Origin of the sequence: Burkholderia sp. Bp8963 (assembly GCF_003854275.1) — a bacterium.
Taxonomy (GTDB): domain Bacteria; phylum Pseudomonadota; class Gammaproteobacteria; order Burkholderiales; family Burkholderiaceae; genus Burkholderia.
Window position 1 is genome coordinate 1 of the sequence record NZ_QTQP01000004.1, and the last position, 227346, is coordinate 227346.

Consider the following 227346-nt stretch of genomic DNA (forward strand, 5'->3'; position numbering starts at 1 on the left):
CGCCGGGCGACCTGGACCTGATGGAAATCAACGAGGCGTTCGCGGCGCAGGCGCTGGCGGTGCACAAGCAGATGGGCTGGGACACGTCGAAGGTGAACGTGAACGGCGGGGCGATCGCGATCGGTCATCCGATCGGCGCATCGGGCTGCCGGATCCTGGTGACGCTGCTGCACGAGATGGTCAAGCGCGATGCGAAGCGCGGCCTCGCGTCGCTGTGCATCGGCGGCGGGATGGGCGTCGCGCTCGCGGTCGAACGCGACTGAAACGTCACTGAAGCACAACTGAACGTTTGAACCCCGACGGTGCGCAGGCGGTCGCCTGCCCGCGTGCCTGAAGATTTTCGCGCAGATCAAGCGGTACACAACAAATCGCGCGAACCCGCGATGCGCGCGCCGGGCCCGGCAGCAAGGCCGGGCCGGCCGCGCATCGAAGCGGTGTGCACGGCGGCGTGTGCCACGTCGTCATGCCACATCATCGATTACTTCAATTTATTGTCGGTAACTTATAGGATGACTAAGCGAATTGCAGTTGTGACAGGTGGAATGGGCGGGCTCGGCGAGGCAGTCAGCATCAGATTGCACGACGCGGGCTTCCAGGTGGTCGTCACGTATTCGCCGAACAACAATGGCGCCGACCGCTGGTTGACCGAGATGCACGCAGCGGGCCGCGAGTTCCGCGCGTATCCGGTGGACGTGGCCGATCACGATTCGTGCCAGGAATGCGTGGAGAAGATCGTGAAGGACGTCGGCCCGATCGACGTGCTCGTGAACAACGCAGGCATCACGCGCGACATGACGCTGCGCAAGCTCGACAAGGTCAACTGGGACGCGGTGATCCGCACCAACCTCGACTCCGTGTTCAACATGACCAAGCCGGTTTGCGAAGGGATGGTCGAGCGCGGCTGGGGCCGGATCGTCAACATCTCGTCGGTGAACGGCTCGAAGGGCTCGGTCGGCCAGACCAACTACGCGGCCGCGAAGGCCGGCATGCACGGTTTCACGAAGTCGCTCGCGCTCGAAGTCGCGCGCAAGGGCGTCACGGTGAACACGGTGTCGCCGGGCTATCTCGCGACGAAGATGGTGACCGCGATCCCGCAGGACATCCTCGACTCGAAGATCCTGCCGCAGATTCCGGCCGGCCGGCTCGGACAGCCCGAGGAAGTCGCGGGCCTCGTCGCGTACCTGTGCTCGGAAGAGGCGGGTTTCGTGACGGGCTCGAACATCGCGATCAACGGCGGCCAGCACATGCACTGACGCGCGGCGGCCCGGGCAGCGTTCGCGCGTGCGCCCGGGCCGGGCTCCCGCTGTATCCAGCGCCGGGGCGGCGCGCCGAAGTGCGATGACGACGACGGACGCAGGCTCGTGTGCCGCGCTTCCGGTGGGCGGCGTGCGCCGTTCGCCCCGATCGTCGTCGCGCGGCACGCGCGCTGCGTCGGCCTTGCATTCCGGAGAAGGCATGGCTGAAACCTGGATGGGACTCGCGATCGGCGGTTCGGCGCTGGCCGTCGCGCTGACGATGACGATCGCGCTCCACTGGCTCGAGCGGCGCCGCGCGCGGCTGCTGCGCAACTTCGATCATCACGATTGCTGGCTGACGGCATACGGCAAGCGCATCGCGCGCGCGCCGGCACGGCCGGAGCGGCGCACGCGCGGCAGCAGCGTGACGAAGTGACTTGCTGCGGAAGCGGCGTGCCGGATGCCGCTTCCGCGAACATCGGCACCGTTCGCCGCCTTCAATCGCTCTTCTTGTCGCTCTTGTGGAAGACCCGCTTCGTCGTGCGCTTGGTTGCATCCCAGCCTTCGCGCGACGCATGGGCGATTCCGTGACCGACCGTTTTCGCAGCGCTCGCGGTCGCATGGCCGAAGCTGCGCGCAGCTTCGCCGGTCTTGTGGGCGGCTTCCTTCGAATCGCGCTTGATGTCCTGCTTCACTTCGGACATGTCCGCGTGCGCGATCGGGCTGATCAGCGCGAGAACGAGCGCACTGCAAATGAAATGACGACCTTTCACGACCTGATTCCCATAAAAGTATTCATCGAGGTTCCGCACTGCCGGCGGGCGGCGGACGAAACGCGCCGGCCGCCGCTGCGTCGAGCATCACCGCGGCGCGGCCGGTCAGCAGCACGCGATCGCCGCAGCGAAGCGTGAAACCGTACAGCACGGAACTGCCGTCGCCGCTTACGCGTTCGGCATCGACGGTCAGCGGCGCGTCGAAGGTGTCGAGCCGATCGACGAACGCGTCGACGCCGCGCACGCTCGCGAGATAACCGACTCGCGGGCGGTCCTGCTGCGCGCCGAGCAGCGCGCCATGCACGGCCATTGCCTGCGCCGCGTATTCGATCCCGCAGACCGACGCGAGCCGCCCGTGCGAGCGCAGCGGGTTGTGCGGATCGCGGTGGCTCGTCGCCGTGCAGCGGATCCGCACGTCATCCCACGCATCGACCGTATCGAGCATGCACATCGCGCCAGCGTGCGGAATGTGCGCGGCGATCCACGCGTGATCGAGCGGCGGCGTCAATGTGACCGGCGCCGTCATCGCGTCTGCTCCGCGAACGTGTCCGGCATCGCGACGTCGACCCGCACGCGCGTGTCCGCCAGATAGTCGAGCACGACGCTGGCCGAGCGCCGCGCGGCGAGTGCGTCGAGCAGCGGCAGCGCACGCGCGGCCGGATTGCCGGTGCGCAGCGCTTCGAGTTCGGGCGATGCGAGCGTTGTCGCGGGCGCGTCGGTCAGCTGCACGTCGATGCGTGCAAGCGCGGACGCGCCCGAGTCGGGCGCGAGCACGAGCGCGACACCGAACGCGTCGATGATCGGCCGCACCGCGCGCAGCGGTTCCGGATAGTCGGTGTCGTACGCGATCAGCAGGCACGGCACGCGATCGACCGCGACCTGGCACAGGCTTTCGAGCAAACCCGCGGCAAAGCTGCCGTCGTGCGCGCACAGCACGTTCGACGTCGCCATCGCACGGGTCGCAATGCTCCAGTAGCCGGCCGGCGCGTTGTGCACGGAGTTGTGAAAGCGCGTCGGCGACAGGTGGCGGTCGTCGCCGGCGAGGGTTTCGCAGATCGCGTGGCAGTTGTGGCCGTCGCCGCCCGACGCGCTGAATACGGTTGCGAGCGTCGCCGCGTCGCGTCCGCACGCCGCCACCGCCTCGTGGCCGGCCGCAAGCGCGACGCGCACGACAGGGCCCGTGCGGCGCCGTTCGGCCGGCGGCAGGCCGGCGGGCGGCGGCAGCACGGTGTGCGCGCTCGCATAGGCCGCGCGGCCCGCGAGCACGTCGGCCGCGTGCGGCCAGTCGTTCAATCCAGGCCCGACGAGGCCGATGCTTTCGATGAAGGCGCTGAGTGTCATGGCGTGGGTCAGCGGTGCGCGTGGTCGGCGCGGCCGAGGATCAGGCTGCAATTCGTGCCGCCGAAGCCGAACGAATTGGTGAGCACGTAACGCACGCGCGCGGCGCGGCTCGCGAGCACGTAGTCGAGCGCGAGCGCCGGATCGGGATGCGTCGTGTTGATGCCGGCCGGCACGAACTGCTCGCGCAGCGCGAGTGCGGCGACGACCGCTTCGAGTGCGCCTGCGGCGCCGAGCGTGTGGCCGGTCGCGCCCTTCGTGGAGCTGCACGGCGTGCGCTCGAACAGCGCGCCGACCGCGCGGCTCTCGGCCGCGTCGTTGCTCGGCGTCGCGGTGCCGTGCAGGTTGATGTAGTCGATGTCGCCGGCGCCGAGGCCGGCCGACGCGAGTGCGTGCTCGATCGCGACGCGCGCGCCGAGCCCTTCCGGATGCGGCGACGACATGTGATGCGCGTCGCTCGTTTCGCCGATGCCGAGCAGCAGGATCGCGTCGTCGCCGAGTGCGGCGGCTGACCGGGGCGCGCGCTCGACGAGCGCGAACGCGGCGGCCTCGCCGATCGAGATGCCGTCGCGCGCGACGTCGAACGGCCGGCACGGTCGCCGCGACAGCAGTTCGAGCGAATTGAAGCCGTACAGCGTCGTCAGGCACAGCGAGTCGACGCCGCCGACGACTGCCGCGTCGATCAGGCCCGCTTCGATCATGCGGCGGGCGGAGCCGAACACCTTCGCGCCGGACGAGCACGCGGACGAGATCGCCATCGCCGGGCCGCGCAGCGCGAAATACGCACGCACGAACGCGGCGGGCGAATACGGGTTGTGCGTGTGCGCATAGCGGAAGTCGGCGGGCAGCACGCCGCTCGCCGGATCGCGGCGCTGGTACGCGCGCTCGGTCTCGAGGATGCCGGCCGTGCTGGTGCCGACGAACACGCCGACGCGGTCCGCGCCGTAGCGCGACACGGCCGCCGCGACGCGCTCGCCGAAGCCGTCCTGCGCGAGGCCGAGCTGCGCGAGGCGGTTGTTGCGGCATTCGAAGTCGGCAAGGTCCGCGCGCACGGGCTGCGCATCGACGCCGGGCACCGCGCCGATCCAGGTGTCGAGGTCCGCGCGCTCGAAACCGCATGGCGCGAGGCCGCCGCGCGCGTCGCGCAGCGCGTCGAGGGTCGCGTCGAGGCCGCGGCCGATGCAGCTGGTGGCGGTGAAGTGCGAGAGCAGCAGTGGTTTCACGAGGGTCGAATCCGGTGGCCGGAGCGGGCGCCGCAGCGGGGCTGGGCGGTGCGCCGGTCATCTTCAAATTTTATCAAACGGGGGATCCTGGACGGCGGGCTGGCCGGCCGGCTCGCTGGACGTTCCGTCGGACGTTTCAGGCACGAGCGCGGCGCGCAGCGTGGTCCAGCGCAATTGCGCGTCGGTGGCCGCGCGCAGCACCGCCGGCAGCACGTCGAGCACGACCGGCTCGCCGCGCGCGTCGCGCGCCGCGTGGCCGTCGTGCACGAGCAGGATGTCGCGCGGCGCGAGCCCGTGCAACAGGCGGCGCGCGACCGTGCCGGCGTCGCGCGCGCGCGTGTCGAAGCCGCGCCGTGTCCAGCTCGCAAGCTGCAGGCCGAGCCCGCACAGCACCGGTTCGAGAAACGGGTTGCGCAGGCCCGCCGGCGCGCGGAAGAACAGCGGGCGCGTGCCGGCGATCTCGGTCAGCGTCTGTTGTGCGGCCGCGATCTCGCGCCGCAGCGCAGCGGGGCCCGATAGCGAAAACGTATGCCGGTGCCGCTGGCTGTGGTTCTCGATCGCATGACCGCGCGCGACGATCGCTTCGATCCACTGCGGATGGCGGCGTGCGAGATCGCCGATGCAGAAGAACGTCGCGCGCGCGTCGTAGCGGTCGAGCAGGTCGAGCACGCGCGGCGTGACGTCCGGGTCCGGGCCGTCGTCGATCGTCAGCGCGATGCTTCGGCCAGCGCTGGCCGGCAGGCGTGTCCAGTTCGGGCCGAGCAGCGTGCTCTTCGGCCACAGGCCCGCCGCCGTCAGCGCGAGATGCGACGCGACCACGCCGCCGACGGCCCACGGCCACGCGGCCGGCTGCGCGACGACGGCCGCGGCCGCACCCGCATGCAGCGCGGCCGCGCCCGCGATCAGCGGCGTCGGCTTCCAGCGGCGTGCGTCGCCGGCCTGCGGCGGCGGATCTGTCGATGGCGCGGTCGATGGCGCGTTCATGCATGGCCTCCGTGCGGACGATCGGCGTTTGCGGCGGTGATGGTGGAGGCGGAGTCGGCGGTGGCGGTAGCGGTAGCGGTAGCGGCGGCTCGTGGCGCGAGAATGGCCGCGAACGCGAGCGCGAGGATCGCGCCGGGGCCGACGGTCAGCCCGAAGGTTTCGAGGAGCGGCACGCGCGACAGCGTGAGTAGCCCGAAACCGGCGACCGTCGCGAGGTTCGCGATCAGCAGCGACACAAGCGTGTAGGGCGTGACGGGCTGCGCGTCGTCGCGCTTGCAGAAGAACAGCGCGTAGTTCGAGCCGACCGCGACGATCAGCAGCATCCCGATCAGATGCAGGATCGTCAGCTGCACGCCGGCGAGCGCGAAGCCCGCGGTCACGACCAGCACGGCCGCGACGAGCGGTGCGAGCGCGCGCACGACGCGGCGCGGCGAGCGCAGCGCGACCAGCAGCAGCACCGCGATCGCCGCGAAACCCGCGAGCGACAGCCGGATGTCCTCGTGCACGTAGTTCACGTACAGGCGGTCGGCCTCGGCCTTCATGTCGACGAACAGGGCGTCGGGCACGCCCGCGTGCGCGACGGCAGCGCGTATCGGCGCCGCGGCGAGCCCTGGCGCGGCATCTGCGGCGTCAGCGACATCAGCGGCGTGAGTGGCTTGAGCGGTCTGAGAGGCTTGAGAGGTCTCAGTGGCTTGCGCGGCCTGAGTGGCCTGCGCGGCATCCGGCGCGCGCAGCGGCAGCATCGCGCTCCAGCGGCCCGCGCGCTCGGTCAGCAGCGCATCGACGGCGAGCGCCATCGACGTGCCGCGCAGATCCGCGCGCGTGAGCAGCGGCGCGTGGCGCGCGGCTTCGACGTCGGCGATGAACGGCGCGAACAGGTCGGGCTTCACCGCGATCGGCTGGTTCTCGACCGCGTCGCGCATGCGTGCGGCGAGCACGTCCGCGTCCGGCAGGCTCGCCTGGCGCGCGCGCTGCGCGGCGTCGCTCGGCAGGTAGCGCGCAGGGCTTTCGAAGCCCGCGAGCGCGCCGCGATCGACGAGCGGCTGCAATTGCGCGGCGACCTTCTCCGCACCTTCGAGCGCCGCCTGCCTGGACGCCGCGGCAATCACGACGAGGTAGCGCACGTCGGGCGCGCCGACGTCCGCGCGCAGACGCGCGTCGAGCGCCTGCGCGCGCGCCGGCACCGGGCTCAGCGCGGCCAGCTCGCGGCTCCACAGGCCGTCGCGATGCAGTGCGAGCGTCGCGCACGCGGCGACCACCAGCGCCGCCAGCGGCCAGCGCAGCCGCGGCGCGGCGGCGGCCGTGCGCGCGAGCACGGCGCCGACGCGCGACACGTCGCGGATCGCAACCTGCCCGCCGCGCAGGTGCGGCAGCACGAAGCGCGTGACGAGCGCGGCGGCCGTCAGCCCGGCGATCGAATACAGCCCGAGCTGCACGAGGCCCGGAAACCCGGAGAACAGCATCGACGCGAAACCGCACACGGACGTCAGCACGCCGAGCCGGATCGTCGGCCAGTACGCGGCGAGCCATGCGCGCGTCGCGTCGGCCGGGCGCGCCGTACCGCGCGGGCCGGCCTGCGCCGATTGCACGAACAGGTAGATCGAATAGTCGACCGCTTCGCCGATCAGCGTCGTGCCGAAGCCGAGCGTCAACCCGTGGACCGTGCCGAACGCGACGCTGACCGCCGCGAGCCCGGCCGCGACGCCCGACAGCACCGGCAAGAGGCCGAGCGCGAGCGTGCGCGGCGAGCGGTACAGCGTCAGCAGCAGCGCGACGATCAGCACGACGCTCGCAGTCGACAGGCGCTCGACGTCGTGCCGGATCGTGTCGCGCGTGTCGACCGAGAACACGCCGGGGCCCGTCATCGCGAGGGTGTACGCGGCCGCGTTTGGTACTTCGTTTGGCACTGCGTTCGGCATTGCGCTCGGCAGTGCGTGGATTGCCGCGGCGAACGCGCGGCGCACTGCGTCGATCGCGCGCGCCTGCGCATCGGTGTCGGAGCCGGCCGCCGCCGTCTGCACGACGAGCACCGCGCGCGAGCCGTCGCGCGACGCCCATACGCCGTCGCGCGTCGCCGGCTGCGCGCTGCTGTCGAGCTGACCGACGAGCTGACCGACGAGCGCGCCGACCTCGCCCGTCGGGTCGCGCGGCAGCATCGCCTTCGCGACGAGCCCCGCCGACGAGCTCAGCAGGTCCAGGCTGTCGCCGAGCGCCTGGTGCAGGCCGTCGGCGGTGAAGCGCTGCGGCGTCACGGCCGGGCTCAGCAGGTAGCGGTGGTCGAAGATGAACTGCTGGTCGCGCGTGTCGTTCTCGGCTTCGCCGTTGTTGACCGCCGCGAACTGCGGGTCCGTGCGCAGTGCGCCGGCCATGTGCCGCGACAGCGTGGCGCGCGTGGCTGCATCGCCGCCGTCGATCGCGACGAGGATCAGCCGCGACACGAGGCCGTCGCGCAACTGGTCGACGAGCACGCGCTGGCCGGCGCTCGGCGAGCGCGGCAGGAACGCGGACAGGTCGGCCGTGAAGCTCGCGCGGCTGATCGCGAACCCGCACGCGACGAGCGCGAGCAGCCACACGAGCACGGCGCGCCGCTGCAACGCATGCAGGCGGCGGGTGACGGGCGCGGGCCGGGTGCGTTCGTCCATCAGTTCGCCGGAACGGGTTGCAGCCGCATCAGCGAATGGTCGCCGTCGGCCTGCCGGATCGCGACGCGGCGCAATTCGTCGCGCGTGCCGTCGAGCGTGATCGTGCTGACCACCTTCAGCATCCGCGAGTCGAGCGGCGTGAGCGTCAGCGTCCAGTCGTCGCCGCGTCCGGTGAGCGCGACCTTGTACACCTGCTCGAGCGCGAAGCGATTGCCGGAGAGCGTCGCGCGGATGCTGTCGATGAATGCGCCGAGCTCCGGATACCGGGCGAGCGCGAGCGTGTATTTGCGGTTGTTGCGCTCGACGGTCAGCATGTCGCCGTCTACGACCAGATGTTCGGGCTTCGGGCTCAGCGTGTGCTTCTCGAGATGGTCGGGTGCGACGAACACGAGCTCGCCGGACGATTCGACCGGCTGCGCGGCGATCGACAGGTATTTCGTCTCGGTGAACGTCGCGCGCCCGGTCTTGTGCTGCGCGAGCGTCGACATCAGCCGGTCGAGATTCCAGGTCGAACCCGTGTCGGCCGCGTGCGCGGGCGCGGCCAGCGCGAGCGTGGCGGCCGCTGCGGCGGCGGTGGCGAGTGTGCGGACGGTGCGGCAAAGCGCGAGCGGCAAGCGGGCAATGGGGGCAATGCGGGCAATGCGGGCCGAGCGGGCCGAGCGGGCCGAGCGGGCCGAGCGGGCCGAGCGGGCCATCCGGGCCATGGGGGCAATGGCGGCGCTACGGGCACTGGGGGCAATGGCGGTCATGCGTCAGAGATCCCTCGTGGCGGACAGGTCGGCGCGCGCGGGTGCATCGTCGCGGCGCGCGGCGGCGGCCTTGCCGTCCTGCCAGAAATCGAAATAGTTGAACCAGTTGTACGGCGCCGCGCGGCAGTACTTGTCGAGCAGCGCGACGTAGCGCGCGAGCGCGGCGTCGACAGCGGCCGCGCGCGCGTCGCGCCGCACGTCGGAGAAATCGGCGAGCGGCTCGAAGTGCACATCGTAGCGGTTGCCGTCGCGATAGAGGCCCGTCATGAAGATCACCGGGCGCCGCAGCATCGCGGCCATGTACAGCGGCCCGAGCGGGAACGCGGCCGGCGTGCCGAGCAACGGCAGCCGCCGCAGCGACGCGGCCGCGTCGTCGAGCAGCGTGCGATCGGCGAGCATGCCGACCATGCAGTTCGCATCGAGGCGCTCGCGCACCTTCAGCATCGAATCGACCTGCCCGAGGGCAATCACTTCCGGCCGCGCGGCGGGATTCACGGCCGCGAGCGTCGCGTTGATCTTGCGCGCGTTCTCTTCATACATCGTGACGACGACGCGCAGGTCCGGTTGCGTGCGGCCGAGCGCGCGCACGACCTCGAAGCTGCCGAGGTGCGCGCCCATCAGGAACGCGCCGTGGCCGCCGGCGAGCGCGTCGTCGACGAGCGTCTCGCCGTGCAGCCGGATGTCGAACAGGTCGTAGCGCTCGTTCATCAGGTAGATGCGGTCGTGGATCGTCGCCGCGAATGTGAACACGTGCCGGTAGACGTCGCGCCAGCGCGCGGGGCGGCCGAGCACGCGGCGCAGGTAGTCGCGCGACGCCGCGCACGCGGCCGGCGAGAACAGCACGAAATACGTCGCGACGAGATGCAGCACGACGCGCGCGGGCCGCCGCCCGAAGCGCAGCGAGACCCACGTCATCGCGCGCAGCAACCCTGCGTTGCTGCGTTCCTGGCGCTCGGCCCATGACGCGGTGCGCTTCATCGCGGCACGCCATCCCGCGCGGCCAGCGGCGCGGACAGCACGCCGGTTGCGACGTCGCGCGTGCCGGCACGCACCGTGAAGCGGATCGCGCCGCTTGTCGCTGCATCGAGTACGACGTCGAGCGCGACGTCGAGTGATTCGCCGGGCGCGACCGGGCTCAGGAATTTCGCGGAGCCGAGCCGCCACGCGTGCAGCGGGCGGTCCAGCGCCGCGCCGATCGCGTCGATCGCATGGTCGAGCAGCACGACGCCCGGCACGATCGGATGGCCGGGGAAGTGGCCGGGCAGCGCCGGGTGATCGGCGGGAATCGTGAACGTGAGCGCGGGGGCGCCGCCGGTGCGGTGGTGGGCGGGCGCCGACATTGATGCTGCGGTTATTGCGGTGGCGGTGGCTGCAGCTGCAGCGGCGGTCACGGCCGCGACGGCGTGCGTGTGCTGTGCGACGAGCGCGGCGAGCACGTCGCGCGGCAGCTTGCCGGTTTCGTTGCGCGGCAGCGCGTCGACGAACACGAGCGGGCGCGGCATGAACGCCGGATCGATCCGCTCGCGCAGCGCGCGCTGCAGGTCGGCGGCCGCGAGCGTCGGTGCGACGACGAGCGCGACGAGGCGCGTGACCGGTTCGCGGCCTGCGTCGGCGTGTGCCGGCGCGGCGTCGTCGGGCATGAAGAACACGCCGTCGGCGACGCCGGGAATCGCGTTGAGCTGATGATTCAGGTACGCGAGCGACGTGCGCTTGCCGGCGATGTTGACGAGGTCGGCCTTGCGGCCGTGCAGCAGGAAGCGGCCGTCGCCGAGCAGTTCGAGCGCGTCGCCCATCGGCACCGGCGCCTCGACGTGTCCGCCCGACACCCAGACCGTCGGGCCGCTGTCATCGTCCGCGCTGTCGTTGGCGGCGCTGTCCTGGTCCCGATTGTCCCGATCATCGCGCGCGTCGAGGCGGATGCCCGGGAACAACTGCCATGTCGCGCCCTGCGACGTGCGGCGCGTCGCGATCTGGCCGGTTTCGGTGCTGCCGTAGATCTCGACGAGCGGCGCGCCGAGCGCGGCCTCGGCCTCGGATGCGAGCTTTTCCGCGAGCGGCGCGGTCGCCGACAGCACGAGCGATGCGCGCGGCAGCGCGTGCGCGGCCGACACCAGCGCACGCAGGTGGATCGGCGACGTGACGAGCACGCGCGGCTGCGGGATGGCCGCCAGTTCGTCGCGGATGTCGAGCGGGTAGAACGGCTGGCGGTTGCTGAACGCGAGTCCGCCGATCAGCGCGAGCAGCACCGTCGACTCGAAGCCGTACATGTGCTGCGCGGGCACCGTGCCGATCAGCGTGTGTTCGCGGCCGTCGAGCAGCCCGAGGCGGTCGGCCGCCGCGCGCACGCAGCCGACCAGGAAGCCCCAGGTCTTGCGGTGCGGCACCGGCGCGCCGGTCGAGCCGGACGTGAACACGTACGCCATGATCCGCGATGCGTCGATCTGCGGCACCGCGAACGGCACATCGTCAGGCAGATTGTCCGGAAGATCGTCCGGCATGTCGCCTGCACCGTTGTCGGGCACTGCGTCGGGCGCGGCCTCGGGATACGCGAAGCGCGGCAGGTCGATCGCGCAGTCGGGCGCGTCGTGCAGGCAGAATGCGTCGGGCGCGAACGACGCGAGCTGGCGGACCATTTCCGGTGTGTGCGTCGACGGCAGCAGGCTGATTCTGCCGCTGACGAGCGCCGCGCACAGGCTGACGGTGAAGCGGTAGCGGTCGCGGCACACGTTGAACACGTGACCGCCCGCGGGAAGCGCGGCGGCGACGCGGGCGACGTCGGCGAGGAACGCGCGCACGGTGACGGGCGCGCCGTCGCGCCAGGCGATCGTCTGGTCCGGCGACGAGTGGAATACCAGCGGGTGAGTCGGCATAAATCGGCAGAAACGGAAGCGTTGGCCTGCGCGGCCGCGATGCGGCGCCGCACCGGCCGTGAAAGGCAGTGAATTCATCGTGAGGCCTGGGTCGACGCGCGGTAGGCGCGCACCGCGTCGACCATCCGCGGCCGCGCGTCGTGCGGCAGCGCGAAGCGCCGGCACGCGTGCTCGGCGGCGAACATCACGGCGACGAGCGGTAGCGACAGGTAGTTCGCGAACGTCGACCACGCGACGATCGACGCGGTCGCGAACATCAGCGTCGACACCGCGGCGATCGCGACGAAGAACAGCGTCCACGCGGCCGTGATCTGCCGCGTGTAGCGCGCGACGGCCGGCGTGACCGTGCCGTGGATCATCGTCGCGAAGCGCGTGCACAGCGGCACCGCGCCGGCCGCGAGCGTGCGGCCGAACAGCAGCGCCATCGCGAGGTTGAAGCTCACATGCTCCAGATACAGGCCCCATTCGAAATGCCGCGCGAGCGGCGCGCGCGCGGCCCACAGCGCGGCGGCGGCCAGCAGCCACGCGGGCACGAGCCACGCGCGCCGCGGCGAGCGCAGCGCCGCGCCGAGCGCGAGCAGCAGCGGCGGCACGAGCGCCATCGCGAGGCCGAAGCCGTGCGCGCCGGGCGTCGCGGCCGCGTAATGCGCGCCGGCCTGGTACGCGACCACCGCGCCGACCGCGGCGGCGCCGCGCACGATGCGCAGCGGCGCGCTCATCGGCCGCCTCCGCGTGCACCGCGCAGCCGGCCGTCACATGCAGCCCACGGCGCAGCGGCGGCATCGCGGCGGCGGTCGGGCGGGCTGACCGGAACGGGACAAACGGGCTGGCGCGGCATGGCTGGATACGTCGTAATCGGGTCGAGGGTCGAGGGTCGGGGGTCGGGGGCCGGACGCGGTCGTCGGGCCGTCAATGATCATATTAATGGCGGCCGGGACGTGCGTTCCGGCCGGCTGTCGTGCACGCTCATTTTAGGGCTCCGGCAGGGGGTGTTCGGGACGGGCGCCAACGGGTTTTGTAACCGATTGTATGGCGCCGCATGAAAGGTTCCACGGGGCCGATCCATATCCATCCGAAGCGGCTCAAGCGTCTCGTGCGTTCGCGTCCCAAAATGGGTGGCCGCGCGTGCCCGCACGTCTGTAACCCTTTCGCGGTATACGTCCCAATACCCATCGTCTAGAATCCGCGTAACTTTTACCAAACGATCCCCAAATAACGCGGGCGGGGTGGCCGGCAGACACCGGAGGGACGGAAGAATTTGCACGCGCCGCGCGTGCGCGAGACTGCCGTTTCCGGGCGCCGCCCGCTGCCGTGAGCTGCCTGCTTGCAAGCATGATGAACGCACTGGAACAAGAGCTCGCCGCGCTGATCATCGGCGAGCTGAACCTCGAAGACGTCCCGCTCGACACAGTGAGCGCCGAAACCCCGCTATACGGGGAAGGGTTCGGGCTCGACTCCATCGATATCCTGGAAATCGCGCTGCTGATCTCGAAGAAGTACGGCTTCGAGCTGCGCTCGGACAATCCGGATAACCAGAAGATTTTCGCGACGCTCGGCGCGCTCGCCGCGTACGTGGCCGCGCATCGCGCGAAGTAATCGCGTCGCGCCGGGCCGTGGCCCTTAACACACGACGGCACGACGCGCCGGGGCGCGGCAAGCGCCCGTTGACTACATGACTACGGCTGGCGGCGGCGGGCGAACGCATGTCGTCGCCGCGTCGATCAAGGTGGAACGCCCATGGAAGGAGCAATTCGATGCGGGCGCTCGTGACGGGCGGCAGCGGCGCACTCGGGCAGGCGATCTGCGCGGCGCTCGCGCAGGCCGGCCATGAAGTGTGGGTGCACGCGAACCGCAATCTCGCACAGGCGGAGGCGGTCGCGCAGCGGATCGTCGCGGCCGGCGGCGCCGCGCACGCGATCGCGTTCGACGTGACCGACGCCGAAGCGACCGGCGCCGCGCTCGCGCGGCTCGTCGACGACGCGCCGGTGCAGATCCTCGTCAACAACGCGGGCATTCACGACGACGCGCCGATGGCCGGCATGTCGTGGCAGCAATGGCACAGCGTGATCGACGTGACGCTCAACGGCTTCTTCAACGTCACGCAGCCGCTGTTGCTGCCGATGATCCGCACGCGCCGCGGGAGGATCGTCAATATCGCGTCGGTCGCCGGCGTGACCGGCAACCGCGGGCAAGTCAATTACGCGGCCGCAAAAGCGGGGCTGATCGGCGCGACCAAGTCGCTGTCGCTCGAGCTTGCATCGCGCGGCATCACCGTGAACGCGGTCGCGCCCGGCATCATCGAATCGCCGATGGCCGAACACGCGTTTCCGGCCGAACGCATCAAGCAACTTGTGCCCGCGCAGCGCGCGGGCCGGCCCGACGAAGTCGCGGGCATGGTCGCGTATCTGGTGTCCGATGCCGCCGCTTACGTGACGGGGCAGGTGCTGTCCGTCAACGGCGGGCTCGCATGACGACGCGCGCAGCGCTCGCGAACGGCAGCCACCGCGCACTGCGGCTCGTCCAGACGAGTCACGCGCGGCTCGCCGCATTGCTGCACGATGCGCACGCGCGCGGCGACGCGTTCGACCGCGCGTTTCCGGGCGCATTGGGCGCGGTGTGCATCGGCGGGGCCGCCTCGGGCACGGCCGCTTCGTGCACCGACCGGACTGGACAAGTGCTGGCCGACGCCGCGCCCGACCTGCCGCTCGCGCCGGTGCAGATGACGCTGCTCGTGCCCGGCGCCACGCCTGCCGCGCGCGACGCCGCCACCTACGAAATCTGGCAATGCGATGCGCGCGACCTGCGCAGCGTGCGGCGCGGCCCGCTTCACTACCGCTACAGCGAAGCGGCCGGGCTCGTGTTCGGCAGCCTCGTCGTGCACGAGAAGGCCGGCGCGGATCCTGACGACGGCACGCCGCTCGAGCGCGCGACGCATGACGCATACCGCGCGCTGTTCGACGTGCTCGACACGCTCGGCATGCCGCATCCGCTGCGGATCTGGAACACCGTGCCGGCGATCAATGCCGAGCAGTTCGGGATCGAGCGCTATCGTCAGTTCAATGTCGGCCGCCAGCGCGCGTTCGACGCGTGCCGCCGCGCGCTGACGGGCGGCGTGCCGGCCGCGTGCGCGCTCGGCTCGGTCGTGCCGGTCGCGGGCGACAGCCCGCCGGCTGCCCCGCTCGCGATCCATTTCCTCGCGAGCCGCACGCCGGCCGACCCGATCGAGAATCCGCGCCAGGTCAGCGCATATCACTATCCGGCGCAGTACGGCCCGCGCGCGCCGACGTTCGCGCGCGCGGCGGCCTGGGCGGATGCCGCTGCGGCGCCGGTGCTGTTCGTGTCGGGCACCGCGAGCATCGTCGGGCACCGTACCGTGCATCCCGGCGACGTCGTCGCGCAAACGCGCGAGACGATCGCGAATCTCGCCGCGGTGCTCGAGCAGGCCGCGCGGCAGGGGCATGGCCCGTTCTCGCTCGCGGACCTGAGCTATCGCGTCTACGTGCGCGACGCCGGTGATGCGGCGGCGCTCGCCGCGATCGAGCGCGTGCTGCGCGACGCGGCCGGCCCCGACGTGCGATCGCTCTACGTGCACGCGGACGTGTGCCGCGCCGACCTGCTGATCGAGATCGAGGCGAGCGCGGGCCACGCGGTGGAGTGGCTGTCGTGAAGCGCGCGGGCCTGACGATCCCCGAACCGTCGCCGCGCGCGGGCGGCTTCGACGAAGCATGTCGCCGGTCGCCGCCAGGTCATAAACTTTTGTCAGGATCACCGTCTTCGCAATCGGCCGTTTCCATGTCCACGCTGCGCGCCTCGTCTACCCATCTCGTGCTGATTCCGAGCTACAACCCGGGCTCCAAGGTCGATGCGACCGTGCGCAGCGCGCGTGCGCAGTGGAATCCGGTGTGGGTCGTCGTCGACGGCAGCACCGACGGCAGCACCGAGCGGCTGCAGGCGATGGCGAAGGGTGATCCGGGGCTGCGCGTGATCGTGCTGCCGGAGAACCGCGGCAAGGGCGCCGCCGTACTCGCGGGGCTCGATGCGGCCGCCGCGTGCGGCTTCACGCATGTGCTGACGATGGATTCGGACGGCCAGCATCCGGCCGACCTGATTCCCGCGTTCATGGCCGCGTCGCAGGCGGCGCCCGACGCGATGGTGCTCGGCCTGCCGAAGTTCGACGCGAGCGCGCCGCAGTTGCGCGTGCAGGGGCGGCGGCTGTCGAACGTCTGGGCCGACGTCGAGACGCTGTGGGCCGGCATCGGCGATTCGCTGTACGGTTTTCGCGTATATCCGGTCGCGCCGCTCGCCGCGATCATGCATCGCCAGATGTGGATGCGCGGCTTCGACTTCGATCCGGAAGCCGCGGTGCGGCTGTGCTGGGCCGGTGTGCGCCCGATCCGCATCGACGCGCCCGTGCGCTACTTCGGCGCGCAAGAAGGTGGCGTGTCGCACTTCCATTACGGCCGCGACAACGCATTGCTCACGTGGATGCATCTGCGGCTCGTCGCCGGCTTCGTGCTGCGGCTGCCGCTGCTGGTCGCGCGGCGGTTGTTGCGGCGCCGCGGGCAGACGGCGTGAGGTTCGTCCGTCATCGCCGTAGTTGATCCCGTGGTTGATCCAGATCGTCTTTCACCCCCGATCCCGCTGCCTAGAATCCAGTTACGCGCGACGCGGTGCCGCTGACGCGGTCGCACCATCGTGTGCGAAACCGCTCGCGCGCAGGCAATCCCGACGCGGTTCAATCGTAAGGGGAATCGACATGGCGACTTACGTGGTTCTCGCAAACTTCACGGACCAGGGCATCCGCACGATCAAGAGCACCCGCCAGCGCGCGGGGCAGGTCGCGGAGATGGCCCGCACGTTCGGCTGCGAAATGAAGGAAGTGTTCTGGACGCTCGGTGCATTCGACATCGTCACGATCATCGACGCGCCGGACGAGCAGAGCCTCACCGCATTCGGCTTCGCGCTCGGCTCGGCGGGCAACGTTCGAACGCAGACGCTGCGCGCATTCACGAGCGCCGAGGTTGGCGAAATCATCGCGAAGATGTAGTGCACGCGCCGATGCGTGGCGCCGTGTGGCACACGTTGCGTGCGTACAGTCCCGACTTGCTTTCACCCGATAACTGACTAAGGTTGAAAGGCGGTCAAAGGGCCGGAAGGGGACACAGCCCGCGTCGCGCACGCGACGTGTCGCAGACCGCGATCGCATCGCGCATCCCGCATGCGCGAGCGATGCGTGTGTACCTGTCCCCGCAATGGCGGCGCGTTTCCGCCGGCGATGCGATCCGTCGTCGGAGCGGATGCGTGCGCGTCGGCGGCATCACTACACCGAGCCGCGCCGCATCGACGGACGCCCCGTCAGGCTCCGCACCCTCACGGAGGCGAGTCATGAGCACGGTCGCGCGTTTTCATGTCGACTACACGCAGTATCTGGGGCCCGACGGCGAGCTGGTGCAGCCGTTGCCGGCATTTGCGCAGGATCCCGCGGCGCTGTTGCCGCTCTATCGCGCGATGGTGCTGACGCGTGCGTTCGACGCGAAAGCGATCGCGCTGCAGCGCACCGGCAAGCTCGGCACGTTCGCGTCGTCGGTCGGCCAGGAGGCGATCGGCGTCGGCGTCGCGAGCGCGATGCAGACCGACGACGTGCTGTTCCCGTCGTACCGCGACCATGCGGCGCAGCTGCTTCGCGGCGTCACGATGGCGGAGAGCCTGCTGTACTGGGGCGGCGACGAACGCGGCAGCGATTTCAAGTCCGCACGCCACGATTTCCCGAATTGCGTGCCGATCGGCACCCAGGTGTGCCACGCGGCGGGTGCCGCCTATGCGTTCATGCTGCGCCGCGAGCCGCGCGTCGCGGTGACGATCTTCGGCGACGGCGGCACGTCGAAGGGCGACTTCTACGAAGCGATGAACATGGCCGGTGCGTGGCAGGCGCCGCTCGTGCTCGTCGTCAACGACAACCAGTGGGCGATCTCGGTGCCGCGCACGCGCCAGACCGCCGCGCAGACGCTCGCGCAGAAAGCGATCGCGGCCGGCATCGACGGCCGGCAGGTCGACGGCAACGACGTGATCGCGGTGCGCCAGGTGATGGCCGAAGCGCTCGACAAGGCGCGCCGCGGCGGCGGCCCGACGCTCGTCGAGGCGCTCAGCTACCGGCTCGGTGATCACACGACGGCGGACGACGCGACGCGCTATCGCGACGCCGACACGATCGCGCAGCAATGGGAGCGCGAACCGCTGATCCGGCTGCGCACCTATCTGACGCGGATGAACGTGTGGGACAAGGCGCAGGACACCGAGCTCGGCAAGGCCTGCTACGCGCAGGTCGAGGCGGCCGTGCAGGAATACCTGGCGGTCGCGCCGCCCGATACGTCGGCGATGTTCGACCATCTTTACGCGACGCTGCCGCGCGCGCTGCGCGAACAGCTCGACACGGCGCTCGCGTTCGCGCCGGCCGCGGGGAATCATCATGGCTGACCTGAATCTGGTCGAAGCGGTCAATCGCGCGCTCGCGTTCGAGCTCGCGAACGATGCATCGGTCGTCCTGCTCGGCGAGGACATCGGCGTCAACGGCGGCGTGTTCCGCGCGACCGTCGACCTGCAGTCGCGCTTCGGTGCCGAGCGCGTGATCGACACGCCGCTCGCGGAAAGCGCGATCGCGGGCGCCGCGATCGGCATGGCGGCGATGGGGCTGCGGCCCGTCGCCGAGATCCAGTTCACGGGCTTCATCTATCCGGTGATCGACCACGTGCTCAATCACGCGGCGCGGCTGCGGCATCGCACGCGCGGCCGGCTGTCGTGTCCGCTCGTGATCCGCTCGCCTTGCGGCGGCGGGATCCATGCGCCCGAACATCATTCCGAAAGCCCCGAGGCGCTGTTCGCGCATATCCCCGGGCTGCGCGTCGTGATGCCGTCGTCGCCGGCACGCGCGTACGGGCTGCTGCTCGCCGCGATCCGCGATCCGGACCCCGTGATCTTTCTCGAACCGACGCGCCTATACCGGCTGTTCCGGCAGCCGGTCGAGGACGACGGCGACGCGCTGCCGCTCGATACTTGCTTCACGCTGCGCGACGGCGCCGACGTGACGCTCGTGAGCTGGGGCGCGGCGCTGCAGGAAGTGCAGGCGGCCGCCGACCGGCTCGCGCAGGACGGCGTGATGGCCGAGGTGATCGACGTCGCGACGCTGAAGCCGCTCGATACCGACACGATCCTCGCATCGGTCGCGAAGACGGGCCGCTGCGTGATCGTGCACGAGGCGCCGCGCACCGCGGGCCTCGGCGCGGAGATCGCCGCGGTCATCGCCGAGCGCGGGCTGTACTCGCTGCTCGCGCCGGTGCAGCGCGTGACGGGCTACGACGTCGTCGTGCCGCTGTTCCGGCTGGAAAGCCAGTACCTGCCGAGCGTGGAGCGGATCGTCGACGCGGTCAGGAAGACGCTGGACGCGTCGTGATGCGATCCCGTTCCTGTTGCTGCTGAACCCGATTTCCCGGAGCGATGCTGATGAAGATCTTCAAACTGCCCGATCTCGGCGAAGGGCTGCAGGAAGCGGAAATCGTCGAATGGCACGTGAAGGCGGGCGACGCGGTCGACACCGACCAGCCGCTGCTGTCGGTCGAGACCGCGAAGGCGATCGTCGAGATCCCGTCCCCGCAGGCGGGCCGCATCGCGAAGCTGTTCGGGCAGGCGGGCGACATCGTGCATCTCGGCGCACCGCTCGTCGCGTTCGAAGGCGAGGGCGACGACGCGGATGCCGGCACCGTCGTCGGCAAGGTCGAAGTGGGCGCGCAGGTCGTGCACGATGCGCCGGCGGCGCTCGGCGGCGCGGTCGGGGGGGCGATCGGCGGCGCGGGCGCGATCAAGGCGATGCCCGCGGTGCGCGCGCTGGCGCGCAAGCTCGATGTCGATCTCGCGATGGTCACGCCGTCGGGCGCGGACGGGGTGATCACCGCGGCGGACGTGCAGCGCGTCGCGAAGGTGCTCGCCGAGGTCGGGCCGGCGGAAGTGCTGCGCGGCGTGCGGCGCGCGATGGCGCAGAACATGGCGCGCGCGCAGAGCGAGGTCGCGGCGGCGACGGTGATCGACGACGCCGACATCCACGCGTGGGCGCCGCGCACCGACGTGACGATCCGGCTGATCCGCGCGCTCGTCGCGGGTTGCCGCGCGGAACCGGGGCTCAACGCGTGGTACGAGGGGCATACGGGGCGGCGGCACGTGCTCGCGAAGATCGACGTCGGCATCGCGGTCGACCTGCCCGACGGCCTGTTCGTGCCGGTGCTGCGCGACGTCGCGCAGCGCGACGCCGCCGACCTGCGGGCCGGCCTCGACCGGATGCGCGACGACATCCGCGCGCGCAAGATTCCGCCGGAGGAGATGCGCGGCAACACGATCACGCTGTCGAATTTCGGGATGATCGCCGGCAAGTACGCCGCCCCGGTCGTCGTGCCGCCGACGGTCGCGATCCTCGGGGCCGGCCGCATTCACGACAGCGTGGTGGCGGTCGGCGGCGCGGCCGCCGTGCACCGGATCCTGCCGCTCAGCCTGACGTTCGACCATCGCGTCGTCACGGGCGGCGAGGCGGCGCGGTTTCTCGCGGCGGCGATCGCCGATCTGCAGGCGGCGGTGTAACCGGGCGTTCGCGGGCGGGGCGGCGCGCGCATCCGCCCGCGAATCCCCACCCCCAGATCCGCCCATTTTGACCATTCTTATCATTCTGACAGTCGCACGATCACGGCGATTGGCTGCATTTTCGTCGTCAATCGCGTACTAAATTGAATTCTGCTGAGTAATGAACATGTCATCAGATGTAAACGACTGGTAATTTCCGGTCGACTTATGCAAAATCGCCGCTTCCAACTAGAACCACCGAGGGGTCACAAATGCATTTGAAGAAAGCGGTTGCAGCATGTGGTGTGGCGTTCCTGCTGAGCGCATGCGGCGGGGTGCAGAATCTCGACGCGAACAGCCTGACGTCGGCCGGCTCGAGCCTGTTGAAGGCGGCGACGCTGTCGGACGCCGATATCGCCGCGCTGTCGAACGACTCGTGCAAGGCGAGCGATGCCGAATCGAAGATCGCGTCCGCGAACAGCGCATACGGGAAGCGCCTGACGAAGGTGATGAAGGGCTTCGGCGACATGACGCTGAACGGCCAGAAGATCAACTACAAGGTCTACATGACCAAGGACGTCAACGCGTGGGCGATGGGCAACGGTTGCGTGCGCGTCTACAGCGGCCTGATGGACATGATGAACGATGACGAGCTGCGCGGCGTGATCGGCCATGAAATGGGCCACGTTGCACTCGGCCACTCGAAGAAGGCGATGCAGACCGCGTACGCGGTAAGCGCGGCACGCACCGCGGCCGGCGCGGCGTCGCCGGGCGTTGCGGCGCTGACGAACTCGCAGCTCGGCGACATCACCGAGAAGTTCATCAACGCGCAGTTCTCGCAGACGCAGGAAAGCGCGGCGGACGACTACTCGTTCGACCTGCTCAAGCAGAAGGGCATGACCCAGAAGGGCCTCGTGACCGCGTTCCAGAAGCTCGCGCAGCTGGACGGCGGCAAGAGCTCGATGATGAGCTCGCATCCGTCGTCGGCGAGCCGCGCGCAGCACATCCAGGATCGCATCGCGAAGGGCAGCTGATCGCGGCGGCGGGTGTCCGCCGACTCTGCGACAAGACGCCGGCGAGGCCGGCGCTTCAGTCTGCAGACGAACCCCACGTTCTCCGGAGCGTGGGGTTTTGTTTTTTTCCGGCGCAGACGGGCGGATCGGCCGGCTTCGCTGCGTGCGCCGGGCGACACCGCATTACCGCATCACCCGCCGCCATGAGCCGATCCGCACACCGCCCGGCGTGCGAACCGGCGTTCGTTTGCTTACTTACGGCACCATCCCCGGCAGCACGTACGCCTGCACGAGCGTGATCAGTCCGACGATCACCGCGAACAGCACGCTGTGCCGGACCGTGAAGCGGAACAGCTCCGACTCCTTGCCGACGAGGCCCGTCGCCGCGCACGCGACCGCGATCGACTGCGGCGAGATCATCTTCGCGGTCACGCCGCCCGTCGTGTTCGCGGCGACGACGAGCGTCTCCGGCAGGCCGAGCTGGTGCGCGGTCGCCTGCTGCAGCGAGCAGAACAGTGCGTTCGACGACGTGTCCGAGCCGGTCAGGAACACGCCGAGCCAGCCGAGGAACGGCGAGAAGAACGGGAACGCGGCGCCGGTGCCGGCGAGCAGCAGCGCGAGCGTCGACGACATTCCCGAGTAGTTCGCGACGAACGCGAACGCGAGCACGAACCCGATCGACAGGATCGGGCGCGTGAGCTCCTTCAGCGTCTCGCCGAACGTGACGAGCGCGTCGCGCGGCTTCATCCGCAACAGCACCATCGAGATCAGCGCGGTCACGAGGATCGCGCTGCCGACGGCCGACACCAGGTCGATCTTCAGCACCGCATCGAGTGCCTTCGGGGTTGCGACGATCGGCGCGGTCTTGACGACGAGCTGGTCGAGCGCCGGCACGTGGAACTTCAGCACGGTCGCGGCGAGCGCGCCGTGCGGGCCGAACAGTGCCTTGAACGGCGCAAGGCTCCACACGGTGACGATGCCCGTCAGGATCAGGAACGGCGACCATGCGCGCACGGTCTGCGCGAGCGAGTATGGCGACGCCTGGCGGCTCGCCGACGGGCCGAAGCCACCGCCGCTGCTGCCACCGAAGCCCGCGAGCGCCGCGGCGCCGCCGCCGGACGCGACGGTGCCGCCGGCCGTCTCGCCGGCCGTCCGTTTCGCGCTGCTCGGCTGCCAGACCTTCAGGAATGCGGCCAGCGACACGAGGCTGACGAGCGACGACGTGATGTCCGGTAGCTCGGGCCCGAGATGGTTCGACGTGAAGTACTGCGTGATCGCGAAGCTGCCGCCGGCGACGAGCGCGGCCGGCCAGGTCTGCCGCACGCCGCGCAGCCCGTCCATCATGAACACGAGCCAGAACGGCACCGCGAGCGACAGCAGCGGCAGCTGGCGGCCCGCCATCGCGCCGATGTGGAGCGCGTCGATGCCGGTGACCTGCCCGGCGACGATGATCGGGATGCCCATCGCGCCGAACGCGACCGGCGCGGTGTTCGCGATCAGGCACAGCCCGGCCGCATGCAACGGCCGGAAGCCGAGGCCGACGAGCAGCGCGGCGGTGATCGCGACCGGCGCGCCGAAGCCGGCCGCGCCTTCGAGGAACGCGCCGAACGAGAAGCCGATCAGCAGCATCTGCAGCCGCTGGTCTTCGGTGATCGACAGCACCGACGCGCGGATGATGTCGAACTGCCCGGTCTTCACGACGATCTTGTACAGGAATACCGCGGCGACGATGATCCACGCGATCGGCCAGATGCCGTATGCGAAGCCGAAGCCGGCCGCCGCGAGCGCCTGCGGCACCGGCATCCGGTACGCGACGATCGCGACGCCGAGCGACAGCAGCAGCGTGATCGCCGCGGCGACGTGCCCCTTCAGCCGCAAGCCGGCGAGCGCGATGAAAAAGAAGATGATCGGGATCGCGGCGGCGAGCGCCGACGGCCCGAGGCTGCCGAGTGGGGTGTAGATCTGATGCCAGGCCTGCATGGTTGTCTCCTCCATAGTTCTATCGGTACAGGTCAGAAAGCGGGTGTGCTATTCGGGCTGGCCGCGTTCGCGCAGCAGGTCGGACAGGCTGCGCGGCGCCGGCTCGAGCGGCGTGCGGTGTTGCGTCCAGCCCATCTGCTTCGCGGGCGCGAGCGCGCGCAGGCGCGTCGCCGCCCAGCGGAATGCGCGGTACGCGCGCGGGTGCGCGAACGCGCCGGACCAGAAGCGCCACACGAGGTCTTCCGCGCGGTTGTAGTTCGCGCCCTGGCCGCGCAGCGGATGGGCGACCGGTTCGTCGGGCTTGCGGTTCGCCTCGGTGCGCAGCCGCACGAGCAGCTGCGGGATCGGGATCCGCACCGGGCACACCTCGCCGCATGCGCCGCACAGCGTCGACGCGGTCGGCAGGTCGGCGGTCGCGTCGAGCCCGAGCAGGTGCGGCGAGATGAGCTTGCCGATCGGCCCCGGATAGGTCGTTCCGTATGCGTGGCCGCCGATCCGCGTGTAGACGGGGCAGTGGTTCATGCACGCACCGCAGCGGATGCATTGCAGCGTCGCGCGCAGTTGCGCGTCCGCGTACGCCTGTGTGCGGCCGTTGTCGAGCAGCACGAGATGCATGTCGCGCGGACCGTCGCGCTCGCCGTCGCGGCGCGGGCCGGTAATCAGGTTGAAATAGGTCGTGATCGCCTGGCCGGTGGCCGAGCGCGTCAGCAGGCTCGACAGCGGCACGATGTGCTCGAGCTTCGCGACGACCTTCTCGATGCCCATGATCGCGATGTGCGTGTCGGGCACCGTCGTCGACAGGCGACCGTTGCCCTCGTTCTCGACGAGCCACAGCGTGCCCGTGTCGGCCGCCGCGAAGTTCACGCCCGACAGGCCGATGTCCGCATCGACGAAAGCCTGGCGCAGCGCGCGCCGGCCTGTCTGGATCAGCTCGTCGACGTCTTCCGTGTAATGCGCGCCGGGGATGTGCTGCTGGAACAGGTCGGCGATGTCGCCGCGCGTCTTGTGGATCGCGGGCATCACGATGTGCGACGGTTTTTCGCCGGCGAGCTGGACGATGTATTCGCCCATGTCGGATTCGATGCAGTCGACGCCGCGCTCGGCAAGGTAATGGTTCAGCTCGATTTCCTCGCTCGCCATCGACTTTCCCTTGATCACGCGGCGCGCCTTCTTCGCCTGCGCGATGCCGAGCACGATCGCGTTCGCGTCGTCGGCGGTCTCGGCCCAGTGCACGTGCACGCCGGATTCGGTCAGTTTCGCTTCGAGCTGCTCGAGTAGCGTCGGCAGTTGCGCGAGCGCGTGCTGCCGCACTGCTTCGCCGAGGTCGCGCAGTTGCTGCAGCTCGGCATCGTCGGGGAACTGCACTGCGCGCTTGCCTTGCAGGAAATCCATCGCGCCACGGAAGCTGCGGCGCAGCTTCGGATCGTCGAGCGCGGCGCGCGCGCGCGCCTTGAAGTCGCCGGGGGCGACGAAATGCACGGTGTGGTCGCTCATCGCGGCGTTCCTTGCGAAGCGGGAGTGTCCGAAGCGGGACGGTCCGAAGCGTCGGACAGGCGCGTGGTCGGGTCGGGTGTTTCGGCCGGCCCGGTGACGATCACGACCCACAGGTGGCGCGGGCCGTGTGCGCCGTACGCGAGCGTCTGCTGGATGTCGGAGGTCTTCGACGGCCCGGAAACCAGCACGAGATTCGTCGGCATGCCCGCGTGCCAGCGCTCCGCGTGCGCGGCTGCGTGCAGGTCCGCATGCAGCGTGTCGGCATGGACGAGCGCGACGTGCAGCGGCGGCACCAGCGACACGGTGCGCGGCGTGCCGGCGTCCGGCGCGAGCACGAGCGCGCCGGTCGCGGCGATGCCCGAGCGCGCGACCGTGAAGCCCGCGTCGATCGTCGCGAACAGCTCGGCCTTCCAGGTCTCGATCGGCCGGTCGAACGGCACCGTCGCGACGGCGTCGGGCAGCGCGCGGGCCAGCGCTGCGGCTTCGGCGCGGGCAGGATCGAGCAGCAGCCGGCGCACGCCGGCCGCCGCGAGCCGCTCGGCGAGCTGCGCGGGCCATGACGCGGCGTCTGCGCACCAGACGTCCGCGTGTGACGCGGCGAGCGCGGCCTGCAGCACTTGCGCGAGCGTGTGCGGATCGGCCGGGGCCGTGCCGCGCCGCGTCGCGTAATGGTGATCGATGCGGTTGTCGATGCGCGCATCGATCGGGCGGGCGGCCGATGCGTCGGCGCCCGGCGCGGGCGCGGCGGCACGCAGCCGCGCGAGAATCGCGTCGCGGGCGCTCATTGCTCGTCTCCGCGCAGCGATGCGGCGCCGGCCGTGCGGCGCCACAGGAAGCTCGCGAGATGCTCGACCGGCAACGGCGCGCCGGCCTTCGCGGCCGCGTGGCCGATGTTCAGCAGGCAGCCGCAATCGGCGGACACGAGCCGGTCGCAGCCGGTCGCGCACGCCGACGCGACCTTGTCACGCACCATCGCGCCGGAGATGTCGGGATGCTTCAGCGAGAACGTGCCGCCGAAGCCGCAGCATTCGGATTCGCGTTCGTGTTCGATGCGGGTCACGCCCGGCAGCGCGTCGACGAGCGCGACGCCGTGTGCGCGCGTGCCCATTTCGCGGCGCGCCGCGCACGACGTGTGCAGCACCACGCGCTCGTCCGGTTGCACGGCGGCGGCGGCGGCAGCGGCGATGGCGTCGACGCGTACGTCGAGCACATGGACGAGGAATTCGGCGAGTTCGTACACGCGTTCGGCGATCGCGCTGGCCTTCGGGCCGTTGACGGGATCGTCGGAGAACAGCGCCGGCCAATGGTGCCGCATCATGCCGGCGCACGACCCGGACGGGACGATCACGGGCCAAGGATTCGAGAACAGGTCGAGCTGCGCAGCCGCGACGCGGCGCGCTTCGTCGGGATTGCCGCTGCTGTAGGCAGGCTGGCCGCAGCAGCTCTGGCCGCGCGGATAGTGGACGGTCAGGCCCTCGCGCTCGAGCAGCCGCACCGCGTCGAGGCCCGCGTCGGGGACGAACAGGTCGACCAGGCAGGTCGCGAACAGATAGACGTCCGCGGGCGCGGCCGGTGGATACTGCCTTTCGTTCATGTCTCGCTCCAGGGGGACGGCTGCCCGGCACGCGGGACGGCTGTTTCGCTGCATAATTCCTGCGACGGCGCGTTAGCTCAAATTGGTTGGGCCAATCGGCGCCGCGCGCATTCTGGAGACCGGACGATGGCAGGGATGACGGCGCGTGGCCGGACCGAACTGGTGATGCGGAAGATCGAGACGGCGCTGCTGGACGGCACGTGGCCGGCCGGCGCGCGCCTGCCGGCCGAGCGGGTGCTCGCGGAGCAGTACGGCGTCGCGCGCAACACGATCCGCGAGGCGATCCAGCGGCTCGTCGCGCGCGGCCTGCTGCAGAGCCGGCGTGGCGCGGGCGTGTACGTGACGGACCAGTTGCGCGCGGGGATCGCGTCGCCGTGGGGGCAGCTCGTTGCCGACCATCCGGCGCTGCGCGACGACATCCTCGAGTTTCGCCGCGTGCTCGAGGGCGCGACCGCGTATTTCGCGGCGCTGCGCGCCGATGCGAACGACCGGCGCCGGATTCGCGCGCTGCTGCGCGAGCTCGAAACCGCGCACGCGAACGACGACAAGGCGGTCGAGGCGGCGACCGACGCGAAGCTGCACGAGGCGATTGCGCTCGCGTCGCACAACACGATGTTCCTGCACCTGCATACGAGCGTGATCGGCATGCTGCGCGAGCACATCTCGATCAACGTGGCGGGGATGACCGAGCACGACGAAGGCGCGTCGGACCAGTTGCTGCTGCAGCACCGGATCGTCTGCGAAGCGATCTGCGCACACCGCCCCGAGGAGGCGCGCACCGCGATGCAGACGCACATCGACCACGTGCGCCGCCATTTCGAGCAGAGCGACGACGTGGGCTGAGATTGGTCGGACCACGGTGGCTCGCGCGGCGTGCGGCGGGCGTTTCCGGTTGCGGTCAGCGCGGCTGCCGCGGCGCTGACGGCGTGCGAACCGACCCCGGGCCGTGCTCGCGCATCCGCGTAGCGACGCGCGCCGAAGCCACCCGGACAGATCGGGCGGCTTGCCGGCGCGCGATTGACCCCGTCATCCGGCGACACTTAGAATCGGCTGGAACCGCCCGTCAGCCGTGCCGCGGCGGGGGCCGACCCGTTGATCCGCCTGTCGAGGAGGTTCCGTGCCCACGTCCTTCGTCCGGCGCGCGCCGGCCGCCCGGTCCTGGCGTGCCGCATGCCGCTCGGCCGCCCGCGCGCTGGCCGTCTGCGCGATGCTGTCGCTCGTCGCCGCGTGCGCGACGCATCCTCCCGCCACGACGCTCGAGCGCCCCGAGTCGCATGCGTTGCCTGCCGATACCGCGACGCCGCTGCGCGACGCGCTGGCCGCGCCGGAGGCCGCGCATCCGGACGCGTCGGGCTTCCGCCTGCTCGCCGACGGCGCCGAAGCACTGCAGATGCGCGTCGCGCTCGCGCGTGCGGCGACGAAAACACTCGACATGCAGTACTACGTCGCGACGGAAGACACGACCGGCAAGCTGCTGCTTGCCGCCGCGCTGTATGCGGCCGACCGCGGCGTGCGCGTGCGGATGCTCGTTGACGACCTGAATTTCCGCGACATCGATCGCGTGATGGCCGCGCTGAACACGCATCCGAACATCGAGATCCGCGTATTCAATCCGTTCGGCGCGTCGCAGCAGCGCGTGATGCAGCGCACGACCGATTTCTTCACACGGATCGGCAGCTTCACGCGCCGGATGCACAACAAGGCGATGATCGCCGACAACCAGATCGCGATCGTCGGCGGCCGCAACCTCGGCGACGAGTATTTCAGCGCGAGCGCGACGCTGCAGTTCCGCGACCTCGACGTGCTCGCGGCCGGCCCGGTCACGCACGACATCTCCGCGAGCTTCGACACGTACTGGGCGAGCGGCACCAGCTATCCGCTGCATGCACTGAACCACCAGACCTTCGATCCGAAGGATCTCGACGCGATGCGCGACGAGTTGCGCGCGCACTGGCGCAAGAACGCGGAGCCGTACAACGCGAAACCGCTGAACGCGACGCCGCTCGCGCAGCAAATCGCGCGCGACGCGCTGGGGCTCGTGTGGGGGCCGGCCGAATTCAGCGCCGACGCGCCGGACAAGGTCGCGCTGCCGACCGACGGCTACGTGAGCCCGCCGATGCGGCGGCTCGTCGAGCTGATACGCGGCGCGCAGCAGGAATTCCTCGCGTTCACGCCGTATTTCGTGCCGCATGACGCGGGCGTGAAGATCCTCGGCGACACGACTGCGCGCGGCGTGCGCGTCGCAATCCTGACGAATTCGCTCGCCGCGACCGACGCGGTCGCCGTGCAGGCCGGCTATGGTCCGTATCGGGTGCCGCTGCTGCAGCACGGCGTGGAACTCTACGAATTCAAGGCAAAGCCCGACCGGCAGCGGCCGCGGCTGTTCGGCTCGCAGTCGCGGGCGAGCCTGCACGCGAAGGCGTATGTGATCGACCGGAGGATTCTCGTGATCGGCTCGATGAACCTCGATCCGCGCTCCGCGCACCTGAATACCGAGATGGCGCTCGTGATCCACAGCCCGGCGCTCGCACAGCAGGCCGCGGCGCTCTTCGAGCGGGCGACGCAGCCGGACGAGAGCTACCGCGTGCAGCTCGCGGCACCGTCCGGACCCGGCGCGTCCGAGCTGGTGTGGACCGGCGTCGACGACGGCGTGCCGCACACCTATCACGTCGATCCGCATGCGGGGCTGCTGCGCAACCTGCTGACCGGCGTGTTTATGCTGCTGCCGGTCGGCAATCAGTTATGAGGGGCTGTCCACGGTCGTGACGGCGGGATCGTGGCCGGGGCGCCGCCCGTTCGCCGGCTGGCCGGCCGTCGCGGGTGCGCGCCGATTCCGTGCCCGAACGATTCGGTGATCGCCGCCATTCCGGTGGCTGCCGAAAGGTGATATGGTTGTGCGCGCAACGATCTGAGGATCGTGACGGTGCTGCCGGATCCGCCGCGCACGACGTGCGGCCCGTCCGTCAGCGATATGCAACGCGCCGGCCAGCACGGCCGCCGGCGCCAGGAGACGACGTGCTAGGCCGCCGCCGCGCGGCCCGGCGCGCGCCTGCTCAACCGGAGCCCCCGCATGCATCACGTACCGAACCAGCCGTTTTCCCGTCCCGCCCGATTTTCCGAAGCCGAATGGCAGGCGCGCGTGCAGCTCGCGGCCGCGTACCGCATCTTCGACCATCTCGGCTGGACCGAGCTGATTTACAACCACATCTCGCTGCGCGTGCCGGATGCGGACGGGCACTTCCTGATCAATCCGTTCGGCCTGCATTACCGCGAGGTGTGCGCGTCGAACCTCGTCAAGATCGACATCGACGGCAACGTGATCGGCCATTCCGACTGGCCGATCAATCCGGCCGGCTTCACGTTTCACAGCGCGATCCACGCGGCGTTGCCCGATGCGCACTGCGTGATGCACGTGCATACGACGCCCGCGATGGCCGTGTGCTGCTCGCGTGACGGGCTGTCGTTCTCGAACTTCTATGCGGCGCAGTTGTATGGCAAGGTCGCGTATCACGACTTCGAGGGGATCACCGTGCATCTCGACGAAGGCCGGCGGATCGTCTCGAGCGCGGGCGGGCGGCCCGTGCTGCTGCTGCGCAATCACGGGCCCGTGACGATCGGCCGCACGCTCGCCGCAACCTTCTCGCTGATGTGGCTGCTCAACCGCGCATGCGAAGTGCAGGTCGCGACGCACGCGATCGGCGATGCGCTGCCGATCGCGCCGCCGGTGCTCGAAGCCTGCGTGCGCGATTCGTTGAACTTCGATCCGAAGCACGGCGCCGGGCAGGATGCGTTCGACGCGCTGCAGCGCATCGTCGACCGCATCGATCCTGGCTACCGGAGCTGACGCGCCACAGTGCGTGCCGCCGCGTGCCCGATCCGCATGTCGCAAAAAAAACGCGGCCGGGTGGCCGCGTGAATACTCGCAGACTCCTTCGGACGAAGGAAACAAGCAACTGTGAGACGCAGTGTATCGAAAGGCCGCGTGCGGATTCAGGCGTCCGGTTGCAAAGGTCTTTTCTTCGCCGCGGCAGGCTGGCGTGAACGAGTCGCCGGCGTGTGTCCGCTCGGCGGCGATCGACTAACATGAGCGATACGTCCCCCGTTGGGTGGCGTCCAACGTCGTACAAGGAGATCTCATGCCGAAGCTGCGTTTCCTTCAGGTCGCGTTACTCGCGGGCGTGCTGGCTGCCGGCAGCGCTGCCGCCGAAACCGTCCACCTGTCCGCCAACCTGCAGCCTTCGAGCGAAGTGCCGCCCACCACCAGCCACGGTTCCGGTAACGTCGACGCGACTTACGACACGGCCACGCACACGCTGCAATGGACGATCGCGTACAAGGACCTGACCAGCCCCGCGACCGCCGCGCATTTCCACGGGCCGGCGCCCGTCGGGCAGAACGCCGGCGTGCAGGTGCCGATTCCGAAGGACGGCCTCGCGAGCCCGATCAAGGGTTCGAAGGAGCTGAACGATGCGCAGGTGACCGACCTGATGGCCGGCAAGTGGTATTTCAACGTCTATACGAAGGAGCATCCGTCCGGCGAGATCCGCGGGCAGGTGCTGCCGGCGGGCTAGGGCCCATCGCGTCTGGTATTGAGGCTCTGTTCGAGCGGCACGGCGGCGGCGTTCCTGCGCCGCGTCGCGGTCGAGCGGGCGGTTCAGCGGGCGGGCGAGGCGTCGATCGCCTGATACGCGGCCTTGACGGCCGCGGTGCCGTACTTGCGCTCGAGCCGGCGCACGGTGAAGTGGCCGTGCGCCATCTGCTGGAAGTGATCGATGAACAGCGTGTTGACGGTCGCGCCGAGCACCGCGCCGATCGCCGGGATCGACTTGGCGGCCATCTGCTCGGTCACCTGCACCGAAAACCGCGACGCGACGGTCTGCACGAGCCTGAACACGGCCGCCGAGCCGTGCGCGGCGATGCCCTTCGTCGTGATGTCCGACGACGCCTTCGAGATCGCCTGCGCGAGCGCGCCACGCAGCACGAAGTAGCCGAGATCGGCTTCCTCTTCCTTTCTGTCCGGGTTGCCGCCCATCCCGAGCACGGCGAGACATTGCAACTGCGTATCGACCGACGCCAGGTCCTCGCCCTCGCTGCGCGCGATGTCGCACACCGAGCGGAAAATCAGCGTCGTCGTCACCGGCAGTTCGACCGGCAGCGCGAAGAACCCGAACGCGCCGCCCGCGGCGCCCGTCGTCGCGACCGCAAGCTTGTGTAGCAGGTTGCTCGGCTTGTCGTGCGCGTCGGAATCCGCGGCCAGCGGCCTGCCGAGCGTGCGCAGCGCGAGACCGAGACACTTGCGCAGCGCGAGCTGGGTCGCGTCGTTGATCTTGCCGGTCGCGAAATCCGGCAGCCTGCCGATCATCTTCTCGATCGGCGTACCGAGCAGGCTCGTCAGCTTCAGCGTCAGCGACGGACTTTCCAGCACCTGCTTCGCGCGCCGCAGCGCATCCCGGTCGTCGTCCGACAGCGTGGTCGCAACGCCGGTTGAAATCGGTTCCATCTTTCTCCTTCGCGGCCCGGCCGGAATGCCGGCCGCCAGCTAGATTACCGTACCCATGATAAAATTTTCAGATTGTTTGACCCGTCAAAAGTTGCGCCAACAAAAAATGGCCATCCATACCGCTGCCCACCATTCGAGCGGGCAAGTCCTGCCGTTCCGTGAATCGCTGCTCGCGATGATCGGCATCTCGTTCGTGACGATGCTCGTCGCGCTCGACCAGACCGTCGTCGGCACCGCGCTGCCGACGATCGTCGCCGAACTGAAAGGTTTCGACCTGTATGCGTGGGTCGCAACCTCCTACCTGCTGAGCTCGGTGATTACCGTGCCGATCTTCGGGCGGCTCGGCGATTACTACGGGCGCAAGCCGTTCGTGATTGCGTCGATCGTGCTGTTCACCGGCGCGTCGGTGCTGTGCGGGATGGCCAACGACATGCTGTACCTCGTGCTCGCGCGCGGGCTGCAGGGCATTGGCGGCGGGATGCTGGTCGGCACCGCGTTCGCGTGCATTCCGGACCTGTTTCCCGATTCCGTCGTGCGGCTGCGCTGGCAGGTGATGATGAGTTCGGCGTTCGGCATCGCGAACGCGATCGGGCCGTCGCTCGGTGGCGTACTGACCCAGTCGTTCGGCTGGCGCTCGGTGTTCTACGTGAACCTGCCGGTCGGCCTGCTGTCGCTGCTGTTCGTCTGGCGCTACCTGCCGCACCTGCGGCACGTCGAGCATCGGGAGAAGATGCGGCTCGACTGGCCGGGCGCGGTGCTGATCGCGCTGTCGCTCGGCGCGCTGCAGCTGTTCGTCGAATGGCTGCCGAAACACGGGATCGCGGGCTGGCCGACGCTGCTGCTCGTGATCGCGCTCGCTGCCGGCATCGGGCTGTGGCACTGGGAAAAGCGCTGCGCGCAGCCGATTTTGCCGTTCGACATGTTCGGCAACCGCGCGTTGTCCGCGCTCTTCGTGCTTGCGATGCTCGCGGGCTTCTCGATGTTCTCGCTGCTGTTCTACGCGCCGCTGCTGTTCCAGGGCGGCTTCGGGATGTCGCCGAAGGAGGCCGGGCTCGTGATCACGCCGCTCGTCGTGTTCATCACGATCGGCAGCATCATGAACGGCCGGGTCGTGACGCGCATCCGCAACCCGAACGCGATGCTGCAAGTGGGCTTCGTGCTGTTCGCGATCGCGTGCGCCGGCGTCGTCGTCGCGACGCACGACACGCCGCGCTGGCTGCTGATGGCGCTGATGGTCTCGGGCGGCGTCGGCCTCGGCTTCGTGCTGCCGAACCTGACGGTGTTCGCGCAGCAGACCGCCGGACGCGAGCATCTCGGCATCGCGACGGCGCTGCTGCAGTCGCTGCGGATGGTCGGCGGAATGGTCGGCACCGCGCTGACGGGCACGCTCGTCAACCAGATGTACGCGGGCGGCGTGCACAACGCGCTCGCGGCCGACCATGCGCTGCCATGGCACGCGCAGCTCGCCGATCCGCAGATCCTGATCGACCGCGCGGCGCAGGGCGGCCTCGTCGCGGAGCTGACGCGGGCCGGGCATAATGGCGCGCTGCTGCTGGAGGCGGCCCGCGAATCGCTCGTCAGCGCGATTCACCTGGGCGTCGCGATGGCGGCCGTCGTGGCCGTGTATTCGGTGTGGCAATGCCGCCGGGTGCCGCCGATCGCGCTGCGGCGCAAGATTGAACCGCACGTCGCGGCAGATTGACCGATTGAAGGAACAGAATTCAGCGCATGGAAGAACAGGACCGCGTCGCGATCTTGCAGCAATTCGGACGGACGTATCGCGCGTTCATGACCGCGTTCGAGACCCACGTCGGCCAGCCGATGCCGCGCTGGCGCATCATGGTCGCGCTGCACTCGATGGACGGGCACGCGTCGCAGAAGCGGCTCGTCGAAGTGCTGCGGATCGACCCGGGCGCGCTTACGCGCCAGCTGAAGGCGCTCGACGCGCTCGGCTGGATCGAGCGCGAATCCGACGCGCGCGACAATCGCGTGACCAACGTGACGCTGACCGCCGCCGGGCGCGCGGCGTTCGATGCGTGCCTGCCGCGGCGCAAGGCATTTCTCGACGAGACGATGGCGCAGCTCCCGGACGACGTGCTGAGTGCGCTGTCGGGCGCGCTCGCGATGCTGGAGGCGCGGATCGCGGAAGTCGGCACGCAGCCGGCGGCGCGTTGAACGAGCGGGGCTTGCCGCACGCGCCGCAGCGGTTGCACGACGCGCGGAATCGCGCGTCAGCCGCCCTGGCGCCGGCCGCTGGCGGCGAGCGGACCGTCCAGGCCCGCCGCCGTCGACGTCGTTACAGCTCGATGCGCGTGCCGAGCAGCGCGAGGAATTGCGCGAGCCACGCCGGATGCGCGGGCCACGCGGGCGCGGTGACGAACGGTGCGTCGGTGACGGCCGCGTCGACCGGAATGTCCGCATATTCGCCGCCCGCGAGCTTCACTTCGGGCGCGCACGCAGGGTAGGCCGAGATCCGCTTGCCGCGGATCACGTCGGCGGCCGCGAGCAGCTGCGCCGCGTGGCAGATCGCCGCGATCGGCTTGCCGGCCGACGCGAACGCGCGCACGAGCGCGATGACTTTCGGATCGAGACGCAGGTATTCGGGCGCGCGGCCGCCTGCGATCGCGAGCGCGTCGTAGCGCGCCGCGTCGACGTCGTCGAACGTCGCATTCAGCGTGAACTGGTGGCCGGGCTTCTCGGTGTAGGTCTGGTCGCCCTCGAAGTCGTGGATCGCGGTCTTGATCTTGTCGCCCGCCCGCTTGGCCGGACACACCGCGTCGACGTGATGGCCGACCGCCTGCAGTGCCTGGAACGGCACCATCGTTTCGTAGTCTTCGGCAAAATCGCCAGTCAGGAACAGGATCTTCTTTGCGGCCATGGCTTTCTCCAGTGTCGACCTGAGTGGGCGCTTTGGCGCTCGCTCGGGTCCGATACAAAGTGGAAGGGGCGTGCGGGCCGGTTCGCGCCGATCGTCGTTGAATGGCGAGAACGGGCCCGAGGACGAAAGCGCAGTGTACTCCGGCGCATCGAAGCCGGGATGACGACGGCGTGACGGCGGCCGCCCCGTTGCGGGACGGCCGATGCGTGGCGGATGTGCAGCCGATTCACGGCCGATTCACGGCCGCAGCCGGTCAGAAGAACGTCTCGATCACTTCCTTCACGCGGAACTGCGGATCGAGGACGAGCAACTGGCGCCACTTGTCGAACGTCAGGCACGGGTGCGAGATGTCGAACGCGACCATGTCGCCGACCTTCAGGTCCGCGCCGGGTGGGATCTGCAGGTATGCGTGCTGGTCCATCAGGCCAGTGATCGCCCAGCCTTCGCTCGCGGCGACGTCGCGCGGCGCGGTGTCGCGGCCCGGACGGAAATGGCGGGCCGGCTCGGGCAGGCCTGCGTCGAACGCCGAGTCGCGCTTGCCGAGCGCGACGATCGCGCGGTCCGGCTCAGGGATCGACTGTACATACGCCCACAGCTGCAGCGCGGGCAGCAGGCCTTCGCCCATCTTGCGCGCGATCGGGTTGCGCGCGAACACGCCGGTCTGCGCGTGCTTGTAGATGCCGACATCGTGCGTCAGGTAGCAGCCCGGACGCAGCACCACCTCCGCGAAGCCCGCGCCGGATGCCTTCGCGAACTCCTCCGCGACCACGTCGTACCATGCCGACCCCGCGCCGGACAGGATCGCCGGCGTGCGCGCGAAGCGGCCGGCGGCGGCGAGCTCGCGTGTCAGCGCGACCGCGTGCTGCAGGAACGCGCGGATCTCGCCTTCTTCCTTCAGCACGCCTTCGTAGAGCTCGATTCCGGCGAGCTTCAGCGTGTCCGGATATCGGGCGAGCGCGGCGAGCACCGCATCGCGCTGCGCGTCGTCGCGAATGCCCGCGCGGCCGCCCGGCACGCCGAGCTCGAGCAGCACGTTGAGCGATTTCTTCGCTTCACCGAAGAAGCGGCCGAGCTGGTCGATGCCGTCGACGGAGTCGACGAGGCAGAAGAACTCGAACTCGGGATCAGTCAGCAGTTCCGCGATGATCGTCATGTTTTGACGGCCGACCAGCTGGTTCGCGAGCAGCACGCGCCGCACCCCGCCGTGATACGCGGCCTGCGTCTGATGCGCGGTCGCGAGCGTGATGCCCCACGCGCCGGCGTCGAGCTGGCGGCGGAACAGCTGCGGCGCCATCGTCGTCTTGCCGTGCGGCGCGAACTTGACGCCGTACTCCTCGACGAACGCCTGCATCCATTTCAGGTTGTGCTCGATGCGATCCTCGTACAGCACCGCGGCCGGCAGGCTGACGTCTTCCGCGAGCACGTTCCACTCGAGGCGGCCTGCGTCGGCGAGCGGCACGCTCGCGCTCGGCAAATTGCCGAGACCCTTGCCGAACGGATCGATCGTCGCGTCCTGATAGTTTGTAACTTTCATGTCATCCCGCTCCATCATCGCTATGTATTGCACCGAAGTTGACACGCCGATGGTACAGAAAGTAGCATCGGTCCGGTAATGTTATTTAGTAACATGGTGCGCCGCAACCGAATCCCCAGATGAATACGCCCGCTGTCCCGTCTTTCGATCCGCCGGCTGTCGAGCCTGCCGCGCCGCAGGGCGCCCAACCGGTCGTCGATATCGTCGCGCGGATCGCCGAATGCGCGCCGGAGCTGCGCGACGCCGAGCGCAAGGTGGCCGCGTTCATCCTCGCCGATCTCGCGCGCGCCGCGCACGCGAGCATCGGCGCGCTCGCGCGCGACGCGCAAGTGAGCGTCGCGACGGTCACGCGTTTCGCGAAGGCGGTCGGCTGCCGCGACGTGCGCGAACTGAAGCTGCTCGTCGCGCAGGCGGCCGCCGTCGGCCAGCGCTTTCTCGCGCCGTCGGACGCCGCGCGCGCCGGCGACCCGAACCCCGCGTCGGTCGTCTACGACGAGATCCAGGTTGCGCTCGCGCACAACCACCAGCTGTTGCGCCAGACGTCGTTCGACGCGGCCGCCGACCAGCTGGCCGGCGCGAAGATGATCTACGTGTACGGGCAGGGCGGCGGGTCGACCGCGCTCGCCGACGAGCTGCGTTTCCGGCTCGTGCGCTTCGGCCGGCCGGTCGCGAGCTACCAGGACAGCGTGCTGCAGCGGATGGTGTCGGCGACGCTGTCGAAGGACGCCGTCGTCGTCGCGCTGTCGGTGAGCGGGCGGGTGCCGGAGCTGCTCGAGAGCTGCGCGCTCGCGAAGCGCTACGGCGCGACGGTGATCGCGGTCACCGCGCCGGCGTCGCCGCTCGCGCAGCTCGCCGACCACCTGATTCCGGTCGTCGCGTTCGAGACCGATTTCATTTTCAAGCCGTCGACATCGCGCTACGCGATGATGATGGCCATCGACGTACTCGTCACCGAGGTCGCGCTGCGGCTCGGCGACGCGTGCCGCGAATCGCTGCGCCGCGTCAAGCATGCGCTCGACGCGCACCGTGGCGGCGGAGACCGCCAACCGCTAGGAGACTGACCATGCATTCGCATCCCGAAGCCGCCGATACGCTGATCGTTGGCGCGCAGCTGTACGACGGCACCGGCGCGCCGCCCGTCGAGCGCGACGTCGCGATCCGCAACGGCATGATCGTCGCGATCGGCAATCTGTCGAACTGGCTGGCCGAGGAGGTCGTCGAAGCGAACGGCCGCGCGCTCGCGCCGGGCTTCGTCGACGTGCACACGCACGACGACACCCACGTGATCCGCTCGCCGCAGATGCTGCCGAAGATCACGCAGGGCGTGACGACCGTGATCGTCGGCAACTGCGGGATCAGCGCGTCGCCGGTCACGCTCGCGGGCGATCCGCCCGACCCGATGAACCTGCTCGGCGAGCGCGGCGCATTCCAGTACCCGACCTTCGCCGACTACGTCGCGGCGGTGAACGACGCGCGGCCGGCCGTCAACGTGGCCGCGCTCGTCGGCCACACCGCGCTGCGCAACAACCAGATGGACCGCCTTGACCGCGCGGCGACCGACGCGGAAATCGCGGGCATGCGCGCGCAGCTCGAGGAGGCGCTCGCGCACGGCGCGCTCGGGCTGTCGTCGGGCCTCGCGTACGGCTCCGCGTTCGCGGCGCCGGCCGAGGAGGTGATGGCGCTCGCCGAGCCGCTCGCGAACGCGGGCGCGCTATACACGACGCACATGCGCACCGAGTTCGACGCGATCCTCGACGCGATGGACGAGGCGTATCGCGTCGGCCGCCATGCGCGGGTGCCGGTCGTGATCTCGCACCTGAAATGCGCGGGCCCGTCGAACTGGGGGCGCAGCACCGAGGTGCTCGCGTCGCTCGAGGGCGCGCGCCGCTACCAGCCTGTCGGCTGCGACTGCTATCCGTACAGCCGCAGCTCGTCGACGCTCGACCTGAAGCAGGTGACGGGCGACATCGACATCACGATCACGTGGTCGGAGCCGCATCCGGAAGTCGCGGGCAAGCTGCTGAAGGCGATCGCGGCCGACTGGGGCGTGACCGAGCAGGAAGCCGCGCAGCGGATCCGGCCGGCGGGCGCCGTGTACCACAACATGTCCGAGGACGACGTGCGCCGGATCCTGTCGCATCCGGCGACGATGGTCGGCTCGGACGGCCTGCCGAACGATCCGCTGCCGCACCCGCGGCTGTGGGGCGCGTTCCCGCGCGTGCTCGGGCACTACGCGCGCGACACCGGGCTGCTGCCGCTCGAGGAGGCGATCCGCAAGATGACGTCGCTGTCCGCGCGCCGCTTCGGGATCGCCGGGCGCGGCGAGGTGCGTGTCGGCTTCCACGCGGACCTCGTGCTGTTCGATCCCGATCGCGTGATCGACGCGGCGACCTTCGAGCGGCCGCAGCAGCCCGCGCACGGCATCGACGCGGTGTGGGTCAACGGCGTGCTGACCTACCGCGACGGCCAGCCGACGGGCGAACGCGCAGGCGGCTTCGTCGCGCGCGGCGCGCGGGCGCAGGCGAGCGCCGACGCGGCGTTTTGAGTGCGGCCGTTGTTCAGATCTTCCGCGCGCGCCGCGACCGGCGCGCGCATCCGTAACCGAGAACAGGAGTGAAACGATGAAGCGATATGGCGTAGGCGAAGCGAAGGGCACGGGCGGCCAGGTGATGCCGTTTGCGCGTGCGGTCGAAGCCGACGGCTGGTTGTACGTGTCGGGCCAGACGCCGATGGTGAACGGCGAAGTGGTCGAAGGCGGGATCGTCACGCAGTCGAAGCAGACGATCGAGAACGTGATCGCGATCCTGAAGGAAGCCGGCTACGGCCTCGAGCACGTCGTGCGCTGCGGCGTGTGGCTCGACGACGCGCGCGATTTCGCGTCGTTCAACAAGGTGTTCGTGTCGTACTTCGGCGAGCATCCGCCGGCACGCGCGTGCGTGCAGTCGAGCATGGTGATCGACTGCAAGGTCGAGGTCGACTGCATCGCTTATAAGGCGCCGGCGAAGTAACGCGGCGCGCTTCTCTGCGCACACAGGAAAACAGCCCGGTCAGTTCCGACCGGGCTGTTTTGTTTGGGCTTGCCGTTACGGCTCGCTGCGAGCCCTCACTGCCGCGCAGTGCGCGCGTTATCCGGCATCGGCTGGTTGTAGTTGGTGCGGAACGGGTTGATGTCGAGGCCGCCGCGCCGCGTATAGCGCGCGTAGACCGCGAGCTTCACCGGCTTGCACGCACGCAGGATGTCGACAAAGATGCGCTCGACGCACTGCTCGTGAAAGCCCGTGTGATTGCGGAACGAGATGATGTAGCGCAGGAGGCCCGCGTGATCGATCTGCGGCCCGACGTAGTGGATCTGCACGCTGCCCCAGTCGGGCTGGCCCGTGACGGGGCAGTTCGACCGCAGCAGGTCCGACACGAGCGTTTCCTCGACCGGCGCCTCGTCGTGCGCGGCGGACAGCAGCGACGGATCGGGCTCGTAGACGTCGGCTTCGAGGTCGAGCCGGTCGAGCGACAGCCCGTCGAGCTCGTCCATCTCGAGCTTGCCGAAATCGTGCGGCGACACGAGCTGCACGGCGACGCTCGCGCCGCACGCGGCCGACACGTCACGCTTCAGCGCGTCGCGCACGGCATCGACGGAATCGAACGTCGTCTGCGCGAACGAGCCAAGATACAGCTTGAACGACTTCGATTCGACGATGTTCGGCGATTCGGCCGGCACGTAGAACGTCGCGACCGCGATCTGCGGCTTGCCGCGCGCATTGAGCCACGACAGCTCGTACGCGTTCCAGATGTCGGTGCCGAAGAACGGCAGCGGCGACGGGATGCCGATCTGCTCGCGCGCGCCGGCGCGCGGGATCGGGAACAGCAGCGACGCGTCGTACTGCGTCGCGTAGACGGTCGCCTTGCCGAGCGGGGAGTGTTCTGGATTCATGATGGGTTCGCTCAGGACAGGAACAGGCGATAGGCCGGATTGCCGCTCTCTTCGACATACGGATAACCGAGCGCCGCGAGGAAGCGCTCGAACTCCGCGCGGTCGGCGGACGGCACCTGCAGGCCGACGAGGATCGAGCTGTAGTCCGCGCCCTGGTTGCGGTAATGGAACAGGCTGATGTTCCAGTCCGGCGCCATCGACGACAGGAACTTCATCAGCGCGCCCGGGCGCTCCGGGAATTCGAAGCGGAACAGGCGCTCGTCGAGCGCGAGCGGCGAGCGGCCGCCGACCATGTAGCGGATGTGCTCCTTCGACAGCTCGTCGTGTGTCAGGTCGACGGTCTGGAAGCCGTGCGACTCGAAGTTCGCGGCGATCTCCGCCGATTCGCCACGGCGCTTGATCTGCACGCCGACGAAGATGTGCGCGGCCTGCGCATCGGCGATCCGGTAGTTGAACTCGGTGACGTTGCGCTCGCCGACGAGCGAGCAGAAGCGCTTGAAGCTGCCGCGTTCCTCGGGGATCGTGACCGCGAACACGGCCTCGCGCGCCTCGCCCACTTCCGCGCGCTCCGCGACGAAGCGCATCCGGTCGAAGTTCATGTTCGCGCCGGACGTGACCGCGACCAGCGTCTGGTTCTCGATCCCTTCGCGCTCCGCGTAGAGCTTCGCGCCCGCGACCGCGAGCGCGCCGGACGGCTCGAGCACGCTGCGGGTGTCCTGGAACACGTCCTTGATCGCCGCGCACAGCGCGTCGGTGTCGACCGTCACGACGCCGTCGAGATACTCGCGGCAGAGCCGGAAGGTTTCCTCGCCGACGAGCTTCACCGCGGTGCCGTCCGCGAACAGGCCGACCTCGGTCAGCTCGATGCGCTCGCCTGCCTTCAGCGACTGCGCCATCGCGCACGAATCCTCGGCCTGCACGCCGATCACCTTGATCTCCGGGCGCACGGCCTTCACGTACGCGGCGACGCCGGACGCGAGTCCGCCGCCGCCGATCGGCACGAAGATCGCGTGAATCGGGCCCTGGTGCTGGCGCAGGATCTCCATCGCGATGGTGCCCTGGCCGGCGATCACGTAAGGATCGTCGAACGGGTGGACGAACGTGAGGCCGCGCTCCTCCTGCACCTTGACTGCGTGCGCGTACGCGTCGCTGTACGACTCGCCGGCCTGGATCACCTCGACGCTCGGGCCGCCGTGCGTGCGCACCGCGTCGACCTTCACCTGCGGCGTCGTGACCGGCACGACGATCACGGCCTTCACGCCCATCCGGGCCGCCGAGAACGCGACGCCCTGCGCATGGTTGCCCGCCGATGCGGTGATCACGCCGCGCGCGAGCGCGTCGGCCGGAATGTGCGCCATCTTGTTGTATGCGCCGCGCAGCTTGAACGAGAACACCGGCTGGTTGTCCTCGCGCTTCAGGTACACGGGGTTGCGCAGCCGGGCCGACAGGTTGCGGGCCGGTTCGAGCTCTGTCTCGATCGCGACGTCGTAGACGCGTGCGGTGAGGATTTTCTTCAGATAATCGTGGGATGCCATGGGCGCTCGCGAGCAGTGCGGATGCAGACGATAAAGGAGCAATGATAGCGCCTGGGGTCCGTCCGCATGCAACGGGCATATGGGCACCTGTTGCGCGCTCCGGCGCGCGGCCGCTTGAGCCGGGCTGCCGCAGCGCCCCGCCGGGGCAGGGGCGGCTTTCCGTGTCGCGCCAATCGTGTCCCAATCGCGTTCCGACGCCGGCTTAACCGGACGGTTACCGACCGGCCGGACGGCGAATGGTGCCCCGAAACCGCTTCGAGCCCCGGCCGGCGGGCGTTCCGGCGATATCCCCACAGCCGCGCCGACGTCTCACGCTAGGCCCGATCATGGGGTAGAATTTCGTTTTGAATCAAGGATCGGAAGATGCAGAGGCACCCTCGGATCGCCCTTTTGAAGCCGTCGCCGCGCGCAGCCAGCCCCGCGGCGGAACGGCATGCGCGCCGCGCGCGATCGTGCTGATGGCTCCGAGCGCCACCAGGCGGCGCCGACCCGGAGTCGCGCTCCGGCCCCATGCAAGGCATCCCGTCGCCCGGTAACAGAACAGATTTCCCCAAGATTGCGCCCACGCGCTTGCCGACGCCGCTGTCCGGTGCATCGGCCCCTCGAGTCGTCCGAACATGAACGCACCACAAGTTTTCGATCCGCATGGCGCGCCCGCCGCCGTCGCCGCCGACCCCGCGCCCCGTCTGCGTGAGATTCCGTACAACTACACCTCGTTCTCCGATCGCGAAATCGTGATCCGCCTGCTGGGCGAGCAAGCCTGGGCCGTGCTCGACGAGCTGCGCGCCGAGCGCCGCACGGGCCGCTCGGCCCGGATGCTGTACGAAGTGCTGGGCGACATCTGGGTCGTGCGCCGCAACCCGTACCTGCAGGACGACCTGCTCGACAACCCGAAGCGCCGCGCGCTGCTGATCGAGGCGCTGAACCACCGGCTGACCGAAATCGAGAAGCGCCGTCGCGCCGACCTGACCGCAAACCAGGACGACGCCGCCCGCGAGCGCGCAACGCGTGTCGGCATGCTCGAGGCCGCCGCGCAGCGCGCGGTCGACGAGTTCGCGGAAGAATTCGACAAGATGGCCGAGCTGCGCCGCCGCGCGACCAAGGCGCTCGGCCGCTGCACGCAGAAGGACAACATCCGCTTCGACGGGCTGTCGCGCGTGTCCCACGTGACCGACGCGACCGACTGGCGCGTCGAATACCCGTTCGTCGTGCTGACCCCGGATACCGAAGCCGAAATCGCGGGCCTCATCAAGGCCTGCTTCGAGCTCGGCCTGACGGTGATCCCGCGCGGCGGCGGCACCGGCTACACGGGCGGCGCGGTGCCGCTCACGCCGTTCTCGGCGGTGATCAACACCGAAAAACTGGAACAGCTCGGCGCGGTCGAGCTGACCGAGCTGCCGGGCGTCGCGCACAAGGTGCCGACGATCTTCTCCGGCGCGGGCGTCGTCACACGCCGCGTGACCGAGGCGGCCGAAGCGGCCGGCTACGTGTTCGCGGTCGATCCGACGTCGCTCGACGCGTCCTGCATCGGCGGCAACGTCGCGATGAACGCAGGCGGCAAGAAGGCCGTGCTGTGGGGCACCGCGCTCGACAACCTGGCCTGGTGGCGGATGGTCGACCCGGACGGCAACTGGCTCGAAGTCACGCGCCACGAGCACAACCAGGGCAAGATCCACGACATCCCGGTCGCGCGATTCGAGCTGAAGTGGTTCGACGGCGCGTACGCGCCGGGCGAGAAGCTGCTGAAGAGCGAGATGCTCGAGATCGAAGGCCGCCGGTTCCGCAAGGAAGGCCTTGGCAAGGACGTCACGGATAAATTCCTGGCGGGCCTGCCGGGCGTGCAGAAGGAAGGCTGCGACGGGCTGATCACGTCCGCGCGCTGGGTGCTGCACAAGATGCCCGCGCACACGCGCACCGTCTGCCTCGAATTCTTCGGCCAGGCGCGCGAGGCGATCCCGAGCATCGTCGAGATCAAGGACTACCTGTTCGAGACGTCGAAGCAGGGTGGCGCGATCCTCGCGGGCCTCGAGCACCTCGACGAGCGCTACCTGCGCGCGGTCGGCTATGCGACCAAGAGCAAGCGCAACGCGTTCCCGAAGATGGTGCTGATCGGCGACATCGTCGGCGACGACGCGGACGCGGTCGCGCAAGCGACGTCCGAAGTGATCCGGATGGCCAACGGCAAGAGCGGCGAGGGTTTCGTCGCGGTCAGCGCGGAGGCGCGCAAGCGCTTCTGGCTCGACCGCAGCCGCACGGCCGCCATCGCGAAGCACACCAACGCGTTCAAGATCAACGAGGACGTCGTCATCCCGCTGAACCGGATGGGCGAGTACACCGACGGCATCGAGCGGATCAACATCGAGCTGTCGCTGAAGAACAAGCTGCAGCTCGTCGACGCGCTGGAAGCGTTCTTCACGAGCGGCAACCTGCCGCTCGGCAAGACCGACGACGCGAACGAGATCCCGAGCGCCGAGCTGCTGGAAGACCGTGTGCAGCAGGCGCTGGAACTGCTCAAGCGCGTGCGCGCGCGCTGGGAATTCGTGCGCGACCGCCTCGACCAGCCGCTGCGCGAGGCGCAGCACTACCTCGTGCAGCTCGGCTATGAAGCGCTCGCCGAGAAGTTCGCGGACCGCGTCGACGCGCAGCCGGGCGTGAACGTGTTCCACATCACGCAGGACCGCACGGTGCGGATCTCGTGGAAACAGGAGATCCGCGCGGAGCTGCGCGCGATCTTCAACGGCGGCGCGTTCAAGCCGATCCTCGACGAAGCGCAGGCGATCCACAAGCAGGTGCTGCGCGGCCGCGTGTTCGTCGCGCTGCACATGCACGCGGGCGACGGCAACGTCCACACGAACATCCCGGTCAACTCCGACAACTACGAGATGCTGCAGGACGCGCACGCGTCGGTCGCACGCATCATGACGCTCGCGCGCTCGCTCGACGGCGTGATCTCCGGCGAGCACGGGATCGGCATCACGAAGCTCGAATTCCTGACCGACGACGAGATCGCCGAATTCCGCGCGTACAAGCAGCGCGTCGATCCGAACGGCCGCTTCAACAAGGGCAAGCTGCTCGAGGGCGCGGACCTGCGCAACGCGTACACGCCGAGCTTCGGGCTGATGGGCTACGAGTCGCTGATCATGCAGCAGTCCGACATCGGCGCGATTGCCGATTCGGTGAAGGACTGCCTGCGCTGCGGCAAGTGCAAGCCGGTGTGCGCGACCCACGTGCCGCGCGCGAACCTGCTGTACAGCCCGCGCAACAAGATCCTCGCGACGTCGCTGCTGATCGAGGCGTTCCTGTACGAGGAGCAGACCCGCCGCGGCGTGTCGATCAAGCACTGGGACGAGTTCAACGACGTGGCGGACCACTGCACGGTCTGCCACAAGTGCGCGACGCCGTGCCCGGTGAAGATCGACTTCGGCGACGTGACGATGAACATGCGCAACCTGCTGCGCAAGATGGGCAAGAAGAAGTTCAATCCGGGCAGCGCCGCGGGCATGTTCTTCCTGAACGCGACCAGTCCGCAGACGATCAACGCCGCGCGCAGCGTGATGATGGGCGTCGGCTACAAGGTGCAGCGCTTTGCGAACGACATGCTGAAGAACGTCGTGAAGAAGCAGACCGCGCACCCGCCGGCAACGACCGGCAAGCCGCCCGTCGTCGAGCAGGTGATCCACTTCGTCAACAAGAAGATGCCGGGCAACCTGCCGAAGAAGACGGCGCGCGCGCTGCTCGACATCGAGGACAACAAGATCGTGCCGATCATCCGCGACCCGAAGTCGACGACCGTCGATTCGGAAGCGGTGTTCTACTTCCCGGGCTGTGGCTCCGAGCGCCTGTTCTCGCAGGTCGGGCTCGCGACGCAGGCGATGCTGTGGGAAGCGGGCGTGCAGACCGTGCTGCCGCCGGGCTACCTGTGCTGCGGCTATCCGCAGCGCGGCGCCGGCCAGTACGACAAGGCCGAGAAGATCGTCACCGACAACCGCGTGCTGTTCCACCGGGTCGCGAACACGCTGAACTACCTCGACATCAAGACGGTGGTCGTGTCGTGCGGCACCTGCTACGACCAGCTTGCCGGCTATGAATTCGACAAGATCTTCCCGGGCTGCCGGATCATCGACATCCACGAGTTCCTGCTCGAGAAGGGGATGAAGCTCGACGGCGTGACGGGCACGCGCTATATGTATCACGACCCGTGCCACACGCCGATCAAGACGATGGACCCGGTCAAGCTCGTCAACGAGCTGATGGGTTCGGAAAAGGACGGCTACAAGATCGAGAAGAACGAGCGATGCTGCGGCGAGTCGGGCACGCTCGCGGTCACGCGCCCGGACGTGTCGACGCAGGTCCGCTTCCGCAAGGAAGAGGAGATCAGGAAGGGTGCGGCAAAACTGCGCAGCATCCCGGTCGTTGCGGGCGGTGCGCCGGCGCCGGCCGCCGGGGTTGCGAACGGCGGCACGGACGTGAAGATCCTGACGAGCTGCCCGTCGTGCCTGCAGGGCCTGTCGCGCTACAACGAGGACGCGAACATCGAGGCCGACTACATCGTGGTCGAGATCGCGCGCCAGGTGCTCGGCGAGAACTGGATGGCCGACTACGTCGCACGCGCAAACAATGGCGGGATCGAGCGCGTGCTGGTCTAATGCGGGCTTGATCGCAAGACTGGAGCCGACGATGGAATGCGTGTTTTGCCGTGAAGACGGCGGCGAGGTACTGTGGCGGGACGGCGCGCTGCGCGTCGTCCTCGCGACGGGCGAGCACGACTACCCGGGCTTCTGCCGGGTGATCTGGGGCACGCACGTCGCCGAGTTCTCCGATCTCGGCGACGCCGAGCGCGCGCGCGTGATGGATGTCGTCTGCGCGGTCGAGCGCGCGGTGCGGCGCGTGATGCGGCCGAACAAGGTGAACCTCGCGAGCCTCGGCAATATGGTGCCGCACGTGCACTGGCACGTGATCCCCCGCTTCTCGAACGACGCGCATTTTCCGCAGCCGGTCTGGGCGCCGCGGCAGCGCAGCGTGTCCGACGCGCTGCTGCGCCAGCGCACCGCGCAGGCGTCGTTGTTGCACAATGCGGTACGTGAAGAGATTCAACGACTGACCGATTCGAGGCAGCCATGAGCGGTTTGACTTCCACGACCCCGATTCCGTCGGGCGTCGTCGTGCACGCGGTGTCGCGCGTGCTCGAATTGCAGTACCCGAACGGCGAGAACTACCGGATCCCGTTCGAGCTGATGCGCGTCTATTCGCCGTCGGCCGAGGTGCGCGGCCACGGGCCGGGGCAGGAAACCCTGCAGACCGGCAAGCGCGAGGTGACGATCACCGCGCTCGAGGGCGTCGGCAACTACGCGCTGCAGCCGACCTTCTCCGACGGCCATTCGACCGGCATCTATTCGTGGGACCTGCTGTACGAACTGGCGACACACCAGGATGCGCTGTGGCGCGACTATTTCGACAAACTGAAGGCGGCGGGCGTCGATCGCGATGCCCCGATGCCGGCGGCGGGCACGCCGCACGGCCACTGCCACTGAACGACGGCGCCGGCTCTCGGCGCCGTCTTGCCTTTTACTGAGGATCAACGCGATGAGCAAAACCCACTTCGGCTTCGAAAGCGTCGAGGAAAACGATAAAGCGAAGAAAGTGGCGGGCGTGTTCCATTCGGTCGCGAGCAACTACGATCTGATGAACGACCTGATGTCGGCCGGCATGCACCGCGCGTGGAAGGCGTTCACGATCGCGCAGGCGAACGTGCGCCCCGGCTACAAGGTGCTCGACATCGCGGCCGGCACGGGTGACCTGACCAAGGCGTTCGCGAAGGCTGCCGGGCCGACGGGCGAGGTCTGGCACACGGACATCAACGAATCGATGCTGCGGGTCGGCCGCGACCGGCTGCTCGACAAGGGCATCGTGACCCCGTCGCTGTTGTGCGACGCCGAGAAGATTCCCTTTCCGGACAACTACTTCGACGTGGTCACGGTCGCGTTCGGGCTGCGCAACATGACCCACAAGGACGCCGCGCTCGCCGAGATGCGCCGCGTCGCGAAGCCGGGCGGCCGCGTGATGGTGCTCGAATTCTCGAAAGTCTGGGAGCCGCTGAAAAAAGCGTACGACGTGTATTCTTTCAAAGTGTTACCGTGGCTTGGCGACAAGTTCGCGAAAGATGCCGACAGTTATCGGTATCTTGCCGAATCGATCCGGATGCATCCCGACCAGGACACGCTGAAGACGATGATGGAACAAGCAGGCCTCGATGCCGTCAAATATTACAATTTGTCAGGTGGCGTGGTAGCTTTACACCTTGGAACCAAGTACTAAGGGGTTCTTTCCATACATTTGCCTTACATCTGGAGAAACTGATGTCCGAATCGCGTACGTTGTTCAACCGTAGCAAGCCGTCGAAGCCGTGGGCCCGACGGGTCGGCACGCTGCTGATGGTCGGCCTGCTCACGGCCGGCACGTTCGCATCGCTCGACGCCGAAGCCAAGCGCGTGGGCGGCGGGCGCAGCATCGGCCGCCAGAATTCCAGCGTCACGCAGCGCCAGGCGACGCCGCCCGCGCAGCAGCCGATGCAGCAGGCCGCACCGTCGCAGGCGCAACGTGCGCCGGCCGCGCCCACGCCCACGCCGGCCGCGCCCAACCGCTCGCGCTGGCTCGGGCCGATCGCCGGCCTCGCGGCCGGTCTCGGCATCGCGGCGCTGCTGTCGCATTTCGGCCTCGGCGGCGCGTTCGCCAGCATGATGTCGAACCTGATCGTGATCGCGCTGCTCGCGGCCATCGGCATCTGGCTGATCCGCAAGCTCATGAACCGCCGTCGTTCGAACGAGCCCGCGTACTCGGTGGGCAGCTCGGCGTCGGCTTCGGGCAATTACTCGCAGGGCCAGTCGTTCCAGGCCGGCAACGGCAGCAGCTATGCGAACGAAGCGCAGGGCGTGTTCGGCGGCGGTGCCGCAACGGCAGCGGCGGCAGGTGCGGCGGCTGCGCCGCTGCAAGTACCGGCCGGCTTCGACACCGAAGCGTTCCTGCGCAGCGCGAAGGTCTACTTCGTGCGCCTGCAGGCCGCGTGGGACCAGGGCAACCTCGCCGACATCCGCGAATTCACGACGCCGGAAATGTTCGCCGAGATCAAGATCGATCTCGACGCGCGCGGCAACGAGGTGAATCAGACCGACGTCGTGCAGCTCGACGCCGAGCTGGTCGCGATCGAGGACCGCGGCATCGAGCAGTCGGCGAGCGTCCGCTTCCACGGCCTGATCCGCGAAGCGGCCAGCGCGCCGGCCGCACCGTTCGACGAAGTGTGGAACCTGACGAAGTCGGGCGGCCACGGCTGGTTGCTCGCGGGCATCCAGCAGCTCAATACGCATTGAGCGCCGGGCGGCGAGGCCTGCCAGGCCAGCCGTCCCGGGCGGCCCCGCTGCGACCGCTTGCCGCTTGGGCATACGGTATGACGAGGGCGCCGACCGATCCGACGTTACAATAGAAACCCGCGTGGGCGTCCGGCCCGCGCGGGTTTTTTCTTTCCCAGCCCGATGACCTTTGCCGCCAAGCCTTTTGCTGCTGCTGTCAATCATCTGCTCGCGCGTGAATCCTGGGCGCGTGACCGCCTGATGCCTTACGCGGGCAAGACCGCCCGACTCGACGTGCCGCCCGTCACGCTCACGCTGCTGGTGCAGCCGGACGGCTATCTTTCCGCAGTCGATGCGCAGGACGCGCAGCAGGTCGACGTGTCGATCGCGCTTGCCGGCGACACCGTCGCGATGTTCCTGCAGGGCGGACAGGCGGCCGTGATGAAGCACGTGAAGATCGAGGGCGACGCGGAGTTCGCGACGCAGATCGCGAAACTGGCCGAGCATCTGCGCTGGGAACCGGAAGAAGATCTCGCGAAGCTGGTCGGCGACGCGGCGGCGCACCGGATCGCGACGGTCGTGCGCGACGCCGGTGCCCGCGCACGCCGCGCCGGCCGCAATATGCTCGATTCTGTCGCCGAGTATTGGCTCGACGAGAACCCGCAAGTCGTCAGGCGTGTGTCGCTCGCGGGCTTCGACGCCGAGCTGGCGCGTGCGCGCGACGCGCTCGCCCGCGTCGAGAAGCGGATCGAGCGACTCGAACAAAAAACCGGCGTACGTGCGGGCGGCAGCCCTCGCGGCACGCACTGAGGGCCGCTGGGCATGCGTATTTTCCGTTTCATCAAGATTCTCTACACCGTCATCCGCTTCGGCCTCGACGAGGTGATGCTGTCCCGGATCGACGACCGCCGCGTGAAGCTGCTGCTGCGGATCACGACGATCGGCCGCCGCTATTCCGATCCGCCCGCGGTGCGGCTGCGCCGCGCGCTCGAAAGCCTCGGCCCGATCTTCGTGAAGTTCGGCCAGGTGCTGTCGACGCGCCGCGACCTGCTGTCGGTCGATTTCGCGAACGAGCTCGCGAAGCTGCAGGACCAGGTGCCGCCGTTCGAGTCGTCGGTCGCGATCGAGCTGATCGAGAAGGCGCTCGGCGCGCCGGTCGACGAGCTGTTCGACGAATTCGAGCGCGAGCCGGTCGCGAGCGCGTCGATCGCGCAGGTGCATTTCGCGAAGCTCAAGCTGGGCGCGCACGCGGGCAAGGCGGTCGCGGTGAAGGTGCTGCGCCCGAACATGCTGCCCGTCATCGATTCCGATCTCGCGCTGATGCGCGACATCGCGACGTGGACCGAGCGCGTGTGGGCCGACGGCCGGCGCCTGAAGCCGCGCGAGGTCGTCGCCGAATTCGACAAATACCTGCACGACGAGCTGGACCTGATGCGCGAGGCGGCGAACGGCAGCCAGCTGCGCCGCAACTTCGCGGGCCTCGACCTGCTGCTCGTGCCCGAAATGTTCTGGGATTTCTCGACGTCGACCGTGCTCGTGATGGAGCGCATGTCGGGGGTGCCGATCAGCCAGGTCGAGACGCTGCGCACGGCGGGCGTCGACATCAAGAAGCTTGCGCGCGAAGGCGTCGAGATCTTCTTCACGCAGGTGTTTCGCGACGGCTTCTTCCACGCGGACATGCACCCCGGCAACATCCAGGTGAGCCTCGACCCGAACACGTTCGGCCGCTACGTCGCGCTCGATTTCGGGATCGTCGGCGCGCTGTCCGATTTCGACAAGAACTACCTCGCGCAGAACTTCCTCGCGTTCTTCAAGCGCGACTACCACCGCGTCGCGACGCTGCACCTCGAGTCGGGCTGGGTGCCGCCGGACACGCGCGTCGAGGAGCTAGAGAGCGCGATCCGCGCGGTGTGCGAGCCGTATTTCGACCGCGCGCTGAAGGACATCTCGCTCGGCCAGGTGCTGATGCGCCTGTTCTCGACGTCGCGCCGCTTCAACGTCGAGATCCAGCCGCAGCTCGTGCTGCTGCAGAAGACAATGCTGAACGTCGAGGGGCTCGGCCGCTCGCTCGATCCCGAACTCGACCTGTGGAAGACCGCGAAGCCGTATCTCGAGCGCTGGATGACCGAGCAGATCGGCCTGCGCGGCTGGTATGAGCGCTTCAAGGTCGAGGCGCCGCAATGGAGCAAGACGCTGCCGCAACTGCCACGCCTGATCCACCATGCGATCGCCGCGCGCCACGACGCGCCGCGCGCCGCGAGCGAGGAGCTGATGCGACAGATCCTGGTCGAGCAGAAGCGCACCAACCGGCTGCTGCAGGCGTTGCTGATCTTCGGCCTGGCGGTGGGGGTCGGCGCGCTCGCCGCGCGCGTGCTGCTCGCGGTGGCGTACGGCGCCTGACGGAAACGAAGGAGGCATGGCGATGTCCGACCCGACTCGCGAGAACGCACCGGCTGCGCCGGCCGTGCCCGGCCCCGCGGATTTTTCGACGCGCGACCCGGGCGACGCATCGTTCTGGGATGAGCGCTTCGCGCGCGGCATGACGCCGTGGGAATTCGGCGGCGTGCCCGACGGCTTTCGCGCGTTCGCGAGCCGGCGCGGCGCGAGCGCTGTGCTCGCGGTGCTGATTCCCGGCTGCGGCAGCGCGCAGGAAGCAGGCTGGCTCGCGCAGGCCGGCTGGCCCGTGCGTGCGATCGATTTTGCCGCGCAGGCGGTCGCGGCTGCGCGGGCGCAGCTCGGCGCGCACGCAGACGTCGTCGAGCAGGCGGATTTCTTCGCGTATGCGCCGCCGTTTGCGGTGCAGTGGGTGTACGAGCGGGCGTTTCTGTGCGCGCTGCCGCGCGACCGGCGTGCCGATTACGCGGCGAAGATGGCCGCGCTGCTGCCGGCGGGCGGCGTGCTGGCCGGCTATTTCTTTATCGGCGCGACGCCGAAGGGACCGCCGTTCGGCATCGATCGTGCGGAACTCGACACGCTGCTCGCGCCATACTTCGAACTGGTCGAGGATCTGCCCGTTGCCGATTCGCTGCCCGTGTTCGACGGGCGCGAGCGCTGGCTCACGTGGCGCCGCCGCTGAAGCCGGGCACTGACACCGGTACTGACGCAGGTACGTCGGGCAGTTGCCGGGGTGCGCCGAGGTTTCGGATATAATTCAAGGTTTTGCAAGCCGTTTCCAGTTTCTGCGGGAAAAATATCATGCCGATCTACGCCTATCGATGCGAAGCGTGCGGTTTCGCGAAGGACGTGCTCCAGAAGATGCGCGACGCGCCGCTGTCGCAGTGTCCCGAATGCGGGAAGGATGCATTTCGCAAGCAGCTGACCGCTGCGGGCTTTCAGCTGAAGGGCTCGGGTTGGTATGTCACCGATTTCCGCGGCGGCTCGGGCGGCACCAGCGCACCGGCCGCCGCAACCGCGTCGGGCGACGCGGCGCCGGCTGCAGCGGCGAGCGCGACGGACGGTGCGGCGAGCGCCGCTCCGGCGTCCACGCCCGCGCCGGCCGCGACGCCTGCGGCCACCAGTTGACTGTCGCGGCCCGGCCGGGCCGCGCTCAATCCGCGCCGGCGGCGCGGCACTTTGACGGCAGATGATGAAAAAGACGACCCTGAAATCGGTGTTTCTGACCGGCCTGCTGGTTCTCGTCCCGCTCGCGATCACGCTGTGGGTGCTCGGTCTCATCATCGGCACGATGGACCAGACGCTGCTGCTGCTGCCGGAATCGTGGCAGCCCGAGCGGATGCTCGGCTTCCACCTGCCGGGGATCGGCGCGCTGCTGACGCTCGCGTTCATCTTCGTCGTCGGTCTCGCGACGCGGAACTTCATCGGCCAGAAGCTCGTCACGTGGTGGAACGCGGTGGTGCGCCACATTCCGGTGGTCGGGCCGATCTACACGAGCGTCAAGCAGGTGTCGGACACGCTGCTGTCGAGCAGCGGCAATGCGTTCCGCAAGGCGCTGCTGATCGAGTATCCGCGCCGCGGCTCGTATACGATCGCGTTCCTGACCGGCACGCCCGGCGGCGACGTGCTCAATCATCTGACGGAAGAATACGTGAGCGTCTATATCCCGACGACGCCGAACCCGACGTCGGGCTTCTTCCTGATGCTGCCGAAAAGCGAAGTCATCGAACTCGACATGTCGGTCGATGCCGCGCTGAAGTACATCGTCTCGATGGGCGTGGTGGCGCCCCCGGCGCCGGCTCCGGCGCCCGCGCGCCGTCCCCCCGTCGAGCCGCCGCTGTAAATCATTGCCCGGGCCGCGCGTTGCGGCGCCCGTTGATCAAACCGAACGAAAGCAAACATCATGTCGATGCGAACTGAATACTGCGGTCTCGTGACCGAACACCTGCTGGGCCAAACCGTGTCGCTGTGCGGCTGGGTGCAGCGCCGCCGCGATCACGGCGGTGTGATCTTCATCGACCTGCGCGATCGTGAAGGCCTCGTGCAGGTGGTGTGCGACCCGGATCGCGCGGAGATGTTCGCGACCGCCGAAGGCGTGCGCAACGAATTCTGCGTGCAGGTGAAGGGCCTCGTGCGCAACCGTCCGGAAGGCACGATCAACGCCGGCCTGAAGAGCGGCAAGATCGAAGTGCTGTGCCACGAGCTGACCGTGCTGAACGCGTCGGTCACGCCGCCGTTCCAGCTCGACGACGACAACCTGTCGGAAACGACGCGCCTCACGCACCGCGTGCTCGACCTGCGCCGCCCGCAGATGCAGCACAACCTGCGCCTGCGCTACCGCGTCGCGATCGAGGCGCGCAAGTACCTCGACGAGCAGGGCTTCATCGACATCGAGACGCCGATGCTGACGAAGAGCACGCCGGAAGGCGCGCGCGACTACCTCGTGCCGTCGCGCGTGAACGCGGGCCAGTTCTTCGCGCTGCCGCAGTCGCCGCAGTTGTTCAAGCAGCTGCTGATGGTCGCGAACTTCGACCGCTACTACCAGATCACCAAGTGCTTCCGCGACGAAGACCTGCGTGCCGACCGCCAGCCGGAATTCACGCAGATCGACTGCGAGACGTCGTTCCTCGGCGAGCAGGAAATCCGCGACCTGTTCGAGGACATGATCCGTCACATCTTCAAGACGACGATCGACGTCGAGCTGGATGCGAAATTCCCGGTCATGCCGTACTCGGAAGCGATGGCGCGCTTCGGCTCGGACAAGCCGGACCTGCGCGTGCAGCTCGAGTTCACCGAGCTGACCGACGCGATGAAGGACGTCGAGTTCAAGGTGTTCAGCACGCCGGCCAACGCGAAGGACGGCCGCGTCGCGGCGCTGCGCGTGCCGAAGGGCAGCGAGCTGTCGCGTGGCGACATCGACGGCTACACCGAGTTCGTGCGCATCTACGGCGCGAAGGGCCTCGCGTGGATCAAGGTTAACGAGAAGGCGAAGGGTCGTGACGGCCTGCAGAGCCCGATCGTCAAGAACCTGCACGACGCGTCGATCGCGGCGATCCTCGAGCGCACCGGCGCGCAGGACGGCGACATCATCTTCTTCGCGGCGGACCGCGCGAAGGTCGTCAACGACAGCCTCGGCGCGCTGCGCCTGAAGATCGGCCACTCGGAATTCGGCAAGGCGAACGGCCTCGTCGAAGCGGGCTGGAAGCCGCTGTGGGTCGTCGATTTCCCGATGTTCGAATACGACGACGAAGACGCGCGCTACGTCGCCGCGCACCACCCGTTCACGAGCCCGAAGGACGAGCATCTCGAGTACCTCGAGACGGATCCGGGCCGCTGCCTCGCGAAGGCGTACGACATGGTGCTGAACGGCTGGGAAATCGGTGGCGGCTCGGTGCGTATCCACCGCGAGGAAGTGCAGAGCAAGGTGTTCCGCGCGCTGAAGATCGGCGCGGAAGAGGCGCAGCTGAAGTTCGGCTTCCTGCTGGACGCGCTGCAGTACGGCGCGCCGCCGCACGGCGGTATCGCGTTCGGTCTCGACCGCATCGTCACGATGATGGCCGGTGCCGATTCGATCCGCGACGTGATCGCGTTCCCGAAGACCCAGCGCGCGCAATGTCTGCTCACGCAGGCACCGAGCCCGGTCGACGAGCGCCAGCTGCGCGAGCTGCACATCCGCTTGCGCCAGCCGGAGCAGCCGAAGGCGTAATGCTCGCTTCGGTCTGAACGCGCGCGTGGCGACACGCGCGCCGCATGATGAAAAAGGCGCAACCGTGCGCCTTTTTCGCTTTTTGCGGTACAGTCGCAGCACCTGCCGTGCTGCCTCGGTCACCGGGCGCGCGGCCTTGTGCCGCATGAAACAAAAATGACGAAGTCGCCGAAAATTCCCGAATCCGTTCTCGTCGTGATCTACACGCCCGCGCTCGACGTGCTCGTGATCAAGCGTGCCGACCAGCCCGATTTCTGGCAATCGGTCACCGGGTCGAAGGACACGCCCGACGAGCCGCTCGCGCTCACGGCCGTGCGCGAAGTGGCCGAGGAAACGGGCATCGTGGTCGGCAGTGCGGATGTGCCCGCGGGTGCGCTCGTCGACTGGCATCACCGGATCGAATACACCATCTATCCGCAATACCTGCACCGCTACGCGCCGGGCGTCACGCGCAACACCGAACACTGGTTCGGGCTGTGCGTGCCGCGTCGCGTCGACGTGACGCTGTCGCCGCGCGAGCACGTCGACTATGCTTGGCTGCCATATCGCGACGCGGCCGAGCGCTGCTTCTCGCCGTCGAACGCGGAAGCGATCCTGCAATTGCCCGCGCGCGCGTTCCCGGACGGCCAGCCCCCGGATGGCCGCACCCTCGGCCACTCATGAACGCGGACGCCCGCAAACGCTTCGCGCAATTGCGGCAGATGTTCCTGCAGGAGCGGGGCTCCGCGTCGCGGCTCGCGTTCACGTCCGGCAATACGGTCCGGCTGTGCAACGGCGGCGACGCGTTCTTCGGTGCGCTGATCGAACGGATCGACGGCGCACGCGAGCAGGTGATGCTCGAAACCTATATCTTCTGCGACGACGCGGCCGGACGGCCCGTGTCCGACGCGCTGATGCGCGCGGCGCAGCGTGGCGTGCGCGTGCGCGTGATCACCGACGGCATTGGCACCGCGCGCCTGCCGCTCATCGATGCCTGGGCCGACGCGGGCGTCGAGCACTGCATCTACAACCGCTACCTGTTCGGCCGCTTCGGCTTCTCGCGCACGCACCGCAAGCTTGCCGTCGTCGATCGCGCGTACGCGTTTTGCGGCGGCATCAACATCGTCGACGACTACGCGCAGAACGGCACGACGCTCGACTACCCGCGCTGGGATTTCAGCGTCGAGATGACGGGGCCCGTCGTCTCCGACGTGCGTGCCGCACTGGAGCTGCAATGGCACCGGATCCAGTTCGGCCACAAACCTTACGCGCAGTACGCGGCCGGGCTGGCCGGCGGCGACGCGTTTCCCGACATGTTTCGCCGCTGGATGCGCAGCCACCGCTGGATCAAGGCCGGCGCGCTCAGGATCGTGACCGAGCCGAGCGTCGCGTTCGTCGCGCGCGACAACGTCGTGAACCGCCGTGCGATCGAGAAGGCGTACCTCGCGGCGATCGGCCAGGCGCGGCAGCGCATCCTGCTCGCGAATCCGTATTTCATGCCGGGCCGCAAGCTGCGCCGCGCGCTGGCGGGCGCCGCGCGGCGCGGCGTCGACGTGCGGATCCTGATCGGCCGCAACGAATTCGCGGCGCTCGACACCGCGGTGCCGTTCCTCTACCACGCGCTGCTGCGCGCCGGCGTGCGGGTGGCCGAATACGACAAGACGATCCTGCACGGCAAGGTCGCCGTGATCGACGACAATTGGGCAACGGTGGGCTCGTCGAATCTGGACGCGCTGAGCCTGATGCTGAACAATGAGGCCAATGTGGTGCTGGTGCGGCACGACACGGTGACGAACGAGCTGCGCGACGCGATCGCCGCGGCGTTCGCCGACGGCCGCGAGATCGACCCGGCGCGCTACGCGGCGCGCCCGTTCGCGGAGCGCGTGCTGAACTGGCTCGCCTATGCAACCTACCGCACCTTGATGAAGGCGCTGACAGTCGGCGGATACGACTGAGCCCCCATTTCATACTTTCCCGCACGGCCGTGCGGAAAACCGCATCCAAGGCCGTCCGAATCGCGCAAAATAGCGGTTCGGTTAGACACCGGTTTCTAATAATTTCCTTGTTTCGCGGACGGTCGCACTCAATAATAGTACGGCCGTTCGATTTTATTCGAACCCCCGAACGGTTACAGAAATAGCTATGCGAAAAGGCGAACAGACGCGTGCCGCGATCCTTGAAGCTGCATTGGACCTCGCCAGCCGTGACGGGCTGGAGGGGCTGACGATCGGCCTGCTGGCCGAGCGCATGCAGATGAGCAAGAGTGGCGTGTTTGCGCACTTCGGATCGCGCGAGGATTTGCAGGTGGAAGTCGTGCGCGAGTATCACCATCGTTTCGAAAACGAGGTGTTCTTTCCGAGCCTGCGCGAGCCGCGCGGTCTGCCGCGTCTGCGTGCAATGCTGGCGCGCTGGATCGAGAAGCGCATCCAGGAGGTCACGACTGGATGCATCTACATCAGCGGCGCCGTCGAGTACGACGACCGGCCGGACAGTTCCGTGCGCGAGCAGTTGGTCGCGAGCGTGACCGCCTGGCGTGCCGCGCTGCTGCGCGCCATTTCGCAAGCGAAGGACGAAGGCCATCTGCGTGCGGACACCGATCCGGACCTGATGCTCTTCGAGCTGTACGCCGTCACGCTCGGCCTGCATCACGACGCGCGCTTCCTGCATTCGCCGGAAGCGGTGCGCCTCACGTGGGCCGCGCTGGAAAAAACGATTGTTTCGTATCAGAGCGAGAGCCGTTAGCGGCGCGTGATCCGCCCGCCAGGAGCTCGAGCCGTTTGCCCTACTTTGGAGAGAGTCATGGGACAGTACGCCGCGCCGCTGCGCGACATGCAATTCGTGTTGCACGAGCTTCTGAACGTCGAAGCCGAAGTCAAGCAAATGCCCAAGCATGCGGACCTCGACGCCGACACGATCAACCAGGTCCTCGAAGAAGCGGGCAAGTTCTGCTCCGAGGTGCTGTTCCCGCTGAACCAGGTCGGCGACCGTGAAGGCTGCACATACGTCGGCGACGGCGTCGTGAAGACCCCGACCGGCTTCAAGGAGGCCTACCAGCAATACGTCGAGGCCGGCTGGCCGGCGCTCGGCTGCGACCCCGATTACGGCGGCCAGGGGCTGCCCGCATTCGTGAACAACGCGCTGTACGAGATGCTGAACTCGGCGAACCAGGCGTGGACGATGTATCCGGGCCTGTCGCACGGCGCGTACGAATGCCTGCACGCGCACGGCGCGCCCGAGCTGCAGCAGCGCTACCTGCCGAAGCTCGTGTCGGGCGAATGGACGGGCACGATGTGCCTGACCGAGCCGCACTGCGGCACCGACCTCGGCATCCTGCGCACCAAGGCCGAACCGAACATCGACGGCTCGTACTCGATCAGCGGCACGAAGATCTTCATCTCGAGCGGCGAGCACGACATGTCGAAGAACATCATCCACCTCGTGCTCGCGCGCCTGCCGGACGCGCCGCAAGGCACGAAGGGGATCTCGCTGTTCATCGTGCCGAAGTTCATCCCCGACGCAGCGGGCGAGCCCGGCGAGCGCAATGGCATCAAGTGCGGCTCGATCGAGCACAAGATGGGCATCCACGGCAACTCGACCTGCGTGATGAACCTCGACAACGCGACGGGCTGGATGGTCGGCGAGCCGAACAAGGGCCTCAACGCGATGTTCGTGATGATGAATGCCGCGCGCCTCGGCGTCGGCATGCAGGGCCTCGGCCTCACGGAAGTCGCGTACCAGAACTCGCTGACGTACGCGAAGGAGCGCCTGCAGATGCGCTCGCTGACGGGCCCGAAGGCACCGGACAAGCCGGCCGACCCGATCATCGTGCACCCGGACGTGCGCCGCATGCTGCTCACGCAGAAGGCCTACGCGGAAGGCGCGCGCGCGTTCACGTACTGGTCCGCGCTGCAGATCGACAAGGAGCTGTCGCACGCCGATGAAGCGGTGCGCAAGGAAGCGGCCGACCTCGTCGCGCTGCTCACGCCGATCATCAAGGCGTTCCTGACCGACAACGCGTTCGAGTGCACGAACCACGCGATGCAGATCTACGGCGGCCACGGCTTCATCTCCGAGTGGGGCATGGAGCAGTACGTGCGCGACGCGCGGATCAACATGATCTACGAAGGCACGAACTCGATCCAGTCGCTCGACCTGCTGGGCCGCAAGGTGCTCGGCGACATGGGCGCGAAGCTGAAGAAGTTCGGCAAGCTCGTCACGGAATTCGCGGAAGCCGAAGGCGTGAAGCCGGAGATGGCCGAGTTCATCAACCCGCTCGCGGACATCGGCGACAAGGTGCAGAAGCTGACGATGGAAATCGGCATGAAGGCGATGCAGAACCCGGACGAAGTCGGCGCAGCTGCCGTGCCGTACCTGCGCACCGTCGGCCACCTCGTGTTCTCGTACTTCTGGGCCCGCATGGCACGCCTCGCGCTCGACAACGAGGCATCGGGCGATCCGTTCTACAAGTCGAAGCTCGCGACCGCACGCTTCTACTTCGCGCGTCTGCTGCCCGAGACCGCATCGACGATCCGCGCCGCGCGCGCCGGGTCGAAGACGATGATGGAAGTCGACGAATCGCTGTTCTGATCCGACATCGGGCGGCGCGCATCGCGTGCCGCCCGATCGGTACGGTTCCTGGTACTCACTTCGCCGCGTAGCCCGTCATACGATCCGCGCTACGCAGCTTCATCCGGAGACATCCCGTGAGCAATTTCATCATTCGCAAGGTGGCCGTGCTGGGCGCCGGCGTGATGGGCGCGCAGATCGCCGCGCATCTCGTCAACGCGCGCGTGCCCGTGCTGCTGTTCGACCTGCCGGCCAAGGAAGGCCCGAAGAACGCGATCGCGCTGAAGGCGATCGAGAACCTGAAGAAGCTGTCGCCCGCGCCGTTCGGCGTGAAGGAAGACGCGAAATACCTCGAGGCCGCGAACTACGAGGACGACATCGCGAAGCTCGCCGAGTGCGACGTCGTGATCGAGGCGATCGCCGAGCGGATGGACTGGAAGCACGACCTGTACAAGAAGGTCGCGCCGCACATCGCGCCGAACGCGATCTTCGCGACCAACACGTCGGGCCTGTCGATCACCAAGCTGTCCGAAGGATTCTCCGACGAGCTGAAGGCGCGCTTCTGCGGCGTGCACTTCTTCAACCCGCCGCGCTACATGCACCTCGTCGAGCTGATCCCGACCGCGCATACGCGCCCCGAGATCCTCGACCAGCTCGAGACGTTCCTGACGAGCGTCGTCGGCAAGGGCGTCGTGCGCGCGAAGGACACGCCGAACTTCATCGCGAACCGCGTCGGCATCTTCTCGATCCTCGCGGTGATCACCGAGGCCGCGAAGTTCGGCCTGCGCTTCGACGAAGTCGACGACCTGACCGGCAGCCGCCTCGGCCGCGCGAAGTCGGCGACGTTCCGCACCGCGGACGTGGTCGGCCTCGACACGATGGCGCACGTGATCAAGACGATGCAGGACAACCTCGCCGACGATCCGTTCTTCCCGGTCTACCAGACGCCCGCCGTGCTCGCCGAGCTGGTGAAGCAGGGCGCGCTCGGCCAGAAGACGGGCGGCGGTTTCTACAAGAAGGAAGGCAAGGCGATCAAGGTGCTCGACGCGAAGACGGGCACCTACGTCGAGTCGGGCGCGAAGGCGGACGAAACCGTCGGCCGCATCCTGAAGCGCCCGCCGGCCGAGCGCCTGAAGCTGCTGCGTGAAACGGACCATCCGCACGCGCAGTTCCTGTGGTCGATCTTCCGCGACGTGTTCCACTACATCGGCGTGCATCTCGAATCGATCGCGGACAACGCGCGCGACGTCGACCTCGCGATCCGCTGGGGCTTCGGCTGGAACGAGGGCCCGTTCGAGGGCTGGCAGGCCGCCGGCTGGAAGCAGGTTGCCGAGTGGGTGCAGGAAGACATCGCGGCCGGCAAGGCGCTCGCGAACGTGCCGCTGCCGTCGTGGGTGCTCGAAGGCCCGGTGGCCGAGCAAGGCGGCGTGCACACGGCCGAAGGCTCGTGGGCGCCGGCGTCGAAGCGCTTCGTGCCGCGTTCGGACCTCGCCGTCTACAACAAGCAGGTGTTCCGTGCGCCGCTGCTCGGTGAGACCGGCGCCGATCCGAAGACCTACGGCAAGACGCTGCTCGAGACCGACTCGGTGCGCGCGTGGGTCGATGACCGCGCGGGCGAGGACGACGTCGTGATCGTGTCGTTCAAGTCGAAGATGAACACGATCGGCCCGGGCGTGATCGACGGCCTCGTGCAGGCGATCGAGCTCGCGGAGAAGGACTACAAGGGTGTCGTGATCTGGCAGCCGACGTCGCTGAAGCTCGGCACGCCGGGCGGCCCGTTCTCGGCCGGCGCGAACCTCGAAGAGGCGATGCCGGCGTTCATGATGGGCGGCGCAAAGGGCATCGAGCCGTTCGTGAAGAAGTTCCAGCAAGGCATGCTGCGCGTGAAGTACGCGAACGTGCCGGTCGTCGCGGCCGTGTCGGGCATCGCGCTCGGCGGCGGGTGCGAGCTGATGCTGCACAGCGCGAAGCGCGTCGTGCACGTCGAGAGCTACATCGGCCTCGTCGAAGTGGGCGTCGGCCTCGTGCCGGCGGGCGGCGGCCTGAAGGAAGCGGCGCTGCGCGCGGCGGATGCGGCGACGGCAGCCAACGCGACCACCGACATCCTGAAGTTCGTCACGAAGTCGTTCGAGAACGCGGCGATGGCGAAGGTGTCGGCGTCCGCGCACGATGCGCGTGCGATGGGCTACGTGAAGCCGTCCGACACGATCGTGTTCAACGTGTTCGAGCTGCTCGACACCGCGAAGAAGGAAGCGCGCGCGCTCGCCGACACCGGCTACCGTGCGCCGCTGAAGGCGAAGGACGTGCCGGTCGCAGGCCGCTCGGCGATCGCGACGATCAAGGCATCGCTCGTCAACATGCGCGACGGCCGCTTCATCAGCGACCACGACTTCCTGATCGCGAGCCGCATCGCGGAAGCGGTGTGCGGCGGCGACGTCGAGGCGGGCAGCCTCGTCGACGAGGAATGGCTGCTCGCGCTCGAGCGCCGCGCATTCGTCGAACTGCTCGGCACGCAAAAGACGCAGGAACGGATCATGGGCATGTTGCAGACCGGCAAGCCGGTGCGTAACTGAGCGGGCGAACAAGGAGCTTGAAATGAGCAAACAATTGCAAGACGCATACATCGTCGCCGCCAGCCGCACGCCGATCGGCAAGGCCCCGCGCGGTGTCTTCAAGAACACGCGCCCGGACGAGCTGCTGGTTCACGCGATCAAGTCGGCCGTCGCGCAGGTGCCGGAATTCGACACGAAGCTGATCGAGGACGCGATCATCGGCTGCGCGATTCCGGAAGCCGAGCAGGGCCTGAACGTCGCGCGGATGGGCGCGCTGCTCGCGGGCCTGCCGCAGACGGTCGGCGGCGTGACGGTCAACCGCTTCTGCGCATCGGGCATCACTGCGCTCGCGATGGCCGCGGACCGCATTCGCGTCGGCGAATCGGACGCGCTGCTCGCGGGCGGCTGCGAATCGATGAGCATGGTGCCGATGATGGGCAACAAGCCGTCGATGTCGCCGCACATCTTCGATCGCAACGAAGATTTCGGCATCGCGTACGGGATGGGCCTGACCGCCGAGCGTGTCGCAGAACAGTGGAAGGTGAGCCGCGAGGACCAGGACGCGTTCTCGGTCGAGTCGCACCGCAAGGCGATCGCCGCGCAGCAGGCCGGCGAATTCAACGACGAGATCGCACCGTACACGATCACCGAACGCTTCCCGAACCTCGCAACCGGTGAAGTCGACGTGAAGACGCGCGAGATCGCGCTCGACGAAGGCCCGCGCGCGGACACGTCGCTCGAAGGCCTCGCGAAGCTGCGCACGGTGTTCGCGAACAAGGGCTCGGTCACGGCCGGCAACAGCTCGCAGACGTCGGACGGCGCGGGCGCGCTGCTCGTCGTGTCGGAGAAGGTGCTCAAGCAGTTCAACCTGACGCCGCTCGCGCGCTTCGTGAGCTTCGCGGTGCGCGGCGTGCCGCCGGAAATCATGGGCATCGGCCCGAAGGAAGCGATTCCGGCCGCGCTGAAGGCCGCCGGCCTGAAGCAGGACGATCTCGACTGGATCGAGCTGAACGAGGCGTTTGCCGCGCAGTCGCTGGCGGTGATGCGCGACCTCGGCCTCGATCCGTCGAAGGTCAACCCGCTGGGCGGCGCGATCGCGCTCGGCCATCCGCTCGGCGCGACCGGCGCGATCCGCGCGGCGACCGTCGTGCACGGCCTGCGCCGCCGCAACCTGAAGTACGGGATGGTGACGATGTGCGTCGGCACCGGCATGGGCGCCGCGGGCATCATCGAACGCCTGTAAGCGGGGCGGGACAGTAGCGATGACGGTGCGCGGGCCACGAGCTCGCGCACCGTTTTTTTATTCCGATCGAGAACAGCATAGGAGACGCTTGTGACTGACATCCAGGTAGAACGCGCCGATGGCGTGATGACGATCACGATTGCCCGGCCGTCGAAAAAGAATGCGCTGACGGCAGCGATGTATCAGGTGATGGCCGATGCGCTCGGCGACGCGCAGGAAGACAAGGCGGTGCGCGCGATCCTGCTGCGCGGCAGCGACGGCAATTTCAGCGCGGGCAACGATCTCGAGGATTTCCTGAAGACGCCGCCGAAGGACGAGAGCGCGCCGGTGTTCCAGTTTCTCGCGCGGATCAGCAGCGCCGCCAAGCCGGTCGTGGCCGCCGTGCCGGGCATCGCGATCGGCGTCGGCGTGACGATGCTGCTGCATTGCGATCTCGTATACGTGGCCGACACCGCGACGTTCTCGCTGCCGTTCGTGCAGCTCGGGCTGTGCCCGGAGGCCGGGTCGAGCCTGCTGCTGCCGCGTCTCGCGGGCCATCAGGTCGCGGCGGAGAAGCTGCTGCTCGGCGAAGCGTTCGATGCGCTCGACGCGCACCGGATCGGCATCGTCAACCGCGTGCTGCCGGCTGCCGAGCTCGACGCGTTTGCGGCGAAGCAGGCCGCGAAGCTCGCCGCACTGCCGGCGTCGTCGCTGCGCGTGACGAAGGCGCTGCTGAAGGATGCGGGCGGCGTGCCGGTCGCGGCGCGGATGGCCGAAGAGGCGCAGCATTTCGGCGCGATGCTGCGCGCGCCGGAAGCGCGCGAGGCGATGACCGCGTTCTTCGAGAAGCGCAAGCCGGACTTCCGTCAGTTCGACTGACGCGCAGCGCATCCGCACACGGGCCGCCAACCGCGCGGTCTCCGTTCGATATTCACGACCGGCGTGTCGCCTGACGCGCCGGCTCGAGGACGCCCCGCTCCGAGACGGCGCGTCGTTTTACTTTCTCCCGCATCCGTTGCCCCGCCGGCAGTTGCCGCCGGCAATCGCAAGCTCCCGCATTCGAACCGGCTCGAACCGGTATTCGCTCAATTTGGCGAAGTTTGTTCGCCGTCAAGGTGCACTGCAGCAACTTTCCGTACAGTTCGCGCGGAGGTCGCCGCGGTCGACACGCGTCGCGCAACGGCGGTGCGCGGCCCGGAAGTCCTTCTCAACGACATTCAGGCGAACGAACAATGATCAGACGAATCACCGGCGGTGCGCGGGCGGCCCCCGCCATCGCGATACTGGCGGGACTGGCCGGATGCAGCGAACTTCACGTGCTCGATCCCAAGGGGGCGGTGGGCGTCGCGGAGAAATCGCTGATTGCGACGTCGACATGGGCGATGCTGATCGTCGTCGTGCCGGTGATCCTGCTCACGCTGTACTTCGCGTGGCGCTATCGCGCGTCGAACCGCAACGCGACCTATGCGCCGGAGTGGTCGCATTCGACCGCGATCGAAGTCGTGATCTGGACCGTGCCGACGCTGATCATCCTGTTCCTCGGCATCCTCACGTGGAAGACCACGCACGAGCTCGACCCGTACAAGCCGCTCGAATCGTCGGTGAAGCCGATCGACGTCGAAGTCGTCGCGCTCGACTGGAAGTGGCTGTTCATCTATCCGGAATTCGGCATCGCGTCGGTCAACCAGCTCGCGATTCCCGTGGGCACGCCGGTGAATTTCCGCATTACGTCGGATTCGGTGATGAACTCGTTCTTCATCCCGCAGCTCGGCAGCCAGGTCTACGCGATGGCCGGCATGCAGACGCGCCTGCACCTGATCGCCGACGAAGCGGGCGATTACGCGGGCGTGTCCGCCAACTACAGCGGCCGCGGCTTCTCCGACATGAAGTTCCGCGCGCTCGCCGAGCCGCGCGAGCAGTTCGACGCGTGGGTGCGGAAGGTGAAGGCGTCGTCCGACCGGCTCGACATGACCGCGTACGGCACGGTCGCACAGCCGAGCGAGAAGGCGCCCGTGCGTTACTTCTCGACGGTCGATCCGAAGCTGTTCCACAACATCATCGCGAAATACAACGACGGTCACGTCCTCGATCTGAAGGACGCTGCCTGTACGACGAAGGGGTAACGCATGTTCGGCAAACTGACACTTTCGGCGATCCCGTTCGATCAGCCCATCATCATGGGGGCGAGCGCCTTCATGGGGCTCGTCGTGCTGGGCATCGTCGCCGCGCTGACGGTCACCCGTCGGTGGAAATGGCTGTGGAGCGAATGGCTGACGTCGGTCGACCACAAGCGGATCGGCGTGATGTACCTGATCGTCGCGGTGCTGATGCTGCTGCGCGGCTTCGCGGACGCGGTGATGATGCGCGTGCAGCTCGCGCTCGCGTACAACGGCCCCGGCTACCTGCCGCCGCATCACTACGACCAGATCTTCACCGCGCATGGCGTGATCATGATCTTCTTCATGGCGATGGCGCTGCTGGTCGCGTTCTTCAACCTGATCGTGCCGCTGCAGATCGGCGCGCGCGACGTCGCGTTCCCGTTCCTGAACTCGCTGAGCTTCTGGATGACGGCCGTGGCCGCGATCCTGATGAACGTCTCGCTCGTGATCGGCGAGTTCGCGCAGGTGGGCTGGCTCGCGTATCCGCCGCTGTCGGAGCTGCAGTACAGCCCGGGCGTCGGGGTCGACTACTACCTGTGGGCGCTGCAGATTTCCGGCGTCGGCACGCTGATCACCGCGATCAACTTCTTCGTGACGATCATCAAGATGCGCGCGCCGGGCATGACGCTGATGAAGATGCCCGTGTTCACGTGGACCGCGCTGTGCTCGAACGTGCTGATCATGGCGACGTTCCCGATCCTGACGGTCGCGCTCGCGCTGCTCGGCCTCGATCGTTACCTCGACATGCACTTCTTCACGAACGATGCGGGCGGCAACGCGATGCTGTACCTGAACCTGATCTGGGCGTGGGGGCATCCGGAGGTGTACATCCTCGTGCTGCCCGCGTTCGGTATCTATTCGGAAGTCATCGCGACGTTCGCGAAGAAGCCGCTGTTCGGCTACAAGACGATGGTGTATGCATCGTGCGTGATCATGGTGCTGGCGTTCCTCGTGTGGCTGCATCACTTCTTCACGATGGGCTCGGGCGCCGACGTCAATGCGTTCTTCGGGATCATGACGATGATCATCGCGATCCCGACCGGCGTGAAGATATTCAACTGGCTGTTCACGATGTACCGCGGGCGCCTCGAATTCACGGCGCCCGTGCTGTGGACGATCGGCTTCATGGTCACGTTCACGATCGGCGGCATGACGGGCGTGATGCTGGCGATTCCCGGCGCGGACTTCGTGCTGCACAACAGCCTGTTCCTGATCGCGCACTTCCACAACACGATCATCGGCGGCGTCGTGTTCGGCTATTTCGCGGGCATCCATTACTGGTTCCCGAAGGTGTTCGGCTTCAGGCTCGACGAGAAGCTCGGCAAGCGCGCGTTCTGGTGCTGGTTCCTCGGTTTCTATGCGGCGTTCATGCCGCTCTACGTGCTCGGCTTCATGGGCATGACGCGCCGCCTGAACCACTACGACAACCCGGCATGGCAGCCGTGGCTGATCGCCGCCGTGTTCGGCGTCGCGCTGATCGCGGTCGGCGTGCTGTTCCAGGTCGCATCGGTGTGGGTCGGCTGGCGCAACCGCGCGCAATCGCAGTATCGCGACGCGACCGGCGATCCGTGGAACGGCCGCACGCTCGAATGGGCGACGTCGTCGCCGCCGGCCGTCTACAACTTCGCGGTGATCCCGGACGTGCATGAGCTCGACGAGCTCGCGTATCGCAAGGCGAAGGGCCTCGGCATCGGGCTCGGCAAGAACGTCAAATACCAGGACATCCACATGCCGTCGAATACGAGCGCGGGCCTGTTCGTCGGCGTGTTCAGCCTGCTGCTCGGCTTCGCGCTCGTCTGGCACATCTGGTGGCTCGCGATCGCGTCGCTCGTCGGCATCGTCGCGACGGTGGTGCTGTACAGTGCGCAGGACAACGAAGGCTATTACATCCCGGCGGATACCGTCCGCAAGATCGAGGAACAACGCGCGGGCGTGCGGATGCGCGCGCCGTCGCCGGAAGCCGAACTGGAGGCGAACTGATGTCGTATCAAACTCTCACGGGCGCCGCCCGCCAGCCGGCGGCGCACCATCATCCGCCGTCGCATTCGGTATTCGGCTTCTGGCTGTACCTGATGACCGACTGCGTGATCTTCGCATCGCTGTTCGCGACGTTCGCGGTGCTCGGCAACCAGTTTGCGGGCGGCCCGACCGCGAAGGACCTGTTCGACATCCCGGGCGTCGCGCTCGAGACGGCCGCGCTGCTGCTCTCGAGCATCACGTACGGCTTCGCGATGCTCGGCGCGCAGCGCCGCCGGCGTGGCGCGGTGTTCGTGTGGCTCGCGGTGACGTTCGTGCTGGGCGTCGCGTTTCTCGCGATGGAGCTGCGCGAGTTCTCGCACCTGATCGCGGAAGGCGCGGGGCCCGGCCGCAGCGCGTTCCTGTCGGCGTTCTTCGCGCTGGTCGGCACGCACGGGCTGCACGTGGCCGTCGGCCTGTTGTGGATGGTCGTGCTCGCCGTGCAGATCGCGCGCGGCCCCGGCATGACGGAGCGCGACTTCCGGCGCCTCACCTGCCTGAGCCTCTTCTGGCACTTCCTCGACATCGTCTGGATCTGCGTGTTCTCCTTCGTCTATCTCGCGAGCGTGATCTAAATGGCCCATTCGGAACTCATTCACCATGACGAAGCGCACGGCACGGCGCGCGGCTACATGGTCGGCTTCGTGCTGTCGGTGCTGCTGACGGCCGCATCGTTCGGCCTCGTGATGGGCGGCGTGCTCGCGCCGAAGGCGGCGATCATTGCGCTCGCGGTGCTCGCGTTCGTGCAGATCCTCGTGCACCTCGTGTGCTTCCTGCATATGAACACGTCGTCGAGCCAGCGCTGGAACGTGATGGCGTTCAGCTATACGGTGCTCACCGCGCTGATCCTGATCTTCGGGACGCTGTGGGTGATGCACAACGTCAGCATGAACATGATGTCGCGGTAACGGGCATTCAGTTCACGCATTCGTGCCGTGTCCGTTGCACGGCTGGTTTACTTTCGGGCGCGCGGTTCGCGCGCCTTTCTGCATCATGGTCAATCAAGATTCCCAGACACCCGTTCGCACCGACGAGCCGATGCCGCATCGCAAGGTCATCCGCTCGTGGCTCGTGCCGTTCGCCGCGCGCGAGATCGTGCGCCCGATCCTGCTGCTCGTGCTCGACTACTTGCTGCTGCTCGCGGCGTTCGCGGGCGCGCTGCTGATCCCGTCGATCGTCGGCAAGATCGTCTGCGGGATGGCGGCCGGCTTCATCACGGGGCGGCTCTTCATCATCGGGCACGACGCGTGCCACCAGAGCCTGACGCCCGACCGCCGGCTGAACCGCTGGCTCGGCCGCATCGCGTTCCTGCCGTCGCTGACGCCGTACAGCCTGTGGGAAGTCGGGCACAACGTCGTGCACCACGGCTACACGAACCTGAAGGGCTTCGACTTCGTGTGGGCGCCGCATACGCCGGCGGAATACGCGGCGCTGTCGCCGACGCGACGGCTGCTCGATCGCATCTACCGAAGCGGCTGGGCGCCGGGGCTCTACTATCTCGTCGAAATCTGGTGGCTGCGGATGTATTTCCCGACCAGGCGCTACATCGGCGCGTCGCGGCCCGTGTTCCGGCGCGATGGCCTGCTGGTGACCGGCTTTGCGCTGGTGTGGATCGCTGCGGTCGTCTGGGCGGCGATCGCGACGCAGCAGTCCGTCGCGCTGCTGCTCGCGACCGGCGTGCTCGTGCCGTTCCTGTTCTGGTGCTCGATGATCGGGTTCGTCGTGTACGTCCACCATACCGATCCGCGCATCGCGTGGCATGCGAACCGGGCCGAATGGTCGAACGCCGCGCCGTTCGTGTCGACGACGCTGCACCTGACGTTCCCGTTCGGTATCGGCGGCCTGCTGCACCACATCATGGAGCACACGGCCCACCACGTCGACATGAGCGTGCCGCTTTACCACCTCAAGCCCGCGCAGGCGAAGCTGGAGGACATGCTGCCCGGGCGCATCGTCGTGCAGCGCTTCAGCTGGCGCTGGTATTTCGACACGGCGCGCCGCTGCAAGCTTTACGACACCGACCGCAAGCTCTGGACCGATTATCTCGGCAATCTGACGAGCGAGCCGGCGAACGAGCCGCTGCCGCCGGCCGCGACGAAGGAAGCCGCGCCGGCTGCCGTGCCGGAGCCGGCGAGCGCGCCCGCCGCCGCGCGTCCTCACGCAGTGTCGTAATCGACGTAGCCGGTTGCGCGGCAGAAGCTGACGAGCCGCAGGCCGGCCTGCTGCGCGATCGCGATCGCGAGCGACGACGGCGCGGAGATCGTCGCGACCATCGGAATGCCGACGCGCGCGGCCTTGCGCACCAGCTCGTAGCTCGCGCGGCTCGACAGGAACACGAAGCCGTCGGTCGTGTCGGCGCGCGCGAGCACGAGCGAGCCGATCAGCTTGTCGAGCGCGTTGTGGCGGCCGACGTCCTCGAACGCCATCCGGATCGCACCTGTTGCATCGCACCACGCGGCCGCGTGCAGGCCGCCGGTCAGCTTCGTCAGCGCCTGGTGGGCCGGCAGCTCGCCGGCGGCGCGCGCGAGCGCGTCGGGCGCGAGCCGCGCGAGAAACCCGGTGTCGGGCACGCGCTCCGGCGCCAGGTCGAGCAGGTCGATGCTCTCGATCCCGCACACGCCGCAGCCGGTGCGCCCGGCGAGTGCGCGGCGCTTGTCCTTCAGCGCGGCGAACGCCTGCTGCACGACTTCCAGATGGACTTCGGCATGCGGCAGCGGCGCGTCGGCATGCAGGATCACGTCGATGTCCTTGATGTCGCTGCCGCGCGCGACGATCCCTTCCGAAATCGCAAAGCCGACCGCGAACGCTTCGAGGTCGCGCGGCGTGCACATCATCACCGCGTGCGAGATGCCGTTGAAGACGAGCGCGACCGGCCATTCCTGGCCGACATGGTCGATGGCCGTCTCGACGGCACCGCCGCGCGTGCGGCGCACGGCCAGGTCGATCGCGCCGCGCGGTTCGGCGCGCAGGTCGTCTGAGTCGGTCGGATTCACGCAAGGACTCCCGTTCGGTTGACGCGCGCGGGGGGCGGGCGACGAAACGCGCCGCCGCACACGCGCAGAGGTTCTAAAATACCTCAGGCAGGCCGGCCGCGCCGGCATTCGCCAAGGTAACGACCATGGGACTCAGCGACGCACCGTTGCTCTTCAATTTCGAACGCGATTCATCGGAGAATTTCACGTACATCCCGATGATCGTGCGCTTCAATCTCGACCGCTTCGGCTTGCGGATCTCGCTCGAGCAATGGCAATTGCTGCCGCTCGAGGATCGCAAGCTGCTCGCGCGCTTTCCGGCCGACGAGGACACCGCGATCGAGCCCAATTTCGACCACGCGCTGTTCGAGATGCTGCGCACGCATGCCGATCTCGAACCGACCTGGTTCCAGCCGGACGAGCAGCCGACCTGGCGCAGCATCGAGCGAGTGCCGGACGCGCTGGTGCAGCAGTGCGCGCTGGCGGGCCTGCCCGCGCCCGACGTCGTGCAATGGCAACGGCTCGCGCCGTTCCAGCGCTACGTGCTGGTGAAATTGTCCCGCAAGCCGAAGCTGAACCACGATTTCGTGCCGGCGATGCGGGAGTTCGGGCTGACGACCACGCACTGACGCGGCACCCGCGCGAGGCGGCCGGCGGCGCGATGCTGGCGGCCACCCGACGCCGGCCTGATGGCCGCGCGCGTGCAGGCCGCGTCAGGCCGGCTGTAACGTCACTCGAGCGGCGGCAGCGGCCGCGGCTTGCGGTCCGGGCCGGTTGCGACGTAGGTGAGCGTCGCTTCGGTCACCTTCACGATCTCGCCCAACATCCGCATGCGCTGCGCATAGACCTCGACGTCAACCGTGACCGACGTGTTGCCGGTGCGGGTGACGGTCGCGTAGAAGCTCAGCAGGTCGCCGACGAACACCGGCTGCTTGAACAGGAACGAATTGACCGCGACGGTCGCGACCCGGCCGTTCGCGCGCAGGCTCGCCGGAATCGAGCCGGCGATGTCGACCTGGGACATGATCCAGCCGCCGAACACGTCGCCGTGCACGTTGGCGTCGGACGGCTGCGGCACGACGCGCAGCGCGGGTTGTTTTTGCGGAAGGGCGAGCGGGGTGTCGGTCATGGTGGAAGCTTTCATCCTGTAATAAACGCACCAGTCCGCGCGGGGCGGCCGGCGAGGCCACGGACAGCGGCGCGAACCGGCTTCTGCGACAATACAACGTTCGCGAATTGTACGAGAAAGCGGGCGTGCCGACCGACGACGCGCCCGGCCCGCACTGCCACCGACCTGTCCCCCATGCGCCGATTTCCCGCTTCCGGCGAGCCCGCGCCGCTTCAAACCGGGCCCCGCAACGACTGGCAGACCATCCGCTCGCTGCTGCCGTACCTGGCGACCTACAAATGGCGTGTGGCGCTCGCGCTCGCGTGCCTGATCGGCGCGAAGGTCGCGAACCTCGGTGTGCCGGTCGTGATGAAGCGGATCGTCGACCATCTCGCCGCCGTCCAGCAACTGACCGCGATCGGCCGCGCCGAGCAGTCGGCCGGGATCGTGCTCGCGGGCGGCGTCGGGCTGCTCGTCGTCGCATACGCGCTCGTGCGGCTGTCGACGTCGATGTTCACGGAGCTGCGCGAGATCCTGTTCTCGAAAGTGACCGAGAGCGCGGTGCGCCGGCTCGCGCTGCAGGTGTTCCGGCACTTGCACGGGTTGTCGCTGCGGTTCCATCTCGAGCGGCAGACGGGCGGCATGTCGCGCGACATCGAGCGCGGCACGCGCGGAATCCAGCAGCTCATCTCGTATTCGCTGTACAGCATCCTGCCGACGCTCGTCGAGGTCGGCCTCGTGCTCGGCTTCTTCGTCGTCAAGTACGAAGCGTATTACGCGTACGTGACGTTCGCCGCGCTGATCACGTACATCGTGTTCACCGTGAAGGTCACCAACTGGCGCACGCATTTCCGCCGCACGATGAACGAGCTCGATTCGCGCGCGAATTCCCGTGCGATCGATTCGCTGATCAACTACGAGACGGTCAAATACTTCGGCAACGAGGAGTGGGAGGCGCAGCGTTACGACGAGAACCTGAAGCGCTACCGCAAGGCCGCGATCCGTTCGCAGAACTCGCTGTCGGTACTCAACTTCGGCCAGCAGGTGATCATCGGCACCGGGCTCGTGTTCATCCTGTGGCGCGCGACGCAGGGCGTGCTCGCCGGCAAGCTGACGCTCGGCGATCTCGTGCTGATCAACACGTTCATGCTGCAGCTCTACATTCCGCTGAACTTCCTCGGCGTCGTGTACCGCGAACTGAAGCAGAGCCTCACCGACATGGACCGGATGTTCGGGCTGCTGTCGGCGCCGAAGGAGGTCGCGGATGCGGCCGATGCGCGGCCGCTCGCCGTCGCCGGCGCGCAGGTGCGCTTCGAGCAGGTGAACTTCGCGTACGAAGCGTCGCGGTCGATCCTGCACGACGTCACGTTCACGATCGCCGCCGGCACGACGACCGCGGTGGTCGGCCACAGCGGCTCGGGCAAGTCGACGCTGTCGCGCCTGCTGTTCCGCTTCTACGATCTCGACCGGCAGGCGGGCGGCGCGATCCGCATCGACGGGCAGGATATCCGCGACGTCACGCAGGATTCACTCCGCGCATCGATCGGCATCGTGCCGCAGGACACCGTGCTGTTCAACGATTCGATCTACTACAACATCGCGTACGGGCGGCCGACCGCGACCCGCGACGAGGTGATCGCGGCCGCGCGCGCCGCGCACATCCACGATTTCATCGAAAGCCTGCCGAAGGGTTACGACACGCCGGTCGGCGAGCGCGGCCTCAAGCTGTCGGGCGGCGAGAAGCAGCGCGTCGCGATCGCGCGCACGCTGCTGAAGAATCCGCCGATCCTGCTGTTCGACGAGGCGACGTCGGCGCTCGATTCGCGCTCGGAGCGCGCGATCCAGCACGAGCTCGAGCAGATCGCGCGGCATCGCACGACGCTCGTGATCGCGCACCGGCTGTCGACGGTCGTGCATGCGCAGCAGATCCTCGTGATGGATCACGGCCGGATCGTCGAGCGCGGCACGCACGACGAACTCGTGCGCGCGGACGGGCTGTATGCGCAGATGTGGGCGCTGCAGCAGCAGCGCGCGGCGGCGGGGGGCGAGGAGGCCGAGCAGGTTTGAGCGGCAGCGGCCAGCCTCCAGCCGTTCCCGCTGTCAGCGCATCGCGCGCAGGCGTGCGTCGAGCTCGCCGAGCTGCGCGGGCGTGCCGACGTTTTCCCAGATCCCTTCGTACAGTTCGCCCGTCGCGCGGCCGGCCTCGATCGTCGCGCGGAAGTACGGCGTCAGCGCGCGGCGCGTGCCGGGCGCGAGGTCGCGGAACATCCGCGTGTCGTACAGGCCGATGCTGCCGAACGTGACGCGCGCGGCGCCGTCCAGCGACAGCCGGCCGTCGTCGCGGAGCACGAAATCGCCCGCCGGATGGAACGGCGGGTTCGGCACCATCACGAGATGCATCGCGGGGGTGTCGAGCGCGGCCATTCGTGCGGCGCGCGCGGCAAGCGAGCGATAGTCGAATTCGCAGAACAGGTCGCCCGCGATCGCGACAAACACGGCCGGCCGGCCGTCGCGCTCGAGCAGCGGCAGTGCGTGCGCGATGCCGCCCGCCGTTTCGAGCGCGTCGCCCTCGGCCGAGTATGCGAGCCGCACGCCCCAGCGCGAACCGTCGCCGAGCGCGGCCTCGATCGCTTCGCCGAGCCACGCATGGTTGATCACGATCGTCTCGATGCCCGCCTGCGCGAGCTGTTCGATCTGCCAGACGATCAGCGGCTTGCCGCCGGCTTCGAGCAGCGGCTTCGGCGTCGTGTCGGTGAGCGGGCGCATCCGTTCGCCGCGCCCGGCGGCGAAGATCATCGCCGTGGTCAAGGTGTTGGTCATGTTCAGAACGTGTACCCGACGTCGGCCGTCTTGTCTTCGAGTTCGTCGAGCAGCTTCGCGAACGGCACGAGCGGCCGGTAGCGCAGCGCGACCTTGCGCGCGTAGGCCAGGAAGCGCGGCAAGTCCGCGACGTAATGCGGCTTGCCGTCGCGGTAGTTGATCCGCGCGAACAGGCCGAGGATCTTGATGTGGCGCTGCAGGCCCATCCATTCGAGCTGGCGGTAGAACTCGCCGAAATCGGGATCGACGGGCAGGCCGGCCTTCTTCGCCTTTTCCCAGTAGTACACAAAGCAGTCGAGCTCGAATTCCTCGTCCCAGCTGATGAACGCGTCGCGCAGCAGCGACACGACGTCGTAGGTCAGCGGCCCTTCGACCGCGTCCTGGAAGTCGAGCACGCCGGGGTTCGGCTCGCAGACCATCAGGTTGCGCGGCATGAAATCGCGCAGCATGAAGCACTGCGGCTGCGCGCGGGCGCTCGCGATCAGCAGCGCGAAGGTGCGCTCGAGCGTGCCGCGCATCGCGTCCGTGACCGTCCTGCCGAGGTGCCGGCCGATGTACCACTCGGGCATCAGCTCCATCTCGCGGCGCAGGAAGGCCTCGTCGAACGACGGCAGCACGCCGGGCGCCGACGCCAGCTGGAAGCGGATCAGCGCATCGAGCGCGTCGCGCATCAGCGGCCGCGCGGCGAGCGGGTCGGCCGGGTCGAGCACCGAGATGTACGACGTCCGGCCGAGATCCGTCACGAGCATGAACCCCGCGTCGAAATCGTGTGCCAGCACCTGCGGCACGTGGACGGCCGCGTCGGCGAGCAGTCGGGCGACCTGGACGAATTCCCGGCACTTCTCGGGCGGCGGCGCGTCGACGGCGATCAGCGAGCCGCCGGGCTGCGACGCGGACGCGACGCGGAAATAGCGGCGGAAGCTGGCGTCCGCGGACGCGGGCGCGAGGGTGGCGAGATCGAGGGCAAAGCGCCCGGCGAGCGGGCGCAGCCACGCGGTGAGCGCATCGAGGCGGGCGTCGGGGCGAGCGTCAGGATGTGCGTCGGAATGAGAAGCGGCAGATGGGGGCGTCATGAAACTCGGGAGAGGGGAGAACGTCTTGCCATATAATACCCCACGACTTTTTTGACGCGCCCCGCGTCAGCTTCCGCCGCGCAGGCCCGCTGCCTGCCGCGCCGTTCGCCCGATCGCTTCCCCTGGTTTGCGCTCCGCCGCAGTCACGGTCCGATTGCGCGAGCCGCGATGCGCGAAGGCACGGGCTGACGAGGGGCGATTCGCCAAACGATAGATGCCGCCCAAACCGCTATTCCCGAATGTTTTCCCCGGTGACGGAGCGCCGCGCAAACGGCGGCTCGCGCTCGCGCTCCTGGCCGTGCCCGGCCTCGTGCCGGCCGTGTCGCACGCGCAGCTGACGGGCGCGGCCGCGCAGCCGCAGCCGCTCGACTCGCCGTGGGATCTGCGTCTCGCGCCCCAGCTCGAGGAGCGTCCGCTGAAGGACGGCTCGAAGCCGGCCACCTTCGTGATCGCCGACCACACGAGCGGGACGGCCGAGCAGGACCTGGCCGCGAAGGGCTCGGCCGAGATCCGCCGCGGCGACGCGGTCGTGAAGGCCGACGCGATCCACTACGATCAGGATACGGATCTGGCCGACGCGTACGGCCAGGTCAGGGTGATCAACGGCGGCACGTCGTTCGCGGGCCCCGAGGCGCACCTGAAGGTCGAGGCGAACCAGGGCTTCATGACGGCGCCGAAGTACCACTTCAACATGACGGGCGGCTCGGGCAGCGCGGAACGCGCCGACCTGCTCGACAGCGAGCGCTCGGTGTTCGTCAACGGCACCTATACCGCGTGCCAGTGCGCGACGAACCCCGCGTGGTACATCAAGGGCAGCCGCTTCGATTTCGACACCGGCGCGGACGAAGGCACGGCCCGCAACGGCGTGCTGTTCTTCCAGGGCGTGCCGATCTTCGCGAGCCCGTGGCTCACGTTCCCGCTGTCGGGCGAACGGCGCAGCGGCCTGTTGCCGCCGACGTTCTCGATGAACTCGAACAACGGGTTCGAGCTGTCGCTGCCGTACTACTTCAACATCGCGCCGAATCGCGACCTGACGATCACGCCGCGCATCATTTCGAAGCGCGGGGTACAGACCGAGGCGACGTTCCGCTATCTGTCGCCGACGTATTCGGGCACGTTTACCGCCAATTACCTGCCGAACGACTCGCTCGCGAAACGCGACCGCTACGCGATCTACTGGCAGCACCAGCAGAACTTCGGCAGCGGCTTCGCCGGCTACGTGTACTACAACAAGGTCTCGGACAACACGTATCCGGAAGACCTTGGCACGATGAACCAGTTCGTCAACGGCACGCAGACGCTGTACCAGCAAGAGGCGGGCCTGACGTACTACAACGGCCCCTGGTCGGTGCTGGCGCGCTACCAGCACTGGCAGACGTTGCCGCCGTCGATCGCGCCATACGGCCGCGAGCCGCAGTTGAACGTGAAGTACGCGAAGTACAACGTCGGCGGCTTCGACTTCGGCGCGGAAGCCGACTACTCGCGCTTTCGCATCACGGCGGCCGATGCGACGGAAGGCGACCGGATCGTGTTCAACCCGTACATCGCGTACGGCGTGTACGGCCCCGGCTACTTCGTGGTGCCGAAGGTCCAGTACCACTTCGCGTCGTACGACCTGAACCACCTGTCGTCGAGCACGTCGAACAATCCGAAGCGCTTCTCCGAGTCGATCCCGACCGTGAGCTTCGACTCGGGCCTGATCTTCGACCGCTCGGTGCACCTGTTCGGCCAGGACTTCATCCAGACGCTCGAGCCGCGCCTGTACTACGTGTATACGCCGTACCGCAACCAGTCGAGCGCACCGCTGTTCGACACCGCGGAATCGGACTTCGGGCTCGCGGAGATCTACCAGCCGAACACGTTCGTCGGTAACGACCGGATCGCCGATGCGAACCGGATCACGGCCGGCCTGACGTCGCGCTTCATCGATCCGCGCACGGGCGACGAGCGCGCGCGCTTCGTGATCGCGCAGCAGTACTACTTCGCCGACCAGCGCGTGACGCTGAACACCGCGCAGGCTGCGTCGCTGGCACGCCACTCGGACCTGATCGCGGGCGCCGCGCTCAAGCTGGGCGCCGGTTTCCAGTCGGAGACCGCGTTCCAGTACAACCAGAACAACAACCAGCTCGTGAAATCGAGCATCGGCTTCGGCTACAGCCCCGACGTGCGCAAGGTGATCAACGTCGGCTACCGCTACACGCGCGCGAATACGACGCTCGACGGCCAGCCGATCAACCAGTTCCTGATCTCCGCGCAGTGGCCGCTGACCCGCCGCCTGTATGCGATCGGCCGCTTCAACTACGACATCGCCGGCGACCGGGTGGTCGACGGCCTGCTCGGCTTACAATACGACGCGGATTGCTGGGCGCTCGGGGTCGGGATCCAGCGGTACGCGAACGGCGTGAATACGTCGGGACAGCAGAATTCCGCGACCCGGTTCATGGCGCAGCTCACGCTGAAGGGGCTGTCGAGCGTCGACAACGGCCTCGTCTCCGCATTCCGCGCGGGGGTGGCCGGCTACACGCCGCTGCCGCCTGCACCACCGCCGTTGTCCCGCTTCAGCAACTACGAGTAACGCCGGCGCGCCCGCGAGCGGCAGAACAGGCGCCCGCACCGGATCAGCCCGATTTCAATGGAGTATCAGTGGCAATGAAGAAAACCCTTCGCTTCGCGGCAGTCGTATCCAGCCTCGCCGCGTCCGCCGCGCTGCTCGCCGCCGCGCCGGTTGCGGCGCAGGCGCTTGGTGCGCAAGGCGCGCAGCTCGCCGACGAAGTCGTCGCGGTCGTCAACAACGACGTGATCACGGGCCGCGAGCTCGACCAGCGTGCCGGCCTGATCGCGCGCCGGCTGCAGCAGCAGAACGCGCCGGTGCCGCCGGTCGACCAGCTGCGCGCGCAGGTGCTGAACCAGATGGTGCTCGAGCGCATCCAGGTGCAGAAGGCCAAGGACGACGGGATTCGCGTCGACGACGCAGCCGTGCAGACGACGCTGCAACGGCTCGCGCAGGCGAACGGCATGACGCTCGACCAGTACCGCGCGCGGCTCGAGGCGCAAGGCGTGCCCTGGAGCATCTTCACGAGCGACGCACGCACCGAGCTGACGCTGTCGAAGCTGCGCGAGCGCGAGGTCGACAGCAAGATCACCGTGTCGGACGCCGAAGTCGCGAACTACATCGCGAGCCAGCGCGGGCCGAACGCGTCGCAGCAGCAGGACCTGCGCTTCCAGCACATCTTCATCAAGGCGCCGACGAATGCGCCGCAGCAGGATATCGAGGCCGCGCAGGCGAAGGCTGACGCGCTGCTGAAGCAGGCGCAGTCGGGCGCGGATTTCGAGCGGCTCGCGAAGAACAATTCCGAGGCGAGCGACGCGAAGAAGGGCGGCGACCTCGGCTTCAAGTCGCCGGGCTCGCTGCCGTCCGAAGTTGTCGGCGTCGCGTCGAAGCTGCGTCCGGGTGAGGTCAACCCGACGGTGATCCGCGTGCCGGACGGCTTCGAGATCGTGCGCCTCGTCGACCGCCGCCAGAGCCAGGGCACGTCGGCCGCCGCGCCGAAGATCGTGCAGACCCACGTGCGCCACATCCTGCTGCGCGTCGGCGAGGGCAAGTCCGAAGGGCAGGCGCGCCAGCAGCTCGTCGACATCCGCAAGCAGGTCGAGGCCGGCGGCGACTTCGCGAAGTTCGCCCGCACCTATTCGCAGGACGGTTCCGCGTCGCAGGGCGGCGATCTCGGCTGGATCAGCCCGGGCGAGACCGTGCCCGAATTCGAGCGTGCGATGAACAACCTGCAGGACGGTCAGGTCAGCAACCCGGTGCGTACCGAGTACGGCTACCACCTGATCCAGGTGCTGGACCGCCGCGAGGCGGAAGGCTCGGTGCAGCAGCAGATGGACATCGCGCGTCAGGCGATCGGCCAGCGCAAGGCCGAGCAGGCGTACGCGGACTGGCTGCGCGAGCTGCGCGATTCGTCGTACGTGCAGTACAAGATCGGCGGCATGAGCCAGCCGAACTGAGCGAGCCGACGATGACGACGCCCGCGCTGCATATCGCGATCACGACCGGCGAGCCTGCGGGCGTCGGCCCGGAGCTGACCGTGCAGGCGCTGCGCGATGCCGGCCGGCGCTGGCCCGACGCGCGCTTCACGGTGCTCGGCGACGCGCAGCTGCTTGCCGAGCGCGCGGCGGCAGTCGGCGCCGACTGGGCGACGCTCGCCGCGGCCGGGCAGGTCGCCGTCGCGGACCGGCCGCTCGCTGTGCCCGCGCGCGCGGGCGAGCTGAACGCGGCGAACGGCCGCTACGTGCTCGGGCTGCTCGACGCGGCGATCGACGGCGCGCTCGCGGGCGAGTACGACGCGATCGTCACCGCGCCGCTGCAGAAGAGCACGATCAACGACGCCGGCGTTCCGTTTACCGGCCACACCGAATATCTGGCGGAGCGCACCGGCACGCCGCGCGTTGTGATGATGCTGGCCGGCACCGGCGACAAGCCGCTGCGCGTCGCGCTCGCGACCACGCACCTGCCGCTGAAGGACGTGTCGGCCGCGCTGACCGTCGACGGGCTGCTCGAGACACTCGCGATCATCGATCACGACCTGCGGCGCGACTTCGGGCTCGCCGCGCCGCGCATCCTCGTGACGGGCCTCAACCCGCACGCCGGCGAGAACGGCTATCTCGGCCGCGAGGAAATCGACGTGATCGCGCCCGCGCTCGTGCACGCAAACGCGCAGCGCATCGACGCGCGCGGCCCGTATCCGGCCGACACGCTGTTCCAGCCGCGCTACCTGGCCGATGCGGACTGCGTGCTCGCGATGTTCCACGACCAGGGCCTGCCGGTGCTCAAGTACGCGACGTTCGGCGAGGGCATCAACGTCACGCTCGGCCTGCCGATCATCCGCACGTCGGTCGATCATGGCACCGCGCTCGACCTCGCCGGCACGGGCCGCGCCGATCCGGGCAGCATGGTCGCCGCGCTCGATACGGCCGTGACAATGGCGCGCCATCGCCACGCGGCCAGTCGCGGCCCGGCCTGACACGGCCCGCCGACCCGATGTGGTCCGGCCTGACGTGGCCAGGCCTGCGAGGGCCGACCCGATTCCATTCATCGCGTTTTTCGTTTTTTTTCAGTCGATGTCGAACAGCAGACAGCACCAGGGCCATTTCGCGCGCAAGCGCTTCGGGCAGAACTTCCTCGTCGATCACGGCGTGATCGACTCGATCGTCACGGCGATCGGACCGGCGCACGGCCAGCGGATGGTCGAGATCGGGCCGGGCCTCGGCGCGCTGACCGAGCCGCTGATCGCGCGCATCGCGACGCCCGAGTCGCCGCTCCATGCGGTCGAGCTCGACCGTGACCTGATCGGCCGGCTGCAGAAGCGCTTCGGTCCACTGCTCGAACTTCATGCGGGCGACGCGCTCGCCTTCGATTTCCGCTCGCTCGCGGCGCCTGGCGACAAGCCGTCGCTGCGGATCGTCGGCAACCTGCCGTACAACATTTCGAGTCCGCTGCTGTTTCACCTGATGACGTTCGCCGACGTGGTCGTCGACCAGCATTTCATGCTGCAGAACGAAGTCGTCGAGCGGATGGTCGCCGAGCCGGGCACGAAGGCGTTCTCGCGGCTGTCGGTGATGCTGCAGTACCGCTACGTGATGGACAAGCTGATCGACGTGCCGCCGGAGTCGTTTCAGCCGCCGCCGAAGGTCGATTCGGCGATCGTGCGGATGATTCCGTACGAGCCGCACGAACTGCCGGACGTCGATCCCGTGCTGCTCGGCGAGATCGTCACGGCCGCGTTCTCGCAGCGCCGCAAGATGTTGCGCAATACGCTCGGCGAATATCGCGACACGATCGATTTCGACGCGCTCGGCTTCGATCTCGCGCGCCGTGCGGAAGACGTGAGCGTGGCCGATTATGTCGGCGTCGCGCAGGCGCTTTCGGCGGCTCGCCGCGCCGGATAACGCGTCGTCGCGTGCGCCGGGTTTGAGTCGCTGACGCCAGCGAGATCGCAGTTCGCCGAGGCCGCTCTTATGGGCGGCCTCGTTCGTTTTTGCGGCCGCGCGACGACCGATCCGCGCGGTGACGGGCGGTTCGCGCGCCGACACTGCGCATGGCCGCGACGTCGAGCGGCGCGCGGTGCCGCCCGGGCGCGCGCGTGGATATCCGGTGAGCGGCAATGTCGCGGCCGATCAGCCCCGCTTGCGCGCGGGCGCGTTGACGAGCCCGATGCCGGCCAGCACGAGCGCCGCGGCCGACATGAAGCGCCAGCCGACCGATTCGCCGAGCAGCAGCACGCCGAACGCGACGCCGAACAGCGGCGACAGGAACGTGAACACCGACAGCCGCGACGCGATATAGCGGGTCAGCAGCCAGAACCACGACAGGTAGCTGACGAACGCGACGATCACCGACTGGTACGCGAGGCTCGCGACCGCAATCGGCGTGACGCGCGCGACCGACACCTGGCCGAGCAGCACGGCGAGCGCGAGCAGCATGACGGCCGATACCGCGAGCTGGTAGAACAGCGTCTTGCTCGCGCTCGCAAGCGCAAGACGCGTCGAGCGCACGACGACGGTCGTGGCCGCCCACATCGCGCCGCCGAGGATGCCGAGCGCATCGCCGGCGATCCCCGCGAGCACCGACGTGCCGGGGGCTGGCGGCTTCAGGAAGCCGTCGGCGAACGCGATCGCGATGCCGGCGAACGCGAGCCCGACGCCGAGCCACTGGCCGCGCCGCAGGCGTTCGCCGGGCGTGAACAGGTGCAGGCCGAGCGCGGTGAAGCAGGGCGCCGTGTACAGGAAGATCGCCATGTGCGACGCGCTCGTCAGCGTCAGGCCGAAGAACACGCAGATGAATTCGCCGGCGAACAGCGCGCCGGCCGCGAGTCCGGCGCCGAACGTGCCGTCCGCGCGGAACAGCGGCGTGCCGCGCGCGCGGGCCCAGCCCCACAGCAGCAGCGCGGCGATCAGCGAGCGCAGGCCGGCCTGGAACATCGGCGGGATCGCGGCATTCGTGCTTTTGATCGCGACCTGCTGGAAGCCCCAGATCGCGCACAGCAGCAGCATCAGGCCGATCGCGCGCGCGTCGAGCGCGCGGCGCACGGGCGCGGCGGCGAGCGTGCTCATCGGCGCACCTCGCCACGGCGGATTCTCTGACGCGGTGTCGGGAAGCTGGCGCGTTCGGTGCGCTCGAATCGGTGGTTTCGCACGGCAGTCTGGCTCGGGACGGGGGCGTGACGCACGCACGCGGCACGCCGCACGGAACGCACGTGCGCGGCGCTGCACCGACGTGGTGCGCAGAGGCGTCGATGTTACCCGATCGCGATCGCGTGCGCTGTCGCTGCCCGGCCAGGCGCGCGTCGGGCGCTCCTGGCCGGGCACCCCTAAGCGGGCAACCCTAACCGGGCGTCCCTGACCGGGCGTCCCTAACCGGGCGTCCCTAACCGGGCGTCCCCGACGGGATCCCTGCGACTCTGGTACAGTCTGCCGTTCTGGCAAGTCCCCAAGGAGTACAGGAAATGCGTTTGCTGCATACGATGCTGCGAGTCGGCGATCTCGACCGCTCGATCAGGTTCTATACCGAATTGCTCGGCATGAAGGTGCTGCGTCGCCAGGATTATCCGGAAGGCAAGTTCACGCTCGCGTTCGTCGGCTACGGCGACGAAAGCAATAACACGGTGATCGAGCTGACCCACAACTGGGATACGCCGTCCTACGACCTCGGCACGGGTTTCGGCCATCTGGCGCTGGAAGTCGACGATGCGTACAAGGCCTGCGAGCAGATCAAGGCGCAAGGCGGCAAGGTCACGCGGGAAGCGGGCCCGATGAAGCACGGCACGACCGTGATCGCGTTCGTCGAGGATCCGGACGGCTACAAGATCGAGTTCATCCAGAAAAAAGCGCACTGAGCGACGAATCGGCGAGCTGCGGCGCGCGCGATGTGCGTCGAGATGCAAAACGGGCGGCGCGGGGAATCCCGCGCCGCCCGTTCGCGTTTACAGCGACGGCAGCAGCTCGGGCGGATGATGCTTGAGCGTGTGCCGCGCTTCGCGGAATTCGGGGAAGATCGATTCGACCGTCTGCCAGAAGCGCGGGCTGTGGTTCATCTCGCGCAGATGCGACAGCTCGTGCGCGACGACATAGTCGATGATCGACATCGGGAAATGGATCAGCCGCCAGTTCAGGCGGATCTTGCCGTCGCTCGAGCAGCTGCCCCAGCGCGTCGCGGCTGACGACAGCGCGTACATCGAATACGCAACGCCGAGCTTGTCCGCGTAGAACGCGAGCCGCTCGCCGAAGATCCGCTTCGCCTCGCCCTGCAGCCAGCCCTGCACGCGGTCCTTGATCTGCTGCGCATCGGCCTGCGCAGGCAACGGCAGCGCGAGCTTCCTCGCATCGCCGTCGAACGCGACGGCGCCCGCGCCGAGCGCGACCGTCATCGGCTTGCCCAGATACGGGAGCTGCGCGCCATCGCGCCAGTCGATCTGCGGCAGCGCGCGCTGCTCGGTGCGCGTCTTCCATTCCGCGAGCTTCGCGAAGATCCAGCGCTGCTTTTCCGCGATTGCCGCTTCGATGTCGGCGAGCGTGACCCAGCGCGGCGCGGTGATCGTGAGCCCGCTGCCGTCGATCGTGAAGCCGATCGTGCGGCGCGCGGAGCGCTTCAGCCGGTATTCGAGCACGCGGCTGTCGAGCGCGAACGTGCGCACGCGCGAGCGGTCGCGCGCGGGATGATCGGGAGCGGCAGGGGCGCCCGGGGCCGCATCCGGTGGCGCCGGCGGCGTGGCGGGCGTGGCAGGTGACGACGGTGCGGCGGCCGGCCCGTCGAAGAGCGGCAGATCCAGCTGGCGATGGTCGAGGGCCACGACAGCGGGTCGTGGCCGCGGGCGCTTCTTCATCAGTTCGCTTCGTCTTGTCGTACGCAACAACGGATGCAACCCGCGTGAATCAGACACGCGCGGCATTGCGCTTTTCCGTACTGCCGGGCGCGCTGTACGCGTCCGGATCGATGCGGCGCATTTCCGCTTCGATCCACGCTTCGACGCGCGAGTTCAATACGTCGGGCGTGAGGCCAGTGACATCGATCGGCTTGCCGATCGACAGCGTGACGGTGCCCGGGAATTTCGTGAACGAGTTGCGCGGCCACACGCGGCCCGCGTTGTGCGCGATCGGCACGACCTGCGCGCCGGCCTCGATCGCGAAGCGCGCGCCGCCCGTCTTGTACTTGCCCTGCTTGCCGACCGGCGTGCGCGTGCCTTCCGGGAACATGATCACCCACGCGCCTTCCGCGAGCCGCTTCTTGCCCTGGCGGATCACCGAGTCGAACGCGTGCTTGCCTTCCTTGCGGTTGATGTGGACCATGTGCAGCATCCCGAGCGCCCAGCCGAAGAACGGCACGTACAGCAGTTCGCGCTTGAACACGTAGCAGAGCGGCTTCGGCATCAGCGCCGGAAACGCGACCGTTTCCCACGCGGACTGGTGCTTCGACAGCAGCACCACCGGGCCGTCGGGCAGGTTTTCGTAGCCTTCGATGCGATACCGGATGCCGTTCAGCCAGCGCGCGACCCACAGCGTGGACTTGCACCAGCCGGCCGCCATCCAGTAGCGCGCGTCGGGACGCAGGAACGGGAACGCGATGAAGCACGCGGTCGCGTACGGCACCGTGTACAGAATGAAATAGATCAGCAGCAGCAGGGAACGGACAAAGCGCATCGGCGTGTGTCTGGCGTAAGGGAGGATGCGCGCGGCGGCCGCATCACTCGTGTTCGTTTGAAAGGAAATCGAGCGCGAACGCGCGCAGGTCGTCGTGCACCTTCGTGCCGGGCGGCAGGTTGCCCGCGGCGAGCGTCTTCTTGCCCTTGCCGGTCAGCACGAGATGCGGCTGGAACCCGAGCGCGACGCCGGCCTGCAGGTCGCGCAGCGAATCGCCGACCACGGGGGTGTGATCGGGATCGATCTCGAAGCGCTCGGCGATCATCTGCATCATGCCGGGCTTCGGCTTGCGGCAGTCGCAGTGGTCTTCCGCCGTGTGCGGGCAGAAGAACACCGCGTCGATGCGCGCGCCGACCGCCGCCGCCGCGCGATGCATCTTCAGATGCATCGCGTTGAGCGCGGCCATGTCGAACAGGCCGCGGCCGATACCGGACTGGTTGGTCGCGACGACCACGCGATACCCCGCGTGGTTGAGCCGGGCGATCGCCTCGAGGCTGCCGGGCAGCGGGATCCACTCGTCGGGCGTCTTGATGAACGCGTCCGAATCGACGTTGATCACGCCGTCCCGGTCGAGGACGACGAGCTTCCTGTTGGGACTGATCGGCATCGTGCGGCCCTTATGCGGCGAGCTTCGAGATGTCCGCGACGCAGTTCATCTGCTGGTGCAGCGCGGCGAGCAGCGCGAGGCGGTTTGCCCGCAGCGCCGGATCGTCGGCGTTGACCATCACGCCGTCGAAGAACGCGTCGACCGGCGCGCGCAGCGCGGCGAGCGCCGACAGCGCGCCCGTGTACGCGCGTGCCTCGAGCTGCGACTGCACGCGCGGCGTCACGGCCGCCAGTTGCTCGTGCAGCGCCTTCTCGGCCGCTTCGACGAAGAGGGTCGGCTGCACCGCGCCGTTCGTGCCGCCTTCCGACTTCTTCAGGATGTTCGAGATCCGCTTGTTCGCGGCCGCGAGCGCTTCGGCTTCCGCGAGGCGCGTGAACTCGCGCACCGCGTCGAGGCGCGCGACGAGGTCGTCGACGCGCGTCGGGTTCAGGCTCAGCACCGCGTCGACTTCGCCCGCGGTATAGCCGCGTTCGCGCAGCAGGCCGCGCAGGCGATCCATGAAGAACGCGAAGATCGCGTCGGTCGATTCGGCGACGTCCGGCACGGTCGCGAAGCGCGCATGCGCGAGGCGCAGCAGCGACACGAGATCGAGCGGCAGCTGCTTCTCGAGCAGCACGCGCAGCACGCCGAGCGCGTGACGGCGCAGCGCGAACGGATCCTTCTCCCCGGTCGGCGCGAGGCCGATGCCCCAGATCCCGACGATCGTCTCGAGCTTGTCGGCGAGCGCGACCGCGGTCGACACGGGCGTCGTCGGCAGCGCGTCGCCCGAGAAGCGCGGCTGGTAGTGCTCGGTGCACGCGACAGCGACGTCGTCCGGCTCGCCGTCGTGGCGTGCGTAGTACGTGCCCATCGTGCCCTGCAGCTCCGGGAACTCGCCGACCATGTCGGTCAGCAGGTCGGCCTTCGCGAGGCGCGCGGCACGCTTCGCGTGCGCGACGTCTGCGCCGATCGCCGGCGCGATCTCGCCGGCCAGCACCTCGAGGCGCTCGACGCGCGCGAGCGCCGAGCCGAGCTTGTTGTGATAGACGACGTTCGCGAGCAGCGGCACGCGGTCGGCGAGCGGCTTCTTCTTGTCCTGCTCGAAGAAGAACTTCGCGTCGGCGAGGCGCGGGCGCACGACGCGCTCGTTGCCTTCGATGATCTCGCCCGGCGTCTTCGTCGCGATGTTCGACACGATCAGGAAGCGCGAGCGCAGCTTGCCGGCGACGTCGGTCAGCGCGAAGTACTTCTGGTTGGTCTGCATCGTCAGGATCAGGCATTCCTGCGGCACCTGCAGGAATTCGTCCTCGAAACGGCACGGATAGACGACCGGCCATTCGACGAGCGACGTCACTTCGTCGAGCAGCGCTTCGGGCATCACGACGGTATCGCCGTTCGCGTGTTCGTTCAGCTGCGCGCGGATCGTTTCCTTGCGGTCGCCGAAGTGCGCGATCACGTGGCCCTTGTCGCGCAGCGTGTCCGCGTACGCGCCCGCATGCGGGATCGCGACGAGGCCGCTCGACAGGAAGCGGTGGCCGAGCGTCGTGTCGCCGGCGTCGATGCCGAACGCGGTGACGGGCACGATGCGCTCGTCGTGCAGCGCGGTCAGCCGATGCACGGGGCGCACGAACTGCACGTCGGTGCCGTCCGGGCGCTGGTAGGTCATCACCTTCGGGATCGGCAGCTTCGCGAGCGTCTCGTCGAGCGCGGCCTGCAGGCCGTCGGCGAGCGTCGCGCCGGCGGCCGCGTAGTTCACGAAGAACGCTTCGGCCTTGCCGTCCTGCGCGCGCTCGAGGTCGGCGATCGACAGGTTCGGGTGGCCGAGCGCCGCGAGCTTCTTCGCGAGCGGCGCGGTGGGCTTGCCTTCGGCGTCGAGTGCGACCGACACCGGCAGTACTTTTTCACGGACCTGCTTTTCCGGCGCGACGGCGCGCACGTTCTGCACGACGACCGCGAGGCGGCGCGGCGTGGCGTAGCGTTCGAAGACGAGCTCGCCTTCGATCAGGTCGCGCGCCGCGAGGCGTTGCGCGAGGCCTTCGGCGAACGCGTCGCCAAGGCGCGCGAGGGCCTTCGGCGGCAGCTCTTCGGTCAGCAGTTCGACGAGCAGGGGGGCGGATTGATTGTGCGTCATGATGTGAAGAAATCTCGTCAGACCTGATCGATGTTGCGTTCGACCTTGAGCGGCGGCACCCAGGCCGGCTGCGCGGCTTCCTGGGCATCCGAGGTGAGGCCCCGCACGCCCGGCGGATTGCCGAGCATCGGGAAGCCGAGCTTCTCGCGCGATTCGTAGTAGGCCTGCGCGACGAGTCGCGACAGCGCGCGGATGCGGCCGATGTACGCCGCGCGCTCGGTCACCGAGATCGCGCCGCGCGCGTCGAGCAGGTTGAACGTGTGGCCGGCCTTCAGCACGAGCTCGTACGCGGGCAGCGCGAGCTGCGCGTCGATCATCCGCTTTGCTTCCGCTTCGTAGCTGTTGAAGAACGTGAACAGCAGGTCGACGTTCGCGTGCTCGAAGTTGTACGTCGACTGCTCGACTTCGTTCTGGTGGTACACGTCGCCATAGGTCAGGCGGCGCAGCTCGGGGCCGTCCGGGCCCTGTTCTTCCCATTCGGTCCAGATCAGGTCGTAGACGTTCTCGACCTTCTGCAGGTACATCGCGAGACGCTCGAGGCCGTACGTGATCTCGCCGAGCACCGGCTTGCAGTCGAGGCCGCCGACCTGCTGGAAGTACGTGAACTGCGTCACTTCCATCCCGTTCAGCCACACTTCCCAGCCGAGGCCCCACGCGCCGAGCGTCGGGTTCTCCCAGTCGTCCTCGACGAAGCGCACGTCGTTCTGCTTCAGGTCGAAGCCGAGCGCTTCCAGCGAGCCGAGATAGAGGTCGAGGATGTTCTCCGGCGCCGGCTTGAGCACGACCTGGTACTGGTAGTAGTGCTGCAGGCGGTTCGGGTTCTCGCCGTAGCGGCCGTCCTTCGGGCGGCGCGACGGTTGCACGTAGGCCGCGCGCCACGGCTCGGGGCCGACCGCGCGCAGGAACGTGTGGACGTGCGACGTGCCCGCGCCGACTTCCATGTCGATCGGCTGGAGCAGAGCGCAACCCTGCTTGTCCCAGTAGGACTGCAATGTCAGGATGATTTGCTGAAACGTAAGCATGAAGAGCCTTCGTGGCGCGGGCGCTCCGTTGCGGGCGGCATCCCGGGCGGTGTCCGGGGGCGGCTCGCGCGGCGGCGCGGCTTGTTAGTGTGCTGAAACCCGCAATTTTACCGGATCGGCGGGGCGATGCGGCCGGAAGGCGGCAAAGGGGGCGTCGACGCCGCTCCGGCGTGCCGGCCGCGCGCGCTGCACGGACGCATCGCGATCGTGCTGGCACGCCTGCACGCCGTCGACGCGGACGCACTCGTGCGACTCACCTCCGCGCTTGCCGGGCGGGGACGCACGGCCGATGCGGTCGCGCTCGGCCCGCCGCGTCACTCCTGCCGGTCGCGGCGCGCCGGCTGGCCGTTGCGCCGGCGCAGCCCCGGCCCGAACGTGAACCCGAACGCGAGCAGCACGAACGACACCGTGAGCACCGTGTAGTTGCCGCTCGTCACGTACGGCGTGAAGCCGCTCGTGCCTTCGATCCGCACGTCGAGCGAGCCGATCGTGAACGGCTTGAGCTGGCCGAGCACGCGGCCGTGCGCGTCGATCGCGGCCGTCATGCCGGTGTTGGTCGAGCGCAGCATCGGCCGTCCGGTCTCGAGCGCGCGCATCCGCGCGATCTGCAGGTGCTGGTCGAGCGCGATCGTGTCGCCGAACCACGCGAGATTCGTCACGTTGACGAGCACGCCGGGCGGCTGCGGATTGTCCCGAATCGTCGCCGCAATCTCCTCGCCGAAGATGTCCTCGTAACAGATGTCGGCCATCACCGGCTGGTTGCGCACGAAAAACGGCTTCTGCACCGGCGCGCCACGCGCGAAATCGCCGAGCGGCATCTTCATCAGGTCGACGAACCAGCGGAAGCCCCACGGGATGAACTCGCCGAAGGGCACCAGATGGTGCTTGTCGTAGTGGTAGATATCGCGCGAATTCGGCGTTACGCCGTACAGGCTGTTCGTGTAGTCGACGTAGCGGCCGTCCTCGGTCACCGATGCGCCGACCGCGCCGAACAGCACCGACGAGCCCGTGGCGTCGCTGAACTTGCGCACCGCGCGCGCGAACGGCTCGGGCAGCTCCTGGATCATCACCGCGATCGCTGTTTCCGGCGTGACGATCAGGTCGGCGGGCTTGTCGGTGATCATCTGCTGGTACATCTTGATCGCCGCGTCGATGCCGGCCTCCTCGAACTTGATGTCCTGCTTCACGTTGCCCTGCAGCAGCCGGACCGTCAGCGGCGCGTTCGCGGGGACGGTCCAGGTGGCCTGCGACAGCGCGAGGCCGACCGCCACCAGCGCGACGGCGACGCCGGCCGGCGCTGCGATGCGCACGCGCGGACTGCCGCCGGAACCTGCCTGGCCCACGTTATGCGCGGGCGACGGCAGTGCGGCCGCGATCGCCTGCACGGCGAGCGCGGCGAACAGCGCGAGCACCCAGCCGATCCCGTACACGCCGACGATTGCCGCGAAGCCCACGAACGGGCCGTCGACCTGCGGATAGCCGCTCGCGAGCCACGGGAAGCCGGTCAACACCGTGCCGCGCAGCCATTCGCCGAGCGCCCACGCGCTCGCGAATGCGAACGCGCCGTGCCAGGTCGGCGCGAACGGCCGCGGGTCGGGCTCGCGCCGGTGCCACGCATGGCCCGCGCAGAACGACCACAGCCCGGCCGAAAACGCCGGGTATAGCGACAGGTACAGCGAAAACAGCACGAGCGCGCCGCCGGCGAGCGGCGCGGCCATCTCGCCGTACACGTGCATGCTGATGTAGAGCCACCAGATGCCGGAAATGAAGTTGCCGAAGCCGAACGCGCCGCCCGTCAGCGCCGCGCTCTTCCAGCTGGCGGTGCGCGTGAGCTGCGCGAAAAACCAGACGAATACGACGAGCTGCAGCCAGCCGCCGTGCGGCGTCGGCGCGAAGGAGAGGGTATTGGCTGCGCCGGCGAGCAGCGCGGCCGGGTAGTGCCAGCGCGGCAGCGCGCGGCCGGGCGCCGGCGCGAGGAGCCCGCCTGCCGGGCGGGACGGGATCGGATCGTCCATGTGAAGCGTAAGTGGGCGAAGCGGTTAAAGGGAACACGGCAGGGGAACGCCGCAGGGGGACACCCCGGGGACACCCCGGGGGCGCCGCCGGGCAGCGTGGCGCTCAGTCCTCGTGCGATGTCTCGGCCCGGCGGCTCGCGAGCGGGTTGCGGCGCACGAGCAGCACGTGGACCTGGCGTGCGTCGCCGCGCTGGATCTCGAATACGAGGTTGCCGAGCTGCAGCTTCTCGCCGCGGTGCGGGACGCGCCCGAAATGGTGCGTGATCAGGCCGCCGATCGTGTCGACCTCGTCGTCGGAGAAATCGGTGCCGAACGTCTCGTTGAACTGTTCGATTTCCGTCAGCGCGCGTACGCGGTAGCGGCCGTCGGGCGCGGCGATGATGTTGCCGGCTTCCTCGTCGAAATCGTATTCGTCCTCGATGTCGCCGACGATCTGCTCGAGCACGTCCTCGATCGTGATCAGGCCCGCGACGCCGCCGTATTCGTCGACCACGATCGCGAGGTGGTTGCGGTTGACCCGGAAGTCGTGCAGCAGCACGTTCAGGCGCTTCGATTCCGGGATGAACACGGCCGGACGCAGCATCCCGCGCACGTCGAATTCCTCTTCCGCGTAGAAGCGCAGCAGGTCCTTCGCGAGCAGCACGCCGATCACGTTGTCGCGGTTGTCCTCGTAGACGGGGTAGCGCGAGTGCGCCTTTTCGAGGACGAACGGAATGAAATCCTCGGGCTTCTCGGCGATGTTGATCGCGTCCATCTGCGCGCGCGGCACCATGATGTCGCGGGCGCACAGGTCGGACACCTGGAATACGCCCTCGATCATCGACAGCGAATCCGCGTCGATCAGGTTGCGTTCGTGCGCGTCCTGGAGGATTTCCAGCAGCTCGCCGCGAGATTCGGGCTCGGGCGAAATGAAGTCGGTCAGGCGCTCGAGCAGCGAGCGCTTTTCATGGGGTTTGTCGTTTGACTTTCGACTGGGATACGAATCGTTCATGGTGGTGCGCCCGGTTCACGTCGGGGCGCGCTGTCACGGAGTTGGCAAGGATACACCAAGGGCATGGCGCGACCGTGTCACCCCGGCCGGACGGCCGGGACGGGCGGCCGCGCAGGCCCCGCCTGGGGACGGACGGGCCTGGGCGCCACGCCGTCCTTCGGTTTCCATCCTATCTCAGAAAAGCACGGCCGGGCAGCGGCGGACAAAATCCAGGCCCGGCCGGCTGCCTCGCTGTTCGTGGCGCCGCCACGTCACCGGCAGCGCGCGAGCAGCGCTTCCAGTGCGCGATCGGGGATGCCGCTCGTGCGCAGCGCGTCGACGGTGCGGCTCACGTAGTCGAGCGTCGTGCCGTAGCGGCCGCTCGCGCAGCCGAATACTTCCTTTACGACGCGATCGGGCAGCTTGCCCGTATAGGTCGGCACGTCGCGGCGCATCACGAAGGCGAGCGCGTTCACGCGTTCGCCGTTCTCGAGCGCACATGGCAGCCACGCGGGCCGGTACGAGCCCATCGGCATCTCGCGTTTCCACAGCGTCTCGAGGTGTGGCTGCGCGGTCGGGCCCGCGAGCCGGAACGCGATGCCGCTGCACGAGCCGCCGCGATCGAGCGCCAGCACGAGGCCCGGCTGCTCCGGCGTGCCGCGGTTCACGCGCGACCATAGATAGAGGCCGCGGTGGTAGCCGTGCACCTTGCCGCGCACCGCATCGACGGTCGGCAGGCCGGGGTTCCAGATCAGCGACCCATAGCCGAACAGCCACAGATCCTGATGTCCGTCCCAGTCGCGCATCGTGTGCGCGAGCGACGCCGCGAGCTCGTCTTCCGTCAGGAGCCGTCCCTCGCCGATCGACGGCGGGTACGCGGGCGGGAGCGTGGCGGCGTTGTGCATCGGGGGCAGACCGGCTTACTGGTAGGGGTTCGGGAAGCCCAGTTTGGCGAGGATGTCGATTTCGAGCGCTTCCATCTCGGCGGCATCCTCGTCGCTCGTCTCGTGGTCGTAGCCCTGCGCGTGCAGCGCGCCGTGCACGAGCAGGTGCGCGTAGTGGGCGACGAGCGGCTTGCCCTGTTCCTGCGCCTCGCGCTCGACCACCGGGCAGCACAGCACGAGGTCGCCGATCACGGTGCCGTCCGGCGTGTCGTCGTACGCGAAGGTCAGCACGTTGGTCGGGTAGTCCTTGTGGCGATAGCTGTCGTTCAGCACGCGGCCTTCTTCGTCGCCGACGAAGCGCACGGTCAGCTGTGCGTCGGCGAACAGCGCGGGCGTGATCCATTCGGCGATCAGCTTGCGCTTCGGCAGCGCCTTGCGCAGATCGCCGCCGATCTCGTCGCCGTATTGCACGGTCAGGTCGAGCTCGGGTTCGCGGATCGCGTCGCCGTCGAGGCCGATGTCGCGCGGCGCGGGTTCCGCGCCGACGTGCAGCGTGATGCTGTCGTAGTGCTCGGGCTGCAGCGCGAGCTTCGCGCGCATCGACGGATCGGCGTGCTGCGCGACGATCGCGACCGCGGCTTCGCCGGAGCTGCCCGACAGGTCGAACATCAGGCTGCGGCCATCGGCAAAGTCGATCCGCAGCCCCTGCGCATCGACGGACTTGACCTTGCCCTTCGCATCGAACAGCGAAAGACGGAGCGTTTCGGGCGTCGCCTTGTCGGCGCGGGCGGACTTGCGGGAGCGGGACGATTTCATGACGCGGCAGGCAATTGGAACGCGTTGAGCATACACCAAACGGCCGATCCCACCCGAATTCGGCGGTGCGCCACGACGCCCGCCGCGCGGCCGAAAAAAAGCCCGGCGCGCCGTCGGGCGGGCCGGGCCGGGCATGCCGCGCGGGCGCGTCAGCCGTCCTGGTGCTGCGCGTGGAACTCGTCGTACGCCTCGACGATCCGCGCGACGAGCGGGTGGCGGACCACGTCGGCGCTCGTGAAGCGCGTGAGCGCGATCCCGCGCACGCCGCCGAGCACCTGCTGCGCCTCGATCAGGCCGCTTTTCTGCGCGCGCGGCAGGTCGACCTGGCTCGTGTCGCCGGTGACGACCGCCTTCGAGCCGAAGCCGATCCGCGTGAGGAACATCTTCATCTGCTCGGGCGTGGTGTTCTGCGCCTCGTCGAGGATGATGAACGCGTGGTTCAGCGTGCGGCCGCGCATGTACGCGAGCGGCGCGATCTCGATCATCTGGCGCTCGAACATCTTCGCGGTCTTGTCGAAGCCGAGCAGGTCGTACAGCGCGTCGTACAGCGGCCGCAGGTACGGATCGACCTTCTGCGCGAGGTCGCCCGGCAGGAAGCCGAGCCGCTCGCCGGCCTCGACGGCCGGGCGCGTCAGCACGATGCGCTTGACCTGGTCGCGCTCGAGCGCGTCGACCGCGCACGCGACCGCGAGATAGGTCTTGCCGGTGCCGGCCGGGCCGATCCCGAACGTGATGTCGTGCGACAGGATCTGCTTCAGGTATTCGCGCTGCGCGGGCGTGCGGCCGCGCAGGTCCGCGCGGCGCGTGTACAGCTTCGGCGCGGGCTCCTCGAGTTCCTCGTCGTCGACGCGCATCACCGGCTCGTCGAACGGATGGTCGGGGTCGCCACGGAACCGCACGTCGAGCGTGTCTTCGATGCGGCCGTTGCCGCCCGTGTGACGCACCTCGACGAGCGCGAGCTGGATGTCGTCGACCGACAGCGGATCGCGCGCGCGGTTGTAGAAGTTTTCGAGCGCGGTGAGCGCGAGCTTCGCGCCGCGCCCGCGGATCGAGATCCGGTGGCCGCGCCGCTGCATCGTGACGTCGAGCGCCTGTTCGATCTGGCGCAGGTTCTCGTCGAGCGGGCCGCAGAGATTCGCGAGGCGCGCGTTGTCGTCGCGCGGCGCGGTGAATTCCAGTGTCTGGGTGGTCTTCAAAGTGGCGTCGGGCTCCTAATGGAACGTCAGTGCGGGAACGTCAGTGCGCAGCCGTCGCGTCGTCGTGCGCGAGCACGAGCTCGCCGCGCAGCGAGTGCGGATACGCATGATTGATCTTCACGTCGATCATCTGGCCGATCAGGCGCGGGTGCGACGCGAGCGGCGCCGGGAAATTCACGACCCGGTTGTTCTCGGTGCGGCCCGCGAGCTCGTTCGGGTCCTTGCGCGACGGGCCCTCGACGAGGATCCGCTCGACCTTGCCGACCATCGACTGGCTGATGCGCGCGACGTTTTCCTCGATCGTCGCCTGCAGATGTTGCAGGCGTTTGAGCTTGACCTCGCGCGGCGTGTCGTCGTGCAGGTTCGCGGCCGGCGTGCCGGGGCGCGGGCTGTAGATGAACGAGAAGCTCGTGTCGTAGCTCATCTCGTGCACGAGCGCCATCGTCTTGTCGAAGTCGGCCTCGGTCTCGCCGGGGAAGCCGATGATGATGTCGGTCGACAGCGACAGATCGGGGCGGATCGCGCGCAGCTTGCGGATCACCGACTTGTACTCGAGCACCGTGTAGCCGCGCTTCATCGCCATCAGGATGCGGTCGGAGCCGTGCTGTACGGGCAGGTGCAGGTGGTTCACGAGCTTCGGCACCTTCGCGTACGTGTCGAGCAGGCGCTGCGTGAACTCCTTCGGGTGCGACGTCGTGTAGCGGATCCGTTCGATGCCGGGGATGTCGGCCACGTATTCGATCAGCGTCGCGAAATCGGCGATCTCGTGCGAGCCGGCCGTCAACGCGCCACGGTAGGCGTTCACGTTCTGGCCGAGCAGCGTGACTTCGCGCACGCCCTGGTCGGCGAGGCCGGCCACTTCGGTCAGCACGTCGTCGAGCGGGCGCGACACTTCATCGCCGCGCGTGTACGGCACCACGCAGTAGCTGCAGTACTTCGAGCAGCCTTCCATGATCGACACGAACGCGCTCGGGCCCTCGACGCGCGCGGGCGGCAAGTGGTCGAACTTCTCGATCTCGGGGAACGTGATGTCGACCTGCGCGCGGCCGCTCGCGCGGCGCTGGTCGATCATCTGCGGCAGCCGGTGCAGCGTCTGCGGGCCGAACACGAGGTCGACGTACGGCGCGCGCGACACGATCGACGCGCCTTCCTGGCTCGCGACGCAGCCGCCGACGCCGATCAGCAGGTCCGGCTTCGCCTCCTTCAGCTCGCGCACGCGGCCGAGGTCGGAGAACACCTTCTCCTGCGCCTTCTCGCGCACCGAGCAGGTGTTGAACAGGATGATGTCCGCGTCTTCGGGAGAGTCGGTCTTTTCGAGGCCTTCGGCCGCATTGAGCACGTCCACCATCTTGTCCGAGTCGTACTCGTTCATCTGGCAGCCGAAGGTCTTTACGTAAACTTTCTTGGTCATGGGGATTCGCCGTTCGCAGTGGTTGACCTGGGGGCGTCGTCAAGAGTGAATCGGGACGGCCGTCGTCCGGGCCGCGCAGCGGGCACCGGAACACCGGTACGCGCGCGGTGCACGCGAACAAAAAGGCCGTCGGGAAAGCTTTCCATTATAGCTTTTCGTGCCGCCCCGGGCGGCCATGCGGTTGCAGCGGCACGATGCCGGCTGCCGGGGTCCGGACCCCGGCAGCGCCGCGCGACCGGGCGTTCAGCGGCACGCGTTCAGCAGGTCGTCGAGCGCGGCCTCCTCGCGCGCGAAGCGTTCGGCGAGGAAATCGAGCAGCACGCGCACGCGCGGCGCCATGTAGCGCTTGCTGTGATAGATCGCGTGCAGCGGCGCCTCCTGGTGCCGCCAGTCGGGCAGCAGCACGCGCAGCCGGCCCGCGCGCACGTCGTCCGCGATGTCCCAGATCGACTTCTGCACGATCCCGTGGCCGCGCAGCGCCCACTCGCGGGCGAGGCCGCCGTCGTTCGTCTCGAACGCGTTCGCGAGCGGCACCGTGTAGGTCTGCACTTCGTCGCCGCGCGTGAAGCGCCACGCGTTCAACGGCCCGGACGCGATCGTGATCACGATGCACGGAAAGCGGGCCAGTTCCTGCGGATCGCCCGGCACGCCATGCCGCGCGACGAACGACGGCGCCGCGCACAGCACGCGCCGGTTCGCGGCCAGCCGGCGGGCGATCAGCGCGCCGTCGGGCGGCGCAGCGAAGCGGATCGCGAGGTCGATCTCGTCCTGCCACAGGTTCGCCGGGGAGTCGGACGCCGTCAGCGAGAACGTCACGTCCGGATACGCGACGGTGAATTCGTCGAGCCAGTCGAGCAACTGGTTGCGGCCGAAATCGGACGTCGACGACAGCCGCACCTTGCCGCCGACGACGTTGCGGCCTTCCTGCAGCATCGCATCCGCATCGTCGAGCGCCTGCAGCGCCTGCCGGCAGCAGTTCAGGTACAGGCGGCCCTCGTCGGTGAGCCGCAGCTGCCGCGTCGAACGCTCGAACAGCCGCGTTGCGGTCTTCGCCTCGAGCTTCGCGAGCCGCGCACTCGCGGCGGCCGGCGTCAGGTTCAGCTTGCGCCCGGCGGCCGTAAGGCTGCCGAGCTCCGCGGCTTCGACGAACAGCCGGATATCGCCCAGTCGGTCCATCCGATTTTCCAATGGCGTTTGAAAATGGTTCAAATGCTACGCCAATTATCAAATTTCATCGTATTCGGGACAATGCGCGCATCTTTCGTCGTGTCGTGCGGCGCGGCATCCGCCCGCGCCGCGCGCCGGCCGCTTCCGGAGACCATCATGCCCGTTCCGTTACTGGCGCTCGCGATCAGCGCGTTCGCCATCGGCACCACCGAGTTCATCATCATGGGCCTGCTGCCCGAGGTTGCGCACGACCTCGCGGTGTCGCTGCCGTCCGCCGGGCTGCTCGTGACCGGCTACGCGCTCGACGTCGCCGTCGGCGCGCCGCTGCTCGCGGTGCTGACGAGCCGCATGCCGCGCAAGGCCGCGCTGCAGTTGCTGATGGGGATCTTCATCGTCGGCAACGTGCTGTGCGCGACCGCGTCCGGCTACGGGATGCTGATGGTCGCGCGCGTCGTCACGTCGTTCGCGCATGGCTCGTTCTTCGGCATCGGCGCGGTGGTCGCCGCGTCGCTCGTGCCGGTCGACCGGCGCGCGAGCGCGATCGCGCTGATGTTCACGGGCCTCACGCTGTCGAACGTGCTCGGCGTGCCGTTCGGCACGTTCGTCGGCCAGCTGCTCGGCTGGCGCGCGTCGTTCTGGATCGTCGCGGCGTTCGGCGTCGCGTCGCTCGCGGGCATTGCCGCGCTGGTGCCGAACCGCCACGACAGCGGGCCGGTCGGGCTCGGCCACGAAGTGCGCGTGCTGAAGGAGCCGCAGGTGTGGCTCGCGCTGCTGATGACCGTGCTCGGCTTCGGTGGCGTATTCGTCGTGTTCACCTACATCGCGCCGATTCTCGAAAGCGTGTCCGGCTACTCGCCGCGTGCGGTCGCGCTGATCCTCGTGCTGTTCGGCGCGGGGCTCACGATCGGCAATACGCTCGGCGGCAAGCTTGCCGACCGCGCGCTGATGCCGTCGCTGATGGCGATCCTCGTCGCGCTGATGGTGGTGATGGCCGTGTTCGCGAAGACGAGCCACCAGCCGGTCGCGGCCGCCGTCACCGTGTTCGTGTGGGGGATCGCCGCGTTCGCGACGGTGCCGCCGCTGCAGGCGCGCGTCGTCGAGAAGGCCGCGAGCGCGCCGCACCTCGCGTCGACGCTGAACATCGGCGCGTTCAACGTCGGCAATGCGGGCGGCGCGTGGCTCGGCGGTCTCGCGCTCGGCCACGGCTTCGCGCTCGATGCGCTGCCGTGGGTTGCGGTGGCGGTGAGCTTCGCGGCGCTCGTCGTCACCTGGCTCGCGGCGCGGCTCGATGCGCGCGATCCGGCGCGGCGCTGCGCGGCGGCGGCGCAATAGCGCGGGAACGGGCCGCGGAAGAACGCATTCCTCCGCGATGCTGATAACGGTGTGAAGATAACTTCGTTTGCCCGTGCGAGACCGGGTGATAGCGTCTCGGTATGCGCTTCGATCGATGCGCAACCCGATGTCCATCCGGCTTATCCCATTCGCAGGGCTGCCCGGCAGCCCGGAGGCAACGCAATGCATTCCACCCTGGCGCTCGTGCGCGATGTGTCTTCCGTCGGGGCCGGCGACACCGCCGATCTCCGGACGCTGGCGTCGTTCGATGTCCTCGAGCAGGTCGTCGGCGTCAATCTCGCGCGGCTGCGCGCCGAGCGGCAGCTGTCGCTCGATGCGCTCGCACGGCTGTCGGGCGTGTCGCGCGCGATGCTCGCGCAGATCGAATCCGCGCGCAGCGTGCCGTCGATCAAGGTGCTGTGCAAGATCGCCGCGGCGCTGAAGGTGTCGGTCGCCGCGTTCCTGCGCCGCCATGCGGTGAACGGCTTCGAGCATCTCGCAGCCGACCGCGCGGCGCGCGTCGTCAGCTCGAACGGCCGCTTCTCGGCACGCGCGCTCTATCCGGAAGGCGAGCCGGCCACGGCCGAGTTCCATGAGCTGCGGATCGCGCCGCTGCATACCGAGCCCGGTGCGCGCCGCGCGCCGGGCACGACGGTCAATCTCGTCGTCAGCGAAGGCACGCTCGAGGTGAGCGTGCACGACCGCCGCCAGTTGCTCGCGACGGGCGACGCGATCGTGTTCGACGCCGACCAGCCGTACAGCCTGCGCAATCCGGGCGACAGCGAGGTGCGTGCGTTCCGCGTGACGGTGAGCCCCGAGGTGCCGCCGCGCTGGCGCGTGGCGGACGCGGCACGCGCGGCTGGCTAGGCCGGCCAGTCCGTTCGGATGATGTTTTTAGACGGGGTCGTCAGTAAGGTTATCGATACCGTTCGCTGCATCGCGCGTGCAGCTGTTGTATGCTTTGCCCGCCGGTTCGTCCGGCAATCAGTGCGTCTTCAGGGCGGGGCGGAATTCCCCACCGGCGGTAGGCTGGCGTAAGCCGGCGAGCCCGCGAGCGCCCGCGCAGTCAGCGCGGGGTCAGCAGATCTGGTCGAATGCCAGAGCCGACGGTCACAGTCCGGATGAGAGAAGATGTGCAGATAGTCATGTCCGTCAGGGCCGCTTCGCGATGCGTGCGAAGCGGGTTGTCGTTCTGTCTGTTTGCAATGCCCTGAAACGTTTTTCGCCCATATCGTTTTGCGAGGAGCGTTTCACATGTCCTTCAAGTCCACCGTTTCGTCCCCCGTTTCGTCCACAGTTTTGTCCAATTCGTCGGCGCCCGCCGATGCCTTCGCCGATCTCCCGTTGCTCGATTCCGAACCGGTGCCGCCGCGCATCGCCGCCGCGCTCGACGCGTTGCGCGCGGGCCGCGCGGTCGTGTTGCAGGACGATCACGACCGTGAGAACGAGGCCGACCTGATCGTCGCCGCGGAGCGGATCACGCCGGAAACGATGGCGCTGCTGATCCGCGAATGCAGCGGGATCGTGTGTCTGTGCCTGACCGACGACAAGGTGCGCGCGCTCGCGCTGCCGCCGATGGTGCAGACCAACGAGAGCCGCAACAGCACCGCGTTCACCGTGTCGATCGAGGCGCGCGAAGGCGTGCATACGGGCGTGTCGGCGGCCGACCGCGTGACGACGATCCGCGCGGCGATCGCCGACGACGCGACGCCGCACGACATCGTCCGCCCCGGGCACGTGTTCCCGCTGCGTGCGCAGCCGGGCGGCGTGCTCGCGCGCCGCGGCCACACCGAAGGGACCGTCGACCTGACGATCCTCGCGGGGCTGAAGCCGGCCGGCGTGCTGTGCGAGCTGATGAATCCGGACGGCACGATGACGCGCGGCGACGACGTCGCGCGCTTCGCGCAACAGCACGGCCTGCCGATGCTGACGATCGCGGAGCTGGTCGAATTCCGCGAGGCGCTCGCGGCTGCGCGCGAGCGGTGCTGCGAGCCGGCGTGACCCGGAGCGGGGCGGGCGCGTTCGCGCGCCCGACGCGTGGCGTCGCGTGCGCGAACGCACACGCGCCGTCAGCAGCCTGAACGGCCTGAACGACCGTCAGGACTGCACGTCGCCGAACTCGCCGCGCATTCCGGCGGCGACGAGCGACGGCAGTTCGTCCATCTTCCGCATGATTCGCGTGATGCCCATCGCGCGCAGCGCGTCCGCGTAGTTGTCGGGGATATGGCTCGCGCCGACGAACGCGATCGTCTTCATCCCGGCCGCGCGCGCGGCATTCAGGCCGGAAATGCTGTCCTCGACGACGACGCAGCGCTCGGGCGCGACGCCGAGCGTGCTTGCCGCGTGCAGATAGACGTCCGGATAGGGCTTCGGCCGCGCGACCTGCTCGGCGCTGAACACGCGCTCGCCGAAGATCTCGGTGAGCGCCGCGCGCTTCAGCGAGCTGCGCACGCGCGCGAGGCGGCTGTTCGACACGACCGCCGCGGGCAGGCTCACCTTCAGCAACGCATCGCGCACGCCGGTGATCGGCGCGAGCGACTGCGCGAGACCGACCTCGATGTTGTGCTCGATCGTCTCGATGAAGTTGTCGGGCATCGTGATGCCGTAGCGCGTTTCGAGCCCCGTGAGGAAGCGCGACGTCTGCTGGCCGAACGCAGTCTTCGCGGCGGCTTCGAAATCGATGTGCGGGAACGTGGCGGACAGCGTGTCGAGCAGTACACGGTCGGCAATGACTTCGCTGTCGACGAGTACACCGTCGCAGTCGCAGATGAGGTGATCGAGCATGATGGTGAAGAGGCGGGGCGTCGGCGACGCCCACTTGCCGCCATGATACGTGCTTTAGCTTACGCGCCGCCAAACGCACTGCGCACCGTGCTGCCGATTGCGCCTGCGAGCGCGACCGGCGGCCCGCCTTAGCGGCCCGCCGTCGCCGCTGCCGCTTTCAGACTTCGACCACGCGCCCCGTCTGCCACGACGTCATCGCCGCTTCGGCCAGTTCGAGCGCGGCGAGCCCGTCCTCGATCGTCGTCCTGACCGGCGAGCCATCGCGCAGCGCGTCGACGAAGTGCGCGATCTCGGCCGCATACGCGTGCCGGTAGCGCTCGAGGAAGAACGGCTCCGGCACGTCGGTCGCAATGCCGCCGGCCGACCACGCGGTGACTTCGGTCGGCCGCACGTTGCCGGCCTGCAGCATCCCGTTGCTGCCGAGCAGCTCGAAGCGCTGGTCGTAGCCGTACGCGGCGCGCCTCGACGTATTGATCTGGCACAGCAGCCCGCGCTTCGTGCGGATCGTGACGGCCGTCGAATCGATGTCGCCCGCTTCGCGCACGGCCGGATCGGTCAGGCAACTGCCGGTCGCATGTAGCGTCTGCGCTTCGTCGCCGAGGATCCAGCGGAACACGTCGAAGTCGTGGATCAGCATGTCCTTGAAGATGCCGCCCGAACTCCTGATGTAGTCGACGGGCGGCGCGCCCGGATCGCGGCTCGTGACGATCAGCATTTCCGGGGCGCCGATCTCGCCGCGCTCGACGCGTGTCTTCAGTGCCGCGAAGGTCGGATCGAAGCGGCGCTGGAAGCCGATCATGCAGGTGACGCCGTGGCGCCGGACGGCGTCCGCGCATTCGCGCGAGCGCGCGACCGTCAGGTCGATCGGCTTTTCGCAGAACACGGCCTTGCCGGCCTGCGCGGCCGCGACGATCAGGTCCGCATGCGTATTCGTGCTGGACGCGATCACGACCGCCTGCACGGCGGGATCCCCGAGTGCCCGCTCGACATCGACGGCCTCGGCGCCATGCGCGTGCGCGAGCGCCTGCGCGGACGGCGCATGCATGTCGACCACGTATTTGAGCCGCGCACCCGGCAGGCGCGCCAGATTCGCCGCGTGAATCTTGCCGATTCGTCCCGCGCCGAACATCGCAATCTCGATCATTCTGTTCTCCTGTTGACTTCGTTTCTTCCCAATTCCGCCGCGGCGCGTGGCGGCCGCGGCGCCTGAACTGCATCAAACCGTCAGAACGAATGGTTGATGCCGATATTCACACCGGTCTGCGAACGGCCCGGCAGCGGATTCGCGAGGTTGTCGTTGTCCGATCCCGGGTTGTTGTTCGCGACCGAAAAATTCGATCCGCTCGCGTTGCGCACGTGCGCGACGGTCGCATACAGAAGCGTGCGCTTCGACAGGCTGTACGCGGCGCTGAGCGCGAACATCGTCGCGTGGCCCGACGGATCGTGCGTCGCGTCGCCGGCGCCCGAGCCGACGTGCACGTAATAGGCGGCGCCGCCGAGCGCGAGCGCGGGCGTCACCCGGTATTGCGCGCCGGCCCAGTAGTGATCCGCGTTGCGCGCGAGGCCGGCGGGCGTGTCGGGCGCGTTCAGGTGCGTATAGGCGGCCTGCAGCGTCAGCGCACGCAGATAGAGGTTCGCGCCCGCGAAGAACTCGCGCGAACGGGTGAACACGTTGCTCATCCGTCCGTTCGCATCGCGCAGTTCGTCGTACATCGCGCGCACCATGAACAGGTCGTTCCGGTACGTGATCTGGATGCCGTCACTGCGGCCCGCCTCGTTGGCCGCGCCGAGATTGAACCCGCCGGCCTGGTTGCCGAGCGTGTATTGCGCATGCAGGCTGAAGCCGTTCCACGACGGCGAGCGGTACTCGATGTTGTTGCTCGTGATCGGCACGTTGCGGCTGCGCACCAGCGCGGTCGCCGAATACGCCTGCTGAAGGAGCGGGTCCATGTCCCACTGGTCGTTCGCGATGAACAGGTTGCGGCCCAGCGTCAGCGTGCCGAAGCGGTCGTGCTGCACGCCGACCAGCGCCTTGCGGCTGAACAGCCGGCCGTTGCTTTCGCCGGCGGTGCCGGCCATCAGGTTGGTGCCGGATTCGAGATTGAAGATCACGTGGTAGCCGCCGCCGAGATCCTCGTGCCCGAGCAGCCCGAACCGGCTCGCGCCCCAGTCGCTGCTTTGCGCGCGCAGCCGCGACGCGGTCGTGCCGCTGCCGGTCTGCACCTGGCTCAGGTAGTCGAGGCCCGCATCGGCGACGCCGTACAGCGTCACCGAGCTCTGCGCGAACGCGGGCGGTAAAGTGAGGATTCCTGATAGGCAGAGTGCTGCCGGCGCGATTCGTTTCATGTCGTCTCCAGACCAGTCGTCGTTTTTCTATGAAGATTCCTGCCGCGGATGACGCACATCATGCGCATCGTGGAGTGCGGCGTATTGCGTGGCAGTTGCCGCGGCGGCGTCCGCCGCCGGGCCGTGCTTCCGGTCGCGGGCCGGCAACGTCTGCCGGCCGCGCGACGGAATCGGGGGTCAGCGCGCCGCCAGTTCGGCCCGCACGTAGTCGATGCTGGCCCGCAGCCGGTCCTCGATGTCGGCGGCTTCGGCGATTTCGCTCGCGAACGGCTCGAACGAGAACGCGCCGCGGTAGCCGCGCGCGAGCAGTTCGCGCAATTGCCGGATGTTGCCGAGCCGGTCGGCGCCGCCAACCAGCACGCGATGGCCGTCGCGCATCCGGTCGACCGGCAGGTCGCTTTCCTCGACGCCGGAGATGTGCACGAGGCCCGTCAGATTCGGGAAGAAAATGTCCTCGCCCGACAGGTGATGGTGGAACGTGTCGTGCACGAGCCGGAACACCTGTTCGCCCGCCGCGTCGTAGATGCCCTTCACCGCATCCGACTTGCGGCGCAGCGCGCACTCCTCGAAGCCGAGCGGCTCGATGAAGCCGAGCAGGCCGCGCGCTTCGAGGATCGGCTTGAGCGCGTTGAGCGCCTTCACCAGATCCGCGTGTCGGGCGTCCGCGCTGCGCGTGTCGCTGCGGCTGTTGGTCGGGCACAGCACCAGCGCGCGCGCGCCGCATTGCGCCGCATAGTCGGCGAGCACGGTCGCCTCGTCCGCGCGCTCGCCGTTCCATTGCTCGAAGCGCTGCAGTGCATTGATCGTCAGGATCGTCAGGCCGCCCGCGTCGGCTGCCGCGCGCACGGCGGCGGCCGGCGTGCCGTCGTTGATCTCGACGCCGTCGAGATCGTTGCGGATCTCGATCGTGTCGACGCCAAGGCGCCGGCACAGCGCGACGTACTGATCGAGCGGCAAGCGCGGCGCGCTCATCCGGTTCAGGGAAAAGTGGAAAGCTTGCGTCATCGTTCTGTCCTCTGGTGGGGGTGCAAGGTCCGAATCAGGTGCCGGTGCGCGCGGCGCCGTCGGCCGGCGGCGCGGCGAGCGCGCGCCACGTGTCGCGCAGCCATAGCGCGCACGCAACGTTGTTGTCGAAGATCGAGTAGCGCGCGCCGCCGCCGTAATCGGGAAACGGAATGAACTCGCAGCTGATCTGCTCGAGCCGTGTCGGCCGGGTGTGCGCATGCCATTGCAGCAGCCGGCGCAGCGCGTCTTTCCAGGTGTCGAGCGATGCCGCATGCCATTCGCCGTGATAGGAACCCGGCGCGGGCGCGACGAATGGATACTGGATGCCGCGGCCCGGCCGGCCGTCCGGGCCACGCATCCAGCGGTTCTCCGGATTGTTCGGGATCACGCTGCGCGCGTGCGCATGCCGCACCCAGCCGCGTTCGATCCAGTCGGCGTACACGGCAGCGGGCGACGCCGGGTCGAGCACGAGCCGGCCGCTTTCGACCTGCTCGCGAATGCCCGATGCATCGAGTTCGGCAGGATTGCCGATCTTGAACAGCAGGTGCGAGTGATCGAGCGTGATCCGGAACGGCGCGCCGGCCTGTTCGACCCGCTGCGCGACGCGCGCGATGCGGGTGAAGTCCTCGCTCCACATGTCGACATGCACTTCGAGGCTCGGCAGGCAGCCGACCGGCTCGCCCCGTTCGTACGCGCGCAGGTAGAAATCGGCGACTTCGCCGTCCGACAGCGGATGGCCATCCGCATGGCGCGCGTACAGCTGGCAGTTGAGCACGGTGCTGCCGAACCGCGCGCCCGCGTCGATGATCTCCGCGACATGCGCTTCGTCGCGGCCCGCGCACCAGATGCCGCCGATCGCGCGGATCGGCAGCGCATGGCGCTCGACCAGCGCGAAACAGGGCGCGAGGTCCTCGCCCCGCGCCGGGTTCTTCTCGACGTAGTCAAACACGCCGGCGTCGGCGATCATCCGGAAGCGCTCGGCGGGCGTGGGCGGCGACAAGCCGTCGTGTTCGAGCACGCCGTCGAGGTTCACGCCGATGAGTATCGGTTCAGCCATCGTCTCCGTCCGTTGTTGTCGTGGATGGCTGCCAAATGTACGGACGCGCCCTGCGGGGTGCATGACAAACAGTGACGAAATATCGCCAATGCGACGGTCGATTTTTTTTGTGATGGCCGTACGGCGTGCGCGGAACGCCGCGCGACTCAGGCCTGCAGGTAAGGGCTCGTCCTGACATTCGCCGAGCAGAACACGCGAAACTCGACCGGATCGCCCGGCGGCGGCTGCTCGACGATCCCGCACGCATGCAGCACGTGCTGCAGCGCGGCGATCGCCTGTCCGTCCGGATCCTGGTCGATCGCGATGTCCATCGTGCCGGCCTCGATGTAGGTCCGGTGCAGATCGAGCATCTCGTGCCCGATCCAGACGACGCGGCCGGCCGCGCCCTGCTTGCGCAACGCGGCCTCGATGCCGGCCGAGCCCGCGCCGCTGTTGTAGATCCCGACCACGTCGTCGTGCGCCTGCAGCGCCTTCGTCACCGCGCGATAACAGCGGTCGTCCTGGTCGAGCGTCTCGACCGGCTCGCCGTCGCAGGTCAGGCTGGCGAATGCGTCGGCCAGCTGGTCGATGCAGCCGGCCATCCGGTCCGCGTGCGCGCGGTAGCCCATCCGGCCGCCCAGCAGCAGGATCCGGCCGGGCCGCGTCGTCAGTCGGCCGAGGTAATAGCCGGCGGTGCGTCCGGCGCGATAGTTGTCGATGCCCGCGTAATGCGCGCGCGCGACTCCGCCGATGTCGGTGACCATCGTGACGACGGTCTCGCCGCGCGCGATCGCGTTTGCCAGCGCGTCACGCACGCGTGCGGTGTCGCGCGCCGTGACGATCAGCGCCGCGCGGCGGTACGCGGGTCGTTCGATCAGCGCGGCGGCCCGCTCGTCGTCCGCGGCGGACAGGATCGTCCGGTGCACGACCACGCGCCGGTCGAGCATCTGCAGCGAGCGCTGCAGCGCCTGCTGCAGCCGCCGGAAAAACGGCGCATCGGTGTCCGGCAGCAGCACGTCGACGTGGATCAGCCCGTGCCGCGTATCGGGCAACTGTCGCGGCACGCCGAGCTGCCGGGCCGCCGCGACCACGCGTTCGCGCGCCTGCGCGGACACGCTGCCGCGCTCGTTCAGCACGCGGTCGACGGTGGTCGTGCTGACCCCCGCGAGCGCCGCGATCTCGGTGAAGCGCGCAGTGCGCTTGCGCCAGCGGGGGCCGGTTTCGCCTGCCATCTTGTCGTCTCCGTCTTCATCGTCGCCATCGGGTCCGTGGCGCTGTCCGTACGCTAGAGCGATGACGAAATTTCGTCAACGTTTCCGTTGAGCGGGCCGTGTCCGTCGCCTAATTTTGCTTCCACACCGAAGCGCTCGCGGCGTCGCGCTTCCCACGCACAAGGAACCAAGGAGACACGGGTGGCCCATACGAACGACCAGGCGCGCGATCGCAACGCAGCGGCGCGCCGTCAGGAATACCGACTGATCGGCGGCGCCGGCGAGCGCGCCCGCGCGGCGGGACTCGTCAACGCGCAGTGGTACCGGTGCCCGGTGCCGCGGCCGGTGATGAAGCAGTTGATGCAGCGTGACGATGCACGCGCGATTCGCGACACGCTGCTCTGGTATGCGGCGATCGTGATCAGCGGCCTGGTCGCATGGCTCGCGTGGCGCGCGCATTCGGCGTGGGCCGTGCCCGCGTTCTTCGTGTACGGCACGCTGTACTGCAGCCCCGCCGATTCGCGCTGGCACGAGTGCGGGCATGGCACCGCGTTCCGCACGCGCTGGATGAACGACGTGCTGTACCAGGTCGCATCGTTTCAGGTATTCCGCCGTGCGACGGTGTGGCGCTGGAGTCATGCGCGCCATCACACCGATACGCTGGTGGTCGGGCGCGATCCGGAAATCGCCGCGCCGAGGCCGACCGACTGGCTCGGGCTCGCGCTGAACGTCGTCGCGCTGAAGCACGTCGCCGGTGAGTTGCGCAAGATGATCGCGAATGCGTGCACGGGCCGTCTCGATGACGACGAGCGGACCTTCGTGCCCGAGTCGGAATGGCCGAAGGTCGTGCGCGAGACGCGCATCCATCTCGCGATCTACGCGGGCGTGATCGGCGCGTCGCTGTACTGGCACACGATCCTGCCGCTGCTCTACATCGGGCTGCCGAGCCTGTACGGCGCGTGGCTGTACCTGTACTTCGGCCTCACGCAGCACGCGGGCATGCCCGAGAACGTGCTCGATCACCGGCGCAACTGCCGGACCGTGATGATGAATCCCGTGTTCCGCTTTCTCTACTGGAACATGAACTACCACGTCGAGCACCACATGTTCCCGATGGTGCCGTTCCATGCGCTGCCGCGGCTACACGAGGCCGTCAGGGCCGACATGCCGCCGCCGTACCCCGGCACGCTGGCCGCGTACGCGGAGATCGTGCCGGCGCTGATCCGGCAGACGCGCGATCCGTCCTACCAGATCGTGCGGCCCGTGCCGGGCGCCGCGCAGGCCTGATCCGCATCCGCAACTGATGACACAGGAGACACGAATCATGACGCAATGGATCGACACCGGCGCACTCGACGACATCGACGACGAAGACGTGGTGCGCTTCGATCACGCGGGGCATACCTATGCGATCTACCGGGTCGACGGCAACGTCTACGCGAGCGACGGGCTGTGCACGCACGAGCACGTGCATCTCGCCGACGGGCTCGTGATGGACCACGTGATCGAGTGCCCGAAGCACAACGGGCGCTTCGACATTCGCGACGGCCGGCCACTTTCCGCGCCGGTCTGCGAGAAGCTGCGCACGTACCCGGCGAAGGTCGAGGACGGCCGCATCCTGATCGAGGTCTGAGCGCATGGCGAACGAGCGTGTGATGGCGATCGTCGGCGCGGGGCACGTCGGCGGACGCGCGGCGCAGACGCTGCGTGAAGCGGGGTGGCGCGGCGGCATTGCGCTGATCGGCGCGGAGCCGCATCTGCCGTACGAGCGGCCGCCGCTGTCGAAGGGGGTGCTGACCGGCGAACGCAGCGCGGCGCAATGCGGGCTGCGCGCGGCCGGCGACTGGCAGGCGGACGGGATCGCGCACATCGTCGCGACCGTCGTGCGCATCGATCCGCGTGCCCGCGACGTCCTGCTGTCCGACGGCCGGGCCATCGGCTACGAAGCGCTGCTGCTCGCGACCGGCGGGCGCGCGCGCCGCGTGGCGATACCCGGCGCGGAGCTCGACGGCGTGCTGGCGCTGCGCACGCTCGACGATGCGGCGGCGCTCGCCGCGCGCCTCGTGCCCGACGCGCGGATCGTGCTGATCGGCGGCGGCTTCATCGGTCTCGAAGTCGCGGCGTCCGCGCGGCTGCGCGGCTGCCGCGTGACCGTGCTCGACGCGGCGCCGCGGCTGCTCGGCCGCGCGGTGCCGGCGTCGATCGCGGCGCGCGTGCATGCACTGCATGCGCATCATGGCGTGCAGATCCGCGTGAACCGGATGCCCGTCGCGATCGCGCGCGCGGCTGACGGCGCGCTGGCCGTCACGCTCGCCGACGGCGGCACGCTCGTTGCCGATACGGTCGTGGTCGGTATCGGTATCGAGCCTGCCGACGAACTCGCGCGCGACGCGGGCCTCGCGGTCGATCGCGGCATCGTCGTGAACGCGCGACTCGAGACGTCGGCACCCGGCATCTACGCGGCCGGCGATGTCGCGGTGTTTCCGAGCGGCCTGTCGGGGCGGCCGATCCGACAGGAAACCTGGCACGGCGCCGAGACGCAGGCACGCGTCGCCGCGCGCAACATGCTTGGCGCGGGCGAGCCGTATGGCGACCTGCCGTGGTTCTGGTCCGATCAGTACGACGGCCAGTTGCAGGTTGCCGGGGAGCCGGCGCTTGGCGAGCACGCGGTTGCGCGCACGCTCGGCGACGACGCCGAGATCCAGTTCCATTTCGACGGTGGCGGCCGGCTCGTCGCGGCGAGCGGTTTCGGTCGTGCGCCCGGATTCGCGAAGGAGATGAAGCTCGCGCGGATGCTGGTCGAGCGCGGGGCGGCGGTCGCGCCGGTGGACGTCGCGGACACGCGCGTGAAACTGAAGGCGCTGTTGCCGGGCTCGACCGGCGGGTAGGACGCGCGCGGCCGCAGGAGCGTGCGCGAGCCGGCGAGAGAAGCCGTGTCCGGGATGGATCGCGGGACGGGTAGCGGTCCCGTTCCGCACCGGGCCATGCAGGGTGTGACCTCTGCCCTCGACCGAAATGTAAAACAGCCCGCGGCCTTGCGGCGCGCGGGCTGCGTTGCTGCTGCGATGCGGGCCGCCAGTCAGTGCGGAACGTGCAGCGTCAGGTACAGCCCGGCTGCGAGCGAGCCACCGATCAGCGGGCCGATCACCGGAATCCACGCATAGCGCCAGTCGCTGTCGCGCTTGCCGGGGATCGGCAGCAGCGCGTGCATGATGCGCGGCGCGAGGTCGCGCGCGGGGCTCATCGCATAGCCGGTCGGGCCGCCGAGCGAAATGCCGATACCGAGCACGAGCAGGCCGACGGGCAGCGCGTCGAGCGCGCCGAGGCCGACCTGCGGCGACGCGAGGTACAGCACGCCGAGGATCAGCACGAACGTGCAGATCGCTTCGGTCAGCACGTTGTGCCGGACGCTGCGGATCGCGGGCGCGGTGCAGAACACCGCGAGCTTCAGGTCGGCATTGGTTTCCTTCGCGAAGTGCTGGCGATACGCGAGCCACACGATCAGCGCGCCCGCCATCCCGCCGAGCATCTGCGCGAGGACGTAGCCGCCGACCTTCGACCACGCGAACTTGTGCGCGAGCGCGAGGCTGATCGTGACGATCGGGTTCAGGTGCGCGCCGCTGAACGACGCGGTCACGTAGACGGCGACGAATACCGCCATCGCCCAGCCCCACACGATCACGATCAGGTCCGCGCCCTTGCCCTTGGTGTTGGCGAGCAGCACGTTCGCGACCGCGCCATTGCCGAGCAGCACGAGGATCGCGGTGCCGATGAATTCTGCGAAATAAGGTGACATGTTGTCTCTCGTATGTCGTGGCGGACTCGCGCATCGCGCGGTCCGCCGGTCGTTGTTGTATTCGTTATGGATATCGAACGGTTACTGCGCGTCGTCGGCCCACGCCTTCGCGGCGCGCACCGCGCGCTGCCAGCCGGCCATGCACTGTTCGACCTGCTCCTTCGGCATCTGCGGCGAGAAGCGGCGGTCGAGCTGCCACTGGCTGCGCAGTTCGTCGAGGTTCTTCCAGTAGCCGATCGCGAGACCCGCGAGGTAGGCCGCGCCGAGCGCGGTCGTCTCGGTGATCTGCGGACGCACTGCGTCGACGCCGAGCAGGTCCGCCTGGAACTGCATCAGCAGGTTGTTCGCGCTCGCGCCGCCGTCGACGCGCAGCTCGCCGACGCTGATGCCCGAATCGGCCTCCATCGCCGCGAGCACGTCGAGCGACTGGTACGCGATCGAATCGAGCGCCGCGCGCGCGAGGTGCGCGGACGTCGTGCCGCGCGTGACGCCGAACAGCGAGCCGCGTGCACGGGCATTCCAGTGCGGCGCGCCGAGGCCGGCGAACGCGGGCACGAGGTAGACGCCGTCGGTGTGCGGCACGCTCTCGGCGAGCGCCTCGATCTCGGCCGCGCTCTTGATGATGCCCATGCCGTCGCGCAGCCACTGCACGACCGCGCCCGCGATGAAGATGCTGCCTTCGAGCGCGTACTGCACGTCGTCGCCGATCTGCCACGCGATCGTCGTCACGAGGTTGTTCTTCGACTCGATCGGCTTGTCGCCGGTGTTCATCATCAGGAAGCAGCCGGTGCCGTAGGTGTTCTTCACCATGCCCGACGTCGTGCACATCTGGCCGAACAGCGCGGCCTGCTGGTCGCCCGCGATGCCCGCGAGCGGGATCTTCGATGCGAACACGGTGGTCTTGGTGTGGCCGTAGATTTCCGATGACGCCTTCACTTCCGGCAGCATGCTGCGCGGGATGTCGAGCAGTTCGAGCAGCTCGTCGTCCCACTGGCGCGTATGGATGTTGAACAGCATCGTGCGCGACGCGTTCGTCACGTCGGTCACGTGCAGCTCGTGCTTCGTGAAGTTCCACACGAGCCAGCTGTCGACCGTGCCGAACGCGAGCTTGCCCTGGCGTGCCTTGTCGCGCGCGCCCGGCACGTTGTCGAGAATCCAGCGGATCTTGGTGCCGGAGAAGTACGAATCGATCGGCAGGCCCGTCTTCGCGCGCACCTTCGCTTCGAAGCCCTGTGCCTTCAGCGAATCGCAGAAGTCGGCCGTGCGGCGATCCTGCCAGACGATCGCGTTGTAGACGGGCTGGCCCGTCTCGCGATCCCAGACGATCGTCGTCTCGCGCTGGTTCGTGATGCCGATCGCGGCGATCGACGTGCCGTTCAGGCCCGTGCGGGTGACGGCCTCGGCCGCGACGCCCGCCTGGGTCGACCAGATTTCCTGCGGGTCGTGCTCGACCCAGCCGGGTTGCGGGTAGATTTGCTCGAATTCTTTCTGCGCGATCGACACGATGTTGCCCTGGCGATCGAACAGCATCGCGCGGGAGCTCGTCGTGCCCTGGTCGAGCGCGAGGATGTACTGATCCTGCATGTCTCTCATCTCCATCCGTGATTGGCTTAGTTGTGATGCGCGCCGCACGAGGCGGCGCGTCTGGGTGAGGCTGATCCGGTGAGTCTTGTACGTCGGTCAAGCGTGATGCGCGTGGCGCGCGGCGAACCACGCATCGAGCGCGGCCGTCACGTCGTCGAGGGTGCCCGGCGCGACGTGCAGCCCGAGCTTCGAACGGCGCCACAGCACGTCCTGCGCGCAGGTCGCCCATTCGACGTCCCGCAGGTAGCGCAGTTCGGCTTCGTGGATGCCCGGCGCGATCACGAGGCCGAGATCGGCCAGCGACTTCGCCTGGCCGACCACGCGTTCGGCGCGCGTGCCGTACGCGCGCGCATAGCGGCGCGCGAGCGTGGCGGGCAGCCACGGATGACGCTTCGCGAACCGATCGGCGAACGCGTCGAATCTTGCATTGGCGATGTCGCCGCCCGGCAGCGGCGCACCGGACGTCCACGGCTTGGCGTCGCGGCCGAGCGCGCGGGACAGCAGGTCGCCGGCTTCCTCGGCGAGCTTGCGGAACGTCGTGATCTTGCCGCCGAACACCGACAGCAGCGGCGCGCCGGCGCCATCGTCCATCTCGAGCCGGTAGTCGCGCGTGACCGCCGACGCACTTGCCGCGTTCTCGTCCTCGAGCAGCGGGCGCACGCCCGAATACGTCCAGTGGACGTCGGCTGGCGCGATCTTGCGCTTGAAGTAGCGGTTGATCGACTCGCACAGGTATTGCGTCTCGTCCCGATCGATCGCGACCTTCGCCGGATCGTTCGTGTACTCGACGTCGGTCGTGCCGATCAGCGTGAAGTCGCGCTCGTACGGAATCGCGAAGATGATCCGCTTGTCCGGGTTCTGGAAGATGTATGCGTGGTCGTGATCGAACAGGCGGCGCGTGATGATGTGGCTGCCCTTCACGAGCCGCACGCTGTGATTCGCGCCGCGGCCGAGCGCGCCGTGCAGCACGTCGCCGACCCACGGGCCGGCCGCGTTCGCGATCGCGCGGGCGCGCACGACGCGGATCGACCCGTCCGCGAGCTGGAGCTTCGCTTGCCATTCGTCGCCAGCCCGCTCGGCGGACACGAGCTTCGTGCGCGTCAGGATCTCGGCGCCGTGCTCCTTCGCGTCGAGCGCGTTCAGCACGACGAGGCGCGCGTCGTCGACCCAGCCGTCTGAATACACGAAGCCGCGCTTGATCGAATCGATCAGCGGCGCGCCGGCCGGATGGCGGCGCATGTCGATGCCGCGCGAGCCGGGCAGCAGCTCGCGCTTCGCGAGGTGATCGTAGAGGAACAGGCCGATGCGGATCAGCCACGCCGGCCGCAGGTTCGGCATGTGCGGCATCACGAAGCGCAGCGGCCACATGATGTGCGGCGCCGCGCGCAGCAGCGTCTCGCGTTCCTGCAGCGCCTTGCGCACGAGCCCGAATTCGTTGTACTCGAGATAGCGCAGGCCGCCGTGAATCAGCTTCGTGCTGCACGACGACGTGTGCGACGCGAGGTCGTCCTGCTCGCACAGGATGACCGACAGGCCGCGGCCGGCCGCATCCCGCGCGATGCCCGCGCCGTTGATGCCGCCGCCGACGACGAGCAGATCGTAGCGATTCGGTTGAGTCACCTGCTGTCCTTATCGTCTGAGGGAAATGGGCGAACACAAAATGTTCGAATTCGAAATTTATCGAACTGATTCGAAAAAGTAAAGTTCGAAAAAGAGGGGCGGGTGGCGCGACGCGCGATCCCGGACGATACTTGCGGGATTGACCGTTTCGCGAGGTGAATCATGCGTATTGGGATGTGGGCCGGCGCGCTGGCCGTCATGCTGGCGGGCTGCGGCGGCATGCCGCCGCTCGGCGGGAGCTGGCGCGCGCCGTCATTCGCGGATCTGCAGACGTCGTGCGGCGGCACGGCGCGCGACTGGGGCGCGGATGCGCAGCCCGTCTATTCGACGCTCTATGACGCGTACGTCGCGAAACGCTATCGCGGGCTGTCTCAGCCGGACTATTGCACGTTCGTAAACGAACTTTCGGCGCGTTATGCGGCGCCGGATGCGCCGGCGCGGGCCGGCTGGGTCACGTATTTCAACGATGCGCGCGCGAAGGCGGTCAGTTGGCGGGCAGCCGTCGACCCGACGCTGCGCGGCGGCTGAGCGTCGTCGATCGAACGAGGCGGGGAGCAGCGCGCGGCCGGGAGCCGGCCGGCGCGGTCAGGTCAGTCAGGAATAGCGGTATTTGATGGAGCGCAGCGCCGCGTCGCCCGTTTCGGTCACGCAGTATTTGCGTCCCGATCCGAGCCCTTCCAGGCGGACGAGCTGCTGCTCGAGCAGCGCGTCGAGTTCATCGCGTTCCATGTTGGCCTGATCGGGAGCGTCCTTCACAAGCAGTAGCGTGGCGAATTCATGCGGACTCAGCATCGTTCTCTCCATGGCAATCGGACTGCCCACACCTTCGGCCCGGGGGGCCGGGGCGTGATACCCAACGGGGTATGGCTTGGGGGGAAAAGCTGCAATTCGCCGGTCCAACGTTTCACCCACGCTATGGCACGAGCGGGACGGGTAAACGGGCCGGGGAACTGGAGTCTAGTCGAGCGCGCGGGCAACACCAAATCGTGCCCCATTAATTTTCCGTTTGACACGCCGGCCCGCTGCAAGCGGTTGGGTCGAACCGCCAACTTCTTGATTTCACTTGAAGTTTTGGGTGCGGCGCAGCATGGCGCCGGTCATTCCCGCGGGTCATTCCGCCACGTACACCTGGGTGCCCGCGGCGGCGATCGTCTCGTCCATCTCCGGCGGCAGCGGCTTGTCGGTGAACAGCGCGTGCACCTGGCTCAGGTGGCCCTGGCGCACGAGCGCCGGCCGGCCGACCTTCGAGTGGTCGGCGACGAGGTAGACGGTGCGCGCGTGCTGCATGATCGCCTCGGCGACGCGCACCTCGCGCGTGTCGAAGTCGCGCAGCGTGCCGTCGGTCTCAATCGCCGACGTGCCGATGATCGCGTAGTCGACCTTGAACTGGCGGATGAAGTCGATCGCGAGCTCACCGACGATCCCCTTGTCCCACGGCCGCACGATGCCGCCCGTGATCAGCACCTCGCAGTCCGGGTAGCCGCTCATCATCGACGCGACGTTCAGGTTGTTCGTGATCACGTGCAGCCCGTGGTGGCGATTCAGCGCGCGCGCGACTTCCTCGGTCGTCGTGCCGAGGTTGATGAACAGCGATGCCTGGTCGGGGATGTGCGACGCGGCGAGCGCCGCGATGCGCCGCTTCTCGTCGTGGAACATCCGCTGCCGCGCGGTGTACGACACGTTCTCGGAACTCGTCGGCAGGCTCGCGCCGCCGTGGTAGCGGCGCAAGAGGTTCAGGTCGGCGAGCCAGTTGACGTCGCGGCGGATCGTCTGCGGCGTCACCGCGAAGTGCGCGGCGAGATCGTCGACGGTCACGAAGCCGTCGCGCTGCACCCATTCGAGCAATTCCTGCTGGCGCGCGTTGAGGGTGAGGCGGGGATCTCGGGTCATGTCGGCGGCGAAGTCGTGAAGACGGAGCGGCTATTGTAAGGGTGTTCGGGCAGCATGCCGGACACGGCGGCACCGGCAATTCATGTGCAAAGTGCATGGAATCATGTGACAAATGAATTTGCGTGATCGCGCCGATCGCGCTGGAATGGCGGATTGTCCGCGTTCGCGCGCTTACGCAGTTTCCGACGAGGTGGAACCGATGACCGGCTTCAACTGGCACAACCCGTATCCGACGACGCGCACTCCGGTGTTCGCGCGCAATGTGGTTTCGACGTCGCATCCGCTGGCCGCGCAGGCCGGCCTGCGGATGCTGTGGAAAGGCGGCAACGCGGTCGACGCGGCGCTGGCCGCCGCGGCCGCGATCACGGTCGTCGAGCCCGTGTCGTGCGGGCTCGGCGGCGATGCGTTTGCGCTCGTGTGGGACGGCGGGAAGCTGCACGGGCTGAACGCGTCGGGCGTCGCGCCGGCCGCGTGGAATGTCGATTACTTCCGCCGGCGTCATGGCGAGGATGCGCACGGCCTCGCGCGCAAGCCGACCCGCGGCTGGGACACGGTCACCGTGCCGGGCGTCGTCGCGGGCTGGGAAGCGCTGCACGCGAAGTTCGGCTCGCTGCCGTTCGCCGACCTGCTCGAGCCCGCGATCGAGATCGCCGAGCGCGGCTATGCGGTGCCGCCGATCGTTGCGCGCAAGTGGGCTGCCGCGGTGCCCGAGCTGCAGCGCTTGCCGGGCTTCGCCGACACCTTCATGCCGCGCGGCCGCGCGCCCGAGATCGGCGAGCGCGTCTGCCTGCCCGGGCATGCGCAGACGCTGCGCACGCTCGCGAAGGACGGCGCGCGCGCGTTCTACGAGGGCGCACTCGCCGAGCGGCTCGCCGCGTTCGCGCGCGACGGCGGCGGCGCGCTCACCGAAGCCGACCTGCGCGCGTACCGGCCAGAATGGGTCGAGCCGATCGGCAAGCGCTTTCACGGCCGCACGATCCACGAGATCCCGCCGAACGGGCAGGGCATCGCCGCGCTGATCGCGCTCGGGATCGCCGAGCATGCGGGCGCAACCGAATGGCCTGTCGACTCGCCGGAGTCGCAGCATCTGCAGATCGAGGCGATGAAGCTCGCGTTCGCGGACGTCTACCGTTACGTCGCCGATCCGCGCGCGATGGACGTGACGCCCGCGCAGATGCTGGCCGACGCTTACCTCGCCGAACGCGCGAAGCTGATCGACCCCGCGCGCGCGACGCACTTCGCCGCCGGCCGGCCGCATTCGGGCGGCACGATCTACCTGTCGGCGGCCGACGAGCGCGGGATGATGGTGAGCTTCATCCAGTCGAACTACATGGGCTTCGGCTCGGGCCTCGTCGTGCCCGGCACGGGGATCGCGCTGCAGAACCGCGGGCACGGCTTCTCGATGGACCCTGCGTCGCCGAACGTCGTCGCGGGCGGCAAGCGGCCGTTCCATACGATCATCCCGGCCTTCGTCACCGAGGAAGTCGACGGCCGCACCGAGGCCGTGATGAGCTTCGGCGTGATGGGCGGCGACATGCAGCCGCAAGGCCATCTGCAGACCATCGTGCGGATGCTCGGCTACGGCCAGCAGCCGCAGGCGGCATGCGATGCGCCGCGCTGGAAGGTCAATCGCGACTTCTCGCTCGATGTCGAGTCGAGCATGGACCGTGCGATGGTCGATGCGCTTGCCGCGCGCGGCCATGCGATCAAGTCGATCGATGATCCTTACATGGATTTCGGGTCCGGCCAGTTCGTGTGGCGGCTCGATCGCACCGATCCCGAGCGCGGCTACGTGGCCGCGAGCGACAGCCGGCGCGACGGGCTGGCGGCCGGTTTCTGACGGTTCGCTTCCAGTTGCAAACGAAACGGGCGGCCAAACGGCCGCCCGTTTCGTTTGCACCGCCGCGTTCGAAGGACTCGTCTAACGAACGGCAATATGCACCGAGGAACTGCGCCCGTCGGGCATGGTCAGTGCTCTGAAGCACGAACATCAAAGTCCGGCTAAGATTTCAGAATGGTTCGGCCGGACCCATTCCTACAACATCAAGCAATAACGCCGCATCGAGGGAGACCGCTGCTCACGCCGCATGCGTGTGGGGCGGTTGCCGGATGGGGCGCCTGGGAGCGCAACACCATGCAGACTCAAACGACGCATGTCATGCCGTGGCGAATCGAGGACATCGACCTGAACCGGATCGATCGTCAGCGCGCCGCCGCGAACGAGGATTTGCTTTTGCTGCTGTGCGCGGCGTCGTTCATCGAAAGCGGTTCGGATCTCTACACGAGCAACCTGAGCGAGTTCTTCAACGACGATCCGGAAGTGTCGGCGTGGCTCAACAATGCATGGGAGCACGAAGAGTTGCAGCACGGCCGCGCGTTGAAGGCCTACATCGGGCACGTGTGGCCGGAGTTCGACTGGGATACTGCGTTCGCGAACTTCTTCGACGAGTATTCGAAGACCTGCTCGGTCGACGCGTTCGAGAAGACCCGCGCGCTCGAGATGGTCGCGCGCTGCGTCGTCGAGACGGGCACCGCCACGCTCTATCGTGCGATCAACGAGTGCTCGGACGAGCCCGTGCTGAAGGAAATCACCGACAACATCCGCACGGACGAAGTGCGCCACTACAAGCACTTCTTCAAATATTTCAAGAAGTACAACCAGCTCGAGGGCAACGGCCGGCTCGCGGTGCTCGGCGCACTGATGCGCCGCGTGATGGAGATCAGGAACGAGGATTCGGAGATCGCGCTGCGCCACGTGTTCGCGATGCGCTATCCGGGCCGCATCGGCGACACCGAATACAACCGTGCGCGTGCTGCGCGCGTCAACGCGCTCGTGCGGCGCAACCTGTCCGCGGACATGTGCATCAAGATGCTGCTGAAGCCGCTCGACCTGCCCGCGAAGATCCAGCCGGGTGTGCACTATCCGCTCGTGAAGCTCACGCAGCACGTGTTCTTTCGCTGATCCGTCCACGGCCGCGCCGGTCGCGGGTATGCTGCGGCATCATCCGCTGATCGACGAGGCCGCACCATCATGACCGATTCGCATCGCCACGCACTCGAGCAATGGACGTTCGACGCGTGGCCGCCTGCCGTCGTGTCGCTGTTCGACGGCACCGAGCTCGACCGCAAGGCCGACGTCGCGGTGTCGCTGATCGTCGCGACCGACGACGGCCAGCTGCGCACGACGCTGTTGAGTGTCGGGGAAATCTACGCGCGCGACGCCCGCGTGCTGCTGCTCGCGCTATGGCCGCAATCGCGCGCGGCGCGCGCGCTCGCGCAACGTCGCGCGGCCGCACTGACGCTCGTCGCCGACGGCGCGTTCCATCAGGCTCAACTGGAAATCGAACCGCTCGAAGGCGACTTCGGCGGGCTCGCGGGGTTCGCGGCGACGATCGCGCACGGCGATGCGCAGCGCGTCGGCTATGCGCGTCTCGCGACGGGCGTCACGTTCGCGCTGGAAGGAGAGGACGGGGAGCGCGCCGCGGTGCTCGCACGCTGGCAGCGCCAGGTCGAGCACCTGCGGCACGCGGCCGCGCGGCTTCAGTGACCGCGCTGGCCGCTGCGCGACGAACGGTTGCGGTTCGCGTGCGCGGCGTTGCCGCTCGACGGACGTGCCGCGTTGCCGCCGCCCGGCCGCCCGCCATTACCGCTGTTACCGCCCGCGCCGGGCGTGCGCGGCTTCGCGGCGCTCGCTGCCTTAGGCTGGCCTGCCTTCGGTTGGGCCGCCTTGGGCTGCGCGGCCTTCGGCGCACCGCCGTCACGCTTCGCGGCCGGCTGGCCTGACCCGCCGGCGCGCGGCGCGCGGTTGCCGCCACCACCACCACCGGCACCACCGCCGCGTTGCTGCTGGCCGCGGCGCAGGATCGGTTCCGGCTTCGCATCGGGATCGGGCTCGAAGCCCGCGATCACTTGCTGCGGGATCTCGCGCTTGATCAGCCGCTCGATGTCGCGCAGCAGCTGCTTCTCGTCCACGCACACGAGCGACACCGCTTCACCGGTCGCACCCGCACGGCCCGTGCGGCCGATCCGGTGCACGTAGTCTTCCGGCACGTTCGGCAGGTCGAAGTTGACGACGTGCGGCAGCTGGTCGATGTCGATCCCGCGCGCGGCGATGTCGGTCGCGACGAGCACCTGCAGCGTGTTGTTCTTGAACTCCGACAGCGCGCGCGTGCGCGCCGACTGGCTCTTGTTGCCGTGGATCGCCATCGCGCTGATGCCGTCCTTCGTCAGCTGTTCGGCGAGCCGGTTCGCGCCGTGCTTCGTGCGCGTGAACACGAGCACCTGGAACCAGTTGTGCTCGCGGATCAGGTGCGTGAGCAGCTCGCGCTTGCGGTCGCGGTCGACCGGGTGGATCTTCTGCGCGACGGATTCGGCGGTCGTGTTGCGGCGTGCGACTTCGATCAGCGCGGGCGAATCGAGCAGGTTGTCGGCGAGCGCCTTGATCTCGTCGGAGAAGGTCGCCGAGAACAGCAGGTTCTGGCGGCGCGGCGGCAGCTTCGCGAGCACGCGCTTGATGTCGTGGATGAAGCCCATGTCGAGCATCCGGTCGGCTTCGTCGAGCACGAGGATGTCGAGATGCGTCAGGTCGATCGTCTTCTGCTGCATGTGGTCGAGCAGGCGGCCGGGCGTCGCGACGACGATGTCGACGCCGCGCTTGAGCGCATCGATCTGCGGATTGATGCTGACGCCGCCGAACATCACGGTCGAGCGCAGCTTCAGGTACTTGCTGTACGCGCGCACGCTTTCCTCGACCTGCGCGGCGAGCTCGCGCGTCGGCGTGAGGATCAGCGCACGCACCGCGCGCTTCGCGGTGTGGTGTTCCGCGTAGAACGTGTGCAGGCGCTGCAGGATCGGCAGCGTGAAGCCGGCGGTCTTGCCGGTGCCGGTCTGCGCGCCGGCGAGCAGGTCGCCGCCGCCGAGCACGGCGGGGATCGCCTGTTGCTGGATCGGGGTAGGCGATGTGTAGCCAAGCTCGTTGACCGCCTTGACGAGCGGTTCGGCCAGGCCGAGAGATTCGAAAGACATAGACACGACTCTTGAGTTTTATGGTCGGCGACGCATCGCGCGGCCGGCGCGGGAATAGCGTCGCAAAACGACAAAAAGAAAAGGGCGCGGCCGCGGTTTCCCGCAGCCGCGCCCCGTTTGCGTTACGCGTCGTTTAGTCGAGCGGCGCGGAACGCAGGTCGCTCACCTGTTGCGGCGAGATCGGCGAACCGTTGTTGCCCCACGACATGCGGATGTACGTGACGACCGCCGCAACTTCCTGGTTCGACAGCGACTGTGCGAACGGCGGCATCCCGTACGGACGCGGATTCTTGAACGTGCTCGGCGGATAGCCACCGTTCAGCACCATGCGAATCGGGTTGACTGCCGATTCCATCGTGATCGAGTGGTTCTCTGCGAGCGGCGGATAGGCCGGCGGCTTGCCCTGGCCGCTGGCGGCGTGGCAGGTCGCGCAGTTGTCGGCGTAGATCTTCTTGCCTTGATCGAACAGCGCGTTGCCGAACTGCTTCGACGGCTCGTACTGCATGTTCTTCGGCGCTTCAGCCTTCTGCGGGATCGACTTCAGGTACGTCGACATCGCGCGCGTATCCTCGTCGTTCATGTACTGCAGGCTGTTGTGGACCACGTCCGCCATCGGGCCGAACACCGCGCCCTTGTGCGACACGCCGGCCTGCAGCAGGTCCGACAGTTCCTGCACGTGCCAGTCGCCGAGGCCGAGTTCCTTGTCGTTCGTCAGCGACGGCGCGTACCAGTTCTGCAGCGGGATCAGGCCGCCGGCGAATGCCGACGCGTTCACCGGGCCGCCCATCATGTTGATCGACGTGTGGCACATCGAGCAGTGGCCGAGGCCTTCGACGAGGTACGCGCCGCGGTTCCACTCGACCGACTTGGTCGGATCCGGCTTGTACTCGCCTTCCTTGAAGAACAGCGTGCGCCAGCCGATCAGCAGGTTCCGGTTGTTGAACGGGAACTTCAGCTCGTGCGGACGGCTCGGCACCGACACCGGCGCGACCGAGCGCAGGTAAGCGTAGATCGCGTCCGAATCCGCACGCGTGACCTTCGTGTAGCTCGCGAACGGGAAGCCCGGGTACAGCAGGCTGCCGTCCTTCGAGCGACCGGTGTGCATCGCGCGATAGAAGTCGTCCGACGTCCACTTGCCGATGCCATCCTTGTCGTCCGGCGTGATGTTCGGCGTGTACATCGTGCCGAACGGCGTCGCCATCGGCAGGCCGCCCGCGAACGACTTGCCGCCGCGCACGGTGTGGCACGCGATACAGTCGCCGACGCGCGCGAGGTATTCGCCTTTCTTGATCAGCGCGGCCTGGTCGGCCGGCGTGGCCGCGACGGCGGCATTGCCGTGCAGCGTGTCGTTGCCCGGCCACAGGACGGGCACGAGGGCCGCTGCCGCGACGATCGCGACAGCCGAGAGTGCAAACAGGGACTTGCGTTTCATTTCGTGTGTCTCCCTTGCCTTATTGCGGTTCGCTGCCGCAGGCGAGCGGAGTCTTCATCGAGCGGGCCGGAGCCGGCACGGGGTTGGCGGGCGCCGGTTGGGCGGCGAGCCATGCCGTCACGGCGGTCACGTCTTCGTCGGAAAGCTTCGCGGCGACATCGTGCATGCAGTCCGGCGCCTTCGCGTGGCGGTTGCCGGAACGCCATGCGCCGAGCTGCGCGCTCAGGTAGTCGGCGTGCAGGCCGACGAGACCCGGGATCGCCGGCTGCATGCCGGTCAGCGTCGCGCCGTGGCAGGCCACGCAGGCCGGCAGCTTGTGCGACGGATCGCCTTGCGTGACGAGCTGCTTGCCGCGCGCGAGCGTCGCGGCCGGCAGCGTCGGCTTCGCCGGCGTCGGGTACGGCGGGCGCTCGGCCGAGAAGTGCTCGGCAATCTCGCGCAGGTAGTCGTCGTTCAGGTACGTCAGCAAGTAGTTCATCGGCGGGTACTTGCGCCGGCCGTCACGGAAGTTGACGAGCTGGTTGTACAGGTACTCGGCCGGCTTGCCGGCAAGACGCGGGAAGTAGTCGTTGTCCGTGCCCTGGCCATGCACGCCATGGCAGGCCGTACAGCCGCGCACGCGCTCGGCCATGGTATCGGGTGCCTTGAGCGGCGCCTGCTGGGCCTGGGCTTGCTCCGTGGGCTTGGTCTGCGCTTGGGCAGTGCTCATGAGACCCGCGCCGCCGATCATCAGAACGGCGAGCAGCGGACGGAAGAAGCGTCTTGAAGACACACGAGACTCCATGATTATTCGTCGGGGACCTGTCCGGGCTACGATCGGCTCGGCTTGCATGAAGGCAGGACAGCCGGGCTGCTGCGACGCGGCATTCTATCATCGATGGGTAATGACGGCTATTTGACATATGGACATAGGTTCATGCCTGTATCCGACTTGCGACAATTTGACGCGCATGCTGCGCGGCCGTCGTGAACCGGCGTGCGTTTTGTCCATCGAAGACCGTACACTCGCGGGTCGCGCGGCGCCGCCTCCGCCGCAGATCGTGTCATTTTCTTGTTTCCGGATTGATTCACCGATGACGTTTTCTACCGTGCCGTTGCCCGATTCTCCATGTCCGTTCCATTGCCGCGCCGCCGCTGGCCAGCCGTCCCGCGCCGGCCGTTCCGGAGGGCGTGCGCGATGAGGATCGACAGCTTGTGGATCGGGCAGGTGGCGCTCGCCGCGCTGATGGACGCCGCGTTCGCGATGGCGGTCGGCTCCGCGCTGCTCAAGGGATGGCTCGCGAAGGATGGTGCGCGAGCCGTCGTCGCGCCGTCGCATCCGGCATGGCTGCGCGCGCAACATTCGCTCGCGGCGGCGGCCGCGGCGCTCGTGCTCGCGGATCTCGGCTGGCTCGTCTATGAAGCCGCGACGATGAGCGGCGCGGGGTTCGCGGGCGCGTTCGGCGCGATCCCGACCGTGCTCACGCAGACGCACGTCGGGTTCGCGTGGTGCGTCGCGTTTGGCGGCGCCGTGCTGCTCGGCGTGGTTGCGCTGCTGCGGCCGGACGGCCCGCTCGCGTATGCGGTGCTGTGGCTCGCGGTGATCGTCGTCGCGGCGGGCAAGGCGTCGCTCGGGCACGCGGCCGACACGGGGCCGCTGTCGGCGGCGGTCGGCGTGCAGACGGTGCACCTGCTCGTCACCGCGGTGTGGGGCGGCCTCGTGCTGGCGGGCGGGCTCGCGGTGCTGCCCGCGCTCGGCTCGTCGGTCGCGCGCGGCGCGCTGATCCGCATCGGGCAGCGGCTGTCGCGGCTGTCGATCGTCGCAGTCGTGTTCGTGCTCGCGACCGGCGCGCTCAACGCGGCGCGCGGGCTCGGCGGCTCGCTCGCGCCGCTCGACGGCAGCACCTGGGGCCGCGTGCTGATGCTGAAGCTGATGCTCGTCGCGCTTACGCTGCTGCTCGGCGGACTGAACCGCTTCTCCGCGCTGCCGCGCCTGTGCCGCACCGCGTCGACCGAGGATGCGCACACGTTCCGCAACATTCTGCATCTCGAGGCGCTGACGATGATCGGCGTGGTCGTCGCGGCCGCGGTGCTGTCGTTCAGCGTGCCGGGCTTCGCCGCGCTCGGCTGATGCCGTGGCAGCCGGCGCTGGCGCTCACCACTCGGCGACGCTGCCGTCCGCGTGACGCCAGACGGGGTTGCGCCAGCGATGGCCCGTCTTCGCCATCTCGCGCACCTTCTCCTCGTTGACGTCGATGCCGAGGCCCGGGCCTTGCGGGATCGACACGAACCCGTCCTCGTAGCGGAACACCTCGGGATTGCGCAGGTAGTCGAGCAGGTCGTTGCCCTGGTTGTAATGGATCCCGAGGCTCTGTTCCTGGATGAACGCGTTGTAGCTGACCGCGTCGAGCTGCAGGCACGCGGCGAGCGCGATCGGCCCGAGCGGGCAGTGCAGCGCGAGCGCGACGTCGTAGCTCTCCGCGAGCGTCGCGATCTTCCGGCACTCGGTAATGCCGCCCGCGTGCGACGCGTCCGGCTGGATGATGTCGACGTAGCCGCCCGCGAGGATGTGCTTGAAGTCCCAGCGCGAATAGAGCCGCTCGCCGAGCGCGATTGGCGTGTCGGTCTGGTTGACGATGTCGCGCAGCGCCTCGGCGTTCTCCGACAGTACGGGCTCCTCGATGAACATCAGCCGGTACGGATCGAGCGCCTTCGCGAGCACCTTCGCCATCGGCTTGTGCACGCGGCCGTGGAAATCGACGCCGATGCCGACGTGCGGCCCGACCGCGTCGCGCACCGCCGCGACGTTCGCGATCACCTGCTCGACCTTGTCGTACGTGTCGACGATCTGCAGCTCCTCGGAGCCGTTCATCTTGACGGCCTTGAAGCCGCGCTCGACGACCGCGCGCGCGTTGTTCGCGACGTCGCTCGGCCGGTCGCCGCCGATCCACGAATACACCTTGATGCGATCGCGCACCTGGCCGCCGAGCAGCGCGTGCACCGGCACGCCGTGATGCTTGCCCTTGATGTCCCACAACGCCTGGTCGATGCCCGCGATCGCGCTCATCGCGATCGGCCCGCCGCGGTAGAAGCCCGCGCGGTACATCACCTGCCAGTGATCCTCGATCAGGCGCGGATCCTTGCCGACGAGGTAGTCGGCGAGCTCGTGCACGGCGGCCTCGACCGTGTGCGCACGGCCCTCGACGATCGGCTCGCCCCAGCCGACGATGCCCTCGTCGGTCTCGATCTTGAGGAACAGCCAGCGCGGCGGGACGACGAAGGTTTCGAGGCGGGTGATCTTCATGGCGCGTGTCTCCAGACGGAAAGCCTGACGTCAATCCTAGCGGATTCGATTAAAAAATAGTATTAATAGCACTATTGTGCAGATAGTGGGCAGCAGCGCAGCAGCACAGCAACGTTTGGCTGCCCGCATTCCGGGAGAAAGACCATTCAACACGACCTGCATGGACAAACGGCGTTCCGGCTCGCGACGGCGATCCTGCGCGGCGACTATCCGCCCGAATCGCTGCTGCCGCGCGAACCCGACCTGATCGAGATGTTCGGCGTGAGCCGCACGGTGCTGCGCGAGGCGCTGCGCACGCTGACGTCGAAAGGGCTCGTCGAATCGCGGCCGAAGGTCGGCACGCGGGTGCGGCCGCGCCGCGCGTGGAACCTGCTCGATGCGGACCTGCTCGACTGGTATGCGCGTGTCGCGCCGCCGCTCTTGTTCGCGCTGAAGCTGCAGGAGATGCGCGAGATGGTCGAACCGCACGCGGCCGCGCTCGCCGCACGCGCACACACGCCGGAGACGTTCGACGGAATCGACGCGGCGGCACGCGCGATGACCGACGCGCGCAACGTCGACGAATGGGTACGCGCGGACCTCCGGTTCCATCTGAGCGTGCTGGAGGCGGGCGGCAACGAGCTGCTGGTGCCGCTCGGCGCGCTGATCGATCGCACGCTCGAGGCGCAGCTGCATCTGAATGCGCGGCGCGCGGACGTGTTCAACGCGTCGCTCGCCGAGCATCTGGCCGTGTGCGACGCGATTCGCGCACGCGATGCGGACGGCGCGCGCCGTGCGATGGCCGCATTGCTCGCGGTCACGCGCGCGCGGATCGAGTCGACCTGACAGCGCGTTCCGGGCGGGCGTTGCGGGGGCGTCGGCGGCACGCTACTGTAGGCGTATCGATGCATTTTGACCCACGCCCGCCGATGCGGCATCGCAGCGAGCGGGCTACCGGAGACGATCATGCTTTACCGAGGAAGCTGTCACTGCGGCGACGTGCAGTTCGAGGTGGAAGGCGAGTTGACAGGCGTGATGGCGTGCAACTGCTCGATCTGCCGGCGCAAGGCCGCGCTGATGTGGTTCGTGCCGCGTACGAACCTGTACCTGATGACGCCGGAAGAGAACCTCGCCACGTACACGTTCAACAAGCACGTGATTCAGCATCGCTTCTGCAAGCGCTGCGGCATCCATCCGTTCGGCGAGGGCACCGATCCGAAGGGCAACCGGATGGCGGCGATCAACGTGCGCTGTCTCGACGACGTCGACCTCGACGCGCTGCCCGTCACGCATTACGACGGACGCTCGCATTGACGGCACGCGTGCGGCATGCCGTCCGGATCATGATGGATGGGCTTCGCCCGCTGCCGGCGCGGTGGTTTCGGCCTGCGGGCCGACCGCGGCCGGCCGCTCGATCAGCGGCGCGAGCGCCGGCGCCATCGATTTCAGCAACTGCACGGCCATCGCGCTCGTGAAGTCGTAGCGCGCCGCGTACGGTTCGTGCGCGGTGGCGGTCAGCACGCCGAAGAAGCGGTCGCCAAGCACGAACACGAACGTGCCGCTGCGGTTCACCTTGCGCGACTCGATCAGCCGTGCGCCGCGCGCATAGACGTTGTAGCGCTGGTCGCCGGTACCCGTCTTGCCGTATACCTCGAGCGTCTTGCCGTCGGGCAGCGTCATGCCGTCGGCGAGCCGCTTGCCGGTGCCGGTGAGCACGACGTCACGCAGCAGCCGGTGCGTCACGTTGACGACTTCCGGCGACAGCGTCGGCTGCGGCTGCGCGGCCGCGCGCACGAAGCGCGTCTCGTATGGCGTGCCCTTCGCGAAATCGAGCCGCGTGATCGTCTCGGTCGGCGCCTTGTCGCCGCCGTTCGCGATCAGGCCGATCAGTTTCGCAAGCGCGTCCGGCTGGTCGCCCGACGCGCCGATCGCGGCCGCGAACGACGGCGTGACTTCCGCGAACGGATAGCCGAGCGCGCGCCACGACTTCGTGATCGCCCCATACGCGCGCAACTCGACCATGCGGCGGATGCGCCGGTCCTGCGTGCCGTGATAGCGCGTCTTGTACAGCCACGAGTACGTGTAGACGCGCGCGTCGTGGCTGGCTCGCTCCACTTCGTCGAGCTTTGCGTCCGGATGCGCGCGCAGGTAATTGAGCGTCCACAATGCGAGCGGGTGCACGCTTGCGATGTAGCCGCGGTCGTTCAGGTTGAAGCGGTCGATCGCGTACTTCGCATAGAGTGCCGCGAGATCGTCGTCGGCCAGCGTGGCAGCCGGCGTACCCTTCAGTTGCGCGCGCATCTGTGCGTCGAACCACGCGAGCGATTCGTGCGGCGCGACGCTGCGCAGCACGGTCGCGATCTTCGGCGGCGACTTGCGCACGTCCTTCAGCATCAGCGCGAGCGCGTCGTCCGCGGGCTTGCCCGCATAGCGCGTGTAGAAGCGCTTCACGTAAACCTTGCTTTCGCCGTCGACGAACTGCTGCAGGTAATGCTGGCGCTGCTCGGGATCGTCGAGCCACGACGACGACGGGCCGGACGTCTGGATCATCTCGTAGTGGACGATGTCGCGCATCAGCCGCACGAACACGAGGTTGACCGAATGCGCGAACGCCTGATGCAGCGTCAAAATGCGATGGTTGTCCGATTTTTCGAAGTTGCTGAACACCTGCGCGCCGCCGCCCGTGTAGAACACGTCGGGGCTCGCCGAATACTTGCGCTCGACCGCCGCATCGAGCATCGATTGCAGCGAGCGGTCCTGCGTATGCGACAGGTAGTCGAGCGCCCACAGCGAAAGCCCGTCCATCGGGTCGGGCTTCACGCGCGCGAGTTCGGCCTTCGACAGCGCGCCGTAACGCGCATGCAGGTCGGAGACGATCTGCAGGTACGTGACGAGCGTGCGCAGCTTCGCGGTCGAACCGAGGTTGATGCGCCCGCCGCGGTTCACGTCGAACGGCTCGTTCACGCTGTCGGTCTGCACACGCAGCACGTTCGCGCCGTTGCGCCGCTCGTACAGCGTGAAGCTGTAGGTCAGGTGCGACGGATCGTCCTTCGGCGCGAGCATCTCGAAGCCGTACAGGCCCGCGGCCTGCGCGCCGGCGCGCGTCGACGCGTCGGCAAGCCGTTCGGCGACGGCCTGCTGCACGCTGTTGTCGAGCGTGCTTGTCGCCTGCAAGTCGAACTGGTCGAGCTGATACAGGTCGCTGATGCCGAGCGCGGCGAGCAGCGACGCGCGCGCGGACGTCACGGCCTTGCGCGAGATGAACGACTGCACGTGTGCGGCTTCGGGCGGCTTCGCGCGGTCGATCTGCGCGGCGAGCGACGCATCGCGCAGCGCGGGCGAGATCACGCCGCCGTTCGCGAGCAGCCGCAGGTAGCTGTCGGTCAGCCGCTGCAGCGTCGGGTAGCCGCCGTTGAGGAAATACGACGGCGCGCGCTGCGCGATCATCAGCGACAGCACCTCGCGGAACGCGACGCCCTGTTGGTCGACGTTCTCGGCGGTCGTCGGCGCGGCAAGCAGGCGGTTCACGTCGTTGAAGTCGCGGCCGTACCACGCGGCGAGACCGTCGCCGATGCCGGTGATTTCGCCGATGTGCGGCCGCGCGGCGAGCGGCACCGAGTTCAGATAGTGGACGACGATCTCGCGCCGCGCGGGCATCGTCTGCGGGCCGTTCATGTAAGCGAGCACGGACGCCGACGCGATCTGCCGCAGCTTCTCGGGCGGCGTCGCGGTGCGGCCGTCGGGCGAGTGGCGGAATTTCTCGATCTGCGTCGCGAGCGTGCTGCCGCCGGGCCGCGCCTGATGACGGTTGATCACGTGCAGGCCCTGGTCGGCGATCGCGCGGCTGAAGCGGCCCCAGTCGATCGCCGGGTTGCGGTTCGGCTGGTTCGCGTCGAGCAGGTAGCGATCCTCGATGAACAGCAGCGAATCCGTGACGACGCGCGGGATCGCGTCGAAGTCGCGGTAGACGCGTTGCGGGAACGTGGTCGCGAACAGCGGCGCACCGGTCGAATCGAACAGCATCAGGCCCGTCTGGTCTTTCTCTTCGTAAGGAAGGAACAGCCCGCGGTCGGCGAGCGACAGCATCCGTTCGGAATCGCGCGCCTGTTTGCTGACGACGAAGCCGCGCGCGAGGAGCCGCTGCTGGAATGAAGGAATCATCGCGTAGCCGAGGCGCTTGTCGTATGGGCCTTCCGCCGGAAAGCGGATGTGGTCGCTCGCGCCCGATTCGACCGTATAGCCGACATCGCGGGTCAGTGCCGACAAATAGCGGGCCTGTAGCCGTGAGGTCTCGATCTCGACCTGCACGAGCCGTGCGACGATCGCGATCGCAATCAGCAGCGCGGCGACCAGCGACCATTTGATCCACGTCCAGACCGATGCGGCACCGGTCACACGCGGCAGGTTTCGATTCAGCGGCCGATTCATGGCGGCGTCTCCCTGCGGGGGGCGGGCTCCGGCCGCACCCCATTAAGGAGTAGTGTAGTCCTCCACCGCGTGCTGCCAAGGCCGGTTCGACACGAAGATGCAGCCGCGCAACGCGTGTTTTCCCGTGTGGTGCGCGATGCTCGAACGCGCACGGCGTGCCTGCACCGGCGTGGCGCATGCGGCGCACATTTCGTACCTGTAAAGCGCAAGTCCGGCCGGTTGCATTCGAAATATGCCGGGTGTCCGGGGCCCCGGAATCGGCAGCGTGCAGCGCGTGTCGGCCGCTTGTCGCGATGCGCGAGCAAATCGTGTCGGATCAGGGCGCGGCGTCGGTGCGATCCGGCGGCGATTCGGGCGGTTTTGCGCGAGGTGAGGGCAACCGGAATCGCGACGCGAGCCGCGTCGCCGATGACGGCCGCGCAAATGTCATGGCGGGGTCATGCCGAGGATATGCCGGGGGTGCGCCAGATCATGTGCCGCGCGCAGCGAATGCGCCTCGGATGGCGGAACGCGGCTGCTGCGAGTAGGATCGCCGAAGGTTGCAGTGCCATTCACTCCTGCCCGGTGTCCCATGCACATGAACCTCATCGCACTCGTCTGCACCGCGATCCTCGGGCTGCTGCTGTTCGGGCTCGGGCTCGCCGTTTCGATCGCGCGCTTTCGCGCAACCACCGGGTCCGGCTGTGCCGAGGATCCGACGAATCCGCTGCACAAGCTCGTGCGCGCACACGGCAACACGGCCGAATACGCGCCGTTTCTCGCGCTGCTGTTTCTCTACTTCGGTGCGCACGAGCCGTCGCGCGCGATCGTGTCGCTGATCGTCGCGGCGACCGTCTGCCGGTGCCTGCTCGTGGCTGGCCTGGTCTTATGGCCGACGATGGCGAAACCGAACCCCGCGCGCTTCGTCGGCGCGCTCGGCACCTACCTGTGCGGCGCGGCGCTGTGCATTGCGCTCGTCGCGTGAGCGGCGCGCGTCAGGCCGGAATATCGGGCTCGCTGCCCCACACGACGGACGCGACGCGATGCGGCTTCGCGACGCCTGCCCGGTTCGCGACCATGAACGGCGACCCGACCGATACGTTGTCGGTGGAGCGATAGACGAGGCGGTCGCCGTCGATGGTGCCGACGTAGCGGCCGTCGCGACCGAACACCTTGCGTCCGCTGATGCGCCCGACGGCCTGGCCGGACCGGCTGAATACGATCCTGCCGCCGACCTGAAGCGGTTTGCCTTCCTTCGTGTAGAGATTCATGTCTGTGTCCCGTGTGATCGGATGCGCGACAGTCTAGCAAGATCAGGGGGCTGCGATATTGTCCGATTCCGCCATGTCGTCGCGCGTGCATCGGCACGCGGAATGGCGGGCCGCGACGCCCGCGTTCTAGACGCTGCCTTCCGTTTCGACGACCAGAATGCGGGCTTCGCCGATCGGGTGCGCGACGTGCGCGGTGCCGGCCGGCGCATGGAACACGTCGCCCGTCGCGAGCAGCACCGAACGTTCGTCGTCCGCTTCGCGGTAGCGCATCTCGACGCGGCCGTCGAGCACGGCGAACACCTCGTCGCCGTCGTTGACGTGCCATCGGTAGGGCTGGTCGGTCCAGTGCAGGCGGACCGTGATGCCGTGCAGGTTGGCGATGTCCAGCGCGCCCCACGGGCGATCCGCGGTGAACGCGGTGCTGCGGATGATCTTCATGGTCGGCATTCGATCAAAGGGTTTCGACGGCGGCGCGGGTTGTGCACGGTGCGTTCGCCGATGCGCGTCACGAACACGATGCGGCGCTCACCGGTTCGCGGCAGCGACCACCTGCTCGATCGCGTGACGGCGCCGCGCGAAGCCGGCCGCCGACTGTTCCGTGACCCGCTTCACGATCCGTTCCGGCGCGGTGTCGGGCGAGCCCGAATCGAACGGCGGCGCGGGCGCGTATTCGAGCTCGAGCTGGATCGCGCGGGCTTCGTCGTCGCCGGCCAGTTCTGCGGCGATCGTCAGCGCGAAGTCGATGCCGGCCGTCACGCCGCCGCCGGTGATCAGGTTGCCGTCGCGCACGACGCGCGCATGGACCGGTATCGCGCCGAGCGGCTCGAGCAGCGCATGGAACGCCCAGTGCGTCGTCGCGCGGCGGCCATGCAGCAGCCCGGCCGCGCCGAGCAATAGCGCGCCGGTGCAGACCGACGTCACATAGCGGGCGGCGGCCGAGCGTTCCCGCACGAATGCGACCGTCTCCGGATCCAGCAGCAGGTCGGTGATCCCGCTGCCGCCCGGAATGCAGATGACGTCGAGCGGCGGGCAATCGGCGAACGTGCGGCTCGGCGTCAGCAGCAGCCCGCTGCTCGAAGCGACCGGCTCGCGGGACTTCCAGACCAGATGCACGGCCGCGTCCGGCAGCGACGCGAGCACGTCGTGCGGGCCCGTGAGGTCGAGTTGTTGAACGCCTGGAAACACGAGAAAACCGATTTGCAGAGACATGCGATTACCCCGACAGAATGGTGAGCGCCGTGGCCGGCGTGCAATGGACAGATCGATTCTAGGCGGGTAGTGTTTGGCGAAATTGCCATATCGCCCACGTTTTCAGCCAAACGACATGTCTGACGAACCGCGTTCTATCTTGGTGCTGGCGTTTCCCGGCACGCAATTGCTCGATGTGTCCGGACCGCTGCAGGTGTTTGCATCCGTGAACGAGCTCGCGCTGGAGCGCGGGCGGGCCGCGCCGTATGCGCCGCGCGTTGTGGCCGCCGACGCGGGCCCCGTCGCGACGTCGTCGGGCCTCGTCGTGATCGCCGATTCGCTGCGCGCGGCCGGGCGGCATGCCGATACGGTGATCGTCGCCGGCGGCAAGGGCGTGCACGCGGCGTCGCGGGATACGCGACTGGTCCGCTGGGTTCGGAAGCAGGCCGAACAGGCGCGGCGCATCGCGTCGGTCTGCACCGGCGCGTTCCTGCTGGCCGAGGCGGGGCTGCTCGACGGCCGCCGCGCGGTTACGCACTGGACGCGCTGCGACGAACTCGCGTCGCGCTATCCGAACGTCCGCGTGGAAGCCGATCCGATCTTCATCCGCGAAGGCGCGTTGTGGACGTCGGCCGGCGTGACCGCGGGAATCGATCTTGCGCTCGCGCTCGTTGAAGAGGATCTCGGGCGCGCGATCGCGCTCGACGTTGCACGCGAGCTCGTCGTGTTCCTGAAACGTCCGGGCGGGCAGGCGCAATTCAGTGCGGCGTTGTCGATGCAGCGCACGGACGACCGCTTCGGCGAACTGCATGCGTGGATCGCCGAGCACCTCCGCGCGGATCTGTCGGTGCCGGCGCTTGCCGAGCGCGTGCGGATGAGCGAGCGCAGCTTCGTGCGTCACTATCGCGCCGAAACCGGCCGCACGCCCGCGCGTGCCGTCGAGCAGATCCGGATCGAGAGCGCGCAGCGCCTGCTCGGCGAAACGTCGTGGCCAATCAAGCGGATTGCCGATCGCTGCGGGTTCGGCTCCGAGGAGACGCTGCGGCGCAGTTTCGTGCGGGTGCTTGGCGTATCGCCGCAGGGGTATCGGGAACGGTTTGCCGCTTGAGTGTGCCAATTGAGCGTGCCAATTGAGCGTGCCAATTGAGCGTGCCAATTGAGCGGCGCGCGAGCCGATGCAGTGTCGCGGTGAATCCCTGCACCTGCGACACGACGGGTCGAAACCGGTCGCGACGAAGTGCGCGTGCATCGAATCGGTGCGTGTGGCCGGCGGCGCGTGCGTCGATGGAAATGCGCATGACCGCAAGCTGCACGAATCCGCGTCGTTTTCGAGTGCGAAGCGTTCGACTATTCGGCTGGTTAGAACAATAGGGCGGGGCTTGTGCCGCGTCGTCCTCGCGCTCTATGCTGTCCTGTTGGCGAATCGAAGGGGGATAGCATGGACCGGATCCAGGCAATGCAAGTTTTTACCCGCGTGGTCGACGCGAACAGCTTCACGCGCGCCGCGGATACGCTCGCGATGCCGCGCGCGTCGGTGACGACCATCATCCAGAATCTCGAGGCGCTGCTCGGCGTGCGGCTGATGCACCGGACGACGCGGCGTCTGTCGCTGACGCCGGAAGGTGCTGCGTACTACGAACATTGCGTGAAGATCATCACGGAGATCGCGGAAGCCGACGCGAGCTTCCAGACGGGCAACCGCAAGCCGAGCGGCCTGCTGCGGGTCCACATGCCGAATGCGATCGGGCGGCGGCTCGTGATTCCCGCGTTGCCGGTGTTCCGGCAGAGCTACCCGGACATCACGCTCGACCTCGGGTTGTCCGACCGCCCGGTGGATCCGGTCGAGGAGGGCATCGACTGCATGATCCGCGTCGGGCCACTCGAGGATTCGTCGATGGTCGCGCGGCGGATCGGGATGCTGCGGCGTGTGACCTGCGCGTCGCCCGACTATCTGAAGCGTCACGGCGATCCGCACGAGATCGACGAGCTCGCCAGCCACTACGCGGTGAACTTCCGCGCGAGCCACGGCGCGCGGCCGATACCGTGGGTGTTCGTGATCGACGGCAAGCCGGTCGAGGTCCGGATGAACGCGAGCATCACAGTCAACGATTCGGATGCCTATGTGACGTGTGGCCTCGAAGGGTTCGGGATCATCCAGCCGACGCTGTTCATGGTGCTGCCGCACCTGCTCGACGGCACGCTGCTGGAGGTGCTGCCGGGCTTGAGCCCGAAGCCCAAGCCGATCTCGATCGTCTATCCGCACAACCGGCACCTGTCCGCGAAGGTACGCGTGTTCGCCGACTGGATCGCGGAGCTGTTCGAGGCGACGCCGGCGATGGAAGGCGGCGAGGACTGGCGCCGCAGGTTGCACGCGCATGCGAGCGACGTGAGTCGCGGGTCGGTGGCGGCGTAGCGCGGATTCTGTCCGGGGATCTCGATCGAACGGTTGGCTGCCCGTGCCGGAAACGTGCCGGGTAGCGACTTCCCGGTTAAGGAAGAGCGTGTCGCTGCGGTTATTGCTTGCCTTCGTCGAGGCCCGAGTGCGAATTGCACCGATCTCGTAGCGGAAGAGTCAAAAATGAAAAAGCCCAGTAGATCAAAGATCTACCGGGCTTTCGCATTTGGTGGCGAATCAGGGACTCGAACCCCGGACCTGCGGATTATGATTCCGTCGCTCTAACCGACTGAGCTAATTCGCCGAAGAAGTGCAATTATGAAGATACCCATTCGGGGTGTCAACACCTTTTTTTCATATTTCTCGAAAAAAGGTGCCGGGGCGTCGCTCCAGGCCGGCCGGGAGGGGCGCGGCGCCGGAGTGCTGCATCCGCTGTCCGCCTTCCTGCTCGGCTCTCGAAGCAACGTCGACCGCCGCCCGGCATCCGCTACGTCAGGCTACGTCAATCCTGCGCGTAGATATTCGAGTCCTTCGTCTCCTTGACGAACAGCAGCCCGATCACGAACGTGGCCAGCGCGATCACGATCGGATACCACAGCCCCGAGTAGATGTTGCCCTGCGCGGCGACGATCGCGAACGCGGTCGCCGGCAGGAAGCCGCCGAACCAGCCGTTGCCGATGTGATAGGGCAGCGACATCGACGTGTAGCGGATCCGCGTCGGGAACATCTCGACCAGCATCGCGGCGATCGGCCCGTAGACCGCCGTCACGTAGATCACGAGGATCGTCAGGATCACGATCGTCATCGGCCAGTTGAGTCGCGCCGGATCGGCCTTCGCCGGATAGCCGGTCGACTTCAGCGTCGCGGCGAGCGTCTTGTCGAACGCGGCACCCTTCGCCTTCGCGTCGGCCGCCTTGCCGTCATACGCGTCGATCACGGTGTCGCCGACCTTGATCTGCGCGGCCGTGCCAGCCGGCGCCGCGACGTTCTCGTAGTTCAGGCCGGCCTTCGCGAGCGCGCTCTTCGCGATGTCGCACGAATTGGTGAACTTCGACGTGCCGACCGGGTTGAACTGGAACGCGCAGGTGGCCGGATCGGCGATGACCGAGATCGGTGCCTTCTGCGTCGCGATCTCGAGCTGCGGGTTCGCGAAGTGCGTGAGCGCCTTGAACAGCGGGAAGTACGTCAGCGCGGCGATCAGGCAGCCCGCGAGAATGATCGGCTTGCGGCCGATCTTGTCCGACAGCGAGCCGAAGAACAGGAAGAACGGCGTGCCGATCAGCAGCGCAATCGCGATCAGGATGTTCGCGCTCGCGCCGTCGACCTTCAGCGTCTGCGTGAGGAAGAACAGCGCATAGAACTGGCCCGTGTACCACACGACGGCCTGGCCGGCCGTCAGGCCGACGAGCGCGAGGATCACGATCTTCAGGTTCTTCCACTGGCCGAACGCTTCGGTCAGCGGCGCCTTCGACGTCTTGCCCTCGGCCTTGATGCGCAGGAACACCGGCGATTCGTTCAGCTGCATCCGGATCCACACCGACACCGCGAGCAGCAGGATCGACGCGACGAACGGCACGCGCCAGCCCCACGAGCCGAACGCTTCCTCGCCGATGAAGGTGCGCACGCCGAGGATCACGAGCAGCGACAGGAACAGGCCGAGCGTCGCGGTCGTCTGGATCCACGCGGTGTAGAAGCCACGGCGGTGCGCGGGTGCATGTTCCGCGACGTAGGTCGCCGCGCCGCCGTATTCGCCGCCGAGCGCGAGGCCCTGCAGCAGCCGCATCGCGATGAAGATCACTGGCGCTGCGATGCCGATCGATGCGTAGCCGGGCAGGAAGCCGACCACGAAGGTCGAGATGCCCATGATCACGATCGTCACGAGGAACGTGTGCTTGCGGCCGACGAGATCGCCGAGCCGGCCGAACACGATCGCGCCGAACGGACGCACCGCGAAGCCGGCCGCGAAGCCGAGCAGCGTGAAGATGAACGCAGCCGTCGGGTTGACGCCGGAGAAGAAGCTCTTGCTGATGTAGGCCGCGAGGGATCCGGCCAGGTAGAAGTCGTACCACTCGAACACGGTCCCGAGCGACGACGCGAAGATCACCTTCCTCTCTTCGCCCGTCATCGGCGCGTGCGCAATTTGCCCGCCTAACGTTGCCATGAATCGTCTCCAGGTTTCTTGATATAGATGTGCGGCCGCCTCGGGGGCGGGCCTGTCGACGATTATTGGCGGGCAAACTTACGGCCCACTGACTCGCCGGCGCAAAATGATTGCGCGTATACCCGCGGCGAATGGCCGGCTTCGTGGCGCGATTGTTGCGGGAACGGTGTGCAAGTGCGTTCAATTCGCGCCGCTGCGACGCGATGCTGCGGCGCACGTCAGGGTTACTCCGGGGACGGTTCGTGTAAGGGAAGGGTCACGCGCACGAGCGTGCCCGCGAGACGCGGCATCGCCTGGTAGACATGATCGTCGAGCGTCAGCGTGCCGCCGTGCTGCGTGACGATCTCGCGCACGATCGCGAGCCCGAGGCCGCTGCCGTCGCCTTCGCGGCCGAGGATCCGGTAGAAGCGCTCGAGCACGCGTTCGCGTTCGGCGGCCGGGATGCCGGGCCCGGTGTCCTCGACTTCGACGCGCGCGAGCCGCGCTGCCCGGTCCGCCTGCACGCGCACGGTGATGCGGCCGCCTTCGGGTGTATAGCGGATCGCGTTGTCGATCAGGTTGCCGAGCATCTCGCGCAGCATCAGCGGATTGCCGTCGACGTCAAGCGGCACGTCGTCGTCGGGGCCTTCGTAGCCGAGGTCCATCCGCTTCGCGAGCGCGGCCTGCACCCAGTCGCGCACCGCGCGCCGCGCGAGCGTCGCGATCTCGACGGGCTCGAACGTCAGCCCGCTCGCGCGGTTCTCGGCGCGTGCGAGCGCGAGCAGCTGCGTGACGAGCCGCGCGGCCTGCTCGGAACTCGTCGCGATCTGCTCGAGCGAGCGCTGCACGTCCGCGGACACGTCGTGGCGCAGCGCGAACTCGGCCTGCGTGCGCAGCCCGGCGAGCGGCGTCTTCATCTGGTGCGCGGCGTCGGCGATGAAGCGCTTCTGCAGCGCCATGTTCTGCTCGAGGCGCGCGAGCAGGTCGTTGAACGACGTGACGAGCGGCTCGATCTCGGGGGGCGCGCGCTGCGCCTCGACGGGCGACAGATCGTCGGGACGCCGCGCGCGGATGTGCGCCTGCAGCGCGTTGAGCGGCGCGAGCCCGCGCGACAGCCCGAACCACACGAGCAGGATCGCAAGCGGCAGGATCACGAACTGCGGCAGGATCACGCCCTTGATGATGTCGTTCGCGAGCGCGTTGCGCTTGTCGAGCGTCTCCCCGACCTGCACGAGCACCGGCTGCGTGCCGCTCACCTGCGGCAGCGCGACGGTCGTATAGGCGACGCGCACGTCGTTGCCGCGCAGCAGGTCGTCGCGGAACACGACGACGCCCGGCGGCGGGCGGTCCTCGTCGCGCGGCAGCGGCAGGTCGGCCTCGCCCGCGACCAGCTCGCCGCGCGTGCCGAGCACCTGGAAATAGACGCTGTCGACGTTGTCCGCGCGCAGGAAGTCGCGCGTCGCCTGCGGCAGCGTCAGCTCGGCGACGCCGTTGACGGGATGGATCTGCCGCGCGAGCACGTACGCGTTGGTTTCGAGCGCACGGTCGAACGGACCGTTCGCGATCGTCTTCGCGACGAGATACGTGACGGCGATGCTCATCGGCCACAGCAGCAGCAGCGGGGCGAGCATCCAGTCGAGGATTTCGCCGAACAGCGAACGCGGGCGCGCGGATTCGGGGCTGTCGGTTTCGTCGGGCGGCGCGAACGGGTTCTCGTAGCGCGCGTCGCGCTCGGCGTCGGCGGCCGACGACGGCTCGCCGGTCGGATGGTGGGAGTGGGCCGGCGTGGCCATCGCAGCGACGGCCGCGCGTCAGCGCAGCGGCGTGCCGGCGGCCGCCGGCTGGGGCGCGGCGGTTTCGGCCGGGTTGGCCGGCGCGGTTTTCTCGAGGCAGTAGCCGAGCCCGCGCACGGTCGCGATCCGCACGCCGCTCGGTTCGATCTTCTTGCGCAGCCGGTGCACGTAGACTTCGATCGCGTTGTTGCTGACTTCCTCGCCCCATTCGCACAGATGATCGACGAGCTGTTCCTTTGACACGAGCCGGCCGATCCGCTGCAGCAACACCTCGAGCAGGCCGAGCTCGCGCGCGGACAGGTCGAGCACGCGGTCGTTCGCATACGCGATGCGGCCGACCTGGTCGAACGCGAGCGAGCCGTGCCGCACGACGGTCGGGCCGCCGCCCGCGCCGCGCCGGGTCAGCGCGCGCACACGCGCTTCGAGTTCGTTGAGCGCGAACGGCTTGGCCATGTAGTCGTCGGCGCCGAGGTCGAGGCCCTTCACGCGCTCGTCGACGCTGTCGGCGGCGGTCAGGATCAGCACGGGCAGGTTGGAGTTACGCGCGCGCAGGCGCTTCAGCACGTCGAGCCCGGACAGCTTCGGCAGGCCGAGGTCGAGGATCAGCAGGTCGAACGTCTGCATCGACAGGGCCGTGTCGGCGTCGACGCCGTTCTTCACGTGGTCGACGGCATAGCCCGATTGGCGGAGTGACCGGGTGAGGCCGTCCGCGAGTATGCTGTCATCTTCGGCGATGAGAATTCGCATGTTGCGTGACCGATGGCCGGCAGGGCGCTTGCGCCGGTGCGGCTGTCTCCGAAGTGGTTCGTGTGTTGCGCAGCCCACAGTGCGGGCTTGCATAAAACACTGTTTTTTTATACAGTGTCTGCATTCGTGCGCAGCGGCTCGTCCGGCGCACCTCAATCAGACGCTGCTCATCATAGCAAAGGACGATTCATGGAAGATAGCAAGAAAGGCTCCGGGCTGACTGCCGAGAAAAGCAAGGCGCTGGCCGCCGCGCTCGCGCAGATCGAGAAGCAGTTCGGCAAAGGGTCGATCATGCGCATGGGCGACGGCGAGGCGACCGAGGATATCCAGGTCGTGTCCACGGGCTCGCTCGGTCTCGACATCGCGCTCGGCGTCGGCGGCCTGCCGCGCGGCCGGGTGGTCGAGATCTATGGTCCGGAATCGTCCGGCAAGACGACGCTCACGCTGCAGGTGATCGCGGAGCTGCAGAAGCTCGGCGGCACCGCGGCGTTCATCGACGCCGAACACGCGCTCGACGTCCAGTACGCGGCGAAGCTCGGCGTGAACGTGCCGGAACTGCTGATCTCGCAGCCGGACACCGGTGAGCAGGCGCTCGAAATCACCGATGCGCTGGTGCGCTCGGGCTCGATCGACATGATCGTGATCGACTCGGTCGCGGCGCTCGTGCCGAAGGCCGAAATCGAAGGCGAGATGGGCGATTCGCTGCCGGGCCTGCAGGCCCGCCTGATGTCGCAGGCGCTGCGCAAGCTGACCGGCACGATCAAGCGCACGAACTGCCTCGTGATCTTCATCAACCAGATCCGGATGAAGATCGGCGTGATGTTCGGCAACCCGGAAACCACGACGGGCGGCAATGCACTGAAGTTCTACTCGTCGGTGCGTCTCGACATCCGCCGGATCGGCTCGATCAAGAAGAACGACGAGGTGATCGGCAACGAAACCCGCGTGAAGGTCGTGAAGAACAAGGTGTCGCCGCCGTTCCGCGAAGCGATCTTCGACATCCTGTACGGCGAAGGCATTTCGCGTCAGGGCGAGATCATCGATCTCGGCGTGCAGGCGAAGATCGTCGACAAGGCGGGCGCCTGGTACAGCTACAACGGCGAGAAGATCGGTCAGGGCAAGGACAACGCGCGTGAATTCCTGCGCGAGAATCCGGAAATCGCACGCGAGATCGAGAACCGCATTCGCGAATCGCTGGGCGTCGCCGCGATGCCGGATGGCGCGGGCCACAACGAAGCCGAGGCGATGGACGAAGAAGAGTGATGGTTCGGCGCCGGGATGATACGGACAAGCCTGCGGAGCACGACGCGCGCGATGCGCCGGGCGGCTCCGACCGGCGTGCCGCGTCCCCCGGCGCTGGCCGGCGGTCCGCGCGCGTTTCATCCAGCCATGCCGCGAGCCGTACCGCGACGAGGGCATCCGACGATGCCCTCGTTTCGTTTCAGGTAACCGCGCCGGACGATCCGTTCGAAGACGGCGAATCGTTCGACGCGCACGACCGGGCGCGCCGTCGCGTGTCCGGCGTAAGCTTCCCGCGCGACCGCGGGTCCGCGTCGTCGTCCGCGATCTCTGTCGCGGCCCCGGAAGACGTCTATACCCGCACGAGCCAGAATCCGCGCCGCACGCGCCGGTCGTCGGGTGCCGCCGCCGATCCGGATACCGGCGGGTCCGCCCGTACGTCATCGTCGTCGTCGAAACCCGCGCGCTCGCTGAAGGGCCGCGCGTTGGGCTACCTGTCCCGGCGCGAATACAGCCGGGCGGAACTCGCGCGCAAGCTCGCGCCTTACGTCGGCGAGGACGAATCCGTCGAGCCGGTGCTCGATGCGCTGGAACAGGACGGCTGGCTGTCCGACGCGCGTTTCGCCGAGAGCCTCGTGCATCGCCGCGCGTCGCGGGTCGGGGCCGCACGGATCGTCAACGAGTTGAAGCGCCACGCGGTTGGCGACACCCTTGTCGAGGAGGTGAGCGCGCAGCTGCGCGAGACCGAATGGGCGCGTGCGCAGGCCGTCTGGCGCAAGAAATTCGGTGCGCTGCCGCAAACGCCTGCGGAGCGCGCGAAGCAGGCACGCTTCCTGGCGGCGCGCGGCTTCTCGAGCGCGACCATCGTGAAGTTGCTCAAATGCGGCGACGAACCGTTCGGCGATGACTGATCGACGCAGGCGCGCGCAACGCGTGATTTTGCTGCAATGCAACCGCCTCCCGACAGGCGGGAATACCCGCCGTCGCGTCAGGCTGCCTCAAATACCCGATATGCTAAAATCCACGGGTTTTCCTCTTCGGCCTCAACCTCCAGCATGCCGCTATCCGAGCCCGTGCCCCGTCAGTTGCGACATCGACGCGCAATCCGAGCGGAAGCTTACGAGCGCGACGACGGCTTGTGGGACATCGAAGCCTGCCTGACCGATCACAAGCCGCGCGACGTCGCGCTTGCGTCGGGCATCCGGCCGAACGGCCTGCCGATCCACGAACTCTGGCTGCGCGTGACCATCGATCGCGACCTCAATGTCGTCGACGCCGAAGCGTCGTCGGAATGGGTGCCGTATCCCGGTCACTGTCAAGCCGCCCCGCCTGCCTACCGGGCCCTCATCGGGCTCAATCTCTTCCGCAATTTCCGCCGCAACGCGAATCGGCTGCTCGCCGGTGTCGCAGGCTGCTCCCACCTCACCGAACTGTGCGCCGTGCTGCCGACGGCAGCGATCCAGGCGTTCGCCGGTGACGTGTGGAACGTGCGCGAGGAGGGCGGCGAAGGGCCGGATCATGACGGCTTTCACGCCGAACCGCCTTTCCAGCTCGGCCGCTGCCGGGCGTTGCGGTTCGACGGCGAGGTCGTGCGGCAGTACTACCCGCGCTGGTATGGCGCGAGCCGGCCGGATGTGCCCGGTGAAGGCAGCACGAAGGAATGAACGGAAATCATTCGAAGAAGCGTCTTAAGCGACTTTTCATCCAACTCTCAGACTGAAGGGAATCACGCATGAAGATTCACGAGTACCAGGGTAAGGAAATCCTGCGGAAATTCGGAGTCGCGGTACCGCGCGGCAAGCCGGCGTTCTCGGTTGACGAGGCCGTCAAGGTGGCAGAAGAGCTCGGCGGCCCGGTGTGGGTCGTGAAGGCTCAGATTCACGCGGGTGGCCGTGGCAAGGGCGGCGGCGTGAAGGTGGCGAAGTCGATCGAGCAGGTGCGCGAATACGCGAACCAGATCCTCGGCATGCAGCTCGTCACGCACCAGACCGGTCCGGAAGGCCAGAAGGTCAACCGTCTGATGATCGAAGAAGGCGCCGACATCAAGCAGGAACTGTATGTCAGCCTCGTCGTTGATCGCGTGTCGCAAAAGATCGTGCTGATGGGTTCGAGCGAAGGCGGCATGGACATCGAAGAAGTTGCCGCAAAGCACCCGGAACTGATCCACCAGGTCATCGTCGAGCCGTCGACCGGCCTGCTCGACGCCCAGGCCGACGACCTCGCTGCGAAGATCGGCGTGCCGGCTGCTTCGATTCCGCAAGCGCGCGCCATCCTGCAAGGCCTGTATAAGGCATTCTGGGAAACCGACGCGTCGCTGGCTGAAATCAACCCGCTGAACGTCTCCGGCGACGGCAAGGTCATCGCACTCGACGCGAAGTTCAACTTCGACTCGAACGCGCTGTTCCGCCACCCGGAAATCGTCGCGTACCGCGACCTGGACGAAGAAGATCCGGCTGAAATCGAAGCGTCGAAGTTCGACCTCGCGTACATCTCGCTCGACGGCAACATCGGCTGTCTCGTGAACGGCGCAGGCCTCGCGATGGCGACGATGGACACGATCAAGCTGTTCGGCGGCGAGCCGGCGAACTTCCTGGACGTCGGCGGTGGCGCTACGACCGAGAAGGTCACCGAAGCGTTCAAGCTGATGCTGAAGAACCCGGACCTGAAGGCGATCCTCGTGAACATCTTCGGCGGCATCATGCGCTGCGACGTGATCGCGGAAGGCGTGATCGCCGGTTCGAAGGCCGTGAACCTGAACGTGCCGCTCGTCGTGCGCATGAAGGGCACGAACGAAGACCTCGGCAAGAAGATGCTGGCCGATTCGGGCCTGCCGATCATCTCGGCGGACAGCATGGAAGAGGCTGCGCAGAAGGTCGTCGCGGCTGCCGAAGGCAAGTAAGCGCGCTATTGAACACGCATGGCGGCGCGGCTTGCACGCGACGCCAATCGAACAGAGGTCAAAATACATGTCGATTCTGATCAACAAGGACACGAAGGTCATCACGCAGGGCATTACCGGCAAGACCGGTCAGTTCCATACGCGCGCCTGCCGTGAATACGCAAACGGCCGCGAAGCATTCGTCGCGGGCGTGAACCCGAAGAAGGCCGGCGAAGACTTCGAAGGCATTCCGATCTACGCGAGCGTCAAGGAAGCGAAGGCCGAAACCGGCGCGACCGTGTCGGTCATCTACGTGCCGCCGGCAGGCGCAGCGGCTGCGATCTGGGAAGCGGTCGAAGCCGATCTGGATCTCGCGATCTGCATCACGGAAGGCATCCCGGTCCGCGACATGATCGAAGTGAAGGACCGCATGCGCCGCGAAGGCCGCAAGACGCTGCTGCTCGGGCCGAACTGCCCGGGCACGATCACGCCGGACGAACTGAAGATCGGCATCATGCCGGGCCACATCCACCGCAAGGGCCGCATCGGCGTCGTGTCGCGTTCGGGCACGCTGACGTATGAAGCCGTTGCGCAGCTGACCGCGCTCGGTCTCGGCCAGTCGTCGGCAGTCGGTATCGGCGGCGACCCGATCAACGGTCTGAAGCACATCGACGTGATGAAGATGTTCAACGACGATCCGGATACGGATGCGGTCGTGATGATCGGCGAAATCGGCGGTCCGGACGAAGCCAACGCCGCTCAGTGGATCAAGGACAACATGAAGAAGCCGGTCGTCGGCTTCATCGCGGGCGTCACGGCGCCCCCGGGCAAGCGCATGGGCCACGCCGGCGCGCTGATCTCGGGCGGTGCGGATACGGCCGAAGCGAAGCTGGAAATCATGGAAGCGTGCGGCATCACCGTCACGCGCAACCCGTCGGAAATGGGTCGCCTGCTGAAGAAGGCGCTGTAAATTCCGCCTGGGTTCGTCCTGCAGAAAACGCCGGCCTTGCCGGCGTTTTTTGTTATGCTCGCGCCATCTTTTCGCAAGATCCGGCGCGCATCATGCGTGGGGTTGCGAAAGCACGCCCGCGTCCGGCGGGCCGATTCTCCTGCCGGCTCTGCTGCCTGCGCTCCTGCCTGCTGCCCACCATGCTCGAATACCTGACGTCGCTCCACTGGGGGGCCGTATTCCAGATCGTCGTGATCGACATCCTGCTCGGTGGCGACAACGCGGTCGTGATCGCGCTCGCGTGCCGCAACCTGCCGGCAAGCCAGCGTCTGCGCGGCGTGATCTGGGGCACTGCCGGCGCGATCCTGCTGCGGGTCGCGTTGATCGCATTCGCCGTCGTGCTGCTCGACGTGCCGTTCCTGAAGTTCGCGGGCGGCGTGCTGCTGCTGTGGATCGGCATCAAGCTGATGGCGCCCGCCGCCGACGCGCACGACGACATCAGGCCGGCCGACCAGCTGTGGGCGGCCGTGAAGACGATCGTGATCGCCGATGCGGTGATGAGCCTCGACAACGTGATCGCGATCGCGGGCGCCGCGGAGCAGGCCGATCCTGCGCACCGGCTCGTGCTCGTGATCTTCGGGCTCGTCGTCAGCGTGCCGATCATCGTGTGGGGCAGCACGCTGGTGCTGAAGCTGCTCGACCGCTTTCCGGTCGTCGTCGCGTTTGGTGCTGGCCTGCTCGGCTGGATCGCGGGCGGGCTGATGGTGAGCGACCCGGCCGGCGACCGCTGGCCGCTGCTCGACACGCCGGCGGCGATCTACGGCGCGAGCGTTGCCGGCGCGCTGTTCGTCGTGGTGGCCGGGTATGCGCTGAAGCGGCGCCGCGGCGCGTCGGGAACGTCTGGCTCGCACTGACGCATTGGCCATCCGGCCGACTGCCGGCCGTGCGGCTCGCTGGCTACGATCGAAACGCCTGCCTCCCTGGCAGGCGTTTTTCGTTTCCGGAGCCTGTCATGTTCGAAGCCTTTTCCGTCTCCCTGTTCCGCCGTCTCGCCGCCGACCTGCAGCGAACGCGCCGCCCGCCGCGCTGGCGTTTGGGCGGTTTTACGCTGATCGAGCTGATGATCGTGCTCGCGATCGTCGGCGTAATTGCCGCGTATGCGATTCCTGCCTACCAGGATTATCTCGCCCGTTCGCGGGTCGGCGAGGGGCTCGCGCTCGCGTCGTCCGCACGGCTCGCGGTCGCGGACAACGCGGCGAGCGGCGCGGGCCTTGGCGGCGGCTATAGCCCGCCCGCCGCGACCCGCAACGTCGAGTCGGTCCGGATCGACGACGACACGGGCCAGATTTCGGTCACCTTTACCGCTCGCGTCGCGGCCGCCGGCGCGAATACGCTCGTGCTGGTGCCGTCGGCGCCCGACAAGGCCGATGCGCCAACCGCGCGCGTCGCGCTGAAGAAGGGCGCGATGCAGGCCGGCGCGATCACGTGGGAGTGCTTTGCCGCGGGCAAGTCGGCGTCGTCTCTGCCGGCGCCAGGGGCGGGGCCGCTGCCGGGCGATGGCGCGACGCTGGCGGCCAAATACGCGCCGGCCGAGTGCCGCGCATAGCGGCCAGTAGTGGTCAATAGCGGGGCTGGAACGGCGGGGCAACACGCGGACAGTGCCGCTGCCGCACCGGTCGCGTCGCGGTGCGGCTGCACGTCGGGTGCGCCGGTACCGCACAGAGCGGGGAAAGTTTTGTATAGTGCGCCGGTTGCTGACATCCGGTTTGCTCATGCCTTCTTCTTTTTCCCGCTCGTTGCCGCTCGTCGCGCTGGCTGTCGCGTTGATCGTGCCCTACGCGATCACGAATCACACGTATCCGATCCCGACCTTCTATTCAGAGTTTTCCGCGCTCGTGCTGTATCTGCTGGTCGGCGCGACGGTGATCCTGCTTGCGCGGACGAGCCGTCAGGCCCAGGCCGCGCCGTTCGCCGCACCGGCCGCGTTCGTCGCGCCGCTCGGCTTCGCCGCGGTGCTGTTCGCGCAGACCGCGCTGATGCCGCTGCGGGTGCCGTCGATGAACTGGCTGGCGATCGGCTACCTCGGCGCGGCGCTTGTCGCGATGCAGGCGGGCTACGTGCTCGCGCGCGAGGGGCCGGCCGAAGCGGTCGCGCGGATGATGGCGGGCGCGTTGCTGATCGGCGGCGTGTTCGCCGTGTTTTGCCAGGTCGTTCAGCTATTCCGGCTCGAATCGGCGCTGACGCCCTTCGTCGTGGTGTACAACGTCGCGGTCGACCGCCGGCCGTACGGCAACATGGCGCAGGCGAACCATCTCGCGACCTATATCGCGTTTGCGCTCGCCGGTGCGCTGTATCTCGTGCAGACGCGCCGCCTCGCAGTCTGGGCGTGGCTCGCGCTGTCCGTCGTGCTGTCCCTGGGGCTCGCGCTGACCGTGTCGCGCGGGCCGTGGCTGCAGGTCGCGGTGATGGTGGTCGCCGGCTTCTGGATGGCTTGGGTCGACGCGCGCCGCCAGCCGGACGCGCCCGGCAACGCGCGCGCGTGGCTGACGCCGGTCGCGCTCGTCGTCGTGTTCGTCGCGGTGAACGTCACCGTACGCTGGGCGAACGTGCACTATCACCTGAATCTCGCGGAGTCGGCGGCCGAGCGGATGCGCGATGCCGGGCAGATCGCGCCGCGCCTCGCGCTGTGGAAATACGGGCTTGCGATGTTCCGCGAGCATCCGCTGCTCGGCGTTGGCTGGGGTGAATTCCCGTCGCACCAGTTCGCGCTTGCCCGCGCGCTCGGCGGCGTCGAGATCGCGAACAACGCGCACGACATCTTCATCGACCTGCTCGCGAAGTCCGGCGTGATCGGCCTCGGCTTGCTGGCTGTCACGCTCGTGCTGTGGTTCGTCCGCGCGGTGCGCGCGCCGCAGACGAGCGTGCGCGTGTTCGGCTTCGCGCTGATCGGCATCCTGCTGATGCATGCGCTCGTCGAGTATCCGCAGCAGTACATGTTCTTCCTGCTGCCGGCGATGTTCGTGATCGGCTTGCTCGAAGTGAAGCCGCTGCGCGTCGTGCCGGGCGGCGCGGCGTTCGGGCTGTTCGCGCTGCTGTCGTTCGGCGGCCTGCTCGCGATGCTGCCGGTGCTGCGCGACTACCAGCGCGCGGAAGTGCTGTATTACGGCAGCGACCCGGCCGCGCAATATCGCGATGCGCCGTCGATGCTGTTCGGCGCGTGGGGCGACTACGGTGCAGCGACGCTGCTGACGATCTCGCACGACGGGCTGCCGGCGAAGCTCGCCGCGCACGAGCGGGCGATCGCGCTGCTGCCCGGCGAAACGGTGCTGCGCCGCTATGCGGTGCTGCAGGCGCTGGATGGCCGCGACGCCGACGCGCTCGACACAGTCGCGCGTCTGCATGTGTTCGCGAAGGAGCTGAAGGACTGGCCGCAGCAGCTCGCGGCGCTATTCAGGCTGTGTGACGCGCAGCCGTCGCTGAAATCGTTCAAGGCGGCCGTGGTCGCGAAGTACGGAGAAGTGCCGGCCGACGCGCTCGACGAATCGGATGACGACGACGACGCGGAATGAGTTGCCCGGAGCGTACGGTCGGTGATGATGACGCGTCGGATGATGTCGCCGGGGCGCGGTTCGCACCGGCGGTCGTGATCTGCGACGAACGACGAGGCGCGCGCCGTCGGCCGCGCCCGGTCAACGCCCGATAGCGGCGGATTACCTCGCATGTCGCGTGGATTCCGCGTGGCTGACCGCGTAGTCACCGTCAAGCTTCGTCAAATCGCCGCCACCGCCGGCGCAAGGGCGTGCACAATGCGCAAGCGTTCGCGTTCCACGCGCGTGCGTCCTGCGGCGCGCGGGTGCGGGCGTCGCAATTGAGAATCTGAGAGCAGGATCGCGGCGGCGCCGATGCCGGCCGCGCGGCCGCAACGGGGGCGCCGATCCGAGGGCCGCGGCGCACGGCGCGCATGCACAGTCCGGCGAACGGCAGCCGGTGCGCGCGCGCCCTGAAGCAACGCAAATAACGACATTCGACCATGGCTATTCGCTCGACTTACCTGATCCTGCCCGTCGTGGCTGCGCTGTTTTCCGGCTGCGCGATGCTGTCGTCGTCGCAGGAAAGCAAGCTGTCGTGCCGCATTCCGCGCGCCGTCTATCCGGATACCGCAAAGCCGCTCACGCGTCGCGCAACGGTGCTCGTGCGCGCGCTGATGACGACGTCGGGCGAAGCGCAGAACGTCACGGTGACGACGAGCAGCCGCAACGCGGCAGCGGATCGCGCCGCGATCGATGCGATGTCGCTGGCGACCTGCACGCAGACGGGCGCCGCCGCGAATCCGTTCCTGCTGACGCAACCGTTCGTATTCGAGCCGCGCCGAAGCGAGTGACGTTCGCGCGGAGCGGGGAGCGGTAAGCGGGACATCCAGACAGCGGGACAGCGGGACAGCGGGACAGCGGCAGCGCGCGCCGCCGCGACTCGCGGCCAGCGCCCGCAAGTACGCCAAGCCGCCCCGACGCTCAATGCTTCGCCATCAGGTTCGCGCCACGACAGGTCGGCTCCGGCGTGTCGCGCAACGCGAGCATCGTGAACCCGTTGGGATCCTGGCGGATCAGCCCGTAGCGTTTCGCGACGGTTCCTCCGGACTTGCCGCTCAGCCCGATCTCGACCTGATAGTGATCCTTCGCGGTTGTGCAGGCGCGCACGGGCCCGTAGCCGAGTGTCGTGTGCGGCGCCTAGAGTCGCTCGTTGAGCGCCTGCCGCGCATCGCACGTGCCGGATTCGGCCCTTGAATCGGTTCTCTCACGGGTTGTTGTTGTGATTCTTTCGGGACACGGTCGCTGCAGCATCCGTGCGGCAGCACGCCGCCGGCGCCGTGACTATGGTGCGGCGTGCGGCTTGCGGTGTGCCGTGCGGCGCCCGATCAGTTGCCGCCATCCTCCGCCTTCCAGTCCCCCGACTTCCCGCCGCGCTTCTCCCGCACGCTCACGTCGGTGATCACCATCCCGCGATCGACGGCCTTGCACATGTCGTACACGGTCAGCAGCCCGACCTGCACGGCGGTCAGCGCTTCCATCTCGACGCCCGTGCGCCCGAACGTCTCGACCTGCGCGACACACCGCACGCCCGGCAGCGTGTCGTCGAGTTCGAAATCGACGGCCACACGGGTCAGCGCGAGCGGATGGCACAGCGGGATCAGGTCGGCGGTGCGCTTTGCGCCCTGGATCGCCGCGATGCGCGCGACGCCGAGCACGTCGCCTTTTTTTGCCTTGCCGTCGCGGATCAGCTCGAACGTCGCTGGCAGCATGCGGATCGTGCCGCGCGCGATCGCGATGCGCTGGGTTTCCTGCTTGCCGCCGACGTCGACCATGTGCGCGTGGCCGGCGGCATCGAAGTGGGTGAGTCCTGACATGTGTTGCTCCGTTCCCATGCACGATTTCAACGGGCGCCTATCATATCAGCGGGGCTCGCGGCGACGGGATGCAGATCACGGACGATCCGCACGGGACAGCGCGAGCGTCGCCGGTACAATGGCCACAATATTCATACCAATCGCCGCGATGCGTGCGCAGCGCGCGGGACGGCGTCGCGATTATCCTGCCATGCGTGTCAAACAGTTGCTTGCTGCGTCGCTGTCGGTTGCGCTCGCGCTGCCGTCCGGCGGTTTCGCGCAACGTACGGAGGGCATGCCGCTCGAATCGGCGCCTGCCGGTTCACCGTCGATCTCCACCGTGCCGTCCGGCATTTCGCCCGGCGTGTTCGGCATGTACGGCGGCGCCGAGAGCCGCTTCTCGGGCAACGACGCCGCGTCGGGCGCGACCCCGAGCCTGCGTGCGCCGCTGCGCGTGCTGCAGCTCCCCGATCTCGGCGACGGCTCCGGCGGCTCGCTCACGCCCCAGGCCGAGCGCACACTCGGCGAGCGCGTGATGCGCGAGGTGCGGCGCGATCCCGACTATCTCGACGACTGGCTCGTGCGCGACTATCTGAACGGGATCGCCGCTCGGCTCGCGGCCGCGGGCGCGGCGCGCTTCATCGGCGGCTACATGCCGGACTTCGAGCTGTTTCCGGTGCGCGACCCGCAGATCAACGCGTTCTCGATGCCGGGCGGCTTCATCGGCATCAACACCGGGCTCTTCATCACGACACAGACAGAGTCGGAACTTGCGTCGGTCGTCGGCCATGAGATGGGCCACGTGTTTCAGCGGCATATCGCGCGGATGATCCACGCGAACGAGAAGACCGGCTACACGGCGCTCGCGTCGATGCTGCTCGGCGTGCTCGCCGGCGTGCTGGCGCGGAGCGGCGACCTTGGCAGCGCGATCGCGTTGGGCGGGCAGGCGTATGCGGTCGACAACCAGTTGCGCTTCTCGCGCACGGCGGAACGCGAGGCCGATCGCGTCGGCTTCCAACTGCTCGCGGGCGCGGGCTACGACCCGTACGGGATGCCGGGCTTCTTCGAGCGGCTCGAGCGGGCATCGATGGGCGATGCGGGCGTGCCGGCCTATGCGCGCACCCATCCGCTGACGGGCGAACGGATCGCCGACATGGAGGACCGTGCGCGGCGTGCACCGTACCGCCAGCCGCGCCAGTCGCCGGAGTACGGCTTCGTGCGCGCGCGGCTGCGGATCCTGCAGAATCGCGCGCCGACCGACATCGCGGCCGAGGCGCGGCGGATGCAGCTCGAAATCGACGACCACACCGCGCCGAATGTCGCCGCGAACTGGTATGGAATCGCGCTCGCGGATGCGCTCTCAGGCCAGTACGACGCAGCGAGTCATGCGCTCGCCGCGTCGCGCGCCGCGTTCGATGCGCAGGCGCGCCGCGAGGACGAACCGGCGACGAGCTCGCCGAGCCTCGACGTGCTGGCCGCGGATCTCGCCCGCCGCGCGGGCCGGACCGACGACGCGGTGCGGCTCGCGGCGCTTGCGCAGCGGCGCTGGCCCGCGTCGCACGCGGCGATCGTCGCGCACCTGCAGGCGCTGCTTGCCGCGCGCCGCTTCGCCGACGCGCAGACGCTCGCGCGCACGCAAACCAAGGCCGATCCGCAGCAGCCGGACTGGTGGGACTATCTCGCGAAGGCGAGCGACGGCAACGGCGACGTGCTCGCGCGGCGTCGCGCGCTTGCGGAGAAGCTCGCGCTCGACGGTGCGTGGCCGTCGGCGATCCGCCAACTGAAGGAAGCGCGCGATTCGAAGGACGTATCGTTCTACGACCAGTCGATGATCAGCGCGCGACTGCTGGAATTCGAGGCGCGCTACAAGGAAGAGCGCGAGGACGAGAAGAACGGCCGGACCTGACGGCCGTTTGCGCGACGGACGGTCGCGCCGCCGTGCGGGTCACGCGAAGCGAAGCGGGGCGGGGCACCTGCGGAGCCCCATCAATGCGTGTCGCGTGCCGCTTCGAGCGCGCGCCCGGCCGGGCTCGCGACGAAGCCGAAGCGCGCGGGCACGTCGGCGCGCGCGATGTCGCCGAGCGGCAACGCGCGGCCGCCGCGCCAGCGCAGCACGGGCGGTGTCGCGTCGAGATCCGCGTGGTCGGCGAACAGCCCGAGGTCGTGGTCGTGCAGCACGGCGACGCGCGGCGGGTTGGCGGCGTCGCGAAACAGCACGCCGCCCGCATCGTCGAGCCATGCTTCGTCCGGCTCGAACGGCTGGCCGGCCTGGTCGACGAGCGTCAACTGGCCGTCGTGTTCGGCGAGTCGCACGATCCACGGCGTATACGCAAGTTCGACGTAGACGCGCTGCGGCCCATTCTGGAAGAACCACTGGCCGTGCTCGTCGGCTTCGTAGTTGCGGGCGATGAACGCGATCAGCGCGGCGTGGCGGATCGGCGAGCCGAGTTCGCCGGCAGCCTGCGCGGCGTCGTCGCGCAGGCGCCAGTCGCCGCGCCGGTCGAGCAGCAGCCAGCCGGTGCAGTGCGGCACGTTCGGCCATTTCGTGAGTGCCTGTTTGACGATGTCATCCATGGTCGACGAATCTGGAGCAATAGCCGAACACCCGCACCGACAGCCAGTCGAGCCGGCCGGGGAACGGCCCGGTCATGAATCCCGCATGGCCGCCGTCCGCGGGCTGGTCGAGCTCGACGGCGGGCGATACGTCCGCCGGGCCGGGCAGCGCCGACGCGGGCAGGAACGGGTCGTTGCGGGCGTTGAGGATCAGCGTCGGCACGTCGATGGCCGGGAGCAGCGGGCGGGTGGTCGCCTGCGTCCAGTAGTCGTTCGCGTCGGCGAAGCCATGCAGCGGCGCGGTGACGATGTCGTCGAAGTCGTGCATCGTCACGGCCTTCAGCATCGCGTCGCGGTCGAACAACCCGGGAAACTGGTCGAGCTTTACGAGCGCCTTGTGCTTCAGCGTCTTCAGGAAGCTGCGCGTGTAGAGCATCGCGAAACCCTGCGACAGCGCGCGGCCGCCCGCATGCACGTCGAGCGGCGTCGAGATCGCGGCGGCGGCGCGCACGATCGACGTGTCGCTGCGGTGCTCGCCGAGCCAGCGCAGCAGCACGTTGCCGCCGAGCGATACGCCGGCCGCGACGATTGGCCCGCGATGCTGCGCGGCGAGGCGCCTGAGGATCCAGTCGACCTCGGCGCTGTCCGCGAGGTGATAGAAGCGCGGCCGGCGGTTCATCTCGCCGCTGCAACTGCGGAAGTGCGGCACGACGCCGTGCCAGCCCTTCGCGCGCGCGGCGGCCATCAGCGCGAGCGCGTAGTGCGAGCCGGAGCTGCCTTCGAGGCCGTGGAACAGCACGAACAGCGGCGCATCGGGCGGCGGCGCCGCGCTGTCGAGATGCGCGACCCAGTCGAGATCGATGAAGTCGTGGTCGGGTGTTTCCCATCGCTCTCGCCGGTACGCGACGACCGGTCGTCGCGCGAACAGCGCCGGCACGATGGTTTGGGCATGGCTGTTCGGCAGCCAGCGTGGAGCGCGATAGCGCTGTGTGTCGTCGTCAGGGGCGTGGGCCCCGGCATGCGATGTGGGCGGAGAAGCCGTACTCATGATCGCCCTGCGTCTTCGTCAAGTCATTCAATGCAGCGGGCCTTGCCCGTGGCGGATCTTGGCGGCGAACTGCCCGGCCGCCTGTTCGGGAATCGGGCTCGCATGGATGTGCGCGATGCGCCATTCGCCGCGTTCGTGAATCATCACGTAGGTCGCGAACACCATGTCGGGCTCGGCAGTGAGGTCGGCCTGCTGATGCGCTTCGGCGATCGTGTAGACGACGGTGCCGAGGCTGTCGTACACGCGAATGTCGAGCGGCTCGATCGTCACGGGCTGCGTGGACAGCCGGGCGCCGAGGCCGCTGCGGATCTGGTCGAGGCCGTGCAGATGCGCGCCGTCCGCCCAGATGCAGCTGGCGAAATCCTCGTCGATCCACAGGGCCATCAGCGCATCGAGATTGGCATCGGCGATGGCCTGGTAGTAGGCGTTGAGCGTATCGGCGGCGGCTTCGAAGAGGCGGGCAAAACGTGGCATCGGGTTGTTCTCTCGCGCGCGTCGCGCGCCGTATTCAGCACGGCGGCCATGAGGCCGCCGCACACCGGTGAATCGGATTGCCCGGCGCGCGCCTCGCGACGCTGCCGGAAAGGGTCAGCGCTGCCCGACGAGCATGCCGCGCAAATCGCCGAATACCTGCTCCGGGCCGAGTTCGCGCAGGCACTTCAGGTGGCCGAGCGGACACTCGCGCTCGAAGCAGGGACTGCATTCGAGATGCAACCATTGTACCTTCGCCAGCTCCGACAGCGGAGGGGTGTGACGCGGATCCGTCGATCCGTACAGCGCGACGAGCGGCCGGCGCAGCGCGGCGGCGACGTGCATCAGCCCCGAATCGTTGGTGACGACCGCGTTCGCGCGCGCGATCAGCGCGCATGCCTCGGACAGCGACGTCTGCCCGCACAGGTTGCGCACGTGCGGCGCGTGCTCGGCGATCGCCTGCGCGGCCGCGGCGTCCTTCTGCGAGCCGAGCGCGACGATCTGCGTGTACGGGAACGACTGGTGGACGATCTTCGCGAGCGACGCGAAGTGCTCGGGCGGCCAGCGCTTCGCCGGGCCATATTCGGCGCCCGGGCAGAACACGACGAGCGGCATCCGCGTATCGAGATTGAAACGTGCGGACACGCGCGCCGTTTCATTCAGGTCGGCGTCGAGGCGCGGCGGCGGCAGGGTCTTCATCGACTCGGGCAGCTTCGCGCCCGGCGCGTACGCCAGCGCCGCGTAGTGGCCCGTCATCGGCGGCCGCTCGCCGTGCGCCTTGTCCGGGTTCGCATGCCGTACGTTCAAGAGCCCGTAGCGATGCTCGCCTGTGTAGCCGATCCGCAGCGGGATGTTCGCGAGCCACGGGATCACCGCCGACTTCAGCGAATTCGGCAGCACGTAGGCCGCGTCGTAGCCGTTGTCGCGCAGGTCGCTCGCGAGTTGCCAGCGGCGCAGCAACTGCAGCTTGCCGTGCGCGAGATCGGTCGCGTAGACATCGTGGATCTCCGGCATCCGCTCGAGCACCGGCGCGACCCAGGAGGGCGCGACGGCATCGATCGCGATGCGGGGATGGAGTTTCTTCAGCAGCGCAAAGAGCGGCTGCGCCATCAATGCGTCACCGATCCAGTTCGGTGCGATAACCAGCGCTCGACGCATCAGGTCGATTTCCGATGTCGTAATGAAACACGGCGCGCGGGCGCCGCGTTCGGGTTGCCAGAATGGGAAACGGCGGCGCGCCGGTCAGCCGGCTGCGCCGCCATGCAGGACGTGGGACCGTTCAGCCGGGCCGCGCGGGCGATCCGCGCGGGCCGGGCAGTCGGGCCGTCCGGGCTCAATGGCCCTTGACGACTTCGCCGTCGCGCAGCTTGTAGCGCGTGCCGCAGTACGGGCAGCGCGCCTCGCCGTGCGACACGTCGATGAACACGCGCGGGTGCGCGCTCCAGCGTGCCATCGCCGGGTTCGGGCAGTAGGCGGGAAGATCCTTGGCCGTCAGCTCGACCAGCGGCATTTCCTTGATTTCACTCATGGGGCTTTCTCGTTTTACTCTGGGTGGGGCATTTGCGCGACGCGCGTTCAGATCTTCGTCAGCCAGTGCGCGTACTTCGCGTTCTTGCCCGACACGATATCGAAAAATGCCGATTGCAGCTTTTCCGTGACCGGGCCGCGCGCGCCGCTGCCGATCGTGCGGTTGTCCAGCTCGCGGATCGGCGTGACTTCGGCGGCGGTGCCCGTGAAGAACGCCTCGTCGGCCGTGTAGACCTCGTCGCGCGTGATGCGCTTCTCGATCACCTCGATGCCGGCGTCCTTCGCGAGCGTGATGATCGTGTCGCGCGTGATGCCGTCGAGGCACGACGACAGGTCCGGCGTAAACAGCTTGCCGCGGTTCACGAGGAAGAAGTTCTCGCCCGAGCCTTCCGACACGTAGCCGTCGACGTCGAGCAGCAGCGCCTCGTCGTAGCCGTCGGCGGTCGCTTCCTGGTTCGCGAGGATCGAGTTCACGTACCAGCCCGACGCCTTCGCACGCACCATCGACACGTTCACGTGGTGACGCGTGAACGACGACGTCTTCACGCGGATGCCCTTCGCGAGGCCTTCCTCGCCGAGGTACGCACCCCACGGCCATGCGGCGATCGCGACGTGGATCGTGTTGCCCTTCGCGGACACGCCGAGCTTTTCCGAGCCGACCCAGATGATCGGGCGCAGGTAGCACGACTCGAGCTTGTTCTCGCGCACGACGTCGCGCTGCGCGGCTTCGAGCGTTTCCTGGTCGAACGGCACGTCCATCTGGAAGATCTTCGCGGAGTTCAACAGGCGCTTCGTGTGCTCGTGCAGGCGGAAGATCGCGGTGCTGCCGTCTGCCGTCTTGTACGCGCGCACGCCTTCGAAGACGCCCATGCCGTAGTGCAGCGTATGGGTCAGCACGTGGATCTTGGCGTCGCGCCAGTCGATCAGCTTGCCGTCCATCCAGATCTTGCCGTCGCGGTCGGCCATTGACATAGGATTCTCCTGTCGGGTGCGGTTGTGTGCAGCGTTGAGCCGGAAAGACGCTTATTTTAGCGTCTTTTGGCGACAACCCGGTCGGTCGGCGAAGGCGCGACGCTATAATCGTCCGGCACCGATTCCAATCACGACGGGGCAGGCCGGCAGGAGACGCCGGCACCCCGGCAATCCGCCCGCCGCGGCGCTTTCCCCATGCTTGCTCGACTGTCCGCCACCGACCGCTTCGCGCTGCTCCAGGGCGCACGCGACTATTCGCCCACGCTGATGGCCATCCTGTCCTGGGGGCTCGTCACCGGCATCGCGATGAGCAAGTCGGTGATGACGATCGGGCAGGCGAGCGCGATGTCGCTGCTCGTGTACGCGGGCTCGTCGCAGCTCGCGGTGCTGCCGCTGCTCGCCGCGAAGCTGCCGATCTGGACCGTGCTGCTCACCGCCGCGATGGTCAACACGCGCTTCGTGATCTTCAGCGCCGGGCTCGCGCCCCATTTCTCATACCTGCCGCTGTGGCGGCGTCTCGCGATCGGCTATTTCAATGGCGACGTGATCTACCTGCTGTTCCAGAAACAGGGCTTCGCGAACGGCTACGTGCCCGGCAAGGAGGCCTATTTCTGGGGGATGGCGCTGTCGAGCTGGCTGTCGTGGCAGGTGTCGTCGCTCGCCGGGATCCTGCTCGCGAGCTTCTTTCCCGCGAGCTGGGGGCTCGAGCTCGCCGGCACGCTCGCACTGATCCCGATCATGGTGTCGGCGGTCGCGAACCGCTCGACGCTCGCGGCCGTCGCGGTTGCCGGGGTCGTGTCGCTGATTGCGTTCGACCTGCCGTACCGGCTGGCGCTGCCGCTCGCAGTGCTGGCCGCGCTCGCGGCCGGCTGCACCGCCGATTTCTTCGTCGAGCGGGCCGACTGGCGCCGCATCCGCACCGAGACCGTGCAGCAGAAGGAGGTCGAATGAGCGCCGCCGGGATCTGGATCGTCATCGTCGGGATGACGCTCGTCACGGCCGTCACCCGCGCGCTGTTCCTGATCGGCGGCGAGCGCACCGTGCTGCCCGAGCGCGTGCAGCGCGCGCTGCGCTACGCGCCCGCGGCGGCGCTCGCCGCGGTCGTGCTGCCCGACGTGCTCGAAACCCCGGCCGGGCTGTCGTTCTCGCTCGCCAATCATCAGTTCTATGCGGCGCTCGCCGGCTTCGGCTGGTTCATGTGGCGGCGCAGCATGCTCGGCACGATCGTCGTCGGGATGCTCGTATTTACCGTGCTGCGACTGGTCGTCTGACGTGCGAGGGCGGCTTGTTGCGATGCAGCATCCGCTGTCATCCCAAATAGGCGGAATTCGCCGCCATGCGGGCAGCCTGCCGGAGGGATCGGCTAGAATGCCCGTTCCAGATTTTTTACCCGTGCGCGTCATGCGGAACCGTCAGCCACGGCCCGCATCCGGCGCCCCAGCGGCAGCCCGCGCACGTGTTGCGTCATCCCACTTTCCCCATCCACTACTTCAATCTGTCCAACATGAGCCAAGTCAAGCGTCTTACCGACCTGATCGCCGCCGGCCAGCTCGCCGGCAAACGCGTATTCATCCGCGCTGACCTGAACGTCCCGCAGGACGACAACGGCAACATCACCGAAGACACCCGCGTGCGCGCGTCGGTGCCGGCCATCCAGGCGGCGCTCGATGCCGGCGCGGCGGTGATGGTCACGTCGCACCTCGGCCGCCCGACCGAAGGCGAGTTCAAGCCGGAAGACTCGCTCGCGCCGGTCGCGAAGCGTCTCGCCGAGCTGCTCGGCCGCGACGTGCCGCTCGTCGCGAACTGGGTCGAGAACGGCGTGAACGTCGCGCCGGGCCAGGTCGTGCTGCTCGAGAACTGCCGCGTGAACAAGGGCGAGAAGAAGAATTCCGACGAGCTCGCGCAGGCGATGGCGAAGCTCTGCGACGTGTACGTGAACGACGCGTTCGGCACCGCGCACCGCGCCGAGGCGACGACGCACGGCATCGCGAAGTACGCGCCGGTCGCGTGCGCGGGCCCGCTGCTGGCCGCTGAACTCGACGCGCTCGGCAAGGCGCTCGGCGCCCCGGCGCGCCCGCTGGTGGCGATCGTCGCCGGTTCGAAGGTGTCGACCAAGCTGACGATCCTGAATTCGCTCGCGGAGAAGGTCGACCAGCTGATCGTCGGCGGCGGCATCGCGAACACGTTCATGCTCGCGGCCGGCCTGTCGATCGGCAAGTCGCTCGCGGAAGCCGATCTCGTCGACGAAGCGAAGGCGATCATCGACGAAGCGCGCAAGCGCGGCGCGTCGGTGCCGATCCCGACCGACGTCGTCACCGCGAAGGAATTCTCGCCGACCGCCGTTGCAACCGTGAAGAAGGTCGCGGACATCGAAGCGGACGACATGATCCTCGACATCGGGCCCGAGACCGCCAAGGCGCTCGCGAGCCAGCTCGAGAAGGCCGGCACGATCGTCTGGAACGGTCCGGTCGGCGTGTTCGAGTTCGACCAGTTCGGCAACGGCACCAAGACGCTCGCCGATGCGATCGCCAAATCGTCCGCGTTCTCGATCGCGGGCGGCGGCGACACGCTCGCGGCCATCGCGAAGTACGGCATCCACGACCAGGTCAGCTACATCTCGACGGGCGGCGGCGCCTTCCTCGAGTTCCTCGAAGGGAAGAAGCTGCCGGCGGTGGAAGTGCTGGAAACGCGGGCGGCCTGAGCGTGGCGGCGCGCGCAGGGGTGACGAAGGCCGCGCGCTCCGCGAAGGCGGAGCCGGCGGCCGGCGCGGGCGATCGCAAACGCGGCAACCGCCGCGACCGCGGCGCGCCCGCGCGGGCGAACACCACTCCGCGCGCACCGGCGGCTGCCGGCGACGCAGCCGTGCTGCAACACGAGATTCAGAACAAAGCGACGCCGGGCGCAAGCACCGGCGCGCCCCCCGGAGCGGCGGCCGCTGGGCCTGCCGCATCCGGCTCTCGCAGCGTTTCACCCAGCGCATCCACCTTGATCCAGATGAGGAGTTTCATGCAGCGCGCCACCAAGATAGTCGCCACGATCGGCCCGGCTTCCAGTTCGCCGGAGATTCTGCTGCAGATGATGCAGGCGGGCCTCGACGTCGTGCGGCTCAATTTTTCGCACGGCACCGCCGATGATCACCGCCAGCGCGCCGAGATGGTGCGCGAGGCCGCCCGCAATGTCGGCCGCGAGATCGCGATCATGGCGGACCTCCAGGGGCCGAAGATCCGCGTCGGCAAGTTCGAGAACGGCAAGACCACGCTCGAGCCGGGCCAGGCCTTCATCCTCGACGCGGGCTGCGAGCTGGGCAACGACGAGCGCGTCGGCCTCGACTACAAGGAGCTGCCGCGCGACCTGAGGACAGGCGACCTGCTGCTGCTGAACGACGGCCTGATCGTGCTGACCGTCGAGCGCGTGCTCGGCGACGAGATCCACACGATCGTCAAGGTGGGCGGCGAGCTGTCGAACAACAAGGGGATCAACCGGCAGGGCGGCGGGCTGTCGGCGCCGGCGCTGACCGCGAAGGACATGGAAGATATCCGCACCGCGATGTCGCTCGGCGCGGACCTCGTCGCGGTGTCGTTCCCGAAGAACGCGACCGACATGGAAATGGCGCGCCAGCTCGCGAACATCGCGGGCGCGCCGTACGGCATCAAGCCGAAGATGATCGCGAAGATCGAGCGCGCGGAGGCGATCCCGGCGCTGCAGAGCATCCTCGACGCGTCGGACGGCATCATGGTCGCGCGCGGCGACCTGGCCGTCGAAGTCGGCAACGCGGCCGTGCCGGCGCTGCAGAAGCGCATGATCCGGATGGCGCGCGAGTCGAACAAGCTCGTGATCACCGCGACGCAGATGATGGAATCGATGATCCACGCGCCGGTGCCGACCCGCGCCGAGGTGTCGGACGTCGCGAACGCGGTGCTCGACGGCACCGACGCGGTGATGCTGTCGGCCGAGACGGCCGCCGGCAAGTACCCGGTCGTGACGATCGAGGCGATGGCGGCTGTCTGCGTCGAGGCCGAGAAGTCCGAGCACGTCGAACTCGACAAGGATTTCCTCGACCGCACGTTCACGCGGATCGACCAGTCGATCGCGATGGGCGCGCTGTTTACCGCGTACCACCTCGGTGCGAAGGCGATCGTCGCGCTGACGGAATCGGGCGCGACCGCGCTGTGGATGTCGCGCCACTACACGCACGTGCCGATCTTCGCGCTGACGCCGCGGGTCGGCAGCGAGCGCGCGATGGCGCTGTTCCGCAACGTCACGCCGCTGCACGTCGACTTCAACAGCGACCGCGACGGCGCGCTGCAGCAGGCGATCGAGCTGATCGTCCAGCGCGGCCTCGTCGCGCTTGGCGACATGGTCGTGCTGACCGTCGGCGAGCCGATGGGGCAGGCGGGCGGCACCAATACGCTGAAGATCGTGCGGGTCGGCGAGCATTACTGAGCCGGCCGGCGGCCCGATTCGATCGGGCACTGTTTTGTGACGAAAGCCGCGCGGGGTCTGGAACCCTGCGCGGTTTTTTTTCTTTATTTTGTCGGTATTGTGCCGTGCGAACGTAACAAAATGCGAGTGAGCCCCGCCAGGCGGTCGGATTCGCGGGCGCTTCGCGATAAAATGCCGCTATTCGACGCCCAGCCGCGCCGGTCCGCCCCGGAGTTCCACGGGGCCAGGCTGCGCCGGCGCACAGGGCGCACCGCTTTTCATTCCAAGGAGTTCCACAATGCCTCTCGTTTCAATGCGTCAATTGCTGGACCACGCGGCAGAACACGGCTACGGCCTGCCGGCGTTCAACGTGAACAACCTGGAGCAGGTCCAGGCGATCATGGCGGCGGCGGACCAGGTCGGCGCGCCCGTGATCATGCAGGCGTCGGCCGGCGCGCGTAAGTACGCGGGCGAGCCGTTCCTGCGCCACCTGATCGAAGCGGCGGTCGAGTCGTATCCGCACATCCCGGTCGTGATGCACCAGGACCACGGCCAGTCGCCGGCGGTCTGCATGGCGGCGATCCGCAGCGGCTTCACCAGCGTGATGATGGACGGTTCGCTCGAGGCGGACGGCAAGACGGTTGCATCGTACGAGTACAACGTCGACGTGTCGCGCAAGGTGGTCGAGATGGCGCACTCGATCGGCGTGACGGTCGAGGCGGAACTCGGCGTGCTCGGCTCGCTCGAGACGATGAAGGGCGACAAGGAAGACGGCCACGGCGCCGAGGGCACGATGACCCGCGAGCAGTTGCTGACCGATCCGGAGCAGGCTGCCGACTTCGTGAAGCTCACGCAGTGCGACGCACTCGCAATCGCGATCGGCACGTCGCACGGCGCGTACAAGTTCTCGAAGAAGCCGACGGGCGACATCCTGTCGATCCAGCGCATCAAGGAAATCCACGCGCGCATTCCGAACACGCACCTCGTGATGCACGGCTCGTCGTCGGTGCCGCAGGAGCTGCTGGAAGAAATCCGCCAGTTCGGCGGCGACATGAAGGAAACCTACGGCGTGCCGGTCGAGGAAATCCAGGAAGGCATCAAGCACGGCGTGCGCAAGATCAACATCGACACCGACCTGCGTCTCGCGATCACCGGTGCGATCCGCCGCTACCTGTTCGAGAACCCGGGCAAGTTCGATCCGCGCGACTACCTGAAGCCCGCGCGCGAAGCCGCAAAGAAGATCTGCGTCGACCGTTACCTCGCGTTCGGCTGCGAAGGCCAGGCCGCGAAGATCAAGCCGGTTTCGCTCGACAAGATCGCCGAGAAGTACAAGGCAGGCGAGCTCGCGCAGGTCGTGCGCTGAGACTGTAGTACGATCCGGGGCTGCCGGCCGGCGAAATTGCGCCGGCCGTGACCGCCTCGTCCGGCCGAACAAGGGCCGGCCGGCACCGTCCGGGCGCAGTCGCCCGGCCGGAGCGCCGACGTATCGCAAGGCCGCCGTTCCCGCTTTCAGCCGGGGAACGGCGTTTCCCTTTTTGTTTGGCTCCTTATCTGCGAAAAGACGATGTCTACCCTTTACGAATCCACGCTCCGCTCGCTGCCGCTCCTCGGCCGTGGCAAGGTCCGCGACAACTACGCGGTCGGCAACGACAAGCTCCTGATCGTCACGACCGACCGCCTGTCGGCATTCGACGTGATCATGGGCGAGCCGATTCCGAACAAGGGCCGCGTGCTGAACCAGATGGCGAACTTCTGGTTCGACAAGCTCGCGCACATCGTCCCGAACCATCTGACGGGCGACGCGCCGGAGTCGGTCGTCGCGGCCGACGAGGTCGAGCAGGTCAAGGGCCGCGCGGTGGTCGTCAAGCGTCTCGAGCCGATCCTGATCGAAGCCGTCGTGCGCGGCTACCTGGCCGGCAGCGGCTGGAAGGAATACCAGGCGAGCGGCGCCGTGTGCGGCGTCAAGCTGCCGGAAGGCCTGCAGAACGCGCAGAAGCTGCCCGAGCCGATCTTCACGCCGGCCGCGAAGGCCGAGATGGGCGAGCATGACGAGAACATCACGTTCGAGGAAACCGAGCGCCGCATCGGCACCGAGCTGGCCGCGACGATCCGCGACATCTCGATCAAGCTGTACAAGGAAGCGGCCGACTACGCGGCGACGCGCGGCATCATCATCGCCGATACCAAGTTCGAATTCGGTCTCGACAACCACGGCAAGCTGTACCTGATGGACGAAGCGCTGACGGCCGACTCGTCGCGCTTCTGGCCGGCCGACCAGTACCAGGTCGGCACGAACCCGCCGTCGTTCGACAAGCAGTTCGTGCGCGACTGGCTCGAGGCACAGCCGTGGGGCAAGACGGCGCCCGCGCCGGCGCTGCCGGCCGACGTCGTCGAGAAGACGGCCGCGAAGTATCAGGAAGCGCTCGAGCGCATCACGGGCCAGCCGCTCGCCTGAGCGAGCTTTGCATGGGACCCGGGTAAGCGCTGAAGCTCAGCTCGGGTCGACTGAGGAACGCAAGAAATGAGTGAAGTCCAGACCGCCCACACGCACAGCGCGCCGCTCGTCGGCGTGCTGATGGGTTCGAGTTCCGACTGGGACGTAATGAAGCACGCAGTGGCCATCCTGCAGGAGTTCGGCGTGCCGTACGAGGCGAAGGTCGTGTCCGCGCACCGGATGCCCGACGAGATGTTCGACTATGCCGAGAAGGCGCGCGAGCGCGGCCTGCGCGCGATCATCGCCGGCGCCGGCGGCGCCGCGCACCTGCCCGGCATGCTCGCCGCGAAGACGACGGTGCCCGTGCTCGGCGTGCCGGTCGCGAGCAAGTACCTGAAGGGCGTCGATTCGCTGCACTCGATCGTACAGATGCCGAAGGGCGTGCCCGTCGCGACCTTCGCGATCGGCGAGGCCGGCGCGGCGAACGCGGCGCTGTTCGCGGTATCGATCCTGTCGGGCACGTCGGTCGACTACGCGAACCGGCTTGCCGCGTTCCGCGTGCGCCAGAATGAGGCCGCGCATGCGATGGTGCTGCCGCCGCTGGAGTGACGGCACCGGCCGTCCAGGCCCCGGGCGCTCGCGAACGGGCTGCCCCGGCGTGAGCCGCCTGCGGAACGGGCGTCCTGCATCGGGCCGCCCGGCCGGCGGCCGCCGAACCCGAATTGTCCTCACTGTGGCGGGCACGATGCCTGCTGCAACCGACCACTGACATGACTGCAACTCCTGCATCCACTTCCCCGATCCTGCCCGGCGCCTGGCTGGGCATGGTCGGCGGCGGCCAGCTCGGCCGCATGTTCTGCTTTGCCGCGCAATCGATGGGCTATCGCGTCGCCGTGCTAGATCCCGATCCGACGAGCCCCGCCGGCACGGTTGCCGACCGCCACCTGCGCGCCGCGTATGACGACGAAGCCGCGCTCGCCGAGCTGGCGGCGTTGTGCGAAGCGGTGTCGACCGAGTTCGAGAACGTCCCGGCCGCGAGCCTCGATTTCCTCGCGCGCACGACGTTCGTCGCGCCGGCCGGCCGCTGCGTCGCGGTCGCGCAGGACCGGATCGCGGAAAAGCGGTTCATCGAAGCGTCCGGCGTGCCGGTCGCGCCGCACGTCGTGATCGAGTCGGCGGCGGCGCTCGCCGCGCTCGACGATGCCGCGCTCGACGCGGTACTGCCGGGCATCCTGAAGACCGCGCGCCTCGGCTACGACGGCAAGGGGCAGGTGCGGGTGCGCAGCGCGCAGGAAGCGCGCGACGCGCACGCGGCGCTCGGCGGCGTGCCGTGCGTGCTGGAGAAGCGCCTGCCGCTGAAGTACGAGGTGTCGGCGCTGATCGCGCGCGGCGCCGACGGCCGCTCGGCCGCGTTCCCGCTCGCGCAGAACACGCACCACAACGGCATCCTGTCGCTGACGGTCGTGCCTGCGCCGGCCGCAGACGCCGCGCTCGTCGAAATGGCGCAGCAGGCCGCGGTGCGGATCGCCGACACGCTCGGCTACGTCGGCGTGCTGTGCGTCGAATTCTTCGTGCTCGACGACGGCTCGTTCGTCGCGAACGAGATGGCCCCGCGCCCGCACAATTCCGGCCACTACACGGTCGATGCATGCGCGACGAGCCAGTTCGAGCAGCAGGTGCGCGCGATGACGCGCATGCCGCTCGGCAATCCGCGCCAGCACTCGCCGGCCGCGATGCTGAACATCCTCGGCGACGTCTGGTTCCCGGACGGCGGCGCAAACGCGTCCGTCACGCCGCCGTGGGACCAGGTCGCCGCGATGCCGGCCGCGCATCTGCACCTGTACGGCAAGGAAGAGGCGCGCGTCGGCCGCAAGATGGGCCACGTGAACTTCACGGCCGCGACGCGTGACGAAGCGTTCGGCGCGGCCACCGCGTGCGCGCAGCTGCTGCGCGTGCCGCTCGACTGAGCGCCGTGGCGATGTCCAGCGATCTTCCGAAATCCGTGACGCGCGAACAGATCGACGCAGCCGCCGCGCTGCTCGATGTGGGCGAGCTCGTCGCGTTTCCGACCGAAACCGTCTACGGGCTCGGCGGCGACGCGGCGAATCCCGACGCCGTCGCGCGCATCTACGCGGCGAAGGGCCGGCCCGCGAACCATCCGGTGATCGTGCACCTGCCGCCGGGCGGGGATCCCGGCTGGTGGGTCGAGAGCCTGCCCGACGACGCCCGGAAGCTGATCGACGCATTCTGGCCCGGCCCGCTGACGCTGATCCTGAAGCGCCATCCGCGCATTCCGGATGCGGTGAGTGGCGGGCAGGACTCGGTCGGCCTGCGCTGCCCGTCGCATCCGGTCGCGCAGGCGCTGCTCGCCGCGTTCAGCGCGCGGCGCGGCGGGCACGGCGGCGTCGCCGCGCCGTCCGCGAACCGCTTCGGGCACGTGAGCCCGACGACCGCGCAGCACGTGCGCGACGAATTCGGCGACACGGTGCACGTGCTCGACGGCGGGGCGTCGGAAGTCGGCATCGAATCGACGATCCTCGACCTGTCGCGCGGCTTCCCGGCGCTGCTGCGTCCGGGCCACGTGAGCCCGCAGCAGATCGCCGACGTGCTTGGCCGCGCACCGCGGCTGCCGGACGGTAGCGACGCGACCGCGCCGCGCGCTTCCGGCACGCTGAAGGCGCACTACGCGCCGCGCACGCCGCTCGCGCTGCTGCCGTTCGATCAACTGGAGCCGCTGCTCGCGGCCGCGCACGCGGCGGGCGAGCGGGTCGCGCTCGTCGCTCGTGCGTCGCTGGCGGGCCGCTGGGCGCAGGCCGCCGACGTGCATTTCGTCGCCGCGCCGGAAGATCCGCAGGCCTACGCGCGCGACCTGTACGGGATGCTGCGCGCGCTCGACCGCGCGGACGTCGCGCGGATTCTCGTCGAGAAGCTGCCGGATACGGTCGAATGGATTGCGCTCAACGATCGCCTCGGCCGCGCGGCGGCCGCGTTCGACGCGCAGCGCTAGCGCGCGGCAATCCGCGCAAGCTGCAAGGCCGCGCGATTTCAGGCCGGTTCCAGGCCGCTTGCAGACCGCATTCAGGCCGACTCCCGCGCCGCAAGAACGAACGCCCGACCGGCGAACCGGTCGGGCGTTTTCGTTTCACGACGTTCGCTGCGTACCCCGGCCCGCTGCGTCCGGCCGGGGTGCGTCGTGACAGTGTCGCGGCGCTTACTTGCCGACGCCGGATGCCGCGATCTGCTTCTCGACGAACTGCGCGACCAGCGCACCCATGTGCGTCGACGGGTGGACCGTGTCGGCGAACATGTAGGTCTGGTCCGCGTTCGCGGCCGTGTAGGTTTGCGGCGAGCAGAACAGCGACGAGCCGAATGCGCTCGGCATCGGCGCACCGAACGCCTTCGCCGCGTTGATCATCGCCTGCAGGTTGCACGCAGTGCCGGTGTTCGACACGGTGAAGCCGTTCGCCTGGTAGTTGGCGGTGATGCCGTCCTGCCACGTGAAGGTGTCCATCAGCACGTACTTGGTCGGGTCGACCTTGAGCGCCGCCAGCGTCGCGACCAGCGTCTGGTTGAACAGCCCCGACAACTGCGTGAACACGGCCTGCGTGCCGCTCGACACGGCCAGCGGCGTGCCGCCGATGTCCGGCACGTTCGACACGAACACGTGCGTGCCGCCTGCCGCGACGATCTGCTGGACGATGCCCGCGTACTGCTGCGCGGCGAGGCCGATCGCCTGCGCCGCCGCGAGTTGCGCGGCCGGCGTGTTGCCCTGTGCCTGCGCGACCTGTGCCTGATAGAAGATGTCGTTCGCGCCGCCGTTGAGCAGCACGATCTGGCCTGCATTGAAGCTGCTGTGCTGCGTCAGATACTGCTTGAGCTGATCGGCGATCGGGATCGTCGTCGCCTGCGCGTAGTCGGAATTCGCGACGCTCGCGTCCGCGTGGCCGATACCCGGCTGCAGGGTGACGCGCGCGCCGCCCTGTGCATAGCCGAGGCCGCCCGTCGCCTGCAGCGGCACGCCGAAGCCGCCCTGATTCGCGGGCTGCAGCGTGTCGCCGTAGTAGGTCGCGACGAGCTGCGTCCAGACCTGCCCCGGATTGGTCGTGAAGCGCCCGCCGCCGAAGCCGAGCAGGATCTGCGAATAGGTGCCGACATCGGACAGGCTGTCGCCGAACGACACGATCTGCATCTTCACGCCGGACGGCGGCGTATTCGACGCGCTGCTGCCGTTGTTGTTGTCGCCGCCGCCGCAGGCGGCGAGCAGCGCGAACGCGGCGCCGGCGATCGCGAGTTGCGCGGTGCGCAGCAGGCGCTGGCGCGTGCGGGACGGTGCGTGTCGTTGTGGTTGCATCGATCGATCTCCTCGTAGATATGGCCTGATGGGTGTCATCTGCCGCGCGCTTGCTCAGGTGCGGGCCACGCGGCGGCCGTTGGCTGAAATTGAAATGGTTCTATTGGCTTCGGTTCGTGGCCATCGGGGCGGCAGCTCGCGGATCGTGCAGCGCGACATCGGCGCTTCGCGCATGATAAGCGCTCGCCCACTCGGGCGGGCCGAAAACCGCGCGCAGCTTGTCGCGCCACCCCGCGACGCGCCACGCATCGGCGGCCATCGACCCCCATTCGTGGAACGTCGCGACGAGCGGATTGTTCGAGCCGAGCCGCTCGACGATCCCGTACTGCGGCGGATCGTCCGCGATTTCCTCGACGAAGCTGCCGAACAGGCGATCCCAGATCACGAGCACGCCTGCGTAATTGCGGTCGATATAGCGTGCGTTGCGCGCGTGGTGCGCGCGGTGGATCGACGGCGTGTTGAACACGTACTCGACCCAGCCGAGCTTGCCGATCGCCTGCGTGTGCACGAAGAACTGGAACGCGAGGTTGATCAGCACGATGCCGACGATCTGCTGCGGCGGAAAGCCCATGAGCGCGAGCGGCAGCCAGAACAGCCACATGCCCGCGACCGGGTACATCAGGCTCTGGCGAAACGCGGTCGAAAAGTTCATCCGCTCGGACGAGTGGTGCACGACGTGCGCGGCCCACAGCCAGCGCACGCGATGGCTCGCGCGATGGAACACGTAGTAGAGCAGGTCCTGCGCGACGAACAGTACGGCGAACGACAGCCAGCCGTCGTGCCACGTGAAGACGCGATAGTGCCGGTAGCAATACGCATACACCGGAATCACGAACAGCCACGCGAGCTTGTCCGCGCCCTGGTGCATCAGCGCGAGCGCCGCGTTGCACAGCGTGTCGCGCCAGCTGTAGACGGCGTCCTGCGGACGGGTGCGCGCGAGGTGCCAGGCCTCCCAGCCGATGCTGAGCAGGAAGACGGGCGCCAGCGCGAGCAGAAGCAATTCGACGTCGAATCGCATGGGCGTGTCTCCTCCTTTCCCCTGCAAGCCTTCAGGCCGGGCAATCGGCCCGTTTGTCATATTGGTCAGGCCAACAGCCTACGCAATCGGGTCGCGGTAGGCGAGGGGGGAGCGTAGAGGGTTCCCTCAGAGGACAGGGTTTCTACCGAAGCCGCGCCGTGCGGGGCTGCGCGGTGCGGCCCCGTTTTCTGGTTTCAGATCAGTGCGCGCCCGCGTGCACCCATTCGAGCAGGCTGTCGTGCGCGGCGCGCGCGGCTTCCGCGTGATCGTCGTTGATGAAGCTGACGACGACGTAGCTCTGGCCGTCCGTGCCGGCGACGTAGCCCGCGATCGCGCGCACGTCGCGCAGCGTGCCGGTCTTGATGTGCGCGTTACCGAGCACGTCCGCGTTGGTGAGCCGGTTTTTCATCGTCCCGTCGATGCCGGCGATCGGCAGCGAATCGATGAACGCCTGCGCGACCGGGCTCGCGTTCGCGGCCTGCAGCAGCGCGGCGAGCGACTGCGCGCTCACGTGCTCGTCGCGCGACAGGCCCGAGCCGTTGTCGAGCACGAGCTCCGGCATCGCGATGCCGCTTTTCTGCAGAAACGCGCGGATCACGCGGCTCGACTGCTCGGGCGTCGCGGGCGGCTTGCCGGCGACCGCGCCGATCGTCAGGAACAGGTTGCGCGCCATCACGTTGTTGCTGAACTTGTTGATGTCGTAGACGATGCTGCCGAGCACCGGGCTGTGATGCACGGCGACGGGCCGCGCGGTCGTCGGCACCTTGCCTTCGCTGACCGGGCCCGCGATGGTGCCGCCGTCCTGCTGCCACAGCGCAAGGAAGCCGCGCGCGAAGAACGACGTGTGGTCGAGGATCGCGAGGTTCGTCGTGCGTGCGCCGCAGCGCAGCGGGACGTCGCCCGCGAACGACGCGGTCAGCATCCCGTCGCCCGCCGTCAGCGTCGGCCGCGCGGCCGACGCCGCCGCGCCGCACGAGCCGTTGCCCTCGCGGAGCTGGTTGTCGATCGACAGGTTCGCGAGCGGCGGCAGCACGTCGACCGCGACCTTGCCGTCGTCGCCGGGCGTCACCGTGAACGACACCGCCTTGAATGCGTACAACAGCGGATCGGGGCCGACGTTGTACGGCGCGCTCGAATCGTCGTCGAATGCGGGCAGGTCGCGCGTCGACGCTGCGAAATAGGTCTTGTCGAGCACGAGGCCGCCGCTCACTCGCTTGATGCCGGCCTTGCGGATCTTGTCGACGAGGTCGATCAGCTCCTCGGGCACGAGTTTCGGATCGCCTGTGCCCTTGATGTAGAGGTTGCCCTGCAGCGTGCCGTCCGGGTCGACCGGGCCGTCCGCGTATGCGCTCGTGCGCCAGCGGAAGTCGGGGCCGAGGATCGACAGGCCCGACCAGGTCGTGACGAGCTTCATCGTCGACGCGGGCAGCATCGGGCGGCTCGCGTTCCACGCAACGAGCGGCTCGGGATCGCCGACCCGCTCGACGACGACGCTGATCGCCGACGCGGGCACCTTCGCGCGCTGCAGCGCGACGAGCACGGACGGCGGCAGTCCGGCCGCGCGCGCGGCAGCGGACACGACGGGCGTCTTGTGCGGCGCCTTGTGGAGCAGCGTCTTGCGGGCTTGAGCGGGCGGTGCGAATGCGAGGACGGTACAGGCGGTGAGGACGGCGGCCGCACGCGCGCAGAGGCGGGCGCGGGGCGCGAGCCGGGCGGAAAGGACGGAAATCGGCATGGACGAATACGGAAAGGCGGGGGCTCGAGCGGGGCGCGCGCGGCGCCAAAGCGCCCATTGTAGAGACAACGGACGACAGATCCGATGAAATCCGTCCGGCACCGTGCGCGATGCGCGCGCGAGCCGCCCTCCCGCCCGACCCGCCAGCCTGCCGCGCAGACGATCCGCGGCGCTACAATGGTCGGCATGATTCACTCGTCCCATGGATGCCGACCCAGATGCGGATATTGCTTGTCGAAGACGACCGGATGATCGCCGAGGGCGTGCGCAAGGCGCTGCGCTCGGACGGCTGCGCGGTCGACTGGGTGCAGGATGGCGACGCGGCGCTCACCGCGCTCGGCGGCGAGACGTACGACCTGTTGCTGCTCGATCTGGGGTTGCCGAAGCGCGACGGCATCGACGTGCTGCGCACGCTGCGCGCGCGCGGGCTGGCGCTGCCGGTGCTGATCGTCACCGCGCGCGACGCGGTTGCCGATCGCGTGAAGGGCCTCGACGCGGGCGCCGACGACTACCTCGTCAAGCCGTTCGATCTCGACGAACTCGGTGCACGGATGCGCGCGCTGATCCGCCGCCAGGCGGGGCGCAGCGAATCGCTGATCCGTCACGGCGCGCTGACGCTCGATCCCGCGTCGCATCAGGTCACGCTGGAAGGCGCGCCCGTCGCGCTGTCGGCGCGCGAGTTCGCGCTGCTCGAGGCGCTGCTCGCGCGGCCGGGCGCGGTGCTGTCGAAGAGCCAGCTCGAGGAGAAGATGTACGGCTGGGGCGAGGAGATCGGCAGCAACACAGTCGAGGTCTACATCCACGCGCTGCGCAAGAAGCTCGGTTCGGACCTGATCCGCAACGTGCGCGGGCTCGGCTACATGGTCGTCAAGGAAAGCTGACGCGTGAGGTCGATCCGTCATCAATTGCTGATCTGGCTGCTGGCGATCGTCGTCGCCGGCGTGTGCCTTGCCGGCTGGCTGATCTACCGGCAGGCGCTCGCGGAGGCGAACGAGCTGTTCGACTACCAGCTGCAGGAGATCGCCGCGGCGCTGCCGTCCGAGCCGTTCTCGCAGGTGTTCGGCTCGCGCACCAATGGCGACGAAGGCATCGTGATCCAGATCTGGAACCGCAACGGCGTGCTGATGTACTTCTCGCATCCGCGCGCGCCGATCGCGCCGCGTGCCGAGCTCGGCTTCTCGACCGAGCGCACCGACCGCGGCGAATGGCGCGTGTACGGCGCGATCGTCGGCGACAACGTCGTGCAGCTCGCGCAGCCGGTGTCGGTGCGCAACCGGCTTGCGGCGAACGTCGCGCTGCGCACGCTGTGGCCGCTGATCGTGCTGCTGCCGTTCCTCGGCGCGGCCGTGTGGATGATCGTCGGCCGCGGGCTCGCGCCGCTGCAGCGCGTGACGCGCGCGGTCGAGGCGCGCCGGCCCGAGGCGCTCGATCCGCTGCCCGATTCGCCGCTGCCGCTCGAGGTGCAGCCGCTCGTGCACGCGCTGAACCGGCTGCTCGCGCGGCTGTCCGCCGCGCTCGACACGCAGAAGGCGTTCGTCGCCGATGCCGCGCATGAGCTGCGCACGCCGCTCGCGGCCGTGCAGATCCAGGCGCAGCTCGTCGCGCGCGCGAGGGACGACGAATCGCGCCGCGAGGCGCTCGCCGACCTGCAGGATGGCGTGACGCGCGCGACGCGCCTCGCCGAGCAGCTGCTCGCGCTCGCCCGCGCGGAGCCGGACGGCGGCACGGTGCGCGAGGCGATCGACCTGCAGGCGCTGCTCGTCGAATGCGTGGCCGCGCACGCGCCGCTCGCGCAGCGGCGCGACATCGACCTCGGTTTCGAGGACGCGCAGCCCGCGCGGGTCGTCGCCGACGTCGCCGCGCTGCGCGTGATGTTCGGCAACCTGCTCGACAACGCGGTCAAGTACACGCCGGACGGCGGCCGCATCGACGTGTCGCTGATGCGCGATGCGGCGGGCCGCGCGTGCGTGCAGATCGGCGACAGCGGGCCGGGGATCCCGGCCGACGAGCGCGAGCGCGTGTTCGACCGCTTCTACCGGGACAGCACCGCGCGCGCGCGTACCGACGTGTCCGGCAGCGGGCTCGGGCTCGCGATCGTCAAGCGCGTCGCGGCGCAGCAGGGCGCGACGGTGTCGCTCGGCGACGCGACGGCGGGCGGCCTGCTCGTCAGCGTCGTGTTTCGCGACGCCGAGGTGCCGGCGGCGGTGCCCGCGGCCGTCTGAGGCCCGCTGGCCCGCTGGCCCGCTGGCCGGGGTCCGGCATGATTTCCGAACAGCAGCGCCGGCCAGCAGCGTCGGCCGGAAATCGCGCGCCAGGCTGTGCGAACGGGCCGATTCCGCCGTTCAGACCCCGCTCAACGCCGATTAAGCCTCCTTTAAGACAGCACCGGTACGCTGCGTCACAACAATGAGGAGGTCCTACGATGAACACCCGATTCCTTGCGCGTGGAGCCGTTGCCGTCGCAGTGGCCGCCGCGCTGTCCGCCACTTATATCGCGGGCACCCGGCATGCCGATCCGCAGATCATCTCGCCCGCGCAAGCGGCCGCGCTGATGCCGGCCGAAGCGGCCGCGAAGACCGGCATCCCCGATTTCTCCGGGCTGGTCGAGACCTACGGGCCCGCGGTCGTGAACATCAGCGCGAAGCACGTGGTGAAGCAGGTCGCGCGGCGCATGCCGCAGCAGCAGCTTCCGGTCGATCCGAGCGATCCGTTCTACCAGTTCTTCAAGCACTTCTACGGACAGATGCCGGGCATGGGCGGCGATGCGCAGCCGGACGACCAGCCGAGCGCGAGCCTTGGCTCGGGGTTCATCATTTCTGCCGACGGCTACATCCTGACGAACGCGCACGTGATCGACGGCGCGAACGTCGTCACGGTCAAGCTGACCGACAAGCGCGAATACAAGGCGAAGGTCGTCGGCGCGGACAAGCAGTCCGACGTCGCGGTGCTGAAGATCGACGCGAGCGGCCTGCCGACGGTGAAGATCGGCGATCCGGCGCAGAGCAAGGTCGGCCAGTGGGTGGTCGCGATCGGCTCGCCGTACGGCTTCGACAACACCGTGACCTCCGGCATCATCAGCGCGAAATCGCGCGCGCTGCCTGACGAGAACTACACGCCGTTCATCCAGACCGACGTGCCGGTGAACCCCGGCAACTCGGGCGGCCCGCTGTTCAACCTGAAGGGCGAGGTGATCGGCATCAACTCGATGATCTATTCGCAGACGGGCGGCTTCCAGGGGCTGTCGTTCGCGATCCCGATCAACGAGGCGATCAAGGTCAAGGACGAACTCGTGAAGACCGGCCACGTGAGCCGCGGCCGCCTCGGCGTCGCGGTGCAGGGGCTGAACCAGACGCTCGCGAGCTCGTTCGGCCTGTCGAAGCCGGACGGCGCGCTCGTCAGCTCGGTCGACCCGAGCGGCCCGGCCGCGAAGGCGGGCCTGCAGCCGGGCGACGTGATCCTCGCGGTCAACGGCTCGCCGGTGGCCGATTCGACGACGCTGCCGTCGCAGATCGCGGGCCTCAAGCCCGGCTCGAAGGCCGAGCTGCAAATCTGGCGCGACAAGTCGAAGAAGACGGTCAGCGTGACGCTCGGCTCGATGGCCGACACCAAGGTCGCGTCGAGCGACGGCGGTCCGGTCGAGCAGGGGCGCCTCGGCGTCGCGGTGCGGCCGCTCACGCCGCAGGAGCGCAGCGCGACGCAGCTGTCGCACGGGCTGATCGTCCAGCAGGCCGGCGGTCCCGCGGCGGGCGCGGGCATCCAGCCGGGCGACGTGATCCTCGCGGTGAACGGCCGGCCGGTCACGAGCCCCGAGCAGCTGCGCGACGCGGTGAAGAATGCGGGCAACAGCCTCGCGCTGCTGATCCAGCGCGATAATGCGCAGATCTTCGTGCCGGTCGACCTGAGCTGACCGGCGCGAACAGGCGTCAGGCCGGGCGCGGCGGCAACGCCCGCTTGCGTACCGTGGTGCCCGGCATCCCTTCCGACCCAAAAGGAGAGAAGAGCCATGCAACATTCACGCAGCGTTTCCCGATTCGCGATCGCCGCGGCGCTGGCCGTCGGCGTCGCGACCGGCGCAACCGGCGCATACGCGCAGTCGGACGGCCTGCCCGCCGCACATCAGCAGGGCGACGTCAGCTTCGTGTCAGGCGGCATCGGGCAGGACGAATCGACCGCGTTCCAGCGCAACGAGGCCGCTTGGCCGCTCGCGTTGCGCTTCACCGGCGCGGGCGGCGAATTCCTTGCCGACGTCCACGTGCGGATCACCGACGCGAAGGGCGCCGAAGTGCTGAAGACCGACGCGCACGGGCCGTACATGCTCGTGAAGCTGCCGCCGGGCCGCTACACGGTGACGGCGTCGTACCAGGGCAAGGACGAAGCGCACGACGTGACGGTCGGCGCGAAGGGCGGCGCGAAACAGGCGTTCACCTGGAGCGCGAAATGAACGTTGTAGCGCGGAACGTTGCAGCGCGGCGTTAGCCGCAGTCGCGCAATTCGTGCGACTTTCGCCCATAATGAAAACCACGGCGTTCGTGCCGTGGTTTTTTTCGTTTCCGGTGCCCACCCTGGCCCGCCTGCCGGGCCCTCCGCAGGGGAGAACGATGTCCGACCCAGCCGATTCCTGCTTCGATTCCCGCTTCGAAATCGTGCCGAACCGCCATCGCGTGCGCGTGATCCATCAGGGGATTACGTATGCCGATTCCGTCGGCGCGCTGACCGTGCGCGAGTCCGGCAGGCCGGACGTCCATTACCTGCCCCGCGCCGACGTCAACATGAAGCGGCTCGTACGGTCGGCGTTGACGACCGTCTGCGGGATCAAGGGGCACGCGAGCTACTTCGATTTGCAGACCGAAGACGGCGTCATCGAGAGCGCCGCATGGAGTTACGAGGAACCGAAGGAGGCGGCCAGGGCGCTCGAGCGCTATGTCGCCTTCGACGTCGCCCGGGTCGACAGTCTGGTCGAAACGTCCTGATGCGGCGAGCGTTCATCGCGGAGGCAACATGGAGCTGAACGACGCGTTGCGCATCCCGCTTGCGCCGTCGGTCGTCAGGGATGCGCTGGAGGACATCGCGCTGTTGCGCGCGAGCTTCGACCATTGCGAATCGTTGGCGGTGCTCGCGCGCGGCGAATACGCGCTGACGCTGACCGTGCCGCTCGGTCCGTTGCGCGCGCGCTACGACGTGCGTGCGCACGTCACGGGCGAGCAGGGCGATGCGCAAGGGCAGCCGCGCCGGATCCTGAGCTTCAAGGCGCGCGCGGACGGCATGGGTGCATTGCGCGGCCAGATCGAGCTCGTACTGCTGCCGGAATCGGACGATGCGGAGGCCGCTCGCATCGAGTATGTTGTGTGGGCAACGGCCTCCGGGCCGCTCGCCGAGCTGCCGGCGCGGCAGATCGAGAACGCGCTGCGCGAATGGGCAGACGATTTCTTCAGCGAATTCTGCGAGGTCGTGCAGGCCAAGCACGGACTCGCACCGAACCGCGCACGCACGGGCCCGCTGCGGCGCCAGTACGTGTTCCTGCGGCCTGCGCTGCTCGCGGGCGTGACGAAGCGTCCACCGCTGCAGCATGTCGGCGGCGCGCTGACCGGGCGCGCGGCCAGCGCGCTCCATCATCGTGGGTCAGCGCCGGTTCCCGGCTGGGCCTGGGCGGTGATGATCGTGTTCGCCGCGTTACTGTTCTACGCGGCACGCTGGTTCAACGTCGGCTGAACGTCCGACCGGCGCTGGCCGCCGGCCGCGGCCCCGCGCCCGCATCAATCGTCGTCCTTCAGCATCGCCGGGCTGTAGCGCAGCATGTCGAAGCAGCCGTCAACGAGCTTTTCCGCGTGCTTTTCCGCGTCGATTTCACCGGGCAGCATCAGCATGTCGCGCACGAAGCCGCTGACGAGCGTGTGCAGCATCAGCGTCGCGCGCCACGTGTCGAGCCGGTCGGGCAGCAGCTTCAGCCGGACGGCCGCCGCGAGATCGGCGTCGATCGTGTGCAGCGCCTCGCTCATCCCGGCGCGATTGCGCTGCAGCAGCGGCTCCATGTCCGCGACGTACTCGCACTTCATGAACAGGATGCTGAACACGCGACGCAGCTGCGAGTCGCGCTGCACGCCCAGCAGGCACCAGATCAGGATCTTGCGGATTTTCTCGAGCGGATTGCCGCCGGGCGCGTCGCTCGGCATCGTCTTCAGCTCGTCGATCGGCAGGAAGACGCGGTCGAACATCGCGTCGAACAGCTCGGCCTTGTTCGCGAAATGCCAATAGATCGCGCCGCGCGTCACGCCGGCGTGCTGGGCGATGTCGGCGAGCGACGTGTGCGACACGCCCTTCTCGAAAAAGACGTGTTCGGCGGCGTCGAGGATGCTGTTGCGCGTCGCAAGCGCTTCCTCCTTGGTGCGTCTGACCATGTGCAGGCCTGAATGGATCGATCAGTGGGACGGAACAAATAAGGTTTGCACCCTCGTCGCGGCCGTGCAAACGGGCTATGCTTGCCGCTGGTAATAATTTGTAAGACTTGGCGGTGCTGGCAGCGCGAGGGGCTTTTTACATACATTCGTGAATGTATATACAATACCACCCTACGATCGAATGACCAAAGTGGCAATCAGTTAATATCCCACTCTGCTGATTCCCGCCCCAAGTACCAGTCCGCAGTTCGCGGCGTCTCGTCGGCATGGTGGTCTCGTGCCGCTTGCTGTATCCGGCAGTCCAGTAATTCAGGTGTTCGATCAGCGCCGTGAGGCGCATCCGTGTTGCGCTCCCGTCGGGCGCCGCACTCATTCCATTGGTTACACACAGAGGTCGCTCCATGCGCGTCGAACGGGTTCCATACCGCTTACTCACTGTCGCGACGGCCGCCGTTTTCCTGGCCGCGTGCGGGAAAAAAGAATCGGCACCGCCGCCGCAAACGCCGGAAGTCGGCGTCGTCACCGTCCAGCCGCAAACCGTCCCGGTGTTCACCGAACTGCCGGGCCGCACCAACGCATTCCTCGTCGCGCAAGTGCGCGCGCGGGTCGACGGCATCGTGCTGCGCCGCGAATTCACTGAAGGCACCGACGTCAAGGCCGGCCAGCGCCTCTACAAGATCGACCCGGCGCCGTACATCGCACAGCTGAACAGCGCGAAGGCATCGCTCGCGAAGGCGCAGGCGAACCTCGCGACGCAGAACGCGCTCGTTGCGCGCTACAAGGTGCTCGTCGCCGCGAACGCGATCAGCAAGCAGGACTACGACAACGCGGTGGCCGCGCAAGGGCAGGCCGCTGCCGACGTCGCGGCCGGCAAGGCTGCGGTCGACACCGCGCAGATCAACCTCGGCTACACGGACGTCGTGTCGCCGATCACGGGCCGCGTCGGTATCTCGCAGGTCACGCCGGGCGCCTACGTGCAGGCGAGCCAGGCGACGCTGATGTCGACCGTCCAGCAGCTCGACCCGGTCTACGTCGACCTCACGCAGTCGAGCCTCGACGGGCTGAAGCTGCGCCAGGACGTGCAGAGCGGCCGGATCAAGACGAGCGGCCCGGGCGCGGCGAAGGTGTCGCTGATCCTCGAAGACGGCAAGACCTATTCGGAGCCCGGCAAGCTGCAGTTCTCGGACGTGACGGTCGATCAGGCGACGGGCTCGGTGACGATCCGCGCGATCTTCCCGAACCCGGGCCGCGTGCTGCTGCCGGGGATGTTCGTGCGCGCGCGCATCGAGGAAGGCGTGAACGAGAACGCGTTCCTGGTGCCGCAGATCGGCGTCACGCATGACCAGAAGGGCCAGGCGGTCGCGATGGTGGTCGGTGCGGACAGCAAGGTTGCGCCGCGTCAGTTGACGACGACGGGCATGCAGGGTCAGGACTGGGTCGTCGAAGGCGGCCTGCAGGCGGGCGACCGCGTGATCGTGCAGGGGATCGACAAGGTGCGTCCGGGCGCGACCGTGAAGGTCGTGGCGGCCAAGCTCGCGTCGGCGTCGGCGTCGGTGCCGGGCGCCGCGCCGGGTACCGCCGCGGCACCGGCCGCGGGTTCGTCCGCTGATGCGTCGTCGGGTGCGCCTGCCGCCGCATCGAATGCGGCCGCATCGGGTGTCGCGCCGGCAAGCGCTGCCGCGGGTTCGTCCGCCGCTGCGTCGGGCGCGCAATAACAGGGAGCCTGTTTCATGGCAAAGTTTTTTATCGATCGCCCGATCTTTGCGTGGGTGATCGCCATCATTCTGATGCTGGCGGGCGTCGCGGCGATCTTCTCGCTGCCGATCGCGCAGTATCCGACGATCGCGCCGCCATCGATCCAGATCACCGCGAACTACCCGGGCGCTTCCGCGAAGACGGTGGAAGACACGGTGACGCAGGTGATCGAGCAGCAGATGAGCGGTCTCGACAACTTCCTGTACATGTCGTCGACGAGTGACGACTCGGGCACGGCGACGATCACGCTGACGTTCGCGCCGGGCACCAACGCCGACATCGCGCAGGTCCAGGTGCAGAACAAGCTGTCGCTCGCGACGCCGATCCTGCCGCAGGTCGTGCAGCAGCTCGGCCTGTCCGTGACGAAGTCGAGCAGCAGCTTCCTGCTGGTGCTGGCCTTCACGTCGGAAGACGGCAGCATGAACAAGTACGACCTCGCGAACTACGTGGCGTCGCACGTGAAGGACCCGATCAGCCGGATCAACGGCGTCGGCACCGTCACGCTGTTCGGCTCGCAGTACGCGATGCGGATCTGGCTCGACCCGACGCGCCTGACGAACTACGGCCTGACGCCGACGGACGTCACGTCCGCGATCACGTCGCAGAACGTGCAGATCGCCGGTGGCCAGATCGGCGGCACGCCGGCGACGCCGGGCACGATGCTGCAGGCGACGATCACCGAGTCGACGCTGCTGCAGACGCCGGAGCAGTTCGGCAACATCCTGCTGAAGGTCAACCCGGATGGCTCGCAGGTGCGCCTGAAGGACGTCGCGAAGATCGGCCTCGGTGGCGAGAACTACAACTTCGACACGAAGTTCAACGGCCGTCCGTCCGCCGCGCTGGGTATTCAGCTCGCGACCAACGCGAACGCGCTCGCGACCGCGAAGGCCGTGCGCGCGAAGATCGACGAGCTGTCGAAGTACTACCCGCACGGCCTCGTCGTCTCGTATCCGTATGACACGACGCCGTTCGTGCGCCTGTCGATCGAGGAAGTGGTCAAGACGCTGCTCGAAGGTATCGTGCTCGTGTTCCTCGTGATGTATCTGTTCCTGCAGAACCTGCGGGCGACGATCATCCCGACGATCGCGGTGCCGGTCGTGCTGCTCGGCACGTTCGCGGTGATGTCGGCAGTCGGCTTCTCGATCAACACGCTATCGATGTTCGGTCTCGTGCTCGCGATCGGCCTGCTGGTGGACGACGCGATCGTGGTCGTGGAGAACGTCGAGCGCGTGATGGCCGAGGAAGGCTTGTCGCCGAAGGAGGCGACCCGCAAGGCGATGGGCCAGATCACCGGCGCGCTGATCGGCGTTGCGCTCGTGCTGTCGGCGGTGTTCGTGCCGGTCGCGTTTTCGGGCGGTTCGGTCGGCGCGATCTATCGTCAGTTCTCGCTGACGATCGTATCGGCGATGGTGCTGTCGGTGCTGGTCGCGTTGATTCTGACGCCGGCACTGTGCGCGACGATCCTGAAGCCGATTCCGCAGGGTCACCACGAAGAGAAGAAGGGCTTCTTCGGCTGGTTCAACCGCACGTTCAACCAGAGCCGCGACAAGTACCACGTCGGCGTGCACCACGTGATCAAGCGCTCGGGCCGCTGGCTCATCATCTACCTGGTCGTGATCGTCGCGGTCGGCCTGCTGTTCGTGCGCCTGCCGAAGTCGTTCCTGCCCGATGAAGACCAGGGCCTGATGTTCGTGATCGTGCAGACGCCGTCCGGCTCGACGCAGGAAACCACCGGCAAGACGCTCGAGAACATCTCGAACTACCTGCTGAACGACGAGAAGGAGATCGTCGAATCCGCGTTCACGGTCAACGGCTTCAGCTTCGCGGGCCGTGGCCAGAACTCGGGTCTCGTGTTCGTCCGCCTGAAGGATTACGCGCAGCGTCAGCACGCGAACCAGAAGGTCCAGGCGCTGATCGGCCGGATGTTCGGCCGCTACGCGGGCTACAAGGACGCCATCGTGATCCCGTTCAACCCGCCGTCGATTCCGGAACTCGGCACCGCCGCCGGCTTCGACTTCGAGCTGACGGACAACGCGGGCGTGGGCCACGACGCGCTGATGGCTGCGCGCAACCAGTTGCTCGGGATGGCCGCGAAGGATCCGACGCTGCAGGGTGTGCGCCCGAACGGCCTGAACGACACGCCGCAGTACAAGGTGGATATCGACCGCGAGAAGGCGAACGCGCTCGGCGTCACCGCAGCGGCGATCGACCAGACGTTCTCGATTGCGTGGGCGTCGCAGTACGTGAACAACTTCCTCGACACCGACGGCCGGATCAAGAAGGTCTACGTGCAGTCCGACGCACCGTTCCGGATGACGCCGGACGACATGAAGATCTGGTACGTGCGCAACGGGTCGGGCGGGATGGTGCCGTTCAGCGCGTTCGCGACCGGTCACTGGACCTACGGTTCGCCGAAGCTCGAGCGCTACAACGGCATCTCGGCGATGGAAATCCAGGGCCAGGCCGCACCGGGCAAGTCGACCGGTCAGGCGATGGCGGCGATGGAATCGCTCGCGAAGAAGCTGCCGGAAGGCGTCGGCTATTCGTGGACGGGCCTGTCGTTCCAGGAAATCCAGTCGGGTTCGCAGGCGCCGATCCTGTACGCGATCTCGATCCTGGTCGTGTTCCTGTGTCTGGCGGCACTGTATGAAAGCTGGTCGATTCCGTTCTCGGTGATCATGGTCGTGCCGCTCGGCGTGATCGGTGCGCTGCTCGCGGCGACGATGCGCGGCCTCGAGAACGACGTGTACTTCCAGGTCGGCCTGCTGACGACGGTGGGCTTGTCCGCGAAGAACGCGATCCTGATCGTCGAGTTCGCGCGCGAACTGCAGCAGACGGAGAAGATGGGGCCGGTCGAGGCCGCGCTGGAAGCGGCGCGCCTGCGGCTGCGTCCGATCCTGATGACGTCGCTCGCGTTCATTCTCGGCGTGATGCCGCTCGCGATCAGCAACGGCGCGGGTTCGGCGAGCCAGCACGCGATCGGTACCGGGGTGATCGGCGGGATGATCACGGCGACGTTCCTCGCGATCTTCATGATCCCGATGTTCTTCGTGAAGATCCGCGGAATCTTCAGCGGCGAGAAGGAAGACGTCGACGAGGCGCTGCGTCTTGCGCAGGATCACCTGCACCAGGCCGGGAAGGGCGACCACGGCGACGACGAGAAGAAGGGGCAGTGATGATGCAAAAACACGCTTTGACTGCAATCGCAGTCGCGCTCTTCGCCACGGGCTGCACGATGGCGCCGCACTACACGCGGCCCGATGCGCCCGTCTCGCAGGCGTTCCCGTCGGGCGGCGTCTATGCGACGCAGCCGGCCGCCACGGCCGGCGCGCGCAGCGCGAACGGCCAGGCGGCGACCGACATCGGCTGGCGCGAGTTCTTCGTCGATCCGCGCCTGCAGCGGCTGATCGAGCTCGCGCTGAAGAACAACCGCGACCTGCGGGTCGCGGTGCTGAACATCGAGGCCGCGCGTGCGCAGTACCAGATCACGCGCGCGGACCTGTTCCCGAAGCTCGATGCCGTTGGCAGCGGCTCGATCCAGCGCCTCCCGGCTGGCGTGTCGACGACGCGCGCGCCGCTGATCTCGCGCAGCTACAACGTCGGGCTGCAGGCGCAGTGGGAACTCGACCTGTTCGGCCGGATCCAGAGCCTGAAGGACCAGGCGCTCGCGAAATACCTCGCGACCGCGCAGGCCCGCAAGGCGACCGAGATCCTGCTGGTGTCGCAGGTCGCGGACCAGTACCTGACGGTGCTGTCGACCGACGACCTGCTGAAGGTGACGGAAGACACGCTGAAATCCGCGCAGGCGTCGTATGACCTGACGAAGCTGAAGTTCGACAACGGCACCGGCTCGGAACTCGACCTGCGCCAAGCGCAGACGATCGTCGAGACGGCGCTCGCGAACCAGCAGGCGCAGGCGCGCGCACGCGCGCAGGCGTTGAACGCGCTGGTGCTGCTGGTCGGCGAGCCGTTGCCGGACGACCTGCCGCCGGGGCTGCCGCTCGACGCGCAGAACTTCCTGACCGACATCCCGGCCGGGCTGCCGTCGGATCTGCTCACGCGTCGTCCGGACATCATGGAAGCCGAGCAGAACCTGCTCGCGGCGAACGCGAACATCGGCGCGGCGCGCGCGGCGTTCTTCCCGAAGATCTCGCTGACGGGCGCGTTCGGCACCGCGAGCCCGACGCTCGGCGGGCTGTTCAAGGCCGGCACCGCGGCGTGGTCGTTCGCACCGCAGATCGCGGTGCCGATCTTCGAGGGCGGCGCGAACCTCGCCAATCTCGATCTCGCGCACGTGCAGAAGCGTATCGAGATCGCGAACTACGAGAAGGCGATCCAGTCGGCGTTCCGCGAGGTGTCGGATGGCCTGGCCGCACGCGGCACGTACGACCAGCAGATCGCCGCGCTGCAGCGCAACGAGCACGCGCAACAGCGTCGCTACGACCTGTCGGACCTGCGCTACAAGAACGGCGTGGACAGCTACCTGTCGGTGCTGACCGCGCAGACCGACCTGTATTCGGCGCAGCAGTCGCTGATCAGCGCCCGGCTTGCACGCTGGACGAACCTCGTCGACCTGTATCGCGCGCTGGGTGGCGGCTGGATCGAGCGGGCCGGCGAAACGGCGCGCCCGGCCGATCAGCCGGTCGACTACGGCAAGGCGGCGGCGCCTGCGCCGGCGTCGGGCGCTGCGACGAACGGGTAAGCGGGCCGGTCATCGCGATGCATGGCGGGCAACCGCCAACGTCGCGCCGGCCGGCATTGCGTGCGTGACGCAACACACGATACGCAGGCAATGCCTCGCACATGACAACGCCACGGATGAAAGTCCGTGGCGTTTGTTTATGGGCAGGGGCTTTGCACGTGCAAAGTTGGTGCGCTTGCTTTCGAGCCGGCACGCGACGGGCGGTCAGTGCAGATCGACCGGCCGCCCGTCGAAATCGTGGCCTGCGCGGCGGATGTCGCATTTCGCTTCCTTCTCGCCCTTCACGCCGTTGAACACGATATTCAGGACCACCGAGGTTACCGATGCGAGCAGGATGCCGCTGTGCAGGATCGGTGCGAGCGCGGACGGCAGCTTCGAGAAGAAGTGCGGCGACACGACCGGCACGAGACCCATGCCGATGCTCACGGCGACGATGAACAGGTTGTTGTGGTTGTTCACGAAGTCGACCTTCGACAGCACCTTCACGCCGTTCGCCGCGACCATCCCGAACATCACGATCCCCGCGCCGCCGAGCACGAACGGCGGCACCGACGCGACGACCTGCGCCATCTTCGGGAACAGGCCGAGCATCACCAGGATCACGCCACCCGTTGCGCAGACGAAGCGGCTCTTCACGCCCGTCACGCCGATCAGGCCGACGTTCTGCGAGAACGACGTATGCGGGAACGAGTTGAAGATGCCGCCGATCAGCGTGCCGAGGCCGTCGACGCGCAGGCCGCGCACGAGACGCTCCTGGTCCACCGGACGCTCGACCATGTCGCCGACCGCGAGGAACATCCCGGTCGATTCGATGAACGTGACGAACATCACGGTGACCATCGTCGCGATCGACAGCGGATCGAAATGCGGCCAGCCGAAGTGGAACGGCATCACGAATCCGACCCACGGCGCGAGCGCGACGCCGTCCGTGTCCACGCGGCCGATCGCGAATGCGATCACGAAGCCCGCGACGATGCCGAGCAGCACCGAGATGTTCGCGATGAAGCCGCGGCCGAACTTGTTGATCAGCAGGATCAGCGTGAGCACGAGCAGCGACAGGCCGAGGAAGACGGGGCTGCCGTAGTCCGGATTGCCGACGCCGCCTGCTGCCCAGTTGATGCCGACTTCCATCAGCGACAGGCCGATCACGGAGATCACCGTGCCGACGACGACGGGCGGGAAGAATCGCAGCAGCTTGCCGATCATCGGCGCGAGCACGATGCCGATGATGCCGGCCGCGATCGTCGAACCGAAGATGTCGAGAATGCCGAGGCCGGGGTTCGTGCCGATCGCGATCATCGGGCCGACCGCCGCGAACGTGCAGCCCATGATCACGGGCAGGCGGATCCCGAAGATCCACAGGCCGAGCGTCTGGATCAGCGTCGCGATACCGCACGAAAACAGATCGGCGCTGATCAGGAACGCTATCTGGTCTTTCGGCAGCTTGAGCGCGCCGCCGACGATGAGCGGCACGGCGACCGCGCCGGCGTACATGACGAGGACGTGTTGAAGACCGAGGGTTACGAGCTTGCCGGTCGGCAACACTTCATCGCACGGATGGACCGTGTTCGATTGCATCTGTCTCACTCCATGATCTTGTTTTCAGGGTGATATGAAGTTATGCGGAACGGCCCCCCGCAACAAGAGCACTGGGTTCTATTCCGTTCTTTGCTGGTTCGATATGCCAATCCGGCATGGAGCAGGGTGTCGAGCATCGGGAATCTGCCGCAGGAGTGAGGTTTCCCGGTTTTATAGCCGTCCAAAATAATGCGGACCCCCATGTCAAATATGGGTCGCTTTATGGTGTGTATCGCGATTCGGGAATAGTGGTCATTTCGGGGTGTAAAAAAACGCACGGGGTTAACCCGCGAACGGGTGTTTTGGCGCACGCGGCGCCGTCGGTCGCATTGGCGTTTCGCGATTCGAGAAAAATGGGGCGCATATCGAGATCCCGTTATCATCGAAGGCCGTCCATTCAAATCGTCGCTTCGTCATGCGCTTGCTCGGAATCGATCTCGGCACCGGCTCGGTGAAACTCGTCACGCTCGATGCCGATGGTGTCGAACGTGCGGTCGCGAGCGAACCTTATGCGTTGTCGTCGCCGCAGCCCGGCTGGGCGGAAATCGCGCCGGATGCGTGGTGGCAGGCGCTCGTGCGTGCGGCCGCGCGACTGCCCGCCGATGAACGGGCGCAGGTCGCCGCGATCGGTTTTTCGGGGCAGATGCACGGCGTCGTGCTGATCGACGCGGCCGGCCGCCCGGTGCGGCCGGCGCTGCTCTGGCCCGATACGCGCGCGGCCCGCTACGCCGACGCGCGCGACTGGCCCGATGCGGCGAACCCGGTCGCGCCGGGGATGGCGGGACCGCTGCTGCGCTGGGTCGCCGCGCACGAACCGGCGTCGCTGGATGCGGCGGACCGGGCCGTGCAGCCGAAGGACTGGCTGCGGATCGTGCTCGGCGGCGACGTCGCCGCCGATCCGAGCGATGCGTGCGCGACCGCACTCGCGACGCCGGACGGCGCATGGGATACCGCGCAACTCGACGCATTTCGCCTGCCGCATGCGCTGTTCGCACCGGTGCGCGCATCGACCGCGCATTGCGGTGTGCTGCGCGCCGCCGCGGCCGCCGCGCTCGGCCTGCCGGCCGGCGTGCCGCTCGCGACCGGCGCCGCCGATACCGCGTGCGCGGCGCTCGGCAGCGGCCTCGTCGCCGACGGCGATGCACTTCTGACGACGGGCAGCGGCGGGCAGATCGTCGTGCTCGCGGACAGGCTGCCGGCCGCGCGGCGCGGGCTGCATCGCTACCGCGCGGCGGCGGGCGGCGGCTACTACACGATGGCGGCGATGCAGAACGTCGGGCTCGCGCTCGAGGCGGTGCGCGGCTGGCTCGGCTACGCGAACTGGCCGGCCGCGTACGACGACGCGTTCGCGCAGCCGGCGTCCGAACGGCTGTCCTTCCTGCCGTACCTGACCGGCGAGCGCTCGCCGTGGATGAATCCGGATGCGCGCGGCGGCTGGCTCGGCCTCGGGCTCGGCGACACGCGCGGCGCGATGATGCGCGCGGCGTTCGAAGGCGTCGCGTTCGCGTTGCGCGCGGGGCTCGATGCCATTCGTGCCGAGGGTGCCGAGGGTGCCGAGGTTGCGGAAGGTGCGGAAGGTGCGGAAGGTGCGGAGGGCCGTGCGATCGCGTCGCTGCGGGTTGCCGGCGGCGGCTCGGTCGATCCGCGCTGGCGCCAGTTGCTCGCGGACGCGCTCGGCACGTCGCTCGACGCGCTCGACTGCCCGAACGCGGCGACCCGCGGCGCGGCGCTGCTGGCGGGTGTCGCGCTCGGACACTGGCGGGAATACGAACTGCGCACGCTCGCGCCCACCGCGTCGCCGGTCGCGGCGCCATCGGGCGATCGTGCGCTCGCGGTGCGCTACGCGCGTTTCGCCGATCTGTACGCGCGCACGGATGCGTGGTTCGCGACGGGCGTTTAAACTCGGGCACTTGTTGTATTGCCGTATTGCCTGAGCGGCATTGCGTCACCGATGACGCATGCAGGCAACCCGCCGGCTGTTTCCCGCACGCGTCGCGCGCGGCGATCGGCCATCATGGCGAGCACGAATTCATGTCGCCGTGCCGCGCGCGACGCCGCGCGGCACGGCGAAGCCAGCTTTGCGTGGGACCGGGGCAAGTGCTGAAGCACCCACTCCGGTTGACATCTGATCGACAGACAGGGGACAACGATGCTTGAACTGATTTCATCGCACGCGTGCCACGGCGGCGAGCAGCGCTTCTACAGGCACGACTCGACGACGATCGGCCTGCCGATGAAGTTCTCGGTGTACCTGCCGCCGCAGGCCGCGCACGCTCGCGTGCCGGCGCTGTTCTACCTCGCGGGGCTGACCTGCACCGAGGAGACGTTCGCGATCAAGGCCGGCGCGCAGCAGTACGCGGCGCAGCACGGCCTCGCGCTCGTCGCGCCCGACACGAGCCCGCGCGGCGCGGGCGTGCCGGGCGAGACCGACGCATGGGATTTCGGCGTCGGCGCGGGCTTCTACGTCGACGCGACCGAAGCGCCGTGGTCGACCCACTACAGGATGTACTCGTACATCGCCGACGAGCTGCGCGACACGGTGACGGCCGCGTTGCCGATCGACGGCGCGCGGCTCGGCATCTTCGGTCACTCGATGGGCGGGCACGGTGCGCTCGTGCTCGCACTGCGCAACCCGGACGTGTACCGCTCGGTGTCGGCGTTCGCGCCGATCGCCGCGCCGACGCGCTGCCCGTGGGGCGAGAAGGCGCTGTCGGGCTATCTGGGCGCCGATCGCGAAACGTGGAAGCGCTACGACGCGAGCGAGCTCGTCGCGCGCGCGGACGCACGGAAGTTCGCGGACGGGATCCTGGTCGATCAGGGGCTCGCGGATCAGTTCCTCGCAAACCAGCTGAACCCCGACGTGTTCGAGGCGGCGTGCCGCACGGCAGGCCAGCCGCTGACGCTGCGGCGGCACGCAGGCTACGACCACGGGTACTACTTCATCTCGACGTTTATCGCCGATCACGTTGCGCATCATGCGCGGGTGCTGGCCGGCTGACGGGGCGCCGCGCGCCGCGGCGTGCATCAGTTGCGTGCAGCCGCCGCGTGCATCAGTTGCGCCGCAACAGGCTCGTGCCGTACACGAGCGCCGACAGCGCGGTGATCCAGAAGCTCGTCGGCCAGTCGGTGTAATACGCGAGCACGATGCCGGCCCACGCCTCGAACAGCGCGAACAGCGCGGCGAGCACGACGCCCGTCGACAGCCGCGTCGACACGTTCTGCGCGGCGGCGGCCGGGCCGACCAGCAGCGTGAACACGAGCAGCACGCCGACGATCTGCGTCGCAGCGGCGACCGCGAGCGCGCACACCGCGAGGAACAGCACCGACACCGCGCGCAGCGACACGCCCTTGGCCTCGGCCAGCTCGGGCTGCAGCGACGCGAACAGCAGCGGCCGCGCCATCAGCGCGAGCGCAGCGAGGCTTACCGCGCCGATCCCGGCCAGCACCGCGAGCGTGTCGTGACTGACCGCGAGCACGTTGCCGAACAGCAGCGCCGTCACCTGCGTCGCGAACGACGTGTAGAAATGCAGGAACAGCAGGCCGAAGCCGAGCGCGCCTGACAGGATCACGCCGATTGCGACGTCGCGGCCCGCGAGCCGCTCGCCGAGTGCACCCATGCCGACCCCGGCCGCGAGCGTGAAGCCGACCATCCCCCAGATCGGCGAGATGCCGAGCAGCACGGCGCCCGTCGCGCCGGTGAAGCCGACGTGCGACAGCGCGTGGCCCGCGAAGGTCTGCCCGCGCAGCACCAGGAAATAGCCGACGATGCCGGCGAGCACCGCGACGATTCCCGACGCCGCGAAGGCGTTGATCATGAAGTCGTATTCAAACATCGTGTGATTGCCCGCTCGCGTGAGGGTGCGCGTGTCCGTGGTGATGATGGCCGTGGCCGCCGTGCGCGTGTGCGTGAGCGTCATCGTCGCCTTCGTGCTCGTGATCGTGCTTCTCGACTTCGACGTCGCCGGACATCACGAAGATCTTGCCGTTCACGCGCATCACGTCGATCGGCGAGCCGTACAGCCGCGACAGCACGGGCTTCGTGATCACCTCGTCGACGGTGCCGAGCGCCGCGACGCCGTTGCCGAGGTACAGCACGCGGTCGAGCGCGTTGAGGAGCGGGTTCAGTTCGTGCGCGGAGAACAGCACCGTGATGCCGAGCTCGCGCTGCACGCGGCGCACGAGCTCGACGACGCCGCGCTGGTGGTTCGGGTCGAGGCTGATCAGCGGCTCGTCGAGCAGCAGCAGCTTCGGGCTGCCGAGCAGGCACTGCGCGAGCAGCAGGCGCTGCCGCTCGCCGCCCGACAGCTCGGACAGCGGCCGGCGCGCGAGCGCGCGGCCGTCGACGAGGTCGAGCACGCGGTCGACGTCGCGCCGCGTCGTGGCGCTCGCGTGCGGCAGGCCCCAGCGATGCCCGTCGGCCGCCATCGCGACGAGGTCGTAGCCGCGCATCCGGCGGTTCGCGAGGCCGCTGCGGATCTGCGGCATGTAGCCGATCGACGGGTTGCCGCGCGCGACCAGCGCGTCGCCGACGCGCAGCGCGCCGCCGGCGACCGGCACGAGGCCGAGCACCGCGCGCATCAGCGTCGTCTTGCCGGCGCCGTTCGGCCCGAGCACGCCGACGAATTCGCCGGGCTCGATCGAGAAGCTGACGTCGCGCAGGATCGTGCGTCCGCCCAGTTCGAGCGTGACGCGATCGAGTTCGAGTGCGTGTGGATTGCGGGTCATGGCTTGCGGGTGGAAAGGGCCTTGCCGAGCGCGTCGAGCTGGCCGGCCATCCATTGCTGGAAGGTCTTGCCGGCCGGCTGCGTCTCGGTGACGCTGACGGTCGGCACGCCGCCGCTGCGCGCGATCTTCAGCATCCGCTTCGTCATCGGCTCCTCGGCCTGGCTGTTGTAGATCAGCACGCGCACCTGCCTGTTGCGCAGGTCGTTCTCGAACGCGGCAACATCCTGCGCGCTCGCCTCGGTGTTGTTCATCGTCGCGAGCTGGAAGCGCTGGTTGCGCATGTCGAGGCCGATCGCGTCGGCCATGTAGCCGAACACGGGCTCGGTGGCGGTCACGGGCACGCCCTTGTACTGCGCGCGCAGCGCGGCGACCTTGTCGTCGACGGGTTTCAGCGACGCGACGAACTTCTGCAGGTTCGCGTCGTAGTCGGTCTTGTTCGCCGGGTCCGCGTGGCCGAGCTCGGCGGCGATCGCGCGCGCGGCGGCAGGCATCGTCGCCGGGTCGTACCACAGGTGCGGATTGTCGCCGGCCTTCTTGCCGAGGAGGTCCGCGACGACGATCGTCGCGCGCTTCGCCTGCTTCGACGCCGCGAGCAGCTTGCCCATCCACGGATCGTAGTCGGCGCCGTTGTAGATCACGAGCTGCGCCTGCTGCAGCGCGCGCGCGGTTTTCGGGCTTGCCTCGAACAGGTGCGGATCCTGGTCGGGATTGCTGAGGATGCTCGTCACCGCGACATGGCGGCCTCCGATCTGCGTGACGACGTCGCCATAGAAGTTCTCGGCCGCGACCACGTTGATGGCGGCCGCCTGCGCGAGCGCGGGCACCGCGAGCGACAGCGCGGCGAGGCCGGCAGCGAGCCAGCGGACGGGGCGCGAGAGGGAATGCGAAAAGGAGCGCAAAGCCGGGCACGAAACCGGGTTCGAAAAGGGGGCCTGCGTGGCGGATAGCGGGGCACGCGTCAGGGCAATGGACATGAAACTCCTCGTTCGGAAGGGGCGGCGCGTCGGCCGCGCGATGGGCGTCAGCGTTGCGCCGGCTTGGTCTTGCAGTGTCCGCACAGGCCGCTCAGCTCGACGACCTGGTGATGGACCTCGAAGCCATGCGCGGGCGCGCTCGCGGACAACTGCTTCGCGAGGTCGCCGCCCGGAATTTCGACGGTCTCGCCGCAGGATTCGCAGATCAGGAACTGGCCTTCGTGCGGCACGCCGATCTCGCAGCACGCGAAGAACGCGTTCTTCGATTCGATCCGGTGGATGAAGCCGTGCTCGACGAGGAAATCCAGCGCGCGATACACGGTCGTGGGCGGCACCCGGCCGCGCTGCGGCTCGAGTTCGGCGAGCAGGTCGTACGCGCCGATCGGGCGCTGCGCGGCGAGCACGCGTTCGTAGACCTGCCGGCGCAGCGGCGTCCACGCGAGCCCGTGCTCGGCGGCGAACGCGTCGGCGCGGGACAGGCGGGCGGCGATTGACGAGGTAGTGGCCATGGCGCGATGCAGGCGATGGAACGAAGATATCGCGATGATATAACGTATCGTCGCGCCGCGCATGCGGCCATCCGTCCCGTTTCTTTCTATCCGCGCCAAAGCCGGTCCTGCTGCTCGTCCCACCGCCCGTCCCGCGGCCCGTTCCTCGCGCGTCCCCCGCGCGTCCCCCGCGCGTCCGACCGCGCCGCAACCTGTCCCGCTCGCCGTTGTCCCGCCTGCGTCTCCGGCTGTTCGTCCGGCGCCGTTCTGCCGCACTGCATCATCGAAACCGGCCCGATCCGCCTTGACAGTCCCGGTTCCGTATCCGATCATTTGATCACAAACAGAGCAATTATTCGTGTCGCGAGCATTCGCTCACTTTGCGACACATCGCACAACGCAGAACGAACCGGAGACAGCCAGTGAGATTGCAGGACAAGGTCGCGATCCTGACGGGCGCCGCGAGCGGCATCGGCGAAGCGGTCGCGCAACGCTATCTGGACGAGGGCGCGCGCTGCGTGCTCGTCGACGTGAAACCGGCCGGCGGCTCGCTCGCGCGGCTCATCGAAGCGAGCCCGGGCCGCGCCGTGGCCGTCACCGCGGACGTCACGCGCCGCGACGACATCGCACGCACCGTCGCGACCGCGGTCGAGCGGTTCGGCGGCATCGACATCCTGTTCAACAACGCGGCGCTGTTCGACATGCGCCCGCTGCTCGACGAATCGTGGGACGTGTTCGACCGCCTGTTCGCCGTCAACGTGAAGGGGCTGTTCTTCCTGATGCAGGCGGTCGCGCAGCGGATGGTCGAGCAGGGGCGCGGCGGCAAGATCATCAACATGTCGTCGCAGGCCGGCCGTCGTGGCGAGGCACTCGTTTCGCACTACTGCGCGACCAAGGCCGCGGTGATCAGCTACACGCAGTCGGCCGCGCTCGCGCTCGCGCCGCACCGGATCAACGTGAACGGCATCGCGCCGGGCGTCGTCGACACGCCGATGTGGGAGCAGGTCGATGCGCTGTTCGCGCGCTATGAAAACCGGCCGCTCGGCGAGAAGAAGCGGCTCGTGGGGGAAGCGGTGCCGCTCGGCCGCATGGGGCTGCCCGCCGACCTGACGGGCGCCGCGCTGTTCCTCGCGTCGGCCGATGCCGACTACATCACCGCCCAGACGCTGAACGTCGACGGCGGCAACTGGATGAGCTGACGCGGCGCAACTCGCGCGCGGCCGGTCGCGCCGGTTGCGCGCCGGTTCATCGACATCAACAATACACAAGACACTGGAGACATGCCATGCAACGAAAGACGCTTGCCGCCCGCGTGTTCGCCGGCGCGGCGCTCGCCACCGCCGTCGGCGCCGCGCATGCGGGAACGCTGACGATCGCGACGCTGAACAACCCCGACATGATCGAGCTGAAGAAGCTCGCGCCGGCGTTCGAGAAGGCCAATCCCGACGTCAAGCTGAACTGGGTGATCCTCGAGGAAAACGTGCTGCGCCAGCGCGCGACGACCGACATCACGACCGGCAGCGGCCAGTTCGACGTGGTGATGATCGGCACCTACGAGACGCCGCAATGGGGCAAGCGCGGCTGGCTCGCGCCCGTGGCCGGCCTGCCGGCCGACTACGACCTGAACGACGTCGTGAAGACGGCGCGCGACAGCCTGTCGTACAACGGCCAGTTGTACGCGCTGCCGTTCTACGTCGAGAGCTCGATGACGTTCTACCGCAAGGACCTGTTCGCGGCGAAGGGCCTGAAGATGCCCGACCAGCCGACCTACGACCAGATCGCCGGGTTCGCGGACAAGCTGACCGACAAGTCGAAGGGCATCTACGGCATCTGCCTGCGCGGCAAGGCCGGCTGGGGCGAGAACATGGCGTACCTGTCGACGGTCGTGAACACGTTCGGCGGCCGCTGGTTCGATGACAAGTGGAACGCGCAGCTCACGTCGCCGGAGTGGAAGAAGGCCGTCAATTTCTACGTGAACCTGCTGAAGAAGAACGGCCCGCCCGGCGCGAGCTCGAACGGCTTCAACGAGAACCTGACGCTGACCGCGTCCGGCAAGTGCGCGATGTGGATCGACGCGACCGTCGCGGCGGGGATCCTCTACAACAAGCAGCAGTCGCAGGTTTCGGACCGGATCGGCTACGCGGCCGCGCCGGTCGAGGCGACGCCGAAGGGCTCGCACTGGCTGTGGGCGTGGGCGCTCGCGATTCCGAAGACGTCGAAGCAGCAGGACGCCGCGAAGAAGTTCATCGCGTGGGCGACGTCGAAGCAGTACGTCGAGCTCGTCGCGAAGGATGAAGGGTGGGCGTCGGTGCCGCCGGGCACGCGCACGTCGACCTATCAGCGCGCCGAGTACAAGGCCGCCGCGCCGTTCTCCGACTTCGTGCTGAAGGCGATCGAGTCGGCCGACCCGAACGATCCGGCCGCGCAGAAGGTGCCGTACACGGGCGTGCAGTATGTCGGGATTCCTGAGTTCCAGTCGTTCGGCACGGTCGTCGGCCAGTCGATCGCGGGCGCGGTCGCGGGCCAGATGACGGTCGACCAGGCGCTCGCGGCCGGGCAGGCCGCCGCCGACCGCGCGGTGCGGCAGGCCGGCTACCAGAAGTAACGCAGCGTGCGCCGTGCGTCGTGCGTTCGTCGACGCACGGCCGGCGCCCAGGCGGCAAGGCGGGCGAGCGCTGCGCGCCCGCGTTTCAATCGGAGGTGGTCCTGATCATGCGTCACTTACGTCTTCCCCTGATCCACGCGCACCCGGCCGACGCCGCGTCGCAGGCGTCCGCGCAGGACCGGCCGCGGCGCGGCGCGAGCTGGCTCGTGTCGCCGTCGGTCGCGGTGCTGGTGTTGTGGATGTCGATCCCGCTCGCGATGACGGTCTGGTACTCGTTCTCGCGCTACAACCTGCTGAACCCGGACGTGAAAGGCTTCGCCGGATTCGACAACTACCGGTTCCTCGCGACCGATCCGTCGTTCCTGCCCGCGATCTGGCACACGCTCGTGCTGATCGGCGCGGTGCTCGCGATCACCGTGGCCGGCGGCGTGCTGATGGCCGTGCTGTTCGACCGCAAGTTCTACGGGCAGGGCATCGCGCGCCTCTTCGCGATCGCGCCGTTCTTCGTGATGCCGACCGTGTCCGCGCTGATCTGGAAGAACATGATCCTGCATCCGGTGTACGGGCTCGTCGCGAACGCGATGCGCGCGCTCGGGATGACGCCGATCGACTGGTTCGCCGACTACCCGTTGACCGCGGTAATCGTCATCGTCGCGTGGCAGTGGCTGCCGTTCGCATTCCTGATCCTGTTCACCGCGATCCAGTCGCTCGACCAGGAGCAGAAAGAGGCTGCCCGCATCGACGGCGCCGGCCCGATCGCGATGTTCTTCTACATCACGCTGCCGCACCTGAAGCGCGCAATCGCGGTCGTCGTGATGATGGAGACGATCTTCCTGCTGTCGATCTTCGCGGAGATCTACACGACGACGGGCGGCGGCCCCGGCAACGCGACGACCAACCTGTCGTACCTGATCTATGCGCTCGGCCTGCAGCAGTTCGACGTCGGCCTCGCGTCCGCGGGCGGGATCATCGCCGTCGTGGTCGCGAACGTCGTGTCATTCTTCCTCGTGCGGATGCTCGCACGCAATCTGAAAGGGGAGTACGAAAAATGAGCGACCTGACTCTCGAAAGCCGGCGCATGCCGGCGGTGTTCGGTGTCGTGCGGCGTGCGCTGCCCGGCACGCTCGCATGGCTGGTCGCGCTCGCACTGTTCTTCCCAATCTTCTGGATGGCGATCACCGCGTTCAAGACCGAGCAGCAGGCGTACGCGTCGACGCTGTTCTTCATCCCGACGCTCGACAGCTTCCGCGAGGTGTTCGCGCGCAGCGACTACTTCTCGTTCGCGAGGAATTCGGTGCTGATCTCGGCGGGTGTCACGGTGATCTGCCTGCTGTTCGCGGTGCCGGCCGCGTACGCGATGGCATTCTTCCCGAACGCGCGCACGCAGAAGGTGCTGCTGTGGATGTTGTCGACGAAGATGATGCCGTCGGTCGGCGTGCTCGTGCCGATCTACCTGCTGTGGAAAAACGCGGGGCTGCTCGACACGGTGTCGGGCCTCGTGATCGTCTATACGCTGATCAACCTGCCGATCGCGGTGTGGATGACGTTCACCTACTTCAACGAGATCCCGAAGGACATCCTGGAAGCGGGGCGCATCGACGGCGCGTCGACGTGGCAGGAGATCGTCTACCTGCTGATGCCGATGGCGCTGCCGGGGCTCGCGTCGACCGCGTTGCTGCTCGTGATCCTGTCGTGGAACGAAGCGTTCTGGAGCATCAACCTGTCGAGCTCGAATGCGGCGCCGCTGACCGTGTTCATCGCGTCGTACTCGAGCCCCGAGGGGCTCTTCTGGGCGAAGCTGTCCGCGGCGTCGCTGCTCGCCGTCGCGCCGATCCTGATCGTCGGCTGGCTGTCGCAGAAGCAGCTCGTGCGCGGGCTCACGTTCGGGGCGGTCAAATGAGCGCGGCCGGCGAAGGTGCTACCGGCGAAGGTGCGGCCGGCAGTGGTGCAGCTGGCAATGGTGCAGCCGGCAAGGGCGTGGCTCGAGAAGGGGTTGCCGGCGAACGCATGGATCGCCACGACGGCGTGCTGATCTGCGATTGCGACGGCGTGCTGATCGACAGCGAGGCGATCGCCGCCGACGTGCTGGTGCGCGAACTCGAAGCGCGCTGGCCGGGCGTCGATGCGCGGCCGGCGGTGATGCCGCTGCTCGGGCAGCGGATCGAGCGCGTGCTTGCCGGCGCGAGCGACGCGGCCGGCCGCACGCTCACCGCAGCCGATGGCGACGCGATCCGGCGCGCGGTCGAAGCGGCCGCGGTCAACGCGCCGGCCGTCGACGGCATCGCGGCCGCGCTCGCTGCGATCCCGCTGACGATCGCATGCGCGAGCAACAGCTACCGCGCGTACGTCGAGGCCGCGCTCGCGCGCACGGGTCTCGCGCGCTTCTTCGGCGAGCGGCTGTTCTGCGCAGACGCCGTCGCGCGCCCGAAGCCCGCGCCGGACGTCTATCTCGCGGCCGCGCACGCGCTCGGCGTCACCCCTGCGCAATGCCTCGTCGTCGAGGACAGCGCGACCGGCATCACCGCGGCGGCCGCGGCCGGCATGACCGTGCTCGGCTTCATCGGCGCGGGGCACGCGTCGCCCGCGCAGGTCGACGCGTTGCGCGGGATCGGTGCGCGGCACGTATTCGACGACATGCACGAGCTGCCCGGCTATGTCGCACGCTGGCAGGCGACGGGCGCGGTGCTGCCGCATTGAGCAACGTGCCGCCCGCGGGCGGCGCATCACGAATCGAACCTCGAACGGAGACAAATCATGGCAAGCGTGCTCCTGCGCAACATCGCGAAGCGCTACGAAGACACTGAAGTGCTGCGCAACGTGAACCTCGACATCGCCGACGGCGAGTTCGTCGTGTTCGTCGGCCCGAGCGGCTGCGGAAAATCCACGCTGATGCGGATGATCGCGGGGCTCGAGGACATCTCGAGCGGCGACCTGCTGATCGACGGCGCGAAGGTCAACGACGTGCCGAGCGCGAAGCGCGGCATCGCGATGGTGTTCCAGTCGTATGCGCTGTATCCGCACATGACGCTGTACGACAACATGGCGTTCGGCCTGAAGCTCGCCGGCGCGAAGAAGCCCGAGATCGACCAGGCCGTGAAGAACGCCGCGAAGATCCTGCACATCGACCACCTGCTCGACCGCAAGCCGAAGCAGCTGTCGGGCGGACAGCGGCAACGCGTCGCGATCGGCCGCGCGATCACGAGGAAGCCTAAGGTATTCCTGTTCGACGAACCGCTGTCGAACCTCGACGCGGCGCTGCGCGTGAAGATGCGGCTCGAGTTCGCGCGGCTGCACGACGAACTGAAGACGACGATGATCTACGTGACGCACGACCAGGTCGAGGCGATGACGCTCGCGGACAAGATCGTCGTGCTGTCCGGCGGCAGCGTGCAGCAGGTCGGCACGCCGAACGCGCTGTATCACACGCCCGCGAACCTGTTCGTCGCGGGCTTCATCGGCTCGCCGAAGATGAACTTCCTGCGCGGCACGGTCGAGTCGCTCGACGCCGGCGGCGTGCTCGTGCGCTTCGACAGCGGCACCACGCAGCGCGTGTCGGTCGATGCGGCGGGCTTGCAGCGCGGCGCGCCGGTGACGGTCGGGATCCGGCCCGAGCATCTGAAGGTGGGGGCGGGCGCGGCCGGTGTTGCCGCGAAGACGATGGCCGTCGAATCGCTCGGCGATGCCGCGTACCTGTACGCGGAGTCGGCGGTCGCGCCGGACGGCCTGATCGCGCGGATTCCGCCGCTCGACACGTACCGCACCGGCGAACTGCTGCACGTGCATGCGGACGCGGACCACTGCCACCTGTTCGACGAAGCAGGGCAAGCGTTGCGCCGCCTGAGCCCGCACGCGAAGGCCGCGTGACGACCTGAAGCGGCCCGGAGCGACCTGAAGCGGCCTGACCCGACCCGAGTCGTTCAGAGGTGCAGGTGCGCGGCGACGTGATCGACGAACGCGCGTAATTTCGGCGTCGGATGCCGGCCTGACGGCCACAGCACGTAGAACGCGATGCGGCTCGCGACGTGCTCGTCGAGCACCGTGCGCAGCGCGCCGCTGTCGAGCGCGTCGCGCACGAAGAACTCGGGCAGGCACGCGATGCCACGCCCGCGCAGCGCGAAGCACAGGCGCGCTTCCGCGTTGTTGCTGACCATCGACACGGGGACGTCCGGCGGCGTGCCCGTGCTTGACGCACGCAGCGGCCAGATCTCGAGCTTGCCGCTGCTCGGGAAGCGGTAGTGCAGGCAGCGGTGTGTCGCGAGATCGGCCGGCGTGCGTGGCGTGCCGTGCCGCTCGAGGTAGTGGGGTGCTGCGACGAGGTGCTGTCGAAAATGGCCGAGCAGGCGCGACGACAGCCGCGAGTCGGACGGCTGTCCCGTGCGCAGCACCGCGTCGAAACCTTCGTCGACGACGTCGACGAGCCGGTCGCTGAAGTCGAGATCGAGTTCGATCTCCGGATACGCGGCCATGAAATCGGCGAGCACCGGCAGCATCAGCGAGCTGAGCAACGGCATGCTGACCCGCAGTCGGCCGCGCGGTGCTTCGGCCGTCTGCGTCAGCTCCTGCTCGGCCGCGTCGATCTCCGCGAGCACGCGCCGGCACCGTTCGAGAAAGCGCGTGCCTTCGGCCGTCAGCGTGATGCTGCGCGTGCTGCGATGAAAGAGGCGCACGTTCAGGCGCGCCTCGAGCCGTGCGATCCGCTTGCCGACCGCTGACGCCGACAGCCCGAGCGCGCGGCCGGCCGCGACGAAGCTGCGCGTTTCCGCGACCTGCACGAACACCACGAAGCCGCCCAGACTTTCCATGCGTGATTCCCGATTGCGGACAACGATGTCCGGATTGTCCGGAACTCTAGCCCAGTTTTTCTTCTTTCGCCGGCTGCCTACGATGGGCGTTCCTTCATCTTTCGAGGTCATGCCATGTCATCCCTGCCTGCCATCGCGCACGAACAAGAACACGCACACGAACCGGATACCGCGCTGCGCGAGCGGCTCGACGCGGCGCTCGCGCGCGCGCTCGCCGAACAACGCGTGGTCGGCACGGTCATGCTGGTCGCCCGCCACGGCGAACTGCTCTATGCGCGCGCCGCCGGGCTCGCCGACCGGGAAGCGGGCACGCCGATGCGCGAGGACGCGCTGTTCCGGCTCGCATCGGTGTCGAAGCCGATCGTGACGGCTGCGGCGATGCGGCTCGTCTCGGCTGGCCGGATCGGGCTCGACGAGCCGATCACGCGCTGGCTGCCCGAGTTCCGGCCGCCGCTGCCCGACGGCGGCCCCGCGCACATCACGTTGCGCCAGCTGCTGTCGCACACGGCCGGCCTCGGCTACCGCTTCCTCGAGGCCGACGCCGATGGCCCGTATGCACGCGCCGGCGTGTCCGACGGGATGGATCGCGCAGGCATCACGCTTGCCGAAAACCTGCGACGCATTGCCAGCGTGCCGCTGAAGTACGCACCGGGGACGTCGTGGGCGTATTCGCTGGCGACGGACGTGGTCGGTGCGCTGATCGAGGCGGTCGAAGGGCGTCCGCTCGACGAGGCGGTCGCGGCGCTCGTCACGACGCCGCTCGGCATGACCGACACCGGGTTCGTCGCGCGCGACACCGCGCGCGTCGCGACGCCTTACGTGAGTACGGACGGTGCGCCGCGCAGGATGGAAGCGTTCGACATCGCGCCGGTGTACGAGGGCACGGTCGGCATTCGCTACGAGCCGGCCCGCGTGTTCGATGCGGATGCGTTTGCGTCGGGCGGCGCGGGCATGGTTGGCACCGCGCGCGACTGCCTCGCGCTGCTCGACGCGCTGCGCACGGGCCGCGCGGGCTGGCTGGAGACCGCGTGGACCGACGAGATGGGGCAGGTGCAGCCGGGCGCGCACGACCTGCCGGCCGCACCGGGTTTCGGCTTCGGGCTCGGATTTTCGGTGCTGCGCGATCCGGTGGCCGCGCAGTCGCCGGAGCCGGCCGGCACGTGGCGCTGGGGCGGCGCGTACGGGCATGCGTGGTTCATCGACCGGGCGGCCGGGCTGACGGTCGTCGCGTTGACCAACACGCTGTACGAAGGGATGCACGGACGCTTCGTGACCGACGTGCGCGATGCGGTCTATGGCGTCGGCGCACGGGAGCCGGCATGAGCGACACGACCTCCACGCCGGCCCGGCTCGCGCAGGCGGATGGGCGCGGCGAACGCCTGCCGGTCGCGAATCTGCTCGCGCTCGCGACCGCCGGCTTCATCACGATCCTCACCGAAGCGCTGCCGGCCGGCCTGCTGCCGCTGATGAGCGGCGATCTGCACGTGACCGAGGCGCTCGTCGGGCAACTCGTGACCGTCTATGCGCTCGGCTCGATCGTCGCGGCGATTCCGCTCGTCGCCGCGACGCGCGGGATGCGCCGGCGCCGGCTGCTGCTCGCGGCGCTCGCGGGCTTCGTCGTGTCGAACGCGCTGACGGCCGCGTCGCCGTACTACGCGCTCACGCTCGTCGCGCGCTTCGTCGCGGGGATGTCGGCCGGCCTGCTGTGGGCGTTGCTGGCCGGCTATGCGAGCCGGATGGTCGGCGAGCGGCTGCGCGGCCGCGCGATCGCGGTCGCGATGCTCGGCGCGCCCGTCGCGATGTCGATCGGCATTCCGGCCGGCACCGCGCTCGGTGCGGCGCTCGGATGGCGCATCGCGTTCGGCGGCATCACGCTGGCCGCGCTCGCGCTGATGGCATGGGTGCGCGCGCTGCTGCCCGATTATCCGGGGCAGCACGCGGGCACGCACCAGCCGGTGCTCGACGTGCTGCGGCTGCCCGGCGTGCGGACGGTGCTCGTCGTGATGTTCGCGTACGTGATCGCGCACAACATCCTGTACACGTACATCGCGCCGTTTCTCGCCGGCGTGCGGATGGGCGCGCAAGTCGATGCCGTGCTGTTCGTGTTCGGCGTCGCATCGCTGATCGGCATCGCGCTGACGGGCGCGTGGATCGTCCATGCGCTGCGGCACCTGACGCTCGCGAGCGTCGCGCTGTTCGCGCTCGCGGCGTTGATGCTCGGCGTGGGCGGCGCTTATCCGCTCGTCTATGCGGCCGTCGCGCTGTGGGGGCTCGCGTTCGGCGGTGCGGCGACGCTGTTCCAGACGGCGTTGGCGCACGCGGCGGGGGAAGCCGCCGATGTCGCGCAGTCGATGCTCGTGACGGTGTGGAATCTCGCGATCGCGGGCGGGGGCGTCGTCGGCGGGCTGCTGCTCGACGGGCCCGGTGCAGGCGTGATGCCGTGGGTGCTCGTCGGATGGTTGGCGGCAGCGTGGGGTGGCGCGTGGCGCGCGCGCCGGCATGGTTTTCCGGCGGCGCGGCGTCAGGACGCCTGAGCTTCCAGCGCGGCCCGCGCGCAAGTTTCGTCGGTCACGAGCCCCGACAGCCAGCCGCCACGCAGCGCGGCGATCACCGCGTCGCGCTTCTTCGGGCCACCCGCGAACGCAATGGTCGGGCGCTTCGGCGGCGAGCCGAGCGACACGCTCGTTGCGCGCGCGCTCGTCGATGCGGCGATCCGGCGGCCCTGCGCGTCGATCGGCTCGCCGAGCAGTTCGGCGACCGCGCCGAGCGCGATCATCTCGTCGCGCTCCTGTTCGGTGATGAAGCCGTCCTCGAACAGCGGGCAGTGGGTGCCGATGTTGCCGATGCCGACGAACGCGACGTCGGCTTCGCCCGACAGCGCCTCGACGATCCGGTACAGCCGGTGATTGCACCATTGCGCGCGCTCGGCATCGCTGTCCGCGAACAGCGGCGCAGGCAGCAGGAAGTGCTTGCCGCCCGTCTTCTCGGAGATGTATTGCGCGACGTCGTAGCGGTTCGACGAGCCGTCGGCGGCGATCGCGCCGACCATCGACACGAGCCGGTGCTGCGGCCGGTCGAGCTGCGCGATCTGCGCGACCGCGGCCTTCAGCGTGCGGCCGCTGCTGACCGCGATCACCATCGGTCGCGTTTCGTTCAGGTAGCGCTCCATCACCTGCGCACCGGCGACCGCGAGCTTGCGGTCGATCGCTTCGGGCGCATCGGCATCGACGGGCACGACCTCGCACATCGACAGGCCGTAGCGCTTCGACAGCTGCGCGCCGAGGTCGAGACAGTCGGCGAGCTGGTGATCGACGCGCACGCGGATCAGGTTCTTCTCGACCGCGAACGCGACGAGGCGCTGCGCGACCGGGCGCGACACCTGCAGTTTCTCGGCGATTTCGTTCTGCGTGTCGCCCGCAACGTAATACAGCCACGCGGCGCGCGTGGCGAGATCGAGTTTTTCTGAGGACTTGGGCACGATAGCGATTGAATTCGGATCCTGGCGCGCCGGCCGGCGGCGCATGGGTATGCACTGTACCGCACTCGCCGCGTGGGGCCGGTTCACCTGTCGGCCAAGGCCGCGAGGCGCCGCGCGGCGCCGCTCACGCGAGCCGCGCGCGCGACGGCTCGTAGAGCGGGCGCACGTGCCGGTACAGCGCGCGGAAGGCCGTCAGGCGCTCGCGCAGCGCCGCGTGGCGCGCGGTGTCGGGCGTGTATTCGGCGCGCACGGGCGGCTTGGTCAGCACGGCTTGCGGATCGCCGCCGACCGCGAGCCAGCCGAGCCGCGCGGCACCGAGCGCGGCGCCCGTCTCGCCGCCGCCGTGCTGGCGGGTGCGCACGTTCAGCGCGTCGGCGATCAGCTGCGCCCAGTACGCGCTGCGCGCGCCGCCGCCGATCAGCGACAGCGCGCCGGTTTCGACGCCCGCCGCGTGCAGCGCATCGAAGCCGTCCGCGAGGCCGAGCGTCACGCCTTCGAGCACCGCGTAGCCGAGATGCGCGCGCTCGGTCGCGTGCGTCATCCCGAAGAACACGCCTTGTGCATACGGATCGTTGTGCGGCGTGCGCTCGCCGGACAGGTACGGCAGGAACAGCGGCGCCGTCGCCAGCGTGCCCGCGTCGAGCGTCTCGATTTCCGCGAGCAGCGCCGGCTCGTCGGTGCCCGTCAGCTTGCACACCCAGCGCAGGCAGCTCGCCGCCGATAGCACGACGCTCATCTGTTGCCAGCGGTCCGGAATCGCATGGCAGAACGCGTGCACCGCGGATGCCGGGTTCGGCATGAAGCGGTCGCCGACGACGCTCAGCACGCCCGACGTGCCGAGCGACACGAAGCCGTCGCCGGCGTGGGTCGCGCCGATGCCGAGCGCGCTCGTCGCGTTGTCGCCGCCGCCACCCGCGACGACCACCGCTTCCGGCAATCCGAGTTCGCGCGCGACGTCGGCGCGCAGCGTGCCGGACGGCGCGTTGCCTTCGACGATGCGCGGCATCTGCGCGCGCGTCATCCCGCACGCGGCGAGCAGCGCGTCGGACCAGTCGCGGCGCCCGACGTCGAGCCACAGCGTGCCGGCCGCATCGGACGGATCGGACACCTTCGCTCCCGTCAGCCTGAAGCGCAGGTAGTCCTTCGGCATCAGCACGCAGGCCGTCGCCGCGAACACGTCGGGTTCGTGCTTTGCGACCCACAGCAGCTTCGGCGCGGTGAAGCCGGGCATCGCGAGATTGCCGGCGAGCGTGTGCAGGGCAGGCGCGCGTTCGGTGAGCAGCGCGCATTCGTCGGCGCTGCGCATGTCGTTCCACAGGATCGCGGGACGCAGCACGCGATCGGCGCGGTCGAGCAGCACCGCGCCGTGCATCTGGCCCGACAGGCCGATCCCGCGCACCTGTGCGAACGCGTGTGGATGACGCTCGCGCAGCGTGGCGAGTGCGGCGAGCGTGCCGCGCCACCAGTCGTCCGGATGCTGTTCGGCCCAGCGCGGGTGCGGGCGCGACACGGCAAACGGCGTGCCCGCGGTGCCGACGACCGTGCCGTCCGGCGCCAGCAGCAGCACCTTCACTTCCGAGGTGCCGAGGTCGATGCCGAGATACATGTGCGATCCGTTCCGTCAGTGAGGAGCCGCTACTTTAGCCGCGCGGGTACGCGCATGCCAATGCCGGTTTGACCCGACGCGCGGCGGCTGCTTGCGGGCGCCGTCAGCGTGGCGCGAGCCACGCATCGACGCGCGCGAGCCCGGCGCGCACGGCTTCGAACAGCGCCGCGCTGCCGGCGAGCGAGCCCCACAACTGGCGGTCCGCGCACAGCGCGACGACGGGGTCGCCCGCACCGACGATCGCGCGTGCCGCGTGTTCGTCCATCACGCCGTCCTGGTACGCGTACGGCAGCGCACCGCGCGCCCAGCGTTCGAGAAAGCGCAGGAACAGCGCGGGCAGCACCGCGGTCGCGACGGGCGCCATGCCGCGCGCGACGCATTCGGCGAGCGTCGGCGCGATGAAGCCGGGAATCTTCGAAAAGCCGTCCGCGGCCACCCGCTGGTTGGTGTCGAGCACGTACGGATTGCCGAAGCGTTCGAGCACGACGTCGCGATAGCGCGCGAGGTCGAGCGGGCTCGGGCTCAGGCACGGGATCACGTCCTGCGTCACGTAGTCGTGCGCGAAGCGGCGGATCGCCGCGTCGTGCGTGCCTTCATGGATGTACGTGTGACCCGCGAGCGTGCCGGCCCACGCGATGCAGCTATGGGTCGCGTTGAGGATGCGGATCTTCGCTTCCTCGTACGGATGCACGTCGTCGACGAGTTCCGCGCCCGCCCGTTCCCACTGCGGGCGGCCGGCCGCGAAGCGGTCCTCGATCACCCACTGGATGAACGATTCGCCCATCACCGGGCACGCGTCGTCGAAGCCGGTTGCCGTGCGCACGCGTTCGCGCACGTCGCCGGTCGGGCGCGGCGTGATGCGGTCGACCATCGCGCTCGGGCACGCGACGTTCGCATCGAACCATGCGAGCAGTTCGCGTGCGCCGCGTCTTTCGAGGAATTCGCGCATTCCTGCGCGAAAGCGCGCGCCGTTGCTGCGCAGGTTGTCGCAGCTCTGCAGCGTGAGCGGGCCAGCGCCGCGCGTCATCCGTTCGGCGAGCAGTGCCGCGAGCGCGCCGTACAGTGTCGTGCGCGCGCCTTGCAGGTCGGCCGCGAGGTCGGGGTTCGCGATGTCGAGGCGGTTGTGTTCGTCGAGGTAGTAGCCGCCTTCGGTGACGGTGAACGACACGATCCGGCATGCGGGGTCGGCGCCCGCATCGATCAGCGCGGCGAGATCGGCCGACCACGGCAGCACGCGCGTGATCGCGCGGATCGTCTCGTACGCGCGCTCGCCGTCCGGCGTGACCGTCTCGAGCGTGTACGCGCCGTGTTGCGCGGCGAGCGCGTCCATCGTCGCGCGCATGTCGTCGCGGATGTTGCCGACGGTCAGCGACCAGCGCTCGGCCGGCGGCACGGCCGCATTCACGCGATGCAGGTACCACGCCTGGTGCGCACGGTGGAACGATCCGGCGCCGATGTGCAGCAGCACGGGCGCGCGGGGGGAGGGCGATTCACTCATCCAGTGTCTCCTGTCGGCGCAAGTTAGCGCTTTAGCGCTTACTTGCGCCCCATGCTTCGCGGTCGGCCCAGGTTGGCGCGTTGGCGCTTGCCTGGGTCCCATATAAGGGTGATCGCGGGCGACTACGATACGATCATTTGCTCTTCGTGTGAGCGAATGATCGTATCGGGACGAGCGAAAGTCAAGGCGCGGCGGCAGGATTTCGATGGTGCGGTGCGGCAGTGCGTCCGCGCCCGCGGGGCCGGTTACAGCGTCGTCCGCACGTGCCAGAGTTCGGGGAACAGCACGACGTCGAGCATCTTGCGCAGATACGGCGCACCGCTGGTGCCGCCCGTGCCCTGCTTGAAGCCGATGATCCGCTCGACGGTCGTCACGTGCCGGAAGCGCCACTGGCGGAACGCGTCCTCGAGATCGACGAGTTCCTCGGCCATCTCGTACAGTTCCCAGTGCTGCTGCGGATGCCGGTACACCTCGAGCCACGCGGCCTCGACGGTGTCGTCGTGCAGCGTCGGCTGCGTCCAGTCGCGTTCGAGCCGCGACGGCGCAATCGGAAAACCGCGCCGCGCGAGCAGGCGCACGACTTCGTCGTAGAACGACGGCGCCTCGAGCGTCGCGCGCACCTGTTCGAGGATGTCCGGCCGGTGCGCATGCGGCTGCAGCATCTGCGGGTTCTTGTTGCCGAGCAGGAATTCGAGCTGGCGGTACTGGTACGACTGGAAGCCCGACGACTGGCCGAGATACGGCCGCATCGCCGAATACTCGGACGGCGTCATCGTCGACAGCACGTTCCACGCCTGCACGAGCTGCTCGAGAATCCGCGACACGCGCGCGAGCATCTTGAACGCGGGCGGCAGCGCGTCGCGATGGACCGCTTCGAGCGCCGCGCGCAGCTCGAACAGCGCAAGCTTCATCCACAGCTCGCTCGTCTGATGCTGGATGATGAACAGCATCTCGTTGTGGTCCGGCGACAGCGGATGCTGCGCGTTCAGGATCGATTGCAGCGACAGGTAGTCGCCGTAGCTCATCGACTTCGAGAAATCGAGCTGTGCGTTGTGCCAGCCGGCGGTTTCGCCGGCATCGCCCGGCACGTGCGACGCTTCGTGCGCAGGGGTTGCGGTGCGCGCGCCCGAGAACGGGCAGCCCGCCGGCGCGTCGTCGCCGGGCGGCTGCATATGACCAGAATTCACGACTTTCTCCAGGATTGAATGACAGGTGTGCGCGGGCGCTCGGCCCGTGCCGCGCAATCCGGCGCGCGCGCATCGCACGCGCCGGCCGGCCGGTCAGGTCACCGCGCCGCGCGTCGCGAACTCGGGCGCCTTCCATGCGCCGGTATCGAGGATGTCGCGCAGCGTCTCGACGGCATCCCACACGTCGACGAAGCGCGTATAGAGCGGCGTGAAGCCGAAGCGCAGCACATGCGGCTCGCGGTAGTCGCCGATCACGCCGCGCGCGATCAGCGCCTGCATCACCTCGTAGCCGTGCGGATGCTCGAAGCTTGCCTGCGAGCCGCGCTGGTGATGCGCGCGCGGCGTGACGAGCTTCAGCGCGTGGCCTTCGCAGCGTGCTTCGACGAGCGCGACGAACGCGTCGGTCAGCGCGAGCGACTTGCGGCGGATCGCGTGCATGTCGGTCTGCAGGAACACGTCGAGCCCGCATTCGACCATCGACATCGACACGATCGGCTGCGTGCCGCACAGAAAGCGCGCGATGCCGGGATCGGGCGCGAACTCGGGCTGCATCGCGAACGGCGCGCGGTGGCCCCACCAGCCGGACAGCGGCTGCGAGTAATGCGCGTGATGGCGCTTCGGCACCCACACGAACGCCGGCGAACCGGGGCCGCCGTTCAGGTACTTGTACGTGCAGCCGACCGCGCCGTCCGCGCGTGCGCCGTTCAGGTCGACCGGCACCGCGCCCGCCGAGTGCGCGAGATCCCACAGCATCAGCGCGCCCGCGTCGTGCACGAGCTGCGTGACGGCCGGCATGTCGTGCATGTAGCCGGTGCGGTAGTTCACGTGCGTGATCATCGCGACCGCGGTGTCCTCGCCGAGCGCGTCGGGCAGGTCGGCCGGATCGTCGATCAGGCGCAGTTCGTAGTCGCCGCCGAGCTGCGCGATCAGCCCTTGCGCGATGTACAGGTCGGTCGGGAAGTTCGAGCGCTCCGACACGATCACGCGGCGCTCGGGCGCGCGTTCGGCCTGGTAGCGCAGCATCGCGGACAGCAGCTTGAACAGGTTGATCGAGATCGTGTCGGTGACGACGGTCTCGTCAGGCGCGCCGCCGATCAGCGTCGCGAGCTTGTCGCCGAGGCGGCGCGGCAGCGCGAACCAGCCGGCGGTGTTCCAGCTGCGGATCAGGCCGTCGCCCCATTCGGCGCCGATCACCTGCTGCGCACGGGCGGCCGACGCGCGCGGCTGCGCGCCGAGCGAGTTGCCGTCGAGGTAGATCACGCCGTCGGGCAGCGCGAACTGGTCGCGCAGTTGGGCAAGCGGGTCGTCGCGGTCGAGTGCGAGCGCGTCTTCACGGGTCTTGATCATGATGTCTCGGGTTGTTGTGTGTCGTGTGTCGTGGATTCAGGCGGCGCGGCCGGGCAGCGCGCGCAGCACCGCGCGCACGGGGCTCGCGTCGAGCGTCCCGAGCTTGAGCGGCAGCGCGATCAGTTCGTAGTCGCCGGCCGGCACGTCGTCGAGCACGATGCCTTCCAGGATCGCCATCCGGTGTGCGCGGATGCGGTGGTGCGCGTCCATCGTCTTCGATTCCTGCGGATCGAGCGACGGCGTATCGATGCCGATCAGCTTCACGCCGTGTGCGGCAAGCAGGTCGATGGTGTCGGGCGCGACCGCGCAGAAATCCGGATCCCATTGCGCGGCGGGCGCCTGCGCATAGGTGCGCAGCAGCACGCGTGGCGGCACGCGGTCGAGCGCCGCCGCAATATCCGCCGGGGTGACGACGGGCGACGCGCCGATGCAGTGGATCACGCGGCACGGGCCGAGGTACGCGTCGAGCGGCACCGCGCCGATCGGCGCGCCATCGGCGTCGTAATGGAGCGGCGCGTCGGTGTGCGCGCCGGTGTGCGGCGACAGCGTCAGGCGCGCGACGTTGACGGGCGAGCCCGCCTCCATCCGCCAGACGCGTTCGACCGTGACCGGCGTGTCGCCCGGCCACACGGGGGTGGCGGGGGCGACGGGCGGCGAGATGTCCCAGAGTGTGTCCATGGCATGACGAATCAGCGAATCAATGCTTCGCATGATAGGCGGACGCTCGCAGAAAGTGCTTGCGAAATAGACATGGACAAACCGCCAGATTGGCAGATAATTCGAATCACAGGGAAAACGGGGACCAAAAATGCATGCGATCACGCTCGACGCCACCGACTGCCGTATTCTCGCGGTACTGCAGGAGGAGGGCAGAATCAGCAACCTCGATCTGGCGGAGCGGATTTCGCTGTCGCCATCGGCCTGCCTGCGGCGCATGCGCCTGCTGGAGGAGCAGGGCGTGATCGAGCACTACCGCGCGTGCCTGAGCCGCGAGAAGCTCGGATTCGAACTGGAGGCGTTCGTGCAGGTGTCGATGCGCAACGAGCAGACGCAATGGCACGAGCGGTTTGCGGAGGAGTTGCGCGAATGGCCCGAGGTGGTTGGCGCGTTCGTCGTGACGGGCGAGAGCCACTACCTGCTGCGGGTGCTCGCGCACAACCTCAAGCACTATTCCGATTTCGTGCTGAACCGGCTGTACAAGGCGCCGGGCGTGATGGACATCCGCTCGAACATCGTGCTGCAGACGCTGAAGGACGAGGCGGGCGCGCCGGTCGTGCTGGCGCGCACCGGCGCGATCAAAGCGGTGTGAGACCGTGGAACGCGCCGCCGTGAAACACGAGCGGCGCGGCGGCGCCCGCATCGGGGTTGACGCCGCAGCGCTCCACTTCGCCGACGAAGATCACGTGGTCGCCTTCGTCGTAGCGGCTGCGGTTATGGCACTCGAACCACGCGATCGCGCCGTCGAGCACCGGCATGCCCGAATTGCCGGCCGCGTGCGCGATGCCTTCGAAGCGGTCGCCCTTGAAGGTCGAGAAGCGCTTGCACAGGTCGATCTGCGACGCCGCGAGCACGTTGACGACGTAATGGCTGTTGCTGCGGAACACGGGCATCGACGCCGACTTGTGCGCGAGGCTCCACAGCACGAGCGGCGGATCCAGCGAGACCGAATTGAACGAACTCGCGGTGATGCCGATCAGTTGCCCAGACGGCGCGCGCGTCGTGATCACGGTCACGCCGGTCGCGAACTGGCCAAGCGCCTGCCGGAATGCGGCGACATCGAAATTCGGCGGGGTCGCGCGGATCATCGGGCGGCCTTCCGGAGCGGCGCGTGCGCGCCGGGCGCGCAGCGGGGGAAACGGGCGATGCGGGTGAAAGGCGACAAGGCGGTCAGTCTGGCAAATGGGACGAATGGCCCGATTTTAGCGGAATCGCGCGCGGCGGGCCGGTGCGCCGGCAGCGGCAGGCCGGCGCGGTCGCGCACCGGCCCGCACCGTAGTGCGTGGGCGACGCACCGCGCGGCCGCCGGCAGCTAGCCCGCGGCCCCGAGCCCCAGCGAAAGCGCGCCGATCAGCATCAGGCTCGTCGCCCAGAGCCGATCGAGGTTGAACCAGCTGCGCGACACGAACGGCAGCCCGAGGTAGCGGTAGACGAGCCACGCGAGCAACCCGCCGGCCGCGATCATCGCGGCGGCATGCGCGGCCGCGACGGCGAGCGCCATGCCCAGATGGGCGCCGACGAGCGCGGTCGCGGCCCGCTGCGCGGGATCGACGTCGATCCCGCACAGGCCGAGATAGATCGGCACCAGCATCAGCCCGGCGCCATGCGCGACCGCCACGGCGAACGACCACAGCCCGAGCCGCGCGGGCGGGATCCGCGCGAGCGCGCGCGGGTGGCGCCGCCGGATCAGCAGCGCGGCGCCGAAGCCGATCACGAGCACGCTCGCGCCGATCCGGATCGCGGTCTGCCACGCGAGCAGCGCGGCGAGCATCCCGAACGGCAGCGTTACCGCGAACACGGCGAGCGCATGCCCGCACGCGAGATAGCCGAGCGCAGCGGCCAGCGCGCGGCCGCTCCTCGCCATCAGCGCGTTCGACACCGCGAGCGGCCACCCCATCGCGGGATTCAGCCCGTGGTAGAGACCGCTCGCGAGCACTGCCGCCCAGAGGCCGATCTGCACGTGGCTTCCGACGTTCAAGATCGCACCGACGGATAGCAAAACGAATCGGTCGAGCAGTCGCCGCCTTCGAGCCGGATCTGGTGCGCGCGATAGCCGTCGGGGAAGTCGACCCAGTAGTCGTGCGCGAGCGTCAGGCCGCCGTCGGGCCCCGCATGCGCCATCACCTGCGCGGCTGGCACGCCGTCCGGGTAGAACTGGTCGTCCCAGGTCGAGTACAGCGAGTTGGTCCAGTAGACCCGCTTGCCGTCGCGGCTGATCTCGACCATCTGCGGACCGCCCGCGAACGCGCGGCCGCTCGGATGCGGCGCGCGCTGCGCGATGCCGCCGATGCGCACCGATCCCGACAGCTTCGGCCGGCGCGGATCCGTCACGTCGTACTGCCGCATTTCGCCGGTGCCCCAGCAGGACACGTACAGGAACCGGTCGTCGAGGGACAGGTCGATGTCGGTCACGAGTGGCGGCACCGCGCCGAACGATTTGAGCAATGGCGGCAACTGGTCTGCGGACGCGGGCTCGGCCGGGATCGTCGCAGTCTTCTCGATGTGAAACTGGCCGTCTTCGCGCCACCAGGTCCAGATCGAGCCTTCGAGGTTCGTCGTATCGACCACGACGCCGACGAATCCGTATTCGCGGACCGGATCGTGCGCGGGTCGCACCTCCAGCGCCATCTGGTGCTGCGCGCCGAGATCGATCGTCTGCACGTTGCGCCGCGCGCGCAGATCCCAGAAGTGCAGCCGGTGCCCGTACCGGTTCGCGAGCAGGTCCTCCGGAACGATGCCGTTCTCGAACTGCGGCGGCAGCGCCCATTCGCTCGACACCATGTAGTCGCGCGGCAGGTTCCACCAGAAGTCGTAGTGCTTGTCCTGCGGGCCGCGATCGATTTCCCAGCGGCCGAGCACGTCGAAGGTCTCGCAATCCATGATGAAGATGCCCGGATGGCCGTCCGTGCCGTCCTTCCCGCCGCCGCCGAGCGTGCTGACGTAGATGCCCTCGGGCCCGCAGTGCACGGTGTGCGGCCGTGAATAGCCGGTCTTGCGGAAGATCTCGTCGGGCTCGACGATCTTGTGAATGCGCGCCTGGGTCGGATGCGGCTGCGTATCGATCACGTACACGCGCGACGAGCGCAGGCCCGGGATGATCAGGTAGCGGCGTTCGAGGAACGCGTGGCCGGTCAGCGGCGACAGCGCCGACGAGCACGCGTTCCAGCCGAAGTGATGGAACTCGTCGCCGGTGTTCGGCATCGTCACCGTATGCACGATCCTGCCGTAGGTCGGCGAACCGGGCTTCACGTCGATGACGGCGAGCGCATCGGGCCGGGAGAAGTCCGGGCTGAGCAACAGCGTGTACGCGAAGGTTTCGGCAGGGGCGCGCATCGCAAGTTCCGGCGATGCGTGAAACGTCGGATCAGGCCGCATGGTCATGGTAAGGCCCTCGGAAATGATTGACTTTCACGGTGCGCAAGCGTCGGGGACGGGCGCCCGTTTGTCATGTGAAACGGCCGGACGATGCTGCCGTTCCGGCCGAGCGGAACTGCCGGCAACCGGCGCGCTCGCGCGCGAGACGGTCGGTGCCTTTCAGCAAACAGCGAGCAAACAGCGAGCGAACAGCGAAACAGTTGATGTGCGTCTCGAAAACCGGCAGCGGTCGGCCGGTACTGGCGCAACATTGCCGCCGTCAGGCGATGACTCGATCGAGTCGGCAACGCGAAGGAGATTCGTTGAAGCAGCCAGCGCGCTGTTGCAACAGACGGCGGTGGAGCAGGGTGCGGCATGTGTCGAATATCCCGGCGGAACGGATGCGCGTCGTTCGCCGCCGGGCGTGACGTCAGTGTAGTCGAGAATGCATGACGACGTGAGCCGTGCGGCAGCGCGGCGACGCCGAACGCAACGCGTCGTTGAAGGCCTGCGGAATCAACTTTTCCGTTGCGACCGATTCGGCCTTGCGGCGAGCACGGGCAGGTCGTTTTGGGGACTGGCCATTTCTTGTTCTGTGACACAGTTATCATGCATGCACGCGCCGATCGGCGTATTTATTACGTCGCGGCACCCCGAAGCTTTCTATTCCGCGCGGCGTGTCGCCGCTTGTTTTCGACCGAAGCGGCCGAAGATACAGTCAGTGGCGTCTGGCTCCCGCGCCTGTTCGGCCAGCTTTCGAACCCTTGATCCGGGAAGGGAGCCACTTTCCCCTTCCTGACCTTCCCGAGGGCAGGCATTTCATTTTAAGGTGAACACGATGACTGAAGTTGCAACGCTGGGTGGCGGATGCTTCTGGTGCACGGAAGCGGTGTTTCTCGATGTCGACGGCGTGACGGCCGTTGAGTCCGGCTACGCGGGCGGCCACACGCGCAACCCCGGCTACCGCGACGTGTGCGATGGCGACACCGGCCACGCGGAAGTCGTCAACGTGACGTTCGATCCGGCGCGCATCGGTTATCGCGAGATCCTCGAGATCTTCTTCGCGACCCACGACCCGACGCAGCTCAACCGGCAGGGCAACGACACCGGCACGCAATACCGGTCGGTCGTGTTCACGCATTCTGACGCGCAGCGCGACGTCGCGCTCGACGTGATCAGCGAACTGGAGCGCGAACAGGTCTTTTCGGCGCCGATCGTCACGCAGGTCGTGCCGCTGGACGGCAACTACTGGCCGGCCGAGGACTATCACCAGGATTACTACGCGCGCAATCCGGGGCAGGGCTATTGCGCGGTCGTGATCGGGCCGAAGCTCGCGAAATTCCGCCAGAAGTTCGCGCACCGGCTGAAGTCGTCGCGCGGCGCGTGAGGCACTTGAGCGGCTGGTGCTCGGGCGTCGTTGACGCCCGAGCGAGCGTTGTCAGTCGCGCCTCGACCGATTGTGCCGGCAGGGCGGCGGAGCAGGCCGCGGCGTGGCCAGGCGCTACGCCGCCTCGCTGCGCAATTGCGCGCACGCGGCGGCGATCTCGCGCGCGAGCGCGATGCACGACAGCGGCGCCGAACCTTCCGCCTTGTTGTTGATCGTGATGATCACGGGCTGCCCGGCCAGCGCATAACGCGCGGCCAGATCGGCGAGTGCCGTGCGCGTGTGAGGGTCCTCGTCGACGAGCCGGTCAAACGGCTCGTATTTCGCTTTCGCCTGTTCGTACTTGAAGCCGCCGTGCAGGCTCCAGCGCACGATCAGCGGGCCCGGTGCGTCGCCGTCGAGCAGTGCGAGCGCGGCTGCCTGCCGCAGCGGGTCGGGCATCCGCGCGTGCAGGCCGACGCAATAGCGCACGCGGAGCGCCGCGAGCGCGCGGATGAAGCGCGGCGTGAGCAGGCATGCGTCGCGGATCTCGATTGCGTACCGCGGGCCGTCCGGTTCGGGCGGCAGTGGCGGCAGCGCCGCGAAGAATGCGGACAACCGCTCGATCAGTGCGGCGGGATCCGCGAGCAGCCGGTCGGGCAGCGGCGAGAACTGGAACACCAGCACGCCTGCCTTCCGGCCGAGCCCGTCGAGGCACGGTCGCACGAATTCATTGGTCGCGAGCTGCGCGTCGAGGAAGGTCGGATTCGGCCCGGACGGTTCGCCGCGGTGGCCGCGCACGACCGCGTCGGTAACCGATGCCGGCGCCTTCACGACGAAGCGGAAGTCGTCGGGCACCTGCTGCGCGTAGCGCAAATAGTCGGCGACGGATAGCGGCCCGTAGAACGATCGGTCGAGACTGACGCTCTTCAGCAGCGGATGTGCGCCGTACGCTTCGAGCCCCTCGCGCGACAGCTTGGTCTGCGCGAAGTCGCCGTCGTAGACGATGCCGTTCCAGCCGGGGAAAAACCACGACGACGTGCCGAGCCGCACGTTCGGCGGCAGCCCGGCCGCAGCGGCTGCGACGTCGGGCGCGATCGGGGCGGGCGGCACGCCGCGCCGGCGCTTGCCTTGCTTCGGTGCGGGCGGCGGATCATCGGGCGCCGCGCCGAACAGGGCGAACTGTCCGTCGGCGGGCGTCCCGTCCGCATCATCGCGTTGCTGCCGTCCCGGCGGCGTGTTGCGCCGCGTGCTGCCGTCACCCATGCATGCCGTGTGTGAAGCGCCGCCTAGCGCGGCAGCGCGTGTTCGTACATATAGCGTCGCGACCACGGCAGCGTTTTCGCGCTCTGCCCGGCCTTGCGGCACACGATTTGAAAGATCGACACGTCGTCGTGCTCGAACGCATACGCGCAGCCGGCGAGATACACGCGCCAGATGCGGAATTTTTCGTCGTCGACGAGCCGCCTGGCTTCCTCGGCCTTCGCCTCGAAGTTCTCGGTCCAGATGTCGAGCGTGCGCGCATAGTGCCGCCGCAGGCTTTCGACGTCAATCGCCTCGAGCCCGCCGCGCTGCGCCGCTTCGAGCGCGAGGCTGATGTGCGGCAGCTCGCCGTCCGGGAACACGTAGCGGTCGATGAACTCGCCGCCGCCGAGCGCCGTTTCGCCGCTCTCCGCGTCGGTCGACGTGATGCCGTGGTTCATCGCGATCCCCTCGTCGGCAAGCAGGTCATGAACGCGCGAGAAGTAGAGCGCCAGGTTCTTGCGGCCGACGTGCTCGAACATCCCGACGCTCGTGATGCGGTCGAACTGGCCGTCGATCTCGCGGTAGTCCTGCAGGCGGATCTCGATCCTGTCCTGCAGCCCCGCGGCCTTCACGCGCGCGGTCGCGAGGTCGAACTGGTTCTGCGACAGCGTCACGCCGAGACACTGCGCGCCGAATTTGCTCGCGGCCCGCAGCACCAGCGCGCCCCAGCCGCAGCCGATGTCGAGCAGGCGCTGGCCCGGCTGCAGCTGGATCTTCGTGAGGATGTGGTCGATCTTCTTGATCTGCGCGGTCGCGAGATCCTCGTCGCCGTTCTCGAAGTACGCGCACGAGTAGACCATGTTTTCGTCGAGCCACAGCTGGTAGAACTCGTTCGAGACGTCGTAGTGATACTGGATCGCCTTCTTGTCGGTGTTCTTCGTGTGATTGAAGTAACGCTTCACGCGCGCGAGCTTGCTCGCAGTCGTCACCGTGCTGCGTGCGAGCGAGTAGCTGATGTTGATGATGTCGGAGAGCTTGCCCTCGATGTCAATCTTGCCCTGCACGTATGCCTCGCCGAGGTTGTCGAGGCTCGGGTCGAGCAAGAGCGGCAGCGCCGACGCGCTGTTGACCTTCAGCGTGACCTGCGGCGCGGTGAACGTGCCGAAATCGAGTTGATCGCCGTTCCACAAGACGAGGCGCGCCGGAATGTTCGCCTTGGCCCGTACATCGTCCGCCCACTGTGCCAGCTTCTTTTCCCAGAACATTTGGAATCTCCGTAGTTCGTTGAATCGAATACAGCCTAGTTTCTTGACCGGCGCCCATTCGTTACCGGGCGCCCGGATGCAACACGAAACACGATCGGCGGCCGCGCCGCGCGCCCGCACGCCGCTTACGGCGACAGGCGCGAGATCGTCCAGCCGTGCGGCGCTGTGGCGTCGCGCGTGTACAGCAGCCGGTCGTGCAGCCGAGACGGGCGGCCCTGCCAGAATTCGAGCGTGTCGGGCACGAGGCGGTAGCCGCCCCAGTGCGGCGGCCGCGGTGGGTCGTCGCCATAACGCGCGCTGATCTCTCGTTCGCGCGCCTCGAGCAGCGCGCGGTTGTCGATCACCGCGCTCTGTTCGGACGCCCATGCGCCGATCCGCGAGCCGAGCGGGCGCGACGCGAAATAGCGGTCGCTTTCCTCGGCGCTCGTCTTCTCGATGCGGCCTTCGATGCGCACCTGGCGCTCGAGCTCGATCCAGTAGAACAGCAGCGCGGCGTAGGGATTGGCCGCGAGGTCGTGGCCCTTGCGGCTTTCGTAATTGGTGAAGAAGACGAACCCGCGCTCGTCGACGGCCTTGATCAGCACGATCCGTGCGGACGGACGGCCGTTCTCGCCGACGGTCGCGAGCGTCATCGTGTTCGGTTCGGGGAGCTTGGCGGCGAGCGCCTCCTTGAACCAGCGGTCGAACTGGGCGAAGGGGCTCGGGGCGGCGTCGGCTTCGTCGAGCGAAGCACGCGAGTAGTTGATGCGGAGATCGGCGAGTGTCGTCATGTTATGCAAACGCTTCAATCTGGGGCCAGTATAGCGAAGGAGGAAGAAACGTGCGTGCACAGTGGCACGTAGGGGCGGGGATATCAGGCAAAATACAGGGCTGCACGACTTACGCTTTCCTTGCCGCCATGCCTCCCACCGACGTCGCTCCGTTAACCTCTGATCTTACCCCGAGCCTGCCGAATCAGCTTGACGTGGATCGCGCGCGGCGTTTCGGCGGCATCGCGCGCCTGTACGGCGCGCCGGCGCTCGCCGCGTTCGAGCGCGCGCATGTCGCGGTGATCGGAATCGGCGGGGTCGGTTCGTGGACGGCCGAGGCGCTCGCGCGCAGCGCCGTCGGCCAGCTGACGCTCGTCGATCTCGACAACGTCGCGGAAAGCAATACGAACCGGCAAATCCATGCGCTCGACGGCAATTTCGGCAAGCCGAAGGTCGACGCGATGGCCGAGCGGATCGCGCTGATCGATCCCGCGTGCCGCGTGAACCGGATCGAGGATTTCGCGGAGCCCGACAATTTCGACGCGCTGCTCGGCGGCGGCTTCGACTACGTGATCGACGCGATCGACAGCGTGCGCACGAAGGTCGCGCTGATCGCGTGGTGCGTCGCGAAAGGGCAGCCGCTCGTGACGGTTGGCGGCGCGGGCGGGCAGCTCGACCCGACGCGCATCCGGATCGACGATCTCGCGCTGACGATCCAGGATCCGCTGCTGTCGAAGGTGCGTGCGCAACTGCGCAAGCAGCACGGCTTTCCGCGCGGGCCGAAGGCGCGCTTCAAGGTGAGCGCCGTGTATTCGGACGAACCGCTGATCTACCCGGAAGCGGCCGCCTGCGATATCGAGGACGGCGCGGAGCCGTCCGCGGCCGCGCACGTCGCGGGGCTCAACTGCGCGGGCTTCGGCTCGAGCGTATGCGTGACCGCGAGCTTCGGCTTCGCGGCCGCCGCGCATGCGCTGCGGGCGATTGCGGCGCGGGCCGCCGCGCAATGAACGGGTGACGCGGCGAGCGCCGGTTGCGCCCGCCGGCCACGTTCAGTTGAGCGCCATGCTCAGCTTGCGTCGCCACACGGCGACGAGGTCCGGGCGCTCGCCCGCCAGTTCGAACACCGAGATCATCGTCTTGCGGCCGAGGTCGTCGCCGTACGCGCGATCGCGCACGACGATTTCCAGCAACTGCTCCAGTGCGCCTTCGTAAGCGCGGCGCGCGATCAGGCTCTGCGCGAGATCGAAACGCGCGTCGAGGTCGGCCGGGTTCGCGGCGATGCGGGCCTCGAGCGCGTCGGTCGGCGGCAGGTCCGCGGTCGCCGCGAGCGCGTCGAAACGGGTCTGGATCGCCTGCAGGCGCGGATCGCCGTTTTGCACGGTCTGCGGCGACAGGCGCTCGGTTTCCGCGCGCGCGGCATCGACGTGGTTGCCCGCGAGCAGCAGTTCGATCAGGTCGAGCCGCGCATCGTCGAAGCCGGGGTTCAGCGCGAGCGCGGCTTCGAGGTGGGCGCGCGCGTCGTCGAAGCGCCCCTCTTCCGCCGCGAGCTGCGCGGCGCGGCGCTCGGCTTCCTCGGGCGCCGGCAGCAGCCGGTCGAGGAACGCGCGCAGCTGCCCTTCGGGCAGCACGCCGATGAACTGGTCGACCGGGCGCCCGTCGGCGAACGCGATCACGTGCGGAATGCTGCGCGTCTGGAAATGCGCGGCGAGTTCCTGGTTCTCGTCGACGTTGACCTTCACGAGCTTCCAGCGGCCCTCATAGTCGCTTTCGAGCTTTTCGAGCAGCGGGCCGAGCGTCTTGCAGGGGCCGCACCACGGCGCCCAGAAGTCGACCAGCACGGGCGTGTCGAGCGACGCCTCGATGACGTCTTTTTCGAAAGTGGCAAGCGTGGTGTCCATGTCGTCCTCTTCAGTTCGGATGTCGTCAGGGTGGGGGCGGCACGCGCGTTTTTCAACGCGGCTTGCGCTCGGGCAGCGGGATCCACTCGGTCTCGCCCGGCACCTTGCCCATTTCCTGCCGCGTCCAGGCTTCTTTCGCGTGCTCGATCGCGTCGCGGCTGCTCGCGACGAAATTCCAGTCGATGAAGCGCTCGCCGTCGAGCCGGTCGCCGCCGAGCAGCATCGCGCGTGCGCCGGCGCCGCTCGTCAGCGTGACGGTCGCGCCCGGCGCGAGCACGGCCATCTGCGTAGGTTCGAGTGGCGTGCCGTCGATCGCGAGGTCGCCTTCGACGAGATAGACCGCACGCTCGTCGTGCGACGCGTCGAGCGCGAGGCGGCCGCCGTCCGCGAATTCCGCAGCGACGTACAGCGTGCGCGAGAACGTGGTGACGGGTGAGCGCAGGCCGAACGCGTCGCCGGCGATCACCGTCAGCGACACGCCGTCCTCGGTCCGTTTCGGCAGTGTTGCGGCTTCATGATGCTCGAACGACGGCTCGTCGGTTTCATGCGCGAGCGGCAGCGCGACCCAGGTCTGGATCCCGTGCACGGTGTGGCCGCGCTCGCGCAGCGCGTCGGGCGTGCGCTCGGAATGGACGATGCCGCGCCCGGCCGTCATCCAGTTGACGTCGCCGGGCACGATCTCCTGCAGCGAGCCGAGGCTGTCGCGGTGCAGGATCGCGCCCTCGAACAGATAGGTGACGGTCGCGAGTCCGATATGCGGATGCGGGCGCACGTCGAGGCCCGTGCCGGCCGGCAGCGTCGCGGGGCCCATGTGATCGAAGAAGATGAACGGGCCGACGAGGCGCGCGGCGAGCGCGGGCAGCGTGCGGCGCACCTGCAGGTTGCCGATGTCGCGGATGTGCGGTTTCAGCAGCGCTTTGATGGAATCGGTCATGGCAGGTCCTGTCGAGGCTCCGGAGATCCCGGTCATTGTACTGGCGCCCGGTCCGCTGCGCGTGATGCGACGCACGGCATTCGCGCCGCGTGCGGCGTGCAGCGTGTGCATGGTTCTTGCCAGGTTTTTGCCCGGTTTTTGCCCGATTCTTGCGGTAGAACCCGCGTCGCAACGGTGCCGGCTGCGATTCCATGCCGCGCGCGCGGGAATCCGGGTTGCCCGTCAAACGCCGGTACACTGACCGCCTTCAGAAAAACAGATGAAAAGGAGACGGAGATGATGGCGCCGAAGGACCTGCTGCTGGCATTGGTCGTGATCCTGGCATGGGGCGTGAATTTCGTCGTGATCAAGGTCGGTCTGCACGGCATGCCGCCGATGCTGCTCGGCGCGCTGCGCTTCACGCTCGCCGCGGTGCCGGCCGTATTCTTCGTGCGCCGGCCGCAGATTTCGTGGCGGCTGCTCGTGCTGTACGGCGCGACGATCCAGCTCGGCCAGTTCGTGTTCCTGTTCACCGCGATGTACGTCGGGATGCCGGCCGGCCTTGCGTCGCTCGTGCTGCAGTCGCAGGCGTTCTTCACGCTCGTGTTCGCGATGGTGTTCCTCGGCGAGCGGTTGCGCGTGCAGAACCTGATCGGGCTCGCGATTGCCGCGGGCGGGCTTGTCGTGATCGCGTCGCAGGGCGGCCGCGCGATGACGCTCGCCGGCTTCCTGCTGACGATCTGCTCGGCCGCGATGTGGGCGTTCGGCAACATCGTGACGAAGAAGGTGGGGCAGGCGAACCTCGTATCGCTCGTCGTATGGGCGAGCCTCGTGCCGCCGGTGCCGTTCTTCCTGCTGTCGCTCGGGTTCGAGGGGCCGCAGCGGATCGCGGCCGCGCTCGGCGCACTGACGGGCGCGTCGATCTTCGCAGTCGTCTATCTCGCGTTCGTCGCGACGCTGCTCGGCTATGGACTGTGGAGCCGCCTGATGTCGCGCTATCCGGCCGCGCAGGTCGCGCAGTTTTCGCTGCTGGTGCCGATCGTCGGCCTTGCGTCGTCGGCACTGCTGCTCGACGAACACCTGACGCGCGCGCAGTTGAGCGGTGCGGCGCTCGTGATGGGCGGGCTCGCGGTGAACGTGTTCGGCGGCAAGCTGGTGCGCCGCTTCGCAGTGTCGTGACCGCGCGCGCCGGCCGCGAAGCGTGCGGCGCGCGGGAGAGGCGCTGGCCGTCAGGCCATCCGGTTCTTCGCGAGCGGCGGGTTCGCCGCGAAATAGCGCTTGATGCCGCGGAAGATCGCGTCGGCCATCTGGTCGCGATAGCTGTCGTCGTTGAGCCGGCTTTCTTCTTCCGGGTTGCTGATGAACGCGGTCTCGACGAGGATCGACGGGATGTCGGGCGCCTTCAGCACCGCGAACCCGGCCTGCTCGACCGAGCCCTTGTGCAGCTTGTTGATGCCGCCGACTTCCTTCAGCACGTAGTTGCCGTAGCGCAGCGAATCGCGGATCTGCGCGGTCGTCGACATGTCGAACAGCGCGCGGCTCACCGCGGCGTCCTGGGTCTTGATGTTGATCCCGCCGATCAGGTCCGAAGCGTTCTCCTTGTTCGCGAGCCAGCGGGCCGCGGCGCTCGATGCGCCGTGGTCCGACAGCGCGAACACCGACGAGCCGCGCGCGGACGGCGTCGTGAACGCGTCCGCGTGGATCGACACGAACAGGTCGGCGCCGACGCGGCGCGCCTTCTGCACGCGCACGTTGAGCGGCACGAAGAAGTCGGCGTCGCGCGTCATCATCGCGCGCATGTTCGGCGCGGCATCGATCTTCGCGCGCAGCTTCTTCGCGATGTCGAGCGCGACGTGCTTCTCGTACGTGCCGCCGCCGCCGATCGCGCCGGGATCCTCGCCGCCGTGGCCCGGATCGATCGCGACCGTCAGGAGGCGCACGGTGCCGCCCTTGCCGGATTTTGGCGCGGTGAACTTGTAGGTGTCGTCGCCTTCGTCGTCGTCGTCCTTGCGTGCGATGACGGGCGGCGGCTTGACCGCGGGCTTCGTCGGTGCGGCAGGTGCGGCCGGCGTGCCGGGGGCCGGGCGCGGCGCGGGCGTGCCGGGGGTGTTCTGCGCGAAGCGCTGGAAGAACGCGTCGCTGTTGTCGTGGCTCGCGACGGGCGGCGGCGTCGGGCCGCTCAGCGCGGTCGGCGGCTGCACCTGCTGCGCGCGCGTCGCTTCGTTGAGCTGCTGTTCCTTGCGTTCCGTCTGCGCGATCAGGTCGGTCAGCGGATCGGGCGGGACGGCCGGATAGAGGTCGAACACGAGCCGGTACTTGTACGTGCCGACGGGCGGCAGCGTGAACACCTGCGGCTTCACCGAACCCTTCAGGTCGAACACCATCCGCACGACGTGCGGCTGATACTGGCCGACGCGCACCGACTGGATCTGCGGATCGTTCGGCGCGATCTTCGATACGAGATCGCGCAGCGCCTGGTCGAGGTCGAGCCCGTTCAGGTCGACGACGAGCCGGTCCGGACCTTGCAGCAGCTGCTGGGTATTCTGCAGCGGCTGGTCGGATTCGATCGTCACGCGCGTGTAATCGCGCGCGGGCCACACCCGCACGCCGAGCACCGACGATGCAAGCGCGAGCCGCGGCACCGCGAGGCCGAGCACGAGCGTCGATGCGCCCGCGCGCAGGATCTGCCGGCGCCGCCAGTTATGCGTCGCGGTGGCCGCCGATTCGATCGAGCGGAACGGTTTGATCAACATCTTTCGAGACATGCCTTTCCTGAAGCGCTGTACGCCCGGACGGTGAGGGCGCGGCCGTCGCCGTCCACGTCGAGCGAGAAGACCAGATCGGGCACGCCGAGCAGCGTGCCCGCCTGTTGCGGCCATTCGACGAGGCAGATCGCGCTAGAGTTGAAATATTCGCGAAAGCCGGCATCGGACCATTCGGCCGGATCGTTGAAACGGTACAGATCGAAGTGATAGACCTCGAGTTCCCCATCGTCGCGTTCGAGCGCATACGGCTCGACGAGCGTATAGGTCGGGCTGCGCACGCGGCCGCGATGGCCGAGGCCGCGCAGGATCGCGCGCACGAGGGACGTCTTGCCTGCGCCGAGGTCGCCGTCGAGCTGGATCTGCAGGCCGTCGAACGCATGCGCGCGGGTCAGTTCGACGCGGGCTGCATCGAGCGCAAGCGCGAAGCGCGCGCCGAAGGCCTCGGTCGCCGCTTCGTCGGCGAGCGCGAACACGCGTTCCGCGAGCGGGGCGGGCAGCGTGGCGGCATGAGACGTATGGCTTGGCGTGGCTGGCATTCTCGTAAAATAGTGCGATGAACCGATTACCGGAACTCGCCGCATCCGATCTGCCCTCGACACATGACGAAGGCGCGACGCCGTGCGTGCTCGACGATGCGGCGTTGACTGCGCTCGCCGCGCGCATCAGGGCGTGGGGGCGCGAATTGGGTTTCGGGGCGATCGGCATCAGCGATACCGATCTCTCGGACGCCGAAGCGGGGCTCGCCGCCTGGCTGGAAGCCGGTTGCCACGGCGAGATGGATTATATGGCGAAACATGGGATGAAACGCGCGCGGCCGGCCGAACTTGTGGCCGGTACGCGACGCGTGATCTCCGCGCGTCTCGCGTATTTGCCGGCCGAAACGCTCGCGAACGACATGCCGGACGACCCGCATCGCGGCGCCGCCGCGCCGCGCGACTGGCGCGCGCGCGAACAGGCCCGGCTCGACGATCCGCAGGCCGCCGTCGTGTCGATCTATGCGCGCGGCCGCGACTATCACAAGGTGCTGCGCAATCGCCTGCAGACACTTGCCGAGCGCATCGAGCGCGAGATCGGCGCGTTCGGCTATCGCGTGTTCACCGATTCGGCGCCCGTGCTCGAGGTCGAACTCGCGCAGAAGGCCGGGGTCGGCTGGCGCGGCAAGCATACGCTGCTGCTGCAGCGCGACGCCGGTTCGCTGTTCTTCCTCGGCGAGATCTACGTCGACATTCCGTTGCCGACCGATGCGCAGACCGCTCCCGATACGGCCCCCGAAACGCCGGGCGCGCATTGCGGGAGCTGCACGCGCTGCCTCGCGGCGTGCCCGACCGGCGCGATCGTCGCGCCGTATCGCGTCGATGCGCGGCGCTGCATCTCGTACCTGACGATCGAGTTGAAAGGCAGCATCCCGGAATCGCTGCGGCCGATGATCGGCAACCGCGTGTACGGCTGCGACGACTGCCAGCTCGTGTGCCCGTGGAACAAGTTCGCGCAGGCCGCGCCCGTCGCCGATTTCGATGTGCGGCACGGGCTCGATCGCGCGACGCTCGTCGAGTTGTTCGGCTGGAGCGCGGACGAGTTCGACACGCGGATGCAGGGCAGCGCGATCCGGCGCATCGGCTACGCGTGCTGGCTGCGCAATCTCGCGGTCGGCCTCGGCAATGCGCTGCGCGTGCCCGCGGAGCGGCTTGCACCGGACGCGCGCGATGCGATCGTCGCCGCCTTGCGCGCGCGTGCGGACGACCCGTCGCCGCTCGTGCGCGAGCACGTCGAATGGGCGCTGCGGGCCGCATGAAGGGAGCGTACAGTGACGGTGCGATCGGGCGGCTGCGGTCGTCTGGTTGGTCGGCGTCATGGGTTGGCGGGCGTTGTCTGCAGTTGCGCCGGATGACGCAATGGGCAGCCGCAGTTGGCCGCCGCGGCTGGCCTCGGTTGGCCGCAGTTCGTTGACAATGCGGGCGGACAGCTGCCTGTGGTTCTTTTCGGATTGTTCGAATGGTATAGGGCCGGAGTGCGAAGCATGAGGAGGCAGCAATGTTCAATGCAGTGATCGATGCGCCGTTCGGCAAGGTCGGCATACGCACGGATGGGTCGGTGGTGCGCGAGATCGTCTATCTGCCCGAATCGGTGAAGTGCGTCGATCCCGATACGCCGCTCGCGAAGCGCGCGGTCGAGCAGATCGAGCGCTATTTCGAGCGCGCGTCGGCGAGCTTCGACCTGCCGCTCGCCGACGTCGGCACCGCGTTCCAGCACCGCGTGTGGGACGCGATCTGCGAGATCCCGCCCGGCACCGTGCTGACTTATGGCCAGGTCGCGAAGCAGATCGGCAGTGCGCCGCGCGCAGTCGGCCAGGCGTGCGGCGCGAACTATTTCCCGCTCGTGATTCCGTGCCACCGCGTCGTCGCGTCGGGCGGCATCGGCGGCTTTGCGAACCACGACGGCGACGGCTACTTCCTCAAGGTGAAGCGCTGGCTGCTCGCGCACGAAGGCGTGCCATACCAATGAGCGATTCGCTGCTTTCCCCCGAAACCGCAGGCGTAACAGCCGAGGCCGAGGCTGCGGCTTCGCCCGCGCTGCTCGCGAGCCGCGCGTCGATCGACATATTCTGCGATGCGTTGTGGCTCGAACACGGTCTCGCGCGCAATACGCTCGATGCATACCGACGCGACCTGACTCTGTTTTCGCAGTGGCTCGCGGCGACCCACGACGCGTCCCTTGATGCCGTGAACGAAGCGATGGTCGAGGGTTACATCGCCGCGCGCAGCGACGGCAAGGCGACGTCATCGAACCGGCGGCTGTCGGTGTTCCGTCGCTATTACGGCTGGGCCGTGCGCGAGCACCGCGCGAATGCGGACCCGACGCTGCGCGTCACGTCTGCGAAGCAGGGCGCGCGCTTCCCGTCGACGCTGTCCGAAGCGCAGGTCGAGGCGCTGCTCGGCGCACCGGACATCGACACGCCGCTCGGCCTGCGCGACCGCACGATGCTCGAGCTGATGTACGCGAGCGGGCTGCGCGTGAGCGAGCTCGTGACGCTGAAGACCGTCGAGGTGGGGCTCAACGAAGGCGTCGTGCGCGTGATGGGCAAGGGCTCGAAGGAGCGGCTCGTGCCGTTCGGCGAAGTCGCGCACGGCTGGATCGAGCGCTACCTGCGCAACGCGCGGCCCGCGCTGCTCGGCGCGCGCGCGGCCGATGCGCTGTTCGTCACCGCGCGCGGCGACGGCATGACGCGCCAGCAATTCTGGAACATCATCAAGCGCCACGCACAGCGGGCCGACGTGCGCGCGCACCTGTCGCCGCACACGTTGCGGCACGCGTTCGCGACGCATCTGCTGAACCACGGCGCGGACCTGCGTGTCGTGCAGTTGCTGCTCGGCCACAGCGACATCTCGACGACGCAGATCTATACGCACGTCGCGCGCGAGCGCCTGAGGACGCTGCACGCGCACCACCACCCGCGCGGATAGCGCGCGGGAGCGCGGCCGCGTGCGTCACGCGAGGTCGCGCAGCTTGTGCTTGAGCACCTTGCCGGTCGACGCGGCCGGTAGCGCATCGAGCACGCGGATGCGCGCGGGCCGCTTGTACGGCGCGAGGCGCGCCGCGCACCAGTCGTGCAACGCGGCTTCGGTGGTCGCCGCGCCCGGCACCAGCTCGACGAACGCGAGCACGTCCTCGTTGCCTTCGACCGCGCGGCCGACGACGGCCGCCTGCACGACGTCCGGATGCGCGTTCAGCACCTGCTCGACCTCGACCGGATACACGTTGAACCCCGAGCGGATGATCAGCTCCTTGCTGCGTCCGGCGATCGTCACCGCGCCGTCGGCATCCTGCCGCGCGAGGTCGCCCGTCTTCAGCCAGCCGTCCGGCGTGACGGCCGCGCGCGTCGCGTCCGCATTGCGGTAATAGCCGAGCATCACGTTCGGCCCGCGCACCTGGATCTCGCCGACTTCGCCGTGCGGCACGTCACGGCCGTCCGGCCCGACGATCCGCATCGCGACGCCTGGAATCGGCGTGCCGACCGAGCAGTCGCCGCGCGGCGCATCGAGCGGCGTCTGCGTGATCGTGGGGCTGCACTCGGTCATTCCGTAGCCGTTGTGCAGCGGCACGCCGTAGATCCGTTCGACGCGCGCCTTCAGGTCGGCGTCGAGCGGCGAACCGCCCGAATAGGCGAACCGCAGGCGCGGTGCGTGCCATGCGTGGCCGTGCGTGCGCAGGTGCTCGAGCAGCTTCGCGTGCATCGCGGGCACGCCCTGGAAGATCGTGATGTCTTCGTCGGCGAGCGCCACGCGCACGGCCTCCGGCGAGAAGCGCGGCGCGAGGCGCAAGGTCGCGCCCGCATACAGGCTGCCGAGGCAGACCGACGCGAGGCCATATACGTGCGATACCGGCAGCACCGTGTAGACGACGTCGTCGGGCGACACGCGGCGCAGCGTGCTCGACGTCGCCGCAATGAACAGCAGGTTGCGGTGCGACAGCATCACGCCCTTCGGCGTACCGGTGGTGCCGGTCGTGTAGATCAGTGCCGCGCATTGCGCGGCGCTATCGGCGGCGACCGGTTCGCCGGGCGCGTCCGCATCGATGTGGTACGACCACGCGCCGATGTCGATCGCGAGCGCGGGCGCCGGGCTCGCGTGGTGCCGGGCCGCGTGTGCGCGTGCGTCCGGCGATGCGTCGTCGGTGAACGCGATCAGCTTCGGGCGCGCATGCGCGGCAATCGCATCGAGTTCGGCAGCCGACAGCCGCGCGTTCGATACGAGCGCCCACGCGTCGAGCCTGGCTGCCGCGAACAGCAGCACGATCTGCGCGACGCAGTTTTCAGCGACGATCATCATGCGGTCGCCGCCGCGCACGCCGAGGCCCGCGAGTTGCGTGGCGGCCGCGTCGACCGCCTGCGACAGGTCGCGATACGACAGGCCGCGCGCGTCCTCGATCAGCGCCGGATGATCGGGCGCGCGAGCGGCCCAGTGCGCAGGGACGTCGGCGATGCGGCCAGGCAGCGCGGCCAGCAGTGCGTCGACGTCGAG

At 68.3% G+C, this 227346-nt stretch carries 206 protein-coding genes, 1 tRNA gene, 1 pseudogene and 1 riboswitch (1 of these 209 only partly in view); of the genes and pseudogenes, 113 read left to right on the forward strand and 95 right to left on the reverse strand.

Annotated features, from left to right (window positions below):
• The 3 genes and pseudogenes from DID96_RS04530 to DID96_RS04540 form a co-directional block, all read left to right on the forward strand.
• Positions 1-263 (forward strand): annotated as a pseudogene (locus DID96_RS04530) (acetyl-CoA C-acetyltransferase); the annotation flags it as partial.
• Positions 264-509: 246 nt separating this feature from the next.
• Complete coding sequence (gene phbB / locus DID96_RS04535) at positions 510-1253, forward strand: acetoacetyl-CoA reductase (RefSeq protein ID WP_124598066.1); 744 nt, start codon at positions 510-512, stop codon at positions 1251-1253.
• A 202-nt stretch (positions 1254-1455) separates the two neighbouring features.
• Positions 1456-1671 carry a hypothetical protein gene (locus DID96_RS04540; protein WP_124598067.1) on the forward strand — a complete coding sequence of 72 codons (216 nt, stop codon included), beginning with the start codon at positions 1456-1458 and terminating at the stop codon, positions 1669-1671.
• Positions 1672-1732: 61 nt separating this feature from the next.
• Here DID96_RS04540 and DID96_RS04545 read toward each other — a convergent pair whose 3' ends face one another.
• From DID96_RS04545 to DID96_RS04590, 10 genes are all read right to left on the reverse strand, one after another.
• Positions 1733-2008 (reverse strand): hypothetical protein, encoded by a 276-nt coding sequence (locus DID96_RS04545; protein ID WP_124598068.1) that lies wholly within the window; start codon positions 2006-2008, stop codon positions 1733-1735.
• Between the two features lie 22 nt (positions 2009-2030).
• Positions 2031-2534, reverse strand: a complete 504-nt coding sequence (locus tag DID96_RS04550; RefSeq protein ID WP_124598069.1) for a hotdog family protein — start codon at positions 2532-2534, stop codon at positions 2031-2033.
• Positions 2531-3349, reverse strand: a complete 819-nt coding sequence (locus DID96_RS04555; RefSeq protein ID WP_124598070.1) for a beta-ketoacyl synthase chain length factor — start codon at positions 3347-3349, stop codon at positions 2531-2533. Before DID96_RS04555 ends, DID96_RS04550 begins: the two co-directional genes overlap by 4 nt.
• Before the next feature lie 8 nt (positions 3350-3357).
• A complete protein-coding gene (locus DID96_RS04560) occupies positions 3358-4569 on the reverse strand; it encodes a beta-ketoacyl-[acyl-carrier-protein] synthase family protein (RefSeq protein WP_124598071.1) in 1212 nt (403 codons plus the stop codon).
• 63 nt (positions 4570-4632) lie between these two features.
• Positions 4633-5553 carry a polysaccharide deacetylase family protein gene (locus DID96_RS04565; protein WP_124598072.1) on the reverse strand — a complete coding sequence of 307 codons (921 nt, stop codon included), beginning with the start codon at positions 5551-5553 and terminating at the stop codon, positions 4633-4635.
• Positions 5550-8195, reverse strand: coding sequence for an MMPL family transporter (locus DID96_RS04570; protein WP_260463804.1), 2646 nt, complete (start codon positions 8193-8195; stop codon positions 5550-5552). Before DID96_RS04570 ends, DID96_RS04565 begins: the two co-directional genes overlap by 4 nt.
• Positions 8195-8944, reverse strand: a complete 750-nt coding sequence (locus tag DID96_RS04575) for an outer membrane lipoprotein carrier protein LolA (RefSeq protein ID WP_311767722.1) — start codon at positions 8942-8944, stop codon at positions 8195-8197. Before DID96_RS04575 ends, DID96_RS04570 begins: the two co-directional genes overlap by 1 nt.
• A gap of 3 nt (positions 8945-8947) precedes the next feature.
• Positions 8948-9922 (reverse strand): acyl-CoA synthetase, encoded by a 975-nt coding sequence (locus DID96_RS04580; RefSeq protein ID WP_124598073.1) that lies wholly within the window; start codon positions 9920-9922, stop codon positions 8948-8950.
• Positions 9919-11814 (reverse strand): acyl-CoA synthetase family protein, encoded by a 1896-nt coding sequence (locus DID96_RS04585; protein ID WP_124598074.1) that lies wholly within the window; start codon positions 11812-11814, stop codon positions 9919-9921. Before DID96_RS04585 ends, DID96_RS04580 begins: the two co-directional genes overlap by 4 nt.
• A gap of 74 nt (positions 11815-11888) precedes the next feature.
• Complete coding sequence (locus DID96_RS04590) at positions 11889-12533, reverse strand: hypothetical protein (RefSeq protein ID WP_124598075.1); 645 nt, start codon at positions 12531-12533, stop codon at positions 11889-11891.
• A 592-nt stretch (positions 12534-13125) separates the two neighbouring features.
• On the opposite strand from DID96_RS04590, the gene DID96_RS04595 reads away from it, so the two are divergent.
• From DID96_RS04595 to DID96_RS04635, 9 genes are all read left to right on the forward strand, one after another.
• On the forward strand, positions 13126-13410 hold the full coding sequence (locus DID96_RS04595) for a phosphopantetheine-binding protein (RefSeq protein WP_124598076.1): 285 nt from the start codon (positions 13126-13128) through the stop codon (positions 13408-13410).
• Positions 13411-13568: 158 nt separating this feature from the next.
• Complete coding sequence (fabG, locus tag DID96_RS04600; protein WP_124598077.1) at positions 13569-14285, forward strand: 3-oxoacyl-ACP reductase FabG; 717 nt, start codon at positions 13569-13571, stop codon at positions 14283-14285.
• Positions 14282-15481 carry an endoribonuclease L-PSP gene (locus DID96_RS04605; RefSeq protein WP_260463806.1) on the forward strand — a complete coding sequence of 400 codons (1200 nt, stop codon included), beginning with the start codon at positions 14282-14284 and terminating at the stop codon, positions 15479-15481. The genes fabG and DID96_RS04605 overlap by 4 nt, the downstream gene beginning before the upstream one ends.
• Positions 15482-15606: 125 nt before the next feature.
• A complete protein-coding gene (locus DID96_RS04610; RefSeq protein ID WP_124598078.1) occupies positions 15607-16389 on the forward strand; it encodes a glycosyltransferase family 2 protein in 783 nt (260 codons plus the stop codon).
• 181 nt (positions 16390-16570) lie between these two features.
• Positions 16571-16861: a GYD domain-containing protein gene (locus DID96_RS04615; RefSeq protein WP_124598079.1), complete on the forward strand. Its 291-nt coding sequence runs from the start codon at positions 16571-16573 to the stop codon at positions 16859-16861.
• A gap of 338 nt (positions 16862-17199) precedes the next feature.
• Positions 17200-18288, forward strand: a complete 1089-nt coding sequence (gene pdhA, locus DID96_RS04620) for a pyruvate dehydrogenase (acetyl-transferring) E1 component subunit alpha (RefSeq protein ID WP_124598080.1) — start codon at positions 17200-17202, stop codon at positions 18286-18288.
• Complete coding sequence (locus DID96_RS04625; RefSeq protein WP_124598081.1) at positions 18281-19261, forward strand: alpha-ketoacid dehydrogenase subunit beta; 981 nt, start codon at positions 18281-18283, stop codon at positions 19259-19261. The genes pdhA and DID96_RS04625 overlap by 8 nt, the downstream gene beginning before the upstream one ends.
• A gap of 50 nt (positions 19262-19311) precedes the next feature.
• A complete protein-coding gene (locus DID96_RS04630; RefSeq protein WP_124598082.1) occupies positions 19312-20436 on the forward strand; it encodes a dihydrolipoamide acetyltransferase family protein in 1125 nt (374 codons plus the stop codon).
• Between the two features lie 251 nt (positions 20437-20687).
• Positions 20688-21449: a M48 family metalloprotease gene (locus tag DID96_RS04635; RefSeq protein ID WP_124598083.1), complete on the forward strand. Its 762-nt coding sequence runs from the start codon at positions 20688-20690 to the stop codon at positions 21447-21449.
• 234 nt (positions 21450-21683) lie between these two features.
• On the opposite strand, the gene DID96_RS04640 is transcribed toward DID96_RS04635, so the two are convergent.
• From DID96_RS04640 to DID96_RS04655, 4 genes are read right to left on the reverse strand one after another with little or no spacing between them, the layout of a single operon-like run.
• The gene (locus tag DID96_RS04640) at positions 21684-23408 is read right to left on the reverse strand and encodes a lactate permease LctP family transporter (RefSeq protein WP_124598084.1); all 1725 of its coding nucleotides are present in this window, start codon (positions 23406-23408) and stop codon (positions 21684-21686) included.
• Positions 23409-23456: 48 nt separating this feature from the next.
• A complete protein-coding gene (locus DID96_RS04645) occupies positions 23457-24902 on the reverse strand; it encodes a LutB/LldF family L-lactate oxidation iron-sulfur protein (protein WP_124598085.1) in 1446 nt (481 codons plus the stop codon).
• Entirely contained in the window at positions 24899-25687 is a 789-nt protein-coding gene (locus tag DID96_RS04650) for an LUD domain-containing protein (RefSeq protein ID WP_124598086.1), read from the reverse strand. Before DID96_RS04650 ends, DID96_RS04645 begins: the two co-directional genes overlap by 4 nt.
• Entirely contained in the window at positions 25684-26496 is an 813-nt protein-coding gene (locus DID96_RS04655; protein ID WP_124598087.1) for a (Fe-S)-binding protein, read from the reverse strand. The genes DID96_RS04650 and DID96_RS04655 overlap by 4 nt, the downstream gene beginning before the upstream one ends.
• Before the next feature lie 126 nt (positions 26497-26622).
• Between DID96_RS04655 and DID96_RS04660 the strand changes: the two genes are divergently transcribed.
• The 4 genes from DID96_RS04660 (at position 26623) to DID96_RS04675 (ending at position 31067) form a co-directional block, all read left to right on the forward strand.
• A complete protein-coding gene (locus DID96_RS04660; protein ID WP_124598088.1) occupies positions 26623-27339 on the forward strand; it encodes a FadR/GntR family transcriptional regulator in 717 nt (238 codons plus the stop codon).
• A 274-nt stretch (positions 27340-27613) separates the two neighbouring features.
• On the forward strand, positions 27614-29242 hold the full coding sequence (locus tag DID96_RS04665; protein WP_124598089.1) for a phospholipase D family protein: 1629 nt from the start codon (positions 27614-27616) through the stop codon (positions 29240-29242).
• A 324-nt stretch (positions 29243-29566) separates the two neighbouring features.
• A complete protein-coding gene (locus DID96_RS04670; RefSeq protein WP_124598090.1) occupies positions 29567-30340 on the forward strand; it encodes a class II aldolase/adducin family protein in 774 nt (257 codons plus the stop codon).
• Positions 30341-30632: 292 nt separating this feature from the next.
• On the forward strand, positions 30633-31067 hold the full coding sequence (locus DID96_RS04675; RefSeq protein WP_124598091.1) for a CHRD domain-containing protein: 435 nt from the start codon (positions 30633-30635) through the stop codon (positions 31065-31067).
• A gap of 83 nt (positions 31068-31150) precedes the next feature.
• On the opposite strand, the gene DID96_RS04680 is transcribed toward DID96_RS04675, so the two are convergent.
• Positions 31151-31996 (reverse strand): EcsC family protein, encoded by an 846-nt coding sequence (locus DID96_RS04680; protein ID WP_124598092.1) that lies wholly within the window; start codon positions 31994-31996, stop codon positions 31151-31153.
• 106 nt (positions 31997-32102) lie between these two features.
• Here DID96_RS04680 and DID96_RS04685 point away from each other — a divergent pair, with 106 nt between their 5' ends.
• Both DID96_RS04685 and DID96_RS04690 read left to right on the forward strand, forming a co-directional pair.
• A complete protein-coding gene (locus DID96_RS04685; protein ID WP_124598093.1) occupies positions 32103-33698 on the forward strand; it encodes an MDR family MFS transporter in 1596 nt (531 codons plus the stop codon).
• A gap of 26 nt (positions 33699-33724) precedes the next feature.
• Complete coding sequence (locus DID96_RS04690; protein ID WP_124598094.1) at positions 33725-34171, forward strand: MarR family winged helix-turn-helix transcriptional regulator; 447 nt, start codon at positions 33725-33727, stop codon at positions 34169-34171.
• A gap of 121 nt (positions 34172-34292) precedes the next feature.
• Here the strand turns inward: DID96_RS04690 and DID96_RS04695 are convergent, their stop codons facing one another.
• Complete coding sequence (locus tag DID96_RS04695; protein WP_124598095.1) at positions 34293-34874, reverse strand: DJ-1/PfpI family protein; 582 nt, start codon at positions 34872-34874, stop codon at positions 34293-34295.
• Between the two features lie 253 nt (positions 34875-35127).
• On the reverse strand, positions 35128-36408 hold the full coding sequence (locus DID96_RS04700; protein ID WP_124598096.1) for an amino acid deaminase: 1281 nt from the start codon (positions 36406-36408) through the stop codon (positions 35128-35130).
• 119 nt (positions 36409-36527) lie between these two features.
• Between DID96_RS04700 and DID96_RS04705 the strand changes: the two genes are divergently transcribed.
• From DID96_RS04705 to DID96_RS04715, 3 genes are all read left to right on the forward strand, one after another.
• Complete coding sequence (locus DID96_RS04705) at positions 36528-37469, forward strand: MurR/RpiR family transcriptional regulator (RefSeq protein WP_124598097.1); 942 nt, start codon at positions 36528-36530, stop codon at positions 37467-37469.
• A gap of 2 nt (positions 37470-37471) precedes the next feature.
• Positions 37472-38953: an amidohydrolase family protein gene (locus tag DID96_RS04710; protein WP_124598098.1), complete on the forward strand. Its 1482-nt coding sequence runs from the start codon at positions 37472-37474 to the stop codon at positions 38951-38953.
• Positions 38954-39029: 76 nt separating this feature from the next.
• On the forward strand, positions 39030-39416 hold the full coding sequence (locus DID96_RS04715) for a RidA family protein (protein WP_006751946.1): 387 nt from the start codon (positions 39030-39032) through the stop codon (positions 39414-39416).
• A 95-nt stretch (positions 39417-39511) separates the two neighbouring features.
• On the opposite strand, the gene queF is transcribed toward DID96_RS04715, so the two are convergent.
• Positions 39512-40336: an NADPH-dependent 7-cyano-7-deazaguanine reductase QueF gene (gene queF / locus DID96_RS04720; RefSeq protein WP_124598099.1), complete on the reverse strand. Its 825-nt coding sequence runs from the start codon at positions 40334-40336 to the stop codon at positions 39512-39514.
• 11 nt (positions 40337-40347) lie between these two features.
• On the reverse strand, positions 40348-41871 hold the full coding sequence (ilvA, locus tag DID96_RS04725; RefSeq protein WP_124598100.1) for a threonine ammonia-lyase, biosynthetic: 1524 nt from the start codon (positions 41869-41871) through the stop codon (positions 40348-40350).
• 617 nt (positions 41872-42488) lie between these two features.
• Here ilvA and DID96_RS04735 point away from each other — a divergent pair.
• The 23 genes from DID96_RS04735 to DID96_RS04845 all read left to right on the forward strand — a co-directional run bounded on the left by DID96_RS04735 (position 42489) and on the right by DID96_RS04845 (position 69980).
• Entirely contained in the window at positions 42489-46517 is a 4029-nt protein-coding gene (locus DID96_RS04735) for a DUF3683 domain-containing protein (RefSeq protein ID WP_124598102.1), read from the forward strand.
• 31 nt (positions 46518-46548) lie between these two features.
• Positions 46549-46992, forward strand: a complete 444-nt coding sequence (locus DID96_RS04740; protein ID WP_124598103.1) for an HIT family protein — start codon at positions 46549-46551, stop codon at positions 46990-46992.
• On the forward strand, positions 46989-47402 hold the full coding sequence (locus DID96_RS04745) for a gamma-butyrobetaine hydroxylase-like domain-containing protein (protein WP_124598104.1): 414 nt from the start codon (positions 46989-46991) through the stop codon (positions 47400-47402). Before DID96_RS04740 ends, DID96_RS04745 begins: the two co-directional genes overlap by 4 nt.
• Before the next feature lie 52 nt (positions 47403-47454).
• On the forward strand, positions 47455-48186 hold the full coding sequence (ubiE, locus tag DID96_RS04750) for a bifunctional demethylmenaquinone methyltransferase/2-methoxy-6-polyprenyl-1,4-benzoquinol methylase UbiE (RefSeq protein ID WP_124598105.1): 732 nt from the start codon (positions 47455-47457) through the stop codon (positions 48184-48186).
• A gap of 41 nt (positions 48187-48227) precedes the next feature.
• Positions 48228-49235 carry a Tim44 domain-containing protein gene (locus DID96_RS04755; RefSeq protein WP_124598106.1) on the forward strand — a complete coding sequence of 336 codons (1008 nt, stop codon included), beginning with the start codon at positions 48228-48230 and terminating at the stop codon, positions 49233-49235.
• A gap of 162 nt (positions 49236-49397) precedes the next feature.
• Positions 49398-50024 carry an SCP2 domain-containing protein gene (locus tag DID96_RS04760; protein ID WP_124598107.1) on the forward strand — a complete coding sequence of 209 codons (627 nt, stop codon included), beginning with the start codon at positions 49398-49400 and terminating at the stop codon, positions 50022-50024.
• A 12-nt stretch (positions 50025-50036) separates the two neighbouring features.
• Positions 50037-51614, forward strand: coding sequence for a ubiquinone biosynthesis regulatory protein kinase UbiB (gene ubiB, locus DID96_RS04765; RefSeq protein WP_124598108.1), 1578 nt, complete (start codon positions 50037-50039; stop codon positions 51612-51614).
• Between the two features lie 22 nt (positions 51615-51636).
• Positions 51637-52290, forward strand: coding sequence for an SAM-dependent methyltransferase (locus DID96_RS04770; protein WP_124598109.1), 654 nt, complete (start codon positions 51637-51639; stop codon positions 52288-52290).
• Between the two features lie 119 nt (positions 52291-52409).
• On the forward strand, positions 52410-52736 hold the full coding sequence (locus DID96_RS04775) for an FmdB family zinc ribbon protein (RefSeq protein ID WP_124598110.1): 327 nt from the start codon (positions 52410-52412) through the stop codon (positions 52734-52736).
• Between the two features lie 61 nt (positions 52737-52797).
• Entirely contained in the window at positions 52798-53451 is a 654-nt protein-coding gene (locus DID96_RS04780) for a DUF502 domain-containing protein (protein WP_185732173.1), read from the forward strand.
• 60 nt (positions 53452-53511) lie between these two features.
• Positions 53512-55314, forward strand: coding sequence for an aspartate--tRNA ligase (gene aspS / locus DID96_RS04785; RefSeq protein WP_124598112.1), 1803 nt, complete (start codon positions 53512-53514; stop codon positions 55312-55314).
• A gap of 156 nt (positions 55315-55470) precedes the next feature.
• Entirely contained in the window at positions 55471-55977 is a 507-nt protein-coding gene (gene nudB, locus DID96_RS04790) for a dihydroneopterin triphosphate diphosphatase (protein ID WP_124598113.1), read from the forward strand.
• Entirely contained in the window at positions 55974-57248 is a 1275-nt protein-coding gene (gene clsB / locus DID96_RS04795) for a cardiolipin synthase ClsB (protein ID WP_124598114.1), read from the forward strand. The genes nudB and clsB overlap by 4 nt, the downstream gene beginning before the upstream one ends.
• Before the next feature lie 187 nt (positions 57249-57435).
• Positions 57436-58035 (forward strand): TetR/AcrR family transcriptional regulator, encoded by a 600-nt coding sequence (locus DID96_RS04800; protein WP_124598115.1) that lies wholly within the window; start codon positions 57436-57438, stop codon positions 58033-58035.
• Between the two features lie 57 nt (positions 58036-58092).
• Entirely contained in the window at positions 58093-59880 is a 1788-nt protein-coding gene (locus DID96_RS04805; protein WP_124598116.1) for an acyl-CoA dehydrogenase C-terminal domain-containing protein, read from the forward strand.
• Between the two features lie 116 nt (positions 59881-59996).
• Positions 59997-62432 carry a 3-hydroxyacyl-CoA dehydrogenase/enoyl-CoA hydratase family protein gene (locus DID96_RS04810; protein WP_124598117.1) on the forward strand — a complete coding sequence of 812 codons (2436 nt, stop codon included), beginning with the start codon at positions 59997-59999 and terminating at the stop codon, positions 62430-62432.
• A 22-nt stretch (positions 62433-62454) separates the two neighbouring features.
• The gene (locus tag DID96_RS04815; protein ID WP_124598118.1) at positions 62455-63654 is read left to right on the forward strand and encodes an acetyl-CoA C-acyltransferase; all 1200 of its coding nucleotides are present in this window, start codon (positions 62455-62457) and stop codon (positions 63652-63654) included.
• Between the two features lie 90 nt (positions 63655-63744).
• Positions 63745-64512, forward strand: coding sequence for an enoyl-CoA hydratase (locus tag DID96_RS04820; protein WP_124598119.1), 768 nt, complete (start codon positions 63745-63747; stop codon positions 64510-64512).
• Positions 64513-64865: 353 nt separating this feature from the next.
• Positions 64866-65756 (forward strand): ubiquinol oxidase subunit II, encoded by an 891-nt coding sequence (gene cyoA, locus DID96_RS04825; protein WP_124598120.1) that lies wholly within the window; start codon positions 64866-64868, stop codon positions 65754-65756.
• A gap of 3 nt (positions 65757-65759) precedes the next feature.
• Positions 65760-67772 carry a cytochrome o ubiquinol oxidase subunit I gene (gene cyoB / locus DID96_RS04830; protein WP_124598121.1) on the forward strand — a complete coding sequence of 671 codons (2013 nt, stop codon included), beginning with the start codon at positions 65760-65762 and terminating at the stop codon, positions 67770-67772.
• Positions 67772-68383 carry a cytochrome o ubiquinol oxidase subunit III gene (gene cyoC, locus DID96_RS04835; RefSeq protein ID WP_124598122.1) on the forward strand — a complete coding sequence of 204 codons (612 nt, stop codon included), beginning with the start codon at positions 67772-67774 and terminating at the stop codon, positions 68381-68383. Before cyoB ends, cyoC begins: the two co-directional genes overlap by 1 nt.
• Complete coding sequence (gene cyoD / locus DID96_RS04840) at positions 68384-68716, forward strand: cytochrome o ubiquinol oxidase subunit IV (RefSeq protein ID WP_124598123.1); 333 nt, start codon at positions 68384-68386, stop codon at positions 68714-68716.
• A gap of 85 nt (positions 68717-68801) precedes the next feature.
• Positions 68802-69980, forward strand: coding sequence for a fatty acid desaturase (locus DID96_RS04845; RefSeq protein WP_124598124.1), 1179 nt, complete (start codon positions 68802-68804; stop codon positions 69978-69980).
• Here the strand turns inward: DID96_RS04845 and fdhD are convergent.
• Positions 69965-70801 (reverse strand): formate dehydrogenase accessory sulfurtransferase FdhD, encoded by an 837-nt coding sequence (gene fdhD / locus DID96_RS04850; protein WP_124598125.1) that lies wholly within the window; start codon positions 70799-70801, stop codon positions 69965-69967. The two genes, DID96_RS04845 and fdhD, sit on opposite strands and share 16 nt — an antisense overlap.
• 125 nt (positions 70802-70926) lie before the next feature.
• Here fdhD and DID96_RS04855 point away from each other — a divergent pair, with 125 nt between their 5' ends.
• Entirely contained in the window at positions 70927-71409 is a 483-nt protein-coding gene (locus DID96_RS04855; RefSeq protein WP_124598126.1) for a nitrate reductase associated protein, read from the forward strand.
• Positions 71410-71510: 101 nt separating this feature from the next.
• Here the strand turns inward: DID96_RS04855 and DID96_RS04860 are convergent, their stop codons facing one another.
• Positions 71511-71909, reverse strand: a complete 399-nt coding sequence (locus DID96_RS04860; RefSeq protein ID WP_124598127.1) for an acyl-CoA thioesterase — start codon at positions 71907-71909, stop codon at positions 71511-71513.
• A 174-nt stretch (positions 71910-72083) separates the two neighbouring features.
• On the opposite strand from DID96_RS04860, the gene DID96_RS04870 reads away from it, so the two are divergent.
• Positions 72084-73955 (forward strand): ABC transporter ATP-binding protein/permease, encoded by a 1872-nt coding sequence (locus DID96_RS04870; RefSeq protein ID WP_124598129.1) that lies wholly within the window; start codon positions 72084-72086, stop codon positions 73953-73955.
• A 33-nt stretch (positions 73956-73988) separates the two neighbouring features.
• Here DID96_RS04870 and murU read toward each other — a convergent pair whose 3' ends face one another.
• Both murU and DID96_RS04880 read right to left on the reverse strand, forming a co-directional pair.
• Positions 73989-74708, reverse strand: coding sequence for an N-acetylmuramate alpha-1-phosphate uridylyltransferase MurU (gene murU, locus DID96_RS04875; RefSeq protein WP_124598130.1), 720 nt, complete (start codon positions 74706-74708; stop codon positions 73989-73991).
• A gap of 2 nt (positions 74709-74710) precedes the next feature.
• Positions 74711-75781, reverse strand: a complete 1071-nt coding sequence (locus tag DID96_RS04880; protein ID WP_124598131.1) for an aminoglycoside phosphotransferase family protein — start codon at positions 75779-75781, stop codon at positions 74711-74713.
• 214 nt (positions 75782-75995) lie between these two features.
• On the opposite strand from DID96_RS04880, the gene DID96_RS04885 reads away from it, so the two are divergent.
• From DID96_RS04885 to rsmA, 4 genes are all read left to right on the forward strand, one after another.
• A complete protein-coding gene (locus tag DID96_RS04885) occupies positions 75996-78356 on the forward strand; it encodes an LPS-assembly protein LptD (RefSeq protein ID WP_124598132.1) in 2361 nt (786 codons plus the stop codon).
• 74 nt (positions 78357-78430) lie between these two features.
• Positions 78431-79789 (forward strand): peptidylprolyl isomerase, encoded by a 1359-nt coding sequence (locus DID96_RS04890; protein WP_124598133.1) that lies wholly within the window; start codon positions 78431-78433, stop codon positions 79787-79789.
• Between the two features lie 11 nt (positions 79790-79800).
• On the forward strand, positions 79801-80805 hold the full coding sequence (pdxA, locus tag DID96_RS04895; protein WP_124598134.1) for a 4-hydroxythreonine-4-phosphate dehydrogenase PdxA: 1005 nt from the start codon (positions 79801-79803) through the stop codon (positions 80803-80805).
• A gap of 97 nt (positions 80806-80902) precedes the next feature.
• A complete protein-coding gene (gene rsmA, locus DID96_RS04900; protein WP_124598135.1) occupies positions 80903-81730 on the forward strand; it encodes a 16S rRNA (adenine(1518)-N(6)/adenine(1519)-N(6))-dimethyltransferase RsmA in 828 nt (275 codons plus the stop codon).
• 228 nt (positions 81731-81958) lie between these two features.
• On the opposite strand, the gene DID96_RS04905 is transcribed toward rsmA, so the two are convergent.
• The gene (locus DID96_RS04905; RefSeq protein WP_124598136.1) at positions 81959-82894 is read right to left on the reverse strand and encodes a DMT family transporter; all 936 of its coding nucleotides are present in this window, start codon (positions 82892-82894) and stop codon (positions 81959-81961) included.
• 392 nt (positions 82895-83286) lie between these two features.
• Here DID96_RS04905 and gloA point away from each other — a divergent pair, with 392 nt between their 5' ends.
• Entirely contained in the window at positions 83287-83676 is a 390-nt protein-coding gene (gloA, locus tag DID96_RS04910) for a lactoylglutathione lyase (protein ID WP_124598137.1), read from the forward strand.
• An 87-nt stretch (positions 83677-83763) separates the two neighbouring features.
• Here gloA and DID96_RS04915 read toward each other — a convergent pair whose 3' ends face one another.
• The 12 genes from DID96_RS04915 to DID96_RS04975 form a co-directional block, all read right to left on the reverse strand.
• A complete protein-coding gene (locus DID96_RS04915; RefSeq protein WP_124598138.1) occupies positions 83764-84663 on the reverse strand; it encodes a M48 family metallopeptidase in 900 nt (299 codons plus the stop codon).
• Between the two features lie 49 nt (positions 84664-84712).
• Positions 84713-85477: a 1-acyl-sn-glycerol-3-phosphate acyltransferase gene (locus DID96_RS04920; RefSeq protein ID WP_124598139.1), complete on the reverse strand. Its 765-nt coding sequence runs from the start codon at positions 85475-85477 to the stop codon at positions 84713-84715.
• A 43-nt stretch (positions 85478-85520) separates the two neighbouring features.
• The gene (gene gmhB / locus DID96_RS04925; protein WP_124598140.1) at positions 85521-86084 is read right to left on the reverse strand and encodes a D-glycero-beta-D-manno-heptose 1,7-bisphosphate 7-phosphatase; all 564 of its coding nucleotides are present in this window, start codon (positions 86082-86084) and stop codon (positions 85521-85523) included.
• Positions 86085-86094: 10 nt separating this feature from the next.
• On the reverse strand, positions 86095-88194 hold the full coding sequence (gene glyS, locus DID96_RS04930) for a glycine--tRNA ligase subunit beta (RefSeq protein ID WP_124598141.1): 2100 nt from the start codon (positions 88192-88194) through the stop codon (positions 86095-86097).
• Between the two features lie 17 nt (positions 88195-88211).
• On the reverse strand, positions 88212-89216 hold the full coding sequence (gene glyQ, locus DID96_RS04935; protein ID WP_124598142.1) for a glycine--tRNA ligase subunit alpha: 1005 nt from the start codon (positions 89214-89216) through the stop codon (positions 88212-88214).
• Between the two features lie 314 nt (positions 89217-89530).
• Complete coding sequence (gene lnt, locus DID96_RS04945) at positions 89531-91231, reverse strand: apolipoprotein N-acyltransferase (RefSeq protein WP_124598144.1); 1701 nt, start codon at positions 91229-91231, stop codon at positions 89531-89533.
• A gap of 103 nt (positions 91232-91334) precedes the next feature.
• Positions 91335-92222, reverse strand: coding sequence for an HlyC/CorC family transporter (locus tag DID96_RS04950; RefSeq protein ID WP_124598145.1), 888 nt, complete (start codon positions 92220-92222; stop codon positions 91335-91337).
• A gap of 251 nt (positions 92223-92473) precedes the next feature.
• A complete protein-coding gene (locus DID96_RS04955) occupies positions 92474-93106 on the reverse strand; it encodes a gamma-glutamylcyclotransferase (RefSeq protein WP_124598146.1) in 633 nt (210 codons plus the stop codon).
• 15 nt (positions 93107-93121) lie between these two features.
• Entirely contained in the window at positions 93122-93901 is a 780-nt protein-coding gene (gene ybeY, locus DID96_RS04960) for an rRNA maturation RNase YbeY (protein ID WP_124598147.1), read from the reverse strand.
• Between the two features lie 149 nt (positions 93902-94050).
• Positions 94051-95097: a PhoH family protein gene (locus DID96_RS04965; RefSeq protein ID WP_124598148.1), complete on the reverse strand. Its 1047-nt coding sequence runs from the start codon at positions 95095-95097 to the stop codon at positions 94051-94053.
• 40 nt (positions 95098-95137) lie between these two features.
• Positions 95138-96508 (reverse strand): tRNA (N6-isopentenyl adenosine(37)-C2)-methylthiotransferase MiaB, encoded by a 1371-nt coding sequence (miaB, locus tag DID96_RS04970; RefSeq protein ID WP_124598149.1) that lies wholly within the window; start codon positions 96506-96508, stop codon positions 95138-95140.
• A gap of 243 nt (positions 96509-96751) precedes the next feature.
• Positions 96752-97684, reverse strand: a complete 933-nt coding sequence (locus DID96_RS04975) for a LysR family transcriptional regulator (protein WP_124598150.1) — start codon at positions 97682-97684, stop codon at positions 96752-96754.
• A gap of 147 nt (positions 97685-97831) precedes the next feature.
• On the opposite strand from DID96_RS04975, the gene DID96_RS04980 reads away from it, so the two are divergent.
• From DID96_RS04980 to ribB, 3 genes are all read left to right on the forward strand, one after another.
• Complete coding sequence (locus DID96_RS04980; protein WP_124598151.1) at positions 97832-99007, forward strand: MFS transporter; 1176 nt, start codon at positions 97832-97834, stop codon at positions 99005-99007.
• Positions 99008-99190: 183 nt separating this feature from the next.
• Positions 99191-99874, forward strand: coding sequence for a helix-turn-helix domain-containing protein (locus DID96_RS04985; protein WP_124598152.1), 684 nt, complete (start codon positions 99191-99193; stop codon positions 99872-99874).
• 120 nt (positions 99875-99994) lie between these two features.
• Positions 99995-100144, forward strand: a riboswitch (FMN riboswitch).
• 117 nt (positions 100145-100261) lie between these two features.
• Positions 100262-101008, forward strand: coding sequence for a 3,4-dihydroxy-2-butanone-4-phosphate synthase (gene ribB, locus DID96_RS04990; RefSeq protein WP_124598153.1), 747 nt, complete (start codon positions 100262-100264; stop codon positions 101006-101008).
• 96 nt (positions 101009-101104) lie between these two features.
• On the opposite strand, the gene DID96_RS04995 is transcribed toward ribB, so the two are convergent.
• The 6 genes from DID96_RS04995 to DID96_RS05020 form a co-directional block, all read right to left on the reverse strand.
• Positions 101105-101791 (reverse strand): HAD family phosphatase, encoded by a 687-nt coding sequence (locus DID96_RS04995; RefSeq protein ID WP_124598154.1) that lies wholly within the window; start codon positions 101789-101791, stop codon positions 101105-101107.
• A 157-nt stretch (positions 101792-101948) separates the two neighbouring features.
• Positions 101949-102935 (reverse strand): inositol 2-dehydrogenase, encoded by a 987-nt coding sequence (iolG, locus tag DID96_RS05000; protein WP_124598155.1) that lies wholly within the window; start codon positions 102933-102935, stop codon positions 101949-101951.
• 80 nt (positions 102936-103015) lie between these two features.
• Positions 103016-104137: a porin gene (locus tag DID96_RS05005; protein WP_124598156.1), complete on the reverse strand. Its 1122-nt coding sequence runs from the start codon at positions 104135-104137 to the stop codon at positions 103016-103018.
• Positions 104138-104314: 177 nt separating this feature from the next.
• On the reverse strand, positions 104315-105142 hold the full coding sequence (locus DID96_RS05010; protein ID WP_124598157.1) for a TIM barrel protein: 828 nt from the start codon (positions 105140-105142) through the stop codon (positions 104315-104317).
• Between the two features lie 34 nt (positions 105143-105176).
• Complete coding sequence (locus DID96_RS05015; protein WP_124598158.1) at positions 105177-106199, reverse strand: xylose isomerase; 1023 nt, start codon at positions 106197-106199, stop codon at positions 105177-105179.
• A gap of 146 nt (positions 106200-106345) precedes the next feature.
• Positions 106346-107410: a LacI family DNA-binding transcriptional regulator gene (locus DID96_RS05020; RefSeq protein ID WP_124598159.1), complete on the reverse strand. Its 1065-nt coding sequence runs from the start codon at positions 107408-107410 to the stop codon at positions 106346-106348.
• A gap of 180 nt (positions 107411-107590) precedes the next feature.
• On the opposite strand from DID96_RS05020, the gene DID96_RS05025 reads away from it, so the two are divergent.
• From DID96_RS05025 to DID96_RS05035, 3 genes are read left to right on the forward strand one after another with little or no spacing between them, the layout of a single operon-like run.
• Positions 107591-108676 carry a fatty acid desaturase family protein gene (locus DID96_RS05025; protein WP_124598160.1) on the forward strand — a complete coding sequence of 362 codons (1086 nt, stop codon included), beginning with the start codon at positions 107591-107593 and terminating at the stop codon, positions 108674-108676.
• A gap of 37 nt (positions 108677-108713) precedes the next feature.
• A complete protein-coding gene (locus DID96_RS05030) occupies positions 108714-109022 on the forward strand; it encodes a non-heme iron oxygenase ferredoxin subunit (protein WP_124598161.1) in 309 nt (102 codons plus the stop codon).
• 4 nt (positions 109023-109026) lie between these two features.
• Positions 109027-110277 carry an NAD(P)/FAD-dependent oxidoreductase gene (locus tag DID96_RS05035; protein ID WP_124598162.1) on the forward strand — a complete coding sequence of 417 codons (1251 nt, stop codon included), beginning with the start codon at positions 109027-109029 and terminating at the stop codon, positions 110275-110277.
• 191 nt (positions 110278-110468) lie between these two features.
• Here DID96_RS05035 and DID96_RS05040 read toward each other — a convergent pair whose 3' ends face one another.
• The 3 genes from DID96_RS05040 to glpD all read right to left on the reverse strand — a co-directional run bounded on the left by DID96_RS05040 (position 110469) and on the right by glpD (position 114389).
• Positions 110469-111185, reverse strand: coding sequence for an MIP/aquaporin family protein (locus tag DID96_RS05040; RefSeq protein ID WP_124598163.1), 717 nt, complete (start codon positions 111183-111185; stop codon positions 110469-110471).
• An 81-nt stretch (positions 111186-111266) separates the two neighbouring features.
• Positions 111267-112769: a glycerol kinase GlpK gene (gene glpK / locus DID96_RS05045; RefSeq protein ID WP_124598164.1), complete on the reverse strand. Its 1503-nt coding sequence runs from the start codon at positions 112767-112769 to the stop codon at positions 111267-111269.
• Between the two features lie 96 nt (positions 112770-112865).
• Positions 112866-114389: a glycerol-3-phosphate dehydrogenase gene (gene glpD / locus DID96_RS05050; RefSeq protein ID WP_124598165.1), complete on the reverse strand. Its 1524-nt coding sequence runs from the start codon at positions 114387-114389 to the stop codon at positions 112866-112868.
• 162 nt (positions 114390-114551) lie between these two features.
• Between glpD and DID96_RS05055 the strand changes: the two genes are divergently transcribed.
• Positions 114552-114917 carry a hypothetical protein gene (locus tag DID96_RS05055; RefSeq protein ID WP_124598166.1) on the forward strand — a complete coding sequence of 122 codons (366 nt, stop codon included), beginning with the start codon at positions 114552-114554 and terminating at the stop codon, positions 114915-114917.
• A 66-nt stretch (positions 114918-114983) separates the two neighbouring features.
• On the opposite strand, the gene DID96_RS05060 is transcribed toward DID96_RS05055, so the two are convergent.
• Together DID96_RS05060 and DID96_RS05070 are read right to left on the reverse strand one after the other, a co-directional pair.
• Positions 114984-115181: a phage tail assembly chaperone gene (locus tag DID96_RS05060; protein WP_185732174.1), complete on the reverse strand. Its 198-nt coding sequence runs from the start codon at positions 115179-115181 to the stop codon at positions 114984-114986.
• A gap of 318 nt (positions 115182-115499) precedes the next feature.
• Positions 115500-116279 carry a DeoR/GlpR family DNA-binding transcription regulator gene (locus DID96_RS05070; protein WP_124598168.1) on the reverse strand — a complete coding sequence of 260 codons (780 nt, stop codon included), beginning with the start codon at positions 116277-116279 and terminating at the stop codon, positions 115500-115502.
• 199 nt (positions 116280-116478) lie between these two features.
• Between DID96_RS05070 and DID96_RS05075 the strand changes: the two genes are divergently transcribed.
• The 3 genes from DID96_RS05075 (at position 116479) to DID96_RS05085 (ending at position 119826) form a co-directional block, all read left to right on the forward strand.
• Entirely contained in the window at positions 116479-118119 is a 1641-nt protein-coding gene (locus DID96_RS05075; RefSeq protein WP_124598169.1) for a gamma-glutamyltransferase family protein, read from the forward strand.
• A 294-nt stretch (positions 118120-118413) separates the two neighbouring features.
• Positions 118414-119241 carry a ferritin-like domain-containing protein gene (locus DID96_RS05080; RefSeq protein WP_124598170.1) on the forward strand — a complete coding sequence of 276 codons (828 nt, stop codon included), beginning with the start codon at positions 118414-118416 and terminating at the stop codon, positions 119239-119241.
• A 69-nt stretch (positions 119242-119310) separates the two neighbouring features.
• Positions 119311-119826 (forward strand): hypothetical protein, encoded by a 516-nt coding sequence (locus tag DID96_RS05085; protein ID WP_124598171.1) that lies wholly within the window; start codon positions 119311-119313, stop codon positions 119824-119826.
• Here DID96_RS05085 and DID96_RS05090 read toward each other — a convergent pair.
• From DID96_RS05090 to DID96_RS05100, 3 genes are all read right to left on the reverse strand, one after another.
• Positions 119820-121304, reverse strand: a complete 1485-nt coding sequence (locus tag DID96_RS05090; RefSeq protein ID WP_124598172.1) for a DEAD/DEAH box helicase — start codon at positions 121302-121304, stop codon at positions 119820-119822. The two genes, DID96_RS05085 and DID96_RS05090, sit on opposite strands and share 7 nt — an antisense overlap.
• Positions 121305-121437: 133 nt before the next feature.
• Complete coding sequence (locus DID96_RS05095) at positions 121438-122736, reverse strand: cytochrome c (protein WP_124598173.1); 1299 nt, start codon at positions 122734-122736, stop codon at positions 121438-121440.
• Between the two features lie 19 nt (positions 122737-122755).
• A complete protein-coding gene (locus tag DID96_RS05100) occupies positions 122756-123520 on the reverse strand; it encodes a c-type cytochrome (protein ID WP_124598174.1) in 765 nt (254 codons plus the stop codon).
• A 393-nt stretch (positions 123521-123913) separates the two neighbouring features.
• Between DID96_RS05100 and DID96_RS05105 the strand changes: the two genes are divergently transcribed.
• On the forward strand, positions 123914-124846 hold the full coding sequence (locus tag DID96_RS05105; RefSeq protein ID WP_124598175.1) for a copper resistance D family protein: 933 nt from the start codon (positions 123914-123916) through the stop codon (positions 124844-124846).
• 24 nt (positions 124847-124870) lie between these two features.
• Here DID96_RS05105 and dgoD read toward each other — a convergent pair whose 3' ends face one another.
• On the reverse strand, positions 124871-126019 hold the full coding sequence (dgoD, locus tag DID96_RS05110; RefSeq protein WP_124598176.1) for a galactonate dehydratase: 1149 nt from the start codon (positions 126017-126019) through the stop codon (positions 124871-124873).
• Positions 126020-126175: 156 nt separating this feature from the next.
• Between dgoD and DID96_RS05115 the strand changes: the two genes are divergently transcribed.
• Both DID96_RS05115 and DID96_RS05120 read left to right on the forward strand, forming a co-directional pair.
• On the forward strand, positions 126176-126844 hold the full coding sequence (locus DID96_RS05115; protein WP_260463809.1) for an FCD domain-containing protein: 669 nt from the start codon (positions 126176-126178) through the stop codon (positions 126842-126844).
• 120 nt (positions 126845-126964) lie between these two features.
• Positions 126965-127312, forward strand: a complete 348-nt coding sequence (locus DID96_RS05120; protein ID WP_124598178.1) for a GFA family protein — start codon at positions 126965-126967, stop codon at positions 127310-127312.
• Positions 127313-127339: 27 nt separating this feature from the next.
• On the opposite strand, the gene DID96_RS05125 is transcribed toward DID96_RS05120, so the two are convergent.
• On the reverse strand, positions 127340-130426 hold the full coding sequence (locus DID96_RS05125) for a transglycosylase domain-containing protein (RefSeq protein WP_124598179.1): 3087 nt from the start codon (positions 130424-130426) through the stop codon (positions 127340-127342).
• A 577-nt stretch (positions 130427-131003) separates the two neighbouring features.
• On the opposite strand from DID96_RS05125, the gene DID96_RS05130 reads away from it, so the two are divergent.
• On the forward strand, positions 131004-131390 hold the full coding sequence (locus DID96_RS05130; RefSeq protein ID WP_124598180.1) for an MAPEG family protein: 387 nt from the start codon (positions 131004-131006) through the stop codon (positions 131388-131390).
• Positions 131391-131400: 10 nt separating this feature from the next.
• Here the strand turns inward: DID96_RS05130 and DID96_RS05135 are convergent, their stop codons facing one another.
• From DID96_RS05135 to DID96_RS05145, 3 genes are all read right to left on the reverse strand, one after another.
• A complete protein-coding gene (locus tag DID96_RS05135) occupies positions 131401-131676 on the reverse strand; it encodes a hypothetical protein (RefSeq protein WP_124598181.1) in 276 nt (91 codons plus the stop codon).
• Positions 131677-131802: 126 nt separating this feature from the next.
• The gene (locus DID96_RS05140) at positions 131803-132114 is read right to left on the reverse strand and encodes a cupin domain-containing protein (protein ID WP_124598182.1); all 312 of its coding nucleotides are present in this window, start codon (positions 132112-132114) and stop codon (positions 131803-131805) included.
• 87 nt (positions 132115-132201) lie between these two features.
• Complete coding sequence (locus tag DID96_RS05145) at positions 132202-132885, reverse strand: DJ-1/PfpI family protein (protein ID WP_124598183.1); 684 nt, start codon at positions 132883-132885, stop codon at positions 132202-132204.
• A 115-nt stretch (positions 132886-133000) separates the two neighbouring features.
• Here DID96_RS05145 and DID96_RS05150 point away from each other — a divergent pair, with 115 nt between their 5' ends.
• Together DID96_RS05150 and DID96_RS05155 are read left to right on the forward strand one after the other, a co-directional pair.
• Positions 133001-133972, forward strand: coding sequence for a GlxA family transcriptional regulator (locus DID96_RS05150; protein WP_124598184.1), 972 nt, complete (start codon positions 133001-133003; stop codon positions 133970-133972).
• Between the two features lie 330 nt (positions 133973-134302).
• The gene (locus DID96_RS05155; RefSeq protein ID WP_124598185.1) at positions 134303-135277 is read left to right on the forward strand and encodes a LysR family transcriptional regulator; all 975 of its coding nucleotides are present in this window, start codon (positions 134303-134305) and stop codon (positions 135275-135277) included.
• A gap of 209 nt (positions 135278-135486) precedes the next feature.
• On the opposite strand, the gene DID96_RS05160 is transcribed toward DID96_RS05155, so the two are convergent.
• The 4 genes from DID96_RS05160 to DID96_RS05175 form a co-directional block, all read right to left on the reverse strand.
• Positions 135487-135563: transfer RNA gene (locus tag DID96_RS05160), tRNA-Met, on the reverse strand.
• 198 nt (positions 135564-135761) lie between these two features.
• Positions 135762-137420 (reverse strand): MFS transporter, encoded by a 1659-nt coding sequence (locus DID96_RS05165; protein ID WP_124598186.1) that lies wholly within the window; start codon positions 137418-137420, stop codon positions 135762-135764.
• Positions 137421-137644: 224 nt separating this feature from the next.
• A complete protein-coding gene (locus DID96_RS05170; protein WP_124598187.1) occupies positions 137645-139192 on the reverse strand; it encodes a sensor histidine kinase in 1548 nt (515 codons plus the stop codon).
• Between the two features lie 18 nt (positions 139193-139210).
• The gene (locus DID96_RS05175) at positions 139211-139939 is read right to left on the reverse strand and encodes a response regulator transcription factor (protein ID WP_124598188.1); all 729 of its coding nucleotides are present in this window, start codon (positions 139937-139939) and stop codon (positions 139211-139213) included.
• A gap of 189 nt (positions 139940-140128) precedes the next feature.
• Here DID96_RS05175 and recA point away from each other — a divergent pair, with 189 nt between their 5' ends.
• The 9 genes from recA to DID96_RS05220 all read left to right on the forward strand — a co-directional run bounded on the left by recA (position 140129) and on the right by DID96_RS05220 (position 149386).
• Entirely contained in the window at positions 140129-141202 is a 1074-nt protein-coding gene (recA, locus tag DID96_RS05180) for a recombinase RecA (RefSeq protein ID WP_124598189.1), read from the forward strand.
• Positions 141202-142089, forward strand: coding sequence for a recombination regulator RecX (gene recX, locus DID96_RS05185; RefSeq protein ID WP_124598190.1), 888 nt, complete (start codon positions 141202-141204; stop codon positions 142087-142089). The genes recA and recX overlap by 1 nt, the downstream gene beginning before the upstream one ends.
• 144 nt (positions 142090-142233) lie before the next feature.
• A complete protein-coding gene (locus DID96_RS05190) occupies positions 142234-142842 on the forward strand; it encodes a DUF2889 domain-containing protein (protein ID WP_124598191.1) in 609 nt (202 codons plus the stop codon).
• A 68-nt stretch (positions 142843-142910) separates the two neighbouring features.
• Positions 142911-144077 (forward strand): ADP-forming succinate--CoA ligase subunit beta, encoded by a 1167-nt coding sequence (gene sucC / locus DID96_RS05195; protein ID WP_124598192.1) that lies wholly within the window; start codon positions 142911-142913, stop codon positions 144075-144077.
• Positions 144078-144144: 67 nt separating this feature from the next.
• Positions 144145-145026, forward strand: a complete 882-nt coding sequence (gene sucD / locus DID96_RS05200; protein ID WP_010090788.1) for a succinate--CoA ligase subunit alpha — start codon at positions 144145-144147, stop codon at positions 145024-145026.
• Positions 145027-145205: 179 nt separating this feature from the next.
• Positions 145206-145919 (forward strand): TerC family protein, encoded by a 714-nt coding sequence (locus DID96_RS05205; RefSeq protein WP_124598193.1) that lies wholly within the window; start codon positions 145206-145208, stop codon positions 145917-145919.
• A gap of 98 nt (positions 145920-146017) precedes the next feature.
• On the forward strand, positions 146018-146611 hold the full coding sequence (locus tag DID96_RS05210) for a pilin (RefSeq protein WP_124598194.1): 594 nt from the start codon (positions 146018-146020) through the stop codon (positions 146609-146611).
• A gap of 166 nt (positions 146612-146777) precedes the next feature.
• Positions 146778-148574 carry a Wzy polymerase domain-containing protein gene (locus DID96_RS05215; RefSeq protein WP_124598195.1) on the forward strand — a complete coding sequence of 599 codons (1797 nt, stop codon included), beginning with the start codon at positions 146778-146780 and terminating at the stop codon, positions 148572-148574.
• A 461-nt stretch (positions 148575-149035) separates the two neighbouring features.
• Positions 149036-149386, forward strand: coding sequence for a TonB family protein (locus DID96_RS05220; RefSeq protein ID WP_124598196.1), 351 nt, complete (start codon positions 149036-149038; stop codon positions 149384-149386).
• A gap of 130 nt (positions 149387-149516) precedes the next feature.
• Here DID96_RS05220 and DID96_RS05225 read toward each other — a convergent pair whose 3' ends face one another.
• Both DID96_RS05225 and moaC read right to left on the reverse strand, forming a co-directional pair.
• A complete protein-coding gene (locus DID96_RS05225) occupies positions 149517-149702 on the reverse strand; it encodes a hypothetical protein (protein ID WP_185732175.1) in 186 nt (61 codons plus the stop codon).
• A gap of 218 nt (positions 149703-149920) precedes the next feature.
• Positions 149921-150409 carry a cyclic pyranopterin monophosphate synthase MoaC gene (gene moaC / locus DID96_RS05230; protein ID WP_124598197.1) on the reverse strand — a complete coding sequence of 163 codons (489 nt, stop codon included), beginning with the start codon at positions 150407-150409 and terminating at the stop codon, positions 149921-149923.
• A gap of 190 nt (positions 150410-150599) precedes the next feature.
• Between moaC and DID96_RS05235 the strand changes: the two genes are divergently transcribed.
• Positions 150600-152294, forward strand: coding sequence for a M48 family metalloprotease (locus DID96_RS05235; RefSeq protein ID WP_124598198.1), 1695 nt, complete (start codon positions 150600-150602; stop codon positions 152292-152294).
• 80 nt (positions 152295-152374) lie between these two features.
• On the opposite strand, the gene DID96_RS05240 is transcribed toward DID96_RS05235, so the two are convergent.
• The 6 genes from DID96_RS05240 to DID96_RS05265 form a co-directional block, all read right to left on the reverse strand.
• Positions 152375-152962: a DUF2946 family protein gene (locus DID96_RS05240; protein ID WP_124598199.1), complete on the reverse strand. Its 588-nt coding sequence runs from the start codon at positions 152960-152962 to the stop codon at positions 152375-152377.
• A complete protein-coding gene (locus DID96_RS05245; RefSeq protein ID WP_124598200.1) occupies positions 152955-153989 on the reverse strand; it encodes a hydrolase in 1035 nt (344 codons plus the stop codon). Before DID96_RS05245 ends, DID96_RS05240 begins: the two co-directional genes overlap by 8 nt.
• Positions 153990-154016: 27 nt before the next feature.
• Positions 154017-154463, reverse strand: coding sequence for a nuclear transport factor 2 family protein (locus DID96_RS05250; RefSeq protein ID WP_124598201.1), 447 nt, complete (start codon positions 154461-154463; stop codon positions 154017-154019).
• 114 nt (positions 154464-154577) lie between these two features.
• A complete protein-coding gene (gene waaF / locus DID96_RS05255; protein WP_124598202.1) occupies positions 154578-155618 on the reverse strand; it encodes a lipopolysaccharide heptosyltransferase II in 1041 nt (346 codons plus the stop codon).
• Positions 155619-155793: 175 nt separating this feature from the next.
• Entirely contained in the window at positions 155794-155988 is a 195-nt protein-coding gene (locus DID96_RS05260) for a zinc-finger domain-containing protein (RefSeq protein ID WP_006749970.1), read from the reverse strand.
• Positions 155989-156035: 47 nt separating this feature from the next.
• Positions 156036-156959, reverse strand: a complete 924-nt coding sequence (locus tag DID96_RS05265; protein ID WP_124598203.1) for a branched-chain amino acid transaminase — start codon at positions 156957-156959, stop codon at positions 156036-156038.
• 195 nt (positions 156960-157154) lie between these two features.
• On the opposite strand from DID96_RS05265, the gene DID96_RS05270 reads away from it, so the two are divergent.
• The 3 genes from DID96_RS05270 (at position 157155) to DID96_RS05280 (ending at position 159660) form a co-directional block, all read left to right on the forward strand.
• Positions 157155-157910: an AzlC family ABC transporter permease gene (locus tag DID96_RS05270; RefSeq protein ID WP_124598204.1), complete on the forward strand. Its 756-nt coding sequence runs from the start codon at positions 157155-157157 to the stop codon at positions 157908-157910.
• The gene (locus DID96_RS05275) at positions 157907-158230 is read left to right on the forward strand and encodes an AzlD domain-containing protein (protein ID WP_124598205.1); all 324 of its coding nucleotides are present in this window, start codon (positions 157907-157909) and stop codon (positions 158228-158230) included. The genes DID96_RS05270 and DID96_RS05275 overlap by 4 nt, the downstream gene beginning before the upstream one ends.
• Before the next feature lie 233 nt (positions 158231-158463).
• The gene (locus DID96_RS05280) at positions 158464-159660 is read left to right on the forward strand and encodes a phosphoglycerate kinase (RefSeq protein ID WP_124598206.1); all 1197 of its coding nucleotides are present in this window, start codon (positions 158464-158466) and stop codon (positions 159658-159660) included.
• A gap of 178 nt (positions 159661-159838) precedes the next feature.
• On the opposite strand, the gene DID96_RS38800 is transcribed toward DID96_RS05280, so the two are convergent.
• The gene (locus tag DID96_RS38800) at positions 159839-159967 is read right to left on the reverse strand and encodes a hypothetical protein (RefSeq protein WP_256250499.1); all 129 of its coding nucleotides are present in this window, start codon (positions 159965-159967) and stop codon (positions 159839-159841) included.
• Between DID96_RS38800 and pyk the strand changes: the two genes are divergently transcribed.
• From pyk to DID96_RS05310, 6 genes are all read left to right on the forward strand, one after another.
• Positions 159966-161402 (forward strand): pyruvate kinase, encoded by a 1437-nt coding sequence (gene pyk, locus DID96_RS05285; RefSeq protein WP_124598207.1) that lies wholly within the window; start codon positions 159966-159968, stop codon positions 161400-161402. The genes DID96_RS38800 and pyk overlap by 2 nt on opposite strands.
• A gap of 277 nt (positions 161403-161679) precedes the next feature.
• Positions 161680-162744, forward strand: a complete 1065-nt coding sequence (gene fba / locus DID96_RS05290) for a class II fructose-bisphosphate aldolase (RefSeq protein WP_124598208.1) — start codon at positions 161680-161682, stop codon at positions 162742-162744.
• A gap of 201 nt (positions 162745-162945) precedes the next feature.
• Positions 162946-163836, forward strand: coding sequence for a phosphoribosylaminoimidazolesuccinocarboxamide synthase (locus DID96_RS05295; protein WP_124598209.1), 891 nt, complete (start codon positions 162946-162948; stop codon positions 163834-163836).
• Between the two features lie 66 nt (positions 163837-163902).
• Positions 163903-164424 (forward strand): 5-(carboxyamino)imidazole ribonucleotide mutase, encoded by a 522-nt coding sequence (gene purE / locus DID96_RS05300; protein ID WP_006413303.1) that lies wholly within the window; start codon positions 163903-163905, stop codon positions 164422-164424.
• 161 nt (positions 164425-164585) lie between these two features.
• Positions 164586-165782, forward strand: coding sequence for a 5-(carboxyamino)imidazole ribonucleotide synthase (locus DID96_RS05305; RefSeq protein WP_124598210.1), 1197 nt, complete (start codon positions 164586-164588; stop codon positions 165780-165782).
• 11 nt (positions 165783-165793) lie between these two features.
• Positions 165794-166822 (forward strand): L-threonylcarbamoyladenylate synthase, encoded by a 1029-nt coding sequence (locus tag DID96_RS05310; protein WP_124598211.1) that lies wholly within the window; start codon positions 165794-165796, stop codon positions 166820-166822.
• Between the two features lie 204 nt (positions 166823-167026).
• On the opposite strand, the gene DID96_RS05315 is transcribed toward DID96_RS05310, so the two are convergent.
• From DID96_RS05315 to dacB, 3 genes are all read right to left on the reverse strand, one after another.
• Positions 167027-168166 (reverse strand): SGNH/GDSL hydrolase family protein, encoded by a 1140-nt coding sequence (locus DID96_RS05315; RefSeq protein WP_124598212.1) that lies wholly within the window; start codon positions 168164-168166, stop codon positions 167027-167029.
• Between the two features lie 100 nt (positions 168167-168266).
• Positions 168267-169184: a sterol desaturase family protein gene (locus tag DID96_RS05320; protein ID WP_124598213.1), complete on the reverse strand. Its 918-nt coding sequence runs from the start codon at positions 169182-169184 to the stop codon at positions 168267-168269.
• 199 nt (positions 169185-169383) lie between these two features.
• Complete coding sequence (dacB, locus tag DID96_RS05325) at positions 169384-170919, reverse strand: D-alanyl-D-alanine carboxypeptidase/D-alanyl-D-alanine-endopeptidase (RefSeq protein WP_124598214.1); 1536 nt, start codon at positions 170917-170919, stop codon at positions 169384-169386.
• Positions 170920-171137: 218 nt separating this feature from the next.
• Here dacB and DID96_RS05330 point away from each other — a divergent pair, with 218 nt between their 5' ends.
• The 6 genes from DID96_RS05330 (at position 171138) to DID96_RS05355 (ending at position 176628) form a co-directional block, all read left to right on the forward strand.
• Positions 171138-171800, forward strand: coding sequence for a response regulator (locus DID96_RS05330; RefSeq protein ID WP_124598215.1), 663 nt, complete (start codon positions 171138-171140; stop codon positions 171798-171800).
• 3 nt (positions 171801-171803) lie between these two features.
• Positions 171804-173141, forward strand: coding sequence for an ATP-binding protein (locus DID96_RS05335; protein ID WP_124598216.1), 1338 nt, complete (start codon positions 171804-171806; stop codon positions 173139-173141).
• 200 nt (positions 173142-173341) lie between these two features.
• Positions 173342-174826, forward strand: coding sequence for a DegQ family serine endoprotease (locus tag DID96_RS05340; protein WP_124598217.1), 1485 nt, complete (start codon positions 173342-173344; stop codon positions 174824-174826).
• Positions 174827-174922: 96 nt separating this feature from the next.
• Entirely contained in the window at positions 174923-175360 is a 438-nt protein-coding gene (locus DID96_RS05345; RefSeq protein ID WP_124598218.1) for a carboxypeptidase-like regulatory domain-containing protein, read from the forward strand.
• Between the two features lie 157 nt (positions 175361-175517).
• Positions 175518-175889, forward strand: a complete 372-nt coding sequence (locus DID96_RS05350; RefSeq protein ID WP_124598288.1) for a DUF427 domain-containing protein — start codon at positions 175518-175520, stop codon at positions 175887-175889.
• Between the two features lie 28 nt (positions 175890-175917).
• On the forward strand, positions 175918-176628 hold the full coding sequence (locus DID96_RS05355; protein WP_124598219.1) for a CoxG family protein: 711 nt from the start codon (positions 175918-175920) through the stop codon (positions 176626-176628).
• A 44-nt stretch (positions 176629-176672) separates the two neighbouring features.
• Here the strand turns inward: DID96_RS05355 and DID96_RS05360 are convergent, their stop codons facing one another.
• On the reverse strand, positions 176673-177314 hold the full coding sequence (locus tag DID96_RS05360; RefSeq protein WP_124598220.1) for a TetR family transcriptional regulator: 642 nt from the start codon (positions 177312-177314) through the stop codon (positions 176673-176675).
• Positions 177315-177715: 401 nt separating this feature from the next.
• Here DID96_RS05360 and DID96_RS05365 point away from each other — a divergent pair, with 401 nt between their 5' ends.
• The 3 genes from DID96_RS05365 to DID96_RS05375 are packed head-to-tail and all read left to right on the forward strand — an operon-like array spanning position 177716 to position 183771.
• The gene (locus DID96_RS05365; RefSeq protein WP_124598221.1) at positions 177716-179029 is read left to right on the forward strand and encodes an efflux RND transporter periplasmic adaptor subunit; all 1314 of its coding nucleotides are present in this window, start codon (positions 177716-177718) and stop codon (positions 179027-179029) included.
• A 15-nt stretch (positions 179030-179044) separates the two neighbouring features.
• Complete coding sequence (locus DID96_RS05370; protein ID WP_124598222.1) at positions 179045-182245, forward strand: efflux RND transporter permease subunit; 3201 nt, start codon at positions 179045-179047, stop codon at positions 182243-182245.
• On the forward strand, positions 182245-183771 hold the full coding sequence (locus tag DID96_RS05375) for an efflux transporter outer membrane subunit (RefSeq protein ID WP_124598223.1): 1527 nt from the start codon (positions 182245-182247) through the stop codon (positions 183769-183771). The genes DID96_RS05370 and DID96_RS05375 overlap by 1 nt, the downstream gene beginning before the upstream one ends.
• Before the next feature lie 204 nt (positions 183772-183975).
• Here the strand turns inward: DID96_RS05375 and DID96_RS05380 are convergent, their stop codons facing one another.
• On the reverse strand, positions 183976-185349 hold the full coding sequence (locus DID96_RS05380) for a nucleobase:cation symporter-2 family protein (RefSeq protein ID WP_124598224.1): 1374 nt from the start codon (positions 185347-185349) through the stop codon (positions 183976-183978).
• Positions 185350-185764: 415 nt separating this feature from the next.
• Here DID96_RS05380 and DID96_RS05385 point away from each other — a divergent pair, with 415 nt between their 5' ends.
• Together DID96_RS05385 and fghA are read left to right on the forward strand one after the other, a co-directional pair.
• Positions 185765-187249, forward strand: a complete 1485-nt coding sequence (locus DID96_RS05385) for a xylulokinase (protein ID WP_124598225.1) — start codon at positions 185765-185767, stop codon at positions 187247-187249.
• A 249-nt stretch (positions 187250-187498) separates the two neighbouring features.
• Entirely contained in the window at positions 187499-188347 is an 849-nt protein-coding gene (gene fghA, locus DID96_RS05390; protein WP_124598226.1) for an S-formylglutathione hydrolase, read from the forward strand.
• 52 nt (positions 188348-188399) lie between these two features.
• On the opposite strand, the gene DID96_RS05395 is transcribed toward fghA, so the two are convergent.
• From DID96_RS05395 to DID96_RS05410, 4 genes are read right to left on the reverse strand one after another with little or no spacing between them, the layout of a single operon-like run.
• The gene (locus DID96_RS05395) at positions 188400-189182 is read right to left on the reverse strand and encodes a metal ABC transporter permease (protein ID WP_124598289.1); all 783 of its coding nucleotides are present in this window, start codon (positions 189180-189182) and stop codon (positions 188400-188402) included.
• Entirely contained in the window at positions 189175-190074 is a 900-nt protein-coding gene (locus tag DID96_RS05400; protein ID WP_124598227.1) for an ABC transporter ATP-binding protein, read from the reverse strand. The genes DID96_RS05395 and DID96_RS05400 overlap by 8 nt, the downstream gene beginning before the upstream one ends.
• Positions 190071-191048 (reverse strand): metal ABC transporter solute-binding protein, encoded by a 978-nt coding sequence (locus tag DID96_RS05405; RefSeq protein ID WP_124598228.1) that lies wholly within the window; start codon positions 191046-191048, stop codon positions 190071-190073. Before DID96_RS05405 ends, DID96_RS05400 begins: the two co-directional genes overlap by 4 nt.
• Positions 191049-191095: 47 nt before the next feature.
• Positions 191096-191557 (reverse strand): Fur family transcriptional regulator, encoded by a 462-nt coding sequence (locus DID96_RS05410; protein ID WP_185732176.1) that lies wholly within the window; start codon positions 191555-191557, stop codon positions 191096-191098.
• Positions 191558-191958: 401 nt separating this feature from the next.
• Between DID96_RS05410 and DID96_RS05415 the strand changes: the two genes are divergently transcribed.
• The 6 genes from DID96_RS05415 (at position 191959) to DID96_RS05440 (ending at position 198005) form a co-directional block, all read left to right on the forward strand.
• A complete protein-coding gene (locus DID96_RS05415; RefSeq protein ID WP_124598230.1) occupies positions 191959-192735 on the forward strand; it encodes an L-iditol 2-dehydrogenase in 777 nt (258 codons plus the stop codon).
• An 86-nt stretch (positions 192736-192821) separates the two neighbouring features.
• Positions 192822-194141, forward strand: coding sequence for a sugar ABC transporter substrate-binding protein (locus tag DID96_RS05420; protein ID WP_124598231.1), 1320 nt, complete (start codon positions 192822-192824; stop codon positions 194139-194141).
• A 107-nt stretch (positions 194142-194248) separates the two neighbouring features.
• On the forward strand, positions 194249-195193 hold the full coding sequence (locus DID96_RS05425) for a carbohydrate ABC transporter permease (protein ID WP_124598232.1): 945 nt from the start codon (positions 194249-194251) through the stop codon (positions 195191-195193).
• Positions 195190-196041, forward strand: coding sequence for a carbohydrate ABC transporter permease (locus tag DID96_RS05430; RefSeq protein ID WP_124598233.1), 852 nt, complete (start codon positions 195190-195192; stop codon positions 196039-196041). The genes DID96_RS05425 and DID96_RS05430 overlap by 4 nt, the downstream gene beginning before the upstream one ends.
• A gap of 107 nt (positions 196042-196148) precedes the next feature.
• Complete coding sequence (locus DID96_RS05435; RefSeq protein WP_124598234.1) at positions 196149-196838, forward strand: HAD family phosphatase; 690 nt, start codon at positions 196149-196151, stop codon at positions 196836-196838.
• A 57-nt stretch (positions 196839-196895) separates the two neighbouring features.
• Positions 196896-198005, forward strand: coding sequence for an ABC transporter ATP-binding protein (locus DID96_RS05440; RefSeq protein ID WP_124598235.1), 1110 nt, complete (start codon positions 196896-196898; stop codon positions 198003-198005).
• 53 nt (positions 198006-198058) lie between these two features.
• Here the strand turns inward: DID96_RS05440 and DID96_RS05445 are convergent, their stop codons facing one another.
• Positions 198059-198943, reverse strand: coding sequence for a LysR family transcriptional regulator (locus DID96_RS05445; RefSeq protein WP_124598236.1), 885 nt, complete (start codon positions 198941-198943; stop codon positions 198059-198061).
• A gap of 114 nt (positions 198944-199057) precedes the next feature.
• Between DID96_RS05445 and DID96_RS05450 the strand changes: the two genes are divergently transcribed.
• Together DID96_RS05450 and DID96_RS05455 are read left to right on the forward strand one after the other, a co-directional pair.
• Positions 199058-200266, forward strand: coding sequence for a serine hydrolase (locus tag DID96_RS05450; RefSeq protein WP_124598237.1), 1209 nt, complete (start codon positions 199058-199060; stop codon positions 200264-200266).
• Positions 200263-201477 (forward strand): MFS transporter, encoded by a 1215-nt coding sequence (locus tag DID96_RS05455; protein ID WP_124598238.1) that lies wholly within the window; start codon positions 200263-200265, stop codon positions 201475-201477. The genes DID96_RS05450 and DID96_RS05455 overlap by 4 nt, the downstream gene beginning before the upstream one ends.
• On the opposite strand, the gene DID96_RS05460 is transcribed toward DID96_RS05455, so the two are convergent.
• The 6 genes from DID96_RS05460 to kynB all read right to left on the reverse strand — a co-directional run bounded on the left by DID96_RS05460 (position 201465) and on the right by kynB (position 208737).
• Positions 201465-202466, reverse strand: a complete 1002-nt coding sequence (locus DID96_RS05460; RefSeq protein ID WP_124598239.1) for a sugar-binding transcriptional regulator — start codon at positions 202464-202466, stop codon at positions 201465-201467. The genes DID96_RS05455 and DID96_RS05460 overlap by 13 nt on opposite strands.
• A gap of 79 nt (positions 202467-202545) precedes the next feature.
• Positions 202546-204027, reverse strand: coding sequence for a xylulokinase (xylB, locus tag DID96_RS05465; RefSeq protein WP_124598240.1), 1482 nt, complete (start codon positions 204025-204027; stop codon positions 202546-202548).
• A gap of 103 nt (positions 204028-204130) precedes the next feature.
• The gene (dalD, locus tag DID96_RS05470) at positions 204131-205525 is read right to left on the reverse strand and encodes a D-arabinitol 4-dehydrogenase (protein WP_124598241.1); all 1395 of its coding nucleotides are present in this window, start codon (positions 205523-205525) and stop codon (positions 204131-204133) included.
• A gap of 245 nt (positions 205526-205770) precedes the next feature.
• Complete coding sequence (gene kynA, locus DID96_RS05475; protein WP_124598291.1) at positions 205771-206697, reverse strand: tryptophan 2,3-dioxygenase; 927 nt, start codon at positions 206695-206697, stop codon at positions 205771-205773.
• 108 nt (positions 206698-206805) lie between these two features.
• Positions 206806-208059 (reverse strand): kynureninase, encoded by a 1254-nt coding sequence (gene kynU / locus DID96_RS05480; protein ID WP_409333758.1) that lies wholly within the window; start codon positions 208057-208059, stop codon positions 206806-206808.
• A 36-nt stretch (positions 208060-208095) separates the two neighbouring features.
• Positions 208096-208737, reverse strand: a complete 642-nt coding sequence (kynB, locus tag DID96_RS05485; RefSeq protein ID WP_124598242.1) for an arylformamidase — start codon at positions 208735-208737, stop codon at positions 208096-208098.
• Between the two features lie 130 nt (positions 208738-208867).
• Between kynB and DID96_RS05490 the strand changes: the two genes are divergently transcribed.
• Positions 208868-209368, forward strand: coding sequence for an Lrp/AsnC family transcriptional regulator (locus DID96_RS05490; protein ID WP_124598243.1), 501 nt, complete (start codon positions 208868-208870; stop codon positions 209366-209368).
• Here DID96_RS05490 and DID96_RS05495 read toward each other — a convergent pair.
• From DID96_RS05495 to DID96_RS05505, 3 genes are all read right to left on the reverse strand, one after another.
• Positions 209355-209864, reverse strand: coding sequence for a flavin reductase family protein (locus DID96_RS05495; protein WP_124598244.1), 510 nt, complete (start codon positions 209862-209864; stop codon positions 209355-209357). The genes DID96_RS05490 and DID96_RS05495 overlap by 14 nt on opposite strands.
• 224 nt (positions 209865-210088) lie before the next feature.
• Positions 210089-210754 (reverse strand): hypothetical protein, encoded by a 666-nt coding sequence (locus tag DID96_RS05500; RefSeq protein ID WP_124598245.1) that lies wholly within the window; start codon positions 210752-210754, stop codon positions 210089-210091.
• On the reverse strand, positions 210751-212157 hold the full coding sequence (locus DID96_RS05505) for a selenium-binding protein SBP56-related protein (protein WP_124598246.1): 1407 nt from the start codon (positions 212155-212157) through the stop codon (positions 210751-210753). The genes DID96_RS05500 and DID96_RS05505 overlap by 4 nt, the downstream gene beginning before the upstream one ends.
• 16 nt (positions 212158-212173) lie before the next feature.
• Here DID96_RS05505 and DID96_RS05510 point away from each other — a divergent pair, with 16 nt between their 5' ends.
• Together DID96_RS05510 and msrA are read left to right on the forward strand one after the other, a co-directional pair.
• Positions 212174-212569, forward strand: coding sequence for a hypothetical protein (locus tag DID96_RS05510; protein ID WP_124598247.1), 396 nt, complete (start codon positions 212174-212176; stop codon positions 212567-212569).
• Between the two features lie 399 nt (positions 212570-212968).
• Positions 212969-213517, forward strand: a complete 549-nt coding sequence (gene msrA / locus DID96_RS05515; RefSeq protein WP_124598248.1) for a peptide-methionine (S)-S-oxide reductase MsrA — start codon at positions 212969-212971, stop codon at positions 213515-213517.
• A gap of 114 nt (positions 213518-213631) precedes the next feature.
• Here the strand turns inward: msrA and DID96_RS05520 are convergent, their stop codons facing one another.
• The 3 genes from DID96_RS05520 to pdxH form a co-directional block, all read right to left on the reverse strand.
• Complete coding sequence (locus DID96_RS05520; RefSeq protein WP_124598249.1) at positions 213632-214759, reverse strand: DUF72 domain-containing protein; 1128 nt, start codon at positions 214757-214759, stop codon at positions 213632-213634.
• A gap of 23 nt (positions 214760-214782) precedes the next feature.
• On the reverse strand, positions 214783-216003 hold the full coding sequence (locus DID96_RS05525; protein ID WP_124598250.1) for a cyclopropane-fatty-acyl-phospholipid synthase family protein: 1221 nt from the start codon (positions 216001-216003) through the stop codon (positions 214783-214785).
• A gap of 125 nt (positions 216004-216128) precedes the next feature.
• The gene (pdxH, locus tag DID96_RS05530; protein ID WP_124598251.1) at positions 216129-216773 is read right to left on the reverse strand and encodes a pyridoxamine 5'-phosphate oxidase; all 645 of its coding nucleotides are present in this window, start codon (positions 216771-216773) and stop codon (positions 216129-216131) included.
• Positions 216774-216901: 128 nt separating this feature from the next.
• Between pdxH and tcdA the strand changes: the two genes are divergently transcribed.
• Positions 216902-217759: a tRNA cyclic N6-threonylcarbamoyladenosine(37) synthase TcdA gene (gene tcdA, locus DID96_RS05535; RefSeq protein ID WP_124598252.1), complete on the forward strand. Its 858-nt coding sequence runs from the start codon at positions 216902-216904 to the stop codon at positions 217757-217759.
• A 42-nt stretch (positions 217760-217801) separates the two neighbouring features.
• Here tcdA and trxA read toward each other — a convergent pair whose 3' ends face one another.
• Positions 217802-218650, reverse strand: coding sequence for a thioredoxin (gene trxA, locus DID96_RS05540; RefSeq protein WP_124598253.1), 849 nt, complete (start codon positions 218648-218650; stop codon positions 217802-217804).
• Positions 218651-218702: 52 nt separating this feature from the next.
• Positions 218703-219584, reverse strand: a complete 882-nt coding sequence (locus DID96_RS05545; protein WP_124598254.1) for a pirin family protein — start codon at positions 219582-219584, stop codon at positions 218703-218705.
• Positions 219585-219863: 279 nt separating this feature from the next.
• Between DID96_RS05545 and DID96_RS05550 the strand changes: the two genes are divergently transcribed.
• Positions 219864-220742: an EamA family transporter gene (locus DID96_RS05550; RefSeq protein WP_124598292.1), complete on the forward strand. Its 879-nt coding sequence runs from the start codon at positions 219864-219866 to the stop codon at positions 220740-220742.
• A 50-nt stretch (positions 220743-220792) separates the two neighbouring features.
• Here the strand turns inward: DID96_RS05550 and DID96_RS05555 are convergent, their stop codons facing one another.
• Positions 220793-222328: an N-acetylmuramoyl-L-alanine amidase gene (locus DID96_RS05555; RefSeq protein WP_124598255.1), complete on the reverse strand. Its 1536-nt coding sequence runs from the start codon at positions 222326-222328 to the stop codon at positions 220793-220795.
• Positions 222310-222864 carry a tRNA (adenosine(37)-N6)-threonylcarbamoyltransferase complex ATPase subunit type 1 TsaE gene (tsaE, locus tag DID96_RS05560; protein WP_124598256.1) on the reverse strand — a complete coding sequence of 185 codons (555 nt, stop codon included), beginning with the start codon at positions 222862-222864 and terminating at the stop codon, positions 222310-222312. The genes DID96_RS05555 and tsaE overlap by 19 nt, the downstream gene beginning before the upstream one ends.
• A gap of 17 nt (positions 222865-222881) precedes the next feature.
• Between tsaE and queG the strand changes: the two genes are divergently transcribed.
• From queG to xerD, 3 genes are all read left to right on the forward strand, one after another.
• A complete protein-coding gene (gene queG / locus DID96_RS05565; RefSeq protein WP_124598257.1) occupies positions 222882-224120 on the forward strand; it encodes a tRNA epoxyqueuosine(34) reductase QueG in 1239 nt (412 codons plus the stop codon).
• A gap of 239 nt (positions 224121-224359) precedes the next feature.
• The gene (locus DID96_RS05570) at positions 224360-224830 is read left to right on the forward strand and encodes a methylated-DNA--[protein]-cysteine S-methyltransferase (protein ID WP_124598258.1); all 471 of its coding nucleotides are present in this window, start codon (positions 224360-224362) and stop codon (positions 224828-224830) included.
• Complete coding sequence (gene xerD / locus DID96_RS05575; protein ID WP_124598259.1) at positions 224827-225789, forward strand: site-specific tyrosine recombinase XerD; 963 nt, start codon at positions 224827-224829, stop codon at positions 225787-225789. Before DID96_RS05570 ends, xerD begins: the two co-directional genes overlap by 4 nt.
• A gap of 24 nt (positions 225790-225813) precedes the next feature.
• Here xerD and DID96_RS05580 read toward each other — a convergent pair whose 3' ends face one another.
• Positions 225814-227346 carry the 3' portion of a class I adenylate-forming enzyme family protein gene (locus tag DID96_RS05580; RefSeq protein WP_124598260.1) on the reverse strand. It continues 30 nt past the right edge of the window, so only the last 1533 of its 1563 coding nucleotides appear in the window; the start codon falls outside the window, past its right edge — the gene reads right to left on this strand; its stop codon occupies positions 225814-225816.

Bases quoted from the DNA above. Each gene is read 5' to 3' on its own strand.
- phbB (WP_124598066.1), top strand. From the start codon at position 510: ATGACTAAGCGAATTGCAGTTGTGACAGGTGGAATGGGCGGGCTCGGC.
- DID96_RS04540 (WP_124598067.1), top strand. From the start codon at position 1,456: ATGGCTGAAACCTGGATGGGACTCGCGATCGGCGGTTCGGCGCTGGCC.
- DID96_RS04550 (WP_124598069.1), bottom strand. From the start codon at position 2,534: ATGACGGCGCCGGTCACATTGACGCCGCCGCTCGATCACGCGTGGATC.
- DID96_RS04555 (WP_124598070.1), bottom strand. From the start codon at position 3,349: ATGACACTCAGCGCCTTCATCGAAAGCATCGGCCTCGTCGGGCCTGGA.
- DID96_RS04565 (WP_124598072.1), bottom strand. From the start codon at position 5,553: ATGAACGCGCCATCGACCGCGCCATCGACAGATCCGCCGCCGCAGGCC.
- DID96_RS04570 (WP_260463804.1), bottom strand. From the start codon at position 8,195: ATGGACGAACGCACCCGGCCCGCGCCCGTCACCCGCCGCCTGCATGCG.
- DID96_RS04575 (WP_311767722.1), bottom strand. From the start codon at position 8,944: ATGACCGCCATTGCCCCCAGTGCCCGTAGCGCCGCCATTGCCCCCATG.
- DID96_RS04580 (WP_124598073.1), bottom strand. From the start codon at position 9,922: ATGAAGCGCACCGCGTCATGGGCCGAGCGCCAGGAACGCAGCAACGCA.
- DID96_RS04585 (WP_124598074.1), bottom strand. From the start codon at position 11,814: ATGCCGACTCACCCGCTGGTATTCCACTCGTCGCCGGACCAGACGATC.
- DID96_RS04590 (WP_124598075.1), bottom strand. From the start codon at position 12,533: ATGAGCGCGCCGCTGCGCATCGTGCGCGGCGCCGCCGCGGTCGGCGCG.
- fabG (WP_124598077.1), top strand. From the start codon at position 13,569: ATGCGGGCGCTCGTGACGGGCGGCAGCGGCGCACTCGGGCAGGCGATC.
- DID96_RS04605 (WP_260463806.1), top strand. From the start codon at position 14,282: ATGACGACGCGCGCAGCGCTCGCGAACGGCAGCCACCGCGCACTGCGG.
- DID96_RS04610 (WP_124598078.1), top strand. From the start codon at position 15,607: ATGTCCACGCTGCGCGCCTCGTCTACCCATCTCGTGCTGATTCCGAGC.
- DID96_RS04615 (WP_124598079.1), top strand. From the start codon at position 16,571: ATGGCGACTTACGTGGTTCTCGCAAACTTCACGGACCAGGGCATCCGC.
- pdhA (WP_124598080.1), top strand. From the start codon at position 17,200: ATGAGCACGGTCGCGCGTTTTCATGTCGACTACACGCAGTATCTGGGG.
- DID96_RS04625 (WP_124598081.1), top strand. From the start codon at position 18,281: ATGGCTGACCTGAATCTGGTCGAAGCGGTCAATCGCGCGCTCGCGTTC.
- DID96_RS04630 (WP_124598082.1), top strand. From the start codon at position 19,312: ATGAAGATCTTCAAACTGCCCGATCTCGGCGAAGGGCTGCAGGAAGCG.
- DID96_RS04635 (WP_124598083.1), top strand. From the start codon at position 20,688: ATGCATTTGAAGAAAGCGGTTGCAGCATGTGGTGTGGCGTTCCTGCTG.
- DID96_RS04640 (WP_124598084.1), bottom strand. From the start codon at position 23,408: ATGCAGGCCTGGCATCAGATCTACACCCCACTCGGCAGCCTCGGGCCG.
- DID96_RS04645 (WP_124598085.1), bottom strand. From the start codon at position 24,902: ATGAGCGACCACACCGTGCATTTCGTCGCCCCCGGCGACTTCAAGGCG.
- DID96_RS04650 (WP_124598086.1), bottom strand. From the start codon at position 25,687: ATGAGCGCCCGCGACGCGATTCTCGCGCGGCTGCGTGCCGCCGCGCCC.
- DID96_RS04655 (WP_124598087.1), bottom strand. From the start codon at position 26,496: ATGAACGAAAGGCAGTATCCACCGGCCGCGCCCGCGGACGTCTATCTG.
- DID96_RS04660 (WP_124598088.1), top strand. From the start codon at position 26,623: ATGGCAGGGATGACGGCGCGTGGCCGGACCGAACTGGTGATGCGGAAG.
- DID96_RS04670 (WP_124598090.1), top strand. From the start codon at position 29,567: ATGCATCACGTACCGAACCAGCCGTTTTCCCGTCCCGCCCGATTTTCC.
- DID96_RS04675 (WP_124598091.1), top strand. From the start codon at position 30,633: ATGCCGAAGCTGCGTTTCCTTCAGGTCGCGTTACTCGCGGGCGTGCTG.
- DID96_RS04680 (WP_124598092.1), bottom strand. From the start codon at position 31,996: ATGGAACCGATTTCAACCGGCGTTGCGACCACGCTGTCGGACGACGAC.
- DID96_RS04685 (WP_124598093.1), top strand. From the start codon at position 32,103: ATGGCCATCCATACCGCTGCCCACCATTCGAGCGGGCAAGTCCTGCCG.
- DID96_RS04690 (WP_124598094.1), top strand. From the start codon at position 33,725: ATGGAAGAACAGGACCGCGTCGCGATCTTGCAGCAATTCGGACGGACG.
- DID96_RS04695 (WP_124598095.1), bottom strand. From the start codon at position 34,874: ATGGCCGCAAAGAAGATCCTGTTCCTGACTGGCGATTTTGCCGAAGAC.
- DID96_RS04700 (WP_124598096.1), bottom strand. From the start codon at position 36,408: ATGAAAGTTACAAACTATCAGGACGCGACGATCGATCCGTTCGGCAAG.
- DID96_RS04705 (WP_124598097.1), top strand. From the start codon at position 36,528: ATGAATACGCCCGCTGTCCCGTCTTTCGATCCGCCGGCTGTCGAGCCT.
- DID96_RS04710 (WP_124598098.1), top strand. From the start codon at position 37,472: ATGCATTCGCATCCCGAAGCCGCCGATACGCTGATCGTTGGCGCGCAG.
- DID96_RS04715 (WP_006751946.1), top strand. From the start codon at position 39,030: ATGAAGCGATATGGCGTAGGCGAAGCGAAGGGCACGGGCGGCCAGGTG.
- queF (WP_124598099.1), bottom strand. From the start codon at position 40,336: ATGAATCCAGAACACTCCCCGCTCGGCAAGGCGACCGTCTACGCGACG.
- ilvA (WP_124598100.1), bottom strand. From the start codon at position 41,871: ATGGCATCCCACGATTATCTGAAGAAAATCCTCACCGCACGCGTCTAC.
- DID96_RS04735 (WP_124598102.1), top strand. From the start codon at position 42,489: ATGAACGCACCACAAGTTTTCGATCCGCATGGCGCGCCCGCCGCCGTC.
- DID96_RS04740 (WP_124598103.1), top strand. From the start codon at position 46,549: ATGGAATGCGTGTTTTGCCGTGAAGACGGCGGCGAGGTACTGTGGCGG.
- DID96_RS04745 (WP_124598104.1), top strand. From the start codon at position 46,989: ATGAGCGGTTTGACTTCCACGACCCCGATTCCGTCGGGCGTCGTCGTG.
- ubiE (WP_124598105.1), top strand. From the start codon at position 47,455: ATGAGCAAAACCCACTTCGGCTTCGAAAGCGTCGAGGAAAACGATAAA.
- DID96_RS04755 (WP_124598106.1), top strand. From the start codon at position 48,228: ATGTCCGAATCGCGTACGTTGTTCAACCGTAGCAAGCCGTCGAAGCCG.
- DID96_RS04760 (WP_124598107.1), top strand. From the start codon at position 49,398: ATGACCTTTGCCGCCAAGCCTTTTGCTGCTGCTGTCAATCATCTGCTC.
- ubiB (WP_124598108.1), top strand. From the start codon at position 50,037: ATGCGTATTTTCCGTTTCATCAAGATTCTCTACACCGTCATCCGCTTC.
- DID96_RS04770 (WP_124598109.1), top strand. From the start codon at position 51,637: ATGTCCGACCCGACTCGCGAGAACGCACCGGCTGCGCCGGCCGTGCCC.
- DID96_RS04775 (WP_124598110.1), top strand. From the start codon at position 52,410: ATGCCGATCTACGCCTATCGATGCGAAGCGTGCGGTTTCGCGAAGGAC.
- DID96_RS04780 (WP_185732173.1), top strand. From the start codon at position 52,798: ATGATGAAAAAGACGACCCTGAAATCGGTGTTTCTGACCGGCCTGCTG.
- aspS (WP_124598112.1), top strand. From the start codon at position 53,512: ATGTCGATGCGAACTGAATACTGCGGTCTCGTGACCGAACACCTGCTG.
- nudB (WP_124598113.1), top strand. From the start codon at position 55,471: ATGACGAAGTCGCCGAAAATTCCCGAATCCGTTCTCGTCGTGATCTAC.
- clsB (WP_124598114.1), top strand. From the start codon at position 55,974: ATGAACGCGGACGCCCGCAAACGCTTCGCGCAATTGCGGCAGATGTTC.
- DID96_RS04800 (WP_124598115.1), top strand. From the start codon at position 57,436: ATGCGAAAAGGCGAACAGACGCGTGCCGCGATCCTTGAAGCTGCATTG.
- DID96_RS04805 (WP_124598116.1), top strand. From the start codon at position 58,093: ATGGGACAGTACGCCGCGCCGCTGCGCGACATGCAATTCGTGTTGCAC.
- DID96_RS04815 (WP_124598118.1), top strand. From the start codon at position 62,455: ATGAGCAAACAATTGCAAGACGCATACATCGTCGCCGCCAGCCGCACG.
- cyoA (WP_124598120.1), top strand. From the start codon at position 64,866: ATGATCAGACGAATCACCGGCGGTGCGCGGGCGGCCCCCGCCATCGCG.
- cyoB (WP_124598121.1), top strand. From the start codon at position 65,760: ATGTTCGGCAAACTGACACTTTCGGCGATCCCGTTCGATCAGCCCATC.
- cyoC (WP_124598122.1), top strand. From the start codon at position 67,772: ATGTCGTATCAAACTCTCACGGGCGCCGCCCGCCAGCCGGCGGCGCAC.
- cyoD (WP_124598123.1), top strand. From the start codon at position 68,384: ATGGCCCATTCGGAACTCATTCACCATGACGAAGCGCACGGCACGGCG.
- DID96_RS04845 (WP_124598124.1), top strand. From the start codon at position 68,802: ATGGTCAATCAAGATTCCCAGACACCCGTTCGCACCGACGAGCCGATG.
- DID96_RS04855 (WP_124598126.1), top strand. From the start codon at position 70,927: ATGGGACTCAGCGACGCACCGTTGCTCTTCAATTTCGAACGCGATTCA.
- DID96_RS04860 (WP_124598127.1), bottom strand. From the start codon at position 71,909: ATGACCGACACCCCGCTCGCCCTTCCGCAAAAACAACCCGCGCTGCGC.
- DID96_RS04870 (WP_124598129.1), top strand. From the start codon at position 72,084: ATGCGCCGATTTCCCGCTTCCGGCGAGCCCGCGCCGCTTCAAACCGGG.
- murU (WP_124598130.1), bottom strand. From the start codon at position 74,708: ATGACCAACACCTTGACCACGGCGATGATCTTCGCCGCCGGGCGCGGC.
- DID96_RS04880 (WP_124598131.1), bottom strand. From the start codon at position 75,781: ATGACGCCCCCATCTGCCGCTTCTCATTCCGACGCACATCCTGACGCT.
- DID96_RS04885 (WP_124598132.1), top strand. From the start codon at position 75,996: ATGCCGCCCAAACCGCTATTCCCGAATGTTTTCCCCGGTGACGGAGCG.
- DID96_RS04890 (WP_124598133.1), top strand. From the start codon at position 78,431: ATGAAGAAAACCCTTCGCTTCGCGGCAGTCGTATCCAGCCTCGCCGCG.
- pdxA (WP_124598134.1), top strand. From the start codon at position 79,801: ATGACGACGCCCGCGCTGCATATCGCGATCACGACCGGCGAGCCTGCG.
- rsmA (WP_124598135.1), top strand. From the start codon at position 80,903: ATGTCGAACAGCAGACAGCACCAGGGCCATTTCGCGCGCAAGCGCTTC.
- DID96_RS04905 (WP_124598136.1), bottom strand. From the start codon at position 82,894: ATGAGCACGCTCGCCGCCGCGCCCGTGCGCCGCGCGCTCGACGCGCGC.
- gloA (WP_124598137.1), top strand. From the start codon at position 83,287: ATGCGTTTGCTGCATACGATGCTGCGAGTCGGCGATCTCGACCGCTCG.
- DID96_RS04915 (WP_124598138.1), bottom strand. From the start codon at position 84,663: ATGAAGAAGCGCCCGCGGCCACGACCCGCTGTCGTGGCCCTCGACCAT.
- DID96_RS04920 (WP_124598139.1), bottom strand. From the start codon at position 85,477: ATGCGCTTTGTCCGTTCCCTGCTGCTGCTGATCTATTTCATTCTGTAC.
- gmhB (WP_124598140.1), bottom strand. From the start codon at position 86,084: ATGCCGATCAGTCCCAACAGGAAGCTCGTCGTCCTCGACCGGGACGGC.
- glyS (WP_124598141.1), bottom strand. From the start codon at position 88,194: ATGACGCACAATCAATCCGCCCCCCTGCTCGTCGAACTGCTGACCGAA.
- glyQ (WP_124598142.1), bottom strand. From the start codon at position 89,216: ATGCTTACGTTTCAGCAAATCATCCTGACATTGCAGTCCTACTGGGAC.
- lnt (WP_124598144.1), bottom strand. From the start codon at position 91,231: ATGGACGATCCGATCCCGTCCCGCCCGGCAGGCGGGCTCCTCGCGCCG.
- DID96_RS04950 (WP_124598145.1), bottom strand. From the start codon at position 92,222: ATGAACGATTCGTATCCCAGTCGAAAGTCAAACGACAAACCCCATGAA.
- DID96_RS04955 (WP_124598146.1), bottom strand. From the start codon at position 93,106: ATGCACAACGCCGCCACGCTCCCGCCCGCGTACCCGCCGTCGATCGGC.
- ybeY (WP_124598147.1), bottom strand. From the start codon at position 93,901: ATGAAATCGTCCCGCTCCCGCAAGTCCGCCCGCGCCGACAAGGCGACG.
- miaB (WP_124598149.1), bottom strand. From the start codon at position 96,508: ATGACCAAGAAAGTTTACGTAAAGACCTTCGGCTGCCAGATGAACGAG.
- DID96_RS04975 (WP_124598150.1), bottom strand. From the start codon at position 97,684: ATGGACCGACTGGGCGATATCCGGCTGTTCGTCGAAGCCGCGGAGCTC.
- DID96_RS04980 (WP_124598151.1), top strand. From the start codon at position 97,832: ATGCCCGTTCCGTTACTGGCGCTCGCGATCAGCGCGTTCGCCATCGGC.
- DID96_RS04985 (WP_124598152.1), top strand. From the start codon at position 99,191: ATGCATTCCACCCTGGCGCTCGTGCGCGATGTGTCTTCCGTCGGGGCC.
- ribB (WP_124598153.1), top strand. From the start codon at position 100,262: ATGTCCTTCAAGTCCACCGTTTCGTCCCCCGTTTCGTCCACAGTTTTG.
- DID96_RS04995 (WP_124598154.1), bottom strand. From the start codon at position 101,791: ATGCTCGATCACCTCATCTGCGACTGCGACGGTGTACTCGTCGACAGC.
- iolG (WP_124598155.1), bottom strand. From the start codon at position 102,935: ATGATCGAGATTGCGATGTTCGGCGCGGGACGAATCGGCAAGATTCAC.
- DID96_RS05005 (WP_124598156.1), bottom strand. From the start codon at position 104,137: ATGAAACGAATCGCGCCGGCAGCACTCTGCCTATCAGGAATCCTCACT.
- DID96_RS05010 (WP_124598157.1), bottom strand. From the start codon at position 105,142: ATGACGCAAGCTTTCCACTTTTCCCTGAACCGGATGAGCGCGCCGCGC.
- DID96_RS05015 (WP_124598158.1), bottom strand. From the start codon at position 106,199: ATGGCTGAACCGATACTCATCGGCGTGAACCTCGACGGCGTGCTCGAA.
- DID96_RS05020 (WP_124598159.1), bottom strand. From the start codon at position 107,410: ATGGCAGGCGAAACCGGCCCCCGCTGGCGCAAGCGCACTGCGCGCTTC.
- DID96_RS05030 (WP_124598161.1), top strand. From the start codon at position 108,714: ATGACGCAATGGATCGACACCGGCGCACTCGACGACATCGACGACGAA.
- DID96_RS05035 (WP_124598162.1), top strand. From the start codon at position 109,027: ATGGCGAACGAGCGTGTGATGGCGATCGTCGGCGCGGGGCACGTCGGC.
- DID96_RS05040 (WP_124598163.1), bottom strand. From the start codon at position 111,185: ATGTCACCTTATTTCGCAGAATTCATCGGCACCGCGATCCTCGTGCTG.
- glpK (WP_124598164.1), bottom strand. From the start codon at position 112,769: ATGCAGGATCAGTACATCCTCGCGCTCGACCAGGGCACGACGAGCTCC.
- DID96_RS05055 (WP_124598166.1), top strand. From the start codon at position 114,552: ATGCGTATTGGGATGTGGGCCGGCGCGCTGGCCGTCATGCTGGCGGGC.
- DID96_RS05060 (WP_185732174.1), bottom strand. From the start codon at position 115,181: ATGCTGAGTCCGCATGAATTCGCCACGCTACTGCTTGTGAAGGACGCT.
- DID96_RS05070 (WP_124598168.1), bottom strand. From the start codon at position 116,279: ATGACCCGAGATCCCCGCCTCACCCTCAACGCGCGCCAGCAGGAATTG.
- DID96_RS05075 (WP_124598169.1), top strand. From the start codon at position 116,479: ATGACCGGCTTCAACTGGCACAACCCGTATCCGACGACGCGCACTCCG.
- DID96_RS05080 (WP_124598170.1), top strand. From the start codon at position 118,414: ATGCAGACTCAAACGACGCATGTCATGCCGTGGCGAATCGAGGACATC.
- DID96_RS05085 (WP_124598171.1), top strand. From the start codon at position 119,311: ATGACCGATTCGCATCGCCACGCACTCGAGCAATGGACGTTCGACGCG.
- DID96_RS05090 (WP_124598172.1), bottom strand. From the start codon at position 121,304: ATGTCTTTCGAATCTCTCGGCCTGGCCGAACCGCTCGTCAAGGCGGTC.
- DID96_RS05095 (WP_124598173.1), bottom strand. From the start codon at position 122,736: ATGAAACGCAAGTCCCTGTTTGCACTCTCGGCTGTCGCGATCGTCGCG.
- DID96_RS05100 (WP_124598174.1), bottom strand. From the start codon at position 123,520: ATGGAGTCTCGTGTGTCTTCAAGACGCTTCTTCCGTCCGCTGCTCGCC.
- DID96_RS05105 (WP_124598175.1), top strand. From the start codon at position 123,914: ATGAGGATCGACAGCTTGTGGATCGGGCAGGTGGCGCTCGCCGCGCTG.
- dgoD (WP_124598176.1), bottom strand. From the start codon at position 126,019: ATGAAGATCACCCGCCTCGAAACCTTCGTCGTCCCGCCGCGCTGGCTG.
- DID96_RS05120 (WP_124598178.1), top strand. From the start codon at position 126,965: ATGCTTTACCGAGGAAGCTGTCACTGCGGCGACGTGCAGTTCGAGGTG.
- DID96_RS05125 (WP_124598179.1), bottom strand. From the start codon at position 130,426: ATGAATCGGCCGCTGAATCGAAACCTGCCGCGTGTGACCGGTGCCGCA.
- DID96_RS05130 (WP_124598180.1), top strand. From the start codon at position 131,004: ATGAACCTCATCGCACTCGTCTGCACCGCGATCCTCGGGCTGCTGCTG.
- DID96_RS05135 (WP_124598181.1), bottom strand. From the start codon at position 131,676: ATGAATCTCTACACGAAGGAAGGCAAACCGCTTCAGGTCGGCGGCAGG.
- DID96_RS05140 (WP_124598182.1), bottom strand. From the start codon at position 132,114: ATGAAGATCATCCGCAGCACCGCGTTCACCGCGGATCGCCCGTGGGGC.
- DID96_RS05145 (WP_124598183.1), bottom strand. From the start codon at position 132,885: ATGTCTCTGCAAATCGGTTTTCTCGTGTTTCCAGGCGTTCAACAACTC.
- DID96_RS05150 (WP_124598184.1), top strand. From the start codon at position 133,001: ATGTCTGACGAACCGCGTTCTATCTTGGTGCTGGCGTTTCCCGGCACG.
- DID96_RS05155 (WP_124598185.1), top strand. From the start codon at position 134,303: ATGGACCGGATCCAGGCAATGCAAGTTTTTACCCGCGTGGTCGACGCG.
- DID96_RS05165 (WP_124598186.1), bottom strand. From the start codon at position 137,420: ATGGCAACGTTAGGCGGGCAAATTGCGCACGCGCCGATGACGGGCGAA.
- DID96_RS05170 (WP_124598187.1), bottom strand. From the start codon at position 139,192: ATGGCCACGCCGGCCCACTCCCACCATCCGACCGGCGAGCCGTCGTCG.
- DID96_RS05175 (WP_124598188.1), bottom strand. From the start codon at position 139,939: ATGCGAATTCTCATCGCCGAAGATGACAGCATACTCGCGGACGGCCTC.
- recA (WP_124598189.1), top strand. From the start codon at position 140,129: ATGGAAGATAGCAAGAAAGGCTCCGGGCTGACTGCCGAGAAAAGCAAG.
- recX (WP_124598190.1), top strand. From the start codon at position 141,202: ATGGTTCGGCGCCGGGATGATACGGACAAGCCTGCGGAGCACGACGCG.
- DID96_RS05190 (WP_124598191.1), top strand. From the start codon at position 142,234: ATGCCGCTATCCGAGCCCGTGCCCCGTCAGTTGCGACATCGACGCGCA.
- sucC (WP_124598192.1), top strand. From the start codon at position 142,911: ATGAAGATTCACGAGTACCAGGGTAAGGAAATCCTGCGGAAATTCGGA.
- sucD (WP_010090788.1), top strand. From the start codon at position 144,145: ATGTCGATTCTGATCAACAAGGACACGAAGGTCATCACGCAGGGCATT.
- DID96_RS05205 (WP_124598193.1), top strand. From the start codon at position 145,206: ATGCTCGAATACCTGACGTCGCTCCACTGGGGGGCCGTATTCCAGATC.
- DID96_RS05210 (WP_124598194.1), top strand. From the start codon at position 146,018: ATGTTCGAAGCCTTTTCCGTCTCCCTGTTCCGCCGTCTCGCCGCCGAC.
- DID96_RS05215 (WP_124598195.1), top strand. From the start codon at position 146,778: ATGCCTTCTTCTTTTTCCCGCTCGTTGCCGCTCGTCGCGCTGGCTGTC.
- DID96_RS05220 (WP_124598196.1), top strand. From the start codon at position 149,036: ATGGCTATTCGCTCGACTTACCTGATCCTGCCCGTCGTGGCTGCGCTG.
- moaC (WP_124598197.1), bottom strand. From the start codon at position 150,409: ATGTCAGGACTCACCCACTTCGATGCCGCCGGCCACGCGCACATGGTC.
- DID96_RS05235 (WP_124598198.1), top strand. From the start codon at position 150,600: ATGCGTGTCAAACAGTTGCTTGCTGCGTCGCTGTCGGTTGCGCTCGCG.
- DID96_RS05240 (WP_124598199.1), bottom strand. From the start codon at position 152,962: ATGGATGACATCGTCAAACAGGCACTCACGAAATGGCCGAACGTGCCG.
- DID96_RS05245 (WP_124598200.1), bottom strand. From the start codon at position 153,989: ATGAGTACGGCTTCTCCGCCCACATCGCATGCCGGGGCCCACGCCCCT.
- DID96_RS05250 (WP_124598201.1), bottom strand. From the start codon at position 154,463: ATGCCACGTTTTGCCCGCCTCTTCGAAGCCGCCGCCGATACGCTCAAC.
- waaF (WP_124598202.1), bottom strand. From the start codon at position 155,618: ATGCGTCGAGCGCTGGTTATCGCACCGAACTGGATCGGTGACGCATTG.
- DID96_RS05260 (WP_006749970.1), bottom strand. From the start codon at position 155,988: ATGAGTGAAATCAAGGAAATGCCGCTGGTCGAGCTGACGGCCAAGGAT.
- DID96_RS05265 (WP_124598203.1), bottom strand. From the start codon at position 156,959: ATGTCAATGGCCGACCGCGACGGCAAGATCTGGATGGACGGCAAGCTG.
- DID96_RS05270 (WP_124598204.1), top strand. From the start codon at position 157,155: ATGCTTGCTCGACTGTCCGCCACCGACCGCTTCGCGCTGCTCCAGGGC.
- DID96_RS05275 (WP_124598205.1), top strand. From the start codon at position 157,907: ATGAGCGCCGCCGGGATCTGGATCGTCATCGTCGGGATGACGCTCGTC.
- DID96_RS05280 (WP_124598206.1), top strand. From the start codon at position 158,464: ATGAGCCAAGTCAAGCGTCTTACCGACCTGATCGCCGCCGGCCAGCTC.
- pyk (WP_124598207.1), top strand. From the start codon at position 159,966: ATGCAGCGCGCCACCAAGATAGTCGCCACGATCGGCCCGGCTTCCAGT.
- DID96_RS38800 (WP_256250499.1), bottom strand. From the start codon at position 159,967: ATGAAACTCCTCATCTGGATCAAGGTGGATGCGCTGGGTGAAACGCTG.
- fba (WP_124598208.1), top strand. From the start codon at position 161,680: ATGCCTCTCGTTTCAATGCGTCAATTGCTGGACCACGCGGCAGAACAC.
- DID96_RS05295 (WP_124598209.1), top strand. From the start codon at position 162,946: ATGTCTACCCTTTACGAATCCACGCTCCGCTCGCTGCCGCTCCTCGGC.
- purE (WP_006413303.1), top strand. From the start codon at position 163,903: ATGAGTGAAGTCCAGACCGCCCACACGCACAGCGCGCCGCTCGTCGGC.
- DID96_RS05305 (WP_124598210.1), top strand. From the start codon at position 164,586: ATGACTGCAACTCCTGCATCCACTTCCCCGATCCTGCCCGGCGCCTGG.
- DID96_RS05310 (WP_124598211.1), top strand. From the start codon at position 165,794: ATGTCCAGCGATCTTCCGAAATCCGTGACGCGCGAACAGATCGACGCA.
- DID96_RS05315 (WP_124598212.1), bottom strand. From the start codon at position 168,166: ATGCAACCACAACGACACGCACCGTCCCGCACGCGCCAGCGCCTGCTG.
- DID96_RS05320 (WP_124598213.1), bottom strand. From the start codon at position 169,184: ATGCGATTCGACGTCGAATTGCTTCTGCTCGCGCTGGCGCCCGTCTTC.
- dacB (WP_124598214.1), bottom strand. From the start codon at position 170,919: ATGCCGATTTCCGTCCTTTCCGCCCGGCTCGCGCCCCGCGCCCGCCTC.
- DID96_RS05330 (WP_124598215.1), top strand. From the start codon at position 171,138: ATGCGGATATTGCTTGTCGAAGACGACCGGATGATCGCCGAGGGCGTG.
- DID96_RS05340 (WP_124598217.1), top strand. From the start codon at position 173,342: ATGAACACCCGATTCCTTGCGCGTGGAGCCGTTGCCGTCGCAGTGGCC.
- DID96_RS05345 (WP_124598218.1), top strand. From the start codon at position 174,923: ATGCAACATTCACGCAGCGTTTCCCGATTCGCGATCGCCGCGGCGCTG.
- DID96_RS05350 (WP_124598288.1), top strand. From the start codon at position 175,518: ATGTCCGACCCAGCCGATTCCTGCTTCGATTCCCGCTTCGAAATCGTG.
- DID96_RS05355 (WP_124598219.1), top strand. From the start codon at position 175,918: ATGGAGCTGAACGACGCGTTGCGCATCCCGCTTGCGCCGTCGGTCGTC.
- DID96_RS05360 (WP_124598220.1), bottom strand. From the start codon at position 177,314: ATGGTCAGACGCACCAAGGAGGAAGCGCTTGCGACGCGCAACAGCATC.
- DID96_RS05365 (WP_124598221.1), top strand. From the start codon at position 177,716: ATGCGCGTCGAACGGGTTCCATACCGCTTACTCACTGTCGCGACGGCC.
- DID96_RS05370 (WP_124598222.1), top strand. From the start codon at position 179,045: ATGGCAAAGTTTTTTATCGATCGCCCGATCTTTGCGTGGGTGATCGCC.
- DID96_RS05375 (WP_124598223.1), top strand. From the start codon at position 182,245: ATGATGCAAAAACACGCTTTGACTGCAATCGCAGTCGCGCTCTTCGCC.
- DID96_RS05380 (WP_124598224.1), bottom strand. From the start codon at position 185,349: ATGCAATCGAACACGGTCCATCCGTGCGATGAAGTGTTGCCGACCGGC.
- DID96_RS05385 (WP_124598225.1), top strand. From the start codon at position 185,765: ATGCGCTTGCTCGGAATCGATCTCGGCACCGGCTCGGTGAAACTCGTC.
- fghA (WP_124598226.1), top strand. From the start codon at position 187,499: ATGCTTGAACTGATTTCATCGCACGCGTGCCACGGCGGCGAGCAGCGC.
- DID96_RS05395 (WP_124598289.1), bottom strand. From the start codon at position 189,182: ATGTTTGAATACGACTTCATGATCAACGCCTTCGCGGCGTCGGGAATC.
- DID96_RS05400 (WP_124598227.1), bottom strand. From the start codon at position 190,074: ATGACCCGCAATCCACACGCACTCGAACTCGATCGCGTCACGCTCGAA.
- DID96_RS05405 (WP_124598228.1), bottom strand. From the start codon at position 191,048: ATGTCCATTGCCCTGACGCGTGCCCCGCTATCCGCCACGCAGGCCCCC.
- DID96_RS05410 (WP_185732176.1), bottom strand. From the start codon at position 191,557: ATGGCCACTACCTCGTCAATCGCCGCCCGCCTGTCCCGCGCCGACGCG.
- DID96_RS05420 (WP_124598231.1), top strand. From the start codon at position 192,822: ATGCAACGAAAGACGCTTGCCGCCCGCGTGTTCGCCGGCGCGGCGCTC.
- DID96_RS05425 (WP_124598232.1), top strand. From the start codon at position 194,249: ATGCGTCACTTACGTCTTCCCCTGATCCACGCGCACCCGGCCGACGCC.
- DID96_RS05430 (WP_124598233.1), top strand. From the start codon at position 195,190: ATGAGCGACCTGACTCTCGAAAGCCGGCGCATGCCGGCGGTGTTCGGT.
- DID96_RS05435 (WP_124598234.1), top strand. From the start codon at position 196,149: ATGGATCGCCACGACGGCGTGCTGATCTGCGATTGCGACGGCGTGCTG.
- DID96_RS05440 (WP_124598235.1), top strand. From the start codon at position 196,896: ATGGCAAGCGTGCTCCTGCGCAACATCGCGAAGCGCTACGAAGACACT.
- DID96_RS05445 (WP_124598236.1), bottom strand. From the start codon at position 198,943: ATGGAAAGTCTGGGCGGCTTCGTGGTGTTCGTGCAGGTCGCGGAAACG.
- DID96_RS05450 (WP_124598237.1), top strand. From the start codon at position 199,058: ATGTCATCCCTGCCTGCCATCGCGCACGAACAAGAACACGCACACGAA.
- DID96_RS05455 (WP_124598238.1), top strand. From the start codon at position 200,263: ATGAGCGACACGACCTCCACGCCGGCCCGGCTCGCGCAGGCGGATGGG.
- DID96_RS05460 (WP_124598239.1), bottom strand. From the start codon at position 202,466: ATGCGCCGCCGGCCGGCGCGCCAGGATCCGAATTCAATCGCTATCGTG.
- xylB (WP_124598240.1), bottom strand. From the start codon at position 204,027: ATGTATCTCGGCATCGACCTCGGCACCTCGGAAGTGAAGGTGCTGCTG.
- dalD (WP_124598241.1), bottom strand. From the start codon at position 205,525: ATGAGTGAATCGCCCTCCCCCCGCGCGCCCGTGCTGCTGCACATCGGC.
- kynA (WP_124598291.1), bottom strand. From the start codon at position 206,697: ATGCAGCCGCCCGGCGACGACGCGCCGGCGGGCTGCCCGTTCTCGGGC.
- kynU (WP_409333758.1), bottom strand. From the start codon at position 208,059: ATGATCAAGACCCGTGAAGACGCGCTCGCACTCGACCGCGACGACCCG.
- kynB (WP_124598242.1), bottom strand. From the start codon at position 208,737: ATGGACACACTCTGGGACATCTCGCCGCCCGTCGCCCCCGCCACCCCC.
- DID96_RS05490 (WP_124598243.1), top strand. From the start codon at position 208,868: ATGCATGCGATCACGCTCGACGCCACCGACTGCCGTATTCTCGCGGTA.
- DID96_RS05495 (WP_124598244.1), bottom strand. From the start codon at position 209,864: ATGATCCGCGCGACCCCGCCGAATTTCGATGTCGCCGCATTCCGGCAG.
- DID96_RS05505 (WP_124598246.1), bottom strand. From the start codon at position 212,157: ATGACCATGCGGCCTGATCCGACGTTTCACGCATCGCCGGAACTTGCG.
- DID96_RS05510 (WP_124598247.1), top strand. From the start codon at position 212,174: ATGATTGACTTTCACGGTGCGCAAGCGTCGGGGACGGGCGCCCGTTTG.
- msrA (WP_124598248.1), top strand. From the start codon at position 212,969: ATGACTGAAGTTGCAACGCTGGGTGGCGGATGCTTCTGGTGCACGGAA.
- DID96_RS05520 (WP_124598249.1), bottom strand. From the start codon at position 214,759: ATGGGTGACGGCAGCACGCGGCGCAACACGCCGCCGGGACGGCAGCAA.
- DID96_RS05525 (WP_124598250.1), bottom strand. From the start codon at position 216,003: ATGTTCTGGGAAAAGAAGCTGGCACAGTGGGCGGACGATGTACGGGCC.
- pdxH (WP_124598251.1), bottom strand. From the start codon at position 216,773: ATGACGACACTCGCCGATCTCCGCATCAACTACTCGCGTGCTTCGCTC.
- tcdA (WP_124598252.1), top strand. From the start codon at position 216,902: ATGCCTCCCACCGACGTCGCTCCGTTAACCTCTGATCTTACCCCGAGC.
- trxA (WP_124598253.1), bottom strand. From the start codon at position 218,650: ATGGACACCACGCTTGCCACTTTCGAAAAAGACGTCATCGAGGCGTCG.
- DID96_RS05545 (WP_124598254.1), bottom strand. From the start codon at position 219,584: ATGACCGATTCCATCAAAGCGCTGCTGAAACCGCACATCCGCGACATC.
- DID96_RS05550 (WP_124598292.1), top strand. From the start codon at position 219,864: ATGGCGCCGAAGGACCTGCTGCTGGCATTGGTCGTGATCCTGGCATGG.
- DID96_RS05555 (WP_124598255.1), bottom strand. From the start codon at position 222,328: ATGTCTCGAAAGATGTTGATCAAACCGTTCCGCTCGATCGAATCGGCG.
- tsaE (WP_124598256.1), bottom strand. From the start codon at position 222,864: ATGCCAGCCACGCCAAGCCATACGTCTCATGCCGCCACGCTGCCCGCC.
- queG (WP_124598257.1), top strand. From the start codon at position 222,882: ATGAACCGATTACCGGAACTCGCCGCATCCGATCTGCCCTCGACACAT.
- DID96_RS05570 (WP_124598258.1), top strand. From the start codon at position 224,360: ATGTTCAATGCAGTGATCGATGCGCCGTTCGGCAAGGTCGGCATACGC.
- xerD (WP_124598259.1), top strand. From the start codon at position 224,827: ATGAGCGATTCGCTGCTTTCCCCCGAAACCGCAGGCGTAACAGCCGAG.